Source organism: Microcoleus sp. POL10_C6, from assembly GCF_036701585.1.
GTDB lineage: Bacteria > Cyanobacteriota > Cyanobacteriia > Cyanobacteriales > Microcoleaceae > Microcoleus.
The window spans coordinates 1-204242 of record NZ_JAUBRB010000004.1 but is presented as its reverse complement, the minus strand read 5'-3'; the positions used below and the strand labels follow the sequence as shown (position 1 = coordinate 204242).

Genomic DNA, 204242 nt, shown 5'->3' with positions numbered 1-204242 from the left:
ACAATTTTGGGGAAGTTAGAAAATAGCATTTCAGTTGATTATTAATAATTTATAACTCTGCAATTATACATTGTTGGGCCAATTTTAGCAATCTTTTCCTATCATTCAACACTTCTGCCTTTACTTTAAATTTTTCGTATATTTAAAATTACTCTTGATATTAAGTTGATTTAGTATGACCTCTGCTTACCACTTAACCCGCCCAACTCTGGTGGTTAGTGCTATCACGCCCGCGATCGACCAATCATGCGGGTATTGCTTATAACGATGGCGTAATTACCAAGTGGGGTACGTTCGAGAAGTGCTACTCCCACACCGAACTCAAACACTTTATTGAAGATACTTTGGGCGTACCTGCTCGGTATCTCACTCACAATACCTACACCGTTTCTTACAACTCTAAAGCTCTTTCCCTGATAATCTACCCAAGATTTTTTCCTTGAAAGGCAGCCTGTCCCCGCCATTTGGAGGGGGCTATTTTAATTATCCAAAACCACCGGATTTGGTGAGGTCAGACTTAAACTGAAGCCAATACTATCATTTTGTAACGTAATAAAAGCCAGCGTTTATGAAGAAAAAATCCTCAATACCAGATGCGATTCTGGCTATAGATTTTGGCGGCTTATCTACTAGAGTTTTCTGCCAAAGCTCGCAAGCAGGCAGTAAAGCGAACTCCTTTGTAATGGAATCGCAGGTGGGGCCAGTGAGCCAAGACATAGCCAATTGTTTCACACAACCCAACCTCGCATCAGCATCTCCCGAAAATATTGCTTGGGTGGCAATTGGTAATGAATGCCGAGCCGTTGGTTACCTAGCAGCATCGCAATTCAATGCTCACATCGGTTTAGCGGGACTGAAGTACAGTAGCGCTTTGTACAAAGCTCTAGCAGCTTTGTGGGTAGTGTCGCGGAAGTTAGATTTAGGCAGTCAATTTAGCGCTGCGATCTCCGTTTTCTTGCCCCCAGGCGAGTTTAATGACTCCAAGCAATTTTTTGAACTCTTAAGTCAATACTCTGCTTCATTTGAAACACCCACAGGCAAGCTATCCGTCACCCTGGACAAAACCCAAGCTTTGCAAGAAGGTGGCGGCATTGCTTTGATCCACAACAGTAATTTAGGTTCAGCCTTCAAGCAGCGGGTAACTGCCTTTGTTATGGTAGGATTTCGCAATGCTTCGGTAATAGTTTCGGCACGCGGTGCTGTCGGTAAGGGCAAAACTTCAGACTTAGGAATGGTAAGGTTGGTGGATCTAGTTCAAGAGCGAACATCTAACTACGATGCTTCCCGTTTGGCTTTATCAATCGCTCAAGCGGGCGTAAGCTACAACCGCCCTTACTTTTACCGAATTGCTCGGAATCGAGAGGAAACAGCTAAAGATCGAGAAGTTGACCAATTGATTGAAGCAGTCAAGCTGTCTCGCTTCGACTACGCTCGAATGCTATCTCATTGGATTAATGAAGTGCTGCCGCCCGATTTAGATGAAATTGTATTTTGCGGGGGGACTTCTGAATATATGAAGCCAGAACTGCGAAATCAGTTTTCTCCTTATTCGCTGTCTTGGCACGCAGGCATAACAGTGCCAAAAACACTTGACCCTGATGGTTTAGGTTGCCGCATAGCTGATGTTTACGGACTATTTTCTTACTTCAAATCTCAGTTTGAGGTACTGAGGCAAAGCTCTGTTGCGGCAACTTCTCAGAGGGCAGAAGATACAACTTCTACTTCAGGAGATGCTCCACTCCCTCCAACTGATATACAGAGTGTAAAAGAATGTGCTGAACAATCTATCAAGCCCAAATCTGAACAATCTACCAAGCCCAAATCTGAACAACCTACTCACCCAAAATCCGAGCCACCTACTCAATTAAAAATTGAGCAATTTACTCACGCTAAATCGGAGCAATCTACTGAACAAAAATTTGAGCAATCTACTGAACAAAAGACTGAAGATATTACTGAACAAAAATTTGAAGAACCCGCTAAACAAAAATTTGAGGAACCCACTGAACAAAAGACTGAAATTATTACTGAACAAAACAGTGAAGTTTGCGCTCAACAAAAGACTGATTCAAGTATCAAAGATAGCTGCTTAGATGATTCTAATAAATGGAGTGAGGAGGAGGAGTCGTCCAATACAGAACCTTCATTAGAGGAATCAGAAGCAAACTTAGATGCAGCTCTCTTATTGGGAGGACCCTACCGAGGTGCTGGAAAGAAGGTGAGGAATTATGCCTAGAAAACGTTACAAGGAATTTTGCTGGCGCTGTCAAGTTTTGCCAGATTCCGAAGACGCTATCTTGCTATCTTACCTGCAAAATCATCCTTTTTTTAGTTTACAGGAAACGATTTTACCTCTAATCAAAGCGCGGTGGCTGTTAGCATCATTACGCAATAGCGGTAGTCATTCTAGTACAGAGTTAGAGTATTTGAGGCGAGAAAGCATTAATTTTTTGCTTAGGCAGATAGATGAAGTTTGCCGAGATGCGGGATTTAACTGTACCGAGTTAGGAGTAATTGCCCCTGGTATTTCTTCGGGTTTAATTCCTTTAGCTACTTTCCCTCACTTATCGAATTCAGGTGCATCTATTGCTACGGAATTAACTGCCCCTGAGAGTTCAAATCCCGCAAGTTTGCCCGAAGAAAAAGAACCAGAGGAATTTTCGGGAGAAGTTGAGTTTGAAAACAGCGCATTTAACTTAGCTGGTTTCGATCCGGCAATGGTCGGGCCTAGCTTTAGTTAAAAATTATTAAGTCTTGAATAGACATCGACATCCAGCAAGGAGGAATGAAATGACTAACATGATTCACTTGGTTGACGGCGAGAAAGGTGGTGTTGGCAAGTCGATGCTAACTCGGATTCTGGTTGAATTCAATCAGAAGTATGAACTGCTGTACACGTTAATTGATGGCGATTTTCAAAATCCTGACGTGCAGCAGCGCTATCCTGAACACAATGCAAAAATCGTAGCTTTAGTTGAAGATGAAGAGAAGTTTTTCGATATCGATATTATTTTTGAAACAGCAGTAGAAACTCCTGTGATTGTCAATTTACCAGCTCGGGTTTACAGCATTATCAACAAATGGATTGACGAAGCTAATTTAACCTCTCCTGATTTTAAAGAGCAGTCAGGAGTTGATGTATGCAAGTGGTTTATTTGCGGTGGCACGACGGACAGCATTGAAATGTTTATTGACTCTTTCAACTACTTTGAAGGTCAGCTCAATCACATTTTTGTCCGCAATTTTGGAGTTTGCAAAGATTGGTCGCACGTACAAAGCCATAAAGAAATGAACAAGCTCATTAATAATTACCGAATTCCTGTGGTAGATTTGCCGGCTCTGAGTGCAAGAGAGCGCAAGTTTATTGATACGAAGCGGTTGTCATTTTCTCAAGCAATGAAACACTCTGAATTTTTCTTGATTAGTCAGCAGCGATTGCATACTTTTCTGGAAGACTGTTTCCGCCTGATAGAAGATGTAGGTTTGTTTAACAACGTACCCAATCGCAATAAAAAAGAAGTCATCGCGCCCTATGAACGAAAAAAAAATGAGGAAATGCAAATAGAAAATGAGCAACAAAATAAGTAACAAAATAAGCAACAGGTGGTAAAGTCTCAGGAGGCTGTAATTTGTAAAAAAGGTATCGTAAGCTTTTAAGAATCTAAATTAAGGCTTACGCACACACTCTACTGATAGGGTGTGCCGAAACCAGCCGGCTGGCTGAGTGCAATCAACGCAGTTGTGTTATCCCAGGCGTTGGATATTAGCAATAAACAACGTTTATTGCGTTAAAACTCTGAAAGTAAGAAGATTGATCGATCGCCCGCTACGAGATTTCCAGGGTTTCAAAAACTTCTTCACCACTGGGCCAGCGGGCTCGGTGTGCCGAAACACATCTTAATACTACAGATAGTGTCTAAACCGATAATTTGCGGGTATTCCTGTAAATTTTACAGTCATATCAATTCCGGTTGCACTCAGACATGATGTTGACTGTTGACCCTTCGACCCTTCGGCTACGCGGTTCCTGAGCGTAGTCGAAGGGCAGGGCGACGCTGTTGACTGTGAATCGAACAACTGAAAATTGCGCCGAGATAGGTGGCGACTTGTAACAATCATTCATGAATTGCCCTCTAATTTATCACCTGACGATGCAGGCGGAAACGATATCAATGGGTGATGAACTCGTTAGGAGACGGACAAAATATGAGTTCACACTATAGAATGCGCGATGCAGAACAGCATAAAGATTAGGATTTTGATTAGGTAGGAGGTTAAATGTCCGATAGACTTTTAGAAGAACTTTCCGAAGTTGACTCTCAAGAGTTGGGCGAGATATTGGAAACGCCAAGGGAACAGGGCAGACTTAATAATACCAAAAATAATTCCATACAATTCGCTGAAAATTCGCAAAGTTGGCCCGATTCTCCAGATACATTTCCAGAAGATGCAGTAGAAGAAAAGTTGGAATCAGATGGGAGTAAGCTAAATGAAAAGGAGTTTTGGGAACTCATAGAGGATGATTCGAGGGAAAGAGAAGCTCTGAACAGAGATCCTTTATCTGCCTCTCCCATGTACGAGAGAGATACTGAGTCACTAATCAGCCAGGTACTCAAGGGCAAAGACTCCAAATTTCGCTCTCATGTCATTCAGACAGCTTACCGATACGGTCTCAATAAAAATGACCCGCTTTTTATCGTATTGCTGGCTACAGGTCAACTCGAACTGCTGTTAGAAAAAAAACCACAAGAGATTGACCAGTTTTTCAAGAATTGGCAATCTCAATGGCAAGGTGATTTGAAAGATTCTCAAGCTGTTATTTCTCAAGAACTGGAACAAGTTCGGCAGCTTACTGAAAATTGGGAAAAAGAAAGCAGGGAGTTTTTAGAACGGCAGGGAAAAGCGGCTGTTAAGGTGCAACATCGCCACATTTCCAACTCAGTTTACACCCTAGTGCGACAAGCAGCTTTAGAGAAAGTTGCTCACGATATTTGGTCGGTGATTTTTGGGAGCGGGGTGGTGTTAGGGGCAATGGCGATCGGCGCTTTTATCGGGTTAGCTGTGCCCCGGTTCATTCCACCGCCTGAACTCGACCCAAAAGGGCCGCGCCAGCTCACTTTAGAACAAGCTGTAGCTCTCGAATGGGGGCTGAGCAAAGAGGGTCAGTTTGCTCGCAAGAACGCGGATACAATTCAGTGGGCAACAAGCAATGAAGGGAAATATGCTCGCCAACTTATGAGCTGGAATCAAGCTTTGTTGAGCGAGAAAGGTGGCAAAAAATTGTGTGAAACTGAGATAAATCGATTGGGGGTGACGCTGACAGTAGAGGGTAAACCTGCACAAAAAGGATTTTGTACTTTGTGGATTCGCTCCCCTCAAGAACGAGAATTTGTTCCTTGAGGGCAAATACTAAAGTCTTGAATGGGATGTAAATAAGTTAGCTTAACAGGAGAAATTTATGATTGCCAATTTGAACAATCAGCCGTTACCTGACCCAAATCAGAAGCAAGTGCAGTCGCAAATATCGGGTGTTTTAGTTGCACTAGACGACCCATTCGATAAGATGGTTTGGGATTACTGTTTGAGTCAAACATACCCAATATCGGAACAGATTAAGATTGTACTGAGTGCTTTCTGGGGACCGTTTGCTGCTAAAAATGCTAGCAAGTCTCCAGAGCGAGTGCGAGCAATAGCTTGTTATTCACTGCAACAATTAGCAGCTCAACAAAAATTAATTGACTCAGTGTTTGAACTGTCAAGTGAATCAAATAAACTTTCCGAAGTTATTGCTGTTCTCAAAATGAAAAATAGTTGTGAGGCACTCAATCAAGCTTGTGTGTGTTCTCAATATGTTCTAAATACTGCAATTCGGTGGGAGTAAGAACCGTTGCTCTTTCTAACAAGTTGAGGATTTCTATCTCAAAAGGATCTAGATTTCCTAATTGGTGAAGTCGGCCAGTGCGATCGCAAATTTCTTGAAGTCCGGGTTGATTTTCGAGCGGTACAGCAGTAAGAGCCGAGTGTTTGAAGGTATGCAAATTCATGGCAAGAGTAGGGATGTGCCGCATCCACACGGTAGCCGTTTTCTCGCCCACTGACTGAATGCGCCCCAACCGACCGTTAACGTCCTGGCGATCGGGCGCATACACTTCTACTAACGAACTAATTTTGAGCGTTAGGTGGTGAGCGATGGCAGGTTGCTTTTCAGGTTTCACTTTCCGGCATCGCCCCTGTAAAGTTTTGGCAACTTGAGCCGGACGACTGCGAGCATCATTGGCCAAAGCAAGAACTTCCTTCTTTGTCAGCCCAGCAGAGCGGTTAAGAATCTTCCACTTCACATCTTCTCCTCCAATAGAACTAAGAGCATCCACAGCTCGAGTAAATTGGGCATCCCGGTAAATCGTTCTGGGGGAAGCTTTGAACCGTTCTCCTAACTCTCGTGCTGTTTTGTCTGTCAAGCTGCCATTTTGACAGCTTGCTCCTTCTGGCATTGTTTTGTCTGTCAAGTGGTCATTTTGACAGCTTGCCTCATCTGGCATTGTTTTGTCTGTCAAGCTGCCATTTTGACAGCTTGCTCTATCTGGCGATACTTTGTCTGTCAAACTGTCAAAATGACAGTTTGCCGAACGCTTGCCCCCGTGAGATTCCTTGGTCAGCTCGTACCAGGTGCCGCGCAGGTAGCTAACGGATTCTGGCGTCAAGCTGCGCCGTCCCAGTTGGTTGGCGATCGTCCAGACCTTGACTGCATTCCGACTGTCAAAAGACATCTCTACAATTTTGTATGGTATGCCGTGCGCGGTACAGATGGCGAACCTGTTGTGGCCGTCGATGAGAAGCTTTTCCTCGGCCCAGACTACTAACGGATCGCGGCATCCTTCCTCCAGAATGCTCGCTTGCAGGGCGGCTTTTTCGTCTTTACTCAGGGGAGGAATGAGAGATTGAAATTCGGGGTCGATTCGCAGTTGTTTCGCAGCACAAGAGGTACACCCTCCAATACCCCCCGGCAAAACAATTAACGCTTGCGGCTCCCGATCGTCTGCTTCTGATTGCATTTGACGCATTCCTGGCGAGTTTGTTGAATGCAAGGCTCGCCCGCGCTCGACCGCAACCGGAGTAGGGGAGTCAGCGCGGGCAGGAATTTTCTTGAACTATTCAACACTAACATAGTTATCGTCGAGAAGCCTCCAGAAAATGCGAAAATAGTAAAAAAAAGGAAATGCTATCCACGCTATGTCACCTAGGAAAGGAATTCACCCCCATCCCAACTCACTAGCCAACCTCAACCGCTCTGGGGGACAACCCCGCTATGAAGAACCCAAGAAGCAAAGAAATATTCAGGTAACATCGGTAGGATGGGAAGGAATTCGCGCGATCGCCATTGAACGCGGATTGAGTCTCAACGAGTTGATAGAACAGATTGGCCGGGGTCTGATTCCCCTTGGCAATGGTGAAAAAAGTAACTAATTGCCAGATATGGAAAGAGAGGTTAGAGCAAAAAAACTTTCTATCAACTAGTTACGAGAAGTTTTATTAATAGTAACAACGGTGTTTTTATCGGTTAAAAAATGTTCTAACTTACGGTATTGTGCCCTGCCAATATATCAGGAAAAAATATAATGGTTCAATCACATCCAAAACTTATAACTGTTGATGAATTTATTACAAGCTACGGCGACAGCGATTGCTACGAACTGATTGATGGTGAATTAACCGAAATGGAACCAACAGGGCCGCACGAACAAATATCCGGTTTTCTGGGACGAAAACTGAATGTAGAAATTGACCGCCTGGATCTACCCTACCTTATCCCCCCTCGCTGTCTCATCAAACTATTAGGAACAGCAACAGCATTTCGCCCCGATGTGCTTGTATTAAACCAAACTCGACTAATTAATGAACCTTTGTGGCAACAAGAACCTGTAATTACATCAGGTTCCTCAATTAAACTGATTGCTGAAGTCGTTAGCACCAACTGGCAGAACGATTACGCCCGCAAAGTTGAAGATTACGCCATACTAGGAGTGCCTGAGTATTGGATTGTTGACTATCTGGGCATTGGCGGCAGAGAATATATTGGCAAACCCAAACAGCCGACAGTTACAATTTGTACGCTGCGAGAAGACGAGTATCAAAAACAGTTGTTTCAAAATGACGATCTGCTTATTTCCTCAATCTTTCCCGGCTTGCAATTAACAGCGCAACAAATCTTCGCGGCAGGCAGATATGCTGCTATCTAGCTTATATCCAGGTAACGTCGGTAGGATGGAGAGAATTCGTGCGGTCGCAATGGAACGGGGATTGAGTCTCAACGAGTTGAGCAAACAAATGGGCAAGGGTCTGATTCCCCTTGGCGCTGAAGAAAGTAACTAATAGCTTGGTCAGGAAAAGGAGGGTGCCTTCAAAAAAACTTTCTATCAAATCGTTCCCATAAGTTGTTTTGAAATAAAAGACTAATTGGCTTGTTGATTCCCCGAGCGTGCTAACTAACTTTCAAAATTTGCTCAATTAGGGAGACAAATTGCTGCGGTCGATGCTTAAAATGCTTCTTGATTTGAAATTTTAACGAATCTGCTGGCACATCTTTTTTGTTGAGTTTCAGGCGAATATGCTCACTTCGTGGGAGAGTGGCATTGAGCGCTCGAATAACGGTGCGGCATTGTCGAAGAGTCAGGCTATCGACTTGAATGAAAGGTAGATTTAATGTGTCGGTATCGAGTTGAATATTAGAAGCAAATTCGGCTTTAAATTGTAGCGAAGAGGTGAGGCGCTGTTCTTCTGTGGGTTCTGGAGTTGCTGCACATTCGGTAACAGCAGGAAAGGAAGCAATTTCATTGAGAAGAGGCACAAAATCTGGGGCAAGTTCTGCTGAGAGTTTTTCAGAAGGATTCATTCGCTTCGATGCTAACAGCGTAGCGATATAGTGAACAATTAAGCCACCGTAACCAAAAATTACCACAGTTTCAATTGTGAGGGTGAGAAAATGCTGAATATGTTCGTACATGATTATAATTTATTTGCAAGTGGAACATCTCTCAAACGCGCTCGCGTTTAATATCAAAACCTTACTAAAGCCTTCTGAGAATGCGATCACAAATATCGCAAAGGGAACTGGTGTGGTGGGTGGGCGGGCAAAACAAATCCTGCTCCAAGCAGGATTTTACCCCCTTTATTGGGGGTCGTCATTGATTACTTGATAAAATCATCAATCTCTTCATTATCGTCAGTTGCCTTTTTCTTATGAGAAGCTTTGACTGCCGAGTCGATATAACGGAAGTGCAAGTCAATCACTGCTTGCTCAGATGAAAGCCAGTAAACGTTGCTCAAGATTTCTTCAAGCATCTCGTCAGCCGAGTAGCCTTCATATTGCTTGTTAAACCAAGTATTGAACGCTTCCCAGTCAAGAGCTTTACCTTTCTGCAACTGTCGTTGTTTGGCACGTCCAGTTAACTCGCGGGCAACGTGCAAAAACATCTCGAAGCGCTGTTCTTCAAGAGTTTCTGCAAATTGCTTTTGCATCGGAGTTGGAGCGGATTTGCGATTAGCCATGATTAACCCTCAAGCGTGTTTTTTTTCACAACTAAAGCGACGGCAGTCTGCTAATTACAATTAATTCAAAAAAATTAGTGGTGGGTGGGTGGGTAAATTAAATTCACAACCAAGGTCAAAATTTCCTTGATTGTGAATTTGTTGGGTCTGCTTCCCAGAGCGTCCTGATTCGGACGGTGGCGACAATCATTACCCTGAAATGAAGGAGAAGGGGAAGGGGAAGGGGAAGGATAATTTTTTTAGTAATAACGGGATTTTACTAAAGTTTTTCTACCCTTGTCCCAAGTTTTTCTACCCTTTCCGTTCCTTCCCCTTCCCCTTCCCCCTCCCCTTATTAAATGAATCGCGATTCGTGGAAAAGGCCTCGATAGAGGCAAAAAAATGCTCTGCTTTTTCAGCAGAGCTTTCTAATCAAACTTTAGCAATTATTCGTCGTCTTCCTCAAATTCTTCGTCTTCGTCTAAACTAAAATCATCCTCCTCATCGTCATCATCCTCATCCTCGTCCTCATCGCTTTCCTCGTCTTCGTCATCCTCATCAATTTCATCGAGTATGTCATCAATTTCATCATCTTCATCATCGAGTTCGTCGTCCTCATCGAGTTCTTCAGTATCTTCTTCTGAGGATTTAGCTAACTCGTTGCGACGCTTTAAGCTTTGAGCATTGAACTCCATTAAATCGGCAATGGCAGCTTGCGGGTTGTCAGCAATTGTATCGTAAAGTTGGCTCATCGCTAAGGCAACAACTTCGACACCATACTTGAGTTCCTCGGGTCGGCCAACTAGCTTGGGAAACACAGTATTGTTCCACTCTTGCCAGTCGAACTTTTTACCATTGCCATTGCCGTTGCGCTTGTTCAACTGAGCTTGAATATCCAATCCCAGTTTTTCGCGAATTGCGTGGCCAACCTTTGTCGAAATACGGCTATCGCGACGCTGAATTGTCACACCGTACTTCTTATGAATTGTATTGCGAATCTGTTTGACTAGCTCGCCAGCAAGTTGCTCCGGGCTGAGGTTAGGTTGAGGTTTTGATTTGGCTCCATTGTTACTGCCGACAGTTTGACTGTTCTGTTTTTCAGGTGGCTTAGATTTAGCAGGCACTGGTGACTGAGAGCGAGTGGGAGTGGCGGCGGTTTGCTTTTTACTTGTGACCATGATTGACAATTTAACTTGCATAACATCAATTTATTAGTGCCGTTAGGCACAATTACCCCCTCCAATTGAGGGGGAAAAGTTCGCTCATTAGCAGGACGCTAAATTTTAATTATGTTAGTTAAAATTTTATGTTAAACATCCTCTATTTAGATGTATAAATTCATGAAATATTTCACGATTTTGTCTAATTTAAGAGTCCCTCCAACTCCAATATTTGCCCTAGAATATTACAGTGCAGATCGCCAAAAAATCTTGTCATCATTTCATCAGTACGCCAGTGAGTGTTGTTTACCTGTTTATTATTGGAATCCTGGCTATGCAACTCTTCAACAGGTGCGGTGTTTGGATAAAAATCTCCCAATTTTAGGTTGTCATTCAGATATGACAAGCGTTTCAGATATTTCGGAGATGTATAATAGTGAATGCGTCTTATGTAAAACTGAGCTATCTGTCGGGAGTGATGTGCTGCAATTTCTGCTGGAAAATGACTGTCCCGGTATCTTTTTGTTAGAAGATATTTTGGAATCAGACAGTACCGAACAGCCTCTTGTCCGCCGTTATTCTCAATTGGCTAACGCATTCTTTGAGCTGAAAGGGCGTTGGGCCAACCAATATTGGGTACTGCTGGGTGAGTACATCCAACTGCCATCAAAGCTAAGTCCATTAATTCCTCTACTCAAATGTCCGTTACCCGATCGTTTTGAAGTCGAAGTTCTTGTAGATAATTTTTGCGATCGCAATTGTTCCCTTGATTTTGGTTCAGATGCGGTAGCTGCTAAAAAACGGCTGGCTGTTTCTAGTCTAGGGCTGCCAACTGCTGAAATTGAATTGGTGTTAGATCGATCGCTCTCTGTGACCGCTTCAGTTGTCCAAATCGCACAGTTGGTATTGGAGCATAAAATATCGCAACTTCGAGACCAGGGGTTAGAGTTCATTGCTTCTCCAGACGTGCCTCATGCTGGCGGTTTAGATTTATTAGACGCTTATTTGAGCGAAGTCGTAAAGCTGTCAGAAGCTGATGCCAAGAAATATCACCTCAGACCTCCCAAAGGAATGCTGCTGTGGGGGCCGCCGGGGACGGGCAAAAGTTTGAGTGCGAAGCTAGCTGCTAAGAAGCTAGGTTATGCGCTTTTAGCAGCAAGTTGGGGCAATATTCTAGGTTCCTCTAATCCCGACCGCGCTCTCAACAAAATGCTGGATACAGCCGATAATTTGGGCGGCTGCGTGCTGTTCTTTGACGATTTTGACAAGGGTTTTTCTGGCTGGGAATCAAATGCTGATGGCGGTGTAGCTAGACGGCTGTCGCAGAAATTGCTCACCTGGATGCAGGAACATGAGAGCCCCGTGTTAATGTTAGCTACTGTTAACCGCTTAGAAATGCTGCCGGCTGAACTTATCCGCAGATTTGACGACGGCGGAATCTGGTTTGTGGATTTGCCACACAGCGGCGCTCGCTATGAGATTTTCAATTTGCACTTAGCTAAGTATTTCCCAGAGCAGTTTGGGGAAGGAAAAGAGAACCTTTGGAGCGACAGGCAGTGGTATTCATTACTATCTGATTATGCCGGAGCAACGAGTGCTGAAATTGCGATCGCAGTAAAGCGCTGTGCTGAACGAGCCTATTGTGAAGGGCGACCGGGTAAAATTGAATTGGCCCATTTGCGTTATCAGAGAACTCAGTTTGTGCTATCGTCTGAGCGTTCTTCTGAAGATATCCAGGGGATTCGCAACAAAGCGTCCTTTGCTCGGCCTGCTTCTGGGAGGGATGGGTCTAAATTTGCGGCGGGAGAGCAAGAGTTATTCGAGTATCGGCCATCTGCTTACGATAAAACTTGAGTGCATGATAACCAACAATAGCATGGGTTTTTTGGTGAGCCAAAAAGTTTTGACTGTTGATAGAATTAGCGCAAAAGTTTTATAGCGCTTTCCCTCGCAAATAATAACCAGTGCATGTGTTTAATAACAAATGCACTGGTGATCGTATTATAAGCTAAGACTTAACTTGGACGCGGTAGCCGCAATTTTCAAGGTCGAGTTTGACTCCCTGCCAAGTTAACCCTGTTTCTGGTTCAAGCCGTACAGTTAAAGCATTGGTTGTGTAGCCGCGCTCTCCCTCCTGCCTGATAACGCTATATTCAGCTTGGTGAAGCATGGCAATAGCGCATTTTGATAACTTACCAACGATATTTGCGGCTTGGTTACTAATAGTGAGAATTACATTCATTATGTTTTGAAATCAACTGTTCACTTGCACCTCAACAATCGTTGTTTAGGGGTGGGAGGTTGGGCGCGGAATTATGCGGTGACTGTTAGGGGAATGGGGAGTGGTCAGGAAGTGGAATTTTCACAGCAATGCCTGCGGTGCGGTTTCTCCCTACTTCCCATTCCCCACTCTTTCCCCGTTAATCTCTCACCCTCCCCAACTTTCCATCACCTTAATTTCTACCTCGCAAGGAATCGGAGAGAGAAACTTATTCCCGGCTCTCACCATACATTTTTTAAGCAAGGCTTTAACTTGCCTCACTTCTTCAAGAGGACACTCTATTAAAATTTCATCGTGAACGACACAAATTAGTTTAGCACCTGTACGGCTCAGAGGCAGAAAAAGTAGAGCAAGAGCGAGTTTAGTAATGTCAGCGCTCATTCCTTGAATTGGGTTATTTAGCATCTCATTAAGCAACGGTTTAGTATCTTTTGACCATAATCTCCTTCTGCCTAAGACAGTCCGACTCTCTCGAATACCTCGGCTCCAGGCGCTCCGAACTTTGCCGTGAAATTGTTTGATACCTGTATAGGATTCAAAGAACTTCTTACGAAAGTGTGAAGCTTGTTGCAGCGTTAAAGTGACTCCATGCTCTGCTTGAGCCATATTCTTAAATTTCTGTGCTCCCATGCCATAAATTAAACCGAAGTTAATAATTTTGCCGAGCTGTCTGTCTTCGACAGTAATTTTAGATAAAGGTTTTGCTAGCACCAAGGAAGCTGTGAGAGAGTGCAAATCTTCCCCTTTGGAGTAAGCTTTCACCATCGTGCGATCGCCGGAAACCTTCGCCATGATCCGCAGTTCAATCTGGCTGTAATCGGCTTTGAGCAGGACGTAACCGGGTACAGCTTTAAAACACTGTCGGGTTTCCTTATCTCTGGGGATATTCGTTAAATTTGGCTCTCGACAACTAAACCGTCCTGATCTAGCACCAATCTGAAACCAATTGGGATGAATGCGCCCTGTAATCGGGTGAATGCGTTCAGGTAAACCCAGAGTAAAAGTATCGATACGAGCCGATAAACTGCGGTACTCTAACAGTGTTTGAATCACAGGATACTCGCCTTGCAAAGGAATTAAATGTTGAGAGTTAGTGGAAGTAACAGGAATGCCTTTCTGTTGCAAAGCCGCTAGAACTTGCTTGGGAGAGCGAGGATTAATTGTATCCATAAATTCGGGCAGCAGAGAAATTTGTTGATTAGGGTTAGGTCGATGGAGTTGTGAATTAATTTGTTTTAAAAGAGAGTCGCGTTCATGACAGAGCTTGACTCCCAAAACTTTCCACTGTTCTCTATCTAAAAGCATTCCGTTGAGTTCCATAGAAGCCACCGCCGGCAGACAAGCAAACTCTAGTAAAGCAGTTTTCCAAAGCTTAGAAGCTTTCAGTTTTTGTTGCAGAGCAGCAGCCAGCGGGAGTAAAATTGCAGCATCGGTAGCAGCATATTGCAGTTGAGCGAGTGTTAAGTTTCCCGACCAATCGCTAACTTGCTGCGTTTTGTCTAGCTTTACTTTCAACAAATTCTCAGTGACAGCATCTAGGGACAAATGGCGTTTTAGTCCAGCCGTCAGCACTCGGTAAGCCAAATAGGTATCGAAAAAGGGTTTGGATGGTTCCAGTCCGGCAAAAGCGAGCATTTGCCATTCAAATTTGAGGTTGTGACCTACCTTCAGTGCAGGACTCGCTAAGAGGAAGCGTAATGGTTCGAGGGAACTGGGTTCAATTGCCCATAAATCTACAATGATTACTGGATGGTCAGGAATGGCAAGTTGTAACAATCTAATTTTGGCTTGGTAGGGGTCAAGCCCTGTTGTTTCGCAGTCTATACCGATGATTTTTGCTTGTTGGAATGGTTGAAGGGCTGTTTCAAGATTGAAAGCAGTATCGATCAGTTGGTAAGGAGTTTTAAGTGTAACTTGCAACTGAGCTATTTTAAGTTTATTGGGGGTCAAAGGAGTTGGGATAGCGGGTGATATTTTCTGCTTCTTTAGCGAATCATGTTTCATAATTAGTTCCGTTGATAAAAATAGGGAAAGAATCTCGCTGTGTCAATAATGCACGAAATTTTACTCTTTTTAAGGAGTTCTTGACATTAGGTAGCTTGAGGATGGTGGGTTTTATTTGGGAAGTATATGAGTTATAAGTCACTTTTTTGTAAATCAATTTTATTCCTGAACTTTAGGAATAAGGTAAAAGACATAAAGGATGGCGTTTGGTCTTAAAAAAACCAGTGGTTGCCTGGTTTTGATTTAAAATAGTTGCCAACTTTAGAGTCGGCAACAGTTGTTTTAGCTATCCCAAGTGCCGCCTAAAAAGTCGCAGCCTGGTTTGCTATCTGTAACCTTTTTACAAATGGCTGCGTTAGCGTCTGTTGTTATTAAGAGCAAAAGGCTTGTTAAAGCGATAGCGAGCAGTTTTTTCATAACGGTGAACTCAGATGTATGAACTTCACCGATACAGCACTGTTAAGTGCGACTTTAATTCGGAACGATGAGATTTTAAAAAAATGGTTCTCCCGGATCTATGCTAAAATCTTAGTAAAACATCAAAAAAACCCACACAAAAGTGAAAGACAAACTAACTGAAATACTCTATCTTCGTGGAGTTATCGTTAAAGAACAGTAGATTTTTAACCAAACTCTAATTTGAGAGGGAGAACCAGTTTTGGCTCTAAGTAGATTTGTACTGGGGTGCATTGCACATCGGGCAAAAACGACGACTATTCTTCTGACGTTTCAACTGACGTTCTAGAGAGCGATCGCCGCTCCAAACTTCTGCTACTTTAAAGGTAATTCCCCGTTTTTTAGCCACGCCACAGAGTCTTGCACCTCTATCCTCACAGAGTCTTGCACCTCTATCCCATCTGTGATTGCGAATTCTTTCATCCAAATCGTTCGTGTACCCTAAATAATGTTGAGTTGGTCTACTAGGATTGATGCGTTAGTGGAAATGTAAGAGGTAAACCATTACAGTTTTTCATCAAAATCATCCATCTTCTTACTGCGTGAGCCTGGAAAACTTGAATTATGAAGGCAAAATCGTACAAAGTTAACTCAACTTTTGACTCAGGAAGTTACGAAAGCCTGAGTGATAAAGCTTGTAACAAGTGGTTCCATGTATAAGGTGTGGATTTAGGAACTCGATCCAGTTTTCTAAAACCTTTGCTACTTCATATTCCTCCTCACCAATCGTTGCTGCGATCGCCTCCACCGACATCGGTTTCTCCTGCTGAACTAGGATACGCAGAACAAGGTGAGCAATCGAAGACAATCTCTTACCTCTCATCTGCTGCCAGTGCTGTTGATAGTAGTGTTTTAGTTCAGGGGGAAGGCGATCGCGTTCCAAGGGGTAGAGGTACGTGCCTTGAGCAATAGTGGAGAGCAATTTACTCAAGTACATGAAGTTATTCTCGCTGGCGGCAGTGAGGCTTGGGTAAAATTCGGCTTCGCTGATGTGCTGAGTGTTCAGGTAGTCTCGAATAGCAGCTCCCTGCTTAGTAGAGGTCAAGCTCTGCTGAAGATAAGTGTGTATGTCTAATTGGTTTTGATTCGGGTAGTGGTCTAGATTGAGTGTTTGGTTGGGAGCCTCGATAAGTAAGCCGGATTTCTCTAGTGGAAAGGGGCGACGACTGAGAAAGAAATAAATGTGTGGGGGGAGATAGCGGGGTAGATAGAAGAGATTGGAACCGGGGGGGTGATTGTTGAGGTCAGCGCGATCGAGGGCATCAAGGGCGATGATAAGGGGTTGAGAGGATGGTAGTTTATCGCTAATTTTTTGAAGGAGCAGGGAAAGCAAGTTGCTGCCTTGCGTGGCATTGTTCGGCAGGACTTCATAAGAACAATCTGCTGTAATTGTTTTAAGGTAATTGAGTAGTTGAGTGCAAAGAGTGTGGAGGAAGTGGTCGGGGTGTTGGTTGTTGGAATGTTGGGCGCTGTAGTAGAGGATGTTGGGATGCTGGATTAGGTATTTGGCGAGGATAGCGGTTTTGCCAGTGCCGGGAGAACCAGTGAGAGTGAAGTAGCCGCGATCGCATTTTTGGAAAAAATCGCTGAGGACAGCGAAGGCAAACTGGCGACCTACAAAAGTTTGGGAAATTTTCTGGAGGAATCGCTGAAAGTTAGTAGGAGCGGAGATGGAAGTAATGGGAGATGATGCCGGAGGAAAAATATTCATGGTGGTACCCCTATACCTTCCAAACGTAGGAAGTGGAGTTGCCCAACTCGATCGCCTGCAACGATCGTCGTTCCTTCTGGTGCAATAGCGCAGCAGGTTAAGGAAGTATCTGCTGTAAATCTGGTTATTTCCTCTCCAGTAAGTAAATCCCAAACTCTAAGCGTATGGTCAGAGGCAGCAGAAACCAAATGCTTGCCATCTGGGGTGACGGCTATTGCCTCTACCGAGTCGCGATGACCATCGATCGTCAAAATTTCCTCACGGGATTCTAGATTCCAGACCTTGAGAGAGCCATCAGATGAACTTGAAATTGCTCGTAAACCATCCGGAGTAACTGCAACAGCGGTTACTGGAGAGGAATGCCCCGCAAGCGTGAAAAGCTCCTTGCGAGTTCTTAAATTCCAAACCTTGAGCGTTTTGTCCTTTGAACCAGAAATCAGATATTGACTATCTAAAGTAACTGCAACAGAAGCGATCCAATCTTTGTGACCTTGCAGGGTATAAATTTGTCTTCGAGTAGTCAAGTCCCAAATTTTGAGTGTTTTATCTCTTGAACCAGTTATAGCTCTCTCGTTGTCGGGAGTAATAATAACTTTATTGTCTCGCTCGCAGTATTCTTCATCTATAAAGTAACAAACTCCTCTATAAATTAATGATACAGAAATTAGAAAAATTATAAATAAAAATTCCTGGAACTCCCCAACGTATGAAAGAGGATTCTGTAAAATAGCAGGATGATATTTTAAAATTCCAAAACCGATAGCAATTCCTAAAGTTACCCATACTCCGCTTATAGCGATGTAACAAATTTTATGGATGATTAATAACCAAGATTTTAACTGAAAGACTTCCTTCAGAGTTTCTGTTTTCCAGGCTTTAATAGTCTTGTCAAACGAGCTAGAGATTAAAAGCTTACCGTTTGAACTCAACGCTATAGAGCTAACTTGCTCTTGATGACCAGATAATATAGAAAGCAGGTTTCCTGTCTGCATATCCCAAACTCTAATAGTTTGATCATTTGAGCCTGAAATAACACGCTTATTGTCTGGGGTAACAGCAAGAGCAGTTATTAAATCCCTATGAAATTGAGCAAAAGTATTCCAACTTTCTAACCAATCGTAACCTGTATGCTTGCAACTTTCATTAACATTAATATTCGTTAAATCATTTATTTTAGGAGTTATTATATCTACCATTTTTAAAAAAGGAAAGAATACTAAATACACATAACATAAACCTGAAAACGTCCTGAGCCAAAACCTGTTAACAAGAGAGAGTCCAGTTGTTATAAAATAATAGAAAAGAGCCGCTAAACCTCTTGCAATAGTGGATAAATCACTTTTAAACAAAGTTTTAATAAATTCACTAAGATGATGTAGTTGATTGATAAATGTGAACAAAACTCTTGTAAAAAAATCTAGGTTCAGGAAGATAAAAATGGATAAACCTAAAAAAATTAAAACATAAGATATTATTGCTCCAATAAGTGCGATATTTTTTATAATAAGTTCGATATTTTCTGTGGTAATTAAAGATTCAGATTCTCTTTCCTCTATATCCCAGATTTTTATAGCTTTGTCTGTGGAACATGAAAACGCTTGTTTACTATTAGAGGCAATAACAACAGAATTCACTGAGTTACTAATATCGTTCAAAGTAGATATTTCTTTGCCTGTTTCTAAATTCCAAATTTTGAGAGTTTTATCCTTGGCTCCAGAGACAGCTTTCTTCCCATCATCACTAATGGCAACTAAAGTTATTTCATCGCGATGTCCTGTTAGTGTCAATCGTTGCTGTTGGGTTTCTAAATCCCAAACCATAAGGGTCTGATCTTTTGATCCAGAAATAGCCACCTTGCCATCAGGAGTGATAGCGACAACCGTTATCCTATCTGTGTGACCTGTAGTAATTGTAATATCGTCTTTTGAATTAACTTCTAAATGTTTAGTTGGGGAAATGCCCAACGTATCTTCTAAGTTTTTTACTCTGAGAATCCTATAAGTTTTATGGTCAGAACTTTTATTTTTATTAATTACACTTGAACACGAGATTGCTTTAAATCCGTTACGAGCAAAAGCAATAATAGTGTCGAATTCTGAACTTGAACTGTCTAAAATAACCCTCTTCTCTCTCGTTTCTAAATTCCAAGCTATTATCCTAGGGTATGGTATATGCTGGTGGAAGAAACCTTCAATAAAACTTTCAATAATTATATTCCATCCATTAGCTGTAGTCGATCCAGATGTAGTCACCCATTTGCTGTCTGATGTAACAGCGATTGTTTCTATAAGGTATTCAGGCTCAGTCATTGTAAATAATTTTTCTCCTCTAGCTAGGTTCCAAACTGTAAGAGTGCCATCCTTTGATCCAGAAATTACTTGCTTACCATCTGGAGTTACAATAATTGCTGTTACGGCATTCCTGTGACCGCTCAGACTACGCAGTTCCTTTCCCGTTGCTAAATCCCAAACTTTGAGAATACCGTCGTCTGCCCCCGATACTATTTGTTTGCCATCAGGAGTTAGAGCAATTGCATTAATCGAGCTACTGTGACCTGTAAAAATACGTTGTAACCTGCTACCAGCTCGAATCAAACCTGATTTAAAAGGACGCAACCAAACTCTTTGATTCTGATTAATTTGCTGCAATAAGCTGTGAATAATTGGATGGTCAAATCCTTGTAATCTCCCCCAAAGCTGTGATGCCAGTTGTGTTGGATCTTCTACTAAAACATGAGCCGATAATCGCAATGCCCCCTGAATTAATCCCAACCATGCAAAAACTTCTGAGTTCCACTCTGGATGATTTTTTGCGTCGGAGTCATCCAGTAAATCGTAATCCTCAATCAGCGCTTGTACCCCAAACTCTGGATGCTGAATTTTGCCTAACAGGAACTCAAAATTGCAGAGCAGTTCATAGTACTTGTGTAAATTGCCCGAACGAATCAGGTTATAAGGGTAGGCTCCAAAATAAAGCCGTTTCAGAGTAGGGTTCACTTCAGGCAATCTCCTGTTCTATATAATTTACAATCCGTTGATTTACATCCTGAAACAATTTTCGGGTTGGCTTCAATTCCCATTTTGTTTTTAAGAAATCAAGAAAACTGGCATGGTAGATGCTGTAGCAAACTTCTTCCTCAAGGATTTGCTTCTGTAAAAACTCACGCCACTTCTCCTCTAAAATGCGATACACCTCATACTCTTCTTCCCCAGAAATTGCTGCTACCATTTCGCAAGGAATTGGCGTACTCGCTTCCACCAAAATGAATAACACGATTACCATTCTTTTTTGGGCACCTTCATTCATTCCCATTCGTTCCCAATGGGTTAGGTAATAAGCTGTTGTGCATTTAAAACGCATAGTGGTATAATATAACATAATGATATTCAGACAAAGTGAATGCCTGCTAAAAATTTTCTAAGTTCCGAAACAAAGGAAACTCTTCAACAAGTATTAAAAGAGCATGATCATCCAGACATTCGGCAAAGAGCCTTAATTTTTTTGTTACTAAATAACGGAAATACACAAGCTCAAACTGCTGAACTAATTGGATGTTCTCTCAGAAAAGTTGCCTACTGGAGCATTCATGGTGATCCCGATAATTTAGACAGCTTTAAAGATAATAGGATGAAGGGTAATTACCGAAAAGCCACAGAAAAATACATTAATTTACTTTTAGAAACAGTTGAAGTAGAGCCTGAGAAATATGGTTATGAGTTCGGAAGATGGACAACAGCTAGACTTGCAATACATCTAGGAGAGCAGACGGGAATTGAGCTGAGTAGTACCCAAGTAAGGAGAATTTTAAAATCAAAAAAGTATGTTTACCTTTGGGCTAAATACAGCTTAAAGGATAAGCAAGATGCCGTAGAAAGGGGTTTATTTAAAGATAAATTAGATGAGTATTTAAAAATAGAAAAAGAATCTCCAAACCTATTGCAGGTATGGTTTTGGGACGAAAGTGGATTTAGTTTAAGAGTAATTAGACGGAAAAACTGGTGTAAAAAGGGGACTAGAAGTAATAAAAGAGGAGACCGACGAAAAGGTCGTATTAATGTTATGGGTGGAGTGAGATACTCAGACAAAAAAAGATGGGTAGATTTTATTCCATCTGGTAATTCTGCTAATTTTTATGCTGTGCTGAAAACTTTTTATGAAGATTTAAAATCCGAGTAGATATTGCAAGGAAATTTAGCAGAAGACTTTAAAGATAAGGGCTGTAAGTTTGTGATAATTTTGGACAACGCTAGTTTTCATAAAAAAGCAGAGACTTTGCAGAAAATAGCGTCAGAGATGCCGAATCTAATCATAGAGTTTTTGCCCAAGTATAGCCCTGACTATAACCTCGTTGAATTAGTATGGCATTCCGCAAAGGAATATGTTGCTAATAGATTATTTGAATCCATTGAAAAACTAGAATCACTGTTACATAAACTTTTAAATGAAGGAGAATTAATTATGAAATGGAACCGAAAGATCAAAAACAAAGGTAACTTAGTTAATGCAGTTTAGATGTCGAACAGCTTATTCTTGAAGCCCCTGGGGAAGTTGCTTCAGTGTCAAGTCATCATAAATTCCCTCCGCAATGGCTGGCAACACGTAGCGCAGATACATAAAATTGTTCTCGCTCTTTGCTGACACCTGCTCTACAAACTCTTCTTCCTGCAGGTTATGCGCCTCAACCCACTTTCGCAGGCTAGCTTGATGAGTTAAATCCCGATCGAGCATCAGGTGAATATACGCCTTCACATCTGCGTAATTGGAACCCTCGTACTCCGGCGTTGTTAAATCCAACTCCTCTACTGGAATCCCTGGCGAAACCGTCAAGCGCTTCTTGTCTAGACTATAAGGGCGGCGAGTCAACAGGAAGTAAACGCGATCGGGTAGTACCACCGGCAAATGCAACAGGTTTTCCCCAAGTTCCTGTTCCACCTCGTCCAAGGCATCTACCACAATCACCAATCGCTCGCCAAACGGAAGCTTTTGGCTTACCTTTTCTAATAGTGTTGCTAAATTTGCCTTCTCGGCACCCTGCAACTGGTAACGGCGAATCAGTTGCCCCCGAATACTTTCTAGAAAAAGTTCCGGTCGATTGCGTCGCTCCGCCAGCACATTGAAATAGCAGATGGCATAGTGTTCAGAGACGTACTTTGCAGCGAGAGCGCTTTTCCCCATCCCTGCCTCTCCGACTACTGTAAAGTACCCTTTGGGCTGCTTTTCGAGAAACTGCTCAAACGCATCAAAAACAAACTGCCGCCCACAGAACGATCGCGTCTTCTCCCCAATGAGCGCTTCAAACTCTTCTGGCAACTGCTGTTGCGGATACCAGTCTTTAGGCGCTACAATATCCGTTGGCTTGAGTCCTAACTCCTTTGTAATATTGATTACTGCCCATCGCTCAACTCCATTTGGGCAAGGTTTCGTACCTAGCAGACGCTTCACCGTATCCACAGAAACCTTTGCTTTGTGCGCTAGTGAGTCTTGAGTTAATTTTGCTTCTTCGTATGCCCGTTTCAGGTTACACTTTCCTTCCTCACTCGATTGAACTTTGTCAGATTGAAGCATTGAATTTTTTCCCATACCAGGTAATTACACTATAACCAACCTTAGATTCTGGAGAATAGGGCAGATAGGTTTTGAGTATCTACCTATCTGCCCTACTCTGTGGGGCAGACAGCACAACCCATTAGCCCTAGATAGAACCAGTCTTTTTGCCTCAGTATCGTGATATCGGGATTAAATAAGGACAAAACCAATGGATGTCAAACCTACTCAACAAGCCGCATTCACAACAGAGTCAGATTTTACGGGTGACTGCAGCAACCTAAAAGAAGCAGTTCTGCGAGAACTGTTGCGTCAAGCCCACCATAGCTACAATCTAGCCCTTGCCGTCACCGCAGGTTCTGCACTCATTACCCTAGCTGGTGTTGGTCTGCTTTATCTAGAAAAAATCCCAGCCGCTTCATTGACAACAGCAGGAGGAGCAATCGCTAGTATTGGCTGCATTCAGGTTGCCAGAGAGTGTAAAGAGGAACTACGTCAAATGATGGAGCAATTATCGCAGTAAGTCTTTTTGCACCTTATGAGATGGGAATTTTCAGGGTAATGCTACACAAGTAATGATGCGTTGTAATGATGCAATACTCCGGACAGTTTTTGGAACAATACTACAAGCTTACGCGGGGCAAGGAGCATAAAAAAGGCGAATTAAATGTAAGTCAGGGGTGGAGCTGACATTGATTTAATTATCCACACTGGCTCAAAGTCAAGCGAGCATAAGCTATTGGGCTATATAAAAACTGTCCGGACTATTGATGATGGATGAAATACCAAATGACACCAATGTGATTCTCTAAAGACGTAGGAATTCGACCAGGTTTTTCGCACTAAGCGAAAAACCCGCTGTCGCAAGGTATTGTTAAATCGTTCAATGTAGCTGGTCAAACCCGTTTCTTTTCCCACCGCTTTCCGGGCGTTTGCGGGCATAGCACAGCCGCGTAGGCTGTCCAGAAGTCGGTGTAAGCCACTGCACACTGGCGGTAGGCCAGAGGTAAGGAATTCCACAAAGCTTGGGCTGCGGCTTCGTCGTGCAGGCCCCATATAAACACCGACAATCTCACGGGTGTCTACATCGAGTGCTAACCAAACCCATTGTTTATTGCCTTTGTTGTCCATAAAGGACTATAACTCGTCGCACTGCATCGTCAGTCTCCCCTTTTTTTGGGTGTCACTTGCACGCTTCGGGACACGTTTGCATATTTGTGGTTCATGTAGGTTTGCAGCCATTGCTCAAACACTTGTACAGCCCGAGCAATTCCAGCTAGGGAGAGGCGTTCGAGCAACAAGCGGTGTATCAATTCTCGGGTTGCTGGGTCAACGACCTTCTTTTGGGAATGCTCCACAAATTGTCACCTACACTCATGACACTTAAATAGCTGTTTACCGTTGTGGATGCGACCGTTTTTGATGGTTTGGGAAGATGTACAGATTGGGCAAGTAGGGATGGGCAGATAAAAAGGGAACAAACTATTCTATATCATTACATCTTGAGCACTACCACTTTGAAAACTTCCGAGTTATGTGTTTGCTTACTTGGCCGTTTGATTGTTAGTTTAGCATACTAGCTAATGAATAACCAAAAATTTTAGAGAAAGGTGGATGGGAAAATGTTGTTGGAATTTAAATTGAAAGATTATGACTATAATGTAACTGAGTTTCCCACTTACCGAGCTTTTTTATGAGTAACTCAATTCCCTCCCAGCCCCAATCCACAATAGATGATACAACCAGTTATCCGCGCTTGATGGAACTGCTAGAAGCAGAAGATGCAGCTAATGGAGAAGTTGGCTGCGGTCGGAATTTGGGTAATAAACCTTCACTTTATCTAAAAACCTGCGGTATCAATATCTCTGATGAAAAGCTAAGAAATTTGTTAAGGAAGTATTTAGGTCATTTATTGATGGAGCTAGATTTTGACTCAATCATCAACCAGGTGAGTCATTTCGTAGAGTCATTAGTCGTGCAGGAACACACTCAATTAGAGCAAAAAAGACCAGCATTAATGCTCTTAGAATCAGTTTTTGAGCAAATTCCTGCGAAAGAACTCAAACAATGTATTGAGTCAGAATTGGGGGAGTTTTGTTCGGAAACTGCGATCGAGCAAATTGTTCAGTACACTGGTCAAGTGATTTACTATTCACTTCTCCAACCTCGACATAAGTGGCCCAAACCTATTTGGGTACTAAGTGTTCTTGAGAAGGTGTATATTGCTCAGGCATCTAGTTTAGATGCAGCAATTGCCCAAGTTAAAGCACAATATCCCGACGAAACCGGAGAGCTGCAAGTAATAAAAGTCGGAGGTGTTCTCGCACCAAACCAAGTGATTTGCTTGGACTTAATGAACAAATTTTAAATAAAAAATGGGGAACGAATTTGGTAGCTTTAAACGCACCCCAACCTGCGTCATATCCCCTCTCTTAAGCATGGGTATTCTTTAGCTTTTAGTTCCTACTCTCTCTTAAAAGACATTTTAACAGGTTTCATAGCATTGCCCACTCCTGAGAGCCGTTAGGCAACCTTCATAAAGCTGCCCCCTCCATTTAGAGGGGGTAATTTTTACTGAACGAAATCGCTCACAGGAATGAAGTTGCAGGAACTAGATGCGATTTAAATTGGAATTGTTGACCACATGAACTGATAAAAACCATGCAGAATTCATCGATTGAACCTAATTCCGGCTATAACAACTCCGGTTACGAATCAGCACCCGATTTGACTGTCGGTTACTCGTCATCTAAAGAAGTTGGTCAAGGTAATTTTGACAACGCTTACCAAGAAAACGTCTATGACTTGTCCAACCTAGCAGATACTCCTTGGACAGATTCAGCAGTCCGCCCGAATCCACAGCTTGAGCTGGAACTTGATTAAAGAAAAAAGCGAAGATGGGGAAATGCAGTCCAGGACGCACTATCAACCTAAAAAAACCAGTTTCTCGTTCTTATAATCAACCTAAAATGACGGAATTACATAGGAATACCGGGTTTTTGGGTAATTCCTAAAAGGGAGAGGGGGATAGAGGGGGAAAAGGAGATTTAGCTGATGGGTAATTTCTGCAATACTGCTCTATTTTTCGTAATGTTTTAAAAACAGTTTAAACTTTTTCCAAATTAGAAAGAATAGAGCAGCTTTTTTTGCCTAATTTTAGTTGACACCAATAGGATTCCCATGAACAGTCCAAAGCAGTTAAAAAAATTAAGCCAGGTAGGAGCGGCTTTAATAGCTGCCAGTACACTCTGCCTAATTTTTGCTTTCATCTGCATTACTTTCTTAAGCTTTCCATCAATTGCTAGCGCCAGTTCCTTACCTACTAAAATTTGGGAAAAAGAGCAATCTAGAGTTTTGCTGCCAGATTGGAGCCAAATTACCTTTAGTTCCCTGTCCGCCGTTGCTAGTTCTGGAAGTTCTGGCGGCCGAAGCTGGCAAGCCGGCACTTCTGTTGACAACATCTTGAAGCTGGGGGACATTAACGATGTAAAACCTGAAATTCTTTCTTTGCAAGCAATTGAACAATTGGCATTAGGGGATATCAATTTAGAGAATATCAGCTTGTCAGCATTTCTCTTAGCTGGTAAGCAAACTGTCGGTCACTTAGCTGAAATTGTTCCGAATCTTAGCCAATTTCAATTGAGCGATGTTCCTCCAATTGCTTCTTTATCTTCTCAAATAGCCGGAGTGAACTCTAACATCAACCAATTACCAATTGGTCAAGCTGTAAAACAAGTACCGCAACTAGCGCAGGCAAAACTTAACCAAATTAACCTATCTGAGTTTGCGATCGCCCAAATCCCCAACCTTAATAGCGTAAATTTAGAACAGTTCTCTGGCTGGTCAGAGGAACTCATCAGCAATATTCCGCTCCTGAGTCAAGTCCCACTTTCTAGTTTTCCTGTTCCTATTGCGTCCATTGGCAGCACAATCATGCGAATTGACACGATCTACAGTCGGTACGAGAACAAGCGCAATAACACACTTTCCGGTTCTAATGTAGAAGGATTTGCGGTAGCGTGCGAGAAAGATTGCGCTTATATCGAACTCGACGACATGGAAAACGCCGGTCGCCGCGCCACAGGGCCGCTAGAAGGCAAGCAGTGGATTAGCGGCAAATACCAGGAAGTACGAGGCGGTTCTGGCTGTTTGAGCGGTTGGGAACCGACGGGCCGGCATCCTTTTGGGGCAGTGTTTAAAGTAGTGGTAATGGAACCGTCAGAAACCAGCGATACTGTTGACACGGCTCTGTACTTCAGGTTTAGTTTGCCCTGCGGCAAATCGCCTTACATTATTGGCCCGGTTCCGTTTCTCAGTTACAGCGTTAATTCGCCTATGTTTGTTGGTCGATTGGAGGGCGGTTCTTCTAACAGTATTTCGCGTTCAAAAGGCGTCGCATCCGAAACAAAACCTTCAAAGCCACTGAGTTCCAATCAAGCTAAAGAAAACACTTTACCAACTCAGCCTGTACCTGAATCAAAGCGAGAGTGCGCGCGCCCCGCAACTTACGTTAACGGTGTGGATGTGGCTTCATTAGGGGAGGCGTTAGCAAAGCTTTCCGAAGGAATCGCCAATTTGGAAAATGCAGCCAGTGGCGATTACGAAGCTATTGGTGAGATGGTTTGTACCGAAGGATCTCGCAACTGCGGGCGGGCGATCGGTCGCTATCAGTTGATGAGTTACCGGGAAGACGTGCAGCGTGCTGTCAGCTCAATTCCAGGGGGGCCTAACTTTATCCTAAACGTCAACAAAGGCCAAAAACCTACAAGAGAGGAACTCTTCCAATATTTTCCTCCTGCTGTTCAGGATAAAGTCTTGCAAAATTCTCTAGCTGAGAACTTAGTCAGCAGCCAACAGGAAATTGACCCTAAAACTGGGCAGGTGTTCAAGGGCGATCGCTTAATTGAGCGAGTAGCACAGAAACACTTTGGGGGTTCTGGCAGTAAAATTGATGCCAGCTATTCCAACATTTTAGGTGGCTACTCTCTCAAACAGTACGGGGAAAAAGTTCGAGAGCTTTATAACCACAATACCAGCGACAATTGCCAAGCTAATTCTGGTGACAGCAATGGCATCAGCAACTCGGTCGGCTCCGGCATTACTTTAAATGCTAGTGGGAGTATTAAGGTTGCGCTGTTCATTAGCTATTTTTTGATGGGAATGTGGTTCTTAATTCGACTTTTTTACAAGCGAAAGCAGCAACTTTTTATGATTCTAATCGGTTTGGGACTAGCAATTAGTTTTGGCACGGCTGCACTCTCCCATTGAACCAGGGGAAAGAGGAGGTGGAAAAGCAAGTTATTAACAAGTCTAACAACCTTCTCTACAACCAGGACGTTTTTAATTGCTGAAACCATTAATTTTATGGCATTGATATCAAAATTGGTGGTATCGGAATGATTAAACCACAGAGGGCACAGAGACAGAGAAGAGAGAGATGCATAATTCCGATGTCAACTGATTAGATATGACTTCTAAGCTATTCAGGATATAAATTGTAGAGGCGTTTTGTATTCCCCAAAGGAAGTCATAAAAATTGACTGTAAGATTTAGACATACAACAGCTTACTTCAGGAAAACAATCTCTCTTTTATTGTCCTTTTTTTTCTTTTATTTTGTATAATGGGAGTAACAAATGGTTAAACAAAATAGGGTTACGCAACAAACAGCAGGCACCCAAAAGATTGTCAACCCCCCGGTTTGGTTAAATCAACTTGGTTACTGGTTTCGCATTGGTTTGACAGTTTTTACCGCCCTGTCGCTATTATTGGGGACAGTTGCTTGCACGAATTCTAGTTCAGCAACAACCGCACCAGCTTCTTGGCAACAAGCTTTGCGAGTCACTCCAAAAGAAACTTTAACCCTAATCGTAAAGGAACACAGCAGCCTTCCAGAACTCAAAGTAGCGGCTGGGCAAAGTGCTGTGGCGGAAGCGATTAAGAGAATGCGAGTGTGGCAAGTTAATGGCTCGGTGGGAGGGCTGAACCTTTATGATTTCAATAATTCCGCTCTGTGCGGCACAAAAGGCTGCCTTTATGTTGGCTACTTAATTCCTAATGATTCAAGTCAAATGCCAACAGAAGTATTTGCCGCTTATCTCGACCCCCATAAATCGCCGAAAACTCCTTTGTTTAAGGCTGACAGTTCCTCGCACGAGGGTTTGCCTTGTCTAGGAGTGAATCAGCTTTCCAAAGAAGGCCGCCGCCAGCTTCAATTTTGCTACGACGGCCTTACCTATCAACTTGCTGACAGCCAGCTTTTCAGTAGTTAGTGTTTAGTAGTCTGCGGGTTCATCGAAGTCAAAATCTTCTTCTGAATCAACCTCAACTTCAACCTCAGCAGCCTCGGAAAATTCATCTAATTCCTCTAATTCTGAGTCGGTTCCTCCTTCAACTTGTGCAATTTTGCGAGGGGGTGACAATTTACCTCGATTTTTGCGGTTAGTTACGCTTTCTGGCAATGCCTGGACTTCAGGTTCCGCACCAGCAGCTATAGCTGGCAACCCGGCATCGCTAGCCTCAATGAAACCAGCAATGTTATTGTGCAGTCCCCAAATCAATTTCTTTTGTGGTTTTTGACCGAGAAATAGCTTGTGAAAATTAGCATCAGTTGGCTGAGTAATGCTGTAAGTTTTGCAGCAAAACGATTTATTTTTGCCTTCCCCTTCTTTGATAGCTCTAAATTCGACATTCAACACTCCCAAAGAGCGCCACTTGTCATTTTTACCGCTGTAATCTCTCCCAAAGCAATCAGCAAATGCCCGTTCCAAATTGCGGTAAAATTCTTCTCTAGCGCTCTTAAAGCTCCAGAGGGCTACATTCTTGAAGCGGACGACAATCGGTACCTGATGCAGGGGTTGGTTTTTGGGATTTAGAAAGATGAGAGCGTGTTCGGAACACACTTCCTGCGTCTTTTTATCGAGGGAATCGCGATATTCGTCGTAAAGCCCAATAAAACTACCTGCTAATTCTCCATTTTCTTCAATATCTTTGTAGCGGATGTACTCAGGCACACAAGCTAATACCAACATTCTCGCTTTTGGGAGCAGTAAGCCGGTCACTTCTTCGCTTAGTTCGACCGTTGTCAATTCCTCAACATTAGGCATTACGTGCCATTCCGCTTTGACAAGCTGGTCGTTCGAGAGCAAAATACCTGCTGGGTTATCGTTAATCACGATTCCATAGGGCAAAGAGGGCTTGCGAGTTTGGTTGTATTCACTGTTGAATAGCTCCGGATCTATCTCGTAATAATCAGCACTCTTGTTCTTTTGCGTGTTGGACTTTCCACTAGAATTCTGTACTGTCTTACTGGGAGATTTCGCGTTATTGCTTCTTACCATTGTTTACCTATTTTTGTAATAATCTCCCCCTTGAGGCGATAGCCGCTATCTGAAACATTTAGTTTTTTTAAGAGCTAAAAAAAATGAACAATTTGCAATTTCTGCCTAAAATTAACAAAGCTACCTTGGTACCAGTGGCAGTTCAAGCTCCTAAACGTTCGTTAACTAGCATAGATTTTGGCGGGTTGTTGGGTCAGTTTATGAAGCCAGAGGGACTGGCAATGTTAGGGCTAATGGCAGGCTTACTTATTGCTTCCAAATTAGTGGGAAACGGGAAGGGTAAAATTACCTCCGGGCGGCTGTGCGGGACGGCTGAAAAATTGGCAGCCACAGGCTCTGCCCTCAAGCAAATGAAAGAAAAAAAACGGCAGCCCGTTACTTTGTGGAGCGGTACGCCGAGTTATTGGTTTAAAGGTTGTCAGGGATTGAGTGCTCGATTGCAAACGCTGCTAGGTGCAAATCCGACGGTTTGGTTTCCCCACGCAGAACGCGGAACTTTAGTCATTGGTGCTCCGGGTTCTGGCAAAACATTCAGCGTCATTGACCGGATGGTTGAAAGTGCATTCCAGCAAGGTTTTCCTGCCATTATTTACGACAAAAAAGGAGACCAGATGAAAGTGCTTACACCCCTTGCAGTGCGCTACGGCTATGACGTGCAAGTGTTTGCGCCAGGGGAAGCTTACAGCGGCACTATCAATCCTCTGGATTTTATGAGAGATGCACAAGATGCAGTAATGGCAGCAGAAATTGGACAAGTTATTGCTCGAAATGCTAGTCTGGGGGAGAGTAAAGGCAATGAGTTTTTTGAGAAAGCAGGCGAGTTGATGGCGAAGGGTTTAGTGCAGTTGGCAAAAAGCAGTCCTTACCCGGATTTAGCTTTTGTGTACGCAATTATTCAACTGCCTGATTTGGTCAAGCGCATCGACCACGCCGTTCACCGACCTGACGGTCATCCCCTCAAAATGGACAGGTGGATTGCCTCTAGTTTTTCGCAGTTATTAAGTTCAAAAGATGCTGAAAAAACCGTGGCGGGCATCAAGGCAACCGCAGAGGCAACCTACTCCAGTTTCATTCAAAAAGATTTGCTGCGGGCATTTATTGGTCGCAGCACCATTCCAATTGCTTTAGAAGGGAAAAAGTGCATTATTTTCAAATTAGATGACCAAAGACGCACTGTAGTGGGGCCGCTGTTAGCTGCTGCTATTCACTTATGTGTGGTGTCTAATTTGAGTCGGGTACGTTCTGACCCATTTTTGTACTGCTTAGACGAGTTTCCATCTCTCAAGTTCGACAGAATGGATCAGTGGGCTAACGAATATCGTTCTGCTGGCGGCGTACCGATTGTTGGCATTCAATCACTCAATCAACTCTATAATCTCTATGGGGATAAAAAAGGGGCTGCGATCGCCAGTGCTCTGTCAACTCATGTCCTCTTCAACCCCGGCGATTTTGAGACAGCCGAGAAATATTCTAAGCGGTACGGGGAAGTGGAAGTGCTGGTAAAAAATCGATCAACCGGCAGCTCGACGGGGCAGCAAACGAGCCGTTCTGTCAACTGGAGCGAACAGTTGCAAAAGAAACCGCTGATTAGTCCTGACGAAATTCTGAGGTTTCCTCAAGGCAAGTGCGTCATCACTTCACCGGCCTACGCAACGGGGACGGAAGCTTTATTTCCCTACCCTCTCAAGATTCCGGTGCGGCCCGGCGACATAAAGCGAGCTAAAGAGTCTGAACAACTGTGGGACAGCAGCATCAGACCGCAGCTTGAAAGGCGGGCGAAAGCTTTGTCAGTAGAGCAGCAGACGGGTAAACTGCTCAATATAGATGAAGAGCTGGATCAGCGGATTCGATTCGCTTACCAATTGCTGCCACATCCGAACGATCCAGAAGAACCCGTGACTGTGGCTGATGTTAAGTCGCCTGTTAATGCTGGTGGTGCGAACAGCGCGGCTGGGAAAATAGCAGTTGGCAATATTCGGAAAAAACTCAAAACTCTGTCCTTTGGTGGCGATAGATGATGGAGCAAACTAAACAATTTTTGGCTGACATTTTGATTGTTGACGATATTCCCGCTAACATTCAACTACTTTCTCAATTGCTAATTGAAAACGGTTACAAAGTCAGGAAGTTGATTAGTGGACAGCGAGCTTTAAAAGCAGTAGAGTTGCAAGCGCCCGACTTGATTTTGCTAGACATAAAAATGCCCGGTATGGATGGTTATGAAGTCTGTCGTCAACTTAAAGCATCTGAAGCTACTTGTGATATCCCTATAATTTTCATCAGCGCTTTAGATGACGTATTTGACAAAGTAAAAGGGTTTGAGGCGGGCGGTGCTGACTACATTATAAAACCTTTTGAGCCTGTTGAAGTGTTAGCGCGGGTATCTGCCCAACTTAAAATGCAGCGCTTGCAGCAGCAACTTCGCTGCGTTAACGTGCAATTGGCTGCACAAAATGTTCAGCTCAGCCAGGAAATTCAAGAAAGACAGCAAGCAGAAGCCAATTTAAGAATGCTGTTGCACGCTGTTTCTCACGATTTGCGATCGCCTCTATCAGGAATGTCGCTGCTGCTGCGAAGTCGCCTCAATGATGCTGGCAGTAACATTGCTATTGATAGGCGGACTGTGGAGGTTATGGTGCAAAGTTGTTCGCGCCAACTCCAGTTGATTGAGTCACTAACAGCAACACAACAGTTTGATGTGAAAAGTGCTTCTTTAGCCATGAAGCCGCTGTCGCTGCCCGCTTTAGTCCAAAATATTCTTATTGAAAGATTACCAATTCTCAACCAGCATCGAGTCAAGGTTAAACAGCTTTTGGCAGCAGATTTGCCTTTAGTCCATGCGGATGCCCAGCAGCTCTGGCGGGTGTTTGGCAATCTGATCGACAATGCTGTTAAATACAATCAGTCTGGGTTTATTTTGACTGTAGAAGCTCAAAAGGAAGGTGAGATGGTTCGCTGTACGGTTGCAGACAATGGGGCCGGAATTTCTCCTCAGCAATGTGCAAGATTATTCGAGCCTTATACGAGGGGAGTTGGAGTTAGTTTAAGGCAAGGATTGGGATTGGGACTTTACATTTGCAGGCAAATTGTTGAGGCTCACGGCGGAGATATTGGCGTTGATAGCGAATTGGGAAAAGGAGCGAGGTTTTGGTTGACATTGCCAAAGTTTGAAGATTGACAAGCTGTTATAATTTGCTACGCGATAGCTACGCCTCAAAAACCACTTATTTTAGAACAATTAGAAGCTGCATTCCAACGGCTAAACCAGCCCCAAACGCAGTGCTTTAACGGCAGCCTGGGTGCGATCGCTCGCTTCAAATTTAGCTATAATCATCTCTACATGACCTTTGGCGGTGTGGACGCTCATTCCTAGTTGAGCAGCGATTTGTTTATTGCTTTTACCCTCAACTAGCTGCTGCAAAACCTGCATTTCCCGTTCTGTCAGCTTGATGTCGTCATTCGCATAGCTTTCGGGCAGTGGCGTTTTGAGATTTTGTAGCACGCAGTCGGCAATCTTAGGGTCTAGGTAACTGCCACCTTCTTGCACAGTCGTAATCGCTGCTAGAAGTTGTTCTGCGTTAGTGCCTTTAACGCAGTAGCCGTGAGCGCCGCTTGACAAAGCCGCCATTACCTGAGTTGGATTGCTGTGGTGGGTGAGCATCAGGATGCGAGTATGCGGCAGTGCGGCTCTGATTTGCTGCGCGGCTGCAATACCGTCGATTCCGGGTAAGTCAATGTCCATCAGGGCGATGTCTGGTTGGTGTTGCAGTGCAGCACTGACGGCTTCGTTGCCGTTAACAGCTTGTGCGACAACTGTTAAATGGGGTTGGTTATTGAGGATATGCTGTAGACCGAGCTGCATCATCGGGTCATCTTCAACTATCAGGATGGTTTTTAGTTGGCTTGTTTTTGGTTGGGTGGCGGTAGTTGCAGTCACGGCTAAGATTCCTACTACATTTTATCCATAGTCTATTGTTTTTCCTCATATTAAAGAGTGTCATCCTCCTATGGAGAGAAGAAAAGTATTGATTTTTGGGCAATTTCGTCGGAAGGTGGATGTCTCTCGATAGGAGGATGGTAATAAAGTCGATTCTCCCGAGTTTTAGGTGATCAGAAAAATTCTAGTGATGCGGCCCGAAAAGCCCGCGCGAGAGGCTCACACTACCGTTCCCACCACAAATCCAGAAGAGCTATACACAGTCTGAACAGATTATATCGACACTTCGTTGACTTCATCCAAATTGATTTCATCCAAATTGACTTCATCCAAATTGACTTCATCCAAATTGATAGCTGTTGCTACTTTCTTCGGTTGAGGTGTTAGATGACCATTGAGCTTGATAACTGTTTGTTTTCTCTCTCGTTCAATGGTAGTCAAAAGCCAATTTTGAGTGTGTCGGTGTTGCTTGCTGTCCCAGGCAAACAGAACTTTTTCTGCTGGTTGAGTCGGGTGCAGTGCCAAAATAATCAGTTGTAGCTTGTGAGGCTCGATCTCGAAGAATTCGGCAGCTACCCATAACTTAACTCGGTCTTGCCAAGTCAGTACAGGATGGCGAATCGCCCACTCAAATAGTTTGGGCGTCCCTTTGACTAAACCCACATTTGTACGGACTTGTATCACTTTTAATGGAGGAGAAGGGGAAGAATTTTCTTTTGTCACTCCCCTTTTTGTTCGGTCTAGTTTTGTTTGAATTGGAATGTCAACAAACAGTTTTCGCTGCGGTAAAAACAGTGATGGCGATAGTTCTTTGAGCTGGAAAACCCACTGCTGGAACTGGGGGTGACTGTTGAGAATTGGCTCGACAGGTAATCCCATTAAAATTTGCTTGACAAGCAGTTGCAAGCGTTCTTGCAGATAGGAAGGAACAAGAGGTGGCTCTTGTAGTGGGCTAGTATGAATAGTTTGATTGAGGTCGGATAGAGTAAGGAGGTACATTGCTCAGAGCATAAAAGACTGAGCAATAGCGGCGATCGCCAGAAGTCAGGGAGAGTCATTGCTGACAATTTAAGACCGATCGTTGGAGTCAGGAGTCAGGATTCGGATACTTAACAATTCCTCGATCGCTCCGATTTGAGTTTTATAGCCAAAATCCGAGTCAATTCTGATCGTAATTGCTGATTGACAAATGCTTCCTTAACTTAAGTTGTCACCCATTGGGGGGAGTGGGGAATGAGACAGTGATTTTTCCGGCTTCTCAACTGAAAACCGTAAGGGTGCAGGCTGCTTGTTACCAACTATACAAGTTTGGCTAAAAATGCTACTGATGAAGAAATGATATCGGCAATATCATCTGGATCGAGGGAATAAATCTTTGCTAAAACTTCTTTTTTAATTTTTTCAGAGCCTATCCTCTTGCTGCCACTCACCTGACCGATCGCCACCTCATCCAAACCGCGTTGATAAACTGATAAGGATATTTCTCCATCCAAATAAAGTTGCAGAGTCTTGGTACTGCCACCGCTTAACTTTGCCAGTTGCCGAAAGTTCTTAGAATCGGATTCGGGTATCGTTTTTCCTTTTAACCACCGATATACGGTTGAAAAATCTACTCCGATAGCGGACGCTAAAGCGCTTTGAGTCCAGCCTTCTTTCAGCAGCAGCTCGATCAACTGAGTCAGCCGCTTTTGGCGATCGAGTATAAGAGAAGATACAGAGCTAACAGTCACAATTGCTTACCGAAAATTTAGGTTTAAAGTCCTGGGGCACACGGGAACTAACGCCCTTGCGAGACACCGACAAGAGTTTGGCTGAGGATACTCCTCCGAGTGTAAGCCGAGTAGTGGAAAGAGGAAGCCCAAAGAGTGGTCTTGGGAATCCCCGCGCACGAACGCACCCGGAGGATGTCAACTAACGCTTTTACCGTACACTATTTTACTTTCTGCTGCGTTGAAGCCGATACTTTTTCGCTATTTTACGCCCTTTCTACAAAATTTGAGCAATCACAGCCTTAATCGATTACGCAACTACCCTTGCAGTATGCAATACTTAATCTTGCACCGCGCAAGACGGACGGAACATCAATGTCATCCTCCAACACAGTTCGCGGTTCTGATGCACATAACTTCTCTGTTGTTCGCAGCGCTGAACTCACTGCGAGAGTTGCACAGGACTGCCACCTAAACAAAGCCGACGCTAAAGATTTGTCTGCCCACAGCAGTACGCTCACTGATGCTGAAGCATTAGAATTAAGCAGCTTGGAAGCGAAAGTCGAACGGAGCTTGAAAGCTTTCTGGGAAATAGGGCAAGCTTTGCGCCAGATCCGGGATCGCCGCCTCTACCGACAAGACTTCTCGACGTTTGAAGACTATTGCACTAATCGATGGGAAATGTCTCGTCGCTGGGCTTACCAACTGATTGAAGCGGCAACCGTCTATGAAAATGTGCGCCATGGCGCACAAATCCTTCCCGCCAATGAGCGCCAAGTTCGCCCTCTAACAGCACTACCCTCCCAAGAGCAGCCTAGGGCTTGGGCTCAAGCGGTTTCTACTGCTCCGAACGGCAAACTTACGGCTTTTCACGTTGCCCGAGTTGTTGAAGAACACCAGAAAAAAATTTCGAGGAATAAGTCTAACAACGAGAACAGTTCCAAAAACCAACGAACTCAAACAGCCAATCATCCGTCAAACCGTGAAATTTCAGCATCCACTCAAAAGAATGCTGGGGAATTGGGAGCAACATCCAGTCAGAAAGAAACTCCATGCCGAAGCTGCTGGAATTGCTATCATTGCAGTTTTGAGCCTGTTCAAGACGACCCTCACAGTTTTTATTGTCAAAAGCTAGGCAAACTAAGCTTTATTGAGAAAGATGGTAACGAACGAGGATCTAAATGTAAATTGTGGCTCGATCGATGGATCGAGCCAGAGTTAGTCAAAAAGGCAAGACGAGCCCAACGAGATACTTTTACCTTAACTCTACAGCTCCCGATACACCTGCAAGCCCAGATGCAAGATGCGGCTAAAACTCAAGGGCTGGCTGTAGTAGATTGGGCAGCACAAATCCTTCAAGCAGCAGTTGGTAAGTAGTATTGGGCTAGAATTCGTCTAAATTAAACAGCGTAAATTGATGAGGCGATGTTGTCGTATTTCTGGGTCGGCGTTTGCCCTTAACAACTTCTTGAACTACTGGATTTGAGTGAATTGATGTCTGATCATTCAAGTCAATAACTTCTGAGCTTTCTCCTGAACTTATTTCATGTTCGACTGGATAATCAGTATCATTTTTAGCCTGAGATTCGACAGGCTCAAACCACTCATTATACCAGTAAGCAGCGTTTATTGATTGAGGTCTATCGCTACTTAAAGTATTGCCAAGGAGCAAATCAGTTTGACCCAACCACCAAATCGGAACAGCCAGCCAAGGTGAAAACAGATAAAACTGAAACAAAGCGCATTTTAACAGAGTAGGGTCTATATCTTGACCGATACCGCTCAGACAGTAATTCGACTGTGTTAACATTAAAGCACCCGTACCGCAAGCGGGTTCATTGAAGCTGGAAATTCGCTCTGTCTTATCACCACTGACTAACTTAGATATCAACTGACACAAAGCTAAAGGTGTCGGATAAAACCCTGAACTTTTTTGAGCAGTCTTTCCGCAAATTTGGGGTAGCAGCCGGCCCATGTAATCTTCAGGATACAGCATGAGAATTGACAGGTCAAACATCTGATAAAGACGCATTGATGCACCTTCACAGCCGGCAGGTTCTTTGGGTAAAATCTTGTAAGCTGGATGTCCGAATGCGAACAAAACCCAGTCCAAGAAAAACTCCAAATAGTCCCAAGCTGACCAAGTTTTCCATTCTCCATGTTGAGGAATGCAATTGAGAGTGTTATCTAGCATGGCTTCTGCGGTAGGAGAATGCTGCCATTCGATTTGGGGAATCGGTTCTGCTGGCAAAGTTTCCTCAATTACAAATTTGGGTAAAATTTCTGGTTTTCTGTTCTCCAGAATGGCTAGCATTGGCTCCATCTTCCACCGCATCCAGGCATGAGCGGGGACAGCTTGACACAAAGCCCAATAATCCCACCTTCCCCATAAACATCGGTCTATTTGTGCGAGAATTGTTAAAAGCCAGCCCGGCTTTAAATCTCGTTTGAGGTTGGGGATTAAAGCTTGCTTTTTCTTTGGTTTATAGGGTTGATTTCTGAAATGTAACAGCGTTGACTCTCTAATTTTGGAGTTAATGATTGGCAAGACAAGCTTATTTTTCATCAAAATAATGGGTAGAAACCCCGTCTTAAAAGACGGCTTTACTTGAGTTAAAATTGGTATGAATATCCATCTTTCCTCTGAAGAGTCTGACAGTATTTATGGCTAATACCTTGTACCAATTCTTTTGCCGAAATATTGAAAGAGCCACTGCTGCGAACAGCCACTCGACCAATATATTGACCAACTTTCTTTCCCCTGGTTACTACTGCTTTAACAAGGTCGCCAGTTTGAAAACCTTTGACAAATTTGTCACGAGGTACATAACGAGATGGAAAACCAAATTTATCAGTGCGGCACATTTGTCGAGTGCCGTGACCGTTGGCCTTGATTAACAATGGTTGAGTGGTTAACACAATTAATTTATCAACCTTGCCAACACAAGCAGCGTCAAAATAATGAGTTTTGGGCAACTCTAATCGAGTGCGATTGTATTTTGTCTGCCCGCCGGAACCCGTCGTAACAGGTAATCCCGTTAGCTTGAGTTGATTAAACAATGCCCAACGGGTTGAGTTGACGGCGGTAGCATCTTTGAGTGGTTGTTTGACTTGTGCCATAATTTGCTTGAGCAAATCTGGCTTCTTTAAAAGGAAGTCGTTAATATCTTGAGTACCTTTCTTGAGATTACATTTTTCGCAAGCTAGACACAGATTAGAGATTCGATTGCTACCTCCTTTTGCCTTGGGATGAATGTGCTCTACCTGCAAAGGAATATTTTCTACCTTGCAGTAAGTACATTTTCTCTCCCATTTGTTGAGCAGATATTCTCTGATTTCGTACCCAAGTAATTCGCCTTGCTGATATTCGACCCCAGAAATTTCAGGTTTCTCTAGTTGTTGAAGGTCGAATCGAACTAACTCCATCGCAATACTATTTACGGGTGCAAATTTGATGAATTTGTTGACCCAGGTCAGCGTAGTATCTACTCGATGTTTTAAGCTAGGAGCTAGCCAACCTTTCGGACGAATGCGATTTAGGAAACGCGCTTGACGGTAGCGGGTATGTCTAGCTCGACGACTTCTACGGATAGCACGACGAGAATCCAAGCTAGCTTTAATTGCTTGTCCTCTGTGATTTAGCTCACCTACGAAGATGATATTTTCACCTTTTAGTAGCGCAATTCCCGTAGTTTTACTACCGGGATCGAGTTTGATCTCGTAGCTTGCGGGGCGGAACGCCATCGACTGTTCAGTTGTATTGACAGCACGTTTAAGAATGATGGTAAATGGGTATCTACGGAAGACCGCAGCTTCGCCATTCGAGAGTAATCTTCTAGCCACGGCAGGATGAACGGGATGTAGTGGTTGTTTATTTGGATCCAGTACAAAGGTATAGTTTTGCATGAAATTCTCCCTTGCGGGGTAATGTTTGCTTCGCCAATATTTCAAGAGCTTGTTAAGCTAACAACACTGTTTCAGTGACCGTAAAACTGTTTAATTGTTAGCGACAGAGCAGAAGACTAGCACGCATCTAAGGGTGTCGTGACTCTCGAAATGTAGTCAGTTAAGACTGTGGCTGGTCAGAATGGCTTACTGGATTTTTCCGGCAAGCCTCATGCCTTTAGGCTGAGGTTCCTGACGAGTACAAGTCTGAAAAATGCACCTCTAAAAACCGCAGTAGCGGTTCGCACATTTTAAGAAGGTGAAGGGGAAGGGGAAGGGGAAGGAGACGATAAAGGACAGATTAAATTTTGCTTTTATTTATTAAACCAAATGTATAAGAGTGAGAGAGAAGCAAAAAAAATATATTAATTTTTGGAAAAGTATTTGCAACTAAATGTAAATGTTTAGAGGTAATAAAAGGGAAAACAGGTTATTGTTTTCCCTTCTACCCCCTTTTACCTCCCCAAATAATTAGCTTTTTCTATCCTTCCCCTTCCCCTTCCCCTTCCCCTTTCTTAAAATGCTTCGCACAGCAGCAGCCCCACCTGCTTGAGTAAAGCTTTGTTACCATCAGGGCATCCCGACTGAATCAAACATTTAGGACAGCCAGAACTGCAAGAACAACTGCGGGCTAACTCAGCAGCCGCATGAGCTAATTGAGGGAGAGAACGAAAAATAGCTTCCGAGGTTCCCGAACCTCCTTCTGCTAAATCGTAAAAGAGTCCTGCATAGTCATTTGCACCTCTCTTCTCTACTAGAAAATTCACATCATTAGGTGAAGCCAAAATAGTCAGAGGTAAAGCTGCTAAAATTTGATGGCCGAAACTGTGAATAGCCAACAAATTCGCGGGGTACTCCCACAACTGCTGGTATCCGGGAGGAATCGGCTGTTGAGACTGAAGCAATTCCTGGCGGGTAGCTGTTACTACGTGTTGCAGATAACATTCAACCGGGGAATTAAAACTAATTTGCAGTACAGGAGTCGCAAATTTGATTTCGTAAGGTTGCTCAAAGTTTACCTCATTAAGAACCGATGTTAGCTCAGCAGAGCGAGTTCTCTTGCCACAAACAGGACAGGCAGTACATTTTGGTAAATGCTCTTTGTAATTGACACACTTTCTATTGAGACAAGTTAACTCGTAATTGCGAGTTAATAATTGATAACCAGTGACGAGTTGGCTAATTTCTCCCCAAACCAGTTCCAGAATAGCTTGAGCTGGAATTGCCTTACTATCCGTTGAATTGGTTTGAACATTTCCTTCAACTTCTGGAATGACCAACGGGATTTGTTGAGGCAAACTCAAATTCTGCTTGAGGCTGGTATGAGTGTGGCTAATCGCTACAGTAAACAGTCGAGTTTCAGGGGTGTTTTGCAAAATAGCTTTGCCATTCAAGAGTGAGCGCGAAGTATAAGTCACCAAACAGCCGTCTGAGTTTTGCGTGCGGTAAATAGCACCAGGAAATACCTCTCGATAAGCAATCTCCGCACTGAGGAGTTCAATCTCTTCTTGAGTCTCCGCATCCACCAGTTGTATCGTGCTAGAACCCGTTCCCCCTCGAAAGTTTACATCTTTATGGGGAAAGCCCTTAGCCCATAATTTATCCCGGCTTCTGTGAAGAACACCTTGCTCAATTAAAGCCGTTGCAATTTGAGGAGCGCTCTTGCCAAAGTAGTGCTTGAGCTTACTGGCAGGAATGCCTGTTTCGACAGCCGCGCACATCAAATGTTTGGCAATATCTATGGGATAATTGGCATTAAAGCTCACCAATTCAGATTCGGCTGACACCAACAATTCAGGGCGCTCGGCAAAATAGTTATCCAAAGGTGATTGTGCAATAGGAATGAAGACAATTAAACCGGAGTTTGCGCGACCAGCCCGGCCAGCCCTCTGCCTAAAAGCTTGCAAGCTTCCCGGCCATCCCCTAATAATAGCAAAGTCAAGTTGAGGCAAATCAATTCCTGCTTCGAGAGCGCTAGTGCTGAGGATACACTTAACTGTTCCTGACTGCAAAGAGTTAATAATTTCCATGCGGCGCTCGCTTGTTAAACTGCCGTAGAAAATTGCTACTTGCGACTCAATTCCCGAGTTAGTTTGAGTTACAGCTTCTTGCTTAAAAGTTGCCCACAAGTTCTTAATTGCTTGTCTGCCGTTACCGAAGCAAATTCCACTTTGCCCTTGCTGCAACAAAAACATAATGATGCGAGCAACATCGGAATTAGCATCATGAGTCGGTTTAGTAACAATTAATTGCCGTTCTGGGACAGCAGCTCCGCTAGAGTTAATCCAAACTAACCGCTCGGGTTCATTGATATTTCGCTTTCGACTTCTACCAGATAGTAACTTCGCTAATTTAACGGGATTGCCAACGGTAGCACTCAACATCAGGAATTGCAGTTTTTGAGAACAACCTCCGCGCTCGTCTACTGCCAATTTTAATCGGCGAATTAAGCTAGCCATGTTAGCTCCGTAAACTCCGTTAAAAGTGTGAGCTTCATCTAGGACAATATAGCGGAGGCGACTTAAAAAATGCTGCCAAGGCTGACTCCAGTGAACGCCTTTCAGCGCATAGTGAATTAACTCTGGTGTGGCGCTGATTATGCTGGGATTTGCAGCTAATAATTGTTCTCGGGTTTTGGGAGGAGTATCTCCAGTTAGAAGGGCAAGGCGCGGGCGCGCAGGCTCAGGAATCAGTTGGAGCAAATCGGCAAGTTTTTGACTTTGGTCGGCTGTTAAAGCTTTCAAGCCATAAATAGAGAGTGCAGTAAATTGATGTTGGAGAATGCCCTCTAAAATAGGCAAGTACGCACTTAAAGATTTGCCAGAAGCTGTTGCTGTGCTGAGGATGACATCTTTGCCCTGGCGCACGGCTTTGAGTGTTTTAATTTGGTGCGAATAAAGCTGTTGAATGCCTTGGCTGTGCAAAGCAGAAATTATTGAAGGCGGCAAGTCTTGCGGAATTTTGTAGAGCTTAGGAGTTGTAGCAGTCGCGATTGTCTGATAAATAACCTCTTCGCCTAAAAACTCACACAAATCGGCTGTTGCAGTTGGCTGCAAATGGCTTGCTTCTGGAAAGTTATTTGGGTGAAAATCATGTCTGGCTATTAGTTGGGAAAGAAGGTTGATATAATTGGGAGGCATTGGTCACTCTAAGAATGAATCTTTTCTCTCTTACTACCGATAGGTAGGAAAAAGAAGGAGAGAGGAAATTCCAAAAAAACCAACTGGGAGTCGGACTGAATTTGGTGGCAATTATGGGTTTGGGTTCAGGAACCAACAAAGCGGTAAGTAGTTAAGCAAAATTAATTACATAATTATCTCCAAATTCTTTAAGAATTATTTCTACAGATGAAACAAGAGATTGCCAGCTAGAGTAGGCATCTATTTCGAGCCATTGATATTTGATAAACCGCCACAAAATCTCAATTAAATTCAATTCAGGTGAATAAGTAGGTAATTCAAATATAGTTAAACCGCGTTCTTTCCATTCTTCAATTTTCTCGAAAATGGCATTGCTAGTATGAATAGAAGCTTGATCTACTACAATAACTGTTGGACGCTCCACCACAGGAAAGAAAGTATCTATGCAGGCTATGATTACATCAGAATTAATAGTCTGCTCTGAAACATAAGCATGCAGAGTGTTTTGCCGATTCAGGATTCCCAAGACATTTAAACGCTTAGTTCTACGACTATCAATTGACAAATATTCACCAATATCTTGCCATCCATAAGGGACACAAGGGATGCCACAAAATCCGGATTCATCCAAATAGTATAAATCAATTTTTCCCTCATCTTCTAATTGTTTTAATTCTGACAACTTTTCTTTTTTTTCCTTGTAGTCTATGGGGTCTGGCTTGCCGCCGACACCTCGACGCATCCTATGCCAACTCATTCTTTTTTTTTAATTATTCTCTTAATTGTTTCCGTACTTATATTAACCGACCATTCTTTTTTGATTTTTTGTACTACTTGCTTTAATTGTTTTGGTTGCAATTTTACCCAGTCTCTAATTTGATCGGATTGTGCGGAATTAAATGTTTCTTTTCTGCCTCTACCTGGTTTATTATATAATCCGAGCATCCCCTCATATTCCCATCGATTCAACCAGTTATACATGGTCTTATAACTAATTTTAAAGATTTTCATTAAATTTTTATTTTTGATGTTTTGTGAAGCTAAAATTAGAAAATGGGCTCTCTGGCGCACTTGATGATGTCTGCTTTCGCGATAAATTCGGTTTAGCAATTTCAAGGAAAGTGGATTGATATCTCGAAGTAAAAACATATAAAACCTCTTTGAACCAAACTTAATGTTTCTTATTATATCATATTAGTTGTTTGTGTAATTAATTTTGTTTAACTACTTAGACTTCCACCTCACTGCGCGATTACAACGAGCTAATTACACTTATCTGTCAGTAGTTGTTTTAAGCGTTCGGACACTGCACCAATCAACACCTTCTTGCGTCTAGCTGGAATCCAAACAAAATGGTATCTAATAAGCGTTACTGATGTAATCTTTAGTCTGTATTTATCTTGCATATTGATTGTCGTTAAGTCGTCAACATCTACAATAACCTCGTACAATAATTTAAGGAGGTGGTGCAATTTGCTTTTAAGCTTCAAATACAAACTTAGACCTAATCAGCAGCAATCCCAAAAACTAATCCAGTGGCTCGATATGTTGAGAGCGAATTACAATTGGTGCTTGCGTGACAGGATTGATGGTTGGCATCAGCAGTTTATTTGCGGTGATTATTGCGACTTGAGGACTCAGGTAGAAATAACGCCTTTGACTTGCGGTATTACTAAAGGAACCCAACTCGCCAACCCCTGGAAGGAGGGCGGCGGTAAAGCCCAAAAAGAAGGATATAAAGATACATCTCCTAAGCGGTCAGCATCATTAATGCAAGATGCAAATCTGCAAGAGTTAAAAGAGGCAAGACCTTGGTATCAAAGTATTGATATTGGAGTATTGCAGTCAATTCCAGCCAGAGTTAATGAATCCTTTAATAAGTTTTTTAAGGGCGCAGGGTTTCCGAAGTTTAAGCGCCGTCACGATTTCAAATCGTTTAGCTACAAACCAGGAAGAATCAAGATTAAAGGTAACAAAGTTTACCTCCCTAAAATTGGGTGGCTGCGTTTCTACAACTCTCGCGTTATCCCCGAAGGATTTGAGATTAAAACCGTAACCATCAGACAGAAAGTTGATGGATGGTATATCTCGGTCAGGATAGAAAACAAAGATATACCAGGCTTCCCAGTAATTCCAGATAGTGAAATCAAAACTATCACTGGCTGCGATATGGGGTTAGGTAAATTGGTTTATCTCTCTGATGGCAGCGCCATTGATAATCCGCGATTTGCTACCCACAAGAAAGCTAAGCGTTTGATGCGAATCAGACAGCGACGGGTTAGCCGTAAGCAAAAAGGTAGTAAGAATCGCAGTAAAGCTCAACTTAGAGTGAGCAAGCTGCACAATAAAATTCAACAGCGTCGCGAATCTTACCAGTGGGATGTAGCTAATCGGATTATTAAAAGATCCGATGCAGTTGTAGTTGAAGATTTACAGATACAAAACATGATGAAGCGGTGCAAACCTGTTAAATCTGAATCTGGTAGATTTCTCCCCAACGGTCAATCGGCTAAACGTGGTTTAAATAGTTCTATCGCTGATGCGAGTTGGTATGCGTTAACTCAAAAACTTGAATATTTGGCTGTGAAGTCAGGCAAGAAGCTGTACCGAGTTAACCCAAGGCATACCAGTCAAACTTGTAGCAAGTGTAAGCATATTGATAAAGATAGCCGCAATGGTGAAAAGTTTATCTGTACCAATTGTGGGCATATTGATGATGCAAATTTGCAAGCTGCAAGGAATGTGAAAGTTAAGGCGATAGAAACCTACAAGTTGAATATTGTCAAAAAGATTAAATCGAAAATGGTACGGCGGGACTCGTCGAAACCAGTACAGTTGAATCTCTTTGAGGTTGAATTGTACGAACGCTCGTCAGTTAACACGCTGCCTTTAAAAGGCAAACGGCGTGTGGGCGAGAACCCACAGGGCAAGCAATTGTCTCTTTGGGATATTTAGAGCGAAATCTCTAAAGAATCCCATCCCCTTTAGCGGTGGGAGTGTCAACTTACAGATTATCCACTACCTCCTGTTGAGCAAATCTTGGGCTTTCTCGTTTGGATGATGCAGGAAAGATGAGCTGTTATTAAACAAAAATAGCGACCTAGTGCGATAAATAAACTCAAAAACTTCTTTGATAAATTAATGATAAAAACAACTTCTTTATCACTACAATTAATTAAGACTTACGCATAAACTCTATCTGTAGGGTACACCGCGCACCTTACTGCTACCAATAGTGTTGCAAAGCAGTTTTTGCCTCCAGGATTGTTAAGGAAAGACTGCCGAATTAACTCGGCAGCGCTTTCCTGTTATTTAAGGTGAGTGAGTTGAGTGATGCTGAGCAAAGCAGGCAACATCGAGTCAGGCTTATCTCCTGTTTTGAGAGCAATTTCTAAATCAAACAAAATGGAGAGCGATCGACTTAAGAAGTTCGCAGATACTTCCTTAACCTCCTGCTTAAGGAAATACAGCCGTTTGGGGTTACTAATTCCGCACATACTAGCAATTTCGCTATCAGAACGTTGTTGGTCGGAATTGATAGTAGCTTTTACCCACAACCAAGTTTTAAACTGAGTTTGGAGAGTGGCAATAATTGCTAAAGGAAACTCGGCCCGAGATAGCAATTCATCAAGCACCTTAATTGCCGCCACTGCTTGACCTTTTAAAAGAGCTTCGGCAAGTTGAAAACAGTTGGCTGTGGTAGCTGGAACGAGGATTTTAGCAGCTTCTTTCGTAATGCGAGCGCCTGCTGCATAAATGGCTAATTTCTCTAGTTCACTGACTCTTCTAGCAGAATCGTTGCCAATTGCTACTGCTAGATAGCTGACAGCATCTCTGGCAATTGAGAGATTCTTTTGTTTAGCAGTAGTAGCGATCGCACTTTCAATCAAATCAGTACGCCAAGGGGGAATGAGAGTAAACTCCTTAAGTTTACCAAACAGCAATAAATGCTTGACTACCTTGAGCCGTTTGTCGATAACAGCAGCAGTGAAGACTAAGTGCGTTGTAACAGGTAATTGGGGCAAAATTTGCAGCAATTCTAGCCCCATTTCTCCAAATTGCTTGAAATCGCAATTTTCAACGACCATAAGTTTGTTTCCTCCGCCGAAAGGAACTGAAGCAGCAGCAGAGAGGGCTGCATCCAGGGAAGAAGCATCGAAGCGGTGGATGTTGAAATCTCGCCATAGAGGATGAGTTTGAGTCTTAAAATTTTCAACTTCTCGTTCAATTGCGTAGGTGTCATTCCCAATTAGGATGCTAATCATGCTGCTAACTCCTCCTGTTGTTTGACAGTGACAGTAACAGAGCGGCCTAAAGCTTTAGTAACAATCCGCTGCACGGATTCAAGGTGACTCTGAAACTTGTTGGCGTATTTTCTTTCTACTACTAACACACATGAATCAGCAGAAAGTTCGGCAATTTGAGCGCGGTTTAAGAGGCTACGATTGCCTGGTTTCGCTGCTGCTACTACTTGCGCCCAAGTTGTCTCAAAGTCAGGAGAATCTGCCTCTATTTTTTGAGGGGTTTTATCAAATTTGTCGGGCTGATTAGATGGGAAAGTTGCCGGCAATCGCATTTCCTTGGCTACAGGTTTGCTTGACAGCATCAAGTTCAGCAGGCAAACTTCTAACCAGGTAGCCGCATTAGTGCTAGTTCTCAATTGAAATTCTGATTTTTGCAATTGTGTACAAGCCGCATCAATTGTTTCAAAATCGAGATGAAGAGCGAGCGAGCGCAGTTGTGAGTAGCCTACTGGCCCTGCAATTAAATTCTGGCAGTGGCCCGTTGATTTGACAATGAGCAAATCTCTCATTGCTGCTAGCAAGCTGCTGAGAATAAGTTTAGGGGTTTTGCCGCTGTCAATGAGCGTTCTCGAAGATTGCAGTACGCTTAAGGTATCGCCAGAATGAATGGCTTTGAGAAGGGCGATCGACTCTTGCTCGCTGATACTGCCAGATACTTCTGCAACTTGAGTTAGGGTAATCTCTGAGTTTAGCAGTGAAAGCTGAGAAAGTAATTGTAGGGCATCTCTTAACCCCCCGTCACAGGTACGAGCGATCGCCCGCATGGCCTCACTTGCGATCTCAATAGATTCAGTGGAGCTAATTTTGTGCAATTGTCCGATAATAGCATCAACTGACAAGGCTCGGAAGTTAAAAGTTTGGCAGCGGGAGATAATTGTCGGCAGGACTTTATGTGCTTCAGTCGTACAGAGAATAAACACCACATGAGCCGGAGGTTCTTCAAGGCATTTGAGGAGAGCATTTTGAGCGCTGGTACTGAGTTGGTGGCACTCGTCTAAAATCCAGATGCGGTAAGGGCTCATCGCTGGGGCAAAGTTGCTGTGTTGTATTAATTCTCTGGCATCATCCACGCCATTGTGAGAGGCAGCATCGATTTCAGTTACGTCTAAGCTTGAACAGGAGTCAATAGTTTTGCAGCTTGAACATTCTCCGCAAGGAGTGGCGGTTGACTTTTTGCTATTCAAACAATTGAGGGATTTAGCAAGAATGCGAGCGGTTGAAGTTTTGCCTGTTCCTCTGGGGCCAGTAAATAGGTAAGCTTGAGCAATTTTGTCGGAGGTGATGGCATTGGTCAAGGTTGTTTTGATGGTGTCTTGACCCACTAATTCTTGTAGGTTTTTGGGGCGGTATTTGAGGTGCAGTGGTTGGTACATTTTGAGTCGTTAGAATACTTCTGGTAACTATTCCCCGATAGGGGAGCCGTGAGCCGTGCCTGAAGTTAAACTCATATGACTTACGCATAAGCTCTATCTGTAGTATAAAAATTGTGCATTTTACCGCTACCAATAGTGTTACCAAGTATTTTTTGCGTAAGTCCTGGCTCAGTTGTTGGCGCTGGCGCGCCGAACACACTACCGCAAGAAAAAATTGCTAAACCATCTGCTGCTGAGATACAGCAAAAAAGCACGGCATGAAGGAAAAATCGAAAGCAAAAGGTTTGAGCGAGTGGAAACTGATTCCAGATCCCAATACTGGGGCAATTTACACCCCGCTTACTTGCGATGTAGGGAGTTTTAAAGATGCCAATTGTCGGCTGTCGCGAGCTTATTTAAACCAATGGAGAGAGACATTAAAACTCACTAATTTACCAGCAAAATCGTTGCTTAGCTAAAAAAAAAGTAGTAAAATATATGTGGTGTTTGTAGACAATTTACTGTGGTATGGGCAAAAACCACTTAAACCCTCCTAATTTATAAGTAGTTGGACAGAAATATTTACCCAGATATAATTTTGTAAGGCTCACAGGAAGAAAATTTTAGATTTTATTTTGTGTAATTAATTCTGTCCAACTACTTACAGCAATAGGCTCCAAATTTTTGCAGGAGAGGGCATCAAATATAGATGCCACTCCCACATGCACGACTATTCTTGCGGAGCGACAATATATTCGCACTCTAAAGCCTCTGTACCCGACGCAGGCGTTCCAAACGGTGCAATCAGTAGGGGAGCGGTAGGAGTTGCCATTAACACCCGCAAATCAGAGCTGGAAATTGCTTTGGCTGTATCAATCAAATAGCGGATGTCACACTTGAGACAAAACTCACAACCCCATAGCTTGGCATCAACTGTCTCAGTTCCTGAACTGAGAGTATTGTTGAGTGATGCTCGCACTTGTTGGGCATCTAAATCGAATTCTAAAATAGCTGTTAGGTGAGACTTGTCGCTGTGAGAAGCTAACCTCTCTAAGGCTTTTAAAAAGCTCAGCCTCTCAACCACCACTTGATGGCTAAATTGATGCCGATAGGGAGCGATAATTTGGTCACAAATTGGATATTGCCCTTCTAGCAACTTCGTTGTCAACCGCCAATTATTCCACTCGAATGCGACAAAATTACTAGGTTGCTCTGGCAAACCTTCATAGTAAATCGTAACTTTGTCAGCAGAATTCAAAGAACGCTCCAATAACCGGAGTACCTTAGCAGGGACAGTAAAATTAACTACTTGACGGCTCAAAAGATAGGAATTGCCGCTTTCGTTCAATCCTAAAACCATTGCTATCCGATGCCCATCTGTCGTCCAAACTCTCAGTTGATCGAGTCCTCTGTCTGCGTCGTGACTGAGTTGAAAATTCCCTCCTGTTAAAATGCGTTTGTTTTCCTCAGAACTTACAGCAAATAAGCTAGCTTTTAGGACAGAAATTAACACGCTAGCAGGAAGCGTTACAAGTTTCTGTTGAACGCTGGGGATAGCCGGAAATTCGTCCGCAGCTAGCCCGCGAATGGCGTGCTTGCTTCTTGACGCACTCAGAGTGGCACTGACTGATGGAACGTGGCTTCCTTTAATAATTTCAGAAGAACTCTTTAAGGTAAGGCTGCCGTTAGGAAATTTTCCCAGAATGTCAGCAAGTATGGGTGCGGGGATGGTAAGCTTTCCAGATTGATTGACATTCGCACCAAAGCTCACTTGCATTCCAAATTCTAAGTTGTAGGCAGTTAGATGCAAATGTTGAGTTTCTGCATCAGCTTCAATCAAAATATTGGACAAAATGGGATGGCTGCTATTGCTGGGAATGATGCCTTTCAGGGCTTGTATATAATCGTTGAATTCTCTTGAATTGCAGGCAACTTCAATAGCTGATGGGAGAGTAGAAGGGGAAGGCAATATTGCCTCATTTGACAATGTTTCTAGAGAAGGAGCATCGACGGCTGGAAGTGCTGCAAAATTTGTGCAAGTTTGCGAGGCTTCTACTTTTTGTGGAGAGATTGTTAAGGGTTCGCAAACCGAGTCAGTTTCAGTTGTTGCTTTGACTGATTTCTTCACAGTTTTGGCAGAATTATGTGCTGTGGCACTCGAGCGTTTTTTCTTAACTGTTCTCTCCAAATTTTCCTCTTTAGGGGGTGTTCCTGTTAGTCGAGATTTTGCCATAATTAGTCTGGTGTCAGGGGTGCGATTGGCCGCTGCGGTAGCAGCACTTATTCAGGTTGTTGAGAAAGAGGAGTGGGAAGGGGAAGGAGAAGGAGAAAGAGAAGGAAAAGGAGAAAGAGAAGGAAAAGGAGAAAGAGAAGGAACCCACGCTTAAAAACATAGGATTGAAGGGTAGACATTTTGTATCTAACTCGGTGGGTATCGATACAATTATTGATTTTTTGAGCGTTGCTATCAACCCACAACTAAAGTTTTTTTCTCCATCTTTATCTTCTCTTTCCCCTTGCCCTTTCGTTTCCTTGTTCGCCTTATTTTATAAATAGGACTTACGCACAGACTCTACTTTAGGAATTACGCAACTGGCATAGTCCAATCGATTTGTAGGGTGCGTCAGACTTTCGTTATAAGGCGATTATCGAGGGTTTGGGATAGTAGCGCACCTTACTAATTGTGCCAGTTGCGCCCAGGACTGTACTTGTAGGTGCTGATGGCACACGTTACTACTACAGATAGTGTAAAAATTGATTTATGCAGCCTAAGTCCCGATGGAGAAGCTTTTTGAAAGTTGAGTGTTACTGACTGTTTTCTACAAACGTATGTGCCTCTTGGTTGAAGACTTTACCTCTTGGTTGAGAAGTTTACATTGTACTTGAGAATTTTATTGTTTGAGTACGAGTCATTGGGGGCAACAAATAATATCCGATATCGGCAGCGGCTTGCACCGACATAATAAAGTCGATGGTACTCTTTAAGTTTCTGTTGACTGCTCAAATCTTGACCGATTAACAATCTGCTGAAAAGGTCGCTTCCGTCAATGCCAACTTCATCAAAAGTGCTGCCTTGCGAATTGTGAATAGTCAGAGCAAAGCAATTGTTAATTTCAGCAAACAAGTCATCTTTGAACCAGTAATATTTCCTCCAAAGAAATCCATTGCGTTTAGCACTCTTTAGCTTTTCTTTAAGTTCAGCCTGGTAGCGCTTATTTTCAGACTCGTGCAGGACAAAGATTTGCCGAAATAAACCGTCATCAGTCACAATTTTTAGCAGCCAAACTCGATAGCCTCCGTGCTGGTTAATCTCAACTTCCTTGACGGTAAATTCCGTTGAAGTCGGCAAAATTACGGTTTTGCCGTCAGGTGCCATGACGGGTTTTTTGGTAATTAGCCTTTCTCCCGGTACAAATTGGGGTGCAGCTTGACCGTAGACTTGTTCTCTGATAAGCTGATTGTAGTATCTGACTCGTTTGTTAGTCCAGCACAGAATTCTGAAGCGATCGGGATTTTGACTAAATTCTAGATCGATCGTTTTGACGGCATATTGTAGCAGCGTTTCTGATTTAACTTTGAATGCACCGTTTGACTTGTCTCCTTTTTTGTATTTAGAGTGTGGCAAAAATATGTCTGCTTTGCTATTGACAAAAGAGCGGCATTCTGTTATGAAATCGAGCACAGGGCTTTCCCCTGCTTGCCTGACAACTTTGGTCAGTACAGCTTTATTGGTAATGCTGAAAGCAGGCGACTTTTTTTCTCCTACAGGATTGAGCTGAGCGGGGTCGCCCATTAAAATTAGCTTGCGGTGATTAAAGAATGTGCGTTCAAAATTGCGTTCTATCCATTTCCACAATTCGCTTCCAACCATCGAACATTCGTCGAGGAAGATGATATCGTAGAGGTGAAGGCTGCTGGAACTTGTCTGTGACAAAGCTTTTTCTTGTTCTTTTCTGACCATGCCTAATCCTAAAAGTTGGTGTATTGTCATAAAATCTACTCCGAAAATGCCTTGAGACGCTGCCATTTTTCTGAGGATGCCGACTGCTTTGTTAGTAGGTGCTGTGAGGGCAATGCGTTTGCTTTGACTCAAGAGTTCTTGGATAATTTGAAAGACGATTGTGGATTTTCCAGTTCCTGCGTAGCCGCACAGCAAGAAGAATGACTCGGTAGTGGTTAGAAAGCTTCTTAATTTGTCGATGGCTTGCTGCTGTTGCGGTTTGAGCGTGAAGGGAAATTGTGTAAGTTTTTGGGGTTGTTCGAGTAAGGTTTGAATCATTAGTTACTGTCCATTACTAATTTTATCAATTTCTGATTAAGCGTTAGCTTGACGGGGAAGTCTTTCAAGAGTAGGTTTTTTAGATTCCGGGCAAGGAAGATTCCTAAGTCTTGTTAATAAAAATTTTAAGACAAATAGGAAATTTTTCTGTTTTTTGTTCCACCAAAGAAGCACCGTCCACACCCTACGAAGTGCTTGCTACTTCCCACTCATCTCGTAAATGGCGTCCTTTCTAAATCAAGTTCAGCAACTTTGGCGAGAGCTTCTAAACGCTTGTTTAATGTTTTATGTCTGGGACATTCTACAGCGTACTCGTATTTATAACCTGTATGTTGAAGTTCGGAAATTTGGCAATCAATTAAGTTGCTCAGGTGGCCGACTAGCTTTTTGACAGGTATTAGCCACGCCTTAGCTAACGCTTTAGTACGGAACCCAATCCAAGCTGTAAAGTAGGAGCCGTCTTCGCTAATTTGATAAGCCACATTGGGCGATAATTTAACAATAGGTTCGATGCGGGCAATACCTAAACCTTTGAGTTCTGTCAAGCTGTAACTTAGGAGTTCTCCGCTGTTCCAATGGATGTGAAATGGACGTGGCTCTTCAACGTTCAAGCGTTGGACTGTCCCCATTCGTTGAACTCCTTCTCGGTGCTGTAAAATGCAATCTCCCTCTCTAAATCCGTAGAATCCTTGTTTCTTGGCTAGGTTTTCTAACTGCTGCTTCCAGGCTTCTTCCCAAGCTACGTCAAAGTCAAGAAGTTCGTAATTTTCTTCGCTCAATTGTCGAGCTAGTTTTTCTTTCAACTGCTGTTTTTGGAGCGGCATAGCGAATTCTAAGAAATTATCGGGCACTTCAAGAGCTAAATGCGTCTTAGCTCTGATTCTGAGTTCATTGACAGACAAACAGCGGGTGTCTTTTAATTGCTGGGGTGCAGGAATATCTATAGTACAACTTGTCAGGTAGCCGGGAAACAAGTTGATGGGAAAGAGATAAGATTGGTCGAGAGTAGAGATAAGAATGTGGTGTTCACTCAGCGATTCTACTTTGAAACGAGTTGCGTTACTAAATTGTATTTGTTCGGAATTAGCGAGTACGATAGTTGTGCAAGCTGGAAGTTCTCCAGCAGTCTTTTTAGGGATAAACTTAGGAACGAGAGAGATTTTGAGGACGCGGATTTCGTCGAGGTTATAAGTCCAAGAAAATGAATCTTGACCGGAAATTGCGTCCCAAGTAATTGTCACAGGTTTTTCATTTTTGTTGAGAGAAGTAACAGTACCGTATTGGTTGCCAGTTTTAACGATATCATTTAACGTGAAGGGATATTGTTGAGAAGGTGCGGGAATGAGGAAAGGAAAAATTACGGCAGCTACTTCTTTTATTTGAGGGGATTCCTGGCTTGCTGATTCAGGAAAAGTGTGGTGGGGGTTTATAAGAGAGTTGTTAGCGTTCATAATGCCAAGAAGTTAGTTATCACTTAACTTCTCCCGCTAGGGGGTAGCTTTAAATTTGCAGGTGTCCTTAACAAAGGATTCTTGAGCCACCAATTGCAGGAAATAAATTAGCTGTTGTTAGAGGGAGGCTCTGTTGCGATCGCAAGCTATACTACTATTAGCCATATCTACGATTGCACAGCTATTAATCAGAGTATATTTACTCATACAATTGTAATTATCCGTACAAATGCGATAGCTCTAAAGCGTCAATCAAGACTATGATAAAAACTTGTAGTTAGTACAATTTAAAAACTCGGATGCTAACAATTTATTTAGTTAAGAGCATTCAATTGATAAAAAATTCTCCCAGCTATCAGTAGGTACTGTCGCTGGGAGAAATCGCTGGAAACTCGGTTATTCAACTAACGCAGGTATCTCGATTAACTCGATTTTAAACCTTCGCTGCATTCGCCATTATTCTTTAGGCACAGTAGGCTTTGGTTGGATGTCAAAAATAATCACAAATGTGCGCGTTTTAACTAACCGCTTCAAAACCCGTAGATGATCGTCTGCATCGTTTCTCTTACGAAATCGTGCCACAATAACACGCTGACAATTAGGAAGCAGGCTAATGATACACCACGGGTGCAATTTTTCAGAGTAGGTCATTTTAGTACCTCAGCATTAAAAGTAACAGATTGTGCTCTTGTTTCATTGCTTGCCAAGACAGTAATTGAATAATCTTGTCAAAGACAGGTCACGGTGACATTGATATTTGACAAGGTTTGTGCTAAGACAAGCTCCAATTATTTTTTGATGCTGAAAAAGCTTGATGTATAGCAGCCAACAAAACTGTTAGAACAAGTCAGCAGTATATGATTGCGACAACGTATACAGTCGTTGCCCTAAACAGTCTTTCCGTTATACGCGCCACTATTAATCCAGGCTATTCTCTTCGCAAGGCGGACACAGGAAAGCCACCAATGTCTCTGGAATTTCCTCAAAATGCTCCAGCAAAAAATCCATTAAAGCCAAATGACGCAAATCGACAGCAGTAGGAAATCTGCGATTTTTACCCGTTTTAAACCAACGCCGCACTGTAGAATCAGAACGAGAACAAATAAAAGCGATTTCCTCATAACTCACTCCCCACTTTGCATAAAACTGCCTCGGTGTCATTCGCAGTTGGCATTGACTGTAAACTGCAATCAAATTGCGTTCTCTATCGGTCAGATTCTGCTGCTTTTTTATCATCCTCAAACTTCTCCAAATCTTCCTCCCAGGCAGTATCAAACTGACACCACGTTGCACTTTTGGAATCAGGAGTAAGGCAAATGATATAACACCACATCCAACAGCATTGACATTGTTCGTAGTTGTAAAATTTGCCGATAACCATTCCTCTGTCAGCTTCTTCGCTAACACCCGTCCAGCGCACCATTTCGCCACAGTTAAAGCGCGGGGGATGAATTTTGGCAAAGTTGGCAGGCAATTCAATTGCAGGCGGCATATCCTTCAAATGTTTTAGTGGCAAAATTGAAATCAAATCTCGCTTTCCTTTTGGGATTGACATGAGTTTTTAACTGTGCATCTATTGCACCTGATTTGTTTTGATAAATTTTCAGATCAATTTCTCGCTAGAGAAATTGCAGAGCGACATTTCTTTAAATCACTCAATGAAAATCTCTAATATTAGAGCCTGCATTAATTGCAAGCGGATGCAAGCACAATCGTCTGATATTCACGCACTTCAAAGATATGATGGGAGGCTAGGTAGCATCGATTGCTGAGCGCGCGACAACTGACAGATATGCCAACAGAGATGAAGCGTTTGGAAAGACGCTATCCTCTATCAAACAAATCTCTAATTTAACTTGTGAGGGATTGGAATCTTTCAAGTTTTTACCGGATACCTGTCGGAGTTATTATTTATTGGCTTGAGATATGTTTATTGGCGATCGCTCGCAGCATTACTTGCTTTGAAGAGCGCCAACTGCGCCCCCCACAGAACTCCTGCGATAGGGGTATTGCGGTCTTTCGAGGCAATATAGTCTGAGACCGCACGCATAGGTGAGCGCGATCGTTCCATCCGCGAATTCCCGTCGAGATCGCGTTTGAAAAGTATTTTTTCGGCGAGCCGGCGCCGCGAGCGTCTAATACTGTACTGAGACGCGGCCGGACTCAGATGAGTCTTTTACATGAGGGTAAAGGCTGTGAAGTCCTTAGCAGAGTAGGCTCTGCGGAACAGACAATCCTTTACAGGTCGCGCTGGGACTAAACGAATCGCACTTTTTGGCAGCGTTCTCACCTTGCCCCTCAATCCGCCAGCTCCAAACGGCGATCGCAAGTGTGGACGATCGCACCCGAAAGCAACGATTCCACCATCACTCGAGCGCCTGAGACAGCTTTAACCACATATTTTTGAACCTCACCAACAAACCGCACAAGCGCGCCCACCTTCAATGAGTGTCCTGCGTTCGCAGCTTCATCAATTGGTGGCACACCCCCCGATATCTTCATATCTTTATCCGACCCTGTGCCGCCAGGAACCCCTTCCAAACATGGAGCCACGGTTTCTGCCAAAGAGATAGCCTTCTCATCCCGCTGCTGCCAAGCTGCAAAAATCGCCGACCTGCCGTCGTTGGGGAAATGGAACTGGTAAACTCGAATGCGCTTGGACTTGCCCAAAGCATCTCGTTCCTCCGACCTTTCTTGGCGAACCAGTCGCAGGGTAAAGCCCAGCTTCCCCTTCAAAACGTACTGAACCACCTCCATTGGGTGGGCATTAGGGTGGACGTTGATACCCAGAAAATCTTTCACGTCCGCAGAATACTGCTTAACCCTTTGAGCAAAGGCTATCACCTCCGGGTCAGTCCCTCGATACTCCCTGTCTGAGTCAAAGAATTCCATCAGCCCCAACTTTTTGAGAGCTTCCACAGAAGCTTTCAGGAAGCGCAAATCTTGCGGGCAAACCTTCCCTTGACCCCTTTCTTGATGGCCTGCCAAGTGATTTTTATCTCGTTTCCTGACAAACTCTGGGTCATGGGTCAAATAGTAATGCAGGCGAATTTGAGGCAGCCAGCCGTCGTCGTCCTTCAATTTCAGCTCGGGCGTCACCGACACACCATAAGTCTCTTGCAGTTGGTACTTGCGCTCTTGATTGAGTTCGCCGTTTGTCTTGGAGCGCTTGTCCTTCAACTTCAGATACTCAGACAGAGTAATATCAGGAGCACCAGCAACAGCATCCGCTTCTACCCTGCGGTTCTCTTGCTGAATTGACTCAGCCTCTTCCTTAACCAGAGCAGCTCCGACATTTCGGAGAGTTAATTCATTTAACCGAGCATCAACCTCCCGGACAAGCTGCTGCAAGAGCTTCCAGTTTTTGACCGCGCTGGCTGCTATTTGCTGCGCTAATCCCTCTAAAAGGAGTTGTTCTAGCTGATTTTCTCGGCACAGTTTTACCTGAAACCCTTCAGCTTTTAGGCTGTACCTAATCGCCTCCCTGTAATGCCACATTCCGGCATTAATTCTAGCAGCCATTTTTGCCCAAGTTCTCAGGTGAACCGGGTCGTGGGCCGCGTCGATGTCGAAGTCAACTCCTTGCAGCAAGCGAATATTGGTTTTGATAACCTTCTGCTGGGAAGCGAGGAGAGCTCGGTAAGAAGCGCTGCCGTTGCCAATTTTGCCAATGCCAAAGGGCGCTGTCCAAACAAAGACTGGAACATTTTCATCCCTGACGCGAGCGAGACCTTGCAAGGCATCGTTGACGGCAATTGCTCCTTTGAAAATGCCGAATACGGCTGTAAAATAACCGCGAATGTCGATGCTAACTCCTGTGCCAATGGTGGGGCTAGCGATGATGATGTCGTAGTTTTGAATGGTGGCATTAAGTTTCTCAACGCAGCCACAAGCAGGGTGGTTGGGGTCGGCTACTGACTCGCTATCAATCCTGAGAATGCGCTTGTTGGGAAATCGTTTTTGCAGTTGTGTTTCTAGGTTGCGACACGACCATTTTCCTTTGACTTTTTGGGAGTCTTCAACAACCATAATGTGGGGCCTGTTTCGATCGAGCGGGCAGCAGAGGGCGCGACTTTCAAGGTCGCAGCCGGTGACTTCTCGCGACAGAATTTGCTCCATTTGAGCGAATAGTGGTGCGGGACTTTGAGTGGCGTAGAAGATCGCGTCCCGCTCTTTTTTAGGTTTCCATTCGTTGACGGCAATCCAAGGTTCGAGAGGGATGCCAGCAAGCGCCTTCAAGTAGTCGATCGCGCAATCAGATAAATCAGCATCCTGGGCAACGATTAAGCCGCCGGTGGTTAAGACGGTGCGAATGAGTTCTTGCAGGGTTTGCAAGATGGCGACGCGGTTTTCGCGGCAGGTGCTGGAGTTCAAGGCGTGCCAGATGACTTGTTCGCACTCATCAATGAGGACGATCGCCCCAGACCAGTTTTCGGGGTTGAAACGGGCCATTGAGTGGGGGTGGAGGCTGTCTACACACAAGCCGTACCCGAATAATTTGCCTTCCGGCGAGTTCTTGGTTTCGTCGATGTAGTTGATTCCCAACCCGGCGCAGATGGCGCGGCCGAGCTGAATCCTGTGGGTGATGACTAGCACGCGGCGTTCGCCCGTGTTGAGGGCGTGGGAAACCAGGTGGGCGAGGGAGCGGGTTTTGCCGGTGCCTTTGGGGGATTTGATGCAGGCTAAGCCGGCCTCTGGATAGGGGAGTTCTCCCAGATAGCGAGAATTTAGCGTTAAAGACGCGGGATAGGTTAAAAGCCATGATTCCCTATCCTGCCAAAATTGGAAGCCTCGTGCTGCGTTTTGGAGGGCAATGAGCGCATCCTCGCCTCTGGCTACCACGAAATCGTCGATGCCTTTCTCCGGTCCTGGCAGAGTGATGACGCTGACGGAGCATTTGGCGGTCGTGAACAGGCGGCCGAGTTTGTCAATCTCGCGGTTGACGTTGAGGACGGTAGAGTGCTTGCTGTCGCGATCGAAGCCGATGTAGATTTCCCGCCCTGGGGTGGCGAAGTGTTGGAGTTCGGGGATGAGATAGGGGTTGCACTTCTCCCCTAGCGCGTTTTTGGTTCTGACACCCATTGTAACGCCGGGGAGGGCAATGGCCGCGTAGCCCATTGTGAGCAGGCAGGCGGCTTTTTTTACGCCTTCGACGATGATGACGGGGATGTTGTTGAGCCAAACCCATTCCCAGAATTGAGGGGGGTTCGTGGGGTTGCGGAGGAGCACAGGGGCAAAAGGGAGATCCGTCTCCCCCGTTCCTGTACTCCCCATCTCTAAGTCCTCTGGGTTTTCTGGGTTGATGGGGACGCCGTGGCGTTCTGCAACTTTTGCCCAGATGTGGTCTGGGACTTGCAGGAAGAAGGCTCTGGTGGGGGTTTTGGGGGGGTGTTCGTATTTAACGGGCTTGGTTTTACCGTTTGGGTCGAAGCTGTTGCGGGGCTGATAGGGTTTGAAGCAGCCCCAATACATGGGCTGCCAGTTGTTGAGGGGGTCAAGGCCCGAACACCACCAACCACCGTGTTCGATGTGGCTGTAGTGTTTTCTGGCCCACCGCCATTGTGCGTCGGGGTGGACTCTGCCGGAGGCGGCGTTAATTTCGTAGAGGAGGTAGGCGTAGGGGGCGTCGCCACTAAGAGTTTGCACGTTGAGGGCGAAGATGGCGGAGTCTACGCCGCTTTCTTGCCATTCAGTGAGGGTGGACTTAGACAAGACCATAACGCACCCCCATGTTGGCTGTGTTGACCTTCTGGCCTAGTAGCAATGCGAAAGGCACTCCAAGTTGCACCCGAATCTGGCTACCGCCAGAGCGCCTCATGAACGGGTCAGATGGGGTTAAGTGGACTATGAGTCTCTGTGAGGACTGATTTTGAAGGTCAATGCCTGTGCTATCTCGATAAATCTTCACCGGGCTATTCCTTGAGTGGGGAACATCCCTTTGTCTCATGTTCTGAAAATCGCTGCTTGCACGCCGATCAAAGATAATTAATTAATTAAGATAATCCAGGCGTAGTAAAGTTCTGAAACGCTTGCTGTAAAACGGTTTCAAATTTGAGAGGTAGCTAGATCCGGGTGTTTTGGTAGCTAGATCCGGGTGTTTTGGTAGCTAGATCCGGGTGTGTCCGTAGTAAAGTCGTAAGCCTTGCCAGATAATAGTTTGAAGGTGATTTTGAGGTCATTTTTGCCTTACTACGCAAAACTCCAGCCTTACTACGCTTGGGGCTGGAGTTCGAGTTAAAGGGATGGGAAGCTAGATTGACAGTTCCGGTAGCACTTTAGGCAAGATTTTTCTGAGGTGGGCGGCGGTTTTGGGGCTAATTGGCTTGCCGCGCTGAAGCTGTGAGACTAGCTGCTGAGATATGCCCAGCTTTTCGGCGATGGCTCTTTGCTTCGTCCAACCCTTTGCTTCACAAGCCTTCTGTATCGGTTCCCACTCTAACGGGGCAGCAGATGCTGATTTCCGTTTCCGGGGCAAAGATGCTGATTTTTTAGCAGCTATCAAGGCAGGAATTTTACCGGGAGGCTTGATGGTGACGCCAGCTTCTAGCAGTAAATCAATAATTCTTTTTTTGCAATCTTTGGGTTTACCTGTTGTACTTCCAGGACGCAACCATTCTGGGTAGGTTTCAGAGTCATATATAATCTGCCAATCTAACTCAATCAATCGCATTAAAGCTTTACCCCACCGCTCCTTTATATCTTGAGCTTTGTACTTAACAGACCGCATTAATTCAATTTGATTTTTCGGCATAACCATCTCTAGGACGGTCTTAACCGTGTATTTTCCATTTGTATGAATGGCGCTTTCTGTTGTTATATTGATGGCAATTAAAAATGCTAGCTCATCATGATAGGGGTTCATTTTTAGCGTCGATTCTGAAATCCAACCAAACTCATATAAGGCCACTGGAGGCTTGGCATTCTTGCCAGGTTTATTAAAGAAAAACTCAGTCCATCTACCCGCCCGAATGAAGGCTACTATTTCTGTTGGTTCATCAATTTCATTTGTGAAAATGTTACGCTGCCCGTAGCGCTCCACAGCAACGTCCCAAATGAGGGAATTCATATCGCATCCTAGCTTCCCGATATTCCATTTAATGGTAGCGTCCAGCCTTCTCAGAAGCTTCAGGCATTGCTCTATCCTGAGTAACTTCTGGGAAGTGGTCATATCTTTACGCTCACCCCAACCCATTAAGTCTATGAGGTTAGTGCCACCATTTTTCCCAGTTCCAGCTAGCTTAATTTCAGTTCTCCAAGGCACAGCTTGTTGAAAAACATAGGCAGATAGTAAACAGTGGAGTTTGGCAGTATCTTTCCCCAAATTGCCAAATTCCTCAATAATTCCCCAGGCGGCCTTGCCTGTAAAGTAAAAATATTCTTTAGTAACTGGGTCTTTATCCTTTAAGGCTAACTTAACAAAACCCGTGTTGTAATTATCTCGAAAAAACACATTTTTATGGGCATCTTCTTGCCAATCCCAAATTCGTAATAAGGACTTGCAAGCCGTTCTAGGAGGGGCTGAGGTGAGTATTTGAGTGATTGTGGTGCTGATAAATACCTGGGGTTCGGTTGCGGGAACTGTTTTTGAAGCCAGCCCCAGCATAGCGGTTAACTCATCTAGTGTCCGATTGGATAAATCGAGTGGCTCTAGAAAAATTAAAGCTGAATCAAGTGCCACGTTTTTCCATAAATTTTCCTCGGTTCTACCTGCCTGAAGCCAGAGGGTCAGATGATTTAATATCTCCTCTGCTTTTGTCAAGTAGAAAGCATCATCAACTATCTGCTCTTTGAGAAATTTTTCGAGTTCATCAACACACTTAGGACTAAAGCCTTCTAATGTTTCATCCCTTTTAGTAATTTCGGTATGAATCCCCATTGCTACATTCAAGGCCAAAGTTTCTAAAAAATTCCCTTGGCGTAGCTTCTTGGCGTACTCTTGAATGCGCTCGCCATCTATCGTGGTGGTGGTAGTAGATAACTCCATAGCCTAGCCTCTTCATGCCAATAATAGTTACAGGTTTGATAGACAAATATCTCACTTGCTTTATCGAACCGTTTTGTAAGGAGTAACCCGAACTTTCCGTACTACCACGCCCTGTATCCCCAAAGCATTTGCGTTCCAGTGGTGGCGAGAGATAATGTGTTTTTCCACTAACTTCACGATCGAAAGCTCTCCCATATACTTGTCCCAATTCGCTCGTTACTACAGTTTACCATAACGCTATTATTTTAACATTTTCCAGTAATAATTTCCTGCTCTATCGCTGTTAATTTCTGCCCGAAACTAAGAACTGTTGATACAAGCTATTGTCAAATCTCGATCATCCCCTAACCCACAAACAGCATTCGCACAGAGGGACGTTATGCTTCCGGTTTTTCCACTAATTTCTCCTGCAAAGCACATCTCTAAGAGCGTAGCATCGGCATAGTCATAGTTATTAGCATAGGGCGGCGAGGTAATGATTAAATCAGCAAAATCATCCGGTACGCCAAGACAAGTCCGAGCATCAGAGCGAACGCTCTTAGCAGTATTAGCTGCTGTTTTTCCTGCAATTCTCATGTCTTGAACCTGGGTTTGAACCATTAGCTCAAAAGCTAACATCGGCGACAATACAGATTTTTTGGTTTGGTTTGGTAAGATGTACTGCCAAGGGGCAGTTCCAACGCAGGAAACATGGCAGAGAATGGCTATAATTGTCAGCCATACCAACTCGGATTGAGGAGAATCGTCAGCTAATTGTTTCCAAGCCTGCCACAATCGATTTAAGCCTTCAAGGGAGCGATCGCTTAAACAAGAACGAATCAAAGCCGGATAATTATCTACACAGCCCGACAAATTTTCGGCACGTATTTTGACCTTTCTTATATGCTCTAAATAAAGAGCGGGGTCAGTTCGATATAACAACTTGGCTGAAGCAATCCTAGCAACGAAGGGATGAGCTTCTACTCCCAAGCATTCAACCCCCATTTTCTCAGCAGCAAGCAGCGTCGTCCCCGCACCGGCAAATGGATCGAAGACAGTCGCACTCCCCCGTTCCAAGGCTCTAGCAATAACGGTTTCGACCCAAGAGGCCGAGAAACCCGCACGCTCATCTCGCACCAGCGGTGAACGGGCAACTTGATGTTGTCTGTAAAGGTTGAAAAGGTGCTGTTGCCCTCTTGAGAGACAGGGGGCGGCGCTAGCGGCAGAACTTCCCCAAGAGGCAGCTTTAATTGTTTGACCATCAAAATTTATGCTCGTTCACTCAATTGCAGCGATCGCCGCTGCGCCTGCAAGGTTTTGGAGCCCGCCGCTCATCATTAGTACGCTCGCCGAACGGACTGGTAAATTATCCATCTTTTTGCACCCCAGATTCAGGTAATCTGGTCTGGAAAGCCAAATTATCAGACCGGCTATGGACTTAGAACACGCTGCTAATTCCTTTGGAGAAATAACTTCGACGCGCGACCTAGTGGCAGAGCTGTTAGCTGCCAAGCGCTCTGTCAACACTAGGCGTGCTTATGAGAAAGACTTGTACGATTTCTTTGCGACAATGACGGGGCTCTCACCTCACCCGGCATTGGTGCGCGAGTTCCTACGGCTGAACCGTTTCGCCGCTGTCGCGGTGGTTCTCAAATATAAAGCCAAACTAATCGACAAGGGACTCAAGGAAGCGACGATTAATCGGCGACTGGCGGCGATCAAAAGTTTGGTGAATTTTGCTCGCAAGGTGGGCGAGTGCGAGTGGAGTTTGGTAGATGTTGAAGGAGAGAAGGTGGTTCCTTACCGGGATACTACAGGGTTTGGCCGAGTTGCTTCAGAGAATGTGGCGGCGATGCAGTCGGTATTGTCCATTCCTGACCGGAGTACGCCCCAGGGAAAGCGCGACTATGCAGTTCTCCGGCTGCTGTGGGACAATGCGTTGCGCCGGGGGGAAATCGGCGGAGCCAATATAGGCGACTTTGACCCGCTAGCCCGAACTTTGAATATTTACGGCAAAGGTAGGGGAACTCAAGCGCAGCTAATTGACTTGCACAACGCGACGGCAGATGCGATTTCTGATTGGCTGAGCGTGCGGGGAGCTGCAATGCCCCAAGAGCCTTTATTTATCGCTTTGACAAAGCGGGAATACGGGTTGAGGTTGAGCGGGTATGCTATTTACAAGCTTGTTTTCTCAACTTGCTCCGCTGCGGGAATTCCTAAAAGAATCAGCCCGCACAGAATACGCCACGCTGCAATTACGACGCTGTTAGATGCAAGCAACGGCAATACGCGAATGGCGCAGAAGTTGAGCCGCCATACCAGCTCGAACGTCCTTAATTGCTACGATGATAATCGGCAGAGCTTGCAGCGGGAAGCGTCGGGGCTGCTGGCTGGTTTGGTACGCTAAGTTGAGATTTGTATGTTCGGATGGTAATCGAATACAAGACTATGGGGAAACTCATCGAAACTGTTAACTTTCGTCTGACACTCTAAGATTAGTTGGGTGCGACTGGCTGAACCTTTACCAGTTACAGCAGTGCATAACTGCGTTATTAGCAGGCAAGCTGATAGAAGGGATGCGGGGCAAGTCAACGAGCGACGGTTGCAGGTAATGCAGCAAAGCAGTTAGACTAAAATTCAGAAGGCGCTTGTCACCCCCTGAACAAAATAAGATTGAGTAGATTCAGGGAGCGAGAGTTAAGAAAGTAGTTTGCTCTGAACAAACCCCGACGAATCTGCGCCAAGTCGTAACTTTTAAAAATCACCCAAGGAAAATCAACGAAGCCATTGCCGATGGGGAGAAAATCAGTAGCGGGGTACAAAGCCTTGACATAACGCTCCAGTAACATACGAAACCTGTGACTCACAGGCGAGTTTTCACTCTCTTCTGTAAATGAGCGCCGGAGAGTTTCATCTGCAACCAAGAAATGTAGGGGAACAGCGAAATACTGGTCGCTGAAATTGCTAGAGTCGCTAAGTTGCTGCGTAATCTCCTCATTTTGCTTGAGCTTTTGGATGAAATCAAGAGCGAAGTAAATTTCATTTTTTATATCTTGTGGGTAATTTTTGCGCCAGATATTTTCCAAAGCATTTATGAATTCTGGCGTCGCGTATTTACTGACTTGGGAATAAGGGTCGAACCTGTAAAGAGATGTCACCGTGTTATTATTCATTGGGACGAGCAACAGTGAACCATCCACATAAAAAACCTGCGGGCTGAGTTCGATCTCCAACAAGTCAGCCATGCAAGAGCATTGGTCAAATAAGAAATCAACGCCTAACTCCAATAGAGACGGTAAGCTGATTTTCTTCCTTGTCTGTTCGTAGGAAACAGCAGAATTGGGTGAGCAAGTAGACTTCTGTATAAAGAATTTCGCCGATTCAAAAAAACAAGGCAAATGTTCGAGAGCAAGTTTAACATCTCGATCTTCTGGATGTAGACGTTGATGGCTCCGCAGCCGCTGCATGAGAGACTTGATACGGGTACTAAACGTCTCGCCCCCCGAATACATCCCTTTTCCGCCAATGGGAATCATTGCTGTGTTGCGTCCGCAGAGATATCCTGCACCCGTAATTCTCGTCATTATCGCTGTTCGCAAGACGAGCAAGGAACCTATCAAATTTGCGACGCGAGTGATCTGACTTTGTTGCTTGCTGGGTACATTGGTGAATACTTTTTCAACAATGTACACCGTCACTTTCTTAGGTTCGCGATCATTATTTTTTCCCTCGGCCAAATCGCCCCGACCTCGATAGATGGTCTGAATAATTTCCATCAGGTTGTTTTCTATCTGAAACCTAGGTAGCTCGACGATTATGTGTTTTGCATGAGGAAAGGAAATGCCGCGAGAAGCTGATGATGTCATAAATACTACTCTAACCTGGTCTTTACATTCAAGGCGGCTTTCCTTGTCTGGATCTGAAAGGGAATGTATTTCCAGATAAGCCTTATTTTTATCGAATCGAGGCCGCCTCTTTTTGACCAAATCTATTAATTGTATCAGACGTTGCTTGTCCTGAATGTAAACCAGTAATTGGTCTGAATTTTGCTCAGAGACGTGGTGGATTATTTCGGTTACTAGGGAATCGTCCCGCGCTGACTGACCCAGTTTATTTTTAAGGGAGCCATCCTCATTAATTTTACAAGTCTCGAAGAAAACTTTGTAAGTGAGTTCAATAAGTCTTGCTGGATATGAGTTGGCGTTAATAATGGTGGAATCAATAATTCCTCGCCGTGCTGACTCATCAGTAAACGACTGAAAACTAAGCTCTAGTGGCTCTCGCTCATTCTCAACAGGAGAACAGTAAATCTTAGCCGGCTCCGCTTCCCTTGTACCGAGGTGCGGCTTAACAACTTCAACACCTATTAGGGAAGCGTCAGCAACAATCAGTTTAGTATTAAAACCATGCGATTTATCGAAGAGTTCAAGCTTTTTATCCAGCCATTTCTGCATGGCGTGAAACCACTCAACCCCAGCGCTATCGCCCGTCACTTCGTCAACCATAACAATGATGTTTCTCAGGCGTGAAGATAATTTAATCATTTCCTCTGAAATCACTTCACCCTGATTTGTAACCGAACGGAATAGTCTATGAAAGTTATCTAAGGAGTCTCCGTATTTATTCACTTTACGGAGGGACTGAGTAGAGCAGGTAATCACAATTTTACTCACGCCCTTATTGATGAGAGCGTGACCAGCATCGCACAGGCTCCTAATCACTCCCGTTCCTGATTTTTTATCGTAGCCAAGCGAATTTCCTGAAAGACGACTTATTTCCTGTCTCGCTCTTGTGAGATGCTTTCCCTCATCTCCAACGCCAATAAAAGTTACCCCTGACCAATTAGAAGTATTAGTATCGGCATTAGAATAATATTTGACTGTTGGCAAGCCGTTGTTGGTGGCAATAATAGCGTGGCTGGTATAAAGGCAGTACAGGTCATCAGCAAACAAGCGCCCCGATTCAGTTCTAAATTTATTGATTGTGTCTTCGTTAACCGATAGTCGCGGACTGACGTAGAACAGCAGGAAGCCCTCGTTAACGCGATCGCGAAGAAAATCCACCACTGTCATTGTTTTCCCAATACCTGGATTTCCGGTCAGGAACAGATAGCGACAGGCGGATGACAGTTGTTCCTTTATTATTTGGGCATGAGCATTCCTTAGCGTAATTTTCTGAGGGAGGTTGTATTTTGAAGTAATCGAATCATCCAGAGAATCCGATGGATTGTGAAAATTACTAATTATTTCAGTGAAAGACACGGTTCTGTCCGCAGTGGTATTCATATCGCACAGCGAGTCAACAAATTCTTTTACTTTCTGTTCCTGGCGATCGCTCTTGAGTTCATATTCTCCTGCTGCACTGTTTCCAACGCTGACTCCCATTCCACCAGGTGCGTACAATAAACTATCGGCGACACTTCGCTTGATTAAATTGAGCATCTTAACAAGCGTCCGCTTATAACTATCGATTGAATTCTCTGTGTCAGACTTTTCCTGTCTCTTCATCGACTTATATGCGTCGGCGCAACGATCAAGGATGTCGAAATCTTCCCGTCCGACATTCAGAGTGCTAATTCCCTGCGTCGTGTAACCGATCGCCGTGACTTGGACAGTTGCATCCTTTGGTATCCTGTTCTCTGATTCGAGAAACTTGACAAAACTAGCGGAGTACGATGCCGCCTGCACCAACTTAACAAAGTCCTTGTCGTAATAAGAAAAAGCTGTCAGGTAATCCTTTATGTCACGCCCAATTATTAATTCTCGATTGCTTCCTTCCTTTGTGTCAATTTTTAAGTGATGATAAACACTTTTGGACATTAAGCGGTGCAGTTCCACTCCGAGAGACTCAAGGATTGATAAAGCACTCGATAAATTCCACAAATCGCAATGTTCTCGTTCATCAGTTGCACCCTGATTTTCCCCTTCGTTCAACTCGCTGCTGTCATTGCTATCAACGGTGAATGCAGACAAATCAACGCAGACGATGCGATATTCCTTTTTTCCGCCTCCCTCCCCCTCTTTCGACATCAGCATTAATGTGTCCGCCTTTAAAAATTCCCCCGTTGTAGCGTATTTATTTATGTATGGGAAAACCTTATCTGGGGTAATGCCCAACTGGGAAAGGATTTGAGAATAGCGGTCATGTTCGTTTTTTTCCAGCGTTCTCATGCTGGTTGCATCCGAAAGACAGCACTGCACGTACAGCAATTCCCAATATCTGCTTGTATTAGAGGAGTACCCGAACGCATCCATCAGTTCGTGCCATAAACCCAAACCGCCAAGATGACCCCGCAGAAGTAACAACTTGCCCCATGTTGTCCATATTCGCTGACTCTCCGCGTCAATAAATCCCTCTTTCAATTTCATTTGGACGAGGCTATTGACGACTCCTCGATGATTGAGTTTTTTCAAATCATCGATGAATAAACCCATGTGGGCATATTTCATCCCTGTTTGATGAATCGCCGTCAATATTCCCGCGTTAAATGCTAGCTCGAAAAGATGTCCTTGTGCCTCTCTTATTTGCATTTACAGATCCTCTAAAACTTACATATCCTTTAAAACGGGACAATACCGCCGTTGCTAATAACCCACCACTGGGGAGCGATTATCGATTCAACTCGCTCCTTAAGCATCGGATTGGAATAGGACTCAACCAAGCAGTCAACATAATGTTGAGGCAGCTCATCGGGAGCGCTTACTTCACGCTCTACTAAGTAATTCTTAATTTCATCGAGAAGCAAGAGAGAGGAGTGAGATAGATTAATGTTGCTATTAATCGCATTATCTTCAGAAATTGGAACTATCAATGCGTTGTACACTTCTGTGAGAAATGCGAGAGAATTTATTTGCACCGAAGAGATGCAGTGCCGACTTTTTGCTGCTGACCTGCCAATTGCTTTGTCGCCGATAATATCATTTAGGGGGTCGAGTTTGAGGAACGATTTCTCTGCCTTAGTTTGGCTTTTTTCGTATTTTGAATAATGCAAGAGCGTTAACCCAAGCATGAGGTTATTTTTTAGTTCTCCCTCTTTGATGAGACCGTCCATTACCTTATTCACGTCAATTACGTCGCCAGGGTGGGCGTTGAGCAAGGTAGAATAAGTTGTCACAGTGTTGTAGAAAATACGATCTCGCTCTACAGCTTTTCCGGTGAACAAATTGAAAAATACTACCTGGGAACGATTGGGGTCATTAAATACGTTACTCAACTGGCGCACGTCCTGAACGTACAAAGTCTCTTCGTTCGGTACCCCATCAATCCGCAAGGCGCTGTAACTGTCGTACAGAACCGGATATATTACCAAGTCATCAGCAATCTTGAGGTATTTGATGAGTTCCGGCGACATGAAGAACAATTCATTTTGTTGGTCAGTCACGCGCAGGTGTTCAGAAAAGGGAGTGTTAGCTATGTATATAACGTGGCGAAACCCCTTGAGATACATATCGCTAATTGTGTCGCCCAGCACTGCTGGACAGCGATGCAGTTCATCCCCTCTGTAATTTCCCGCCAGAGTTTTCACCATCCTCACTTTTAGACCTGTTTCTGTAGGCTCCACTGCCACAACTTCACCCGTCAAATTGGCAATGTAGTTTTCTCCCCAACGTGAGGAACGGGCGTCGCATTTGTTGCTTGAAACCATCATTATTAACAATGGCTCTATGGTGCTATTGTTATTATTTTTAAATTTGAATTCCTGTGGCAATATTGAGTAGAGCGAACGCTTAGCATTTGTAAATTTATAAGTGTTAATCGTGGGTAACACTATTCCTTGAGAATTAATCAACAAGGAGTCGCTCAATACGTAACTCCATTCCTCGACCATTTGATGAATAAATTCTTCCTGCTGGGTTGTTTGATCTTCTGGTGTTTGGTGCAGCAGCCACTGACCTATAAATATTTTTTTATTTTTTCGCACTTGAACTGTCAGAATATCTAATATTATAAATCCCAATGTTCGCCAAGTAAGTTCGTATATGAAACGCTCCTTTTCTGGAGCTTGTTCTAAAGCAATTTCACGCACTTTAAATTCTATTAGCGAACCAGGAAATACAAGGCGACTCATGTATTCAGATGCTTCATCAGCATTTTGAGGCAAGTTACGTTTCCCACCTAATCGTGCGAGCATATCGATGTTCTTTTTATCCCGCTCGAATTGCTGGCTTGTATTTTGAATTACAAAATTATAGAATACAGGCAGCATTTGAATATCGCAAATTTGATAGCTCATGTCGAACTCGCGCTGCTTACCCGTCCGGTAGAAGTTATCCGTCTTAAATATCAGCGCTACAGGAAACTGGATGATGGCGTCTTTATTTGCCCCCTGTGCTGAGATGAAAACATACTTGAGGCATTTCTTCAGATCTTCCGACAATTCATTCTCGAAGAATCTAGTCCTATTGCTGATTTCGCTCAAGTCTGACAGGAGCAGTTTTCGTGACAGCCCTATATTTACATTTTTTTCGGCAGAAAACCCCAGTTTTTCCGTTTTTAAGTATTCCTTAAGAGCCTTGACCGTAGCTTCCAGTTTGTCAGCAACTAAGTATTCACTCATTTGACCAACAAACTTTCTCATTAAATTTTTCTTAGCCTCATCACTCTTAAGAGAGTCTTCTTTCAACTGAGGTAATACTTCTTCGGTAAATTGCTTGATTACATCAAAATTGAGCACTTCCTGGTAACAATAATTTGGCGCAAGAGGGTTGGGACAAGCAAATGCAAAGTAATAAAGAACGAAAAACTTAAGTATTTTCTCAATTTGTTTCTTGCACCCCTCTTGCGTTAGATCGTCAAAGTTATGCAATTGTGAATCCGGCTTAATCATCTCAATCCCATACAAAAATGAAGAATTGAAAAGAACCGGATTACTGACGCGCCCGTTTAATTTGAATTTGAGTCCAAAAGTTATTGAGGTAATACTCTGAAGAGAGTCTTCTGTTTCTCCAATACAGCCATCGATTTTACCTAAAAGAGGTAACTCCGAGAAGGCATCCCGCCCAGAAAATAATTCTTGGATGTCTACAAGTATGCCCTGGTATGTTACTTCGTAATAAGCCTCTGGTTTCTTTTTGTCGTTGATGAATTTTTCCAGTGATCTAAGACGCCGGCTGTAGTCCCTCAAATAAAATGAGGCTTCGTCGAGCGATATTTCGCGAGGCTCTTTTTCCCCTTGAAGGGTAAACTGATGTATTAACTTACTTTTTTGCTTCGAGTCTCTAACGCGAGCGCAATCTTCACCAATTATATTGGCCCAGTATTCCAAGTAAATTACTTCCGCCTCTCTTTTCAGGCGACCGATTGTTTCTTGATTGAGTAACTTTTCAAGTTGGCATAATTCATTAGAACCATTAGTTTTGAGTGACTCGATGCTCGTTCTCACATTTTGAATTACATAATCAGGATAATCCAAGTCCTGTTTTGTTTTCAAAAATTGAACATAATTTTCCAGCCCAGTCACCACAAATTCGCGGAAGCGAGTTGCACTATTTATTTCTATTGTTACTTTGTGGCTCCTGATTGTAGGAGTCGCCACTTCAGAAGCCAAGGTCAAATCATGCGAACTCAATCCAGTCATCGAAGGGAATTGCCAAGCAAACAAGGAGGGCTGCTTTGGCATTGATGCCAGGGGTACAAGCATTGACTCGATTAACTCATCAATGGTCACTTCAGAGCTTTCTCGATCGGGCAACGAAGCGTGGGCTTTCCTAATGGCCTCGATTAATCTATTTGATAAAGCTGTTTTGATTTCTTGAATTTTTTCTCCGAAGGTTTCACGGCATTTTTCAACCATGTTTATTGTCGCTTTATAGGCTTTTTCTCCTGGCTCTAATGGAGGTCTTAATTCTTGATTTTTTGCGAGTTGAAAAGCCAAACAATGAATGTCTATAATTAACCTAAATCTTCCTGAAGGGATATCTTGTTTTAAGCAAAATAGTGCTGCTCCGGTTTCTCGATTCAGTTCGTCAATAGTTTTTGCTAGCCAGTCGCTATAATCCAGCCTCGCCAGTTCATTCCTGTCTTCTTTTAACTCATTTTTCACGGGGACTAGCTCCTTCTTTTATGAGAACTGGTTGCGGATTGTTCACTGGTTAAGGGGATGAATTATTCTCATACAAGTAGAATGATTTAAAATATCATTTCATGTTCAAAAAAAATAATTAATCATCTCTGGAGGTCAGTGTCGAGCTTAAAGTTACAGCAGATTGCTGGTGAATAGAGTACACTTTATTCCCAAGCACCTACGAAACTGGTTTACAAAATTGCTATCCGATTCTCCTTTTACCCTCATCTCAAGCAGCAGCAGGGTCAGCAACCAACGCCCTCATATAATAGCAAAGAGGTCGGACATTGTGGGGCAAAGAACTGCAACTGAGTAAATCCCGATCTTTGCAGGGACTTTTCAGCACCCAAGAGCTATCCTCTTTGAGGGTCAAGCCTGTTACGAATGGATCGTGGGAGCGGGAGTCAACATCAGTAGCACTCCGGTGAGACCGGATTGGGGAAGAAAGCGCCGATCGAGCAAGCCGGATTGCGAAAAGGCTCCTGAGCGACTTGCGGTGATGAATGTTTGGCTCAACTTTGCCAAGAGGAGTCTAACTCGAAGTTGCAAGGGTTTTCCAGTACCTAAGAGCTGCTGAGCGGCTGATATTCATGACTTGAAAATGGGCGGAAGTCATTATAGCATTGAGTAGTTATATTACACAGCAGGCGAAACTGAAACGGTGTTGGCGGTTGATTTACTCGCTCTACACGCACTTCTACAAAACTAGGATTCCTCAAGAGAAGTTCAAAAATCTCACTCTTCAAATATCGCGGACAATACCCGACAATGTAGTGGTCTTCTGTATTTAAAGTCAAGGCTTTAGAATCATAATGATTTTGAAATTCGTGAGCTAACCACAACTTTTCTCCTGTCTCTAAGCGGTTAATTCGCTCAATTGCACCCTGTGGCAAATACCGCAGTCCGTGCAAGAAAAAGTGAAGGCGATACCGCCCTTCTGAATCTGGCTCAGGAATGGGAAAAACAGTTAGAGTATCTGTTTCTCGCCGCCCACCGCTGCGGGCTAACATGGCAATTGGATCGCTTTCATGTTGAGTCAGATTTAGCCAGTGAAAAAAACTTGAGTAATCGGGGCGATTTTTCGGCATCAACCGATTAGCAAATACGGGAAATAAGTAGGTTGATGTATATACTTCACCTAAGCGCGGAAACGAGGGCAAGGGTTCAAAACCGCACTTCTGTTGAGCTTCTAAAACGCCTTGCGTGTAGGTAAATTGGTAGTTGGTTCCGTCAAATGTTAGCCTGCCAATGGGAAACCAGGAACGGCTGTTTGGATCTTGCCAAGCCAAAAAAAGCGTTGAGTGTGTTTTCACGGTAGCGTTTTCCTCAAGTTAAGCAGTCTGTGTTGATTGAATTCAATAATTTTTTGGGCAAACTCGGCTGCAATCGGTGAGATACGAGTGTTAGGAATTCGATGAAAAATATCCACTATACTCGCCTTTGAGATACTTTCAAGTCGCTCAAGCCATATATGCGCTGCATTCGGATAGCGACGTGCAGCGCAGTCAAATACATCAACAGTTTTGAGGGGCTTTTTGTCATCAACGCTGCCATAAAACGCTGAGAAACATTTGTTAGCATAAGTTTCTACTGGGCGTTTTTGCCTTTGTTCATCAGAGAGATCACGGCCTAAGCTAGAAGCGTGATCGTAAGTGGGTGCTAGGTGTGCTGTTTCAGATGTAGCCGACGCTAGGTGTGCTGTTTCAGATGTGGTAGACACTGCCTTATTTCGGACCACACCCCAGTTTTCGTGGTGGCGATCGCCATTGCCAATCCACGCATCTAACAGAAGATAGCCGACAAACACTTCTACAGCTTTTTGGATGCCACTGGGTACTGTCCAACCAATGGTAAGTTCACAGATTCATCAGAGATAATTCTCAACACTAGATCAATTGTATGTTGTGACAGGTTGTAGGTTGCAAAGGTGGGGTAATTTGGCACGATGGGAGTAAGAAGTTCGTTACCGTGAACGAGGGTGCCACCGTTAGGCAAAAAGTAAGAAGAGACTACACCGAGATTCCCCTCACTCGTGGCAGCCAGTTCATAATTAGCATGAGGAATTCCCAGTAATTCGCACAATTCGGAGGCCACTTTTTCTGCCCAATCTTCGCCTAAATCAAGTCTTGCTTGTTTGTACAGGCAGCGGCCGAGTTCTGGGTGTTCAAACCAAAACTTATACTTGCTTCCCATTGCCTCAGTCTTGGAGAGTTCGTAAGCTTGAGGGGTGACAATAATGATGGGAAATTCATCAGGCATAAATTGTTCAACCTATTTCTTGCGCCGCACTCGCAGTTCACAAATATAGCAACCGCTTTCGTCGGTTAGAACACAAAGTCTGGTAGGGGTCATTCATGAACCCTACCTTGTCTATAGCAGTATGACGACTGCTATAGAACCCATTTGACATATTGTAGCGATCGGACATCAGCAGCCGATCGGATTGCAGCAACCTTACGCCTCGAAAAGCTCTTTTTTGAGGTCGTTCGCTTTAAACCCATAAAAACCGCCTCAAAGGCGTGTTCAGCCCAAGGAATTTAGAGCGTTTTTGGAGTTTTCCTAAAACAACAGAAGCCTACATTGTACCCGCAAGGCACAGTGTAGGCTTCTGTTGTTTTACTTTAAAATTAGCTTCATTTTTCCAATCCCTCACCCACCAAAGCTTCCAGTTCAGCTAACAGCTTCTCTAGTTTCTTTTGCTTTTTGGGGTCATCCCAAACCTTAGACTTTTTCACTCGCTGCAAAGCTGTATCTACGCGACTTTTAAGTGAGTGATTTGGTGCAGTCGCCTCCCCTGTACTTTTCGCTTTTAAATCGGCAATGCGCTGTTTGATTTGGGTCAGGGAGAGGTCGAGAGCGATCGCCTCTTCTAACAATTGGGATCGCTCTGAGCTATCCTTAACTCGGGCGATCGCTCTGGCTTTGGTATACTCAATCCGTCCTTTCCGCAGCGCTCCAATCACATCATCTGGCAGGTTCAGCAAGGGGAGGCGATTAGTTCGGAAACTCTCTGGAGTGTACTTCCCGACGAGTGCAAATATATCGCTTACTATTTCCCACTCGGAGCTGTGGATAACGTTATCCACACCAGCGCGTTCTGGGTGCGCGGCCGCTCCGAGCAAAGCAATAACTGACGAGGAGGTAGAGTTTAATTTCATTGCCAGCAATTGCAGAATCCCTTCGGTTTCCTCAATCGCATTCAAATCTTCCCGCTGCAAGTTCTCCAGCAGTGCAATTTGCAGAGCCTCTGTGTCTGTTAGTTCCCGAATCACAACAGGAATCTCAGTCAAACCTAACGACGAAGCGGCTCGATAGCGCCGTTCTCCAGCCACCAATTCGTACTTGTTGCCATCTATTGGGCGTACCAGGAGCGGTTGCAGAATTCCTAGCTGCTTGACTGACTCCACCAGTTCTTGCATGGCTGTCGGATCGAAATAGCGGCGTGGCTGCTGCTGGGGCAAGACAATTGTGTCTATGGAGACTAGGGAGGATGCGGCATCTTCGCTGTCGCTGGTTCCTAATAGAGCCTCAACCCCTTTGATTTGATAAGGCTGATTGTCGCGCTTTTGATTCATCGCAGAGCTAAGAGTCCTTGTGCAATAGTATCGAGTACAGCGACGGCTGGATGTTTTGGATTGTACGCGGCCAGAGGTACGTGTTGCTGTGACGCATCGGCGAAAGCGACAGTCCGAGGGACGGCGGGGTAAATCGCAGCAATCTTCTCCAGAGAAGTAGTAATTGATTGCAAACTTTGAAAAGCTTGTACAGTACGGGGATCGTACAGCGTCGGAATCACTCCGGCAATCTGCAATTTCCGATTAGCGCGTTTCCTGACGCGAGCAATGGTTTGCAACAGCAATTCGGTTCCTTTGAGAGCTTTATATTCAGTCTGAATCGGAATTAAGACGTGAGTGGATGCAACTAGACTGATATAGGATAGGATGCCTAGCGAAGGAGGGCAGTCTATCAATATGAAGTCATAGTTTGAGCTAAGGGGGTCAATGACTTCTTTTAGCCGACTATCTCTCATGTCAGCCACCACCAGTTCCAGCTCTGCTCCGCTCAAATTAATATTAGAAGGGAGCAAGTCCATGTTGTGAAGGTTTTTGCGGAGCGCCGCGTCAGAACCGTTCATAATAGACTCGTAGACAGTCTCCTGTAACTCAGATGGCTCCAAGCCCATGAAGGCGGTAAGCGAGGCTTGGGGGTCCATATCTACTAACAAGACTTTTTGCTTCCGCTTCGCCAAATGGTAGCCTAAATTCATTGTCAAACTGGTTTTGGAGACACCGCCTGACTGGTTGAACAGCGCAATAATTTTGCTCATCTATTTTTAAGCACGCTCACTCAACGTGTTGATTAAACAATATTAGTGGACTGCGGCTTATTGTAAACTAATCCTTGAAAGAACTTTGAGAACCGCGTCTGATAACTAACTGCGATCGCAGTTATCATTGAACTATCGCAGTTATCATTGAACTATCGCAGTTATCATTGAACTAGAGATGTTCAGCGCAGTCCCTACTCATAATCTTGGATTTGGGTGGGGTTCGTTCAAAGGTAGTGTTGAGTTAAATCGCTGATAATATCTAAGCTCATATTGTCAACTAATTTAGTCAAAGCCGCAGCAAGAGACTTCTGCGACAGGGGAATTCGCTCAATCAACAGCCTTACCGCTTGCTCGTCTCCACAAGCGGCTGCTTTATAAAGCTTCTCAATCAACTCCCTCGGCAACACAGACAGCGACTTAGAAGTCAGTTGCTGGGCAGGCTCATCCTGTTCGGACTTCCTAGACGACTCCTCTTCATAGATATAGCGAACACCCAAATGAAGCGCCATCTTCTCAAAAATTACTGTTTCTCGGAACGGTTTGGCAACAAAGTCATCGAAGCCGTTCGACATGGCGAGTTCCTGGGTTTTAACAAAAGCATTAGCGCTCAAAGCAATAATCTTAGTGTTAGAACCGTTCGGCCGTGCTCGAATTTTTTGAGCAGCTTGAAAGCCGTCTAGAACAGGCATCCTCAAATCCATCCAAATTAAATGCGGCTTGTACTTTCGCCACAATTTAACAGCCAGGGTTCCGTTATCCGCGAACCACACAAGAAAGCCAGCCGACTTCAATATCCGAGTTAGCAGCAACCGATTTGCCGACTCATCATCCGCTACCAGAATGCGATATATTTGTTGGTTAGGTGCCAACCCCTTCACTCGTTTTTGCGGCAATCTGTCATAAACTTCGCTCTTAGTTGCATGACTGACTTTAATGTAAAAACTAAAAACCGTACCTTTCCCCACAGAACTTTTGACCTTAATCTCGCCACCCATCAGCTTCACAAAAGAGTTACTGATTGGCAATCCCAAACCCGTTCCCGTTTGCGATTTTCTGCCAGCAGAAGCTTGCACGAACGGCTTAAACAAACGGCTAACCTCATCAGGCGCAATGCCTGGGCCTGTATCCTTCACAGAGAATTGGAGAAAGAATTTGGGTAACGGTTTTTTTGCCATAGACTGAAGGCATTTTACAGTCAGCTTCACCCTACCGGCCTCAGTAAATTTAACAGCATTACCCAACAGATTAATCAAAACTTGGCGCAGCTTGCTTTCATCAGTTCGGACGTATTGCGGTACATCTTTCCGGAGTTCAAAAACAAGTTGCAATCCCGACGACTGAGCTTTGAGTTGGAACATCCGTTCTATGTCCGAGAGCAAACTGTACAAGTCAACAGCAGTTTCTTCGAGGGTGATTTGACCTGCTTCAATTTTGGACAGCGACAAAATATCGTTGATTAGTTTCAACAAATGCTCGCCACTGCGATTGATAATATCTAAACTCGACTGCTGTTCCGGTGCAGTTTTTTTAGAGTTCACAAGGAGGTGGGCAAAGCCGATAATCGCATTCAGAGGCGTTCTCAATTCGTGGCTCATATTGGCCAGAAAGGTACTTTTAGCGCGATTGGCACTTTCGGCGGCAATTTTAGCTTGTTTTAGTTCCTTTGTTTTCTGTGCAACTTGCCGCTTTAAATCGCCAGAATATTCTTCTAACCGCTGGCGAGATGCTTTTAACTGGCAATTCATGCGCTCGAAAGCACAGGCTAGGGCTTCGAGTTCGGCAATACCGCTACCTGAAACTGTTGAGTCGAAGTCGCCACCAGCTATCGCCTCTGTTGCCGAAATTAACCGCAGCAGCCGCTGTTCTATTCTTAGGGAAATGGACAGCAAAAGGCAGATAGAAAGAACCAAAGCCAGTAGCACGAGCAAAATAGTGTTGCGGGTGTTGGCCTGAACTTTTTGGGTGAAGTCGGTTTCGGGTACAACTGCCACAATCAGCCAATTTAAGCCTTTCGGGTTTTTAAAAGGTCTGACTTGTAGCAAGTATAGTGAGTTGCTGGCAGTAAAGTTAAGATTTTGGCTGCTGTTAATAGCAGCGAGGCTGCCATAATGTTTAAGCAAATACTCTGTTGAAAGCTGGATTACTTTTTGTTGCAGAGCTTGGGCGCTTTCTCGCTGCAGTCCCTCAACAGAAATAGACGGTTTTGGTTCAGTTACCTCGTTCCGAGCCACTAAACGTCCCGAACGGTCTAAGATAAAGGCTTGACAGTTAGGGCTAATGAGGAAATCGTTCAAGTTGAATGTTGAGGTTGGGGTGGGAAAAGCAGGATTTGTTTTTTGTTGACGGAATATTGTCTTTGGAGAGTCTGACCCATTTTTTTTCCCATTTTGTTTGATTGTGACTCCGGCTGTTTGACTTGGGGAAAGTTGGTTTACCGAACCAGTTGGAATTTGATTGTAAGTCCCTTCTCCTTTCCCAACCCCTTCTGTTAAGTAGTTGTCAAGACGGTCAGAGATACGGCTCGTTGCTTCTCCCAATAGGTGTGCAACTACGTCATTCATTGTCTGCCGCCCTGTTTGAAAAGAAAGCCATCCCGTCAGACATAGTAAGGTTGAAATTAGAAGAGCGTTGGGGACTGTAAGCACAACGCGCAGCGGGAGGGCAGACTTTTTTTGAACTGAGCTTTTTGGGCGGAACATTGATTAAAAAAAGGGAGTGGGAATGAGGAAAAAAACGTTCTTCTTCAGAGGGGAGCAACACCATCCGTAGAAGAGTTCTCCTCTTCTGGGTTACCATCCCCTCTCACTCTCGTTATGCTCCTTGACTAATCCCTATTAGTAGCGCAGCCTCAAACGAATCTGAATCAGTCAAAAGCCATAAATTCTCAGAGCGAGCGGTTAGGAAAACAACTGGTTCCCACCTGACTCAGCGCGGGCAGTATTAAGGAGATGATTGGCATCTCAACTAACCCAAGTTGTGTGCTTAAAACCGCTCTTGACTGGTAATGGGTAATGGGTAATTGGAACAATTTGAGATTTGAGATTTTAAATTGATGGCTCGCCGTTTATCCCGCTCTGTGCTTGACCCCGGAACGAATGCACTTGCCTAACTCTGCCTAACATGAGTTAGATATGAGTAGGTTTGTGTGAGCGCTAGTTTGATTCTTCAAAAACTATTTTGGCTAGTTCGATAATCACAGACAAGTCTACTCCGGCTCGTGCAGCAGCATCGGCCGCCGATAGATTGTGGTTTCTTACTAGAGCTAAAAATTGTCGCACGCTGTAGACTACTGGGTCGTTGGCTGCTGTGTAGCCTTTTTGAATGGCAATCAGCAATCCTTTTTCAACATCTGATGCAGAGGGTGCGCGACCTCTATCAACGTTCACAGTCGGCTCCATTCTTGGCGTGACGGGAGCGATGCGAATTCCTAAGTGTTCTGGTTCTTTGTTGGTAGGAACGATGTTGAAGTTGTAAAGTCGCTGTTTCCCTTTTGAATCTACAGTTTTGATTGAAAGGTTAGTGATGGTAGCTGTGGTAGCTCCCGGAAAATTGAGCGCTTGAATGGGACGCAAGAAAACAGTTTTGGCTTGGCCGCTTGCCAGCTGTGCATCGGTGCTGAAAACTATTTTTGAGGGGTCGGCAATTAAAACGTAGGCGACAGCTTCATCGGTTGAGCTGAAGTCGATCGCACTCGCGCGACCGGGATAGACTAAAATATCGATCGCGCTATTGATGGCAATGTCTCTACCTACAGTTTGATAGCCTGTTACTCTCGATTGAGAAAAAGCACAGTTCGGGTAGCTCGCAGCAGCGAGCGCTGCTGCAAGGATTGACAAACTGAGAATTTTGATTTTTGGTTCGAGCATTGTAGCATTCATAATTGTTATCGATGGATGTTGAGAAAGCTGTTAACAGTAATAGAAACGGGGGTTCCCTTGTTAACCACAGCTACATTAGGGCGGTTTAAAAGTTCTTCAGTTGCTCTATCTGAGCGGCTTTCCATCCGTTTTGCTAGGGGGCTGAAGAAGCCATCGAGGACGGCTGACCAAATTTGGGGGTCTCGACTTTCAACGGTGGTTGTACTGCCCCCAAACCTACCGCTAATACTGCTAGAGCTCCTGACTTTAGGCTCTGCGAACACTTGACCGACTCGTCCAACTCCCGACAGCACTGCGGTGAGGATATCCTGTCCGGCAACATCGGAACCTGGGTCGAAGTAGCCTGAAGCAATCAACGGCCCAGAGCCCTCTCCTGCAATCAAAATTGCGCCTTCTGGAATGGGCTGCTGTTTAATCTGACCGTTTCTATCAGAGTAGACGAGCGCCACAGCAGTAGCTTGTACCATGCGATTGGTCTTGCTGACGGTGCTGGCTTTGGCAATGACAACCGTGCCCGCAGGAAAAGCAATAGAGCCGTCAGTTGCCGTGAAGTCGGCTGTGAGGGTGACGGCAAATTTGTCGTAAAGCTGTTTGCCTGAGCCTTCATCCCACAGCAGGGGAACCGAAACTATGCCGTTGGCTGTGGTTCCAAGGGGAACCTGAGCTGTTTGGGAGGTTGAGGAACTTTGGGGCGTGCGGTTGAGAATGCCTTTTGCCCCTGGGGAGTTTACTTGTTCCAGGGTTAGGGAATTTGTTAAAGCAGAAGCCTCTGGAGTAGTTTCGGGGGAAAGGGTTTGAAATTCTGTATCGGCGGGCAAGGACGTTGGACGAGCGCTCAGTCGAGCCTCCGTCTCGATTGGGTTATCAGTAGAATCGGAACTTATTTGGGGGGAAAGGGGAGCCGGAGTTAATTGGTTAGTGGGGTTTTGGGAGTTGTCGGTGGTTTCGAGGCTGTCCCCTCCATAAGGAAACTCCGGGTGTAGCCTTTCCCCGCTGGCGTTATTTGGGTGGCTATATAGTTTTTCTGGGATTTGCTCGAAAGAAACGTATGAGGGTTGCGACTTTTGGTTGCCGATATTGACTGTTAGGAATTCAGTTGTTGGAGCTGGCTTTGTCAGAGCGGCGGCGGTAGCACTTGTTGTCGCTGGAGTGCTTGGTGTTGCACTCACGGCATTCGCTATTCGGTTAGGGTCAAAATTTCCCCTAATTTGTCCGAGTTGGGCGAGTTGGTTCCACCGCTCAAACGGGTCGATTTTTTCGGATGTTGGAGTTGGAATTAAAGGTGGGGGTACTAACGGTTTGAGTATGGGGGCCGGTGCGGGTGTTCTTGAGGGTACTCTTTGAGGTATGGGTGCGGGTAGTGTTACCGTCCGCACTACTGTTCGGGGTGCGGGTAGGGGTTCGCGTAGAGGAGTAGGTGGCGGTGCAGCGCTCCGGGTAGCGACTAGACGCGGAGTTCGCGGAGTTCGTGGGGTTCTTGACGGTTTGGGCGACGGTTCTGTTTTGGGTTTTGCGGTTTTTTGCGGTTTTTCGGCTAACAGTTTTTGTTGGTCTTGGTAAGCTAATTTAGCCAGCAACTCCGGTTTTTCATCTTTAATGGTGGGAGAAGAGCTTTCTTTTGGTGTTGATTGTGCGATAGCTTCGCGAGGTGATTTAGGCTTGATAAATTGCCAAATCAGCAGTCCTAGCAATAGTATTCCCCCAGTCAGCAGCAGCATTGTCACTGCTCTAGGAACGCCTCTTTCGGAAACAGGCGGGGGCAGTGGTCTTTCCTCATCTTGAGCGAGTTGATATTGAGTTTCAAGTGTTAGGGGTGCATTGGGGTCGAAATTAGCAATGAAGTTTTCATCAATATCATCGTCAGAAGGGGAAGGATTTGGAGAGGGGGAAATAGGGGAATTGATGTTGCCGTCATCATTGTTTAGGGTAGATTCACTTGATGCACTTGCATGATTCATATTGGCTGTAGTGGTACTATTATCAGGACTGGTATTAATTGGATTTTCGGTTAATCCATTTCTTTTGTTAGTCATGGCTTTAGAGTTGAATGTGTTGTGTTTAACTGTACATAAAAAAGCAAAGAGAGAAGACTTCAAGCAAAGGGATGAAACATACTAAATGTTTAAATTATTTAGTTGTTACGGTAGGTTTTTAAATTTACCCACTTGCCGGTTCGTCCCCTTTCCATGTCTCTTTCCTCTTCTATGGTTTGAATTCGACAATTCGGGAAATCTCTAATCCGGCTGCTCTCAAAGAGTGAATAGTCTTCTCTAATTCATTAGCGTTTTCTTTGAGAGGGGATTTGGGAATTTCTACGGCTTTGACGGTGAAAGTTCGATTAAACTGTTCTCGGCTTTCTCCAATGCCTTGCTCTAGCACTACGCGAGTAGCAATTACATCTATTTCCCAAACTCCTCTTTTTATTTCTCTCGGTTCTGAGATGTGAGAGATATAGACTCCAGAGCGGGTTTTTCCTGAATAGATGGTGTTGGGAACGAGTTTGGCAAGTTCGACCAAGGAAGCTTTACCAAACTCTGATTCCATCATCAAGGAACCCATCCAAGCAGTTGTAGGAACTGGGGAACCTTTAATTTTAATGCCGGGGTCTGGGTCATTTGTGCCGGGAATTTTGCCTGACCAAGCCCAGGTTAAATTTACCCAACTGGATACAAAATTTTGGATGATTTTCGGCTCTCTGTGCAGTTCATCTTGTTCTGCAATTCGTGCGGCGGTTCCGTCTTTTAACTGGACAAAGGTAACTTTTCTTTGAGATAAGGCTCTCAAACTGACTGTATTTACTAAAACAGCAATTGTCAGGAGAAAAACAAAGCTTGTTAGCAGGACAAAGCACAAGGCTAAGGTGTTTTTAGATTCAGGGAGTAAGGGTTGTGATTGTGGAAATTTCATATTATCGAAGGGGATGGCGAGATGGGGGATAGAGAATAGGGAGATAGGGAGGAAATGGATTGGGAAACTGGGTTTGAGTAGTGAGTAACAACTCGGTTCGGTGAAGAAAAAGCTATCGGAATTTCCTTCCCCTAGATCAGTTTTCCAGCAATAACGCCGATCGCGTTACTGGCAATATCTGTAAGCTGTTTAGTGCTATTGGCGATCGCACTGTACAAAGCAGTTCCTCCACCCTTGGCTATTAACACGGCTAGAACGGGAGAAAACACAGCTAAAAAGAATAAAAAGGCGATATCTGTAACTAACTCTGCATCGGACTTGACAATCACTACGGCGACTAAGCCAACGACGATGTTGTAGCCCAATTGCACTCCAAATAACGACATAAACCCTATTAACCAAGCCCAGATTGGTTTTCCTTGCAGTGGCAATAGTGATAAACCCATTGCCAGAGGCCCGAATAAAGCTGTTAGCAACAAGGCTGCTTCTAAAATATTGACAAATGCCCACTGTACTGATCTAAGAATTAAGCGAATGATGGGCAAGACAGTAGACCTAAAAACTTGTCCTGCAAAATCGCCATTTCCTATATCCTGAAGATTGGCAACATTGCCTAAGTTTTCGACAAATCGCTGCAAGCTTTTGAGAGGTCCTCCATTTTGCTGTTCGGCTGCCTGGAGGATTTGTTGAGCTGGCTGTTTTTTGCTGTTCCAACATTCCACTAAAGCTGATCCAACTTTGCCCTGACATTCGCTGTAGAGTTTCTCAATCTCTTCTTTTCCAGCACTGGTGAGGTTAACGTCACTCAGGGCAGTTCTGAAGGTCATTTCTCCGACTTGAATTTTCATAATTTCTTGAACTTGAGTGCTGCCTACAGCTTTGATGAATTTGACACTTTCAGCTAAGACTTTACCGTTGTTGCTGAGAAATACTACAATTACGAGTGGCCAGATAAACATGGCTACTAGCTCTGACCAAGACTGTTTTTCGATGATTTCTTTGCCACTGGTGACAGCGAGGTAAGTAACAGATATTCCCGCTAGAATTAGTCCTAGTTTGACTAAGGCAATCCAGAGAGAGGATTCTTGAGTGTTGAAGGTGTTAAACCAAACTAAATTCCAGGATTCGACAGTTTTTTGAGAGACTTCTATGGCATCAGATAGAGTGTCCAGGGCTTGTCCTGCTGTGCTAGTTTGGGCAATAAATTGTATAAACATTGCGGTATCTCCTTACGGTGATTTCAGTCTTCGTTTGCCCCTAGAGCGATGCCTCCCGGCATTTGAAACAATCCAGCTTGAGTAGAAGAAGCGGTAGCCGCCGCAGCATCCTGCCGTCTCTGGGCTGTGTTAATTTCGTTGAGTTCTTCAGCTTGTTGAGCGTTGAGAATGTTGGCAAAACTGCGATCGATTTGAGCTTGCTGGCCCTGCATGACTAAGGCACTTTGATTTTCTGCTGATAAGGCTGCTTGCTTAGCTGCGATCGCACTTTGTTGAGATATGTTTCTCATAATGTTCTGTGTGACATCTTGACCTTCTGAATCAGCACCCAATTCCATTGAATTTTGGCTCTCGCGATTAGTTTGCTCTACGTTCTGCTGGACAATTTCTTTCATCTGAGCTTGCTTTTGTTGAGCTTCTTTACTGAGAGTGGCTTTATTGGCTTCACTAACAGCACTTTCTCTTTCTGCGAGTTCTGCGGTGTTCTCTTTGAGGCTGTAAGAATCTTGCGGTCTCTTCTCTAAAGCAGCGGATAGTTTTGTCCCTTCGCTTTCGGAGGTGTTGCCGTCCATTATGCTTTTAACTGCTTCTTTTAGGTCTGGAACTTGCAATTCTCCCAGGAATGAAGAGAGGGTTGACTCTATTTCACTGCTGAATTTTTCGACTTTGTTTAACAAATTGTCCCAGATGCCTGAGATGCTGTCGGAGATGGTAGAGATGGTATCTGAAATTTCGCCTGTTATGTCGCTAATTGTGTTTTCTATACCTCCTATTTCTTTCTGGTTGTTCAAGAAGTTATTAGCTGATTTTTGAATTTGGCTTTCTATTTGTTGATTGGGCACTGTGAAGCTGGAACGGTTGAAAGTGCTGCTGTTAGGATTGTTTGAGGTGGGAAGCTGTGTTGCAGTCGGATTGCTGTCAGAGGTTTGAGCTTTTGCTTCAACAGAATTTAGTATTAAGCTCAGCCAAATTGCAGGAATGCCGAGGGCAAGTTTGACAAGAAATTTCGGTGATTTCATCGGTTTTTCTCCGTCTAGCTAGCAATAAGGTCTTGAGGGGATTTGTGTCCATTGATATCAGTGACTGCATTCTTGCCAATATGGGTTAATGAACGCCCTTCTTTAACGGCTTGTACATATTCAGAGGCAAATTGTTTGAGTGCTAGCAGTTGCCCTTTTAACGTATTGGGATATTGAGCCATTACTCGGGCGCGAGCCATCAATTCAGCTTGATTGTTAGCCACACTTGCTAATATCATTTCGCCTGGATAGTATCGGCTTTGCCAGAAACGACCTCCTTTTTCAATTAGCCAATTGGAATAAAGGTCGGCAGCTCTGGGAAGGAAAGCTTCTGTGGCATTCTGGCTAATAATTTCAGCCGGATATCCCAAATTTTTGATCCAAGAAGTGGCTCCGTTTGATGTCAATCTTCCGGTAATTCGATACACCATGTTTTGCATAATCATAGTTCCCGCACTACAATCGCAAATACTGTCGATATCTTGGGATAGCAAGAGCACTGAAATGCCATTTTTTCTACCCACTGCACAGAGTTCGCCTACTACTTCAGCAAATCCGTCTTTTTTAAACAAAATCGAAAGTTCGTCTCCGATAAATAAGCTTTTAGGGTGAGAAAGTGCGTTGCGGATGCAAGCAGCGTGGGCGTTAATAGCCATTAAATACTGGTCTTGTTCGTTGCCCAGACCGCTAAGGGCAAAAAACTTAACAGCGGGTTCGGGTGAAAATGTACTCGGTCTGCCAATTGCTTTCCCTAAAGGTGAGGCTAGTAATGCGTTGCATTGAGTGATAATTTGGTTGATGGCAATGCGGTCGAAGTCGGTAAAGTTTTGTAGGTTTAGTTGCTCTTTTGTGCAGAATTTCAGGAGGTTTGTGAGGGTTGGCATTTCTTGCCACGCGGTCGATTTCCAGCCTTTTTCAAAGGCAGTATTGTAGCGCTCGATAATGTCTGGGTCTTCCAGAAATTTTTTCAGAGTTAGCAGCAAAATGGCATCGACTCGCTGCGCTAATTTTGGGTCGCGGACTTTGCCCATGCTGATAATAGTCAGCGCTTTTCTGATAAACTCTTTCCATTGGTCTAGTCGGCGCGATCGCTCTTCTCTGTCAAAACGCCTCAAATCGGGTATTTCGAGTAGATTCGAGCTGCCAGAGGTGATGTCGTAGTACGCACCGTCGTCGCCTAACAGTTTCACTGCTGTCTCAAAGGTACTGCCGCTTCCTGCTGAGATGTCCATACCGACTACTGGGATATTAGCGGCTATTGCATCGGCTGCAAATCGCCATCCCAAAACACTTTTACCGGAACCAGACTCGCCTGTTATGACAGCGCGGCTGGTTTGGTTGTGCATGAGGTCAACGTACACGGGTTTGCCGCCTTTGGTGATGAATTCAACTCCTTTTGAGTCGATGTCCCTTACAGCAGTTAAGGGCAAAATACCGGGGACAGTTTCGGTGTCTAAGGTGAGGCGGCGTTCGTTAATTAGCGAACTGCTGTGCAACAGCCAGCTTACAGTAATGGGCAAAGTTTCTAGCCACAGTTGCCAAGCAATGTTGCGCTCTCTTAATACCTTGGCAGAGCCGAAGCTGTGGGAGAGCATTTGGCAAGCGTGTGTTAGTTGCTCCGGCGTTGGTCGGTAGACTAAGAAGGTGACAGCAGCGTGAATTGCTCTTGCACCTTTGTACATTTTTTTCTGGGCTTCAAAGGATTCTTCCTGTTTGACTTCGGCTCCTACATCGCGACCTTGACCTTTTTCTAAAGCGCGTTTTTTGGCAGTTTTAGATTGTTTAGCTTGCCTTGCTAAGTTGTCTTGAATAATAAAGTTGGGAGCGGCGCTAATTTCGACAACGGCTTCAGTATCGCGGACGTAGCTGTTGCTCATAATTTTCCACAGCCATTGCAGTTGCTCTCTAGTATTGAGCCAGCCGCCGGGGCCCTCTTCCATTGTTAGCACGCCGCATTCTGCGTTTCTGCCGGGGAGCAAAATGCGTGAGCTAGCTTTTCTGTGTTCCGGGCAGCTCGAACGACCGCTCATACCTTCAATTAAAATGGTGCAGGCGTGTTTGTGACTGTTGATGGTTTCGGTGAGTTTGTAGTCGGATGCGGTTTCTTTTAAGGTGAGAAGTTGGGGGATAGGGGGTATGGGTGCGCTGTTGAATTTTTGCCACAGCCAGCCCCATAGTGCTTGGGCATTCATGGGTTGAATTTCCAGTCCAATTTTGGTGTTTAGTAAGAGTTCCCATTGGATGTAGCCTTGCTCGAAAGCGTCGAGTAGCAGTTGTTTGTAAAAGCGTTCAGAGTAGATGCGTTCGTTGCCTGTAAATTGTGCAGCAATGCTGTTGGCTGTGTTGATAATTCCATTGATGAATTTACTCAGAGGGTCGTTGGATTTGGAGCCAGATTGAGCGTTGAATGTCCAAGTGCAGAAAATAGTTTGGTTCCACAGTTGTCGGGTGCCTGCTAAGTTGAGTTCTTGAATGCGTTTCTGTTCGTTACGAACGAGTACAGAAATGGGTTTGAGGTGACAGTTGTCAGCCAATTCAGTTAACTGTTGCTGGCGAAGGCAATCGCTGCTGTAGCAGCCGGTATGAAAGGTCATTTTTTCGCCTGGGGGAATATCTTTTAGCCCCTCTTCTAAGGCGGCGGCTGCATTGTTTACTTCATGGCGGTAGAGAATGTTGTGAAAGCCAGCCGTCTCGAATCCGAATACAATTTGGTATTGACTGCCTTCATTTAGTAAGTAACCAGAAACTTCTCGACCATCCTTTTTGATAGTGACTAAACACAGGAGGTTTTGGTAGTTTTGGAAGGGCATAAGTCGGCTGTTACCTCCGTGTTGATTGGGAGCAACTTTGGGTTTAAGTTTGACTCGGACTTGTGAATCGCTGATTCGGTGGCGAATCGGGTTTGGTCGGTGTTGGGGAACGGGAGAAAGGTATAAAAGATTACCGTTGTACCACTCATTCCCCGGCGGAGGTCTAAACCTGTCTACAAAAAGGTGAGGTTTGTTACCTGTCAGGAGCCACCAGCTTACAATTAGCCAGAAAGTAGTGATGAAAAACCAAGGCATTCCTAAGCTGAATAGGCCGTTGGTGAGGATGTAGGAAATTACAGTGATTAGCATCCAGGGAATTAGCTGTTCCGCTGGAATGATGCCGATGCTGGCTTGTTTGCCGAGAATTTTGTTGACGGAAATAAAGTCTTTATCTGGGTCTTTGAGCATAATTTAAAGGGTTTAGATTTGAGGTTGAGATGTGGGAAGACAAACCCTTCCCCTTTGGATAATTAAGCTCCACCTCCGCCACCGCCATTGCCAATGAAGAGGAAAGTTATTACGTCAATGGCAATTACAATGGCAAAAGCTAAGGCAACTTGAGTCACAATTGGTCGCCAGTCATTGCCTTGCTGCGCTTGGTTGTAAGCAAAAAGAGACGCGGCTGCTACTAACAAAAGGAAGGCTCCGCGAATTAAGTTGAAAATCAGTTCGATGACTTCGGCATCAATAGCTTCACCTCCTGCGGAAGCCGCTCCTTCTGCTAGCTCAGTCATAAATTCTTCTAAGCCGGAGAGGAAGATGGCGTTGGCGGGGGAATCGAGCACGGAGCACAGTGCAGTGGAGGTAATGATGGCAGTAGCAACGTGCCAAAATCGAATTTTGCAGCCGATATATCGCTCTACAATTGGAATTGCTTTAGCGGTGTGCCACAAACTCAAAAAGACTATGCTGGAGCAGCCTAAAGTTGCAATTAAGAGCGGGTCGTGAAGGCTGAAGTAGATGAGTGAGGCCAGGCAAATGCCGATGAAGGGAATGTCGCCCAGTTTGATTTTCTGTTGTTTTAACCAGCGTGATAATGAGTTGCGGTTTCGTTCATTTCTTGTTTGGTCTAAGTAAGTAGCCATGTCACTATCTCGATAAATTTAGTGCTTTAATGCTAATTTAAGTTGCATCTAATCCCTGCAAAATCGCCAAAAAAGGTGATTTTATACAGTGAGAGTGACCCCCTCCAAATGGAGGGTGCAAGTGAAAAAAGTTATTTCAAATTTCCATTTCGGTCTCAGTTTTTCTCGCTTCCTGCTTGTTGGAGTTCTGGTTTTGAGCAAGTTGCTGTTGGGATAGGAGATTTTCTACTACTTCTGGTGGAATGTCGCACAAAAGTACCTCAACATTACCTTTTTGGAGGCTAGCCTCAAAAACTATCTCACTGTGAGAGTTAAAGCCTTTGACAGTACCCTTCGACTTTGATTTATCGCTGAATTCGATTTCAAAGTCGAGGCGCGAGCCTTGGGAATCGGTAAAGCTCACTTCATCTTGATTGCTTCTCTTTACCATTTCAGCTAAACGTTCTTGGTTGAGAGCTTGTTGAAAAATCTTTAAGCGGTCGAGTTCTTCTTTTTCTTCAGGTTTCAGGAAGTCGTTTGTAACTTCCCATTCTCCAGTTTTATCCTGTACTGCTGAAAACAGTTCCTCGCCTTCCTTAGTTTTTAAGCTGACAGCGGTAGAGGAGTCAAAATTTGTTACATAAAGTTTGGCTTGTCCAAAATCAACCCCGTCTTCTAATGCAAGGCCTTCCGCATTTGCTTCTTCTTCAGCTAGGCTGTAAATTTTTGCCAGTGTTGCTGCAAGTTGGGAGTCCTGAGTAAGATTTTGGGCTGTCACAGTGATTTTTTTAGCAGTAGCGTTAGCGCTGCTAGCTGGGATTGTTGATTCTAATGAAATTTTTTCACCTATTTCTGTTCCGTTTTGTACGAATTGGTCGCTGAGGGATGGAGTCGAGCTGTCGGGCGGTTCTAATTTTGCATCGCCAGCTTGAACGCCTGTCTCGCTTTTTTGAAGAGAAAGTTTGTTCTCTAAAGCTTCTATTCGCTCTTCTAGGGTATCGAGTCGCTTTTCAAGTCGGTTGAGTGCTTCATTTATTTGTACGAGTTGTTCTTCAAAACTCGCCTCTGTGTCAATCTTAATAGCAGCCGTTTTTTCAGAAGTGTTGTCTCTCACACTGCCGGAAATTTTATCAACTTTTCCGTGAACTTTGCTAACAGCTTTAGCTAAGAGCATACCGGGTGTTGACACAAATTCGGCATCCGGTTCAGGTAAGATGTTTTGTTCCGGTTCTGGCTCCGGTTCAGCTATCGGTAAAGCTTCGGATTCGACCATTGCATCTGCAACTGAATCCGCTTCAACCAAGTTGGTAACTCGCTGGGAGAGCGAGTCAGCCCGCTGGCTTTGAGCTTGGAGCCTTTTGACAATACCGGCAACTTGGCGCTCTTTTCCAGCCCCAAGAGCAGCTTCTATAATTTGAGAAGCTGCTTTTTTCCCCATCAGAGTAGCGAGAACCGCAACTTGAGTGCTCAGGCCGCTGACAGTTGTACCTTCTACCTCACTTCCAGAAATGGCTGTTCTACCACTAACTTGTACAGCAGCATCGAGGATACTATCGATGTTCTGGTCGTTTGATTTTTTGCCTTGAGGTCGCTGTTGGCTCGTTCGGGTTTTTGAAGGTGTGCGTGCTAAGGATTCAGCAACTTCTACCGCTTCATCTGTCTGAAGTTTTCTTTTGGCTTGGGATTTAGCTGATAATTCTTCGTCTTCCAAATCTTCTCGCTCAGAGTTTTTAAGGTGGCTTTTAGTTTGAGGCTTAGCTTTAGGTTGAGGTTCTTTGACTTCAAACTCATCTAGTTCACTTAGTTCATCTCTCGGAGAGCGGGTTAAGGGTTTAGATTTAAGCAGTAGTTCCTCCGACTCCAATTCCTCTAGGTCATCTTTTCGATGTCTATTTTTGTTTTTAGAAGTGTCTGAGGGTTCGTCATCCTCCCAAGTTTTTATTTCATCTTTTTTAGATTTAGTATTGGTTTTAGATTTCGCTCGGGGCAAGGGTTCCTCATCCTCTAACTCATCTAGCAAATCGTCTTTTTTAAACTTAGTTGCAGTTTGAGATTTAGGCGGGGAGGGTTCTTCATCCTCCAATTCATCTAGTAAATTGTCTTTCTTAGACCTTGTTTTAGTTCGAGGCGAATCGAGTAATGCTTCAATTCCTGTTTTAGTAAATCGGTTGTCGTCCGGCTCTCCCAAGTGCTCCATCATGTACTTTCCTGTGGTAGAGCCGTACTCGGGTCGATCGCTCAAACTGAGGACGAGTCCGTTGTGCTTGACCTCCACGCTAATGCCAGGTTTGCCGTCTGCTTCCGTTAGTTCTTCAATTGCATCGGCAAAATCTTCTACGCTGGTGAGTCCGTTTTCCAGGCAGTAATCTAAAGCTTTCTCGCAGCGATTTCTTAGGTAGTTGAGGATTTTCTTGCCCTCGGCTGTGTTAGGGGTGATGTAATTTCCCTGGCTTCGGCTTCGGGATGCTGTTTTTGTGGGCATAATCTTTGTGGCGGGGTGAGTGGATATTTCCCATGAAATTCGAGCAGTATGGCTAGTGACTTCACTCTAAAGTGCGGTTTTGGGGAGTTAAAGTGACCCCCTCCAATCGGAGGGGGAATCGTCGCCCACTAATAATTAAGCTGCTACGCATCTAAAGTATCTGTTGGTTGGGGAGGGGGAGAAAGAGAGGGGGAGAGGGGGAGAAAGAGAGAGGGGGAGAGACTTTGACGCTTTTCCCACAAAGATTGAAGTATACAATTTAAAGGCGCGACAGCTTATCCCCTGTTTGAAACTCACTAAAAAACTAACTGTTCGGTCAACGAGCTTTCCTGGTGTTCACACCTACCCGCTCTTAGATGTGCGGTAGTTGATATTAAAGTTGTGTATCTGCATCTCTTTTTTTTGAAGATGTAGAAGCTAATTCAACATCAACCTCTCTGAGGTATTTGATAAACTGAGAGCTGTTGTTTTCAGAAAGCTTCTTAATTATTTGACCTGTTTTCAAGTCAGCAGCTAAGACCGGATTATCAGCTTCATCTCTGACTAAACACCTAACATTGTTGCGAGATTGGGTAATAAAAGCTGTCCAGTTTCCCACAGGGATTGTAGTTTCTCCAGTTTGCTTATATGCTTCAGAAATCGCATCTTTCAGCAATTGTGAGAGGTGGGCGGGGCTGGCAGCAATGTCTTGGGGTTGAGACGGTGGTTTGTTTTGGGTAGGGGTTGGCGATACAAGCGATCGCTCTTGACAAGGAGTTGGCGATACGGATTGCGATCGCCCTTGACAAGGAGTTGGTACGACTTCTGAAAGTTCCTCAACTGATTCAATTAGTTGCACAGAGCTAGGGTTGATGTTTAAGATCAGAGCGCTGCCTTTAGGCGAGGGTTCAATAGTGGCCTCAAAGGTAGTGCCGATCGGCAATTTAGGTGAATTAGCAGAGAACATGGCTAATTCTTGTCCGTCAAGGAGGACAATAGGGCTGCCGTCGCGCCTCGAACCGCTACCGCTAACAGAACCCACCTCAAAAGTCAATGTTTTCTGCCTCCATTTGGGACGGCTAAAGTCAACATCTTTCAAGTCATTGTACTTCTGTCCAATCAGTTCAGCTCTGTCAAACTGAAAGCTTTGCAATTGCTGGCAAATTTCATCTGTAAACAAATTGAGAACCAATGCTGCTTTAGGTGTTTGGTTTTGGGACTCAAGCCAAGTATAATCAGCAGGAGCTACAATGCGTGAACTGACATCTTTGGTGCGACCAAGACCATCGCGGTAAGTTAAGTCTAAACTGTCGATGTCGTTGACATTTCCGCAAAACTTCTTCTCAAGAATTCCCACCAGTTTGTCGCTGGGTTCAATTAAGGCAAAATTGACCATTGGCAGGCTCGGATGCAAAGTTGCTTCATATTTAATACCTTTGCTGTCTAACAATTCTTTCCAATGTCCAGCTAAGTCTTTGCCAACTGGCTGTCGCTTCTTATCCCTGACAGTTTTATTGCTGCCGTCCCGTTCAAATTCCTCGAAAGGGACACTCAGAACGTAAGTGTCTTTTGGCATTGCTTCGTGGAGTCGCTCGTACTCAGGTTCAAGGTTGAATTCAATCAGCAGTTGGCGAGAAAGTTCCTTACAAGCTTTGCGAGGGACTTCTAAGTTGGGATTTGCGGTTTCGACGTGCCACATAGCACTAGCAGCTAAAAACCGTTCTTCAGGGTCAGTCCAAGCTTCAGTTACATCGGCTCTTAAGCTCTCGTATAACTTGCTGACTGCTTCTTTAATTGCCTTAGAATCGCCGCCGCACTCCGAGTGAATTTCGCCCATCCTTTCTCGATAGCGTTCCTTAATATCTTGTGCCCACCTGACATAATATTTCTCCCATTTTTCTCGCTCATCTAAGTCAGAAGGAGACTCAAACAAGTAGCGAAATTCGTCGCGGTGGCGGCTTTTTAGACGAGTCGGTTCCCACTCTGGATTAACAGCCTCCTTAGCGATGCAATTGATAGCGGTGCCGTCTCCTATAGGTAATGGCACCGTTTTGTAAAGCCTGGGGTCGTCTTTGTAGTCAAATAGGTAGCTTGGGTGCTGTTCTGACCACTGCTTAGCCTTGGACAACAAGGTGGGGTGGTGGTCTTCTGTACGAGTAGCACTTTTGGGACTGTCCACTTCAATTTGCAGGGCATCAAACAGCTTTCCAAGAAGCTGCCGCTTCTGTTGATTGAATAAACTTTCTGGCTGTCCCGGTTCTGCTGCTGACGATTGCACTCTCCCGATTAAGGTAGCCACCCAGCCGATTTTATTTTGGGCGATCGCTACGGCAATTTGCCGCAATTTGGTATACTTGCGATCGCCATCACTATCGGTAGCTTTAGTGTAGTCAACTTTCTCTCGCTTCTCAACTGCATCGTACTCATTCTCTTGATTAGCGTGCCTGGTTTCAGAGGCGATATTCGGCATTCGGGAAGCAGGCGTAATCACTAATTGATCGCCATCAAAATCGCATTGGTGATGCTGCATGGCTTGGTCGGAGCGAATGAAAACGCACCCTTTGTATTGCGTTAATGCGCGATGGCTTTTGTTGTCTACTGTGTAGCGGCGGATGTTATCTTTACTGACAATTGGGTATCGGGTAACGATGACTTCTGTGCCGTGTCGCAAGTGGGGGGCAACAATTGTACCGGGTTGGAGGTTTTCACAAGGTTGAGCCATTGCTGAACCATGATGAATTGCTCCCTTAATTGCTAAGTCTTTCCACTTTTTAGCCAGTTGTTCTTGCATGAAATCGACGACTTTGGGAAAGTCGAGGAGTTGACCGAGTTTGTCGTTCCTCAAAATTGAAATTAGCCGGGATTCGTTGCGCTGGGCTTTTTCATCTGTTTCGTCTTCTAATCCGCTGCTGTCTTCGTGAAGGCTAGATTGAAAAGCAGTTTTTTTATCGTGTTGCTCCACTAAGTATTTGGCAAGTTGCAGCCGGTTATTTTGCAAGTCCGCTAGCTTTTGGGCTTCAATTTTGGTCGGTGTGGCTATGTCAGCCCCAATAGCTGCTTCGGAATACCAAATCGAAAATTGCCAGGAATTTTCGTATTCAGTTACTTGGGCGTTGCCTCGATTTCCCAGTATAGCTTTGGGAAATTCGTAGTCGCCACAGGGGATAAGTTCAGCTAATTGCTCTTTAGCAACTCCTTTGATAGAGGAGCGATCCATAATGATATCATAATCCAAGTCGGAGGTTAAATTAGCATCAGGCAACAGCGTTCCTTTGGCAAGAAAGCTAATTTCTGGAGTGTGGCAGTCTTCTTGTCCCCATTCCTGCATCCAGGCAAATCTGAATTGAAAAGGTCGGTTGTAATTCCCTCCTAATTGTTGGGCTAGTGCCGGTGAAATTTTACCGTGACAGTCTCCGGTTTGCCACTTATGAGCTTTCGCTTTTTCACTCTCGTCATCGCTTTGAGAATCAACAATTTTGACTCGCAAGGTTTCGCCGTCAAGGGAGCTATCTAACAATTTGGCTCCTTGGTTGCAACTGCTAACTAGCAGTGAGCCGTAGCGACAGGCGTGGTCGGGTTGGGTTTTGAATACGCTCAACAGTTGGGTTGAGAGTTCAATGTCTGCAAAGTACACATTTTTGCCGGAGCTGAAAGCTACTCTTCTGGTAATACCATCTCCGAAATCGATGTTTTTCAAAGGGTCGAAGCTGCTATCATTTTGGTCTGGTTTAACGATGGTTAGGGATGCTAATTCTTCAGGTTCAAAAAGCAGTTCAAGCAGGGAGTTACGCAGCACTTCTGATTCAGCTTGGTACCGCCCCTTTGCTCTACCGTCAGCCAAGGACATATCAAAGACTGGGATTTTTAGTCCTTCCCCAGCTACCCATTCTGTGGAGCGATATTCTGGGGTAAGTTTTCTTCTGCTCATTGATTAGCTCCTGAATCCTAGTTTTTACATTTTTAGGACTTACGCACAGTAATAGTCCCGATTTTGACAAGGTTGTTACTTCACAAATTCCTGCTACTGAGTGATATTCTCCCCCTCCAATTGGAGGGTTTAGAAGAAAGAAGTAGCGTGTTACAATCAGAATGACAATCCCAATGTGGAGAAAAAAAGTGAAAGTAGTTCGCACAACTACGGCTATGGAAAGCCAACGGGATTATTTCTCTGATAGCGATAGCGATGCACTTGCTCGCGTTGCTTTTGGAGAAGGTGAAAACAGTCAGCAGTTTGGCGGTTTGAGTTTTGATGCTGACGGGGTTATTAAAGGTAGAGCATCAACGTTGTTCAACGTCACCGAAGAACAAGTGGAGAACCCTCAATACTGGATTGATTTATAAGAGATACCGACCGAAATTAAGTCTTCGCTCTTACAAAACAAACGTGTCACATTGTAATACCATTTCTAAAAAGTCTTGCTACAATTTGCATCGTTGGGTTTATTTCACGAAATCAACCTACTGTTGCTACTGTTGCATGACTTTTCATAAATGGTATAATTCGGAGGGGTCTAATTCGGATATGTCTAATAATTCAGGTGTCAAATCAAGGCCTTCCTGACACCTGAAGAGATGGCTAACGCCGTTTTTTGGACGGCGTTTTATCCGAAGAACGACTCTCAAGCGTCTGGTTGGCTTGAAGAGAGTGCAAATTGTTACCGGGAAGCAAGCTGTAAACCACTTTGCGCTTGCGAAAAACCCTAGTGCCATCTACAGGCATTCCTTGTTTCCAAGCGTCTGAAATCGCCTTTTTGTCGGCAGAAATTACGATTTTTGTTTCGACTCGGCGATAGGGTTCTGGCAGTTGAGATGGGTCAATCAAAACTTCACAGGTAGGCGGATTTTCCTTGACAGTAATGCGGCGGTGTTTGCCAATAACTTCGGAAGTTAACACGCCGCACTCGTTGAAGTAGAGAACGGTTTTGTCTAAGCGCTCTCTCCACCCCTGGAGTTTGTTGAGAGCTCTTGAATGCAGTTCTATCAAATACTGCATTCGCGCTGTAATTCCTGCAATTTCGGCATCAATTTGGTCGGCTAAGTCGGCATGGGCATCAACAGCGAGTTCCTGGGTTTCTTGGGTTTGCCAAAGGGATTGCAGCAGTTGGTCGATTTCTTCTGAGCTTTCTGCAGATTCTAGTTGATGCCAAACTTGAGCCGCAGTTATTGAACTTTGAGCAAGCGTCGCTGTGGCTAAATTCATGCTTAGTATCCTCCGTTGATGCAGGTGTGATAATAATCGCGGCGTTCTTCGAGTTGAGTAAGCGCAGCCATTGTTTCCGGGTCGGATTTAAGAGAGATTTGTTTGTCCTTTTGAATTTTGCTAACTGGTTGAGAATGAGTTAAATTTTGTGAGTTTGACTGGGTGATTTTTTGCATACAATTCAAAAAACTTTCTTAAAAATAGCGCGACCGCGCTCTTAAAAAAAGGAGTATTTAAAGTTATGAATTATCCTATAGTTTTTTACCCAAAAGTGGTAATGCAATTCTGCCATCAATATCCTTTGCCAGAGGCAACTTCTAGTTGTGCCACCTCATCCCAACTTCAAGAAACTCAACAATTCGAGCAACCTGTTGTTTTGCTGACTCCGCCTCAACCACCTGTGGTGTTACCTGTCAAGTTGCTGTGGTTAATTTGGGTGTTTTGGCTCTATGGTGCGATCGCACTTCCGCTATTAGCTATTTCTTGGGGTTGGCTGTGGTGGGAAATGCTGTTGGTAGTAGCTGCTTATTCATGTTTAATTGCGGCTGCTTATAGTTATGTGTTTGGTTGTCGCCAAAAGCTGGTATCCAGGTATAAGCAGCAAGTTCTTGAGTACAAACAACAAGAGATGTTATCCCAACAAGAGATATTATCCCAACAAAAAAGATTATCCCAACAAGAGATATTATACCAACAAGAGATATTATCCAACCAACAGCAGGAATTTTCTAGTTTTAAGCTAGGAAAAGAAGGGTTGCAGACAGTTTTTAAAAGTGTAAAAATTGACTTACATCACAGAAATCGAGCGCTCAAGGATTTGATGTCACTTCGGGTTAGTCCTAATGGCACATCTCAAGCTCGGCAAGGAGTGAGTGAACAACGCTTTTTGCAATACTTACAGCAATATTTCGAGGAAGTTGTCCAAGCAGCAGAGTTTAAAATTCCGTTATCTCAGAGGAGCTATTCAGCAGATTTTACTGTAATTCACACTCCATCTGGACTCGGAATTGATGTCGAGATTGATGAACCTTATGCTGGCAAATCTAAGAAGCCCACTCACTGTTGCGATGCTGACAGGGATATGCGCCGCAATCAATTATTCTTAGAGTGGAATTGGATTGTGGTTAGGTTTACTGAAAAGCAGGTGGTTCAGGCTCCTTTGAGCTGCTGTAAATTCCTGGCGATTGCGATCGCCTTTGTAACGGGCGATCGCTCTTATTTAAAGCAACTGGAAACTCAACCCGATTTGCTGAGCGTCAAACCTTGGACAACAAGAGAGGCAAGGGCTATGGCTAAAAGCAACTATCGCCTTACTTATTTACCTGGATTTGGTGTCGGTTCTGCTTGCGATCGGCTTTCAAAGTTTTGATTAAGCACACGCAATATCCGAGTTATTGACTGCGATAAATGTTTATAATTAATACAAAGGAGATAAAATAGATATGCTGTCATTTGAAGAGGGGTTCATTGAAAGTCAACAACTCAACCAAAGACTTTTGCAAACGATTCGCTTAGTTGGAGAGTACAAGGGAAAGCAGGAGTTATTTAAGCAACAAGCGCCACAAGTTTTAGGCACTTTGCGCCAAGCTGCGGTTATTCAGAGTACCGAATCTTCTAACCGCATTGAAGGAATTACTGTGCCGCTAGAACGGATTAAGAAATTAGTAACTGAAAAAACAACGCCGCGCGATAGTTCAGAACAAGAAATTGCGGGTTATCGGGACGTGCTAACTACAATTCACACCAATTATACCCACATTCCTTTTAGTACAGGGTTTATTTTATCAGAAAAATTGGGTTTAAAGCCCCGTCCTTCTAGGACGGCTTTAGTTTCTATAAAGTGTAAAGAATGATTAAACATACGCATTTTGTAAACATAGTGTTTCGTAATACGGTAAGATATTTGAATGATAACATTAGAGTTTAAGTTGAAAGCCAAAGGGAAGCAATACCGAGTCATTGACGAGATGATTAGGACGGCTCAATTTGTCCGAAATAAAACTCTTAGGTATTGGACAGAGAATCAAGGGGTTAAGTTAGTTGACCTGTACAAACAATGCGCCATTATGGCAAAAGAGTTTGAATGGGCAGGTAAGCTTAATTCGATGGCACGTCAGGCTTCTGCCGAACGTGCCATTTTTGCTATCCAACGTTTTTGGGCTAATTGCTTTCGCCAAGAAACCAGGAAAAAAGGGATACCCGCAGTTCAATTAGAGGGTTGCAGGAAAGGTGTCCGACAGTGGGCATTGATTTAATTCGCCGTTTATTGCGCCGGGAGAGAGATGCTGGGCGTTTGCAATGTCGGGGGCGAGGGGTAGATGCTCGCTGGCAAAAGCAGTAGCTACAGAACTTATGCACAAGCAACTGCGTGTTGAGTAGAATCATAAAACTCAACACTCAGTTGCAACTATTTATGCAATTAGTAAGTTGTACTGCATTTAAATTGTAGAGCTCAATGACCTTCAAAAATTGTCAAATCCTCTCTCCCTCGAACACCATAGACCAATATGCTTGGGTTAAGAACAATCTGACTTTTAAAAGATGCATATATTGCCATAAAATCGTAACAGAGATAGAATTCGTTAGAGAGCGTTAACCCAAGCGTATTGCACCATAGACAATAGAGTTGCATTGCATTTATTCGCTCTTCAATCAGGAAATTATCTGCGTTTATTTGCGTTGAGCTGTCTTGAATCTGCGGTTAACCTATTAATCAAAGATTTAGGCAATTCAAGTCTAATCTAGATGCACAACAGGTTATTAGTTAAGTGCTGCTTCTGCATCGAGTTTGTTAACCTGCTGTCGCCCGAACAATTCTTGTGAAAGTTCGGGCCACCTTTCCAGAGTGGGGTCTTTTGCGACTACCAACTGTGCTGCTTTCCTAGCTTGCTCTAGTATGGCCTGGTCGTTGATTAAATCAGCCTTGGCAAATTCTGGCAGTCCCGCCTGCTGGGTTCCTAATACCTGACCTGGCCCTCGCAATCTCAAATCCATTTCTGCTAGAAAGAAGCCGTCTTGCGAAGTTTCCATTATCTTGAGCCGCTCTCTAGAATTATTTGATTTGGAATCGCTTACCAACAAGCAGTAAGATTGTGCCGTGCTCCGTCCTACCCTGCCTCTGAGTTGGTGCAATTGTGACAAGCCAAATCGTTCCGCGTGTTCGATTAACATGACTGTGGCATTGGGGACATCAACTCCGACTTCAACAACCGTCGTAGAGACGAGAATTTGAGTTTTATGGGCAATAAAGTTGGCGATTTCTGTTTCTTTCTCGGCGGAATTCATGCGACCGTGTAGCAGCCCGATATTGACATTGCGGAAAATATTTTCCCTCAAGTACCGATGCTCCTCAATGGCGGCTTTGAGGTCAAGCCGTTCAGATTCTTCGACAAGTGGCAGAATGATGTAGGCTTGATAGCCCAGTTGGATTTGTTGTCGAATTATTTCGTGAGCTTTGTGGCGAGTTCTACTCGTAAATAGCTGAGTTTGAATTGGCTCTCTCCCCGGTGGCAGTTCGTCCAGCAGGCTGATGTCTAAATCGCCGTGCAGTGTCAGGGCTAAAGTTCTAGGGATGGGTGTGGCGGTCATTGTCAGAATGTGAGGGCTAATGCCTTTTTGCTGCAACTTGAGCCGCTGTTGAACTCCAAATCGATGCTGTTCGTCGATCGCCACAAAACCCAGTTTCTTAAAGCTTACAGTATTTTGAATCAGTGCGTGAGTACCGATTAGCAAGGGAAGAAGCCCCAAGTTTAATCCTTTGGCAATTTCTTGACGAATCTTAGCTGTTGTGGAGCCTGTTAACAGCGTTACAGACAATCCCAGCGGCTCAAACCATTCACTGAGTTTGCGGTAGTGTTGGGAGGCTAACACTTCAGTCGGTGCCATTAGTGCTGTTTGATAACCGGATTGAATTGCTGCAAGGATGGCGACTGCTGCTACTACTGTTTTGCCGGCACCGACATCTCCTTGTACTAAGCGATTCATCGGAGTTGGTTTGCTCATGTCTGACAGAATTTCGGCAATGACTCTTTGCTGTGCTTTGGTTAGGGTAAAAGGTAAATTCTTGTAAAGTTTTCTGAGCTGTTTTCCTGTTGAGTTTAGGGAGTATCCTGGCTGTTGTTGCAAGGTATATCGGTGCTGCAATAGCCTTAATTGCAAGTAGAAAAATTCATCGAACACTAAGCGGTGGCGGGCAGATTCGAGGGTATTGCTGTCTGGGGGACAGTGAATATGTGCGATAGCTTTTTGGAGAGCTATTAACCCAAAACGTTTGCGAAGTCGTTGTGGCAGCGGGTCTTCAATAAAACCAACACAGTCAAGTGCTGTACGAATACAATGCCGGACTAGCTCGTTAGTTATGCCTTTAGTTAAGCGGTAAACTGGTACAATAGAGGTCGTGCTGGCTTTAGCATCTTCAAAGCTAACAACTTTAACTGTTGGGTTGCTGATGGTTTTACCATAGCTATCTTGTTTGACTTTTCCTGTCACTAATACAATAGCACCTTGTTTGTAAAGTTCGGCTTGGTGGGAACGCCATAGTTGCGATTGGTAATAGCTGTGGTTGTAAAATTGAGTGCAAACTATTCTGCCGGTTTGGTCGCAGACAATCCATTTTTGTAATGTAAGTTCTGGTTTAGTACGGCAGTCGAAGATACTGTGGTTGATAATTTTGCCTGCAATTGTTACGCAATCTCCTGTTTTTGTCTCAGCAATCCGAGTGCGTTTGAAGGCGAGATGTTCTCTAGGAAAATAGTAGAGTAGGTCTGCAATGGTGCGAAGACCTAGTTTTGCTAATTTTTGAGCTTCTGGAACAGCAATCCCAGACAAATGTTGTAAGGTGAGAGTTAAATCCATATTTTTGAAGGGATTTGAATTGGCTGAGAGTTAGCCGCGAACGCGGCTCATTTCCCGAGGGCTAATCCATCTATCAACAAGGAGGAAAATTTTGGTTGGCGTGGCTGAATTTGGGTATTAAATTTGTAGGGGCAATCACCCCGTAGTTGCCCACCGCTGACGTGACGGGTAAGCACTCTTATAATTAGGGCTTGCTAAAAAAGTGTACAGAGTGGATAAACGAGACTACAACACTTCGGACAGTTTTCTATCGCTAACGGTATAATGAGGGTTTCAGGCTTTCGTCAAGCTCGGATACAAACGGTAGAATGGCACTTTCAGGCTCTCATTCAAAAACTGTCCGAAGTATTGAGACTAGACAGCTTGAAAAATAGTAGGTTCGTTGCCTAATTCCCAAATTTACCCAGAGACTTCCCTGTGAAAGTCCAAGGGTTTTGAACCTCGCTTATCTTATAACTTGTACTTGTTCGAGCCCAAAAAGATTGAAACCCTTATCTGGTCTGCCTTCTGTTTTTATTCAGTCAGCCCTAATTACGTATAGGCAAAATAATACTTTGATTCAGCAGCGCCACAAAACCTTTCTGGCGTAGTTTTTGGAATTTATAAGATTTTAAACAGAAGAGATTTATGGCAATAATTAAGACAGTTTGAGGCGCCTTTATTTAAGCATAAATGAGTAAAATTTCAATTTTTATTTAATTGGCTGGTAATCGGAATATTTCAAAGCCAAAGCCAAAAAAGGTTCTGTATAATACAAAGCAAGTTGATTGCTAGGGCCATTAAAAACTGCATCAAAGGCGTGTTCAGCCCAAGGAATTTCGAGCAAAATAGTACGCGCGGCGAAGCTATCCCGTAGGGAATCGCCCGTGGCTCGCAATCGTTCCTAGAGCGATCGCCCAAACTTAGCCTGAACGATATGATCGCGACCTGCATAAACCAGTAGGCAAGGGGGAAGATTGGGTTTAATATAATTAATGGGGGAAGCCCGGTGGTAAAGCTCATTGAGTTCGTTTGGGGTTCCTCCCAGAAAGGCACGCAAGACGGCTCGAACGTCGATCGCATCAGGAAAAGATGGGTCATTGTATCCCCCAATAAGGTCGTTTGGCCCGTAATAGTTCACCACTGCTCTAACTGGAAGCACACTAGAATCATAAGCAGTTAGCATTGCTAAATGGGCACCTGCAGACCTTCCCATCAAAGCAATTCGATCGAGATCGATGGACCAATCACCAGCATGAGTTTTGATATAGGAAAGAGCGGCTTGTACATCCTCAAGCTGAGCAGGAAATCGATACTTGGGAGCGTGGCGGTAAGCAATTGCAACCACACAATAGCCTTGGGCGGCCATGTAGCGGCTGAATTCCTCATTGGAATCGGGATTGCCTCTCTGCCAAGCTCCCCCGTAGAGTGTGATAATCGCCGGATATTTGCCAATTTCCACCGGCCGATAAAGGTTTAGTTGCAGTGAAACTCCGTCAGGGTTGGCAAATCCAATAGCCCGATCGATCCTAACCTCTCTAATCGGAATTCCCCGGAACGCATCTGCTAGGATAAACGGTTGAGGGTGTAGCTGCGCGCGTAGAGCTTGAGGAACGGTTGCTAAATAGTTTGTTCCTAGAACTGCTTGCATTTCGGTAGCTATTGCTGCATTGGCTTCTGGGAATTGCATCAGGGGAAGCAGGCTCAGAATTAGGGCGAACAGGTTACAAATCGGTAAAATAATGTAGACTTTGCGTTGATGTCGTCTGGGCCGGTTCAGCAGAAGGGCGATCGCATTGATACCGACTAACCAAGGACTAATTTCTGGTGCTCCCACCGCCAAAGGGTACAGAAACAGCGTGGGTGCTGGTACGATGACCCATAAACTGAGAAATAGCGCGATCGCACTCAAGAACCAAGGGATAAATTGCGAGATTAAGAACGCTGCCAATAATGGTAACTTTTTGCGGCTATTCTTGGGGAGCATCGGATTTTCTGCTCCTAATTTTTAATCAGCTTAAACTAATATGGCGGTTACTACTAAGTGTGAGGTATGGTAGCAGTAATCTGTAAACCAGCTAGCCAGGATTTGAGAGAGAATTAAGTAGGTCAAAGATACAGAACGATAGTTCACGCCTACACGCATTTGTAGGACAAAACAGTTCCGGTCAAGCATCAGTGTTGCAAACATTGCATTATCTTAGTTTACCAAATTTGTGCAAATAGGGCAGAAGCGTTTGTGGTTCTTTTGCCTCTTGATTGTTCTCTCAAAACTTTTGTCTGCAACCCAGCATTCTGCCAGAACAAATTTTATTCCGCGTTCTCGGGCTGCGCCGCAAAACTTAGCCCCTCTGCCTTTTTTATGCTGATAAAGCCTTTCGTCCAAATCTTTAGTCCAGCCGACATAGTGTTGAGACGGACGAGTCGGACATATCGGCTGCTCAAAGTGCAGGAGATATACATATCCTGCTATTGTGTTTGCCATTTTTGAATGTGGTTTTAATGTTGGCTATTGGCTGCCGGAGAAACAAACTTGTCTCTCCGGCATAATTGAATTACCAGTCGATTTTTAGCTCGCAGTTTTTGTGGCTGCCGTTGCTGCTACCATTGCTGCTGTCGTTGTTGCTGTCGTTGTTGCTATCGTTGTTGCTTTCGAGAGGGAATTGGAAGTTTAATGCCAGCAGTTCTTGTTCAATAATTGACTTTCGATCTTGGACTTTTTTGTCTCTCACAAGTCGCAGAGCGTGGATTATTTTGTCGAGCGTTTGATAGCTTGTTTGTTGAAAATTCAGTACAAGTGTTGTTTCCTTGCCCATGATGTACAGTTCGTTTTCTGTTTGGTGGACGCAGGTTAAATTATTGAAGTAATAGGTGTAGGTTTGCGATAGTTCCATTTTTTTTTCCGATGCTTTATTTTTGGGCGCGACAGCGCTCATAAATTTGTTTTTTCGTAAATGTTAGTGAGTACGATAAAATGTATAAATAATTTATTTTTACCCATGTTGACTCACAAATTATTTGAGCAAGCACGGCCTCAATTTACTTAATAGTTACGCCAAAATAGTTGATAAATACGTTAAAAAAGCTGTCAAAATTAGTGGTAGCAATATCAGTAATTGGTATTCCTGCCTGGTAAGAATAATTGGGGGGATAAAACGGTTTACCCACCGTTATCAAAACCCTGAGATGCCAGAACTACCCAGTAATTTATGTCGCAACCAGGAAATTTGTTAGCTAGCGCTTTTATTTAATAAAAATCAAATTTTTAAGTGGCAATAACTAATCCAGTTCGAGGTTTTGGGTGTGCGGTTTATGCTGTTGGTGATTTTGTTTATGAGTTGGCTGTTCTTGTTCAATTAATTGTATCCAGATATCATTCCAACTTGACGGTGGATTGACAAGTTCTGCATCCGGTAGCAACGAGATCGCATTTCGAGCGAGCTGAGAATTTTCGGCAATCGCTATAATAACGCTATCGAGTTCTTGTAAGAATTGTATAGGTAGTTGTGAAGCTCGTTCAATTCCTAGGTAAATTGTGGGTGGTGCTGTTGTAGAGTTATCCTGTTCAATAAGCAAAAGTGAAAGGGCTTCGATTGGGTTACAGGCAATTACAGCTCGCTCAATTTCTCCGGTAGTGGCTACCCAGAAAGCAGCTTCAGATGACAGGGGATGGGTTGTAGTAAAGTTGCCTCTTTCATCGAGGACAAAAGCGAGCCTGGGTTCCCCCTCAAGCGTCCGTCCTGTAAAGACAGCCTTTTCTGAGCCGGCATACAGCCAAGAATGAGAGTGCAATAAATCGAGCAATTCTAAAGGTAAACTGTACTCGACTGCTAGATGCGATCGCACTTTTTGCCACTGAGTTTCATTCCTTTCAGGCAGGATTGACAGTTGTAACTCTAGCTCATTTGCTGTTGCAGGAATTGCAGGTGTAGTTGTTTCTAGCTCAGATTGTGACGACTCTAACTCATTTGCTGTTGCAGGAATTGCAGGCGCGGTTGCTACTAACTCGGATTGTGACGACTCTAACTCATTTGCTGTTGCAGGAGTTCCAGGTGCGCCTGCTACTAACTCGAATTGTGACAACTCTAATTTATTTTCTCTTGCAGGAGTTGCAGGTGCGGTTGCTACTAACTCGGATTGTGACGACTCTAGCTCAGTTTCCTCTGCCTCACTGAGGGCGATAGCTAAGTGTTGTGGCTGCATTAAAGCCTCAATTAGGGCGTTATCTCGCCCTTTGTCATAGCTAACGCCTCGATGCTTCTGCAATCCAGAAAAAGTGTAGGCTTTACCCAACTGAGTGCCACTTAAAGCGACCCCATCTAAATTGTAAGAAATGCCTTTACTCAAGCCGATTCCAGTTCGAGTCAATCCGACTTGCACCTCTACGCCTTGTTGCTGCAACCGCTCAACGAATTCTGGCATACTTGGGTTGTCTTGGGTAACTTCATCAATTAGGTCTTGTAATTGCACCCTGACGCTCTGGTTTCCCTTGCTTTTTAATTGCCTGTGTTCTCCTGTAGTCTGAGCTCGTTTGTCTGTTTCCCAACTGGGTGTAACAGTTTCCAGGCTGTAGTTCCGTTCGAGTTGGCGAATAGTTTCTTGGCTTTTGTAATAATCCCAGCTATCGTCAACGACACCTCCATCTAGACAAATGCGACTGGCGACGATGTGAATGTGGTCGTGTTGTGTATCGCTGTGCTTGACAACTGCGTATTGGTTGTTGTCAAATTCCATCGCTTTCATGTAGTTGGCTGCAATCGCCAGCCAGCGTTGGTCATTTTCTTCAGAATCTTCTAGTTTTTCGGTGCTATCGACAGATAAAGTGGCGTGAAAAACTGCTACTTTCAGGTTAGGTCTTAGTTGTCGGGCGATCGCAAATTCAGCAGCCAGTTCTTCAGGAGTTTGTCCGCACATAGTACCGCCAATTAGAGCGGCGTCTTTTTTGCCCAGCACGTAGTTCAGACAGCCCCGAAAGCCTGTACCTTTAATTTGTTTGCCAATCATAACCGTTTCGCAGTAGGTTTATTACATCAATTTCTCAGGCTTGTTAAAAATTAGCGGACTGTAGAATTGGTAAGGTTTGCAACTATTGCTTTAATTGTAGCTTGGTTCTCTCGAATGAGTTGCTGTACGCTTTCTAAGAGTCCTTTATTGACAACAACTGGTTCTCCCAATGCCACAGCACTATTGCAAGCTTTAGTAATTTGATTGAGGTTGTTTCCTGCAATCCTCAATTGGGTATCAATCTTGCACAAAACTTGATAGGCTTTCAAGTCAAATGCAGCTAGAGGGCGTGGCATGGTTCTCCTCAAAGCTGCACGGCGCATGAAGTCGCTCATGCTTAAATTTACTTGCTCTGCTCTTGCTTTGATTTGATTGTAGTCAGAGTCAGTTAGGCGAATGTGAATATGGTTGGATAGCAGCTCTCTAGGTTTGACGGACGGTAAAGTCTTCATAGTTTTTAATCAGTAAAAACCTCTTACCAAGATACAAGTTAACAACTGTAATCGACAAGCGCTATTCAGGTGATTTTATCCCCCCCAATTGGAGAGGGCTGTTTAGACAGTTTATTAAGGTAGAGACTGAGTATAATTTTCTTTATTTGTATAGAATAGTGGATTTAGGTGCGATCGCACTTGAATAAGTGATGAGCTTGTTGAATTGCTTTTGAAGCATTTTCTCCCTCTAATTTCTTAGAGCTATAGAATATTCAGCTTAAATCGTAGTACAAATAGTTACAGTTGTCATTAAAGCTAAAGAAAGTATTAAACCCGACCTTACGGTTAGGCTTCCGTAAAAGGAGGGTGCATTATTTCTCTTCCTGCACGTAAAAGTGCGGTTTGTGATCACAAAACCATTGCTTGCTACTAATCAAGAACAGCCAAAAGCAGCCTCAACCAGCAAAGGCAGTCTCTGCACAAAAAAGCAGTAATTTGACCGAAAAAGTCAGGCATTTGCAGGATATTTACAGGGATTTGCAGGTAAAGTGCACCCCCTGCAAATACCTGCACTTGCCTGACTTTATACTGCAAATCCCTGACTTTATACTGCAAATCCCTGACTTTAGCTGACGCAACAATTAGCTAATTTTTTAGCGTTTTTAACAACAAGTGGATTGACTTAATAGTCAAGTTGTGGCATCGGAATTGAATAAAAAATCAAGTTGAGCAAGTGTGAGAAAATTGGCAGGTAGCTAAAATTTATGAAGTGATTTTGTAGTGTAGTACCCACTATGCCAGCAATAAAGCTGAGGCTGGACTATCTGGTTTTTGCGTTCCGTTGAGGCTGTTCGCGAGTGTAAGGCTTACCTCGATCGAGTGTCCGCTGCTGTCTATTGCTAGCAGTTAACTACTAAACTACCATCGCCAGCCTTTCAATTCTTTGCAAGAGCAAGCGAGTGCGACCTGAATTTTTAGCAACGGGTGAGAGGAAAGCAGGCGCGATTTCGCACAGATTTGCAAGCTCGGCTCGAAACCATCCTGATAAAAATGCTTTCACTTCATAGTCAGCTTGTTGCACTTCCTCGAACAAACTAAAACGCCCGTCAAGCAGTGCCACAATGTCTTCAATATCAGAACTAAAATAAAAGTTACCCCCGCCTCTACCCATGAAAGCTTCTATTTTGGAAGCGAGGAGATAAGGCGTTGAAAAAATTAGGATTTGCCTACCACTTGGAAGTTGGTAGCGAATAGAGTTAGCAATGCCCGGCCTGTACCAGCGATTGGAAAACCCTAATACAGAGGAGTCGCACGGCATGACATCAATTGAAATGCCCTCATACTGCCAGCGACATAGGGGTGCACCTGATTCTGTAGTCTCTTGAAGCCCAAGGGTTCGCAACAAGTTCGAGAAGTTGTAATATTCAGCTCTGGACATGATTTCGACAACACAATCAACATCATCGGTAGGTCGAATGTCAGGAGCAGCCACTTCGTCCAGATACAGGGATATCGTTGCTCCTCCTGTGAAGACGATGGTAGTGCGTACTTGAGAGAGTATCCGGGCGACTGTTTCCAGCATGAATATCTGCTGATTCATAGAGCGACGATCCTCTTTTCAAGTTCGCTAGCGGCTAAACGTTGCTCCCGCACCCGACCAACTCGAATAGCGTCAATCAAGCTGAGCAAGGCGTAGAGTTCTGGATCGTTACTGGCAGCTTGGGGGACTGAGCGGTACAGAGGCGCGATTGCCTGCCCTCTCACGACACCTTGAGGGTCAGGCCAGACGTAAACCTCAGACGGTGAGGCAACCAGCTTGCTTTTCAACGGCTCAGCAGAATGTGCAGTTGGCAATCCCCGCGAGAGGGGGCCTGGCTGGGCGTAGAATACATAGCGCAACCCGTGAACCAAGAATTCCAACACCGCTTGCTTCAAAATTTTCCGCTCGGAGCCATAATACAGACCCGCAGCTTCAGAACGCTCAAGGGCAGCATGAACTTCTGATGCGCTCATGCCCAAGCTTTGAGCGAGAGAACTGTACGTCCAGTTCGTTGAATCCCAACTGTGGACTTTGAGTATTGCAAGGATATCTTGGGGTTTTAGCATAGCGGATGAGCGAGCGCATTGTTTCCTTTATTCTATATTCGCGAATAGCGAATAATTAAGGTGTGGCGACTTTAATTTACTGCGAGGCGTTCGTTGAAGGGCAATCGCCATGTAGCCAATACAGCGCTCGCCCCGGCCGCTTGAAGCCGTTGTAGGTAGGAGCGATCGCACTATAAGTTTCAGAAAACTTAGCCGGAACTTTCCTTTACCGGTATCGGTATAAATATATCTCCCAACATTGCTATTGCTACGACTGTTCCTCACTTTTTTTCCTAGCTTCCTATCAGGCATAAAATTTAGTTTACAAGAGAGCGAGTGAGGTTCGCTCCGCTAAGCGTGCGATCGGGACAGTTGGGGCAATTGACGCCGATGCTGTCACAAGGGTCTCCACAACAGCAGGAGCAATGTTCGTGCAATCAGCACAGTTGGATATCGGGTAAAAATCAAGTCGCTTGACACCTAGGATGCCCCATTCATCAGGGTGTATTATTTTTTTTCTGCACGCATTAATCATGGTTTGCGATCGCAAAACCATTGCTTGCTACCGATTGAGAACAGCCAAAAGCAGCCTCAACAAGCAAAGTCACGAAGAGCACAAAAAAGCAGTAATTTGACCGAAAAAGTCAGGCATTTGCAGGATATTTACAGGCATTTGCAGGTAAAGTGCACCCCCTGCAAATACCTGCACTTGCCTGACTTTATACTGCAAACGCCTGACTTTATACTGCAAATCCCTGACTTTAGCGCTCCACAACAATTAGCTATTTTTTAGCGTTTTTAACAACAAGTGAATTGACTTAATAGTCAAGTTACGGTATGGTAAGTTGAATTAAAAATCAAATTTCAGAAGTGCGAAAAAATTGGCAGCGTAGCAGCCGTTATGTCAGCCTTGGCAGTTGCATAAATTGCTGTTGTCGGACTCGCGCTTTGCAATCGGCTAAACTGTTGGTATGAAGGCAGGTTAAGAGCAGACCCTAATACGGTGTCTTAATGGCGAGAGCGTCTGTGATCGTTGCAATTAGGTCAAGGAAATCAAATTTACCCATCTAGGACTTAGAAGTGCTACTGCTAGGTCAGGAGATGAGACAGACGCTAGAGAGTTGGCGATCGACCTAACTAGGACAGGATGCGGAATGACTGCCAGGTTTTGTAGCTACCAAAACGCCTGTCATTAAACTTCAGCTTTTCGCTCGCAGCCTGCGTGGTCTCAACTTGTGATCGAAATTCCACCAACTGTTGAACCTGTTGAACCTTCAGCTTTTCGCTCGCAGCCTGCGTGGCCTCAACTTGTGATCGAAATTCCACCAACTGTTGATTTTGAGCCCGTACCTTTTCTAATTCGTTTTCGTGCCTAATTTTCAGAACGAGGTTGCTTGCATCTGCTGCACGTACACTGCTGGGAATGCTGGTTCCCAGGTCTAGAGAGACGGCGATGTGTGTCTTGTTAGTAACCATTTTGTTGATGTTTGTAATTTTGTTCTGTGTTTAATATCAACAAAGATTTATCAGGATAGGGCTTTTTCCTAATATCGAAGCGACGCGCGAGCAACCAGACACTCATTAGGCGACCGGCTCACGCGCTGCCCGTTGTGCGGATGGTTTCTAAGATGGCCTCGACTGTTTCAGGGGAATACTTCGGCATTGAGTGCGCTAACGATATGTGTGCCCATATTAGCCCACCGGCCCCGGCTTTCTGGGGAGTACCCATCTCTAGTGGGGTGCCGGTGTATCCCTGTAAAAATTTGCAAGATTGGTTTGCGCCACCTCATCTGCCGGAAACAGGCTTTCAATCCGCAGTTCCTGCAACGTGATGTCATGAGGAGTACCTAACGTGGCGATCGCCGAAAATAAGTTAAGGCTCAGTCCGTCTTTGACAAACTGTACCGTCAACAAGGGTAGTTGCCAGGTGCGGGGTAGAGATTGCTGCCACAAGCGGGGGGCATCTGGATAAGCTTGTAGTTCTTGAAAAAGAGCCATAGATTCGTCGCTATGTCCATCGACGAACGCTTCTCGATACACCCGTTGCATCAGATGGCTAGCAATTTCTTCCCAATTCCCCACAAACGGCTTGAACCCTTGAGGATGAAACATCAGCCGCATCAGATTAATCCTGCCGTTGATGCAGAAATGGTGTTGCAGCTTCTCTGGATGAACTAACCAATTGGTAAGCTGTTGCGCGGCTGTATTGCTCTGGATTAAATTCCAATAACGATCCATTACTAATGCCGGATAGGGTTCTTGCTGGCGCAAGATAAACTCTATGGCTTTGCGGATCGGTTCAACTTCAGGCGCTGATAAATCGCTTTGGGAATAAATCGGCGCAAAGCCCGCCGCCGTGAGCATGATGTTTTGATCGCGCAGAGGAACATGTAGCACAGCCGCCAGTTGCAGTACCATATCCCGGCTGGGATTAGCTCTGCCTGATTCTAAGAAGCTGATATGCCGCTGAGAGACATTGCCAGCTAAAGCCAAATCGAGTTGACTCAAACCGCGTTGATTGCGCCAGTGTTTGAGCAGATTCCCAAAGGATGCGTCTCGGTTTGGAGTTGATTGCGTTGAGGTTGAAGCGCTCGCCATTTTACTATCCTTATTACCTCGTAGGTAATTGTTTATATTATCTCGGAGGGTGACAATCAGAGCAACAGGGTTGATGACGAACTTTTACGCTTCGCCAAACCAAGTCCCTGTTGAAGTGCTGATAACAAAAGGAAAGTGAACCTATGTCCAATGCAACTTATCTACAGCGGCAACTACCTACATCCAAAAAATTTCTGTCAACCCAATCGCTTTATCTGCTGCTAACGATTATTGGTGCGATCGCGCCTTGGAGCTTTCTGCTGAAGTTCTTTCTCCAGAATGGTCTTGATCTCGATTTATTTTTCCAGAATGCGTTCGCTAATCATGTCGCTTCTGCCGTAGCAATAGATTTGCTCATTTGTGCAGATGTCTTCTTCTGTTTTTCATTTATTGAGCTAAAGCGATTAGGTTTGTCTCGTCGCTGGTTGTTTGTTTACGTTGTCGCTACTTTTGGCATTGGTGTATCTTGTGCTTTGCCTTTATTTTTATATTGGCGCGAACGAGCGTTAGAAACCCTAAAGTTTGAGCATTAAGCTCTACGTAAAGACTTTCTGACTACAGCTCCGCGTTATCGTCTTACCAACAGTTTTTATGGTCGAGTAAAGGGAGTAATAATGGAAAGAAGAAGGGGAAGAAAACCATGCTTAAAAACCTAGGATTGAAGGAGCGACTTATCAAAGATAATTGCACAAGCTATAGACCCTAAAAAATCATGTGTGGTCAAGTTTGAAAAACCTCTTTGTATCCGTTGGCTAGCTCAAACTCCAAGGGTGGGAGAAGATAAAGTTCCGCTTTTATGTATATGCTCGCAGATGGTAATGCAGGGATTTTGATCTATTTCACCTGTTTTTCCTGCACATTACTACCTTTCTTCGTCCGAAAACCCATACAGTGTTTACTTGAACCACTTATTGAGCAAGCCCTAGTTAGTTAAGTATATTTGTCCATCATACCATAAATGTGCAACGCCCAACGCCCAAGTTCTAGGATGTGCCGATTACTCCATGATTCATGGCATCATTCATCAACGCCGCATTTCTTTCTCGAAATCGCAGTGTGAAAATGCTACCCGTACCCAATTTACTTTGCACAGTCAGGCTACCGCCATGTGCTAAGGCTATAGCTTGCGCTATCGCCAATCCCAATCCCGAGCCGCCAGTAACGCGATCGCGTGAACTGTTAACTCGATAGAAACGATCAAAAATTTGCTTTTGATCTTCTGCTGCAATCCCACACCCTGTATCTTGAACATGAATCACAACTAAATGGTCATTTTTTTCTAAAATAACCGTTACTTTGCCACCAGGTGAAGTGTATTGAATGGCATTGACAATTAAATTAAAAACTAAGCGATAAAGCTGGTTAGAATCACCAATAATAGTCAATGGCTGATGCACCGGCAATTCCGATGTTAGCGCTACCTCTCTGGCGATCGCCATTGCTGCCAATTCCTCGACTAAATCGCTAACCAAGTCATTTAAACAACACAATTGAGGGCGATCGGGTATCGGTTGATTATCCATCCGCGCCAACAGCAACAAATCAGCCACTAACTGAGTCAATCTGCGGTTTTGGCGCTCTACAGTTCGCAAAATTTCCCGCGCTTCTTTTTCATCCAATTCAGACATCAACAGCCCGGATTCTACTGTCGCTTGAGAGGCGGCTAAAGGCGTTCGTAGTTCGTGAGCGGCATCCGCTGTAAACTGTTGAATTTGTCGGTAGGAAGCATAAATTGGTTTCATTGCCAATCCTGCCAGCCACCAACTAGAAAAGCCTACCAAGATTAACGCAGTAGGCAATCCCAACTTTAAAACTAATTTGACTGTACTGAGATAATCGTTGAAGTCTTGCAAGCTCCGCCCCACTTGAAAGTATCCCCAATTTTTCTGATTTTGAGTATGCAGTGATACAGAAATTTGGTGATAAATATTGCCTTTGCTGTCAGTAATGGTTTGCCAGTGTTGTGAGTTAAAAGTCCCTAGCAATTCTTTGGGATAAGCGCCTGCTGTAGCAATCAAATTTCCTGACTTATCAAATAAACGGATATAGTAATAGCTTTGGTTGATAGCGCTTAAAGTATGGCGGCTTGGCAACTGTTCTTTAATGCCGTTAACTCCAATTACGCGGAGGTTGGGCAAAAGTTCATTGACTATTGGTTCCAGGCGTCCGGGCTGCTGCAATTTGATTTCTAGGCTGTCATGTAGCGTTCCCGCTACCGATTCTAATTCCCGGTCTAGGGCTACCCAGTGAGCGTGGGCGATCGCCCTATATACACCAAATCCCAACAAGCTTAAAATCAAACCCATTACTGCTGCATAGGAAATGGCTAATTTCCAGCGAGTCCGATTAAATAGTTTATTTTGATTCATCTTTCCTAATAGGTAATTGGTAAGTGTTAAAGTGTTAATAGGTAATTGGTCAGGACATAACTCTCATTTATTGCAGTAAATTGTTTCAAAAATTGAGCAACAAAAGATAGCACTCTTCCGACTTTTTCAGCTTTTAGCCTTTAAGTAATAGCAAATTTTAAATTGCAATTTTCTCGAATTTATTCAAGTTAATTGCAATTTAAAATCCCTAACTGCCAGCTACCTTTAGTAGGTTTGAATTAAAACTGTACCGAGTGGTACTTCTGCGTTTATTCCCGCCATTTTACCAGAGATAGCGTACATCCAACTCCGACTGTAACCAGGAGTGTGAATGCCCCGCATATCAATCGATATGGTGGTATCAGGAGAAACAGGTTGGGAGAAAACCACTGTCGCTTTTCGGTTATTAACAGAAACTTGAGACTCGATTTTTTGACCAGATTGATTTGTTACGTCAATTCCGCTACGCATTTTCACATCATCCGGTAAATCAATTGTAAGTGCCGAAAGAGGTTTTCCCTGAACGTGAACTTCAAAATGATGAGTAGCACCCTGAAAGCGAGCGCTATTGGGATGGGCTCCGCTGTGAATCAGGTGAGAAATATTAGCATTTCGCATCGCTCCTCCCGCAACAGTAGCGGGGGCATTATATGACAACAAGAAGGTGAATGCAGTGGCGTAAACTAACTTTTTCATGGCGATGCTCCTCAAATAATTAACTCAATGGACTCGGCATTAATGGGTCTAAAAGCCCTGAAATAAATCCAGGTAAGATGTCAGTCGCTTAGGAAATTAACCTCCAAAAGCATTTACCACCGTGGGAGAGTTTGAATATTGGCCGTACCAACTTTACTGTCTGAACTCTGACCCACTTTCTTGGCATAAACGCGGTATATATAATTACGCGGGTAGATGGAAGCCTCAACCTCAAGCATAGAAATTGTCAGCACAGTCCCGGCAACTACAGGTTTGGAGAAAACTACCATTGCTTTTCCACCTTTAACAGAAGTTGTTGCCTCAATCTTTTCACCGGATTGCCTGCTTACTTCAATACCCTTGATTCGCAGTGAGGGCAACTGAATTGATAGTTCTGAAATGGCTTCTCCCTCAACGTGAACGTCAAAATCGTGGAAGGCTCTCCAAGTTGGGTAGTCAGGATAGGAACGGCCTCCGACAATGTGAGGTGATTGGGAATCTCCCGGTATTCCTGTTGCTTTTGCTGCGGAGATAGAAGAGGCAATAATTAGGGCAAATGCTGCACTAATGCTAATTAATTTTTTCACGACTGCACTCCTTGAAAACTAACGTTTGGCTTATTTCTTAGTTTGATACGTATGGATGAAACCAGGATGAAAGATCGGCCGTAACACCTGATTTTTTTATTGATAGCTGCGAACCCGTGCTATACCGAGGAGAATGTCTGTATTGTCGCCAACTAATGTAGCAGTAAGTTGGTACATCCAAGCGTTAGAAACTCCAGAAATTATTACTTTATTCATGGTAATTTTGATTGTGTTTTCGGGAGAAAGAGGTTGGGAGAAGGTTAGTATAACTTGATTGCTGTTGACAGAAACCTTAGTGTCAATTTTTTGACCTGAATCGTCAGATATACTGATATCATCCCTGACAGTTAACCCCGCAGGAACGCTAATTTTTAATTGAGAAATAGCCCTAGTTCCTTGAGGAATGTGTAGCCGGAAAGTATGCCTGACGATTCTTGCCTTAGTTTCCGGAAATTGTACTGAACTATCAATGTGAGGAAAATTCTCGGCGCCTGTTCTGGTGCTCGCATGGACAGCAGGAACTAAAACTGCGGCTGACAGAGCAAATACAGCACCGTAAATGAGTGTTCTCATAGTTTTGACTCTCTAGGAAATTAAGTACAGTACGCCAACCTACTTCAACATTCATATTTGAAGAGTTAGCTTCTTATTAACTAGATTGACAGCTAATTATGAAATCAAGATGAAATATGAACCAGTGAGAGGTGAATTTTAATAGCAAACAAGCGCTTTACTCTCTTACTTGGAAATGAAATGAACCCAGAAATTTCCATCTGCCATACAAACGCGACGGATTAAATCATAGGAATAGTGAAGATAAGCTCCATTGGCATTGTTGTTATACCCGCTAGCAAACCATTCTCCATAAGGATCGTGAACAATCAAGCCAGTTTCGTCATATCCAACTACGGGCAGAATATGACCGAAAGAAGTAAAATAGCCATGTATGACAGTTGGGTTTCCATCTACTAACCAATCTTTAACTTCCTCAAAGGTCGCATTCTCTTTAAAGGTATCTTGAGCACCATACTCTCTGACAATTTTTGCCAAGTCGTAGGGGTTCCAGCGACTGTAACCTTTGTTGAGTGCATATGCGTAGAGTTCGTCCTCAAATTGACCGATCGTGTCCCGGCGCGGTTTGTTGAGGAACTGCAAGCACATTGCCATTGATGTGACATTGCAAGCACCAGTCGGATTATAGTAATTATCCAGTTGGTATTTGTAAGGAAAATTAGCAAGTTGAAAGCTCTTAGGCTTAGTTTTTGGATAAATTACCTTTCCTTCTTGTAAAATTTGGACGTGCGACCTATAGACATACCAGATTTGAGAATTTTTAAAGGAATCTTTTCGCAAAGCTACTCGGATGTGATCGCGAACCATTTCATAAGAGACAAGCTCCAATACTTTCCCCGTTTCAATTTTTTGTTTCTCTGCATCTGATAAATTTAACGCATAGATAGGTCTAGCCTTGAGAACTGTCTCATTAACTATCTTGAGGACAGGAGGTGGAAATTTGAGATCCGATGGCTTGGCTTCAATAAGTTTCTCGGCTGTTTTTGCTCCGATAAATCCTGGTTCATCAGTGCACTGAATCAGCTTGTGAAATCGATTGAGAGCCGCAGTAGAGACTGGACTAAAGATGCCGTTGGCTGGAGGGTCTAGCAAACCTAAGTCGATGAGACGAATTTGGATTTGGCGAGTTAGCTCTTTATCGGCAGCGATCGCCTTTACATCCACTTTCTTATTGGTTCCTACAATGTTTTGGAGTTTCATAATTAATTTATTGAATATTGGAACTAAATGTTAAACCCATTTCCCCATTTTCGATCGCCTCGCCCCCACGGATGTTGCGTAAATCCAGATTAAATTCCCAGAATGTACTGACTGTAATTCTTGGGTAAAAGTTTTTGCAACAGGTAAATAATCCCAAAACAAACTAGCAAATCTACCGTCACTAAAACTCCGAGCTTGAGCAGTGGCTCGGCAGAATACATAAATTTATAAGACGCTAAATTAACATAGTTTACTACCATCACATCTAGCAGGTATATAGGAAAGGAGTAAGCCGCCAATATTTTGACTAATTTCGATAGTTTACTGGGAAGTATGATGCTTTGAGAAAATGCCAATATCGACAGTACGAACCAAATTGCGTATCCTTGAGTAGATAGTTTAAAAAACGATCGGGCAAACCAGGCATCCGAATTCACTTCACTGAGTAGGTAAAATTCCCAAATACTCGCTAGATAGAACAAGATAGTTGCTGCTAAAATAAGCATTCTTTGGCGCTGAAGGTATCCTTGAATGTTGTCATAGCAACTGCCAAGAACTAAACCAGTGGAAAACGGCAAAATCCAACTAAAAATCCAGCGCTCTATCAGCGGTATAGGTATGGAAGGTAAGTATTTGAAAGCAACTAAGTAAAAGACTATGGTAAAAGCTATTTGAATGGTGAAACCCAAAGCCAAAACTTTTCGGGGCTCAAAAAATTTTAATTTAACTAGAATCCACCACCACAAATAGCATTGAACAATCACAACTATAAAGTAATAGGGGGGCAGCACAGAACCTGTCAGCACATCTCTAACTAATCCAAGTAAATCAAATCGTTTGAGGTTGCCCAAATTATTTAAAATGTAGAAGGCTACTGACCAAAAAAGATAGGGCGGTATAATTCTCGACAGCCTTTTCTTTAATATCAGCGTCGGGTTATTTTGATTTTCAAGCTTGTTGGTAAGAAAAAAACCGCTGATCAGTAAAAATGCAGGTACGCAGAAAAGCTGGAGTGTATCGATCGAAATAAATAGAATTCTGCGATCGGGTAATGACAAAAAACCAGCATGAATAATCACAACACTGACGATCGCCAAAGCTCTGATTAAATCGAATTCAGCAAACCTAGTAGATGCTTTTTGCATTGTAAAAACAGGGGTAGTGATGGTAGCCACACTCGGCTGCAAACGATATTTGTCAAGGGTTTCAGTCTTAAGTTGACACCTGCGGGCAGTGACGTATCCCTACTACTTGGCGGGTGCAACACCAGAAACGTTACATTCTGATTAGACAGCGTTTAACCGCGCTCAACTTAAGGTTTACATTCCTAAATGAAATCAGGATGAAAATTTTAATATTGATGCGACTTATAGTGCAGGTAAATAGCTCATCTCTGACAGCAATCCGGTATGCTATCATAAAATTGCCGAATTACCCTACTGTGAAAATGACAGAATGAAACTTATAAAAATGAGCGAGCAAAAATTAAAAAACCCAATTCTCCTATGGATGGGTATGGGGATAGCAATGCTGGCGTGTTGCCTTGTGCCTATGGCTGCTTTCTTCTTTCTAAACGGAAGTTGGCGGGCATTAGTTGGTCACGACAACAAACAGCCCGCCAGCAACCCGTCAACCAGTCAACCGCAGATTCAACCTACTAAAAAGTCTACCGAGTGAAGGTGAATCGACCGTCTACCTTTTGACCGTTAATATCAGCAGTAATCTTCATCTGATACTGACCTACAACTTTTCCAGGCAGGAAAGCTGTATAGTGCTGGTCTTTCTGGTCATAAGTGAAGGTAACAGTCTTTTGAGTGCGATCGGGCATCTGAATTTGACCGGTTATCTTCGCATTAGGTATTGTCTGGTGGTTGTCGCCTCTTTGCAAATAGAAATCCAGGTGAGTTTGAGTGGCTTCTTTCTCGACCACCAACTCTAAATGATAAGGCCCTGATTCAACGACTTGACCGCCTTTGTTTTGAGCGGCGGCTATCTCTGTTCTTGTAATGGGTTTTGAAGACGAGACGGCAGAACTGTTGGCTGAAGTAGCAGCTTGGCTGTTGTTACTTCCAACTCCCAAAAATATTAGCCCCACAGTACCCAGAATAATTAAACCTGACTTTACTGTTTTCATGGTCTTTCCTCGTTTGATTAGGGATTTTGTACTCTTATAAATTTCCGAGCATTGACTTTCATTAATGCTAGAGCATCTAAATGATTATTCCTTCTATTCCTCGCTCAACCGGATAATCTTGGTAATTTAGACTATTCATTTTGCGAGAAAGCTGTGCTGCTTATCCTGTGTTTAAATCATTTTAGGGGATTTCCGATCAATTGTAAGAAAACTTGCATTCTATTGATTGAAGCTAAAACGACCGTCAACTTTTTCTCCGTTAATATCCGCAGTCACTTTCACGGGATAACTTCCTGCATCTTTGCCTGGAAATACAACGGCGTAATGTTTGCCATCAGCATCGTATTTGAAGTCCAGCGTTTGCTGCTCTCCATTCGGAGACTGCACTTGTGCCGTCACTTTTGCATTAGGAATCGGTTCGTGGGTATCGCCTTTTTGCAAATAAAGATCTAAGTGAGTTCCGCTATCCTCTTTCAGAGTTAAAAGTTCTAGGTGGTAAGGTCCAGACTCGACAACTTGACCTCCTTTAGATGGTTTGGGAGGTTCTGTTTTAGCAGATGCTGCAGGAGAAGCGGCCGAACTGGAAGTATTAGGTTGAGAGGCAACAGGAGCGGATGTTGGGCTGCTGTTTGGGCCGGTTCCTTGGTCGCTTTTGCTGCAAGCTCCCAAAAACAGCAATCCGACACTGCCTAGAATAACTAAGCTTGACTTGAGCGCTTTCATTCGATTTATTTTTTGGGTACAATAATTAGAATATGACACCCAAAAATGAAATCTGGATGAAATCTTCAGACTTTCATACAGGTATTCGGATCGTGACCTCGGAAATTCAATATTTTTATCATTTTTAATCTTTCCCCCCCTTGACTCTATAGCCGACTTGAGGGTTTATGCTATATATAGTTTCCCAAAGAAACTTTTCGATCCTAGATTCCCCGGTAAAAATTCATGATTAAAGCAACTCAGACTAAACGCTTCACTCTTGCAGCTTTGACGGCAGTTCTCCTGACAGCAGGTACAGCCGCGGTTGTCTTTGCCGCCGGCCCCTGTACTACTCCTACTCCTGACTGCCCTCAAGCTAATTGCGATAAATAATCCTTATTTTCCCCGGTGTGTAGATTACCTCACGGATTTTTAACAGGGATAAGCAAGAGAATATCCGACAGCAGCACGATCTCAATTTTGAGTGACTGCTGCTTTTTTTTTCAATATTATTTTGGACAAGATAGAGTATTTTATCGAAAAATTGGATGACTATAACCACTACACAAAACTGAAAGTGGCTATCACTATAATGATTGGGTTCAAACTTGCCTAAAACTGCTATGAAAAAATTTGGAACAGAATCCTTAGAACAGCAGCTACTAAAAAGTCGTTCAACAATTATACTTACTCACATCAAATCTGGTAGCTAGTTTTCTAATTGCTCTTTTACCCTGCTTCTCGAATAGTGCGATCTTGCTTGTGTGCACACTACATATAGTGTGCACACAAGTAAGTGCTGAGATAGTATAACACCCTGGCGGGGTGACAACCCCGCCAACTGTAATCGACAATTAAAGGGACGGCGATGGAGAAACTAATGATGATGCCAAGAAGTAAATACTGATTAGCGATCTCTCAAAATTTTGATGGTTTACTCCATGCGATCGAGGATGTCTTACGCCTTGCGTCCGGCGCAGCCTTGGCGGTTGCTATAATTGTTTGCGTAAATTGAACGCGAGACAGGATACTTCTATTGTTAAAGAAATAATCATCGCGCTCGCAGCCGCAATTGCACCCGATGCCCCAAGCTGAACTGCACCGAACGCAACTAAAAGCAATATAGTCGTGCCAATCCAAGTTGCATAATTCAGACCTTTGGTTTGACCTGCCCCGACCAAAAAACCTTGAGTAGCATTTTGCACCGCCACCAGAAGGGGTACAAACGCGCACAACAGCAATACGGGACGGATACTCTCAACCAGGGCTTCATCGTTGCCGATAAAACTTTGCACAACCTGCAACCCAAATGGCGTTGTACTACCTAAAAACAACAGTAGCGAACAAAATCCACCCACACTGAGGGCAAATGCAATTAATTGGCGATCGCTCACTTGATCTCGATTTTTGATAATCACCTGCTGCACCATGCGAGTCGCATTGGCAATCACCAAAACCAATCCCCAAGCCGCAGGCCAAGCCGCCAATGCAATATTAGCGTCTTGGGCGCGGGCAATAATTCCCACCAGGACAGCACGTCCGCCCCAGACTACTAGCATTGAAGAGCCTAAAGGCCAGTAGAAATTCCACACACTTTTGAGATTGGTGGGTAGCTTTAACTCAGAATCAATTGGTCGAGGCAGACGAGTGGCTCCTAGCCGGTGCGCCGCAATGGTTACAACCAGCGCCTCTGAGAGAACCCCCGCGATTAAAGCAGTCCCCGCCAGCAGTGCGCCTGACATTTTCAACATAAATCCGCCCCATAACGTTAGGGCTACAATTAACAAACGAACCATGCTAGCTTTGGCAACCGCCTGAGAATGACCTGTGTGGATGAGCAATCCTTGAAAATAACGCCGCCACGCGATCGCCAAAGGCCACAGAAACATTAACGTCAACACACTCTGCACTGTCTGCCGCAATTGGGGTGGAATTCCTAACAGCGTCCCTCCCAGCGTGGCGAAAATAAACGGCAGCGTCAGCAGCAACAGTAACGCACTCAGTCCGCCGCCTGCTAAAAGCGTAAATCGCCACAAGGCGCGACGCGATCGCCCATTCGGTGCAAGCGCATTCGAGGCGTGCAGAATCATAATAATCGGACTTTCAAAAAAGACCGCAAGGGCTTTGGCAATGCCTACGGCTGCCAAATTCACCCGTGCATCGGGTAAATGAGCTAGGGCAGCCGTCATCATCGGATCGCCAAAAGCCATTGCCACATCGCTGAGGGAGAGGGGAATAAATTGCCGCCATAAATCTAGCAGACCGATTTTAGACGGACTTTGAGAAGCCTTTAAGGTCATTGTTTATGAAGGTTGTTGCTGTTGCACGAGGGTAAGAGGGACGCTTTGAAGGGCGTTAATTGTAGCGGTGAGGGCTTTTTGTTCTAAGATTTCAATCCCTTGCTCGGACAGCCATTCTGGATTGTAGACTGTTTCGAGATAGCGATCGCCTCGATCCGGGTTCAACAGTACCATGCGTTGAGAATGGGGATGCTGCTGGCTGTAAGCCAGGGCAGCGGCAACGATAGCCCCTGTGGATGCTCCTAACAACAAGCCTTCTCGACGTGCCAGGGCATGACAAACAGAAAAGGCAATGCGATCGTTCACAGAATACGCTGCATCCAGTGCCATTGGATCAAAATTTGGCGGTACAAAAGATAACCCCAATCCTGTCATTTTATAGGGGTGAGACGGCGTGCCAAAAATAGCCGAACCTGCCACATCTACGCCGACAATTCGAGTTTGGGGATGACGCTGTTTAAAATATCGGCTAATTCCCGCCAATTGTCCCGCCGTACTAACGCCAATAACGATAACATCTGGTGCTACGGGAAAAGCCTGTTCGATTTCACGAGCAGTAAATTGCTCGTGGGCAGTTGGGTTTTCGGGATTGCGGTGCTGGCAAGGATACCAGGCACCAGGAATGGTTTCGGCGAGTTCTTTGGCTTTTTTCATCCTCGCAACTTGCATCGATCCATTGGCATCTGCCGCACTCAGGGGGACATCTACCAATTCTGCTCCATAGGCAGCCAGCATTCGCCGAATCGGGGGCGGTGTTTTACCATCAATGACAATCATCACGCGATAGCCTCGCGCTGCACCAATCATTGCTAAACCAATGCCGAAATTACCAGAACTAGATTCAACAATTGTGCCACCGGGGGCGAGTAACCTGGTACGTTCTGCGTGTTGAACCAGACATACAGCATTTTTCTCTTTAATGCTGCCACCGGGATTACAGGATTCTAATTTGAGATAAAATTCGTGATGCTGACAGAGTTCGCTCAAGCGATTGAGACGAACAATGGGAACCTGTCCAATTGCCTGGGTGATATCGCGAGCTAGGGATGATTTCAGCGCTGTTTGTAAGAGTTGAATCATTGATTTAGATCCTTCAAAATACACGGTAGTTAGTCCTGGTCATCTATCTTGCTTGCCTGCGGGAAATTTTAGTATCCGAGCGCGAGATCATGCTTATCAATTAGCCAGAAGCCCTCTTTGCCTAATTACAAGCTTGCAACTTCAGAATCAGGGTAAACGCATCTAATTTCTAAATTTTCATATATAGCTTCTGAGTAAATACAAAAGCGCTACAGGTGGAAAAACCGTTCTCAACAAACAACACTAAAGCCGAGTTATTATCATCACGCCAAAATGAAATTTGGGTGAAATAAGTCAGGTTTATTGATTTAAAAAAATATAGGAAAAAGCGCATAATATAAGTGGTTTTTATATTGGCAGGGGCAGGAGATAAGCAAGAAAATACCAAAAAGCAGCAGTAACTCAGTTTTGAGTTACTGCTGCTTTTTGAGTCACTAGAATTATGGAGAAAATATTTTATTTTCTCATCCCAAATTGGGTGAGTATAACCAGCACAAAAAAGTGGAAGTAAAAGTGGCTACCGCTATAATGATAGGGTGCCAATTTACCTAGAACTGCTATGACAAAATTTGCAACAGAATCCCTAGAACAGCAGCTACTAAAAATAGGAGAACTAGCCAAGCAAACTGGTGTTACTGTAGGCACCCTGCGATACTATGAAAGCCTAGGGTTACTGGAACCTGCCTTACGCAACAGTAGCGGTTATCGTTACTACACAGCCGATGCTGCCAGACAAGTGCAATTTATTAAGAAAGCCCAAAGACTCAACTTTTCTCTTCAAGAAATTCAGCAAATTTTGGCTTCTCGCCGTCAAGGAATAACAGCTTGTCCGCTAGTGCAAGACTTATTAAGTCGCAAAATAGATTTCTTTGAGGAGGAAATTCAGCGCATGAGTGCGTTCAAAGCTGAGTTGGAAGCTTATAAAAAACTTTGGACAAATCGAGCTTCAGACAATCCCGATAGCGAGGAACTTTGCACTTTGATTGAGGGAATGAAGGAGGGTTGATCAGTTCGCTATTTCAGCTTTAACTACCTTCCCGTCTTCAATAACTGGCTGAGGTTGTTGAGGTCGTAAAATTTTCCCAAATTTAGCATACAAAGCTGGCAAAACTAACAGAGTCAAGGCAGTAGAAGTAAACAATCCTCCTAAAACTACTACTGACAAAGGTTGCAAAATTTCCTTTCCCGCGCCTCAATAGACACGAAATTGAGCTACACCAATAGGAATTTCTCTATTAACGCCAACAAATTTAGTAGAAATTCGGTATAGCCAAACGTTAGAAACACCTCTTATTCTTACATCGTTTAAAACAAGTTTAAGCTTCGCTTCTGACGCAACTGGTTGAGAGATTTTCACTACAATTTGGTTGTCTAAAATAGAAAAATCAGCATTAATTTTTCCTTTCACATCGTCTGTTAAAGTGATATTGTTGCTGACTATTAACCCCTTTGGAACATCAATAATCAGATGAGAAAGAGGGCTACGGCCTTGAGGAATGTGCAACCTAATCGTATGCCGAACAATCCTCGACCGAGTTTGAGGAAATTGTACAGCTCCATCAATATGAGGACTAGATCCTATGCTGGCACCGGCATAGTCAGCAGCAATCGGAACTGTGAGAGCTAAAGCTACAGCCGAACAGATTAGCCTTTTCATTATTTTACTCCTGTATGACAACCGATCTCGTTAATCAAGCCTCAGAATCCTTAGTAAACGACTCTGTTATTATCTAAATTGACATATTGAGATGAAATCAGGATGAAATTTTTGACCGTTCAAGCACATTTATCCAGAAATCAGATTTTCAAAAGAAAATATTCATTCCTGTGGTGGTAAGTTGCTACTGCCGAGGGTGCGATGGGATAGGATCAAGAATAGTGTGTATCAAGATATTTTTTATACTCACAACACAACATTTTCTTGAGCGAGAGGGCAAGGATAACTCGGATCGCCTGTTTCTACTTGGAGCGTAGTATGCTCAATACCAAAAAGGTCGTGCAGCTCTCGATTTATCTGCACTAAAAAAGCATCACCAGTATAAGCTGTAGGCATTACCAAGTGAGCTGTGAGGGCTGTCTCAGTTGTACTCATTGCCCAAATATGAAGGTCGTGAACACCAGTTACGCCAGGGAGTCCAGCTAAATAAGTGCGGACTGCAAGGGGTTCAATGCTTGCTGGTACGGCATCTGTTATTAAGTTGAGGGATTCTTGGAACAATTGCCAAGTCCCTAACACAATAACAACAACAATAATCAAGCTCATAATAGGGTCAAACCAAAGCCAGCCAGTTGCCACAATAGCGATGCCAGCCAGCACCGCACCCAAAGATACTGCTGCATCAGCAATCAGGTGGAGGAACGCGCCTCTGATGTTCAAGTCATTATGACGATCGGCCATAAACATTAAGGCACTTCCCGTATTAATAGCGCTGCCTACGGCTGCAACGCCAATAATTGTACCGCCTGATACTGAGCTGGGTTCTGAAAAGCGTTGAATAGCTTCCCAAGCGATCGCCCCTGAAGCTACCAGCAGAAAAATAGCGTTCAACAGAGCCGCCAAAATGGAAGAACGACGCAGCCCATAGGTGCGGCGTGCTGTAGGTCGCCGACGGGCCAGGATGGTTGCTCCCCAAGCCAGTAGCAGACCTAAAACATCACTCAAATTGTGACCTGCATCGGCAAGTAGGGCAAGGGAATTGGCAAGAATGCCATAAACTGGCTCAATGATGACAAACCCCGTGTTGAGTGCGATGCTGATGGCAAAGGCACGGTTGTAATTACCACCTCCGTGGTCGTGTCCGTGTCCTCCGTGACTGTGATTGTGAGACACGATCGCTACCCTTGAAGCTTGTTTCTCTTGCCCTACCCAACAGGGAAAATTTACTGATTAAAACTAAAGCGACCGTCTACTTTTTTCCCGCCAATATCCGAAGTAATTTTCACCTGATACTGACCCGCTGCCTTTCCAGGAAGCAAAGCCGTGTAGCTTTTTTCTTGAGCTCCATAGGTCATGGGAAGTGTCTTTTGACTACCATCAGGTAGCTGAATTTGAGCCGTTACTTTAGCATTAGAGATTTCTTCGTTATTGTCTTCTTTTAGAAGATGGAAATCTAAACGAGTTCCATTATCTTCTTTCTCAGAGACAAACTCTAAGTGATAGGGATCTGACTCGACAACTTGAGCGCCTTTGTGAGACGCGCCGGCATGGGTAGAGGGTTCTTTTTTTGCTGCTCCATCGGACGACGCGGACTCGGCAGGCTGTGCACCAGTAGAACTAGCATCGGAATTGGCGGCTTGGTTGCTGTTCCCACAAGCTCCCAAGAAAAACAGACCCACACTTCCTAGAACAATCAAGCCTGATTTGAATAAATTCATGTGCTTTACTCGTTGCATTCAATGATTAGTAATTCTAACAAATTTTACATCATCTTTATCTTGCATACTCCCCTAAGAATTAATGGCAATCTTTAGATTAATTAATCTGTGCGAAACTCAGCTACACCTATGGGAATCTCTGTATCACTACCAATGACTTTAGCTGAAAATCGGTACACAGAAGTAGAATCGAGAATGGGTTGTTTAACTTTGTTGAAATTAATATCAATCCTGCTGCCAGGAGCGACGGGTTCCACGAAGTCTAATATAATGTTTCTGCCATTGACAGAAACATTGATGCTAATTTTCCCACCCTTGTGTTCCAGCACCTCAATATCATTACTCACACCGACAGTGGGTGGAATGGCAATAATTATCTGGGTAACAGGGTTGCTGTTTTCAGGAAAGTGTAATACGAAAGTTTGTTTGACAAGCCGCCAGCGAGTAGGGGAAGAGTACACGTCTCCGTCTACATTGGAAAGCCTACTCTCATCTGTCTCGAAACTTGCATAGCTAGGAGCCATTAAAACTGTACTAACCAGAGTCAATGCAACCGCATTAATTAGTATTTTCTTCACATTATTTTTTTGGAACCTAAACGAATAAGAAAATCGGAGCAATATACCGCGAAAATCACTTTTCAAAAACAGCTTGAACTACCTTTCCGTTGTCAGAAACTGGCGGTGTTTGTTTAGGCACTAAGAATCTACCAAACTTGGCGTACAACGCGGGTAACACCAGAAGCGTTAATGCTGTAGAAGTAAACAATCCGCCTAAAACTACTACTGACAACGGTTGCAGGATTTCTTTTCCCGCGCCGCCTTCTAATGCTAAAGGTGCTAAACCTAAAGCTGAAGTTGAAGCGGTCATCAAAATAGCATTGAGCCGTTCCATCGATCCTTTAATAATTGCTTCCTTAAAAGGCATTCCCTCGGCAAATTTAGTGTTGTAGTTGTCTACTAAAAGCAAGCCGTTGCGGGTGGCAACGCCAAATAATGTAACAAAGCCAACCAGGGAAGCTACAGAGATGATGCCACCAGTTAAAGCTACCGCGATTACTCCTCCCACTAATCCGAGGGGTAAATTAATCATAATCATCGCAGTTGAAGGAATTGACTTGACGGACAAGTACATCAATACTGTAATTACAAGAAAAGAGATCGCACTAAATATCATAATATTTTGCGAAGCTCTTTGCTCGGCTTCAAATTGACCGCCGTACTGGATAAAATAGCCAAAAGGCAACTCCACCTCTTGTTTGACTTTAGCTTGAATTTCATTCACAACCGATCGCAAATCCCTACCTTTAGCATTAGCGGCCGCCACAATCAAGCGAGAAACATTCTCGCGGTTAATCGTATTGGGGCCAGTACCGTATTTGACAGTAGCAACTTGGGCGAGGGGAATTTTATTACCGCTTGGAGTATCAACCAACAAATTCTGAATAGTTTCTAAGTTATTTCGGGCTTCAGGCTGCAACCAAACAACTAAATCAAAAGTTTGCTGAACTTCTAAAACTTGAGAAACAACTTTGCCGTTTAAAGCTGTCTCAATTATTTCAGAAAGCTCTCCGATTTTCAAACCGTATCTACCCGCTGCTTGGCGGTTAAACTTAATTTGAATTTGTTGCACGGGCACCTGCGGTTCGAGTTGCAAATCCACAATTCCCTCAACTGTTTTCATTTGCTCTTCAACTTTTGCCCCGAGGCTGCGAAGCTGATCCAAATCCGGGCCAAAGATTTTGACAGCAATCTGACTTCTGACACCAGATAAAACCTCATCCATCCGGTGAGAAATAAAACCGCCGATATTTGGTGCAACTCCCGGCAATTTAGCAAATTCCTGCCGCAGCGCCTCCAAAGTTTTCGGTCTATTTTTCATGCCCTCCTCGCTCAAACCGATATCAATGTGAGCTAAATTGACTCCCGCAGCATCCGCATCTCCCGGAGCTCTGCCCGATCGCACTTGCACGTATTCAAACCTGCTATCATTCTTAAGTGCATCTTCAATAGCAAAAGCTGCGCTATCTGTTGTCTCCAAAGACACCCCCGGATAAAGCTGAATAGTATTCACCAAAGTTTGCTCCTGAAACTCAGGCAAAAACACCCGTCCAAACGAAGGCAAAATAATTAATGCAGCCACCATGCTAGCAGCAGCAAAAGCTAAAATAATCCACGAATAGCGCATTGACAATTCTACAAAAAAAAGATAGGTGCGCTTGCAAAATCTCGGCAGCCAAGGTTCCTCGGATCTCATGCGTTTAGTAGGCAACAAGATAGCGCAGAGGGCCGGAGATATTAACAGCGATTCCAGACTAGAAATCACCACAACTATCAGATAAGTAATCCCCATAGGCGTAAAAACTCGACCTTCTATACCGGGTAAAGTAAAAATTGGCGAAAACACCACAATCCCAATAACAGTCGCTCCAATTAACGAATCGCGCACCTCCTGACTGCCATCAAAAATCACATCCATTACCGGGCGAGGATGAAGAGAAGCCTTATTTTCTCTCAAATTGCGGTAGGTATTTTCCGCATAGACGATCGCATCGTCGATCGCAGTGCCGATCGCCACCGACAAACCCCCCAAAGTCATCGTATTTAATCCCAGCCCCAGCCAATACATCGCCAGCAGCGCCAACAGCCAAGTCAGAAAGAAATCCAGCAAAACCACCGCCAGAGTGCGCCAATTCATCAAAAACGGGATAAGAATAAGGGTGACGATGATGCTGCCTTCAACTAAAGCCGATCGCACATTCTCCACCGAAGAATTAATATATTCTTCCTGTCGGAAAGTCACAGTAACTTTAATATCTTTTGGTAGAGCTTCCTGTACCTCAGCCATTGCTGCCTCAACCGCTTTCGTTACCGCTGGAGTATCAGCAACGGGCTGTCTGTTTACCATCACAATCACAGCTTTTTTGCCGTTAAAGCTGCCGTCGCCCCGCTTGATAGCAGCACCAACCTTGACATCAGCGACATCACCAATTCTGACGACTGTTCCTTGCCGAGATGCGATCGCAGATTGCTGCAAATCTTCCACAGACTCAATCCGCCCCACCCCCCGGATTAAAGTTTCTCGATCCGGCGTAATTAAATACCCCCCTGGCGCGTTAACATTCGCAGCCGCTGTCGCTTCGGCAACTTGCTGCAACGACACATTAAAAGCTTTTAACTTGGCAGGTTCTACTAATACTTGATATTGCTTCTGATCGCCGCCATAAGCCACGACTTGGGCAACGCCAGTCACGCCTAAAAGGCGGTTTGTGACTTGCCAGTCAACCAGACGGCGCACTTCCATCAAAGGAGTAGTTTCCGAGGTAAAAGCATAGGTAATCACCAGACCGACAGGTGAAGTTGTCGGAGAGATTTGCGGTGTTTCTACCCCAGCCGGGAGTTTGCTTTGCGCTAGCTGCAACCTTTCTGTTATCAACTGGCGCGCTTGATAAATGTCAGTTTGCCAATCAAAAATTACCTTAACGGCAGAAAGGCCCACAGCAGAAGCCGATCGCACTGCTGTTACCCCAGGAGTTCCGTTAATCGCACTTTCGATCGGCAGTGTTACCAAAGACTCGATTTCTTCCGGCGCGAGCCCCGGTGCTTCCGTCTGAATTTCTACCTGTGGCGGTGCGAAAGGCGGGAAGACATCGAGCGACATTTGGGGGATGATAGAAAATGTCCAAAGACTAACAATAATGGTGGCGACAACGACTAGCCACCGGCGGTTTATTACCCATCTAAGAATAGTGCTGAACATTTTATTAGCTTTGAGTTAATAGATACATACTTCTGGCCATTAAATTGCTATATCCACGCAATTGTTTACTTCAAACTCTTGACTTCTTCCTCTTGAGTTTTAACGTGATGGTTGTCATTGTGTAACACCAGTTCAGTGTCTAACGCCGATGCAGAGGCGGAAAAACCATTATTTGCGGCATGGTTTCCTGAATCCGCTGCTAATGCTGGCAATTTGCGCCGATTTCCCAACAACACGCCTGCTGTGAAAGTTAGGGATGCGATCGCAATTCCTCCCCCTATTCCCGCCCACCATAAAGACACGGGTAAATTATTAAAATTAACCTCTGTTGCCTTTGGAGTTGCCTCTTTCTTTTCCTCGTCTTCTGAGTGTTTATCGCTGCCGCCCCGTAAAGATTGGGCGTAAAGTTGAGGTGCTCGCTGCGTTACTATCAAATCTCCCTCGAATAAACCGGTTTTAACTTCAACTAAATCTCCAGCAGTTTGACCGGGTTCAATTTCAACAGCTTGATAAGCATTGCCATTTTGGACGTAAACGGTTTTTTTCCCGCTAACCTCCACTATTGCTGCACTCGGAATTGCTAAAATATTTGTGGCAGTTTTGTCGGTTAAAATCTCCAACTCAGCAAACAGTCCTGGCTTTAATTCGCCGTTAATATTATCTATTTCTGCTTTCACCGGCACAACCCGCGTTTCTCCTTCGACGGATGACCCAATGAAGGCGATTTTTCCATTGAAAATGCGATCAGGTAAATTAGCGACTTTTACCCTGACTACCTGACCCTGTTTTACTTTATTTAGGTCTTTTTCGTAGATATTGGCGGTGGCAAAAACGCGGCTGTCATTTAAGAGACTCATCAACGGTTTTTCAGCGTTTACTGACTCTCCTGGAGTGATTTCGCGATCGGCTACCGTCCCCGAAATCGGAGCAACTACGGTAACGAGTCCTCGATCGTTGGCAACCGTTCCTAATTGTTGGAGCCGCGCTTGATAGGGTGCGTCAGCCAAACGAATGCGCGACTGAGCAACTTGGACGGCAGTTTTGCCGCGTTTGAGTTGGTTCTCGGCTTCTAGGACTTCCCGGCGGCTCTGAGCTCTGGTAAGTTGAGCTTTTGCTTCTGCAACCATGCCTTGAGATTCCCGCAATTCCCGCATTGGGAGGTCTACTTCGGCTTGTTTAATTTCGGTTTGGGCTTGGATAACTTCAGGACGGCTTTTTGCCTTAGCAACAGTGGCTTGTGCTTCGGCGAAGTGCGCTTGCGATTCCAGCATTGTGCGTCGTGCGATCGCTCCTGATGCCACTAATTCTTTGTCGCGCTCGAACTGTTCTTTTGCCACAGTCAGTTCAGTTTCTGCCCGCGCTATTTCGGCTTGCGCTATTTCAACTTGGCGCTGATAGTTTTCTTGAGCGGCTTGCACAACTGAACGCTTGTTTACTAATTCTTGTTCTTGCTGGTACTGCTTAGTTACCGCCGTCAATTGGGTTTTGGCTTGGGCGATTTCTGCTGCGGATATTTGAAGTTGGCGATCGTAATTTTCTCGTGCTAGTTTTAGATCTCCTTGTGCTTGCTGCAAATCTGCCTCAGCTTCAGCACGTTTCGAGAGAGATTCAACCCGCAATTGTCCTAATTCTGAACTCGATAAAACCGCAACCGGTTGACCTTTTGATACTTTGTCCCCAGGCTTAACTAGCAACTCTACTACTTTCCCAGCAACAGGAGCCGTCACTTCTACTTTTTCGTTGGGTAAAGTTTCAATTTGTCCTGTGGTTTTGATGCCAATATCTAGTCGCTGGCGAGCGGCAGGGGAGACTTTAATACCTAATCGTTTTGCTGTTTCAGCATCGACAGAAATAGCAGTAGGAGTTTCAGTTGCTTCGTCGCTATGCTTAAATTCATCTCCGTGGCCAGCGTGGGCAAAAGCGGGGGTGGACTCGATGAATAACAAAAGAGTCAGGAGTATTCCCGAAAAGTGAACAATCGGTGCTGAGGAGCGGACACGGGGGTAGTATTGCATGATTGAGTAGGGGAGAATCTGAACTCAAAGATCAGTTTTGCAGATAAAAATGAAATCCGGGTGAAATATGGTGTTACTGTTTGTACCAAGCTTGCCGCCACTCTTTCATTTGCTCGATTTCTTGCTTTTGCGAAGTCACAATCTCTTGGGACAATTTGTTTATTTCCGGCCGCTTCGACTTCTTCAAAGCATCTTGGGCCATCACTAAAGCTCCTTCGTGGTGGGGAATCATCGCATTGATAAATCGCAAGTCAAATTGGTCGTCAGCGGCCCCTAAATCCATGCTCATCATCATGCTTTGCATTTGTTCGGGAGTCATTGCCATCGTGTGACTCATTGGAGCGTGATAAGCCATTGGCGTACTGCTGGCTTTGGCATACCAAGCTTTTCGCCACTCTTTCATTTGATTGATTTCGCGGTTCTGAGCGGCAATCATCTCATTTGCTATTTTTTTCATTTCCGGGCGTTTGGATTTATTTAGTACCTCTTTTGCCATGTTTACTGCACCTTGATGGTGCAGTGTCATGCCATCAATAAATCGCAAATCGTACTCGGCATCAGCCGGGCCTAAATCCATTGACATATTGTGATCCATGCCATGATTCATGCCACCCATGCCACCTTGTGCCGCGTCTGGCTTGTTGTTCACTTCGGTTGCAGCCGTAACGTTTGGGGCTTGAGTTTGGCTTGTAGGAGCTTTTGAACAAGCTGCGAGCACTCCGCTGGTTAGGGCGGCTGTGGCGATCAATGTCAGCCCTGCAAAGCCGGTTTTTAATGAAATTGGTTTCATACATTTTATATGCTTAAAACGACTATTTATCTTCAGCTTTCCACATATAAATGAAATTAGGATGAAATTTTCGACTGGGAATTGTAAAAAATTATTGCTGTGCTGTCGATCGAACTCAAATTTAAGATTTACAGGACTCACAACCTAATTATGTAGGGTGCACAGTGCGCGCCTTACCCCTATGGGTAGGGTGTCAAACCACTTTTTCCATAATTCCTGATTAATTTCGCAATCCCCCTTGACACTCCAGTGGACTAGAGAAGTCCAAGCAGTTGACTCAGCCGCCGTTGTTTAAGCCGATCTCAAGACGAAGTTGGTGACAATTCAAACTGTGAAACCGGAAAATGAAGTTAGGAAAGCGATCGCATCTGTTGGCAGTTGAAGACAGAAGGCAGAATATTACCCATTCCCAATTTCAGAGTGCATATATGGATCATCTGACAGTCAAACTCCAAGGCATGAGTTGAGTCGGTCGCCCTTCTGCTGGTATCCAGCGCGTTTTTGCTGAAGTTGGACTAGACCCAAAAGCAGCTCAAATCTAAACACTGCAAGCACCAGGGAAAATTGTAGCGATACTGGGAGATGGGATTAACGATGCTCCGGCTTGGGCAATAGCGGATGTGGGAATGGCGACGCTGCTCAGGTGAGGGTATAAATAAGCTTTCAGGTGTTTACATATCATTATTTGCTGATATGATGATACAAAAGAGCTTTGTATTGGAACTAAGCATATGATTGTCTCTGCTCAATCCCAGTCCACTCGCTTGAAAGCAAAACTCTTTCGTGGGTTTTCCGATCCATCCCGATTGGCGATTTTGGACGTGCTGCGATCGCGTGCAATGACTGTGAGTGAAATTGTTGAAGCAACCGGGCTATCGCAATCTAACACCTCAAACCACTTGGGCTGTCTCCGTGATTGCGGTCTGGTAAACACCCTGCAGCAAGGACGGTACACAAGCTATCAACTCGCCGATGCACGAGTTGCTGAGATTTTGGAAATGGTTGAAGAGTTACTGGCTGATGTAGCAAAAGGAGTTTATGAATGTACCCGCTACAACTGCTCAAAGGACGAATAACAACAAGCTAATTAGGAGGCGCACGATGTCAGACTGTGGATGTCACATGGAAGCCAAGAACGCAGCCGAGCGTAAAACGCTGCGAATTCTGTTACTTATCAATGGCACAATGTTTGTCGTCGGAATTGTGGCAGGAGTTTTAGCGGATTCAACTGCCTTAGTTGCAGACTCATTAGATATGTTTGCAGATGCTTCGGTTTACACGATGTCGCTGTATGCAGTTGGCAAATCGGCGCATCACAAGAATCGTGCAGCGAGTCTAAGTGGTATTTTTCAGATCACGTTAGCTGTGATGGTTGTCGTCGATGTGATTCGACGGTTTGTTTGGGGAAGTTCACCCGAATCAGGATGGATGATGGTAATGGCTTTTTTGGCCCTGATTGCTAACAGTTATGGTTTGTACCTTCTCTCAAAGCATCGTAAGGGTGAGGTACATATGCGGGCAAGTTGGATATTTACGCAGAATGATGTAATTGCAAATTTTAGTGTGATCTTCGCAGGTTTCCTAGTCACTCTATTTAATTCTCGCTTTCCTGATTTAATTGTTGGATTTGGAATCGCAAGCCTAGTCGTTTGGGGTGGAATCAGTATTATTCGGGATGCACAACGCGACAGAATGAAGCAACAACGGCTGTAGTAATATCGCTTAACAGGTTTTGCAGCAACGATTTGAACGTTTCTCGCTTCGTTTTAGTTTTTTCATCGCCGAGACATAGAAACAGTACCGAAGATAGCTATGAGTAAAATGTACTCCAGCAACTTAACCCTGGAACAATGGGAGTTGATTGAACCTTTTATTTCACCTGTAACATCTAGGGATCGTCATCCTAAGGTTGAGGTGTGAAATGTCCTGAATGCGATATTTTACCTGTTAACCCAAGGCTGTACTTGGCGTGACTTATTTGGAAATTCCCCACCTTGGCAGAGCGTGCATCGCTACTTCTGCACCTAGCGTAAAGACGGAATTTTGCTGAGGCTAAATGACCGACTTAGAGCCTAGGTTAGAGTTAGCCACAACCGAGTGGTGAGTCGGTCTGAAGCCATCGTGGATAGTCAAAGCATCAAAAACGCAGCAATGGTAAACCAAGCAATGGGATGTGACGCAGGCAAGCAAATAATATGAGTCAATAATTTTTACTTAACCTGAGCAAAACGATAATAATTCTTACTCTCGATCGCAACTTGTGACCGCTAACTAGAACTAACTAGCAGCCCAACTTTTAACTCAATAATTTCCCAAATTTTGAGCTTTGGAGATATAGTATGAATATGTGTTCATAAGTTAATTATTTCTTTCAACCTAGGAGACATCATGAACAAGCCAAAAGCATCGGATTCCGGCTGCTGTAGTTGCAGTCACGACGATCGCCCCGATCTCAGTCATGAGAATCATAACCATGACCACAGCCACAACCGCGGTCAAGGAGACTTCAACCTGAAGCAAGAATTGATTCCTGTGATATCGGTTGTTGTCCTATTTGTTGGCGGTTTAATTTTTGAAGAAAAACTGCACAACACGCCCTATTCTGTAGGTGAATATCTGGTTTTCATCCCAGCCTATCTTTTAAGCGGATGGAATGTTTTAACCAGTGCGGGTCACAACATTCTACGAGGTCGATTTTTTGATGAAAACTTCTTAATGACTATAGCAACACTCGGGGCTGTAGCTATTCACAAACTCCCTGAAGCAGTCGGGGTGATGTTGTTTTTCAAAATCGGAGAACTTTTTCAAGAATTTGCCGTTGGGCGATCGCGTCAATCGATCAAATCGCTTTTAGAAATTCGCCCAGATTATGCCAACCTCAAGGACAACGGCGACATTAAAAAAGTTGCACCAGAAACAGTAGTCATCGGCGATATCATCCTTGTCAAACCGGGAGAAAAAATTCCCTTAGACGGTGAAATTATAGACGGCAATTCTCAGCTTGACACGTCTGCACTAACTGGAGAATCAGTACCTCGAACCGTGAAAGTTGGAGAAACAGTTTTAGCAGGAACAATTAACCAGACAGGAGTTCTCACCGTCAAAGTTACTAAACTCTTCGGTGAATCTTCAATCTCCCGAATTCTGGAATTAGTAGAAAATGCCAGAAGCAAAAAAGCTGAGACTGAGAAGATGATCAGCAAATTTGCCAGTTACTACACGCCCTTTGTAGTCTTTGCATCGCTAGCAGTGGCTTTAATTCCGCCTTTGTTCATTTCAGGAGCAACTAATGCAGACAGATTTTTGTGGGTTTACCGCGCCCTAGTCTTGTTAGTTATTTCCTGCCCTTGCGGATTGGTGATTAGCATTCCTCTGGGATACTTTGGGGGAATTGGCGGTGCAGCCAAGCGCGGGATTTTGGTTAAAGGCTCGACTTTTCTAGATACTCTGACAGCAGTCAAGACAGTTGTTTTGGATAAAACAGGAACTTTGACAAAAGGAGTTTTTAAAGTAGCACAAATTGTGCCTAAAAATGGTTTTTCCCAAACAGAGTTGATGGCAATAGCGGCTAAAGTAGAATCTCAATCCAATCACCCAGTCGCGAAATCTATTATGGAAGCTTACGGCGGAAAAATAGATTCATCGGATGTGAAAGATTACGAAGAAATAGCGGGGCACGGCATTCGGGCGAAAGTAAATAATCAAATTGTGCTTGCCGGAAATGACCGTTTGCTGCACCGAGAAAATATCCCTCACGATGTCTGCAATGCTGAAGGTACGATCGTACATTTAGGGGTAGACAACCGCTACGCTGGGTATATTTTGATTGCTGACGAGCTTAAGGAAGACGCTGTACAGGCTATTCGCGACCTCAAGAAACTGGGTGTTGAGCGAATCGTGATGCTCACAGGAGATAATCAAGCTGTAGCTGAGAGTGTTGCGAAAAAGCTCGGTTTAGATTCCTACTTAGCTGAGTTATTACCTGAAGGAAAAGTAGAGGCGATCGAAAAACTGATCTCCCAATCTAAAAAAGGCGATAAAATTATCTTCGTCGGGGATGGAATTAATGATGCACCCGTACTTGCTAGAGCTGATGTGGGCATAGCAATGGGAGGTTTGGGTTCGGATGCGGCGATCGAAACTGCCGATGTTGTAATTATGTCAGATGCACCCTCCAAGGTGGCTGAAGCCATCCAAATTGCCAGAAAAACTCACAATATTGTTTGGCAAAATATCATTTTTGCCCTGTCAATTAAAGCGATATTTATTGGTTTGGGTGTTTTTGGTTTAGCGACAATGTGGGAAGCAGTTTTTGCTGATGTTGGGGTGGCTTTAGCAGCTATTTTCAATGCGACTAGAGTTTTAAAGTAGTCGGCTGACAACTCCAGGAGGGCGGGCAATTCCGGGAGCGTGTCACTTTTGCGATGAGTATAAATACTGGTGAACCCACCATGACTTTTTTGCCGAGCATCAGTATAATAGGGAATAATTATCATCTCTTCTCACTTGATATATAATCATGACACCTGAACAACAACAGGAAATTAAAACACATCTAGATGCTATTTCTGCCATCCTTTATGATGATTGTAATCCTGATTCCTTGCAGACATTAGAAGATATTGAACTTGCAGTCAGAGAGCAAGTTTTGACTCATGTGACACCACATATCGGCTTTTTTTTATCTGCTCAGCTAGCGGTACAAAAGCCGGAAGAGTCAAGACTTTAAAAAGTACCCTAGGTAATTTAAGTATCACCCAAAAGCAAGCAGATAAACTAGGCTGTGGTAGTGCTAGTAGGTTGAGTCCACATTTAGAAAACTGTTGCTTAAGACTGAGTGCCAATGTTGCTTATAAGCATGCCGCCCAAGATATCAAGTATCTAACGGGAGTGACGGTTCCGGCTAAAACACAACAAAGATTAGTACATTATCAAGACTTCAGTGAACCGATATCAACAGAAGATATTTCAGAGCTAAGTGCAGATGGTGGAAAAGTACGACTGAGGGTACATAAAGGACAAAAATCTGAATGGAAAGACTATAAAGCAATTGTGTCGGAAGCTGGTATATTGGCTAGTTTTAATCAAAATGATATCATCATTGATTGGGCAAATAAACAACCACTAGCCAAACCTGTAACTTGTTTAGGTGATGGACATGATGGAGTATGGAATATTTTTAAGGAAATCAGTAGTGAACACCAGAGAAGAGAAATTCTCGATTGGTACCATCTCAACGAAAATCTTCAGAAAGTAGGCGGTTCAATTAAGCGACTTAAGCAAGCAGAAGCATACTTGTGGAAAGGAAATGTAGAGAGTGCGGCAGCTCTATTTACAAAGCTCAAGAACAAATCAGCAGTAAATTTTTGCAAATATTTAGAAAAGCACAAAAAAAGGATTATCAACTATGAAATTCTCTCTCTTGATGGCATCTGTTCAATTGGTTCAGGAGCGGTAGAATCAGGCATTAAGCAAATAGGCAGACGGATTAAAATATCAGGAGCGAGTTGGAAATCAGAACATGTGGGACAAGTATTAGCTCATCGTTGTGCTTACTTAAACGGCTTAATTGGTAAATCACGAAAAGCTGCTTAAGTATTTTTACTCATCACAAAAGTGACACGCTCCCGCAATTCCTTCCTCCTTGTAGCAATTTGTAGAGGAAAGCAAATGGAAAGTATGCTCAAAATTCTGTTGGGAAGTCTAGCTCTTAGTATTATTCACGCATTAATTCCCAACCACTGGATGCCTTTAATTGCGATTGGTAAAACTGAAAATTGGTCTCGCAGCGAAACTTTGCGGGCTACAGTAATTACAGGAGTTGCTCATACCCTCAGCATTATCCTAATTGGAATTGTCGTCGGCTTATTCGGTTACAAGTTCGCTGCTACCTATGTAGAGGCCGCTGAAATAATTGCGCCTTTAGTTTTATTAGTTTTAGGAATTATCTATCTTTTGGCAGAGTTAGATAGTTCTCGCAGGCACCACCACCATCACGCGGAAACAGTTAATTTAACTACCAAGCGATCGCAATTTCAAATCCTAGCTGTTTTAGGAACAGGAATGTTTTTCTCGCCTTGCATCGAAATAGAAGCCTATTTTTTTTCAGCAGGAACGATTGGTTTGAGCGGCATACTTGTAGTTTCTGTGGTCTACTTAGTTGTGACAGTTTTGGGAATGGTTTTGCTAGTAGACTTGGGAATGAAAGGAGTTAATGCTTTAGAAGAAAAGCTGCATTTTTTCGAGGCTCACGAACAAGGATTAACCGGAGCAGTATTAATCCTTCTAGGAATTGTGGCTTATTTCATCAAAGTGTAAAATGGTTGGTAATACAATTTAGTCTTGGGAAATATCCAGCACAGGAAAAAATATTATGCGTCGTCAACGTTCCATGCCTTGGATTCACCGCTATTCTCGTCCGCTCACGGCAGGAATTGCCTCGATAGGGGCTGCGATCACTGCTTATCTAACAGTGGTTAAGTTATCCAACGGAACGGCAGTTTGTCCGATCGAAGGCTGCGATATCGTGCTTTCGAGTCCTTATGCCTATGTCTTTGGTTTGCCTCTTTCTTTGTTCGGTTTTTTGGGCTATTTGAGCATGATAGTTTTTGCCGTAGCTCCCCTATTGGTCAATCCCGCAGAACAGAAGAGTCTCCGCTCTAAGTTAGAGTCTTGGACGGGACTATTTCTGTTTGCTGGTAGCACAGCTATGACGATTTTCAGCGGCTATCTGATGTATGTACTGGCTGTTGATATTAAAGCAGCTTGTATTTACTGTATTGCATCTGCTTTGTTTGCAACTAGCTTGTTTGTCTTAGCATTAATAGGTCGCGAATGGGATGATATCGGGCAACTATTTTTTATAGGAATTGTGGTGTCTATGTTAGTGCTGATTTCCTCTCTGGCTCTTTATGCCGATGTGAATAATCTCGGTACAGCTAACGAGACTAGCATCAAGACTACGACATCTTCCGGTACTTCAGAAATTGCTTTAGCGCAGCATTTAAAAATAGTGGGTGCTAAAATGTACGGCTCTTTTACCTGCGATCATTGTCAAGCACAGAAAGCAAGTTTCGGCAAAGAAGCGGCGGGCATTATCAATTATATTGAGTGCAATCCTCAAGGGAAAAATGCTCGGCGGGATCTTTGCGAAGCTGCGAAGATTCAAGGGACTCCCACTTGGGAAATTAACGGTAAGTTTTACCAAGGGCAAAAATCTTTGCAGGAGTTAGCGGATTTATCTGGCTATCAGGGAACTCGCGAATTTAAAGAGCTCTCAAATCAGGAACGTTGACAAGAGTGATTTCTGGCGATCGACTTAATCATAGTCGATCGCACTTAAATTAAATTATCCGAAATCCGGTTAAATGCGCCCTACTCTCACCCGCAGCCCAAGCAAACGGCGCTGCAATCCAAATCCGATCGCCATCCCCGCGATTACAATGCCTGTAAAGTAAGCTAAAACAGTCAACCGCACTGAAAGAGGAGGCGCGACTCCCTCAACTTCAATACTTTGTAAAACCTGGAATGGTGAAAACTGACGGGCCCCGTTGGGTTGGGGAGAAACTTCTACCTCTACTTTGTGAGGTGCGCCATCAAAAAACTGCTCTTGCCATATCAGTTTTCCGGCTGCATCCGGGACACCTTTGTAGGCAAAAGCAATCCAATCATTTTCGAGTTGGGTGACTTTAACATTGAACAATACATCTGTGACTGGCTGATTTGTTTTGGTATCGGTGACTTGAACTTGTAAATTAGCAGCTTTCCCTACTGTCGCACTAACATCTCCAGAAAGTCGCACCTGTAAACCCTGAGATTGCACAATGGGGCTAGTTTTTTCTGTCGGTTTAGATTCTGTCATGTGAGACATTGGCATCGACATCTCAGACTGGGCAATTTCAGCACTGACATTAACATATAACAAGGTAGCGATCGCAATTATTATCGCCCCACTTAACAGCAATCGCACTCTTTCAGGCGCTATTTCTCCTGCTTGGATTTTGGGCTTTCCTCCAATCGCCAAGCCGCCACCTAGCCCAACAACCAACAAAATCACAGCTAAAATCCCAAAATTGCGATACCTCACCCCGTTTTCCGGCACGGATAGTGTTAAAGTTTGCTGAATAGGAGTAAAAGCATTTTCTGCGATCGGAGTCACCTTTGCTAACAATTGATAATTTCCCCTAATGGGCAGCATTTGCTGGATTTGTAACTCACCTTTAGCTGCAACAGCCTCTATATCCAGCAACTTTGTTCCCTCCACGATCGGAAAATCGGTGGTAAACCAATGATTTTTAGGCGGAGTTAAAATTGTCAAACTAATTCGAGCATTCTCTAAAGGAATCCCCGCTGCATCTAAAGCTTGCAGCTTTAACGACACTGGAGATAAAGGTGTAGTTGCCTCGGCTTCAAAGGGTAAAATCTGGCTGATTGGGGGTTCAGAAGTCAGTCGCACAGTTGATTGTGGAGACTGCGAAAACCCTACCCAACCATAGAAAAAGATACTCATCATGCAGACAGCACTGATGAGCGCAGAAAACTTTAATTTTGACATTTTAATTCTGGACTTTTAAGGAATCTCGCGCGGGGTGGGGGCGGGTTTATTTAACCTGTCTGCACTCTGAGAAAGCTCGCAGGTTTACCCGCCCCAACAGGTTAAACGAATCGCACTGCAATATCTCAAATAAAAACAATCTTGTTTAGTGACAACTAACCATCAAAGTGTGGTGGCGCAGAGAGTGTACCTTGTTATGGACGGCGGGATAAGTTGTAAAGTAAACAGTCCAGACAGTCAAAGCGCATAGGGAGATGTAGAGCGTCGCTTGCACGGGTGTTGAAAGCGTCAACCGTGCCGTTTGTTGCCAAACCGAAGAAGAAGAAGATTGAGTAGTCATCATGTACCTCGCAGATGAATAAAGTAAATTTGGGCATCGGCGGGCATCCTGACTTGGAGAACTTGTCTCCTTCACAGTTGCGGGACAGTGCCGGACTTACACCGAACTTTCCCCGTTACCTCTGGTGGCTGTTCCTCACCAGAACCGATTTGATATTCAGAGCATATCACACATTCTGTTGCTGCATTCACATTACCTGGAGTGTTAGATAAAAAATACACAACTTCATATTTCTTGCAACTTTGGCGGATTTTGAGCAATACGACTGATGAAATTTAACAGAATTTGTGAGATTATGAAAATAATATGAAAATTATTTAACAATAAAACCAATGACTCACCCCGAAAACAGACCCAGCCTTCCTGAAGTCCACCGCAGCGTCCCCGTTCCCAACAGCAAAGGTTTCTGGCGTAAAATGCTGGCCTACGCAGGGCCGGGATATTTGGTTTCAGTGGGTTACATGGACCCCGGAAACTGGGCGACTGACTTAGCGGGGGGAGCCAAGTTTGGCTATGCGCTATTAAGTGTGATTTTGCTATCTAATTTGATGGCAATTTTGCTGCAATCACTCTGCGTGCGTTTGGGAGTGGCAACGGGACGAGATTTGGCACAAGCTTGTCGAGATTATTTCAGTCCGCGAGTCAGTTTTTTGCTGTGGATACTTTGTGAAATTGCTATTTCTGCTTGCGATTTAGCTGAACTTGTTGGAAGTGCGATCGGACTGCAATTGCTATTTGGTATTCCCTTAGTTTGGGGAGTGTGCATCACTGCGCTAGATGTAATAATGGTATTATTTTTACAAGGAAAAGGCTTTCGTTATATCGAAGCTTTGGTGATTACGATTATTGCAATTATTGGCGGTTGTTTTATTGCAGAAATGATTTTTGCAAAACCTGATGCCGGAGGAGTTTTACTCGGTTATGTTCCCAGCCTAGAGATTTTGCAAAATCAGGCAATGCTTTATATTGCGGTGGGTATTTTGGGGGCAACTGTGATGCCGCACAATCTTTACTTGCATTCGTCGATCGTGCAAACTCGCTCTTGGGAAGAAACTGCTGATAAAAAATGGGAAGCAATTAAATTTGGCACAATTGATTCCACCGTAGCGCTGTCAATAGCTTTGTTTATTAATTCAGCAATTCTGATATTGTCGGCTGCAAGCTTTCATTTTTCCGGGTATCAAGAAGTAGCAGAAATTCAAGATGCTTACAAACTGCTTTCTCCGGTACTGGGTGTGGGTTCTGCTAGTGCAATTTTTGCCTTTGCTTTATTGGCTTCGGGGCAGAACTCAACCTTGACAGCAACTTTAGCAGGACAGATTGTGATGGAAGGGTTTCTAAATTTTCGGCTGCGACCTTGGTTGCGGCGCTTGCTGACTCGACTGATTGCAATTGTGCCGGCTTTGATCGTAATTATCTTGTTTGGTGAAGGCAGTACAACTAATTTACTGGTTTTCAGTCAAGTGATTCTCAGTTTGCAATTACCCTTTGCAGTAATTCCCTTGGTAATGTTTACCTCAAACCGCAACTTAATGGGAGAGTTTGTGAATCCATTTTGGCTGAAAGCCTTAGCTTGGTTAGTGGCTAGTATTATAGTAGGATTAAATAGTTGGCTGTTATTGCAGACTATTTTCTAGTAATCTGCGATTGCGGTAGAGGCAGGAACACATTTAATATTTGATGCCTTAATGTGTCCATATAAAATGGGAGAAAGAGTAAGAGCGTTAAAGTTGTTACGCTCAGTAACGCCAGGAATGCTATTGATGTGGGATAGAGGCTTACATTCTTATGCGATGGTAGAAGCTACAGTCAGTAAAGGTTGTGAGTAGAAGAGTGCGAATTCCATCCAACGTTAAATTCTTAAACCAAACACTATTAGATGATGGTTCATATTTGAGGAAAGATTTATCCATCAGGCAAACTAAGAAAAAAAAGATTTAAGCCCATACAGGTAAGAGTAATTGAGTACACAATTGAGGCTCCCGAACACCCAGTCACACAAATTAGATATCGTTTAATTACGAGCTTGTTGGACGCTGAAAAATTTCCAGCCCAGTCACTTGCTTGTGAATATCATCAACGTTGGGAAGTCGAGAATACTATTGATGAAGTCAAAGTACATTTATTGGGAAGAAAAACTCATATTCGTTCTCAAAGACCGAAAGAAGTGGTACAAGAAATTTATGGTTTACTACTAGGACCGAAGAGCTGTACGGTCATTAATTTTTCAAGCTGCAAGCAGTGCCGGTGTTTCACCATTGCGTCTGTCTTTTACTGGAACATTACGAGTGATTCGTCGTGCTCTGCCAAAATTCCAGCGGTTACAACCACAAGAAATTCTCTTCTTTTGAATTGGTTAACTTTAGAGATACTTGACCAACTTCTACCTGAAATGGTTCATAGAAACAACCCAAGAGTTGTGAAAAAGCCTGTCTCAAAATTTCGCTCTAAACAAGTTAAACACAGAGGTACTGGAATAATAATGAATCCTCCTGTATTTATTGTTTTAAGCACTGCATAGCCCTTAACTGAACCGTATTGGCGCAGAAGGGACAGGTCCACACTTGGCCTTGATTGAAGGGAAGCATGACTCCCTGCGTGCGATCGGCGCCCCAATCTAGGATACACCGACTTTGAAAACACGCCCTAGGGATTCAAGAGACAGCAGATCATGGTGTCCAGGGTGTTGATTTCTCCTTTTTAGAGGTTCTCAAAAATTTCTTTTCATTCCCCCTTGACACTCCAGTGGACTGGATACTGCAAGATAGGATTAACCCCTCAAAGGAAAGGAAAAATACAACCATGACACTACAGCTAAAAGTCCCTAACATGGCGTGTTCAGCTTGTGGCGAAACCATTACCAAAGCCATCAAGACAGTAGATGCCGCCGCAAATGTTCAGGCAGATCCCAAAACCAAACTGGTCAATATCCAAACTCAAGCATCTGAAGCCGCCATTACAGAGGCAATTACAGTGGCAGGTTATCCCGTTACCTGTCACTAAAGATTTCTCAGACCCATTTTAAGGATGAAAATAAGGAGATTTTGTATGGAAAACGCCACTATGAAACTGCGAGGCATGAGTTGTGCCTCTTGTGCAAGTAACATCGAAGAGGCAATCCGCTCAGTTCCGGGAGTTGAGACGTGCAATGTTAATTTTGGAGCTGAACAAGCCAGCGTTACCTATAATCCCAGCCAAACTGATGTAGCAGCGATTCAGGATGCCGTGGATGCGGCTGGATATTCTGCTCTGCCGATGCAAGATGATGTACTTGCCCCAGAAGATGATGCAGAACGGCAGGCGCGGCAAAGTGAAAATCAGGACTTGACCCGCAAGGTGTGGGTTAGCGGTATTATCAGCGCCGTTATCGTGATTGGCTCGCTGCCTGCGATGACGGGATTGCCTATTCCCTTGATTCCCATGTGGCTGCACCATCCCTGGCTACAACTTGTACTCACTACTCCAGTATTGTTTTGGGCGGGTAGGTCTTTCTACATCAATGCCTGGAAAGCCTTGAAGCGTCATACCGCGACAATGGATACGCTAGTAGCGATCGGGACAGGGGCAGCTTACCTCTATTCTCTATTTCCCACCTTCTCTCCCCAGTGGTTTATCAGTCAGGGTCTTAAACCAGATGTGTACTTTGAAGCGGCATCTGTAATTATTGCATTGCTCTTGCTAGGACGACTGTTGGAAAACCGCGCTAAGGGACAAACCTCAGAAGCAATTCGTTCTCTTATGGGTTTGCAGGCAAAAACGGCGCGGGTAATTCGTAATGGACGAGAAGTGGACATTCCCATCGCTGAGGTAGTGTTGGAAGATGTCATTCTAGTTCGTCCGGGTGAAAAGATTCCCGTGGATGGCGAGATTATTGATGGCTCCTCAACGATTGATGAGGCAATGGTGACGGGTGAAAGTGTACCCGTGAAAAAGCAGCCTGGTGATGAAGTGATTGGAGCGACTATTAACAAGACTGGAAGCTTCAAATTCCGAGCCACACGAGTGGGTAAAGATACGTTTTTGGCGCAAATCGTTAAACTGGTGCAGCAAGCGCAAGGCTCCAAGGCACCGATTCAGCGATTAGCCGATCGCGTTACGGGATGGTTTGTCCCTGTTGTGATTGCCATTGCGATCGCTACCTTCATCATTTGGTACAACATCATGGGCAACGTCACAATGGCATTGATTACCACCGTGGGCGTGCTGATTATTGCTTGTCCCTGTGCGCTTGGCTTAGCCACGCCAACCTCGATCATGGTGGGTACAGGTAAAGGGGCAGAAAACGGAATTTTGATTAAAGGTGCAGATAGTTTAGAACTGGCGCACAAACTGCAAACTGTTGTTTTAGACAAAACAGGCACGATTACCCAAGGTAAACCCACTGTAACGGACTTTATAACGGTTAATGGTACCGCCAATGGTAACGAGCTAAAACTTCTGCGCCTCGCTGCATCCGTCGAACGGAATTCAGAACATCCTCTGGCAGAAGCGGTGGTGCAATATGCCCAATCTCAAGGAGTGGAGTTGACGGATTCACGGGAGTTCGAGGCTCACGCAGGCAGTGGTGTGCAAGGGTATGTATCCAATGAATCGGTGCAAATTGGAACTCATCGTTGGATGAATGAATTGGGAATTGATACCAGTAGTTTGCAGCAACCGTGGGATCGATTGGAATATCTCGGTAAGACGGTTATCTGGATTGCCGTAAATGGCAAAGTAGAAGGAATTATGGGCATTGCCGATGCCGTGAAACCATCTTCTGTTGTCGCAATTCGCACTTTACAAAAGATGGGATTAGAAGTGGTAATGCTAACAGGTGATAACCGTCGCACGGCGGAAGTCATAGCGCGGGAAGTCGGCATCAAACGAGTTATTGCAGAAGTTCGTCCCGATCAAAAAGTCGCTCAAATCGAAAATCTTCAGGCAGAGGGCAAAATTGTCGCAATGGTGGGGGATGGAATCAATGATGCGCCTGCTCTAGCTCAAGCTGACGTAGGCATGGCAATTGGCACAGGAACAGATGTCGCGATCGCAGCGAGTGACATTACCCTGATCTCTGGCGATTTGCAAGGCATTGTTACTGCCATCCAACTGTCTCGCGCTACGATCCAAAACATCAAACAAAATCTGTTTTTTGCCTTTGTCTACAATGTGGCAGGCATTCCCATCGCCGCCGGAATTCTTTTCCCGATTTTTGGATGGCTCCTCAATCCAATTATTGCCGGGGCAGCAATGGCATTTAGTTCCGTTTCTGTAGTAACAAATGCCTTGCGTCTCCGTAACTTTCGACCCAAAAATGTTGGCTAATTTGATTCGTGCTTAAGAGGGACTAATGATGAACAAGCAACTTACATTTTTAGGAACATTAGCAGGATTTGGCTTTCTGCTTGGGGTAATTTCCGGTTCAATTTTTGGAGTGTTAACGTAGCCTATTTTTGCACTCTGATGAATGAAACATCGAACGATAGCGCGGGTTTTGTCAATCACGAAGGAAATTTACTAAATACCTTTGTTCAAAACCCGCTCTTACTCCCATAATCTTGTTTATTTTTTAGGAGGTTTTCAAATGAGCGGCAAAACAACAATTATCGGTACTATTGCTAGTCTCGGGGTTGTACTAGGAATGTTATCTGGTGAAGGAATAGCGCAAAATACCCATGAAACACACCCAACTCAAACACAGCAAAGAAGTCAGTTTCATCGCATTGAACAACCCTTAAGTAACAAGATTTTAGTGACTTTGGCTGGACTCGGATTGATTAGTTTAGAACTTTGGTGGTTTCTCCTTAGCAAACCCCAATCTCAGAAAGCAGTTACAGCCAGTGGAGGAATTCAAGAAGTAACCGTCACCGTTGATGGTGGTTATGAACCCAGCCGCATTGTTGTGCAAGCTGGACAACCAGTGCGTCTTAACTTTCACCGCCAAGATCCTAGCAGTTGTTTGGAACAAGTCTTAATTCCAGATTTTCATATTGCAGCAGATTTGCATCTGAATCAAGTAACCTCTGTTGAATTCACACCTAAAAAAGCTGGCAGTTATGTCTTTAGCTGTGGCATGAATATGTTTCGAGGCGAAATTATCGCCACCGAAGACCAACAACTTGCATCAACGGGGTTCGAGGAACCTCAAACAGTAACAGAATCCCAGTTCAATTCATCCCTGTCAACACATCAGCCTGAAACAATAATTGACGCTGAAGCTATGCAAATCAATCCAACTGTTGACCAGGGCATCCAGAAAGTGACTATCGTTGTTAACAAAGGCTACACGCCCAATCATCTGGTAGTTAAAGCAGGTAAACCCGTTCAACTCAATTTTTTACGCGAAACTTCTAGTGGTTGTTTAGCGAAAGTGCTGATTCCCGATTTTGGCATTGCTACCGATTTGTCTTTGAATCAAGTAACAGCCATTGAATTCACTCCCGAAGACGTAGGAAACCACACTTTTAGTTGTGGCATGAATATGTTTCACGGTACCATAGAAGTGCAAGCCGCTAACGTCTCTGACCCAGATGAAATGGCTGCTCAGGCCTTAAATAACTGACCGTCAACCAAGTGCGATCGCTCGAATGGTTTGTCCAGACGCCTACTGCTACCCAAAGTTGCGACATTCAGGCGATCGCCACTCTGTCATTCAAAAAAATGTCTAGCCCCTCTTGACTCTCCACTCGACTGGATAGTTTATCATAAGCTTAGAGTTGGATTCAGTAGAGGAAATGAGTATGTTAGTTCAAGAAAAGCAAAAACTCATTGGTTTAGTTGCGAAAGAAAGCGGTGTACCGATCAAAACCATTCGCTACTATGAGGAACTCGGTTTAATCAAGGCATCAGGCAGAACCGAGGGGAAATATAGATTATTTAATTCTGATATTTTGAATCGGCTAAGGTTTATTAAACGCGCCCAAACTTTGGGATTAAGTTTAGCCGAGATTCAAGAATTATTGACGGTTCACGATGGGGGAGAGTTGCCTTGTGAACACATCAAAGTCCAGTTGCAAGATAAACTGCTCGCTATCGATCTACAAATTCAGCAACTATTTATCCTCAAACTAGAGTTGGAAGGATTACTTTCAGGTTCGCCCACCTTACTAGAAAAGGTTGATTCCATCATTTGTCCTCTGATTCAAAAAAAGTAAATTTTTCTATAACTTAATTGTTTCGATCGGTATGTCAACGGAGGTTATAGAAGTTAACACACTGGTTTCTTATCAAAAAATAATATCGCTCAACACAACTGCCCCATACACTGATTAAGGCAAGTTCAACACTTATGGTCAAAGTCGGAAAATCAGGGTTTATATATCTTCTTGGTGCCTAAATATTAGAGTTGCAACACATTAAAAAAGATCAATTAGCAGGTCAAATACTTGACAATGAGCTAGAGCTTGCCTACACCGTAATTCAGGGAGTAAGTAGTCGGACATAAATAAACAATGCTATGTTAAGAAAGATTAAATAGGCAAGAAGAAAACACTTCCTAATAGTTCAAAAACCTAACTATTCGGAATGGAAACGATATCTTTGTACTTCATAACCAGATTGCGTCGCTCTGGCTTCAACTGCTTCCATGACGGCAATTGCTAATTCATATTCATCCGCAAACATTCGTCCCGCCAATTCATCTTCCTTTAGTCTTTGCCATTCATTTTCAATCCGATTCATTTCCGAACAATAGGAGGGTAGGTTAAACAAATATAAACCTTGACTCTCCCAATAGGCATGACGTTCTTTAACAACTTTGCTAGTATGAATAGAACCCCTATCTTGAACAATAACAGTAATAACTCCTGATTTTACCAGCTTTACTTGTGCTTTCTGTGCCTGCCAATCCATCAATTTAATATAGGACTTGCTGTTGAAGTTTTTAACAGCTAAACCGTATTCAAAACTGTTGTCTATTTCTAATAAACCACAGATATTAAGTCGTCTTCCTTTCTTTTTTGTTTGCTCAATTCGTTTTTGTTCCCCTTTTTTTGCCCAGGTATAACACACTTGCGCCCACAGACTAAAGCCGGATTCATCTAAGTATTTTAAGTGAATATCCCCCGCTGCTGCTGCCCATTCCAGCATATCTAGGTCCGCTTGACCAGTTTTTCTTTGGGTGGGATTTTGTTTGGATTTATGAGAAGTCCGTGTTCTTTTCCACAATAAGTTTTTTTTTGAGGATTCTTCTCAGTTGGCGTTCACTTAAACTCACTTGACGTTCCGTTGCTAAGAACTGACACAATTGCTTACTATTGTAAGTCCTTTGTTCTATTTCTAATTTTTCTTCTACGGCGGCGATGTCTGATGGGAGCCATTTTTTGTTCCTACCTGGACGCGGGGCATCCCACAATCCTTCTAATCCTTTTTCTTTCCATCTGTGTAAGGTTGAACGTACTGTGTTTGGCGAACATTTCAAATAGTGGCTAATTTTTTCAACTCGCCAGCCTTGCGCTGATAATCGGACAGTTTCGGCTCGCTCTTTGGTTCTAGCAGGAATATTTTTGACTTTTCTTAATTCCCAAAGTGTCTGCTCTTCTTCACAATTGAGAAAAACTCTTAATGGTGGTGATGACATCGCTTGATACTGATATAATTTAAGCATTATAACTGAATTTTTACGGCAATTTCTGAGAAGCTGTTTGTTTAGCATTTGCTTTCATCACAGTCGATCGCTCATCGCAGTCGATCGCTCATCACAGTCGATCGCTCATCACAGTCGATCGCTCATCACAGTCGATCGCTTAATATTTCTTTATACCACACTGTTTATTTATGTCCTACTACTTAGAAGTTAGATAGAGGAGAAAGAAAAAACTACCGTACCCCAACGTGTTAAATTTAAATCCAATCACCACACTTAATCTTTTGTTACATAAAGATAATTTTTCCTGCCTACCTACTTATGTCGGTTTATTCTGAAAAAATTTGTTAAGTTTTTTTCGCTACCCCTTGACTCTCCAGTCGAATAGAGAATTTAAGCTGTTATTAGGTTGAGTAAATTCACGATTGATTTACTCAACCAACTTCACCCATTAATCACCATCGATTAGAAATTGAAGGCTATGGTACTGCAACTAACTGTTCCTAAACTGGCTTGTTCTGCTTGCGTGAATGCTATCACCAAAGTTATTCAAACGCTTGATTCTACTGCCTCGGTTCAAGCCAATCCAAAAACCAAACTTGTCAGCATAGAAACTCAAGCCTCCGAAACAGCAATCAAAGAAGCAATAGCTGCGGCTGGCTATCCATCCGTGTAAACCTTTTAGTTTTTTTTCCTGCCAGCGGTTAGCTTTTGGCTAGCCGCCAATCCTAAATATTCATCTTAACTGTGGAGTTTATCAGTAGTTTTTAGGATTCATTTACAAGAATGCCCTTAACTAAAAACTCCAAACGAGAATAGCAAAATCTGAACCCCTGATAAATCGACAACCTCAAGTTTACTAACTGGAGAAAACAATGAACCCATTTTTAACTGCAATTGCTATTACTTCAACTCTCATCCTAACTCAAGGTTGCTTCTCACCCTCAAGCACAAAATTTGGCAAAACATCAAGTTCTTCTGCCTCACAAGTGGCAAATACAAGTTCTCATGAGGGTCATGTAATGGATAATGTCCAAAAATCAGGAGCTAATAAAAATCCTCATGAGGGTCATAATATGGAGGATTCCAAAACCCATGACGCGGGAGAACAACATCATGATGGTGGTCATTCAGGGCATTCCGATGCCGAACCTGCAAATGCTATTGCTAAGCTGACAGTTCCCTCCTATATCGCGCCCACAACTCCCGTACCTTTGGTAATTGAAGTCCAAAACAAAGAGGGAAAGTCTATTGCTGATTTTGATAAATTTCAAGAACAATTAATGCACCTGATTGTCGTTAGCGATAATCTCCAATATTTCAATCATATTCACCCCACCTATAAAGGAAATGGACACTTTGAAGTTCAAACTGATTTTCCCGGCTCTGGTGGTTACACGCTGTTCAGTGATTACAAACCAGCAAAAAATGCAGAACAAGTTTCTGTCTTAAAAATGCAAGTTCCTGGTCAAGCTTTAGCTCGGTCAAAAGTTGACATGGCTACCACAAAAACTTTGGGAAATACTAAGGCTAACCTCACGTTTTCTCAACCTCAAATAAAAGCAGGACAAGGAGTTAACTTAATTTTCAATTTGCAAGATGCTAGTAGCAACCAACCGCTGAAGGATTTACAGCCCTATTTAGGGGAAAGAGGACACTTAGTTATCCTCAAGCAGTCATTACCGTTGACAAAAGCCGACTATATTCATGCTCATGCCTTGAAAGATACTCCAGCAGGAGAGGTTCACTTTATGACCAGTTTCCCCCAACCAGGAAAATATAAGCTTTGGGGGCAGTTCAATCGTAATGGTCAAATTGTCACGGCTGATTTTTGGGTAAACGTGGAATAGTTATACTCGCATTTTTCGTTTCTGAAGCAGAGAAACAGATTTTTGTTTCAAATGCTTGATTTCTCAACATTTTGCTATCAGCTAACTACTGGTGGCTGATAGCAAAACTCCTTGGCGATAAATCATGAGTAAACTATGGAATCATCGGAATTACAACCTTCTTCAAACACCAATCTACAAATCCATTCAGAGTCCGCTTCTTGTCGGCGATCGTCCCCTTCGTTATTGCTCGTGTTGCTCCTTGTGGGCGGTGGAGGGATTGGACTGTGGCGCGTTTTTGCTCCGACTCAGGAAAAGTGGCATGGTGGGGGTGAACTTGGACGTACACTTTTTTAGACTGCACTACTAAAAATCCCGTGTTTGTTACTTTTAGCAACGGCGGTGATTCTCCATACCGACTTGGGCGATCGCCGGCTATCTTGGATTTTAAACATTCAAGAGCGAGGAAAACTGCCACTCCCCGCGTTCCTCAGCACAAAAAGCCAGGTTTCACTGCAATCACAATTGGGCTTCAGGTGAGATTATGTGTAACGCCCCAGGTTTTACTGCTGTGCCTCATGCAGCAGCCCGTGTAGAAACTTCTTTAAGAATAGAAAATAATTCATCTAGCAGTTTAAAAGGATGCAGGGGTGCGATGGCGTTCCGCCCCGCAAGCTACGGCATCAGTTACGCTTGCTGTCAGAATGTCCTAACTGTGAGGCTAGGTTTAAAGTTCCGGCGCAGTGGGTAGATGGGTGGTGTCAGGGGTGTTTTCTGAGTTTTGTGGATATGGAAAAATATCAGAAGCCGATTAACTTACTAAATAGAAGGCAAAAAAGGTAAAGTTTCAATTCGCAAACAAAATGTAGAACTTTTTGTAGAGCAAAATAAGCTATATAGTTTAGTTTGTAGTTAGTAGTAGCTTCCCTTGTATTACCCCTATACTGGGAAAATAATCCGAAATACTTTAGCTTTTTAGACTGATTGCTGAATTTGTATTTTCTCCTGCAATTTAACTTCAGTACCTGCTTTCACCTCAGCTTCAACAAACGAGCCATATACATCGATACTTGAATTTACTGCTTCAAAACTAACAGCCAGAGCAAAAGGTACGTCAGCATTGCTATTTTGGTTCCATCCTGTATGTCCAACTACAGCAATACAGAAGCTTTTGGGTAGCTCATAAGACTTTACAGTCGCCCAATCTTTCTGAACAGTTCCTCTCCTTCGAGACAGTTCCTTTACTATGCCATCAATGCCATTTGCTCGTGTTTGGCCTTTGCCTAACTGTCTTTTTCCCAATGTCCATTGGAATAGCTCGTTATCTTTCTCGGTTTCTTCTGGTGCATCATAGTCTTCGAGAACTTGAGCTAGAAAACGCTTGGGATCTTCTTCCCGTTTGCTACAAGTCCAATCTAACCAAGTTGATAGATATTTCCTACAGTTACGTCGGGTACGACGAGGTTCAGCCACATAAGAAAGGGTAATTTCAATCAGAATGTCAAATCCTTCCCCTTGAGGTAGGAAATTTTCTGGCACTTTTACTTGATAAACCTTGGCTTGTCGAGCTTTAATGCGTTCTGTCCCTCTAGTTGTCAGCGTTACACGATTTAGGGAATTGCCAAGGGCGCGATAGATATCTGGAATTCCATAACCCATAGTCCGAATGGCATGATATAAATTAGTCTCCGAATTATTCGTCCAAGCTGGTAACCGTGCTGATTGAACGATGAGTGCGCGGTAAAGCAGTGTGCTTTCTTGAGGTAATGCTGCTGCTAATGCGGCAGCGATATGTGTAACTTTAGGAGCAGCAAATGATGTCCCTACGGCATCGGCACTAACAGCTTTACCACTATCACGGGTTGAACGAATTAATTCTGGACTAACTGATTCTGGTGTAGTGAAATTTGGTGAAGTTGGTGAGTCAATCACATAGTCCCCACCATATTCAACCACTTCTGGTTTAATAGTATCCCAAATGCCTGGGCCAGAACAGGAGAAAGAAGAAGGATAATTCTCTTCTGCTATCGACCTTAGAGGCGGCTTATTGTAGGTACAATGAGCAACAGAGCCAACAGTTAGAGCTTGAAAACTCTGTGCTGGGTTAGCGACCCGTGCAGAGGGTTGCAGCAGATATTGTGGATAGTTACGACCAGCTTGTATGTGAGCGTAAATTGAAGGGCGCGTCACATAGTTGGACTTTGCTTCAATATTGCCCGCCGCAACAATGAAGAGAACATCATTTTCCCAACTTAGTTTATCGATAGCTGCTGCCCAAGGAGTCATTGATTGGGTGCGACATGGGGAAATTGCAGCTACTGAGTGGTTATAAATTCGTGTTCTAGTTTGGCGATAATAAATCTCCACAATTTCTTCTAAAACGTTAGGCGGGAAAAACCCTTTAGGTAGTTCGTTTTCCGCATTGAGAATTCTAGCATTTTGAAGCCAACACACTGCCTGCTGACGACCTGTTTGAGGAATGCCTCGTGGATATAAAACTGCTCCTGCAACTCTAGTGCCATGTCCACCATATTTACAATAATCAGCAGTCATATTCGTTTCTCCAGGTACCCAAGATGTAGAGAGATTAGAGTCAATCGCAACTTTCAGTTTAGGGTGAATTTCTTGAATACCACTGTCTATAATACAAACTTTGGGTGCGTTTGGATCAGGTGCTTGTAATTCAAACTGTTCCCGATCTGATTCAGAGTTATTAGGTGTAACGGATGGAGCGATAAATTCATCGATTTCACTGACATCGAATATATATGGAAAGTTGAGGACAAGATCCTTCAGACCTTTACCAAGTATGCGAATTCGGCAGGAAAAGCTATCGGGTAGGCGTGAAATACCCATTTCATTACCTGGACTGGACTTCAAAATTTTTCCACGATATAGTGGATCTTGAATAAATTTTTGAAATTGCTGTTCTCTTACCCAATAAAGATCATCCCATTCTTCAGATGTGAGATTATGTTTATCTAACCATTTATTAATGCTTTTCAGATACTTGTCATCGTTATGAAAACGTTCCCGCTTGGGGCATCTCGAATATTGTTCTTGAATGTTGATGCAAGAAATACCTACATCTACAATATATTCTTGATGATCTAAAATCTGACCCCACTGTTCTTTAAGGCTAGGGGAAAGGATATATTCTGGTCGTTGAGTCCCCTCCAAAATTTCCCATATTTCTGGAACTTTGCCGCCCCCATGCTCAGACTCAATAAATTGCTGAATCTTTTTTCTGAGTTCCGAGAGTTTTATATCTGCTGAAGCTCCAATAATGTAGCCCTCCTCTAGATCAGCAACTATTTCAATCCCGAAACTTTTCAGGGCATCTGCATCAAATAAATTAGGATCTACTTGTAAAATGAATGAAATTGCATCTGGCAGATTAGGCTTACAATCTTCCTCGCGTTTTTCGCGTTCTTTCTCCCAATTTGAGACAATAGATGAAATAGAAGAATTTAACTTGCTACTATGTCCACCTACATCACCTTTATTAGCCAGCGTTGTTGTAGAGGTTTTTTTCGCACCTCCGGGAGATGGCGTAGCAGTTCCTTCATTAGTCAAACGTAGAGGTAAATGAGAAAATTGATTTAATTGTTCAGACATGGGAAATTATAACGTCTTGAATAGATGCCTCTAAGTGTTCTTGGATGACAAGCTCTTCTCGATCAAGGATGGCGCGTTTAGCCGCATCTTGAGCAACTCGAACAATTTGTGCTGCTGAAAGCTTGTCTAATTTCAGCACAATATTTCTCCAGTCGATTATACCCAACTCTACAGAAGAAAGTGTCTGTTTCAAAATAGCCTCAATTTCTGCGGGTGTTGGTTTTGGCACTTCGATGACATCATCAAATCGTCGCCATACAGCTTCATCCAGAAATTTAGTTAAATTTGTGGCTGCAACAAGTAATCCATTTGAGGCTTCATATTCATCAAGTAGTTGTAAAAAAGTATTAACCACTCGCTTGATTTCTCCTACTTCCTGAACGTCTTCTCGTGATTTAGCGATCGCATCACATTCATCAATAAATAACAAACAAGGAGTTTGAGAGGCTGTTTCAAATACTTCGCGCAAATTGGTTGCAGTTTCCCCTAAAAAGGAAGAAACCATTGCATCAAAACGTACTTTTACGAGAGTAAGTCCTGTATTCCAAGCTAGACGTTCGGCTCCCATAGTTTTACCGCACCCCGGAGTACCATAGAGTAGTATTTTTTGGCGGTAGCGTAAACCATGATGAGCTAGTCGGTCACGTGCAACATATTCTTTTTCTATACGACGAAAACGATCTTCCACAGCATCTGAAAGAATCATATGGTGTCGTAAACGCTCTCTAGGAACCGTAACAATAAAGGGATGGTTAAAACGTTGCTTGCTCGATAGCAAGGTTAGGGAGTGAGTATCATGTGTCTTTGAAAGAACACCGCTAGAAGGTGCAGAAGAAATTGCATCACGAGAGAGCTTAGGTGAAAGTGCTGGAATCTCAGGAGGGATACGAGAAGATTGAGAATTACTTTTGTGGGTAATATTTTGGAGTTGTTCAGCTAGGAGGGTGTGTCCTTTTTTACGTTCTTCCTCAACGACTACAGATAGCATACTTTGGATCGCCGTTTTATCTTCACTGGCGATCGCTCTAAATAGCCGTTTAAGCACGTCTCCTTTCATTTTGCTGATTTGCTACTATATAGTACCATTGTACTATTTCAACCAATCAAAGTCCACCAGTTCGAGCGATCGCACTTTACCCCTCCACTCTCTCACGCAACCGCCCATAAATCACATCTCACATCTAACCACACCGGTACTACAAACTTACCCTCAGCCCAAGCTGCTACTACTTTTCCCACATCGAACTCTACCAGCTTAGAATCTCCTGCCTGCGACTCCTTGACAAAAATTAACCGGTTTGGCTCCCGATCGCTCAAAAGCCCCGGATACTTCTCCTGGAGAGTTTTTAGAACTTCTCTAGCCACCTCAAACGTAAAACCACTGACAGCCAATACTCTATCGTCGCCAATGCCGCAAAATCTAGGACTTGCTCGCAGGCAAAAACAAGCTCTAATCAACGAATTACTGATCCAAGCCAGTAAAAACATTCAAAACATAGAGGCAAGCATTTAGGTAACGGCTTGTTGGTCGCAGCCGCCGTTGTTTCGTCTCAAAGCATTACCCCACAGCAGCCGAAGCAAAGCATAATCGTGCTTACCAGACCAAGTAGTGCGATCGCGCTGTATGACGGTCAGCGAAGGAACGGGCTAATTTTGTCCAGTCCCGTCTTGAACCAAGTAGCGGATTAGAGCATGAATTGCCCGCTGTGCCGTTAGCGAGAGAGCAACTCTCACAATACCTATCAGCCTCGGACTGAAGAAATTCCCGATTGGTGACGAGCAATTTTAGATTAGACCTCTTGCAAAATAATTTTGTGCTATTATGGAAAGTTTAGCCAATTTTATAATCTAGCAGGCTGGGCAAGTTTAAGGAGAGGCCAATCAACCCAATAATTCAAAGTTTGACCTAAACTTGAGCAAACTTTTAAGTATAACACATATTTTTTTTGCAAGAGGTCTATTTTAGATTTTAGATTTTAGATTTTGGTGGATGCAAGGATTAAAGTCACGCATCAACAGCATCGAGTGCTGATCGCTTTACTCACGCCCGCCAGAAGTTCTCACCCCTGGATTTGTTACAATTCTCGATCGTGTGGAGCAGGTGCATCTACGAAAACCTGCTTTTAGGAGAACTTTTGACTATGTGGCTTAAATTTGGTGTTGCTCCCAGCGGAGAACTGGCGAGCATTGATGAGGTTGTGCGCGGAAAAACTAACCTCGCTTGCCTCTACTGCGGAGGCTCCCTCACAGCGAAAAAGGGTTCCGTGAAAGAACATCACTTCGCGCACACCGGGGAAACTTGCAAGCCCGTTTCGCAGCGGATTAAAACCAAAGCGTTTCCATCGCTTCCCCTCTACGATAACTTCAACGTGCGACTTAAAGGTGAGGAATTAGAGCAATTGAAAGTGCTGTGGAAAGAGTACGGCGCACAAAATTACGCCATTCCCAAAGACTTGGTAAACTTTCGGTGGGAACTCAAAGGATTGGTGGAGTCGTCGGGCGATCGCACTTATCACTTTACCGACTTGGGTAAAATCCCCGTTGGCGCGCTTCCCCTGGCGCTGTTCAACAAAGTCCAGGAACCTTTGCTGCTGTCGGAGCTGGCTTCGTTGGAAGGCTCTGTAGAGATTGCTGAAGCTGCGGGTTTATCTTGTTTGGATGAACGGCGGGCTGATTTGCTGATTTATCGAGCACAGCTTCGTCGGATTCTGGTGAACTCGCTCTACTTCCTTGAGGTAAAAGCTGACGAAAGCTGCTTCTATAAAATTGGGGTAACAACTCGATCGATCGAGGAACGCATCGCCGAAGTGCAGCGGGATGTGAAAGCGCATTACTCGGATGTGACCGTCAATTTGCTGGGACTGTGGGAACACCGGGGGAATGTGGAGCTGTACTTCAAGCACCGGTACAAAGCTTTTAATTATCGCATTGGCAAGCTGACAGAGTATTTTGCGTTTCCGAACGTCAAGGCGGTGCTGAATGATTTGTACGGGATGGAAGCAAAAGTGTTGAGTGATGTTGAGTCGGATGCGATCGGTCTGAACTGGAGCCACACGCCTCGAATTGGCCTGAAGTCCTGACTCAACTTCAACTTTCTGGAAAAAAGAAACTTTTTAATCCGGCGTTGCTGATTTACGGTATGAAAGGCTAAATATGCAAATCATAGAAACCAGTATCACAAAGCTTCTCGATTTTAAAGTTATTTTTTCATACCCTGATTAAGCAAGGCCATCTCTCGATATGCCCAATCGAGCGAGCCATAAAGATCAACATTTAGATCGAGCGCATTTTGAGCCGCCGCAAGGTAACTCGTTAGGCGACAATAATGCGCGATCGCGTCTAGCTCTGCCTGATGAGCCGCCCGGACTTGTGCGATCGAAAGTTCAGAATTGGCAGGAGTCGGCAGAATTGAGAAACGCATAGTTACTCACTTCAATAAAAATTTAGTTCCTTGTTTTGGGTCAAGGAGCTGACTCAAGGCTTGACCCAATCAGTTGAGCGACTCGAAAGGCAGAAGCGATCGCTCCTTCATGCAAGCCATCGCCAAGGTAGGCTCCCGCATGGTAGGTATTGTTCTCGCCATTGGTGGCAACTACTTCATCCCGATAGCGGAACGACTCAGTGGTGTAGAGTGGGGTGTGATGTTCCTGAGTGTGAATGATGCGATCGGGTGCAATCAACTCCTCTAGTTGGAACGATAAAAAATTATGCTGTGGCGACGAGATACCGCAAAGCTGATTTAGGCAGGCGTTATAGCCCCAGCGACTGTCTGGCTTTTGGAAGAAATCAAATTCTGAGGGTTGTGTAACGCCATGTCGGGCGTACATGGAAATATCTCTATGAACTAAGGTCGTTGCATAGTGGGCTTTCCAGCCGGAAAACTGTTTAGTTTCAGCGTCGGTCGGGTCAGCTAACAGCGCCATCACCTGGTCAGGGGGCGTAGCAAACACGACTTTATCAAACTCCTGAATTTCACCCGTCGAGCGCACAATTTTCACAGCATCCGAGCTTCTGGAAATACGGTCAATCTCTACATTCAGCAAAATCTCACCCTTAAAGCGTTCCAGGATTTTTTCAATGTAAGCATACACGCCGCCCTTAACCCTGACCCAGTTGACTGCGAGATAGTCGCGTAACATCGGAATCGCCAACTCTGCTGGAAAATCATCAATCAGTTCAAATGGGATTGAATAGCTATACATAACCAACAACTTTAGCCAGGTATCGCGGCTACCGGAGCCTGGCAAATATTCCGACAGCGGACGATTGGACAAATTTTGCAAGTTAGCAAATTTCGTTCTCAGCCATAATCCCGCAGAACGGGCATAGATGGTATCGAGGCGTAACTGTTCGATCAGCCCGTGGACACCTACAAAGTTCTTCTCGATCGTGACTGCCGATAGAAAGTGGCTGCCATCTTTAAGAAACATGGCTGAACCAATATCGACGGGTTCTAGTTCTACCCCTAGTTCTTGCATCAGCGCGATGAAGTTGTAAAAGACAGTCGGGAATTCGAGCACTCCACTTTCCAAAATTTCATCGCAATCGGACTGGTTCGGCTGCACGTTCTTGTTCAATGTCCGAATGTGCCCTCCTAACATGGGCTGCCGCTCAAACACGGTGACATGATGCCCTTCTTTATCAAGCAGGTAGGCTGTAGCCATGCCGCTAGCTCCGCCACCAATAACAGCGATTCTCATAATTGACCTCTAAGTTTATGAAATGGATAATGCGCGTAGGCGTAGTTCGTCGTAGACATCATCTGTTTAGTCGTCTAAAAGCACGTCGCCCGATAATCGTTGATAGAGCAATGCTCCCGTCCAAACTGTGCCAGCAAAGCCTGGATAGCCAGATGAGGCATTACAGAAATAGAACTGCTTGAGTGAGGTTTCATGATTCAGTCGCCCTAGACCCACATTGCGCGGTGTCAGAATGGAGCCGTAAGAATTCCCACTGGGACACCAGCAAAAGCGTTCATTGGTGGTCGGGCTGCCCGTAATATGGAAGACCATGTGCTTTCTAAAGTTCGGCACATAGTGTTTTTCCACAACATCCAGGATGGAATCCAAGATTTCTTGCTTCTTCTGGTTGTAAGCTTTGCGATCGCTCTCCCGCAATTGCTTGAAATAGCCGTAATTGGCAACTGTGAGAAATTCCACAATTTGGCAATCTTCTGGGCAATCTCGACTCGCTTCCGTCAGTAAAGTAGGCGTTGTGATCGCAAAACTAGGATTAGAAAAGTCATGGCGATCGTACATCTGTGCGAAGGATTCATTCAGGTCTTGATGCCCGCTATGGGCGAGGTTCCACTTGCCAAATCCATAGTCTCGCAGGTCGATATCCTTGACGACGCAATACGCCATGTAGTTAGATGCCGAATATTCATAGTTAAGTTTTCGACGCACAGTTTTGGAGAACTTTTCCTCACCGATCATCTTGGCGGCTCTTTGAGGGTCAATATTGCAAATCACCGTATCACCCGTAAATTCGGAGGTTTGATTATTGGTGAGATCCATTGCCTGAACTCCCGTAACCGTTCTGTCTGTGACTCTAAAATTCGTGATTTCATGGTTTAGCAACACCTCTCCCCCATGTGATTCAATCACCTTGACTAAGGAATTAATCACATCCTCAAAATGCTGGGTTGGGTAAAATGCACCTGCTTGATAGCCTCGGAACAATGCCACCCAAGCATAAAACGAGAGTTGATTTGGAGGTAATAAAAAATCAAGCCATTGCAGAGCCAATAGGGTTTGAGCGGCTTGGGGTAGCTGAAACTTGTCAAATACATCTTGAAGTGTGCTGTTGAGATGCTGGAAAGCACATAATGCTTCACTTGGGTGTTTGAGTAATTTAATCGGCTTAATTGGAGGAGCAATTATTTTCAAGCCTACGCCAGTCTTTTCTACTTCGTTAACGAATTGGCGAATGCGATCGCCATGTGCCGGAAATAGAGCCGATAATCGCTGGATCAGTTCTTCTGGCTCTGACGGAATATCAATCGCATACCCTGGCATTCGCATATGGTCAAAGCCGTCCGGGTCATAACGTTCAAAAGTTACTTCCTTATCCAAGCCCAGTTTTTTGAGCACTTGATTGACAGTTTGCCCTTCACCACAGTTCCAGACGTAGTGAAATTGAGCATTGAATGTATACTTTTTAGCCATTGTAAACGTATGCCCAAATCCCCCTGGATGCTCGTGAGCTTCGAGGATTTGCACAGTCTTGCCGGAGTTTGCCATCAAAGCACCAAAGGTCAATGCTGATAAACCACTGCCGATAATCAGGTAATCCGGTTTCATAAGAGAGTCCCTCGAACAATAAACATCTTTACAAGATCGCTGTAGCGCCTGTAGCCTCAGAATTAGACATCCAGTGAAAGGCTTTGAAATTGAAGTTAGAACCAATTACAGCGGGTTAACTAGCCTGATAGATGCCTGATTATTCCTTGACTCGATAATTTCTCATCATGCCAGCGTCTTCGTGCTCTAAGGTATGACAGTGGTATGTATATAAGCCGCTGTATTTCTCAAATTTCATGAGCAGCTTCACTCGCTCACCCGGCATTACCATTACAGTATCCTTCAAGCCCTCGTCTACATAGCCATCCTTGACAGTTTGCCATCCTGCGGCAAGTTCTGGCAGCACTTCCCGACTAATAACTTGAAACTGCACGCCGTGTAGATGGATAGGGTGCGCCATCCCCTTCGCATCCATCATGGCTCCGGGGTTGAGTTTATTGATAATCTCCCACTGTTCGATCGAATTTAGCTTTACGGTTTCTTGCGGTAATGCAGTATTCATTTCAAAGGGCTGCCCATTAATCACCCATTTCATACCTTTGAGAGAAAGCTCAATAGGTCGTGGCTGGGTGGCATTAACGGCATCTTCTGGACGCAATAGTGGTAGGGCTGCTAGTTGAGTGGGGAGTCGCAGAGTTTCTTTTTCTTTGCGCTCAATCTTGACGTTGAATAGCATCATCGCTGAACCAAGTTCCGGGGCATTGTCAGAACTCATCATGCCGCTCATGCTGCTACCTCCTACATTTTCTGCTCCTGAAAAAGCCAGACTATTTAGAGATACTTCTGTACCAACTTTCAACTTACTGAAATCTGCCCAAACATCAATCCGCTCACCTGGCGCTAACATGACATACTTTCGTTCGGTAGGTCGAGGCAGTAAGCTACCATCAGTGCCAATGATGGTCAGTGGATCGCCACTGCTCCACGCAAGCTTGTAGATACGTGAATTAGATCCATTTAAGAGGCGAAGGCGGTAGACTCGTGTCGCCGCAGAAAGTGTGAAGTTGGGCTTACCATTCACGAATATCTTTTGACCCAAAAAGCCCATCATGCTGCTCATGTCATTGCTGGATTGACCTGAGTTATCCTGTTGCATCCCACCCATGTTGCTATTACGGGGGGTACCTATTTTGCTGCCGAGATAGAGGAGTTGATTATTGGCATCTAAGGTACGATCTTGCAGCACAATCGGTATCTCATAAGCCCCGGTGGGTAGATTAAGGGTCGCTTCTTCTTGATCCGTCACTATAAATAGCCCCGCCAAGCCAGCATAGGCTTGCTGCCCTGTAAGCCCGTCTGGATGAGGATGAAACCAGTTCATACCTGCCCGATTAATCACCTCAAACTCGTAGATATAGGTCTGTCCTGGCTGAATCGCAAAGCGAGGATGTCCATCCATCTCCTCTGGTAAAATCAATCCATGCCAATGCACAATGCTGGCTTGCCCTTGAGGAAGGTTATTTTGGAAGTTGACCCGCACGCGCTGACCTTTGCGAACGCGAATAATGGGGCCTAAATAACTATCGGGAATGGTTTGTAAGCTGTTTGGGTCGCCCTTGACCAGTTGTGCTGCGTAAGACCAAACTTGGGTCATTTGTCCCGGCAAGATTGGAACCGTTGTCGGTGCAGCCTTCAGGTTGATTTCAATATCGGGAATAAATTTTGCATTCGGCCCACGGGCTACGGTGTTCCCCTGAGCCATTTCTGTGGTGGAAGATTGAGGCGAACAACTCGATAGCAGGCTGTGAATTCCGCTTCCGATGACAAGTCCGCCTGCAAATCCAGTCCCTCGAAGAAAGTTTCGGCGGGTTAGGGGATGTTGGTAAGTGGTTTTAATGGGCATATCGCTCTCATTTCTGAATACGTCAATAAGCTTGTCTTGTCCCTTCAGAACTTTGTTAAGCCACTTGGTAGCCAGCCGCCGTAATTACATCCTTGATTGCAGCTTCTGAGGCTTGAGTTTCCACTGATACAATCTTGGTTTTTGGATCGCCCTGAACGGTAGCTTTAGCATCGACTGTTCTAATCGCTTTAGTAATGGTGTTTACACAACCACCACAGGTCATATTGGGAACTTTTAATTGGAGTTTCATAATGTCAAATCCTTATTTTTGTGTGGTTCAGTCAAGAAAAACGTTTTGGACAATCAGCAATGCTTTTCTCCACTTTTCAACCAGTTCAGCTTCACTGTGCGGGCAGTAATCTGTACACTTATGCTTGTTGGGTGAGTACGAGTACCACAAAGCTAATAATAATTAGGAAGCCTGCATCCAGTTCAAGGATAGTTTCACTGACAGATTTGAGCCGCATAAAATAGATCAGGGGAAAGGCGATCGCCAAACACCAGATTTTTAGAAATATCATGATTTCTTAAAGCCGATACAAGCCATACTGGTGAAGCGAGCTAATCCTATTGGGAACGAGAAAAACTGAACGCGATTTAACCCGGCTTCACGTATCAGCGCTGAGAGTTTTTCCTGGGTGAAACATCGAGTGCCCCAATGCCACTGAATGAGTGAGCCGAGTAGTCCCGATCGAGTCACCACAAGAACTAATGGTGCGCCCGGACGCAAAACTCTGACCATTTCTTGTAATCCCTGTGCTGGATTCAGTAAATGTTCAAGCATATAGGCACTCATGACACCATCAAAAGAATGGTCTGCAAATGGCAACGTATTCACATCACTTTGACAGATTTGATGACGAATATTTGCCTGACTGAGTTGTTGATCGGCTATTTTGAGCATCTCCGATGAGACATCGACTCCAGTAATCTGTATTGTTGGATTAATAGTTTGAGCAAATGCCAGACTGAAGTCCGCTGTGCCAATACCACAATCACAAATGTTCAGGTTATCTTGCCAGTCAAGCAAAATATCAGCGTTTTTTAGCGATCGCCATAGCTCTCGATAAGCATGACGATAACCCAGAAGACGAACAAGTTGATGCCACCAGATGGCAGCTTTGTTATAGGTTTGAGACAGTTGTGTAGTTGTTGGATAAACTCGTTGAACTGAAACCTGCCACCATCCAACCGTCCATTCCATTGTGAAACCTCATTGATATGGAGTAATAATGCTAGTAGCTGCTGCTAATGTCTGGACACCCTTCTCACCGGGTGACATAATATGCACCAACATGAGGTTGGCTTGATTCGATTTTTCTTCCATTTGCTGTAAGTCTCTGACCTATGTGTGAGCGAGAGTAGGTTCAGTTTTTTCAGTTTTTATCGTGATGGGATGTTGCACACTCAAAACAGAACAGGGTGCATGGTGAAACACATAGTTACTGACGCTCCCCTGAATTAACTCTTTGACACCGGACAGTCCCCGATGCCCGATGACGATCAGATCCGCTTCCCAGTCTTGGGCGATCGCACAGATGGTTTCACCGGGGTTATCCACAAAGTCGCCAGTTTTTTGCATAGATTCTGCACCTACACCCGCTGCGATCGCCCGTTCACTAGAGGCTTGCAGTAACTTCAAGCCCATCTGTTTGTAGGTTTTCCAATGCTGTTCGTAGAACTGTACTTCTGTATTAAAATACTCAGGATTGTAACTTCCGCTGATAAGTCCTTCGATCTGGGGAAACCCTTTCTCCTGCATATGGATAATATGGAGCAGGAGCAAACTGCCTCCGGTCGTTTTTGCCTGAGCGATCGCGATTTCAACAACATGATCGGTCAGATCGGATTGATCGATCGCCACTAGAATTTTGTGAAACATAGAATCTCCTTTCAGAATGATAAGTGGTAACTTCGAGATTTCTTGGAGCTACGACTTACCCTGCTTCGGTTTTCGTAAGAACTGCCTGAAGTTGTGCCTCATCTTCGTGAGATAACGAAGTTCGTAGGACTTTTCCCTCAAATTTGCTCAAGTCGTCCAAAACCTTGTCAGGTGTAGACTTTCTCACCAAAACAAAAATGGCAGAGGTTCCAGGTTCGATCGTGTTGCCTAGTTCTTGAATGAAATTATCATCAATGCCGATATCCGTTAAGGCACCGGAAAGCGCACCCACTGCTGCACCCAAAATTCCCAGTATGGGTTCAAAAAACATCAAGCCGATTAACAGTCCCCAGAAGCCGCCACTTAACGCGCCACCGGTGACGAGTTCTTGAGTTTGTTTAATCTTGACTTTGCCATCTTTCTTTTTGACCACGATCGCTGCATCTTCTAGATCGATCAGATATTCCCGCTCCATTTTTCTGAGATCGAGCAACACTTCATCTGCCTTAAATTCATCAGGAAAGCCAATCACAATTAGATCACTCATATTTTTCTACCTGTTAAAATGAACACTCAGCTTTGAAAAGGAAAAAATTGCACGAAGATAATCACAGTTCCTAGTCCCCAAAAAAAGGTAGGAACACCATTGTTTTCTATCTCACCGGAAGCTTATTGTAGAGGCGAGCAACGAAAGCAGCGTACAGACCAGTACCCACAGACCAAACCACAAGACCTACAATAAAGCTTCCCCAGGTAATGCTTCGGGTAATACCAGATAAATTAGCGTGAAGAACATAGCTAAAGAATCCCATCGTTATCTCAGGTGCCACTGTTAGAAACAGAATGCAAATCAAATAAGCAATTCCTGTAATAATCGCTGTGGCAAGAAATAGCGATCGCACACTTAGCTTCAGCGCTGAATGACTACGTATACGGGTTTCTTCGTTCGGGTGAATACTAGACCTCTTGCAAAAAAAATATGTGTTATACTTAAAAGTTTGCTCAAGTTTAGGTCAAACTTTGAATTATTGGGTTGATTGGCCTCTCCTTAAACTTGCCCAGCCTGCTAGATTATAAAATTGGCTAAACTTTCCATAATAGCACAAAATTATTTTGCAAGAGGTCTACTATGGATCATGGTGAGACTCCTGTGAATGAGCTAGTTTTTTCTGAGTGTTGCGATGACCCCAGGGGACAAATGCAGGTGTCAGTGCGGCATAACGGGCATACTCCTCACCAAATTCTGCTAAGGCATCCCGTTCTTCTTGGTGAGCTAATCGGATATACATCGCGACCAAAATGGGGAACATGAGCAACGTCACGAGAGTAGGCCATTCCAGCAAAAAGCCCAACATGATGACAATGAAGCCGACATACTGCGGATGGCGAATGGTTGAATATGGCCCTGAAACCGCCAATGTATGACTTCGTTGAGCTTTGTAGAGAACTTCCCAAGCATTTCCTAAATAAATCAGTCCACCAAAAATTAGTACATTACTCAGAAGGTGAATCGGATTCCAATGAGGATCGCCTTTCCACCCCAGGAATGTCCACCACAGATGCCCAGCATCATGGGAAAAAATGTTCAATCCTGGATAGCGGGTTTGCAGCCAGCCTGAGAATAAGTAAAGCGTTAAGGGGAACCCATACATTTCTGTGAACAATGCCACAATGAATGCTGAGAACGCCCCGAACGATCGCCAATCTCTTGGGTTACGCGGCTTGGTGAAACTAAAGGCAAAGATAATAAATATCAGGGAATTAATAATCACTAATCCCCACAGTCCGTAAGCAGGAACGTTACTCATATCTCTCATGGTTCGATCTCCTTGAAATAGATTTATTTACAGAGTCCGAATAATTTCCTTCAGCGAGATTGGCTATTGCCACTGTTACCGCCTCCATGTCCCCCATGTGCTCCGTGCATAAATAGGTGCATGAATATACAGATGAACAGTAAAGAGAACGGTAAAAAGCCCGCTAAATGCGCCCAATGTTCTGTAATCAAAAAGTACGCAATAATCCCGATCGAGACATACAGCACAACCTTAATTGGCAAGCTGAGACGAGTTGGCTGACGATCGGGCTGGGACTGATTTGATGAACCATGTTGGTGCATAAAGACCTCCTTGTGAATAGAACAACTCGCGATTCCAGGCTTGTTACCATCCTTGCATCTGTGCGATTTCAGCGCTCTGAGATGTGATGATTGACTGAGCCAAAGTACGGATTTCTGGATGAGAAGCACGCTCAGATGCCATCTTCGCCATCTTCACCGCCATTTGATGATGGGGAATCATTTGTCGCACAAATTCTTTGTCAAAGTCCGGGGCTTTCTTGAGCGCGTCGAGGTCAGTTTTCATGCTCATCATGCCCTCACCCATCATGCCTGAGCCTGTGCCCTGCCCTTGGTTGTGGTGCTCTCCCATCATGCCCATGTCATTCATTGAAGGTGCAGGGACTTCTTTGCCGAACCACTGTTTGTACCAGCTACGCATCTCTTGAATTTCACGAGTTTGGTCTTTTTTAATCGCTTGGGCTAATTTTTTAACTTCTGGGCGTTTGGCGCGACTAAAAGCAAGATCAGCCATTGCGATCGCGTCTTGGTGATGAGGGATCATCATTTCGATAAAATGCTGATCGACTCGGACTGATCTGGGTTGTTGAGGATTTCTTGGTGCAGGTAATGACTGAACTTGTTCGCTGTTGATAAGGACAAATCCAGTAATAGCACCACTACTAAGTAACCCGACTAAGCTGTACACCAAAAACTTCTTATTCATAAACTTACCTTGGCTAAGGGATGATCACGTTCTTATACTTTTTAAACTACGCTTAGATTGTGAGAAACTTATGAGCGATGTAAAGCTAGAGAGAGAACTTTTTGCTTGTCCAGCTTTTGATGTAGGAACGGGCATTTTTTGCCAGCAACTTCGACAAAACCAGTGGATAGATCCACCTTGGATGTGTCGGAGAAGTTTATCGGAGCAATAAAAACAATTTTGCATGGCTCCATTTGATAAAACTCAGCTAAAGCGGGTACTGATTCTGCACTGATGGCTGTTGCGTAGGATAATGGTTGAGCGCGATCGCTCATGCAACAGCCAACGCGGTAAATAAATAGGTTTTATGCTGTTGCTTTAGCCATCTGACGGCAAGATTCAGCACAACGACGGCAGGCTTGAGCGCACTTTTTACACTGATCGTGGTCGTGCTTCTCACACTCAGTCGCACAGCGATCGCACGCTTCTGCACAAACCGCACACATTTGAGCGTGCAGGTCAGAATTACGAGCCATGAACCGAGCGCAGAGAGCACAGGTATCAGCGCAATCGCGGCATAGCTGAATACATTGAGCCATCATCTGCACCATGTCACTGGTTAAGCAAGCGGTTCCGCATTGCTCACACTCACGAAGACAGTCGAGGCAATTCTGAATGCAGGTTTCTAGCAGAGATTGATGAGATTTAGTAGTAGTAGTAGTCATGGTTTTAAGCTCCTAAAGAATCAACACAACGAAGAACGGATTGTTATGCCCTTCACCTTGGTTAGGGGATGACTAAGTTCTTATATCTCTCAAGCTACGCTCAGACTATGAGAAACCTATGAGCGATTCAAGGTTTACGTCTTTAGGAAGATTTTTCCAGCTTTTTGGCGATGAGCAATTCATTTCATCCTGATTTCATTCTTTCCCATCATTATTGGAGGATTCCGCTCACCTGACACCGCAACCAGCCTGTAAAGGAGTTAGACTGATGAAAATTTTGGTGGTAGAAGATGATGAGGCAATTGCCGACCTACTTACTTGCATTCTCTCCAACCAAAATTACGTGGTTGAAGTTGCTAACGATGGTGAGGCAGCTTGGGAACTGATTGTTGTTTATAACTATGATTTACTGCTGATAGATATTACGCTCCCTCGTTTAGACGGAATAAGTCTCTGTCGTAGAGTCAGAGCGCACGACTATAAAATGCCAATTCTGGTGGTAACAGGGCGAGGCAGTGGTCACGATCAAGCGATCGGGCTAGATGCAGGTGCCGATGGGTACATGGTGAAACCGCTCGATCAGGAGTTATTGATTGCTCGAATTCGAGCCTTGCTGCGTCGCACAGGCACGACTTTTCAATCTGTGCTGGAGAAGGGTAATTTGCGGCTCGACCCAACAAGTCGTGAAGTTACTTACGCAGGGCAACTTCTATCCTTGAGTCCCAAGGAGTTTTCGATCCTAGAGTTCTTTTTGCGGAATGGTCGTCAAGTATTTACCTACAGCGTAATTTTGGATCAAATCTGGGCTTATGGAGACACTCCTAGCGAAGATGCCGTGAGAACTCATATTAAAGGGCTACGACAGAAACTTAGAGGGGTCGGCGCTCCCACAGATTTGATTGAAACGGTTTATGGACTGGGTTATCGGCTTAAACCCTTGGAAGCGATCGCTGATTCAACCAAGACGGCTCAACTCACGTCTCATGAAGCGACTCAACCGATTCAACCACAAACCCTCAGCGCCTTATCCAAACGTCCAGAAATTGACCGCGCATCAAACGACTTAACCACAAAAGGGAGCGAGCCGGAAGAGTCTTTGTTTGCGGATGAGCGTCCTTTGTTATTGATCGTCGATCCCGATCGCCAACTGGCCCAACAGTTGATGAATGAAGCGGTGGACTGGGGATTTCGGAGCGCGATCGCCACAACACTTTCCGAAGCCGAAACGAAAATTGAGCAGGATGCGCCTACCGTTGTGCTACTCGATCCCGATATTACTCATCCCACAACAGAGAGTTTAAGGCTGCTGGCAAAGCTCAGTCATCAAACTCCTTCTGTGCCAGTTCTAGTTTTTACCAGTCACGATCAATTAACCGATCGCCTAGAAGTTGCCCAACTCGGCGGACATAGTTTTTTACACAAACCCTTGCCCCCGGCTCAAGTGCTGAAAGCGATCGCACAAGCGGCACAACAAGCAGAGACAGCAAAGCAACGGGTGATGGTCGTCGATGCTGATCCCCAGATTCTTGTAACTCTGAAGGAGTTCCTAGAACCCTGGGGATTGAGCGTAACAACGCTGAACGATCCTCAACGATTTTGGGAAACGTTGAAATCATGCTCACCGGATCTGCTAATTTTAGATGTGAAAATGCCTGCTGTGAGTGGCGTTGAGCTTTGCAAAATTATCCGCAACAATTCGCGCTGGGGGCGCTTGCCGATCATTTTTTTGACGGCGCATACCGATGCTGCGATCGTCAATCAAATGTTTTCAGTGGGTGCAGATGACTTTGTGAGCAAGCCGATCGTAGGGCCAGAATTGGTCAGTCGCATCATCAATCGCCTAGAACGGATCAAACTCCTTCAGAATGCTGCTGAGACAGATTATTTGACCAAACTCTCTAACCGCAATAAGTCAACCCAAGACTTAAACAAATACCTTCAACTTGCAAATCAACAGGAGCAGCCGCTCTGTCTAGCAGTTCTGGACTTAGACAATCTCAAACAGATCAACGATCGTCACGGGTACAATACTGGCGACATGGTGATGCGTCAGTGGGGACAATTGCTCCGGCAAACTTTTAGGCAAAATGCAGTCGTTGCTCGCTGGGAGAGCGATGAATTTGTGGTTGCCTTATCTAGCATGATTAAGGCAGATGGTATTCAAAGACTCACTCAATTATTAGCAACGCTCCACCACAGAAAATTTGTTGCTCCCGAGCAAACTCAATTTCGGATCACATTTAGCGCTGGAATTGCTCAATATCCAGATAATGGAACGGATTTGCCTTCTCTTTATCAAGCCGCATCCGAAGCCTTGCATCAGTCTAAAGTTGCTGGGTGTGCTTGTATTTTTTCGGCGGGAGACTCTAGGGCTATTCTCCAATAAACGAAGTCTTAATTCATTATTAACATTCTCAACCTCAAACTTTTCTTAACTCCTCATAAGTTCCTCAGATTGTTTTCTTACAGTCAAAGTGGGTATGCAAGGACTGTTGCATACAATTACCTCCGATCGCGCGCATTCTGGCATTGGGGAAGGTTTTGTATATCAGAGAGTTTTAGTAGCGATCGATGATTTTGAAATTAGCAGTGGAGAACAGTAATGTTAGATATCGATGAAATGGGACAAAAAGAAATACACGAACTGCTACATAAAGTAGGATATGGACACCTCGGCTGCATAGGCGAAGGGTATCCATATATTGTGCCTATGCACTATTACCTCAAAGACTCAGAAATATATATCTTCACAACGGTGGGAATGAAGACTGAGTATATGGATGCAAATCCAAAAGTTTGCTTACAGATCGAAGAAGTTCACGATCTGGTGCACTGGCGCAGCGTTGTTGTGAATGGTCGCGCTGAACGCCTCACTGAGCAGCAAGACATCGATCGGGTGATGCAATTTGTCAAAACGCAGAATCCAACACTTTCGCCTGCGATCAATCGAACCTGGATCGATGCTTGGGGACGAGCAGAGGTGATTGCAATCTACCGCATTCACGAGAATGAAATGAGCGGACGCACGACTGATGGAGTTAGCAGTCAGTGAAATCGAAAAATTTGGACAAACTTATTTTAGAAGGCTGATTTTAATTCGGCGATCGCCTCTCTAAAATTTCGCCCTAGCTTCCTTCTCTGTAAATCTGCCAACCAGGGCATCACATTAAATTAGGAGGATTAATTTATGAACCACGATCGCCATCAACATGGACAAACCCAACCCAAGCCGGGACACGCTGGGCACCACGAACACAAACAGCAAGTTGAAAGGAATCTGCCTGACCCACACAGCAATCATAGTGCTCACGGTAAACAGCCTAATCACGCTCAACACGCAGGTCACGACAAACACGCTGGACACAGCCCAGAGATTTTCAAACGACGCTTCTTTATTTGCCTCTTGCTAACGCTGCCCGTCCTCTATTTTGCGCCCATGTTTCAGGATTGGTTTAGTTATCAAGCCATCCAGTTTTCAGGTGCGAATTGGGTGATTCCCATTTTCTCAACGATTATTTATTTCTATGGTGGCTGGGTTTTTCTGAAGGGAGCTTACTACGAACTCCGCAGTAAAATTGGCATGATGACTCTGGTTGCTCTAGCAATCACCGTGGCGTTTGTCTACAGTGTGGCAGTGACTCTTGGATTGGCGGGAGATTCTTTCTATTGGGAACTGGCAACCTTAGTCGATATCATGCTGCTCGGTCACTGGATGGAAATGGCTTCTGTGCTGGGAGCCAGCAATGCTCTACAAGAACTTGCCAAGTTAGTGCCTTCTGTCGCTCACAAGAAGCAGGCGAATGGGCAGATAGAAGATGTCCAAGTAAGCGCATTAGTTGAGGGCGATCTAATTCTGATTCGTCCCGGTGAACAAGTCCCAATTGATGGTGAGGTCATCGAGGGTACTTCCAACGTCAACGAAGCTTTTCTCACTGGGGAGTCGCGCCCGGTGGTCAAAAAAGCCAATGATGAGGCGATCGCCGGAGCGGTCAATGGAGAAGGCGCTTTGACAATCAAAGTCACTCGCACCGGAGATCAAACAACCTTGAGCCAAATTATGCGCTTAGTTGAGGAAGCGCAGGCATCTAAAAGTAAATTTCAAACACTAGCCGATCGACTGGCCTATTGGCTAACTTATACAGCGATCGCGATCGCTACGCTAGCGTTCATCATTTGGCTATCTGTTAAACCAGATGGTTTAACATTTGCAATTAATCGCGCCGTTACTGTATTGGTGATTGCTTGTCCTCATGCGTTAGGTTTAGCGATCCCCTTAGTGCTGGTCAACGCAACTGCAATGTCCGCTAAAAACGGCATTCTGGTACGAAATCGAGAAGCGTTTGAACGAGCAAAAGACATTAAAACAATCGCATTTGATAAGACGGGGACATTGACAACCGGACATTTTGGCGTGCAACGAATTTATACAGATAGTATAGATGAGTTAAAAGCTTTGGGCATTTCTGCTTCTCTCGAATCTTTATCAGAACACCCGCTTGGACAATCGATCGTAGAAGAAGCCAGCCATCGCAAAATCGAGCTTTCAAAAGCCAGTGACTTCAAAGCAGTTCCCGGTCAGGGCGTTGAAGGCGTGGTAAACGGTCAGCGCTATCGGGTTGGCAGACCCGAATGGGTTCAAGAGTTGAAATTGCAGTTTCCGCCAGCATTGCAAAAAGGACTACAAGAACGTGAATCTCGTGGTGAAAGTGCGATCGTGCTGATGGACGACAAGCAAGTTCTCGCCCTATTCGGGTTAGCCGATCAAGTGCGCGAATCTGCACGAGAAGCGGTTGTAAAATTACAGGAAATGGACGTGCAGGTGGTCATGATTACAGGCGATGCCGAAGCCGTTGCCAAGGCGGTTGCTGGGGATTTGAAGATCGATCGCTACTATGCTCGTGTCCTACCACAGGATAAAGCTGCATTGATTCGTAAGCTCAAAGCTGAGAAGCCAACCGCCTTTGTGGGCGATGGAATCAATGATGCACCGGCTTTAACCGAGTCGGATTTAGGACTGGCGATCGGCGCTGGAACCAATGTGGCGATCGAGTCGGCTGATTTAATCTTGGTTAAAAGCGATCCGCTTGATGCAACCTACGCGCTTAAACTTGCGAAAGCGACCTACAACAAAATGACTCAGAACTTGCTTTGGGCAACTGGGTACAACGTCGTTGCAATTCCTTTAGCGGCAGGAATTGGGGCTCCCTTCGGCATTCTATTAACGCCAGCATTGGGAGCAATATTGATGAGCGTTTCGACGGTCGTTGTTTCAGTTAATGCAATGTTGTTACGTCGCGTTCGTTTGAATGATTAATTGCATATATTGGAGGAGTAAGGGTTTGTGTCCAAGAAAATCGTCCAAATTCTAGCGGCACCAGAAACCAACCTGTTTCTCTTTGCCTTTTTGCTCAATTTTGTTTACGAAGTTTGGCAGGCTCCCTATTACGAGTTCTACCGAAGTCCCTCTTTAGCCGACAAAATCAAAGATTTGACTCACTGCTCCTTCGGCGATGGGGTCATCATTCTATTTAGTAGTTGGGCGGTGAGTGTGTTAGTTCGTTCGCGGAATTGGGTGCTTTATCCCACCTCGAAGCTGGCGTTCCTGTTTACCAGTATTGGGTTGGTGATTACTCTGGTAATAGAAACCTATCGAGTTAATGTTTCTAAAGTCTATGGGGTTCCGGTGCTGGCAGTACCCATTCTAGGGATGAGTTTACTGGCCGTAATTCAGTGGATCGTTTTACCACCATTCATCCTTTATCTGGCTCGCCGTCATATGTTGGGTTATCTCGAAAAGCGGAGCTAATTAATCGACATGGACAAGGAATTTAATGCCTATCTGTTGGGTGGTGGTATCGGCTCTTTAGCAGCCGCAGCCTTCATAATTCGCGACGGCGGACTCCCTGGCAGAAATATTTTTATCCTAGAAGTAAAGCCCATCTTGGGCGGGAGTTTGGATGGAGCCGGGAACCCTGTAGACGGTTATTCGATGCGGGGGGGACGGATGTTGACGACTGACAATTATGAATGCACTTGGGATCTTTACAAGTCCATCCCCTCCCTAAGTTCGCCCGGTAAAACAGTGTTTGACGAAACTATGGAGTTTAATGAACGGCATAAGTCAAATTCTATGGCGCGTCTCGTTGACAGCCGCCGAGCAAAAGTCCCTGTGAGTTCAATGGGCTTTTCCATGCAAGATCGTCAAGAGTTGCTGAAGCTTAGCCAAGCTGATGAAGACGAATTGGCTGCTAGTCGTATCACTGATTGGCTTTCTCCAGAATTCTTCAAGACTGAATTCTGGTTTATGTGGGCAACTACATTCGCCTTCCAGCCGTGGCACAGTGCCGTTGAATTCAACCGTTACTTGCATCGCTTCATGCTCGAATTCTCTCGGATTGAAACCCTTGCTGGGGTGAAGCGAACCATTTACAATCAGTACGATTCATTGGTTCGTCCACTTCAGAGTTGGCTCGCAGATCAAGGTGTCAATTTCATCGTCGATTGCAAGGTCACAGATCTCGATCGCAACACCGAAGAAGGCAAGTTTGTGGTGACAGGCATTCATTATCAGCAGAAGGGTGAAAGTAAAGCGATCGCGCTTAAAGACGGCGACCTGGTTTTTCTGCAAAACGGATCGATGACTGATGCCTCAAGTTTGGGTTCTATGACAAGTGCGCCCAAGAAGCTGACCAAACAGGACAGCGACAGTTGGAATTTGTGGGAAAAGCTGGCGGCAGAACGCCCAGATTTCGGTAATCCTTCTGCTTTTAACAACAGCATTGCCGAGTCACTGTGGGAGTCTTTTACAGTCACACTAAAAACCCCTGCATTCTTCAACAAAATGCTTGAATTTAGCAGCAATCAACCGGGAACTGGTGGGCTTGTCACGTTTAAAGACTCCAACTGGCTGATGTCCATCGTGCTCGCCTATCAACCCCACTTTATAAATCAACCTGTTGATATACAGGTCTTCTGGGGATACGCTCTTTTCCCCGATCGCGTGGGTGATTTTGTGCCCAAGCCGATGAGCGAGTGTAACGGTGAAGAAATTCTGCGAGAACTCTGCGGTCATCTACGATTCGATCTGGATACTGTGGAATCGGCAAACTGCATTCCTTGCAGGATGCCGTACATCACAAGTATGTTTATGCCTCGTTTAGGCACGGATCGACCGTTGCCGATTCCTCGCAGCTCGAAGAACCTTGCTTTCATCAGCCAGTTTGTCGAAATTCCTGATGATGTTGTCTTCACGGTTGAGTATTCGGTGCGAGTTGCTCAAATGGCAGTTTATGAATTTTTAGGTATTAACCGCCAAATCCCGCCCGTTTCGCCTCATGATAAGTCACTGCGAGTGCAGTTTGAGGCTTTAATCAAAGCGTTTAAATGAGTTTTGTAACTTCCCAGAAAAGTTGATTCATACCGTCAATCAGCAACGCCGTTTTTTCATTATCTTTACCAAAATTTCTGTTCTATTATCTTAAACTCTTTAGTCGAGTAGAGAGTCAAGTAGAGAAGTCAACATCATTCTTCAGGCATATTTACTCGAATTTCTGAATTTAGGCCTTGACTCTCTAGTCTGGTGGAGAGTTTAGTATGGACTTAGTTCTAAGAAATTAATCACTCAATTGAGGATAAAGATGAGTATGCTCACACTTGCTAAAACAGTAATCGGTGGAACTATAGCTGGCTTAACGTTGTTAGCTTTGACAGCTAATCCCTCGTTTGCAGACACTCACAACCCGACTGCTAGCCCAACTACAGCTTCTAGCTCTACCAATGAAGCACCCGTAGCTCAAGAGCGTCTTACTCCAACAATAGCGCAAACCAATCAGGCTCCGCAGCAGCCTACTGAAGGCGGATGTAGCTGTTGCAAGAATATGATGAACAATATGCCTGGTATGAACAATATGCCTGGGATGAGAGGAAATCAAAGCAACCCCTCCAGATAGACAGTTATTGCGATCGCCATGCGATCGCCTTTTGGGAAATATTTAGGATGCTGTGAAAAGAACTAACAGACAAGGCGTTCTTTGGAATCAGAAAAACGGTGTCGCCCTAACAGTTTTACTGCTCTGTTTACTGCTTTGTTGGTGGTTGCAGCATCCTAATATAAATCTATTCACCCCAGAAGGCTTCAAACAAGCAGTCAAGAATCTAAGAATTTTTGTCGCGGTTCAGGTGTTAGCCACCGTCGCGGCAATTTCTTTGTTCCGCTCTGAGGTTCCAAAGCGGGAGTTTAGTCAGTAACCCTGAACCTGAATTTTTCTCACTAACTCAAGCTTGATGCCAGACGTGAGGTAGTGTTGTGCCTGAATCATCAATGCTGATGTTTCTGCATCCAACCCAGCATTAAGCCAGTTCCCATTAGTAAAACACCAGCAAAGCTATAAGGGGCGCTTACCTGCCATGCAAACAGAACGCCCCCTAACATCGATCCCCCAACTTGTCCGAGGCTATTAGCGGCATTTTGAATTCCTAACACCGTTCCCGTGTGTTGACCGCCCCGTTTTGAAATCAAAGCAGCTACATTTGGGGTAATCAATGCCATACCGAATGCCAATATAGCGACAACTCCCAGCACAATGGGAAGCGATCGCGCCATTAGTAGCAGGAAAATGCCGCTTCCCATGAGTGCAAATCCCAGAGCAACTTGGGCGATCTCATTCATATATCGAGACAAAAAGCTCACTGCAATGATTTGAAAGACTGCCATCACTGAGCCACACATCATAAATACAAAGCCTGTTTGGACGGGCCCGTATCCCAATATTTCTTGAGCATATAATGCAAAAACGGCTTCAAACATCGTGAGTCCAAACTGGGCGATCGTGGCTAAACCCAACAGCAGTAATAGTGGTTTACCCAGCCTTTTCCAATCTAGTGCTGGCTGACGAGGGACTACAGTTGCGGATCTCGATGGTAACGATTCTGGCAACCAGCGGAGAGCGACTAGCAGCGTTAAGAACATCAAACCCGCAGCTAGAAAAAAGGGAGGAGCATAATTTTCAATTTTGAGATCGAAAAAACCGAGGGTAAAATGTAAGTCTTCACGAGTTGTCAAACCACCAAAAGCTGGTCCAGCAATTGCTCCAAGACTCACTGCTGTACCGAGCCAAGCCATTCCTTGGGTGCGATCGCGCTCAGTCGTTACATCCGAAACATAAGCGGCAGCAGCAGGCAGCATCGCAGCGGCTAGAACCCCACCGACTGCTCGAGCAACATAAAGCATTGCGAGGGAAGAGGCAAACCCAAATAGTAGTTGAGCGATCGCGGAACCGGCAATTCCGATCAAAATTAAGGGTCGCCTGCCGACTCGATCTGACAATTGCCCCCAAAACGGTGCTGTAATTAACTGAGCGAAGGCGTAAATGCTGGTTAATAAGGTAATGTGAATGGCGATCGTCTCACGCGGAACAACTGCTATATGTAAATGTTGGGCGTAGAAAGGAAGTACAGGCAGGCTTACTCCGAAGCCAATCATGACTACAAATAAGCAAACAAGAAGTAAGAAGAGCTTTTTAATCATAAAATCAGGTGAGGGGTTTTATTTGTATTGGGTTGGTGATTACTCTGGTAATCGAAACCTATCGAGTTAATGGTTTCTAGGCGTTGCTCATTCATGGTATGAATCAACTTTTCGCTTGATGTTACAAAACTCACCCTACTTAGCTTATACCCATTCCGAAATCTTGAATTTATACCTGTATTCAGCAACGCCAGGCTGAATCTCATTAACTACCAATAGTCACACAAACCTGGGATAATTTAAACAAACGGCTCAGATGGTAAGCCAAAGAAGCGAAAACAGCAATGGCAAGCTACAGAGAATGGAACCAAGCATTAGTGTCTTACTTTACCAGTGGCGTACCGCGCGGTACTAAACTTTACGTAAGCGTTGACGACGATGTACTCGAGCGTATTGGTCTAGAATTTGGAAAGGATACGGGCGTCAACAACGGTCGCGATGACTTTTTGATTGCCGTAAGGAAAAGAGTCATCATTGACCAACAAGTTAATTTGAGCAACTTGCGAGGGTGTGATTCTGACGGTTTACCCAAAAGTATTGCCTTTCTCAGTGCCACAGTCCTAGCCGCCTATCAGATGGCTGAGGAAGAAAAAATATCAGAACTAAACTACTTCCGGCGATTGCAGAAAATTTTAGGTCTGTCCGACGCTCGTCGTCCACCGGGCATGGAATCTGGTTCCGCTGCTGAAGAACCGCTATGGAAAGAATGGAATCTTTGGCTAAGGCAACAGGGATTTTTACCTTCAGCAGTTCGGGGTCGCGGTGGTCCAACTACCTATATAAATTATCCAATTTCGCAATCTCTTCTACGCCACGCTGATAAAAACCGACTTCTAGATATATTTAACGAAAAGCAATGGACAGCCCAATGGGATGCCCAAACTTTATTTACTCATGTCCGCCGCGAGACGCCGAGGCTTTGCCAACACTTAAAAGAGTTACTGACGGACAACAGGCAGCGCTATGAAGCCGTTGCCGAAGCAATTCACGAAGTTTACGAACAATGGCAAAATGAGGGGAAACCAGTAACACTAAAACAAGGAGTACGCACCTGGAGCCGCTACCTTTTTGCAGGTTTATATCGCACTGAAGATCCATTCTTGGGCCAGATTGATTACTATCTCTACCCGAAACAGCTAAAAGGGCGACCAGTAGAATCGGTACAAGTTCAGTACAGAGATAACGTTCACCAGCTTCGGGACGAACGCGCTGGATGGTATTTCCCTCTAAAAAATCCAATAAATATGAATGAATTGGATCGCGGTGCAAGATACCAAATTAGTTGTTCTACAGACCTGGATTCCCTAATTTTGCCCGAGCGTAACTTTTGGATATTAATTCCAGATCCCGATAACCCAGATTCAGGAGCCTATGCTTCTTGGGGAACGCCATCCCTCGGTACGCCATTTATCCTACTCTACAAAAAAGAACTGCTCTCAGATATTCAACGGTTGCAAGATGAGCAGCTATTGAAATGGCAGGGTGGAGCACAACCAGTATTTAAAAATTCTACCTGGTTTGAAATTCACACCTGCATGGTTGTTTCCCAAGCTTGGGATGCAGTCTTTATCAAAAGTCAAGAACTTAAAGATGCTTTGCAACCCAGTGTCCGTTTATCTATTAGCTTTTCAGGTGGTTTGCGCGTACCTCAATTGGGTGCATGGCTAGAGGGACATAGCCCTCTAGTAACTATCTTTGGTTTCCATCCCACAGTTGAGTTACAAGTAACTCGATTATCGGATGATTCCCAAATTTGGGAAAAGTTACAGCAAAGTACAAATATTCCCATTGTAGTTAACTTTCCTAGTGTAGGTGACTATCTCGTAAAAGCTACTTGTGGAGGTGAATCTAGCGAGCGCTTTGTCAGAATTGTTGATTGGAGTGGTCTGTCAATAGTAGAACCATCAAGTTGTGAAGTGATGCCGATCGGTTCAAGTCATAATATTTGTGGCAGCGTCCTTCAGTCATTGGCTCAATAAAGTTAAATAAATTCAAAAGTAAAATGACCAAAATTCAACGTTGGTACAGAGGATTTTCATACAAAGGGAACCCAAAACAACTTATCCAGGAAGTTTCCAAACACATACAACACCAAAATATCAGTCAATATGTGCCACTTCTGCGACTGGAAAAAGGAGCTACTTCTAGAAAAAGCTTTTATTTTTTTCTAGCAATTGAAAGTAGTACCCTAGGAGAAATACCTCAAGAAATTGTAAACTCTAATTTGCTCAAATTTCCCTGTTTTAAAACTTCGGCAGTTCCCGGCAATAAGAGCTTCACCTATGAACAAATAAAATCTATGGTTGGGGCAGCCCATGAAGTTTACGATTACACGAACCCTATTCCTTATCAGCCTGTAGAGAAAGTTACCTATGATAACCCATTTGAGGCGAGCGCCTCATCGCCTATCAATCAATCGTCACCAGATATTGAGGCACTTTCCCAGCGTTACGAACACCTTCTCTACTGGCTATCTACCCTTGGTAGCGGAACGTGGGAATCCTTCAAAAAAGCCTGCGATACTCTGAGACTTGAGGAACCAAAACGCATTTTACGGAGGCTTAGGTTGCTTGGGCATATTGAGTCTTCTTCAGACGGTACACGATGGTCTATGGCTCCTACAGCCCTCGTTAAGATTAAATCAGACTCTCCAGAATTTCTTCTTTGCGGTCAACGCAGCATCAAGTTGCTGAAGGAGTTGGAAAAATATACAGATATAATTTCCAGTCATCAATCAAGAAGAGACGCACCGCCTTGCATTCGTCTCAATTTGAGTGACTTTAATATAATTACAAGCCAGTTTTCTATCCTTTACGCTGGGGAAGTATCGAGCCGACTTGCTGAAATTATACCAAATCTTGACATTTGGAAGCAGAATCTCAGAAGCTTGCAGGGAATTGTGCCGAGTATATACGAGTGGAAGCGCTTTGATGGTAATGATTTTATTAGCTGTATCTCTCCCAATCAAACAGGTATGTACCAGATGTGGAGGATAGAGGAGAGCGATCGTCCTGGCTATACACTCTTTTATGACCAAGAAAGCGCTAGTTGGCGACAGGGCGACTGGTATGGTCTACGATTTTTAGCATTGCAGCACAGTGGCTTTGAATGTATTGCACGTTACGATCGCGCTAGCTGGCGTTTAGCAATACCTGTCTCCCAGCGTTGGCCTGAAATTTACGAACGTGCGCTAGTGCTAGCATCTGGACAACTCCCAACTTATCAAAAATCCTGGTTGCTCTACGAGAACGTGCCGATGGAAGTAATTTCTCTGCTAACTGATAAACTTAATGTAAAGTGCGAAGAGGTACCTGCCAGTGCATGACTTAGTTGGCGCATATCAAAGACTTGATCGCATTTATCAGCTATATATCAAAAGTGCCTTTCCCCTGCGTTACCGCGCTTTGGCTGATGAACGCGATCGCCTCCTCCAGCAACCAGGTATCTTGAGTCAGCCTCCCTTAGTTGAGCCTGTCCCGATTTATCCATCATCGGGGATGAATTTGTCAGCCGCAGCCAATCAACTGCCCTCCGAATACCACAATTTGGCACAACTTGGGCAAATGATTTTCGATCCGGGAGTCCAGCTTTACCAACACCAATGGGAAAGCCTGCGGGAAGTGTTGGTTAACCAGCGAGATTTAGTCGTGACTACTGGTACGGGTTCCGGTAAAACCGAATGTTTCCTCTTACCGCTTTTGGCACAGTTAGCAAGGGAATCCCAAACTTGGGGGGCTAATCGCCAACCGCCATCAAATCATCGTTGGTGGGATAACAATGTAAATTCTAATGGCGACCGTATCTCTCAATGGGCGCATACACCCCGACCAAAAGCCCTCCGTGCCTTGATTCTCTATCCTCTTAACGCGCTAGTTGAAGACCAGTTGCGACGGCTGAGAAAAGCGCTAGAAGCGCCATCAGTACACCAGTGGTTAAATCAAAACAGAGGGGGAAATAGAATTACCTTTGGACGCTACACCGGACAAACACCAGTTTCAGGCATACAGAAAGACGATAGTATCAGACGACTGAAAAATGAATTAAGGGAACTAGAACAGCAGCGCCGACAGAGAGATACGGATATCCAAAACAATCCGTCTTGGCTTCAGGATATGCCCGATTTGCCTTACTACAAACCGCTACTTGATGGCGGTGAAATGTGGTCTCGGTGGGATATGCAAGATAGTCCGCCGGATATTCTAATTACTAATTACTCGATGCTCAACATTATGATGATGCGGAGTATTGAGAACAATATTTTTGATGCTACTTGTGACTGGCTTGCTGACAATCCCGACAACCAATTTTTCCTAATTATTGATGAACTTCATGCTTATCGCGGTACGCCGGGGACAGAGGTTGCTTATATTCTGCGATTGTTGTATTCGCGTTTGGGATTGACACCAGACTCGCCACAACTACGGATTTTGACGACTACAGCTAGCCTTGAGCCAAATCAACAGGGCAGAGACTTTTTGCGTGAGTTTTTTGGCCGCGATAATTTTGACTTCATCACAGGACAACAAACCCCACCAACACCAGGGGCAAGATTCAATCTTTCGGCCTATCAAAATGCTTTTGCCCAGTTTGCTCAGTCAGTACAAGCTGACCCATTGCAGGAAATGCAACCGCCAAATTCAGCATCTAATCAAGTGCGGAATGCTATGTCTAATTTGGCTATGCAGCTTGGACAACCGGCAGGATCTGGACTAAGTGCGGAACAACATCTTGGAGAAGCACTGGCTACTTTAGGCGCAGCAGATGTACTGAGAGATGCTTGTCGCGAAGTCGATCGTCTGCTTAATCCAAGTAATCCTAACCCTACAGTGAGGGCTACGAAAGTTATAGATGCAGAACACTTAAATGATCCAACAGATTTAGACCGTCAAATTTTCTCTGGTGCTGCGAGTAATGGGTTGGTATCTGATGCGATGCGGGGGCTACTTCTAGGACTGGGAATGTCTCAACGAGTGAGTACGGGGCGATCGCCTCAACCTGTACGCGGTCATCTATTCTTCCGCAACCTGCAAAACTTATGGGCTTGCTGTAATCCTAACTGTACCCATTCACCAGTCGATCGAAATATAAGGCAGAACACTCCGAATCCTCCGACTGTTGGTGCAATTCATGCCACTCATCGCCTTAGCTGCTCCTGTGGTTCTCGTGTTTTGGACTTAATTATTTGTGAAGTGTGTGGAGAGGTTTTTCTTGGAGGCTACAACAAAACTACTCAACGAATAGGAAACACAAATGTAGAAATTCTTACACCCGATCAACCCGATTTAGAGGGAATCCCTGACCGTATTACTCTCAATCAACGCTACGGAAATTATAGAGTTTTTTGGCCTTTGCCTGGAGAGACACCTGTTTGGGATACGCAGCCACAAGACCCAGAATGGACGCTTGATAAAATAAAACGCCGATGGGTTCGTGCCAAGTTAAATCGGACTACAGGCGCACTTACGCAGAATAGCACTCAACCACAAGTAGATGAAGAAATACCAGGGTGGCTCTATCAAGTGACAGGCAATCATCCAGAAGAACGAGCATTGCCAAGTAAATGTCCTCGCTGTGATGCTGACTACGGAAGACGAGACAAATTTCCTACTCCCCTGCGTTTCCACCGCACCGGATTTCAGAAAGCTTGCCAAGTGCTTGCCAGTGGACTTCTGAGAGAAATGCCAGCACCAATAAGCCCCACCAGTCGATCGTCTCGCAAGCTGGTCATATTTTCCGACAGCCGTCAAGATGCCGCCAAGCTAGCTGCAGGGATGGAGCGCGATCATTATCGCGACATGGCGCGGATGTTGCTGATTCAGTCTTTTCAAGATTATTGGAATGACTTTGTAGGCTTCCTCCGCATTACTTCTGCAAATAACCAGACAGCACTTACTAGGTTGCAGGCATTGAACCCAGATCTTTACACTGCTGTTGTTGCGAATCCGCAGCCTGATGATATGGTTCGGCGCAACCGATTTCGCAATACTAATCAGGCTTTGGTAAATGAAGCAAGAGACTGGATTGATGATTTGCCCTCAAGTAATCAGCAGGCTCGTGACGAATGGCTAGGATTACTAGAGCGCTACCCAGGGGGAATTCCTCTTCTGAATTTGCGGGATAAGATTCGAGATGGCCTTCTCAATTATGGCATTTGTCCGGGCAGACCCAGCTTTCGGACTATGACCTATACAGTCGGACAGGGAAGGGGAGTAGAAAGGTTTCCTTGGTTTGATTGCTACAACTGGAATGCTAATCCAATCGCACGAGTTATTCCCGGCACCCAGGAACAGAGAGCTCATGCTGACCTGTTGGAAGCTCTCTTAACTGAAGAGTTGATGTATGCTCTTTTCCCCCACATTGCTCGGACTATTGAAGGACTGGCACAGGGTTGGGTTAGCTATCAATATCAAGGAAACCGAACTCCGTTGATTGAAGCAACTGAAGCAGTGATTCGACAATTAGGAATTCGGAAATTACATCGCTATTTTCCCCATGTCCGTCTCGACAATAATTCAGATTTGCCTAAGTTTGCTCAACGGTACATTAGTAGAACGGGCCTTGAACTAAGCGACGTGCAGCATCAGTTACAACAAGTCATTCCAATCCAACCTTCAAATCAATCTCAAAGTCAACGATTTATACTCGATCCCGATCGCCTCTATCTCGTTTTACCACCCCCGGCAAATTCTGATGGTTCGCGTCCGGGATTCCGTTGTCCGCAATGCAATGCTTTCTTTATTCAACCTGCTGCTGGAGTTTGCCCCGAATGTAACAGCGATCGCCGTTTTGACAATCCGAATACTTCCACAATTCATCTGACACCAGGACAGACAACAAGCGACTTTGATTACTATACCTATCTTTCAGAGCAATCAGGTCAGCCGTTCCGCATGAATGCAGAGGAATTAACGGGTCAAACTGACAAAAAAGAGCGAACTAGGCGCCAGGAGTTATTTCAAGACATCCCTATCAATCAAGAAATTCTGCGGGTTCAGGGTATCGACTTATTGAGCGTCACAACGACAATGGAAGCGGGGGTAGATATTGGTGCATTGCTAGCAGTAATGATGGCAAATATGCCGCCCCGCCGATTTAATTATCAGCAACGAGTTGGTCGTGCTGGCAGACGTTCTGCGGGAGTTTCATTAGCTGTTACCTTCTGTCGAGGCCGAAGTCACGATGACTTTTACTTCCAGCGTCCTGAAAGCATCACAGGCGATCCGCCGCCACCGCCCTACGTTGAGATGAAGAGTCAAGAAATTTTCCAGCGCGTCCTCATCAAAGAAGTGTTAAGGCAAGCTTTCACAGACACAGGAATCACTGCGTCTTTAGGTGGGACTGACAACGTACACGGTGAGTTTGGTGATGTTGCTAATTGGGCTAATTATGAAGTAGCGATCGCCAATTGGTTAAACAATCCAGCCAATGAACCGAAGATTTTGTCAGTTTTGGATATTTTGCGGGTGCAAACAACATTATCGAATGCTAGTAATTCTCAAATGTTGAATTATCTCCGCCAAAACCTGATAAATGCCATTCAAAATGTTGTAAATGACCCTACATACACTCAGAATGCGCTGAGCGAACGTTTGGCAAATGCGGGGTTATTACCGATGTTTGGTTTTCCAACGCGGGTGCGTTTGCTTTACACGCGCTGGCCCTCACCGGGCGCTCAATGGCCACCAGAGACGGGAATAGTCGATCGCAACCTTGATGTGGCTATCAGCCAATTTGCACCAGGATCTGAGACTGTCAAAGATAAGGCGGTTCACACTGCTTGTGGTGTGGTTGAATTGTATCCTCAAGGCAACACAATTGCGACCGCACCAGGCTTAGTCCCAGCACTCACTCAGGGCAACGAATCTCTCGGACTTTGTAGTAACTGTCAAGCGGTAATCTACCCGTACATAACCTTAAATGAACCACTCCCTGGCGGTCAGCGATCGCCAACAACTCAATGTCCAGTTTGTGGTGTAAATGATGCGATGCGTTACATTGATGCCAGGGAACCCAAGGCATTTTTTACAGACTTGCAACCAGAGGACTTTGATGGGCAATTTGAGTGGCAACCGCGATCGACACGACCTTCTTTGAGTATCCCTCCGAATGATGGCACGCCTGCAAATAATGGCACGCCTGCATCTGTCCTTAATGCTTCTGTATCTGCATTCAATGACAATATCATTTCGGTTAATGATAATGGTGGCACTGGAGGGTTTGACTTCTACGAAAGAGTTAGGATTGATAATCGACATAAATCAGGAGCTTATGCTGTATCTAAGCAAAACAGTTCGGTTAGTACATCTGGAGCGGTTTATCGGGTAGCTCTACTATCTCGACGTAAAACAGATATCCTATTAGTAAATATTCAGGAATGGCCTAATGGCATATTTGCCAATCCAACTACAGTTGAAGGTCGTGCTGCTTGGTATTCTTTCGCGTTTTGGCTGCGGGTAGCGGCTGCTTCTCTTCTCGATGTGGATGCACTGGAGTTGCAGGCGGGTTTTCGTTCATTAGAGCAGAATGGAGCGATTATAGGTCAAGCTTTTCTTTGCGATCAATTGGAAAATGGAGCTGGATATTGCCAATTTCTCGCCCAACCGAATGAGTTTCAACGACTGATGGATCGGGCAGATCCAACAATTTCAAACAGCATTGCCTGGAAATGGACGACTCCTCACGAGCACGGAAGTGATTGTGATACTTCCTGCAATTTGTGTTTGCGGGACTATCAAAATCTGGCTTATCACGGGTTATTGGATTGGCGACTGGCTTTAGATATGGCACGATTGGTGTCTAATCCTGCGTCGGCGATCGATCTCAACTCTTCTTGGGGCAATATTCAGAATCCTTGGCTCAACTTAGTGCAAGTTCCAATTCCAGCCGCACTTCAACGCTTGGGTTATGGTGCACCAGTGCAGTTTGAGACTCTCACTGGCTACGTGCACCAGAATGCTCGACGGCGGACAATCAAAATGATTCGACATCCTTTATGGAATGATGACCATCCAGAGTGGATTGCAGCGGTGGCGAGCGCGCGATCGCAGTATCCTGGTTATCAGGTCGAGCCTGCCAACCCATTTATGGTTCTCCGGCGACCGGGAGATTGTGCGTAGATTTTTGTCTAGCAAATCATTTTTGCTTATAGCGAGTGGCGCTTGGTGTTTGACTGTTTCTAAAAAGCGGTTCCCAATTTGTACTGGGTTTATGAAAAAAAGGTAATGTATTATTGGGACAACTATAATGATGGCAGGTTAAGGCTCCCGACTCACGATAGCCTACGGATGATGTTCCAGAAGCACGCAGGCAATATTTTTCTATGAAATCATCATATTCTGATTTAGAAATTTGGTGGCTGTCGAGAATATCCGTAATTTCTTGGCTTTTATAGTCGAGCATCGATTCATAATAGATAGTCTCACTGTTCTCAGAAGCAAATTCTATACTAGCTAAGTTGAATGATGTAGCCTGAACTACATACATAAAGATAAACAATGACTGTTGATATGCAGGATATTGTTTGAGTAGCTTATTGATTTCTCTAATACATTTGGCGAGTTGATTACCAGAACCGTTAGTATAGTCCATAAACACAAAAACTGATGTTTCATAGTTTTCTGTACCTGCTTGAAAATACTTGCTCAGAGGTCTAATTTTTTTGCCATCAGGAACGCTAGTTGCCGTCAAAGCCGACCTTTCATAAATTCCCCAAAGGCCGTATTGACTTTCCACTGATGTATTCGGCGGTGAAGGTAATTCAGCATATCTAATAATTTTATTTCTCAACCATTTTTTAAATTCAGCTTCATTACCTTTCAAAGCAACTTTAGGATCGTCACGAAAAGCTTTGCAAAGATTCTCTTTTGTCAGAAGTAAGTCAAGTAACTTTTTCTGTAAATTTTGACTAGCTGATTCAATATGAGTTTTGGAGAAAAACTGAAACTTACTCAGGAGTAAATATGCTATGTTTTGGTCTAGAGTTGTTTCAAACTGATTAATCCAATCCCGAATTTTTTTCTTTGACAAAGAACCATCCCAACTATCAAACCTCTCATAGCAAGCCTCAATATCTATATCGTCAAATAATAAAGAATTTTCTACCTGGCGTTCTTCTGGTAAAATAGAAGATATAGGTCTTCTATAGGGGTTCATTATATCTGACAGTTTTCTTCGCAATAATTGAATTTCCTTCGTTATATTATCTCCCTTTAAGTTGAGGTACTGATTAAAATCTTTTTGGGTCATATATTCGACGCTTTTTCTTATTAAATTCTTTCACGGGAACGGAAGATATCTTGGAAAATTAAGCTAGTGAGGGTGTACCTATATGGTCTTTGCCCAAACACTTCTAAATACTCAGATCCTAACTTATTTTTAAGTTCTACACGTGCTCTATTCAACCTATAATCAGCTTTTTCATCGGACAGTCCATAAAAATATGAAATTGAACAAGCATCCTTCAATTTCAAAAGCTCTGGAATAGACTGCCTTCTCCCACCGCTAAAAAAGAGAATATTCAAAAAAGCCTCCGATTCTTCCGAAAACTTGAAACTGTCCCGTAACTCTGAGAAATATGATAAGGCGTAAACTCGATAAGTATTACTGAAAATTCTTCTAGCAGTTTCAATACTAACCAAAGTGTGGTGGGGTTCTGCTTCTGCCCAAAGCAATTGGCCAATAGTTTCTACATATCTTGGAACCCCTCCAGAGACTACTGTAATAAAATCAATTACTTCTTCTTCAAAAGGATAAATTTTATCAGTTGTTCTCAAAGTAACTGAACTGTTTTTTGTTTCTATATATTCTTTCACTTCGGAGAAAGGTAGAGGAGTTATAATTTTAAAGTTAAACCTAGCCTCTTGTAACTGTTTAGCTTCTGAAATAATTTGACTGTAGTATTCTTGAGTGACACTTATACACAATCCCCAACCCGGTCTGGTTGAAAATTTTTCGGACAACCCATGCAAAAAAGTCATAAAATATGAAAGTTTTAGTTCTAGGTTGGAAAAGAGGAGCTCTACTTCATCAAAAGCAATTAATATATTCTGTTTCTGCGTTCGATTCAGCATTTCCAAAAAAACTTCAAATAAATCGATAAACTCTATCTTCTCGAATAATACTTCATCTTGTTTAGTCAAACATCCTTCTCTAATCAAAACGTTATACATCTTGGTAAAAATAGCTCCCAGAAGACTCTCAAAGTGCTTATCTGGCTGGCTGGACGCTGCAATAGGCGTAACTATCTCAGAGAATTTAATGGGTATGCAAATGCCTTGTCTATCATGAAATTCTTTGGCTATAAGATTTAATAAAGTTGTCTTGCCATATCCATAATCTCCAACAAAAAATAGTTTTATTGGTCTCTTTATATTGAGTGATTGTCTAACCTCTTCCAGGAGATTGTCAATAAACTTTGTATGAACAATTGTAAATTCATAGTTCTGCTCTAATACTGACATAGCAGAGCCAGAAGCCACGTAGGGATTTAGAGCAGGCGGTACAAGGTTTCCCTTAACATCTTGATAGGACATACTTAGACAGCAATAGCAGGTTCTAGAAGTTTGATAAATCCGTAATTGACTCCTCGAATGTCAATACACTCAATTCCCATATTACGGGCAAGCTGAGACTTGGTTGTCCTTAATTCGATGCGGTGAGTCAGTTGCAACTGAATCAGATGTTTTTTAAAGTGTTCTTCCGTATAATCTGATCCTTGCGTCATAATTCTATCACGAATCTGAGCAACTGGAACTAGACCCAGACTTTTCTGGGCAATATCGCGATAATTTTTTAAAATAAAGTCTAAAAGGTTTAAGTAATTGTCAATTTGTATCTTGTGTCTATAAAACAGATCGAGATAACCCACCCCTGGATTACCAACATAGCTATAGCCACAATGTTGTATTAATAACTCTTGAAGTTTAGCAAGTTCAGGGTTTTCTGATAATTGATACTTTTCACACAGTAAAAATCTATCGTTACTGTAAGTTTTAACCATTGGGGAATATTGAGAACAAATTTGAGTTAAATTTTCATTAAAAACTTCAAGAGAAGAAGACTTTTTAGCCAGAGTCTCTAAGGGCTTGATAACTTCTATTTTAGACTGAACCGAAATTGATGCTCTGGTTTTTTCAGGCGTAGTTTCTGAATATAACTGACCATCTAATTTATAAATATCGAGAACATAAAAACCAGCTAAATAGTTTTTTATAGTTGTAGCAGACATGGGGGTTCCTACTGGCTTTCCTTTATGTGCCTTATGAGTAACTAGCTTACCTTCCAACCAAGACAATGCAGCCTTTAATATCTGACCGTTATTAGCTACAAGCCCTTCCGCCAGTACCCTCATGTCCTGTTCATAATACTCTTTTGGTAAGTAAAAAACTGGAATTATCTTGGACATAGTACCTTTAAGCGTATAAGTAAAAGGTTGAGTCTATTGCAGTAAACACTAAGGTCACAATATTTTACTGCTCTCTGCTATACGGGTTAAGACCTCCTGAAGGCAGCTTACCTTCTCAAGGTTATCACCAAATCTGGCGAATAGGCAATTGGTTAAAGCGTTATGGTCTCGCCTTGAGAGGAGAACTCATAGACCTCAGATCCTCGGTAAGCTTTGCTAACGCAACCTGGAGCGAACAGAAGTGGTAGAAACACCATCTGCCGGAAGAGGCTGATCGCGAGCAGTCTGTTAACAAATGAGCTGGAGTCCTCACTCTTTAAAGATTAATCCCGACGGCGAAGCATAATCTCTAGATGTCCCTTTTTGTACAAAGTCTTTAAGAGTTCCCATACCTCCTGATTATGTGGCAAATTTTGACGAAGTTGGCTAATGGCGATCGCACTGTTGTCAGAGCTAATGGCATTTAAAAGCTGTCTTTCTTCCTCCAGAAGGCTTTCATCTCTTTTAAAATGAATTTCTTTCAATTTATTCTGAAGAACCTGACCGCGTTCAAAAATAGATTTGAGTTCGTTTATCTGTTCTTCAAGGTTGGCTAAGCTGTCGATCGCAGATGGCAACTGTTCTCTTTGTAATGATAGCTGTGTTTTTAAATCAGTGAGTTGACTCAAAAACTCTGTCATATCGTGGTCGCGTTCTTGGGAAATAAAGGAAAAATCACGCTCCAATTGCTCCCATTCTGAAACCAAACCTTCGCAGAATTTTTGCAAATTTTCCCACACAACTCCTTTCATAATGTGGTAAGATCCATCCCGGTCTTCATCATCAAATTTGCATCGATTTTTCAAAGGAGATTCATTAATTGAAATTAGATCCAGTAAGACTTCGTAACGACTAAGCATTTGCTCGAAAGCCTCTCGACGCGAGCGCTGTTCACCATTAATTTCCTCTTCAAGTTCAACCAAAGGTTGTTGCAGTAAATCGTACTGTCTAAAACTCTCAAGCTGATTGTTGCTAAAATGCTTAACAACCCGGTCAACAAAGTCATCATCGTAACGCATCAAGCGAACTGGGTCTTTATTCAAATTCTCTCGTAACATCTGTGCTCGATTTAGAATAATCCGCCACTTCTCTAAACCATCTACCAACTCCTCAAGCCTTAATTTAGTGGGTTCGCAAGTTAGCCAAAACTGCTGACAATGCTTTAGCTGATGATGCAATGCAAGTATATCAGTTTCATTTACTTTAAGCGAACTAGCTAGGCTTTGGCAATCTTTATCTAGCTGATTTACTTGCCTTTCCAAAATTATCCGGTAGTCATTGAGACAAGATTCTAGGCCGCTATCACTCTCAATCATTTGACTAATTTTAGAAGCATTCAAGTCTAAGGTAAATTTTTCTAGCCTGAGTTTAATTCCACGCAGTTCTTTTTGCAGGGTTGAGCGCCTCTCAATGCAAAAATTTTCTAGAAGCTCCCGTTCGGCTTGGATATTTCTATGAACTTGGTCGAGAGCTACCTCTGACTCATGGTTAGCATCAAGAATTTTTTCCTCCTCATTTATCTTTTCATTGATTTCACGTAAAATCGTCTCATCAAAACTTTCAAGTAACGAAGAAACCCGAACGCGGAGTTCTTTTAATTGACCATTTAACTCCTCTGGCTCTAATTCCAAACTGGCTTCGCGGATAATATCCGTTGAACGCGCCCACTCTATGTAGCGTCGCCGCTGCAACCATTCAAGAGCTTCTTGGAACTCGTCTTCAAGATAGCCAAGCAGTTTAACTGCTTTCCATAACTTTGAATACTCTAATGCTTTAACATCTTGCTGTCCCCACGCCGTCTCAACTGTTTGTGTTCTGCCTTGTGATTGCAGTTTCTCTTTAATAAACGATTCCAAAGGATGTTCTGTAAATTTAATTTGGGAATTTCCTTCTTTCCGCTTGGCAATTTTTTCCCCACTCATCAAGCCATGTTGTTTGAAAACCGCTAAAACACTGGGTAGGCTAGAACTCCCCATTTCAAACAATTTTTCAAATTCTTCTTTGGAAACTTGATATAACTGACGACCTTTGCGAACAGATAAAGGTATTTTTTCCAAGAGGAACTTATATTTACGTAACGTCGGGTTCAGACTATTATAGAAAGACTTATAATCGGTAAATAAGGCTTTACATTTTTGATAGAACACTGATTCGATAAGTTTACTGTCTGAGCCATTTACCCCCTTGAGGCCCCCAATTTCCCAAGTTTGAGGCGAAATCGCCGGAAACAGCAATCGCATGGCATACTGGTGACACTCTTGGCGATGGTGTTCTAATCTAGAGCGATCGGCTTTACTGACTTCAGGATTTTTTGAGAGCCAGTCTTGAATATAATGAGACAAACTCAGCAGCGTACAAACAGAACATTGTTCGGAAGCCATGACTTTGCGGAGTAAGCCGAATGATGTGGGATATTCGCCTTCAAAACTTCGACCTAACTGAAGATGGAAGTCTACTTGATTAGTTCCGGTGATCGCAGTTAAAACTTGTGGAACGACGGTTGCTTTTCGCTCATAGTTAAAGTAAAACCGCCAATCTAAGTGAGTTTCTTCTGGGGATTGAAACCTCATTAAACCAGATTCTTTACTCCCGACACTGATAACAAGAGAACGCTTAGGAAAATCCGCATTATATTTTTCTGGAGCCCCTTCTAATAAATTAAAAACTCCGAATCTATCCTGCTTCCACTCCCCTTTATAACGCCAAGACCAATTGGCTTTCTGACCAGTTCTAGAAAGTGGGAAGAGTAAAGAAATAATTTCCGACTTGAAAATCGTTGTAGCCATCTCTTCTTTTTGAGTATCGTTCCACTCTCCAAACCATTGCTGACGAAATCGATTTAGAATTTTATCTACAACTGTGGGAATGCTTGTCTGAAGAAGGGCGACTAAAGCAAAAGTGCGCTCAGTCGGCTGTATAATGTGCAGCCCGTAAAAATTGTCATCTTCTGCTAGTTTTTTCAACTCCTTTAAGAGTTGAAATTGTTTAGCTACACTTTCAGAAAGGCCTGAGGGGAAACCAGCGAGTAGCTTGATTACCTCTCGTCCTTTGGGGTGTTTTGGAAAGGAGATCAACGGCTCCAAGGTTTTGATAGTATTGCTAATTTTGTGTTGTTCCGTGCCATATAACTGTACTTGTCCTTCTAGATAATCCTGAATCAAATCTAAAGGAGTATAGGGACGCTGATTATTTGGAGCAAAATGGATGATGCGTTTAAATACTTCAATGACGGTGCGAGGGCCATTGCTGAAGTTTTGTCGATCGCATAATTGCCCTAAACTTTCAATTGTTGCTGGATGTGCCAAGTGATTTTGCTGCGCCTTGTCTTCCAGAAAATTAGTACACAAATAATTCCACAGTTTTGCTGGGAACTCAGAGCTGTACGCACCAGCTAATCTAAGAGATACTTTCTGTTCCTTCATACGGTGAATAATATCACCAGCTTGTTCTTCAATAGCTGATTCAGTCGGAGTAGTCGGCATACTTAGAATTAATGCAACAGGCGTAGAACCCAAAGCTCGCATTCCTTTAACTAAATCGCTCAAAATCTGGATGCGAACGCTAGCACCTTCTTCTGTTCGCAAAAATTCTTGGCTTTCATCCGCAAATATTGCTAAACCTGCAAAACCTGCTTGTCGGAGGAGAAAAACTGTCTCCTGCCAAAAATTCAAAACATTATCAGTATTTGTGGTGTCAGTATTTAATTGTTGAATAATTTTTAAAGCTTTCTCTTCAGATAACTTGTACTTAAGCGCTATGTCTGCTGCTATATTTTGCTGAGACTTCAAGCCATATTTGCGATACAGTACCTCAATCTGAGGAAGAAATTCTGGTTTGAGGCGCGTTTTTATCCAGCCATAAGTGGCAACCATCAAATCTCCCAGCTCTTTAAACTTGAAAGGTGGCACCGCCATTATCTTATGATCCTGACACTGCTGCCATAAATAAATTAGTGTTGCTGTCTTACCATACCCATAGTCGGCACTAAGGTAGCCAGTAACAGGTTTACCCTTACCAATTTCCTCAATCAAATGGTCTTTTAGAGTTTTTACGGGTTCAATTGGGTTATAGGTGGTGGCATATAGATTATAAACTCTGGCTACTTCTTGAGGCTCATTTTCTATCTGGGAGGGATTGACTGTATCGACAATTGCTTGGATAGAGTCTAGTTGTTCTAATAATCTGTTCATGGATTGTAAATATAAAGTGTGTCTCGGAGAATGCTAATACTTAGCTAAAGCAATTGAGTCCACTCAGGGGATTGAGTTAGCATTACCCATTGTCCGTATCCCCCTTCATAGCCACAGTCAAAGAAGCCACCTCGATCATAATCATAGGTGCATTTAGCATTATCTATGCTACCATCTAATCCGCTCGGATCTAGCAACAACATTTGACAAATAGCCTCTTGAACTTCTTCTCGCAAGAAAATCTTGACTCCATAGGTTCGTTGTTGCTGTTTGTAGATTGTGTCTACTGCCTGAAGTAAAATAGGAGCGGCACTGAAGTAGCGACGGCTGAAGTGTTCGTATTTGCCTTCTGGTTCTATAACACTGGGTGATAACGATCGCAGCCAATTGAGGGCACCAGCCACACTCGTATCACTAAATGCTATTTCACTGGTAGGTAGTTCAAACTTCACAGCAGCCTTTTCAATTACTTCTCCAACTAGGGACTTTTTTTCGGGCGGTGATAAAACAACTTCTTTTCGCAACCAGAGTTGTTGTACAACTGTAGCATAAGTCCAAGAAAACCTTTTTTCAGCTTCTTCTTGGTGTAGATTATAAATTACTAAATGTAAAAAATCTCCTAGCAATTCGGGGTTAGACTCTTGAATTTTAGCTGCAACTTGACCAAGAGGTGTCAGTGAGGGGGGATTTTTTTTTGAAATAATTGAAAGATTTCGCAAGAAGGGAAATACCACTTTTTGGAGAACGGAAAGCCCTAAATTACAACTAGCTCCAAGTTGTTCAAAATTTGTTTCTTTATTTTTCAAAAAATCAAGAATTATAGCTACTCTTTCTAGCGTAGTATTTTGCTGAATATGTAAAGTTAATTTATTGCTCATAAAGCGCGTTCTAAAGTATCTAACCAAGCAGTTAAATTGTGCATAATCCGATATTCTCGGCTTGTTCTCAATTTATCAATACTTTGACAAAAGTAACATGAATGTTGCGTAGATTTTTTGAGTTCCTCTAGACCAGTTTTAGTAGTTTCAAAACCGCGTCTAACGGTAATTTGAATTTGAGAAGTACCCGGAAAAAAGATGCTGCCGAAGGCTCCTGCTTTTGACCAGGTTGAGCTATCTAAGCTATGGGGTACAAGGGAGTTGTTGCGGAGGCGATAAAAGCTGTTTGGACCGCCAATGCCAAAGCAGTGAACTTTCATGTTTTTTTCGCGGGCGATACTGCCAACAATCTTAAACAATGCCAAACTAGATTCAGAAATCATATTAACGCTGCCGTTGGGTCCTGACGTTCCCCAAGAGCCAAAGCCGATACGGGTAATACCCATTTTTGCATAGGTTTCAATGCAGCGATTGATTTGGTTGATAGTGCGTCCGTGTACGGGGGCGATCGCGCGTTCTTGTACATAAACAGGCATTTTACCGAAAAATTTTTCGCAATGGTAAAGCGTTTCGCGAACTTTGTACTCCACTATTTCATCTGAATCAGTTGAGATGGGTACAATATCGGGCAATACATACCCATCTGCCCAAGTATTATTGCGATAAAAATTATCTAAAAATTCCAGCAGTCGATCGTAAGTAAATTTCCCCTGTTGCACCTGATATGCACCGCAATCTAGCCAAACTTCCGAAATGTTTCCCACATCTTTTTGTTGACGAAAGTATTCTGTAGTAGAAGCTGGGCACGTTATCGGTGAGTAAAGAACGTTTTCAAAGGGATTACGCCGATCACCGCTAGAATTCCACAACTGCCGACTGCGTTCAATCTCAGGGCCGCCAGCACTTACGGCAGCCACAAACTTGGGAATTGTCAGGAGAATATTAGAGCATAATATCTTTTCCCAAACAACCAAAGAGCGGCGTTTACCAGGTTCAATTTGAACCCGATCAAATCCCATCTTGTTGTAAAACCCGTTAGCTTCTATGTCCAGGGGGCATTTTAGGCGCAGTTTTGTAATACCGCACTTCCTACTGTGTTTTTCCCATGCCCAAATAAGCTGACGACCCATGCCTAGCCTGCGGTGGTCGGGGGAAACGCAAAGATGGTAAAGAGTAGATATCTTGTCTCGACGGTGATGAAAATGGAGAAAGCCGAAGGGGTGGTAAAGAATTTCACGACTTGCGATCGCTTCTGCCAGGACTGCCCGATTCACAAAGCCTATCTCTTGCCGATGCACATCGGCAAGCACCTTAATCTGAACTAGCTCCTCGCTCGAAGCAAATACCACCTCTGACTCTAAACACCTAGTCTGCACACATACCTCACTTCTTCCAACCAACGAACGTAGACAAGTGTAGCCGATGTCCGCACCTGTTAATTTTACACTTGTTGCTTGCGGTAAAATTTATACTATTAATTGTATTGTACTTTTACGACTTTATTAAATTTTTGCATTACTAAGTTTTTGGACTAAAACATTACATCTTGATTAGTTAATTGTTTGATAGAATAACTTACTTAACCAGGAGCTATGCAAGTCTCCCAATTAATAAGGTAGACCCGATAAGAACCCCCTGATAATGTGAGAATCTATCCATAATCAGAGTCTGACACACCTTACAAGCTGATTCGCGTATGCTACTTGCATAGTCCTATCAGTAGGATGTCATGGCTACATCCTATGACCAGCAAGGGTTGGGCTGGCTCTTACTGTCACACCCGGTACTTGCACGACAATTAAGCATTTTAGAAGGATAAAGACTTCAGAATATAGCACAAGTGTTAACAGATCACAACACCAGCAGCACTTAACCGGATTTTTAAGAAAGCCCCAACACAAAACTGGATGGATAATTTATGGAAGAGAGCGCGAGCTACTAGAATGGCGAACTTATCCTGCAACACTTAGAACTTTTAGGCGCTTACCCGCTGTTTACTAATTGATGTCCCCAATGCGGAATAACTTATTCCAAGTACGAAACCCCCTCAGCACTGGGCTATTCCAAATGTTGCGAGCTAGAGATTCGATGTAAAGCGATAGTTCGGAACGATAATTATCAGCAACGGGAAAACACTCGCTCGACACCCCACTTGGAAGTGCAGCCGACTAATCCCCCAGCAAACACCCAGAACGCGCATTGAGGCCACACACTTAACACCGCAAACTCATGCGGCCACGATTGTCAGAAGCGAAACATGATTGCAGCGATCGTGGTTAGTAAGAATATTTTGCCAACAGTTGCTTCACCGATCGTCCAACCCCGGTACATTCCCCGGCAACAGGCGATCGTCAATTCAAGAAACAGCACCAAGTTCAAAACGCTGATGATGGCGCTGTTGATGTTGATGTTGTGCAAAAAGGTTAGTGAATTCATAGGGTTGATTTTTTAGACTACTCGCTAATCTAGCAAGCTTAACAGAAGTTGTGTAGCCACTGCTTTTCAAGTTTCCTCACCAACGCTCGTCATCCCAAAAGTCACCAACTAAAAAACCCAGGGGTCGCTGGGACTGTGTGCGATCGTCAAGCGAGTTTCTGCTGCTGTGTACTTTGTGTGTTCTTACTTGGCGATCGCTCAAGAATGAGACAAGCGTGAAATGATGGCAGATAGGCACTAAGAAATATGGAATGCAGAGAATGACTGACTGGCCGATCGAACAAATCAATTTGCTGGAAATGGACTATGCCGACATCCTTGCCAGCAGCATCCATCCATCATTTGAACTACAACTGGTAAAATCGGGGGTTAACCCATCAGAAGCCCGCATCAAAACCAATTTCCTCACTCTGTCTGGTGCGCCAAAAACCTAAGACTCCCGAACAATGGGCTATTTTAACCGAAGCATGGGAAGTAGCTTGCGAGTATAAGCCCACCGTTGAAGATTTTCGCTTATTGGCAGAATTCCTGTGGGAGAATTAAGACAGCGTTGAAGTTGACATTGACTGCTGACAACTTTGAATTGAATTTACTTCGATAACAGAGCGATCGCCCTATTTTGAAAAGATGAGCTTTTACCGCTATGCCTAAACCAAAGAGATATCCCGACAATTGGCAAGAGATTGCGCTTTCGGTGAAAGAAAACGCGGGGTGGCGTTGTGCAAAGTGCCATCAACAATGCCTCCGACCCGGTAAACTCCGACCCGGTAAACAAAGCGGCTTAACCAAATCTGAACGATGTGCCTTAACTTTAGCGGTGCACCATCGCAATCGGATACCGGAGGACAATCGCCCAGAAAACTTAATCGCTCTGTGTACCGCGTGTCACCTGTCCTATCACAATCGCGGTCAATCAAACGTATCGCCAGGGCAATTATCCTTGTTCCCCGATGATGGCATTGACTGGGATATTATGGAGTGCTCTCTGGAATCGGCATGAAACAATGTATCCGATCCGAATCCGCTGGTGTCCGTTTACTTTGTTTAAAGGTAGCTTTACAGTTTTCCAGCGCGAGCGTGTTCGCCGTTGAAGAGGAAATTTCGTATTTTTGTTTAACAACCAGCCGGGAAGTCCCTGCGGTAATTTATTCGGGGTACTTCGCGCAGCGCTCAGATTAATCCCCTCTAAATATACCGAGGGACTTCCCGGCTGGTTGTTAAAGGTCTTCGTTACTCTTAGAAAGCTGCCAAGCATCGAGAAAATTACTGAATAAATTGCTTTATCCCTCCAAGTCAATCGCTTCATGGGCTAACTCCGCGTTTGCTACACTATGGGTGTTTTGTACCCATGCCGGGGCTGTAATATCGAGACTTCTCCGGCATAGATAATTTAGTTGCTCTCTAATTGCTGGTGGTATTTCTTACCTTCTGAGATTCTACGCTTGAGGGTGTCTAATGCCCTCACCGCTGTCCAATTACCCAGATTAGCTAATTGGATATATTGCTGTATCAATTCTTCGGTGATTTGTTGGTCTAGCCACTGCACCAATTCTGCGGTTGCGAGGCGCGCTTGGGGATTGGTGTTGCCGAACATCTCGAACATTCCCAAACGCTGCATTTGCTCTAAGGTCATACTTTCCACCGCTTTCACGGCTTCTTCAAACTCTTGGGCGGTCAACTGGGACGGCTCATGGGGATGCTGCTGTAACAGGAAATAATCGATTTCTTTGTACGCGCCGACATACATTTTATGGCGAACAGTGTCGCATAAAATTGCGTGTTCGGGCAATTCATCATCAGAGCCTAAGTTGTAAGATTCTAAGTGGATTGCGAGAGTTATGTGTTCTATCAGTGGCGCATACACGGCGTAGTAGCTAAATGTAGCCATTGCTCTGCCATTACTCCAGGTGGCTTTGCTTCCTTGGTAATAAAGAGCAAAGTATTGAGTGTTGTTGACTCCCACCATCCCCGGTAACATGGGTGGCATCGCTACGGGTAATTCGATGAAGTGTGTTCCTAACATGATTCCTCCTTGTTCAAGTAAAAGGGCATGGAAACGCTGGTTTTTTGGCCTTTCGTGTATTCAATATCTACCGTTGTTTTAGTCAATGCTCAACAACGAATTGCTCTTTATTTTGTTGTTATTTCATTTGAGTTACCTCCCAGATATCGGGGTATTTTAAATGTTTGAATCCATTGGGCATCAACACGAACCATCATTTCTGATGAATCATTTTTGATGACATTCAGCCAAGGATTTTTCGCATCTCTCAGAATAAACTCTACTTTAATAGACTGCACGAACACTTCAGGCGGAACCCGACTAGCTTCAATCCATACCCCATCATCAAACGGGTTGATTGGATAAATCATTTTTTTGAAGTTATACACATTGTCGTGATAGCAGTTGGGATACTCATAGCGCGATACCATCCGATTGGAATGAGACATGGGATTGTACTTCCTCAATGAGAAAATCTGCATCTTTTATGACTCCATTAATCCCAGAGTGTAGTAGTTATCTAACAATCGAGCGAAAGAAAACAGCCGTTAGATTGATCAGCCAAAGTTATCTTTAGTTCAAGCCCTTCTGTTCTCAAAACTTTTTCTGCCTCATCCAACAGCTCAAAAGAGTTGAACCAAACTTGAATGATGCCCTCAAGTTTATGATGCTTTAAGGTGTATCCTCGTTCGTGATGGGAATGGTGACGGCATCTCACGAAGCAAGCCGTTCTGAGGAATGTGTGAATGTTTCTGGTCATTTTTATGTGTTCTGTTATTCAAATAGGATGAGAGCGCTGCTTTCTTGGCGTTTCCCGTAGTCTGGGTCTACCTGCTTTCTCAAATACTCAAAGTCATCAAATAAGTCACTGCGGACATACTTGGTATTGTTTCTAGAGCTTAGTTTGTAATAGGCGTGTTGCCATTCTGCAAAGGCATTCAATGATGCGCTGCTGTGCAGCAACCAATCGCAGTTGTTGAGGTGCTTGAACCCCCACTTTTCATCAGTCCATTCGGTGTTCGCATTATCCTTGCTATGCCAGCAAAGATACACCGCACCTGGGAATCCTTTGAGTAGCACTATTTCGTACAAATTCCCAGCTTCTGTGTAACGGTAGCAACTTTCTTCGTTGATGCACTCTCCGGGAACATCTCACTTTTGCAGCCAAGCTAGAAATTGGAGTTAGGAGCCAGGAGCCAGGAGGAAAGAGGAAGAAGGAAGAAGGAAGGAGCCAGAATAAGTGTTTTTACAACTATGAGAGGCTCCCCACTCTCCGCCTTCATCTAAACCCATTTGAGGACAATCTAACCCTAAACAGCAGTGCATTGTGTACCTTTAACTTAGTGTTTTTTCTACACTAGCGACAGCTATCTTATTAAAATTACTTTTGTTTTTATGTTAACATTCAGCAGGAAATAGTCCTTGGTAAAAAGTGATTATTTGCTGCTTAATGGCAATCTATAAAACGCTCAAATGAGTTTCGCGTCCTCCGAATTGTGCAACTTTCTGAGCTTCGATATCTCCCGCTTCCAAGGCTTGTCGGATGACTGAATTATCGGGCGATACTTCAATGCGTTGAAACTGGGGAGGAAGTTGATTTACTTCACAAGGGAGTTTGAGGGGCAAAACTCCGCCATTGTTGCTGATAGTTAAGTGGATGCGGCGCAGCCTTAGTTTCTTGACACCCTGAGATTTGAGACAGCTCTTGAGTTGCTGTTTCATCCAATTCACTCGTTTGCTGTCGGTAGCTGCGAGTTTATTCAGGCGTTCTGCTTCAGATTTACGTTGTTGGCTCAGGGCATGGCGGTTGGTAATGGCAGCGCAGTAGTTATCAACCTTGGAAAGCCATTGCTCGTAGGTACTACCCCGTTGTTCTAAGAGTTGTTGCACCGCTACTTCTAATTCGGGTGTGATTTCTTCACCTTCGATGTTGTCGATTAGCTTATCCAAGTCCTCCAGTTCTACAGTAAGTAAATGCAATGACTTAGTGCGCCCTCGGTGAGCCTCACAGCGACTGGAAATCAGAGCACGTTGGTCTGGGTTCATGTGTTGCCATGCTTGCTGCACAATTGAGTCGGTTTCAGGAGTTTCGGGGTAAGGAAGTTGCCCCAAGCGCAAACTTGAGGCATGATAGATTAGATCCTGCTCGCAATAATCAGATTTGTCGCGACTAATTGAAACTGAGCTTCGGTCAACCCTATTGTTTCACCATCATCCGTACAGGCAGTAGCAATCACTTGACCGCCAAGTGCAATACTGCGACGAGTAATGCAGGTTAAGGGCAATTCCTTGTATAAGAATTCCTCATCACAGATTAGGTCTATCGCGGGATCTGGAAATTGATTCCGGACATATTCTATGAACGCAGGTTCACCTGCAATGCCCACTCGGTTTTGCAAATCTGCAAGTTCCAACTTTTCTTCTACTTCCAGCCGATGGATTCCTGTTGAATTAATCAAAGCGTAGAGCATAGCTTACTCCCTATTTTTTACACCCTAGCGGTAGCCCTTTACTTCAGAAGTGTTGAACGCTTATTGATAGGATTCTGAAAATAGACATACGAATCCTATAAAATGCTGATTTCAGCAATTGAAAACAAGTTCCTTAAACCAGTGAATATAGCTAATTTTCTCACACATAAAAGCCTGTAAATATCGTAATTTGTCTAAGAGTTTATTTCCAATTTCATCAGGAACTTCAACTAACTGAAGCAACAAATAACAAATCAAACAGGCATAGATTTGGATCTTGATTCCATTAGTAT

172 protein-coding genes, 5 pseudogenes and 1 riboswitch are annotated in these 204242 nt (G+C 44.1%); of the genes and pseudogenes, 61 read left to right on the top strand and 116 right to left on the bottom strand.

Going from position 1 to position 204242, the window contains the following annotated elements:
• Positions 1–218 precede the first annotated feature (218 nt).
• From QUA34_RS04085 to QUA34_RS04060, 6 genes are all read left to right on the top strand, one after another.
• Positions 219–443, top strand: a complete 225-nt coding sequence (locus QUA34_RS04085; RefSeq protein ID WP_333151699.1) for a hypothetical protein — start codon at positions 219–221, stop codon at positions 441–443.
• Positions 444–568: 125 nt separating this feature from the next.
• Positions 569–2236, top strand: coding sequence for a hypothetical protein (locus tag QUA34_RS04080; protein ID WP_333384218.1), 1668 nt, complete (start codon positions 569–571; stop codon positions 2234–2236).
• Entirely contained in the window at positions 2229–2741 is a 513-nt protein-coding gene (locus QUA34_RS04075) for a hypothetical protein (RefSeq protein WP_333143564.1), read from the top strand. Before QUA34_RS04080 ends, QUA34_RS04075 begins: the two co-directional genes overlap by 8 nt.
• 49 nt (positions 2742–2790) lie before the next feature.
• Positions 2791–3588 (top strand): mobilization protein MobD-like protein, encoded by a 798-nt coding sequence (locus QUA34_RS04070; RefSeq protein ID WP_172192730.1) that lies wholly within the window; start codon positions 2791–2793, stop codon positions 3586–3588.
• A gap of 690 nt (positions 3589–4278) precedes the next feature.
• Positions 4279–5400 carry a DUF6753 family protein gene (locus tag QUA34_RS04065; protein WP_333384215.1) on the top strand — a complete coding sequence of 374 codons (1122 nt, stop codon included), beginning with the start codon at positions 4279–4281 and terminating at the stop codon, positions 5398–5400.
• Positions 5401–5458: 58 nt separating this feature from the next.
• Positions 5459–5881: a hypothetical protein gene (locus QUA34_RS04060; RefSeq protein ID WP_333384213.1), complete on the top strand. Its 423-nt coding sequence runs from the start codon at positions 5459–5461 to the stop codon at positions 5879–5881.
• Here the strand turns inward: QUA34_RS04060 and QUA34_RS04055 are convergent.
• Entirely contained in the window at positions 5823–7052 is a 1230-nt protein-coding gene (locus tag QUA34_RS04055; RefSeq protein WP_333384211.1) for a hypothetical protein, read from the bottom strand. The two genes, QUA34_RS04060 and QUA34_RS04055, sit on opposite strands and share 59 nt — an antisense overlap.
• A gap of 178 nt (positions 7053–7230) precedes the next feature.
• On the opposite strand from QUA34_RS04055, the gene QUA34_RS04050 reads away from it, so the two are divergent.
• From QUA34_RS04050 to QUA34_RS04040, 3 genes are all read left to right on the top strand, one after another.
• Complete coding sequence (locus QUA34_RS04050) at positions 7231–7464, top strand: hypothetical protein (RefSeq protein ID WP_194012320.1); 234 nt, start codon at positions 7231–7233, stop codon at positions 7462–7464.
• Between the two features lie 152 nt (positions 7465–7616).
• Entirely contained in the window at positions 7617–8237 is a 621-nt protein-coding gene (locus tag QUA34_RS04045; RefSeq protein WP_333143559.1) for a Uma2 family endonuclease, read from the top strand.
• Positions 8224–8370 (top strand): hypothetical protein, encoded by a 147-nt coding sequence (locus QUA34_RS04040; protein ID WP_333143558.1) that lies wholly within the window; start codon positions 8224–8226, stop codon positions 8368–8370. The genes QUA34_RS04045 and QUA34_RS04040 overlap by 14 nt, the downstream gene beginning before the upstream one ends.
• Before the next feature lie 109 nt (positions 8371–8479).
• Here QUA34_RS04040 and QUA34_RS04035 read toward each other — a convergent pair whose 3' ends face one another.
• From QUA34_RS04035 to QUA34_RS04025, 3 genes are all read right to left on the bottom strand, one after another.
• Positions 8480–9001: a hypothetical protein gene (locus QUA34_RS04035; RefSeq protein WP_333143557.1), complete on the bottom strand. Its 522-nt coding sequence runs from the start codon at positions 8999–9001 to the stop codon at positions 8480–8482.
• 185 nt (positions 9002–9186) lie between these two features.
• Positions 9187–9546: a hypothetical protein gene (locus QUA34_RS04030; RefSeq protein ID WP_333143556.1), complete on the bottom strand. Its 360-nt coding sequence runs from the start codon at positions 9544–9546 to the stop codon at positions 9187–9189.
• Between the two features lie 425 nt (positions 9547–9971).
• Positions 9972–10724, bottom strand: a complete 753-nt coding sequence (locus tag QUA34_RS04025) for a hypothetical protein (protein WP_333384208.1) — start codon at positions 10722–10724, stop codon at positions 9972–9974.
• A gap of 360 nt (positions 10725–11084) precedes the next feature.
• Here QUA34_RS04025 and QUA34_RS04020 point away from each other — a divergent pair, with 360 nt between their 5' ends.
• A complete protein-coding gene (locus QUA34_RS04020; protein WP_333373128.1) occupies positions 11085–12539 on the top strand; it encodes an AAA family ATPase in 1455 nt (484 codons plus the stop codon).
• Between the two features lie 154 nt (positions 12540–12693).
• Here the strand turns inward: QUA34_RS04020 and QUA34_RS04015 are convergent, their stop codons facing one another.
• The 6 genes from QUA34_RS04015 to QUA34_RS03990 all read right to left on the bottom strand — a co-directional run bounded on the left by QUA34_RS04015 (position 12694) and on the right by QUA34_RS03990 (position 20443).
• Positions 12694–12927 carry a hypothetical protein gene (locus QUA34_RS04015; protein ID WP_333232373.1) on the bottom strand — a complete coding sequence of 78 codons (234 nt, stop codon included), beginning with the start codon at positions 12925–12927 and terminating at the stop codon, positions 12694–12696.
• Positions 12928–13113: 186 nt separating this feature from the next.
• On the bottom strand, positions 13114–14970 hold the full coding sequence (locus QUA34_RS04010) for a bifunctional 3'-5' exonuclease/DNA polymerase (protein WP_333384205.1): 1857 nt from the start codon (positions 14968–14970) through the stop codon (positions 13114–13116).
• A 664-nt stretch (positions 14971–15634) separates the two neighbouring features.
• Positions 15635–15901: a GIY-YIG nuclease family protein gene (locus QUA34_RS04005; protein ID WP_333384221.1), complete on the bottom strand. Its 267-nt coding sequence runs from the start codon at positions 15899–15901 to the stop codon at positions 15635–15637.
• Between the two features lie 111 nt (positions 15902–16012).
• Positions 16013–17137 carry an ATP-binding protein gene (locus QUA34_RS04000; protein ID WP_333384203.1) on the bottom strand — a complete coding sequence of 375 codons (1125 nt, stop codon included), beginning with the start codon at positions 17135–17137 and terminating at the stop codon, positions 16013–16015.
• Positions 17134–20133: a WD40 repeat domain-containing protein gene (locus QUA34_RS03995; RefSeq protein WP_333384200.1), complete on the bottom strand. Its 3000-nt coding sequence runs from the start codon at positions 20131–20133 to the stop codon at positions 17134–17136. The genes QUA34_RS04000 and QUA34_RS03995 overlap by 4 nt, the downstream gene beginning before the upstream one ends.
• 1 nt (position 20134) lies before the next feature.
• Positions 20135–20443, bottom strand: coding sequence for a hypothetical protein (locus QUA34_RS03990; protein ID WP_333384197.1), 309 nt, complete (start codon positions 20441–20443; stop codon positions 20135–20137).
• A gap of 93 nt (positions 20444–20536) precedes the next feature.
• Between QUA34_RS03990 and QUA34_RS03985 the strand changes: the two are divergent.
• Positions 20537–21649: pseudogene (locus tag QUA34_RS03985) on the top strand (IS630 family transposase).
• A gap of 12 nt (positions 21650–21661) precedes the next feature.
• On the opposite strand, the gene QUA34_RS03980 reads toward QUA34_RS03985, so the two are convergent.
• On the bottom strand, positions 21662–22702 hold the full coding sequence (locus tag QUA34_RS03980) for an AAA family ATPase (protein ID WP_333384194.1): 1041 nt from the start codon (positions 22700–22702) through the stop codon (positions 21662–21664).
• 190 nt (positions 22703–22892) lie between these two features.
• Here QUA34_RS03980 and QUA34_RS03975 point away from each other — a divergent pair, with 190 nt between their 5' ends.
• A complete protein-coding gene (locus QUA34_RS03975) occupies positions 22893–23204 on the top strand; it encodes a TRADD-N-associated membrane domain-containing protein (RefSeq protein ID WP_333322558.1) in 312 nt (103 codons plus the stop codon).
• A gap of 221 nt (positions 23205–23425) precedes the next feature.
• Here the strand turns inward: QUA34_RS03975 and QUA34_RS30135 are convergent, their stop codons facing one another.
• Both QUA34_RS30135 and QUA34_RS30130 read right to left on the bottom strand, forming a co-directional pair.
• Positions 23426–23812: a hypothetical protein gene (locus QUA34_RS30135; RefSeq protein ID WP_445242791.1), complete on the bottom strand. Its 387-nt coding sequence runs from the start codon at positions 23810–23812 to the stop codon at positions 23426–23428.
• Between the two features lie 233 nt (positions 23813–24045).
• The gene (locus tag QUA34_RS30130) at positions 24046–24162 is read right to left on the bottom strand and encodes an IS1/IS1595 family N-terminal zinc-binding domain-containing protein (RefSeq protein WP_445242790.1); all 117 of its coding nucleotides are present in this window, start codon (positions 24160–24162) and stop codon (positions 24046–24048) included.
• 212 nt (positions 24163–24374) lie between these two features.
• Here QUA34_RS30130 and QUA34_RS03965 point away from each other — a divergent pair, with 212 nt between their 5' ends.
• The 4 genes from QUA34_RS03965 (at position 24375) to QUA34_RS03950 (ending at position 28952) form a co-directional block, all read left to right on the top strand.
• A complete protein-coding gene (locus tag QUA34_RS03965) occupies positions 24375–25049 on the top strand; it encodes a hypothetical protein (protein ID WP_333384191.1) in 675 nt (224 codons plus the stop codon).
• A gap of 293 nt (positions 25050–25342) precedes the next feature.
• Positions 25343–25564: a hypothetical protein gene (locus tag QUA34_RS03960; protein ID WP_333384188.1), complete on the top strand. Its 222-nt coding sequence runs from the start codon at positions 25343–25345 to the stop codon at positions 25562–25564.
• A gap of 297 nt (positions 25565–25861) precedes the next feature.
• Complete coding sequence (locus tag QUA34_RS03955) at positions 25862–27949, top strand: hypothetical protein (protein WP_333384185.1); 2088 nt, start codon at positions 25862–25864, stop codon at positions 27947–27949.
• A 367-nt stretch (positions 27950–28316) separates the two neighbouring features.
• Positions 28317–28952 (top strand): hypothetical protein, encoded by a 636-nt coding sequence (locus tag QUA34_RS03950; protein WP_333384183.1) that lies wholly within the window; start codon positions 28317–28319, stop codon positions 28950–28952.
• A 3-nt stretch (positions 28953–28955) separates the two neighbouring features.
• Here the strand turns inward: QUA34_RS03950 and QUA34_RS03945 are convergent, their stop codons facing one another.
• Complete coding sequence (locus QUA34_RS03945) at positions 28956–30020, bottom strand: DUF5895 domain-containing protein (protein WP_333232359.1); 1065 nt, start codon at positions 30018–30020, stop codon at positions 28956–28958.
• Between the two features lie 83 nt (positions 30021–30103).
• Here QUA34_RS03945 and QUA34_RS03940 point away from each other — a divergent pair, with 83 nt between their 5' ends.
• Complete coding sequence (locus QUA34_RS03940; RefSeq protein WP_333384180.1) at positions 30104–32038, top strand: type IV secretion system DNA-binding domain-containing protein; 1935 nt, start codon at positions 30104–30106, stop codon at positions 32036–32038.
• Positions 32035–33198 carry a hybrid sensor histidine kinase/response regulator gene (locus tag QUA34_RS03935; protein WP_333384177.1) on the top strand — a complete coding sequence of 388 codons (1164 nt, stop codon included), beginning with the start codon at positions 32035–32037 and terminating at the stop codon, positions 33196–33198. The genes QUA34_RS03940 and QUA34_RS03935 overlap by 4 nt, the downstream gene beginning before the upstream one ends.
• An 81-nt stretch (positions 33199–33279) precedes the next feature.
• Here QUA34_RS03935 and QUA34_RS03930 read toward each other — a convergent pair whose 3' ends face one another.
• The 3 genes from QUA34_RS03930 to QUA34_RS03920 all read right to left on the bottom strand — a co-directional run bounded on the left by QUA34_RS03930 (position 33280) and on the right by QUA34_RS03920 (position 35687).
• On the bottom strand, positions 33280–33957 hold the full coding sequence (locus QUA34_RS03930) for a response regulator transcription factor (protein ID WP_333232353.1): 678 nt from the start codon (positions 33955–33957) through the stop codon (positions 33280–33282).
• A gap of 273 nt (positions 33958–34230) precedes the next feature.
• A complete protein-coding gene (locus QUA34_RS03925) occupies positions 34231–34956 on the bottom strand; it encodes a hypothetical protein (RefSeq protein ID WP_333373221.1) in 726 nt (241 codons plus the stop codon).
• A gap of 299 nt (positions 34957–35255) precedes the next feature.
• Positions 35256–35687, bottom strand: a complete 432-nt coding sequence (locus tag QUA34_RS03920) for a helix-turn-helix domain-containing protein (RefSeq protein WP_193975537.1) — start codon at positions 35685–35687, stop codon at positions 35256–35258.
• A 354-nt stretch (positions 35688–36041) separates the two neighbouring features.
• Here QUA34_RS03920 and QUA34_RS03915 point away from each other — a divergent pair, with 354 nt between their 5' ends.
• Positions 36042–37043 (top strand): hypothetical protein, encoded by a 1002-nt coding sequence (locus QUA34_RS03915; protein WP_333373218.1) that lies wholly within the window; start codon positions 36042–36044, stop codon positions 37041–37043.
• Between the two features lie 7 nt (positions 37044–37050).
• On the opposite strand, the gene QUA34_RS03910 is transcribed toward QUA34_RS03915, so the two are convergent.
• The 5 genes from QUA34_RS03910 to QUA34_RS30125 all read right to left on the bottom strand — a co-directional run bounded on the left by QUA34_RS03910 (position 37051) and on the right by QUA34_RS30125 (position 44157).
• Positions 37051–38232, bottom strand: coding sequence for a hypothetical protein (locus QUA34_RS03910; protein ID WP_333384175.1), 1182 nt, complete (start codon positions 38230–38232; stop codon positions 37051–37053).
• 47 nt (positions 38233–38279) lie between these two features.
• The gene (gene iscB / locus QUA34_RS03905; RefSeq protein WP_333151655.1) at positions 38280–39572 is read right to left on the bottom strand and encodes an RNA-guided endonuclease IscB; all 1293 of its coding nucleotides are present in this window, start codon (positions 39570–39572) and stop codon (positions 38280–38282) included.
• Between the two features lie 554 nt (positions 39573–40126).
• Complete coding sequence (locus QUA34_RS03900) at positions 40127–42751, bottom strand: DEAD/DEAH box helicase (protein WP_333384172.1); 2625 nt, start codon at positions 42749–42751, stop codon at positions 40127–40129.
• Positions 42752–42902: 151 nt separating this feature from the next.
• Positions 42903–43900, bottom strand: a protein-coding gene (locus tag QUA34_RS03895; RefSeq protein WP_333384169.1) for an IS630 family transposase whose coding sequence is annotated in 2 segments (ribosomal slippage) — positions 42903–43510 and positions 43510–43900 — 999 coding nt in all. Because the reading frame shifts where the segments join, the coding sequence is not laid out codon by codon here.
• A 113-nt stretch (positions 43901–44013) separates the two neighbouring features.
• Entirely contained in the window at positions 44014–44157 is a 144-nt protein-coding gene (locus QUA34_RS30125) for a transposase (protein WP_199300937.1), read from the bottom strand.
• A 67-nt stretch (positions 44158–44224) separates the two neighbouring features.
• On the opposite strand from QUA34_RS30125, the gene QUA34_RS03890 reads away from it, so the two are divergent.
• On the top strand, positions 44225–45706 hold the full coding sequence (locus QUA34_RS03890; RefSeq protein WP_333045418.1) for a transposase: 1482 nt from the start codon (positions 44225–44227) through the stop codon (positions 45704–45706).
• Between the two features lie 353 nt (positions 45707–46059).
• On the opposite strand, the gene holA is transcribed toward QUA34_RS03890, so the two are convergent.
• Positions 46060–47016, bottom strand: coding sequence for a DNA polymerase III subunit delta (holA, locus tag QUA34_RS03885; protein ID WP_333384165.1), 957 nt, complete (start codon positions 47014–47016; stop codon positions 46060–46062).
• Positions 47013–48428, bottom strand: coding sequence for a DNA polymerase III subunit gamma/tau (gene dnaX / locus QUA34_RS03880; RefSeq protein ID WP_333384162.1), 1416 nt, complete (start codon positions 48426–48428; stop codon positions 47013–47015). Before dnaX ends, holA begins: the two co-directional genes overlap by 4 nt.
• A gap of 257 nt (positions 48429–48685) precedes the next feature.
• On the opposite strand from dnaX, the gene QUA34_RS03875 reads away from it, so the two are divergent.
• Complete coding sequence (locus QUA34_RS03875) at positions 48686–48886, top strand: hypothetical protein (protein WP_333322514.1); 201 nt, start codon at positions 48686–48688, stop codon at positions 48884–48886.
• A 251-nt stretch (positions 48887–49137) separates the two neighbouring features.
• On the opposite strand, the gene dnaN is transcribed toward QUA34_RS03875, so the two are convergent.
• Positions 49138–50535 (bottom strand): DNA polymerase III subunit beta, encoded by a 1398-nt coding sequence (gene dnaN, locus QUA34_RS03870; RefSeq protein WP_333322510.1) that lies wholly within the window; start codon positions 50533–50535, stop codon positions 49138–49140.
• 22 nt (positions 50536–50557) lie between these two features.
• Between dnaN and QUA34_RS03865 the strand changes: the two genes are divergently transcribed.
• Entirely contained in the window at positions 50558–50794 is a 237-nt protein-coding gene (locus QUA34_RS03865; RefSeq protein WP_333322507.1) for a hypothetical protein, read from the top strand.
• Between the two features lie 464 nt (positions 50795–51258).
• Here QUA34_RS03865 and QUA34_RS03860 read toward each other — a convergent pair whose 3' ends face one another.
• From QUA34_RS03860 to QUA34_RS03830, 7 genes are all read right to left on the bottom strand, one after another.
• Positions 51259–52686, bottom strand: coding sequence for a DEAD/DEAH box helicase (locus tag QUA34_RS03860; RefSeq protein ID WP_333322503.1), 1428 nt, complete (start codon positions 52684–52686; stop codon positions 51259–51261).
• 209 nt (positions 52687–52895) lie between these two features.
• A complete protein-coding gene (locus QUA34_RS03855; protein ID WP_333322501.1) occupies positions 52896–54137 on the bottom strand; it encodes a hypothetical protein in 1242 nt (413 codons plus the stop codon).
• 918 nt (positions 54138–55055) lie between these two features.
• Entirely contained in the window at positions 55056–55373 is a 318-nt protein-coding gene (locus QUA34_RS03850; RefSeq protein WP_333316113.1) for a helix-turn-helix domain-containing protein, read from the bottom strand.
• Positions 55342–55692, bottom strand: coding sequence for a hypothetical protein (locus QUA34_RS03845; RefSeq protein WP_333147495.1), 351 nt, complete (start codon positions 55690–55692; stop codon positions 55342–55344). The genes QUA34_RS03850 and QUA34_RS03845 overlap by 32 nt, the downstream gene beginning before the upstream one ends.
• Before the next feature lie 743 nt (positions 55693–56435).
• Positions 56436–59855 (bottom strand): plasmid replication protein, CyRepA1 family, encoded by a 3420-nt coding sequence (locus tag QUA34_RS03840; RefSeq protein WP_333384157.1) that lies wholly within the window; start codon positions 59853–59855, stop codon positions 56436–56438.
• 532 nt (positions 59856–60387) lie between these two features.
• Positions 60388–62121: a helix-turn-helix transcriptional regulator gene (locus QUA34_RS03835; RefSeq protein WP_333322496.1), complete on the bottom strand. Its 1734-nt coding sequence runs from the start codon at positions 62119–62121 to the stop codon at positions 60388–60390.
• A gap of 300 nt (positions 62122–62421) precedes the next feature.
• Positions 62422–63237 (bottom strand): DNA methyltransferase, encoded by an 816-nt coding sequence (locus tag QUA34_RS03830; protein ID WP_333322494.1) that lies wholly within the window; start codon positions 63235–63237, stop codon positions 62422–62424.
• A gap of 295 nt (positions 63238–63532) precedes the next feature.
• Between QUA34_RS03830 and QUA34_RS03825 the strand changes: the two genes are divergently transcribed.
• Positions 63533–64507 carry a tyrosine-type recombinase/integrase gene (locus QUA34_RS03825; protein ID WP_333322492.1) on the top strand — a complete coding sequence of 325 codons (975 nt, stop codon included), beginning with the start codon at positions 63533–63535 and terminating at the stop codon, positions 64505–64507.
• 244 nt (positions 64508–64751) lie between these two features.
• Here the strand turns inward: QUA34_RS03825 and QUA34_RS03820 are convergent, their stop codons facing one another.
• The 17 genes from QUA34_RS03820 to QUA34_RS03740 form a co-directional block, all read right to left on the bottom strand.
• Positions 64752–68630 (bottom strand): hypothetical protein, encoded by a 3879-nt coding sequence (locus tag QUA34_RS03820; RefSeq protein WP_333322490.1) that lies wholly within the window; start codon positions 68628–68630, stop codon positions 64752–64754.
• A 29-nt stretch (positions 68631–68659) separates the two neighbouring features.
• Entirely contained in the window at positions 68660–72142 is a 3483-nt protein-coding gene (locus tag QUA34_RS03815; protein WP_333322488.1) for a hypothetical protein, read from the bottom strand.
• 584 nt (positions 72143–72726) lie between these two features.
• Positions 72727–73476: an HIRAN domain-containing protein gene (locus QUA34_RS03810; protein ID WP_190663952.1), complete on the bottom strand. Its 750-nt coding sequence runs from the start codon at positions 73474–73476 to the stop codon at positions 72727–72729.
• A complete protein-coding gene (locus QUA34_RS03805) occupies positions 73473–73970 on the bottom strand; it encodes a hypothetical protein (RefSeq protein ID WP_333322485.1) in 498 nt (165 codons plus the stop codon). Before QUA34_RS03805 ends, QUA34_RS03810 begins: the two co-directional genes overlap by 4 nt.
• 2 nt (positions 73971–73972) lie before the next feature.
• Positions 73973–74422 carry a hypothetical protein gene (locus tag QUA34_RS03800; RefSeq protein ID WP_333322483.1) on the bottom strand — a complete coding sequence of 150 codons (450 nt, stop codon included), beginning with the start codon at positions 74420–74422 and terminating at the stop codon, positions 73973–73975.
• 374 nt (positions 74423–74796) lie between these two features.
• Positions 74797–75738, bottom strand: a complete 942-nt coding sequence (locus QUA34_RS03795; RefSeq protein ID WP_333322481.1) for a ParB/RepB/Spo0J family partition protein — start codon at positions 75736–75738, stop codon at positions 74797–74799.
• On the bottom strand, positions 75735–76490 hold the full coding sequence (locus QUA34_RS03790; RefSeq protein WP_333048754.1) for a ParA family protein: 756 nt from the start codon (positions 76488–76490) through the stop codon (positions 75735–75737). The genes QUA34_RS03795 and QUA34_RS03790 overlap by 4 nt, the downstream gene beginning before the upstream one ends.
• 227 nt (positions 76491–76717) lie before the next feature.
• Positions 76718–79054: an ATP-binding protein gene (locus QUA34_RS03785; protein ID WP_333384151.1), complete on the bottom strand. Its 2337-nt coding sequence runs from the start codon at positions 79052–79054 to the stop codon at positions 76718–76720.
• 591 nt (positions 79055–79645) lie between these two features.
• On the bottom strand, positions 79646–80371 hold the full coding sequence (locus QUA34_RS03780; protein ID WP_333384149.1) for a hypothetical protein: 726 nt from the start codon (positions 80369–80371) through the stop codon (positions 79646–79648).
• A 5-nt stretch (positions 80372–80376) separates the two neighbouring features.
• A complete protein-coding gene (locus QUA34_RS03775; protein WP_333384146.1) occupies positions 80377–82404 on the bottom strand; it encodes a hypothetical protein in 2028 nt (675 codons plus the stop codon).
• A 169-nt stretch (positions 82405–82573) separates the two neighbouring features.
• On the bottom strand, positions 82574–83278 hold the full coding sequence (locus tag QUA34_RS03770) for a hypothetical protein (RefSeq protein WP_333384145.1): 705 nt from the start codon (positions 83276–83278) through the stop codon (positions 82574–82576).
• Positions 83279–83409: 131 nt separating this feature from the next.
• Positions 83410–84495, bottom strand: coding sequence for a hypothetical protein (locus QUA34_RS03765; RefSeq protein WP_333384143.1), 1086 nt, complete (start codon positions 84493–84495; stop codon positions 83410–83412).
• Between the two features lie 23 nt (positions 84496–84518).
• On the bottom strand, positions 84519–85514 hold the full coding sequence (locus QUA34_RS03760) for a hypothetical protein (RefSeq protein WP_333384140.1): 996 nt from the start codon (positions 85512–85514) through the stop codon (positions 84519–84521).
• Between the two features lie 14 nt (positions 85515–85528).
• The gene (locus tag QUA34_RS03755; protein ID WP_333384137.1) at positions 85529–88732 is read right to left on the bottom strand and encodes a hypothetical protein; all 3204 of its coding nucleotides are present in this window, start codon (positions 88730–88732) and stop codon (positions 85529–85531) included.
• 62 nt (positions 88733–88794) lie between these two features.
• Positions 88795–89409 (bottom strand): hypothetical protein, encoded by a 615-nt coding sequence (locus tag QUA34_RS03750; RefSeq protein ID WP_333384134.1) that lies wholly within the window; start codon positions 89407–89409, stop codon positions 88795–88797.
• A 136-nt stretch (positions 89410–89545) separates the two neighbouring features.
• Entirely contained in the window at positions 89546–91870 is a 2325-nt protein-coding gene (locus tag QUA34_RS03745) for a hypothetical protein (RefSeq protein ID WP_333384131.1), read from the bottom strand.
• 373 nt (positions 91871–92243) lie between these two features.
• Positions 92244–95777: a hypothetical protein gene (locus QUA34_RS03740; protein ID WP_333384128.1), complete on the bottom strand. Its 3534-nt coding sequence runs from the start codon at positions 95775–95777 to the stop codon at positions 92244–92246.
• A gap of 173 nt (positions 95778–95950) precedes the next feature.
• Here QUA34_RS03740 and QUA34_RS03735 point away from each other — a divergent pair, with 173 nt between their 5' ends.
• Positions 95951–96190: a hypothetical protein gene (locus QUA34_RS03735; protein WP_333384125.1), complete on the top strand. Its 240-nt coding sequence runs from the start codon at positions 95951–95953 to the stop codon at positions 96188–96190.
• Between the two features lie 235 nt (positions 96191–96425).
• On the opposite strand, the gene QUA34_RS03730 is transcribed toward QUA34_RS03735, so the two are convergent.
• Both QUA34_RS03730 and QUA34_RS03725 read right to left on the bottom strand, forming a co-directional pair.
• Positions 96426–97049 (bottom strand): siphovirus Gp157 family protein, encoded by a 624-nt coding sequence (locus tag QUA34_RS03730; RefSeq protein WP_333148362.1) that lies wholly within the window; start codon positions 97047–97049, stop codon positions 96426–96428.
• Positions 97050–97051: 2 nt separating this feature from the next.
• Positions 97052–97225, bottom strand: coding sequence for a hypothetical protein (locus QUA34_RS03725; protein WP_015179625.1), 174 nt, complete (start codon positions 97223–97225; stop codon positions 97052–97054).
• A gap of 65 nt (positions 97226–97290) precedes the next feature.
• Here QUA34_RS03725 and QUA34_RS03720 point away from each other — a divergent pair, with 65 nt between their 5' ends.
• The 3 genes from QUA34_RS03720 (at position 97291) to QUA34_RS03710 (ending at position 99304) form a co-directional block, all read left to right on the top strand.
• Positions 97291–98418: a hypothetical protein gene (locus QUA34_RS03720; RefSeq protein ID WP_333148364.1), complete on the top strand. Its 1128-nt coding sequence runs from the start codon at positions 97291–97293 to the stop codon at positions 98416–98418.
• 73 nt (positions 98419–98491) lie between these two features.
• Positions 98492–98902 (top strand): hypothetical protein, encoded by a 411-nt coding sequence (locus QUA34_RS03715; RefSeq protein ID WP_333147739.1) that lies wholly within the window; start codon positions 98492–98494, stop codon positions 98900–98902.
• 54 nt (positions 98903–98956) lie between these two features.
• On the top strand, positions 98957–99304 hold the full coding sequence (locus tag QUA34_RS03710; protein ID WP_333147741.1) for a transposase: 348 nt from the start codon (positions 98957–98959) through the stop codon (positions 99302–99304).
• A 505-nt stretch (positions 99305–99809) separates the two neighbouring features.
• On the opposite strand, the gene recG is transcribed toward QUA34_RS03710, so the two are convergent.
• The 11 genes from recG to QUA34_RS03660 all read right to left on the bottom strand — a co-directional run bounded on the left by recG (position 99810) and on the right by QUA34_RS03660 (position 112003).
• A complete protein-coding gene (gene recG / locus QUA34_RS03705) occupies positions 99810–101903 on the bottom strand; it encodes an ATP-dependent DNA helicase RecG (RefSeq protein ID WP_333147743.1) in 2094 nt (697 codons plus the stop codon).
• A gap of 691 nt (positions 101904–102594) precedes the next feature.
• Positions 102595–102780, bottom strand: a complete 186-nt coding sequence (locus tag QUA34_RS03700; RefSeq protein WP_333147746.1) for a hypothetical protein — start codon at positions 102778–102780, stop codon at positions 102595–102597.
• 6 nt (positions 102781–102786) lie between these two features.
• On the bottom strand, positions 102787–103869 hold the full coding sequence (locus QUA34_RS03695; RefSeq protein ID WP_333147748.1) for an alpha/beta hydrolase: 1083 nt from the start codon (positions 103867–103869) through the stop codon (positions 102787–102789).
• Positions 103870–104082: 213 nt separating this feature from the next.
• Positions 104083–104367, bottom strand: a complete 285-nt coding sequence (locus QUA34_RS30120) for a GIY-YIG nuclease family protein (RefSeq protein WP_333147750.1) — start codon at positions 104365–104367, stop codon at positions 104083–104085.
• 70 nt (positions 104368–104437) lie between these two features.
• On the bottom strand, positions 104438–104776 hold the full coding sequence (locus tag QUA34_RS03690; protein WP_333147752.1) for a hypothetical protein: 339 nt from the start codon (positions 104774–104776) through the stop codon (positions 104438–104440).
• Positions 104777–105161: 385 nt separating this feature from the next.
• On the bottom strand, positions 105162–106886 hold the full coding sequence (locus tag QUA34_RS03685; protein ID WP_333147754.1) for a relaxase/mobilization nuclease domain-containing protein: 1725 nt from the start codon (positions 106884–106886) through the stop codon (positions 105162–105164).
• A gap of 50 nt (positions 106887–106936) precedes the next feature.
• Positions 106937–107338, bottom strand: a complete 402-nt coding sequence (locus QUA34_RS03680) for a plasmid mobilization protein (protein ID WP_333147757.1) — start codon at positions 107336–107338, stop codon at positions 106937–106939.
• 895 nt (positions 107339–108233) lie between these two features.
• Positions 108234–108920, bottom strand: coding sequence for a hypothetical protein (locus QUA34_RS03675; protein ID WP_333147759.1), 687 nt, complete (start codon positions 108918–108920; stop codon positions 108234–108236).
• On the bottom strand, positions 108917–109426 hold the full coding sequence (locus QUA34_RS03670) for a hypothetical protein (RefSeq protein WP_333151769.1): 510 nt from the start codon (positions 109424–109426) through the stop codon (positions 108917–108919). The genes QUA34_RS03675 and QUA34_RS03670 overlap by 4 nt, the downstream gene beginning before the upstream one ends.
• 1116 nt (positions 109427–110542) lie before the next feature.
• Positions 110543–110881 carry a hypothetical protein gene (locus QUA34_RS03665; protein ID WP_333142746.1) on the bottom strand — a complete coding sequence of 113 codons (339 nt, stop codon included), beginning with the start codon at positions 110879–110881 and terminating at the stop codon, positions 110543–110545.
• Positions 110882–111136: 255 nt separating this feature from the next.
• Complete coding sequence (locus QUA34_RS03660; protein ID WP_333142747.1) at positions 111137–112003, bottom strand: helix-turn-helix transcriptional regulator; 867 nt, start codon at positions 112001–112003, stop codon at positions 111137–111139.
• A gap of 143 nt (positions 112004–112146) precedes the next feature.
• On the opposite strand from QUA34_RS03660, the gene QUA34_RS03655 reads away from it, so the two are divergent.
• Positions 112147–112536 carry a DUF2834 domain-containing protein gene (locus QUA34_RS03655; protein ID WP_333142749.1) on the top strand — a complete coding sequence of 130 codons (390 nt, stop codon included), beginning with the start codon at positions 112147–112149 and terminating at the stop codon, positions 112534–112536.
• Positions 112537–112986: 450 nt separating this feature from the next.
• Here the strand turns inward: QUA34_RS03655 and rppB are convergent, their stop codons facing one another.
• The 6 genes from rppB to QUA34_RS03625 all read right to left on the bottom strand — a co-directional run bounded on the left by rppB (position 112987) and on the right by QUA34_RS03625 (position 118603).
• Positions 112987–114372 carry a two-component system sensor histidine kinase RppB gene (rppB, locus tag QUA34_RS03650; RefSeq protein ID WP_333142750.1) on the bottom strand — a complete coding sequence of 462 codons (1386 nt, stop codon included), beginning with the start codon at positions 114370–114372 and terminating at the stop codon, positions 112987–112989.
• 225 nt (positions 114373–114597) lie between these two features.
• Positions 114598–115068: a DUF2808 domain-containing protein gene (locus QUA34_RS03645; protein WP_333142751.1), complete on the bottom strand. Its 471-nt coding sequence runs from the start codon at positions 115066–115068 to the stop codon at positions 114598–114600.
• A gap of 113 nt (positions 115069–115181) precedes the next feature.
• Positions 115182–115655, bottom strand: a complete 474-nt coding sequence (locus QUA34_RS03640; protein WP_333142752.1) for a hypothetical protein — start codon at positions 115653–115655, stop codon at positions 115182–115184.
• A gap of 96 nt (positions 115656–115751) precedes the next feature.
• Positions 115752–116228: a DUF2808 domain-containing protein gene (locus QUA34_RS03635; protein WP_333142753.1), complete on the bottom strand. Its 477-nt coding sequence runs from the start codon at positions 116226–116228 to the stop codon at positions 115752–115754.
• Between the two features lie 165 nt (positions 116229–116393).
• Positions 116394–117428, bottom strand: a complete 1035-nt coding sequence (locus QUA34_RS03630; protein WP_333142754.1) for a C39 family peptidase — start codon at positions 117426–117428, stop codon at positions 116394–116396.
• A gap of 89 nt (positions 117429–117517) precedes the next feature.
• Positions 117518–118603 (bottom strand): acyltransferase, encoded by a 1086-nt coding sequence (locus QUA34_RS03625; RefSeq protein WP_333292688.1) that lies wholly within the window; start codon positions 118601–118603, stop codon positions 117518–117520.
• A 280-nt stretch (positions 118604–118883) separates the two neighbouring features.
• Here QUA34_RS03625 and QUA34_RS03620 point away from each other — a divergent pair, with 280 nt between their 5' ends.
• Positions 118884–119105 (top strand): hypothetical protein, encoded by a 222-nt coding sequence (locus QUA34_RS03620; RefSeq protein WP_333142756.1) that lies wholly within the window; start codon positions 118884–118886, stop codon positions 119103–119105.
• On the opposite strand, the gene QUA34_RS03615 is transcribed toward QUA34_RS03620, so the two are convergent.
• Together QUA34_RS03615 and QUA34_RS03610 are read right to left on the bottom strand one after the other, a co-directional pair.
• Complete coding sequence (locus QUA34_RS03615; RefSeq protein ID WP_333142757.1) at positions 119095–119562, bottom strand: hypothetical protein; 468 nt, start codon at positions 119560–119562, stop codon at positions 119095–119097. The genes QUA34_RS03620 and QUA34_RS03615 overlap by 11 nt on opposite strands.
• Positions 119563–119781: 219 nt before the next feature.
• Positions 119782–120285: a hypothetical protein gene (locus QUA34_RS03610; protein WP_333142758.1), complete on the bottom strand. Its 504-nt coding sequence runs from the start codon at positions 120283–120285 to the stop codon at positions 119782–119784.
• 225 nt (positions 120286–120510) lie between these two features.
• Here QUA34_RS03610 and QUA34_RS03605 point away from each other — a divergent pair, with 225 nt between their 5' ends.
• Positions 120511–120657: a hypothetical protein gene (locus tag QUA34_RS03605; RefSeq protein WP_015211800.1), complete on the top strand. Its 147-nt coding sequence runs from the start codon at positions 120511–120513 to the stop codon at positions 120655–120657.
• 599 nt (positions 120658–121256) lie between these two features.
• Here the strand turns inward: QUA34_RS03605 and QUA34_RS03600 are convergent.
• Both QUA34_RS03600 and QUA34_RS03595 read right to left on the bottom strand, forming a co-directional pair.
• Entirely contained in the window at positions 121257–122564 is a 1308-nt protein-coding gene (locus tag QUA34_RS03600; RefSeq protein WP_333176572.1) for a hypothetical protein, read from the bottom strand.
• 3 nt (positions 122565–122567) lie between these two features.
• Complete coding sequence (locus tag QUA34_RS03595) at positions 122568–123644, bottom strand: cysteine synthase family protein (protein ID WP_333176569.1); 1077 nt, start codon at positions 123642–123644, stop codon at positions 122568–122570.
• A gap of 559 nt (positions 123645–124203) precedes the next feature.
• On the opposite strand from QUA34_RS03595, the gene QUA34_RS03590 reads away from it, so the two are divergent.
• Positions 124204–124650 (top strand): heavy metal-responsive transcriptional regulator, encoded by a 447-nt coding sequence (locus tag QUA34_RS03590; protein ID WP_333176567.1) that lies wholly within the window; start codon positions 124204–124206, stop codon positions 124648–124650.
• Here the strand turns inward: QUA34_RS03590 and QUA34_RS03585 are convergent.
• The 8 genes and pseudogenes from QUA34_RS03585 to QUA34_RS03550 form a co-directional block, all read right to left on the bottom strand.
• A pseudogene (locus QUA34_RS03585) lies at positions 124651–124836 on the bottom strand (efflux RND transporter permease subunit); the annotation flags it as partial.
• A complete protein-coding gene (locus QUA34_RS03580; protein ID WP_333176565.1) occupies positions 124837–125301 on the bottom strand; it encodes a hypothetical protein in 465 nt (154 codons plus the stop codon).
• Between the two features lie 246 nt (positions 125302–125547).
• Positions 125548–126474, bottom strand: a complete 927-nt coding sequence (locus QUA34_RS03575) for a cation diffusion facilitator family transporter (RefSeq protein WP_333176562.1) — start codon at positions 126472–126474, stop codon at positions 125548–125550.
• Positions 126475–126524: 50 nt separating this feature from the next.
• On the bottom strand, positions 126525–127019 hold the full coding sequence (locus QUA34_RS03570) for a hypothetical protein (RefSeq protein ID WP_333176559.1): 495 nt from the start codon (positions 127017–127019) through the stop codon (positions 126525–126527).
• Between the two features lie 101 nt (positions 127020–127120).
• Positions 127121–127597: a DUF2808 domain-containing protein gene (locus QUA34_RS03565; RefSeq protein WP_333176556.1), complete on the bottom strand. Its 477-nt coding sequence runs from the start codon at positions 127595–127597 to the stop codon at positions 127121–127123.
• 55 nt (positions 127598–127652) lie between these two features.
• Complete coding sequence (locus QUA34_RS03560) at positions 127653–130778, bottom strand: efflux RND transporter permease subunit (protein WP_333176553.1); 3126 nt, start codon at positions 130776–130778, stop codon at positions 127653–127655.
• 65 nt (positions 130779–130843) lie between these two features.
• Complete coding sequence (locus QUA34_RS03555) at positions 130844–132793, bottom strand: efflux RND transporter periplasmic adaptor subunit (RefSeq protein WP_333260975.1); 1950 nt, start codon at positions 132791–132793, stop codon at positions 130844–130846.
• Between the two features lie 73 nt (positions 132794–132866).
• Positions 132867–133583 (bottom strand): DUF305 domain-containing protein, encoded by a 717-nt coding sequence (locus QUA34_RS03550; protein WP_333176548.1) that lies wholly within the window; start codon positions 133581–133583, stop codon positions 132867–132869.
• A 344-nt stretch (positions 133584–133927) separates the two neighbouring features.
• On the opposite strand from QUA34_RS03550, the gene QUA34_RS03545 reads away from it, so the two are divergent.
• The 8 genes from QUA34_RS03545 (at position 133928) to QUA34_RS03515 (ending at position 140877) form a co-directional block, all read left to right on the top strand.
• Complete coding sequence (locus QUA34_RS03545; RefSeq protein ID WP_333176545.1) at positions 133928–134050, top strand: hypothetical protein; 123 nt, start codon at positions 133928–133930, stop codon at positions 134048–134050.
• A 264-nt stretch (positions 134051–134314) separates the two neighbouring features.
• Positions 134315–134659 (top strand): metalloregulator ArsR/SmtB family transcription factor, encoded by a 345-nt coding sequence (locus QUA34_RS03540; RefSeq protein ID WP_333260972.1) that lies wholly within the window; start codon positions 134315–134317, stop codon positions 134657–134659.
• 46 nt (positions 134660–134705) lie between these two features.
• Positions 134706–135296 (top strand): cation transporter, encoded by a 591-nt coding sequence (locus QUA34_RS03535; protein WP_333260969.1) that lies wholly within the window; start codon positions 134706–134708, stop codon positions 135294–135296.
• A 213-nt stretch (positions 135297–135509) separates the two neighbouring features.
• Positions 135510–135611, top strand: coding sequence for a transposase (locus tag QUA34_RS30115; protein WP_445242792.1), 102 nt, complete (start codon positions 135510–135512; stop codon positions 135609–135611).
• A 360-nt stretch (positions 135612–135971) separates the two neighbouring features.
• Complete coding sequence (locus tag QUA34_RS03530) at positions 135972–137954, top strand: heavy metal translocating P-type ATPase (protein WP_333384118.1); 1983 nt, start codon at positions 135972–135974, stop codon at positions 137952–137954.
• A 148-nt stretch (positions 137955–138102) separates the two neighbouring features.
• Positions 138103–139178, top strand: a protein-coding gene (locus QUA34_RS03525) for an ISKra4 family transposase (RefSeq protein ID WP_333384116.1) whose coding sequence is annotated in 2 segments (ribosomal slippage) — positions 138103–138259 and positions 138259–139178 — 1077 coding nt in all. Because the reading frame shifts where the segments join, the coding sequence is not laid out codon by codon here.
• 75 nt (positions 139179–139253) lie between these two features.
• Entirely contained in the window at positions 139254–139901 is a 648-nt protein-coding gene (locus QUA34_RS03520) for a hypothetical protein (RefSeq protein WP_333151749.1), read from the top strand.
• 55 nt (positions 139902–139956) lie between these two features.
• Entirely contained in the window at positions 139957–140877 is a 921-nt protein-coding gene (locus tag QUA34_RS03515) for a vitamin K epoxide reductase family protein (protein WP_333151747.1), read from the top strand.
• A 69-nt stretch (positions 140878–140946) separates the two neighbouring features.
• On the opposite strand, the gene QUA34_RS03510 is transcribed toward QUA34_RS03515, so the two are convergent.
• Together QUA34_RS03510 and QUA34_RS03505 are read right to left on the bottom strand one after the other, a co-directional pair.
• Positions 140947–142137 carry a hypothetical protein gene (locus tag QUA34_RS03510; RefSeq protein ID WP_333384113.1) on the bottom strand — a complete coding sequence of 397 codons (1191 nt, stop codon included), beginning with the start codon at positions 142135–142137 and terminating at the stop codon, positions 140947–140949.
• Between the two features lie 145 nt (positions 142138–142282).
• Positions 142283–142480, bottom strand: coding sequence for a CbtB-domain containing protein (locus QUA34_RS03505; RefSeq protein ID WP_333151742.1), 198 nt, complete (start codon positions 142478–142480; stop codon positions 142283–142285).
• A gap of 18 nt (positions 142481–142498) precedes the next feature.
• Positions 142499–142641: riboswitch (cobalamin riboswitch) on the bottom strand.
• Between the two features lie 168 nt (positions 142642–142809).
• On the opposite strand from QUA34_RS03505, the gene QUA34_RS03500 reads away from it, so the two are divergent.
• From QUA34_RS03500 to QUA34_RS03475, 6 genes and pseudogenes are all read left to right on the top strand, one after another.
• Complete coding sequence (locus tag QUA34_RS03500) at positions 142810–144114, top strand: Nramp family divalent metal transporter (protein ID WP_333151740.1); 1305 nt, start codon at positions 142810–142812, stop codon at positions 144112–144114.
• A 9-nt stretch (positions 144115–144123) separates the two neighbouring features.
• Positions 144124–144828 (top strand): annotated as a pseudogene (locus QUA34_RS03495) (transposase); the annotation flags it as partial.
• A gap of 451 nt (positions 144829–145279) precedes the next feature.
• Positions 145280–145480 carry a heavy-metal-associated domain-containing protein gene (locus tag QUA34_RS03490; protein ID WP_333151738.1) on the top strand — a complete coding sequence of 67 codons (201 nt, stop codon included), beginning with the start codon at positions 145280–145282 and terminating at the stop codon, positions 145478–145480.
• 45 nt (positions 145481–145525) lie between these two features.
• Entirely contained in the window at positions 145526–147784 is a 2259-nt protein-coding gene (locus QUA34_RS03485; protein WP_333384110.1) for a heavy metal translocating P-type ATPase, read from the top strand.
• 259 nt (positions 147785–148043) lie between these two features.
• A complete protein-coding gene (locus QUA34_RS03480; protein WP_333384107.1) occupies positions 148044–149021 on the top strand; it encodes a cupredoxin domain-containing protein in 978 nt (325 codons plus the stop codon).
• 178 nt (positions 149022–149199) lie between these two features.
• Positions 149200–149613 carry a heavy metal-responsive transcriptional regulator gene (locus QUA34_RS03475; RefSeq protein WP_333142771.1) on the top strand — a complete coding sequence of 138 codons (414 nt, stop codon included), beginning with the start codon at positions 149200–149202 and terminating at the stop codon, positions 149611–149613.
• Positions 149614–149974: 361 nt separating this feature from the next.
• On the opposite strand, the pseudogene QUA34_RS03470 reads toward QUA34_RS03475, so the two are convergent.
• Positions 149975–151037: pseudogene (locus QUA34_RS03470) on the bottom strand (IS630 family transposase).
• A 487-nt stretch (positions 151038–151524) separates the two neighbouring features.
• Here QUA34_RS03470 and QUA34_RS03465 point away from each other — a divergent pair.
• Together QUA34_RS03465 and QUA34_RS03460 are read left to right on the top strand one after the other, a co-directional pair.
• Positions 151525–151719: a heavy-metal-associated domain-containing protein gene (locus QUA34_RS03465; protein WP_015211780.1), complete on the top strand. Its 195-nt coding sequence runs from the start codon at positions 151525–151527 to the stop codon at positions 151717–151719.
• 199 nt (positions 151720–151918) lie between these two features.
• Positions 151919–152893 (top strand): hypothetical protein, encoded by a 975-nt coding sequence (locus QUA34_RS03460; protein ID WP_333142773.1) that lies wholly within the window; start codon positions 151919–151921, stop codon positions 152891–152893.
• A 133-nt stretch (positions 152894–153026) separates the two neighbouring features.
• Here QUA34_RS03460 and QUA34_RS03455 read toward each other — a convergent pair whose 3' ends face one another.
• Positions 153027–153350, bottom strand: a complete 324-nt coding sequence (locus QUA34_RS03455; RefSeq protein WP_333142774.1) for a hypothetical protein — start codon at positions 153348–153350, stop codon at positions 153027–153029.
• A 66-nt stretch (positions 153351–153416) separates the two neighbouring features.
• Here QUA34_RS03455 and QUA34_RS03450 point away from each other — a divergent pair, with 66 nt between their 5' ends.
• A complete protein-coding gene (locus QUA34_RS03450) occupies positions 153417–153623 on the top strand; it encodes a hypothetical protein (protein ID WP_333142775.1) in 207 nt (68 codons plus the stop codon).
• A 224-nt stretch (positions 153624–153847) separates the two neighbouring features.
• Here QUA34_RS03450 and QUA34_RS03445 read toward each other — a convergent pair whose 3' ends face one another.
• The 3 genes from QUA34_RS03445 to QUA34_RS03435 form a co-directional block, all read right to left on the bottom strand.
• Positions 153848–156490, bottom strand: a complete 2643-nt coding sequence (locus QUA34_RS03445; RefSeq protein ID WP_333142776.1) for a S8 family peptidase — start codon at positions 156488–156490, stop codon at positions 153848–153850.
• On the bottom strand, positions 156483–157547 hold the full coding sequence (locus QUA34_RS03440) for an ATP-binding protein (RefSeq protein WP_333142777.1): 1065 nt from the start codon (positions 157545–157547) through the stop codon (positions 156483–156485). The genes QUA34_RS03445 and QUA34_RS03440 overlap by 8 nt, the downstream gene beginning before the upstream one ends.
• A gap of 92 nt (positions 157548–157639) precedes the next feature.
• The gene (locus QUA34_RS03435) at positions 157640–157882 is read right to left on the bottom strand and encodes a hypothetical protein (protein WP_333233857.1); all 243 of its coding nucleotides are present in this window, start codon (positions 157880–157882) and stop codon (positions 157640–157642) included.
• Between the two features lie 749 nt (positions 157883–158631).
• Between QUA34_RS03435 and QUA34_RS03430 the strand changes: the two genes are divergently transcribed.
• The gene (locus tag QUA34_RS03430) at positions 158632–159570 is read left to right on the top strand and encodes a GIY-YIG nuclease family protein (protein WP_333142779.1); all 939 of its coding nucleotides are present in this window, start codon (positions 158632–158634) and stop codon (positions 159568–159570) included.
• Between the two features lie 119 nt (positions 159571–159689).
• Here QUA34_RS03430 and QUA34_RS03425 read toward each other — a convergent pair whose 3' ends face one another.
• The 15 genes from QUA34_RS03425 to QUA34_RS03360 form a co-directional block, all read right to left on the bottom strand.
• Positions 159690–159911 carry a hypothetical protein gene (locus QUA34_RS03425; RefSeq protein ID WP_333142780.1) on the bottom strand — a complete coding sequence of 74 codons (222 nt, stop codon included), beginning with the start codon at positions 159909–159911 and terminating at the stop codon, positions 159690–159692.
• Positions 159912–159951: 40 nt separating this feature from the next.
• Positions 159952–161190, bottom strand: coding sequence for an FAD-dependent oxidoreductase (locus QUA34_RS03420; RefSeq protein WP_333142781.1), 1239 nt, complete (start codon positions 161188–161190; stop codon positions 159952–159954).
• Between the two features lie 66 nt (positions 161191–161256).
• Positions 161257–162792 carry an NAD(P)/FAD-dependent oxidoreductase gene (locus QUA34_RS03415; RefSeq protein WP_333142782.1) on the bottom strand — a complete coding sequence of 512 codons (1536 nt, stop codon included), beginning with the start codon at positions 162790–162792 and terminating at the stop codon, positions 161257–161259.
• A 139-nt stretch (positions 162793–162931) separates the two neighbouring features.
• Positions 162932–164635 carry a multicopper oxidase domain-containing protein gene (locus tag QUA34_RS03410; RefSeq protein WP_333142783.1) on the bottom strand — a complete coding sequence of 568 codons (1704 nt, stop codon included), beginning with the start codon at positions 164633–164635 and terminating at the stop codon, positions 162932–162934.
• Positions 164636–164690: 55 nt separating this feature from the next.
• Complete coding sequence (locus QUA34_RS03405) at positions 164691–164885, bottom strand: heavy-metal-associated domain-containing protein (RefSeq protein WP_333142784.1); 195 nt, start codon at positions 164883–164885, stop codon at positions 164691–164693.
• A gap of 118 nt (positions 164886–165003) precedes the next feature.
• A complete protein-coding gene (locus QUA34_RS03400) occupies positions 165004–165156 on the bottom strand; it encodes a hypothetical protein (RefSeq protein ID WP_333142785.1) in 153 nt (50 codons plus the stop codon).
• Positions 165153–165839, bottom strand: a complete 687-nt coding sequence (locus QUA34_RS03395) for a methyltransferase domain-containing protein (RefSeq protein ID WP_333142786.1) — start codon at positions 165837–165839, stop codon at positions 165153–165155. Before QUA34_RS03395 ends, QUA34_RS03400 begins: the two co-directional genes overlap by 4 nt.
• A gap of 141 nt (positions 165840–165980) precedes the next feature.
• Positions 165981–166517, bottom strand: coding sequence for a universal stress protein (locus QUA34_RS03390; protein WP_333142787.1), 537 nt, complete (start codon positions 166515–166517; stop codon positions 165981–165983).
• A 55-nt stretch (positions 166518–166572) separates the two neighbouring features.
• Positions 166573–167064 carry a DUF1269 domain-containing protein gene (locus QUA34_RS03385; RefSeq protein ID WP_333142788.1) on the bottom strand — a complete coding sequence of 164 codons (492 nt, stop codon included), beginning with the start codon at positions 167062–167064 and terminating at the stop codon, positions 166573–166575.
• A gap of 106 nt (positions 167065–167170) precedes the next feature.
• Complete coding sequence (locus QUA34_RS30110; RefSeq protein ID WP_445242789.1) at positions 167171–167419, bottom strand: DUF5676 family membrane protein; 249 nt, start codon at positions 167417–167419, stop codon at positions 167171–167173.
• A 225-nt stretch (positions 167420–167644) separates the two neighbouring features.
• Positions 167645–168325, bottom strand: a complete 681-nt coding sequence (locus QUA34_RS03380; RefSeq protein ID WP_333233860.1) for an isoprenylcysteine carboxylmethyltransferase family protein — start codon at positions 168323–168325, stop codon at positions 167645–167647.
• Positions 168326–168384: 59 nt separating this feature from the next.
• Positions 168385–168636, bottom strand: a complete 252-nt coding sequence (locus tag QUA34_RS03375) for a DUF2933 domain-containing protein (RefSeq protein WP_333142790.1) — start codon at positions 168634–168636, stop codon at positions 168385–168387.
• A 43-nt stretch (positions 168637–168679) separates the two neighbouring features.
• Positions 168680–169300 (bottom strand): DUF305 domain-containing protein, encoded by a 621-nt coding sequence (locus QUA34_RS03370; protein ID WP_333142791.1) that lies wholly within the window; start codon positions 169298–169300, stop codon positions 168680–168682.
• A 68-nt stretch (positions 169301–169368) separates the two neighbouring features.
• Complete coding sequence (locus tag QUA34_RS03365) at positions 169369–169614, bottom strand: hypothetical protein (RefSeq protein WP_333142792.1); 246 nt, start codon at positions 169612–169614, stop codon at positions 169369–169371.
• A 30-nt stretch (positions 169615–169644) separates the two neighbouring features.
• Positions 169645–170004, bottom strand: coding sequence for a four-helix bundle copper-binding protein (locus QUA34_RS03360; protein WP_333142793.1), 360 nt, complete (start codon positions 170002–170004; stop codon positions 169645–169647).
• Between the two features lie 268 nt (positions 170005–170272).
• Between QUA34_RS03360 and QUA34_RS03355 the strand changes: the two genes are divergently transcribed.
• The 8 genes from QUA34_RS03355 (at position 170273) to QUA34_RS03320 (ending at position 178251) form a co-directional block, all read left to right on the top strand.
• A complete protein-coding gene (locus QUA34_RS03355) occupies positions 170273–172390 on the top strand; it encodes a response regulator (protein ID WP_333142794.1) in 2118 nt (705 codons plus the stop codon).
• Between the two features lie 94 nt (positions 172391–172484).
• Positions 172485–172607 (top strand): hypothetical protein, encoded by a 123-nt coding sequence (locus QUA34_RS03350; protein ID WP_333151715.1) that lies wholly within the window; start codon positions 172485–172487, stop codon positions 172605–172607.
• A complete protein-coding gene (locus tag QUA34_RS03345) occupies positions 172607–173056 on the top strand; it encodes a pyridoxamine 5'-phosphate oxidase family protein (RefSeq protein WP_333142796.1) in 450 nt (149 codons plus the stop codon). Before QUA34_RS03350 ends, QUA34_RS03345 begins: the two co-directional genes overlap by 1 nt.
• Positions 173057–173191: 135 nt before the next feature.
• Entirely contained in the window at positions 173192–175318 is a 2127-nt protein-coding gene (locus QUA34_RS03340) for a heavy metal translocating P-type ATPase (protein WP_333142797.1), read from the top strand.
• A 27-nt stretch (positions 175319–175345) separates the two neighbouring features.
• The gene (locus QUA34_RS03335; protein ID WP_333142798.1) at positions 175346–175810 is read left to right on the top strand and encodes a hypothetical protein; all 465 of its coding nucleotides are present in this window, start codon (positions 175346–175348) and stop codon (positions 175808–175810) included.
• 9 nt (positions 175811–175819) lie between these two features.
• A complete protein-coding gene (locus tag QUA34_RS03330) occupies positions 175820–177391 on the top strand; it encodes an oleate hydratase (RefSeq protein ID WP_333142799.1) in 1572 nt (523 codons plus the stop codon).
• Between the two features lie 250 nt (positions 177392–177641).
• Positions 177642–177953 (top strand): hypothetical protein, encoded by a 312-nt coding sequence (locus QUA34_RS03325; protein WP_333142800.1) that lies wholly within the window; start codon positions 177642–177644, stop codon positions 177951–177953.
• 52 nt (positions 177954–178005) lie between these two features.
• On the top strand, positions 178006–178251 hold the full coding sequence (locus QUA34_RS03320) for a hypothetical protein (protein ID WP_333142801.1): 246 nt from the start codon (positions 178006–178008) through the stop codon (positions 178249–178251).
• Between the two features lie 70 nt (positions 178252–178321).
• On the opposite strand, the gene QUA34_RS03315 is transcribed toward QUA34_RS03320, so the two are convergent.
• Complete coding sequence (locus QUA34_RS03315; RefSeq protein WP_333142802.1) at positions 178322–179530, bottom strand: MFS transporter; 1209 nt, start codon at positions 179528–179530, stop codon at positions 178322–178324.
• 284 nt (positions 179531–179814) lie between these two features.
• Here QUA34_RS03315 and QUA34_RS03310 point away from each other — a divergent pair, with 284 nt between their 5' ends.
• The 3 genes from QUA34_RS03310 to QUA34_RS03300 are packed head-to-tail and all read left to right on the top strand — an operon-like array spanning position 179815 to position 188646.
• Positions 179815–181509 (top strand): hypothetical protein, encoded by a 1695-nt coding sequence (locus QUA34_RS03310; RefSeq protein WP_333142803.1) that lies wholly within the window; start codon positions 179815–179817, stop codon positions 181507–181509.
• Positions 181510–181532: 23 nt separating this feature from the next.
• A complete protein-coding gene (locus tag QUA34_RS03305) occupies positions 181533–182855 on the top strand; it encodes a hypothetical protein (RefSeq protein ID WP_333142804.1) in 1323 nt (440 codons plus the stop codon).
• Entirely contained in the window at positions 182848–188646 is a 5799-nt protein-coding gene (locus tag QUA34_RS03300) for a DEAD/DEAH box helicase (protein WP_333142805.1), read from the top strand. Before QUA34_RS03305 ends, QUA34_RS03300 begins: the two co-directional genes overlap by 8 nt.
• A gap of 16 nt (positions 188647–188662) precedes the next feature.
• Here the strand turns inward: QUA34_RS03300 and QUA34_RS03295 are convergent, their stop codons facing one another.
• The 7 genes from QUA34_RS03295 to QUA34_RS03265 all read right to left on the bottom strand — a co-directional run bounded on the left by QUA34_RS03295 (position 188663) and on the right by QUA34_RS03265 (position 199476).
• Entirely contained in the window at positions 188663–189775 is a 1113-nt protein-coding gene (locus QUA34_RS03295; protein WP_333142806.1) for a phosphoribosyltransferase-like protein, read from the bottom strand.
• Between the two features lie 20 nt (positions 189776–189795).
• Positions 189796–191061 carry an ATP-binding protein gene (locus QUA34_RS03290; RefSeq protein WP_333142807.1) on the bottom strand — a complete coding sequence of 422 codons (1266 nt, stop codon included), beginning with the start codon at positions 191059–191061 and terminating at the stop codon, positions 189796–189798.
• A gap of 2 nt (positions 191062–191063) precedes the next feature.
• Complete coding sequence (locus QUA34_RS03285; RefSeq protein ID WP_333142808.1) at positions 191064–191933, bottom strand: hypothetical protein; 870 nt, start codon at positions 191931–191933, stop codon at positions 191064–191066.
• Between the two features lie 323 nt (positions 191934–192256).
• Positions 192257–196162, bottom strand: a complete 3906-nt coding sequence (locus tag QUA34_RS03280; RefSeq protein WP_333142809.1) for a hypothetical protein — start codon at positions 196160–196162, stop codon at positions 192257–192259.
• A 44-nt stretch (positions 196163–196206) separates the two neighbouring features.
• On the bottom strand, positions 196207–197040 hold the full coding sequence (locus tag QUA34_RS03275; protein ID WP_333142810.1) for a hypothetical protein: 834 nt from the start codon (positions 197038–197040) through the stop codon (positions 196207–196209).
• Entirely contained in the window at positions 197037–198416 is a 1380-nt protein-coding gene (locus QUA34_RS03270; protein ID WP_333142811.1) for a GNAT family N-acetyltransferase, read from the bottom strand. The genes QUA34_RS03275 and QUA34_RS03270 overlap by 4 nt, the downstream gene beginning before the upstream one ends.
• 868 nt (positions 198417–199284) lie before the next feature.
• A complete protein-coding gene (locus tag QUA34_RS03265; protein WP_333142812.1) occupies positions 199285–199476 on the bottom strand; it encodes a hypothetical protein in 192 nt (63 codons plus the stop codon).
• A gap of 251 nt (positions 199477–199727) precedes the next feature.
• On the opposite strand from QUA34_RS03265, the gene QUA34_RS03260 reads away from it, so the two are divergent.
• Positions 199728–199910 (top strand): hypothetical protein, encoded by a 183-nt coding sequence (locus QUA34_RS03260; RefSeq protein ID WP_333142813.1) that lies wholly within the window; start codon positions 199728–199730, stop codon positions 199908–199910.
• A gap of 956 nt (positions 199911–200866) precedes the next feature.
• Here the strand turns inward: QUA34_RS03260 and QUA34_RS03255 are convergent.
• From QUA34_RS03255 to QUA34_RS03230, 6 genes and pseudogenes are all read right to left on the bottom strand, one after another.
• The gene (locus tag QUA34_RS03255; protein WP_333151713.1) at positions 200867–201499 is read right to left on the bottom strand and encodes a hypothetical protein; all 633 of its coding nucleotides are present in this window, start codon (positions 201497–201499) and stop codon (positions 200867–200869) included.
• 107 nt (positions 201500–201606) lie between these two features.
• Complete coding sequence (locus tag QUA34_RS03250) at positions 201607–201927, bottom strand: hypothetical protein (RefSeq protein ID WP_333151711.1); 321 nt, start codon at positions 201925–201927, stop codon at positions 201607–201609.
• 325 nt (positions 201928–202252) lie between these two features.
• Positions 202253–202570, bottom strand: coding sequence for a hypothetical protein (locus tag QUA34_RS03245; RefSeq protein ID WP_333151707.1), 318 nt, complete (start codon positions 202568–202570; stop codon positions 202253–202255).
• A gap of 366 nt (positions 202571–202936) precedes the next feature.
• On the bottom strand, positions 202937–203590 hold the full coding sequence (locus QUA34_RS03240) for a siphovirus Gp157 family protein (RefSeq protein ID WP_333151705.1): 654 nt from the start codon (positions 203588–203590) through the stop codon (positions 202937–202939).
• A gap of 23 nt (positions 203591–203613) precedes the next feature.
• Positions 203614–203949: a DUF3846 domain-containing protein gene (locus QUA34_RS03235; RefSeq protein WP_333151703.1), complete on the bottom strand. Its 336-nt coding sequence runs from the start codon at positions 203947–203949 to the stop codon at positions 203614–203616.
• Between the two features lie 111 nt (positions 203950–204060).
• A pseudogene (locus tag QUA34_RS03230) lies at positions 204061–204242 on the bottom strand (IS4 family transposase); the annotation flags it as partial.

Excerpts from the sequence above, each read along its gene's own strand:
- QUA34_RS03390 (WP_333142787.1), bottom strand. The coding sequence starts at position 166,517 with ATGTTTCACAAAATTCTAGTGGCGATCGATCAATCCGATCTGACCGAT.
- QUA34_RS03600 (WP_333176572.1), bottom strand. The coding sequence starts at position 122,564 with ATGACCTTAAAGGCTTCTCAAAGTCCGTCTAAAATCGGTCTGCTAGAT.
- QUA34_RS03605 (WP_015211800.1), top strand. The coding sequence starts at position 120,511 with ATGATTAAAGCAACTCAGACTAAACGCTTCACTCTTGCAGCTTTGACG.
- QUA34_RS03945 (WP_333232359.1), bottom strand. The coding sequence starts at position 30,020 with ATGGTAAGAAGCAATAACGCGAAATCTCCCAGTAAGACAGTACAGAAT.
- QUA34_RS03260 (WP_333142813.1), top strand. The coding sequence starts at position 199,728 with ATGCAGAGAATGACTGACTGGCCGATCGAACAAATCAATTTGCTGGAA.
- QUA34_RS03405 (WP_333142784.1), bottom strand. The coding sequence starts at position 164,885 with ATGAAACTCCAATTAAAAGTTCCCAATATGACCTGTGGTGGTTGTGTA.
- dnaX (WP_333384162.1), bottom strand. The coding sequence starts at position 48,428 with ATGTACCAACCACTGCACCTCAAATACCGCCCCAAAAACCTACAAGAA.
- QUA34_RS03725 (WP_015179625.1), bottom strand. The coding sequence starts at position 97,225 with ATGCAAAAAATCACCCAGTCAAACTCACAAAATTTAACTCATTCTCAA.
- QUA34_RS04025 (WP_333384208.1), bottom strand. The coding sequence starts at position 10,724 with ATGCAAGTTAAATTGTCAATCATGGTCACAAGTAAAAAGCAAACCGCC.
- QUA34_RS03925 (WP_333373221.1), bottom strand. The coding sequence starts at position 34,956 with ATGTACCTCCTTACTCTATCCGACCTCAATCAAACTATTCATACTAGC.
- QUA34_RS03355 (WP_333142794.1), top strand. The coding sequence starts at position 170,273 with ATGAAAATTTTGGTGGTAGAAGATGATGAGGCAATTGCCGACCTACTT.
- QUA34_RS03250 (WP_333151711.1), bottom strand. The coding sequence starts at position 201,927 with ATGTCTCATTCCAATCGGATGGTATCGCGCTATGAGTATCCCAACTGC.
- QUA34_RS03550 (WP_333176548.1), bottom strand. The coding sequence starts at position 133,583 with ATGAAACCAATTTCATTAAAAACCGGCTTTGCAGGGCTGACATTGATC.
- QUA34_RS04080 (WP_333384218.1), top strand. The coding sequence starts at position 569 with ATGAAGAAAAAATCCTCAATACCAGATGCGATTCTGGCTATAGATTTT.
- QUA34_RS03765 (WP_333384143.1), bottom strand. The coding sequence starts at position 84,495 with ATGTTTATACAATTTATTGCCCAAACTAGCACAGCAGGACAAGCCCTG.
- QUA34_RS03855 (WP_333322501.1), bottom strand. The coding sequence starts at position 54,137 with ATGAACGCTAACAACTCTCTTATAAACCCCCACCACACTTTTCCTGAA.
- QUA34_RS03835 (WP_333322496.1), bottom strand. The coding sequence starts at position 62,121 with ATGGAGTTATCTACTACCACCACCACGATAGATGGCGAGCGCATTCAA.
- QUA34_RS03375 (WP_333142790.1), bottom strand. The coding sequence starts at position 168,636 with ATGCACCAACATGGTTCATCAAATCAGTCCCAGCCCGATCGTCAGCCA.
- QUA34_RS03780 (WP_333384149.1), bottom strand. The coding sequence starts at position 80,371 with ATGAATGCTACAATGCTCGAACCAAAAATCAAAATTCTCAGTTTGTCA.
- QUA34_RS03370 (WP_333142791.1), bottom strand. The coding sequence starts at position 169,300 with ATGAATAAGAAGTTTTTGGTGTACAGCTTAGTCGGGTTACTTAGTAGT.
- QUA34_RS04015 (WP_333232373.1), bottom strand. The coding sequence starts at position 12,927 with ATGAATGTAATTCTCACTATTAGTAACCAAGCCGCAAATATCGTTGGT.
- QUA34_RS03900 (WP_333384172.1), bottom strand. The coding sequence starts at position 42,751 with ATGCCTCCCAATTATATCAACCTTCTTTCCCAACTAATAGCCAGACAT.
- QUA34_RS03775 (WP_333384146.1), bottom strand. The coding sequence starts at position 82,404 with ATGACTAACAAAAGAAATGGATTAACCGAAAATCCAATTAATACCAGT.
- QUA34_RS04070 (WP_172192730.1), top strand. The coding sequence starts at position 2,791 with ATGACTAACATGATTCACTTGGTTGACGGCGAGAAAGGTGGTGTTGGC.
- QUA34_RS04045 (WP_333143559.1), top strand. The coding sequence starts at position 7,617 with ATGGTTCAATCACATCCAAAACTTATAACTGTTGATGAATTTATTACA.
- QUA34_RS03340 (WP_333142797.1), top strand. The coding sequence starts at position 173,192 with ATGAACCACGATCGCCATCAACATGGACAAACCCAACCCAAGCCGGGA.
- QUA34_RS03545 (WP_333176545.1), top strand. The coding sequence starts at position 133,928 with ATGAAGTTAGGAAAGCGATCGCATCTGTTGGCAGTTGAAGACAGAAGG.
- QUA34_RS03500 (WP_333151740.1), top strand. The coding sequence starts at position 142,810 with ATGACTCACCCCGAAAACAGACCCAGCCTTCCTGAAGTCCACCGCAGC.
- QUA34_RS03360 (WP_333142793.1), bottom strand. The coding sequence starts at position 170,004 with ATGACTACTACTACTACTAAATCTCATCAATCTCTGCTAGAAACCTGC.
- QUA34_RS03425 (WP_333142780.1), bottom strand. The coding sequence starts at position 159,911 with ATGCGTTTCTCAATTCTGCCGACTCCTGCCAATTCTGAACTTTCGATC.
- QUA34_RS03535 (WP_333260969.1), top strand. The coding sequence starts at position 134,706 with ATGGAAGCCAAGAACGCAGCCGAGCGTAAAACGCTGCGAATTCTGTTA.
- QUA34_RS03620 (WP_333142756.1), top strand. The coding sequence starts at position 118,884 with ATGAAACTTATAAAAATGAGCGAGCAAAAATTAAAAAACCCAATTCTC.
- QUA34_RS03345 (WP_333142796.1), top strand. The coding sequence starts at position 172,607 with ATGTTAGATATCGATGAAATGGGACAAAAAGAAATACACGAACTGCTA.
- QUA34_RS03840 (WP_333384157.1), bottom strand. The coding sequence starts at position 59,855 with ATGGTCTTGTCTAAGTCCACCCTCACTGAATGGCAAGAAAGCGGCGTA.
- QUA34_RS03275 (WP_333142810.1), bottom strand. The coding sequence starts at position 197,040 with ATGAGCAATAAATTAACTTTACATATTCAGCAAAATACTACGCTAGAA.
- QUA34_RS03965 (WP_333384191.1), top strand. The coding sequence starts at position 24,375 with ATGAGTAACTCAATTCCCTCCCAGCCCCAATCCACAATAGATGATACA.
- QUA34_RS03720 (WP_333148364.1), top strand. The coding sequence starts at position 97,291 with ATGAATTATCCTATAGTTTTTTACCCAAAAGTGGTAATGCAATTCTGC.
- QUA34_RS03695 (WP_333147748.1), bottom strand. The coding sequence starts at position 103,869 with ATGCTCCCCAAGAATAGCCGCAAAAAGTTACCATTATTGGCAGCGTTC.
- QUA34_RS03990 (WP_333384197.1), bottom strand. The coding sequence starts at position 20,443 with ATGAATGAAGGTGCCCAAAAAAGAATGGTAATCGTGTTATTCATTTTG.
- QUA34_RS04055 (WP_333384211.1), bottom strand. The coding sequence starts at position 7,052 with ATGCAATCAGAAGCAGACGATCGGGAGCCGCAAGCGTTAATTGTTTTG.
- QUA34_RS03480 (WP_333384107.1), top strand. The coding sequence starts at position 148,044 with ATGAGCGGCAAAACAACAATTATCGGTACTATTGCTAGTCTCGGGGTT.
- QUA34_RS04050 (WP_194012320.1), top strand. The coding sequence starts at position 7,231 with ATGTCACCTAGGAAAGGAATTCACCCCCATCCCAACTCACTAGCCAAC.
- QUA34_RS03265 (WP_333142812.1), bottom strand. The coding sequence starts at position 199,476 with ATGAATTCACTAACCTTTTTGCACAACATCAACATCAACAGCGCCATC.
- QUA34_RS03935 (WP_333384177.1), top strand. The coding sequence starts at position 32,035 with ATGATGGAGCAAACTAAACAATTTTTGGCTGACATTTTGATTGTTGAC.
- QUA34_RS03960 (WP_333384188.1), top strand. The coding sequence starts at position 25,343 with ATGCAGAATTCATCGATTGAACCTAATTCCGGCTATAACAACTCCGGT.
- QUA34_RS03715 (WP_333147739.1), top strand. The coding sequence starts at position 98,492 with ATGCTGTCATTTGAAGAGGGGTTCATTGAAAGTCAACAACTCAACCAA.
- QUA34_RS03680 (WP_333147757.1), bottom strand. The coding sequence starts at position 107,338 with ATGAAGACTTTACCGTCCGTCAAACCTAGAGAGCTGCTATCCAACCAT.
- QUA34_RS04010 (WP_333384205.1), bottom strand. The coding sequence starts at position 14,970 with ATGAAACATGATTCGCTAAAGAAGCAGAAAATATCACCCGCTATCCCA.
- QUA34_RS03285 (WP_333142808.1), bottom strand. The coding sequence starts at position 191,933 with ATGTCCAAGATAATTCCAGTTTTTTACTTACCAAAAGAGTATTATGAA.
- iscB (WP_333151655.1), bottom strand. The coding sequence starts at position 39,572 with ATGCAAAACTATACCTTTGTACTGGATCCAAATAAACAACCACTACAT.
- QUA34_RS03560 (WP_333176553.1), bottom strand. The coding sequence starts at position 130,778 with ATGTTCAGCACTATTCTTAGATGGGTAATAAACCGCCGGTGGCTAGTC.
- QUA34_RS04000 (WP_333384203.1), bottom strand. The coding sequence starts at position 17,137 with ATGAATATTTTTCCTCCGGCATCATCTCCCATTACTTCCATCTCCGCT.
- QUA34_RS03690 (WP_333147752.1), bottom strand. The coding sequence starts at position 104,776 with ATGGAACTATCGCAAACCTACACCTATTACTTCAATAATTTAACCTGC.
- QUA34_RS04065 (WP_333384215.1), top strand. The coding sequence starts at position 4,279 with ATGTCCGATAGACTTTTAGAAGAACTTTCCGAAGTTGACTCTCAAGAG.
- QUA34_RS03615 (WP_333142757.1), bottom strand. The coding sequence starts at position 119,562 with ATGAAAACAGTAAAGTCAGGTTTAATTATTCTGGGTACTGTGGGGCTA.
- QUA34_RS03445 (WP_333142776.1), bottom strand. The coding sequence starts at position 156,490 with ATGTCTGAACAATTAAATCAATTTTCTCATTTACCTCTACGTTTGACT.
- QUA34_RS03395 (WP_333142786.1), bottom strand. The coding sequence starts at position 165,839 with ATGGAATGGACGGTTGGATGGTGGCAGGTTTCAGTTCAACGAGTTTAT.
- QUA34_RS03475 (WP_333142771.1), top strand. The coding sequence starts at position 149,200 with ATGTTAGTTCAAGAAAAGCAAAAACTCATTGGTTTAGTTGCGAAAGAA.
- QUA34_RS03590 (WP_333176567.1), top strand. The coding sequence starts at position 124,204 with ATGACAAAATTTGCAACAGAATCCCTAGAACAGCAGCTACTAAAAATA.
- QUA34_RS03645 (WP_333142751.1), bottom strand. The coding sequence starts at position 115,068 with ATGAAAAAGTTAGTTTACGCCACTGCATTCACCTTCTTGTTGTCATAT.
- QUA34_RS03730 (WP_333148362.1), bottom strand. The coding sequence starts at position 97,049 with ATGAATTTAGCCACAGCGACGCTTGCTCAAAGTTCAATAACTGCGGCT.
- QUA34_RS03655 (WP_333142749.1), top strand. The coding sequence starts at position 112,147 with ATGTCCAATGCAACTTATCTACAGCGGCAACTACCTACATCCAAAAAA.
- QUA34_RS03670 (WP_333151769.1), bottom strand. The coding sequence starts at position 109,426 with ATGCTAAAACCCCAAGATATCCTTGCAATACTCAAAGTCCACAGTTGG.
- QUA34_RS03515 (WP_333151747.1), top strand. The coding sequence starts at position 139,957 with ATGCGTCGTCAACGTTCCATGCCTTGGATTCACCGCTATTCTCGTCCG.
- QUA34_RS03760 (WP_333384140.1), bottom strand. The coding sequence starts at position 85,514 with ATGAAATCACCGAAATTTCTTGTCAAACTTGCCCTCGGCATTCCTGCA.
- QUA34_RS03820 (WP_333322490.1), bottom strand. The coding sequence starts at position 68,630 with ATGCAAATAAGAGAGGCACAAGGACATCTTTTCGAGCTAGCATTTAAC.
- QUA34_RS04075 (WP_333143564.1), top strand. The coding sequence starts at position 2,229 with ATGCCTAGAAAACGTTACAAGGAATTTTGCTGGCGCTGTCAAGTTTTG.
- QUA34_RS03675 (WP_333147759.1), bottom strand. The coding sequence starts at position 108,920 with ATGAATCAGCAGATATTCATGCTGGAAACAGTCGCCCGGATACTCTCT.
- QUA34_RS03295 (WP_333142806.1), bottom strand. The coding sequence starts at position 189,775 with ATGACCCAAAAAGATTTTAATCAGTACCTCAACTTAAAGGGAGATAAT.
- QUA34_RS03450 (WP_333142775.1), top strand. The coding sequence starts at position 153,417 with ATGTGTAACGCCCCAGGTTTTACTGCTGTGCCTCATGCAGCAGCCCGT.
- QUA34_RS03975 (WP_333322558.1), top strand. The coding sequence starts at position 22,893 with ATGGATGTCAAACCTACTCAACAAGCCGCATTCACAACAGAGTCAGAT.
- QUA34_RS03940 (WP_333384180.1), top strand. The coding sequence starts at position 30,104 with ATGAACAATTTGCAATTTCTGCCTAAAATTAACAAAGCTACCTTGGTA.
- QUA34_RS03740 (WP_333384128.1), bottom strand. The coding sequence starts at position 95,777 with ATGAGCAGAAGAAAACTTACCCCAGAATATCGCTCCACAGAATGGGTA.
- QUA34_RS03530 (WP_333384118.1), top strand. The coding sequence starts at position 135,972 with ATGAACAAGCCAAAAGCATCGGATTCCGGCTGCTGTAGTTGCAGTCAC.
- QUA34_RS03415 (WP_333142782.1), bottom strand. The coding sequence starts at position 162,792 with ATGAAACCGGATTACCTGATTATCGGCAGTGGTTTATCAGCATTGACC.
- QUA34_RS03790 (WP_333048754.1), bottom strand. The coding sequence starts at position 76,490 with ATGAGCAAAATTATTGCGCTGTTCAACCAGTCAGGCGGTGTCTCCAAA.
- QUA34_RS03755 (WP_333384137.1), bottom strand. The coding sequence starts at position 88,732 with ATGCTCAAAGACCCAGATAAAGACTTTATTTCCGTCAACAAAATTCTC.
- QUA34_RS30135 (WP_445242791.1), bottom strand. The coding sequence starts at position 23,812 with ATGGACAACAAAGGCAATAAACAATGGGTTTGGTTAGCACTCGATGTA.
- QUA34_RS03385 (WP_333142788.1), bottom strand. The coding sequence starts at position 167,064 with ATGAGTGATCTAATTGTGATTGGCTTTCCTGATGAATTTAAGGCAGAT.
- QUA34_RS03875 (WP_333322514.1), top strand. The coding sequence starts at position 48,686 with ATGAAGGAAAAATCGAAAGCAAAAGGTTTGAGCGAGTGGAAACTGATT.
- QUA34_RS03280 (WP_333142809.1), bottom strand. The coding sequence starts at position 196,162 with ATGAACAGATTATTAGAACAACTAGACTCTATCCAAGCAATTGTCGAT.
- QUA34_RS03750 (WP_333384134.1), bottom strand. The coding sequence starts at position 89,409 with ATGGCTACTTACTTAGACCAAACAAGAAATGAACGAAACCGCAACTCA.
- QUA34_RS03910 (WP_333384175.1), bottom strand. The coding sequence starts at position 38,232 with ATGAAAAATAAGCTTGTCTTGCCAATCATTAACTCCAAAATTAGAGAG.
- QUA34_RS03980 (WP_333384194.1), bottom strand. The coding sequence starts at position 22,702 with ATGCTTCAATCTGACAAAGTTCAATCGAGTGAGGAAGGAAAGTGTAAC.
- QUA34_RS03350 (WP_333151715.1), top strand. The coding sequence starts at position 172,485 with ATGCAAGGACTGTTGCATACAATTACCTCCGATCGCGCGCATTCTGGC.
- QUA34_RS03310 (WP_333142803.1), top strand. The coding sequence starts at position 179,815 with ATGGCAAGCTACAGAGAATGGAACCAAGCATTAGTGTCTTACTTTACC.
- QUA34_RS03860 (WP_333322503.1), bottom strand. The coding sequence starts at position 52,686 with ATGATTCAAACCTTACTCGAACAACCCCAAAAACTTACACAATTTCCC.
- QUA34_RS03955 (WP_333384185.1), top strand. The coding sequence starts at position 25,862 with ATGAACAGTCCAAAGCAGTTAAAAAAATTAAGCCAGGTAGGAGCGGCT.
- QUA34_RS03510 (WP_333384113.1), bottom strand. The coding sequence starts at position 142,137 with ATGTCAAAATTAAAGTTTTCTGCGCTCATCAGTGCTGTCTGCATGATG.
- QUA34_RS03305 (WP_333142804.1), top strand. The coding sequence starts at position 181,533 with ATGACCAAAATTCAACGTTGGTACAGAGGATTTTCATACAAAGGGAAC.
- QUA34_RS03410 (WP_333142783.1), bottom strand. The coding sequence starts at position 164,635 with ATGCCCATTAAAACCACTTACCAACATCCCCTAACCCGCCGAAACTTT.
- QUA34_RS03315 (WP_333142802.1), bottom strand. The coding sequence starts at position 179,530 with ATGATTAAAAAGCTCTTCTTACTTCTTGTTTGCTTATTTGTAGTCATG.
- QUA34_RS03950 (WP_333384183.1), top strand. The coding sequence starts at position 28,317 with ATGGTTAAACAAAATAGGGTTACGCAACAAACAGCAGGCACCCAAAAG.
- recG (WP_333147743.1), bottom strand. The coding sequence starts at position 101,903 with ATGGATTTAACTCTCACCTTACAACATTTGTCTGGGATTGCTGTTCCA.
- QUA34_RS04040 (WP_333143558.1), top strand. The coding sequence starts at position 8,224 with ATGCTGCTATCTAGCTTATATCCAGGTAACGTCGGTAGGATGGAGAGA.
- QUA34_RS30125 (WP_199300937.1), bottom strand. The coding sequence starts at position 44,157 with ATGCAAGATAAATACAGACTAAAGATTACATCAGTAACGCTTATTAGA.
- rppB (WP_333142750.1), bottom strand. The coding sequence starts at position 114,372 with ATGAATCAAAATAAACTATTTAATCGGACTCGCTGGAAATTAGCCATT.
- QUA34_RS03635 (WP_333142753.1), bottom strand. The coding sequence starts at position 116,228 with ATGAGAACACTCATTTACGGTGCTGTATTTGCTCTGTCAGCCGCAGTT.
- QUA34_RS03420 (WP_333142781.1), bottom strand. The coding sequence starts at position 161,190 with ATGAGAATCGCTGTTATTGGTGGCGGAGCTAGCGGCATGGCTACAGCC.
- QUA34_RS03365 (WP_333142792.1), bottom strand. The coding sequence starts at position 169,614 with ATGAGCGATCGCGCTCAACCATTATCCTACGCAACAGCCATCAGTGCA.
- QUA34_RS03465 (WP_015211780.1), top strand. The coding sequence starts at position 151,525 with ATGGTACTGCAACTAACTGTTCCTAAACTGGCTTGTTCTGCTTGCGTG.
- QUA34_RS03845 (WP_333147495.1), bottom strand. The coding sequence starts at position 55,692 with ATGTCAATCCCAAAAGGAAAGCGAGATTTGATTTCAATTTTGCCACTA.
- QUA34_RS03800 (WP_333322483.1), bottom strand. The coding sequence starts at position 74,422 with ATGCCTGATGAATTTCCCATCATTATTGTCACCCCTCAAGCTTACGAA.
- QUA34_RS03825 (WP_333322492.1), top strand. The coding sequence starts at position 63,533 with ATGGACTTAGAACACGCTGCTAATTCCTTTGGAGAAATAACTTCGACG.
- QUA34_RS03505 (WP_333151742.1), bottom strand. The coding sequence starts at position 142,480 with ATGATGACTACTCAATCTTCTTCTTCTTCGGTTTGGCAACAAACGGCA.
- QUA34_RS03330 (WP_333142799.1), top strand. The coding sequence starts at position 175,820 with ATGGACAAGGAATTTAATGCCTATCTGTTGGGTGGTGGTATCGGCTCT.
- QUA34_RS04035 (WP_333143557.1), bottom strand. The coding sequence starts at position 9,001 with ATGTACGAACATATTCAGCATTTTCTCACCCTCACAATTGAAACTGTG.
- QUA34_RS03580 (WP_333176565.1), bottom strand. The coding sequence starts at position 125,301 with ATGAAAAGGCTAATCTGTTCGGCTGTAGCTTTAGCTCTCACAGTTCCG.
- QUA34_RS03400 (WP_333142785.1), bottom strand. The coding sequence starts at position 165,156 with ATGATATTTCTAAAAATCTGGTGTTTGGCGATCGCCTTTCCCCTGATC.
- QUA34_RS03850 (WP_333316113.1), bottom strand. The coding sequence starts at position 55,373 with ATGATAAAAAAGCAGCAGAATCTGACCGATAGAGAACGCAATTTGATT.
- QUA34_RS03570 (WP_333176559.1), bottom strand. The coding sequence starts at position 127,019 with ATGAATTTATTCAAATCAGGCTTGATTGTTCTAGGAAGTGTGGGTCTG.
- QUA34_RS03595 (WP_333176569.1), bottom strand. The coding sequence starts at position 123,644 with ATGATTCAACTCTTACAAACAGCGCTGAAATCATCCCTAGCTCGCGAT.
- QUA34_RS04020 (WP_333373128.1), top strand. The coding sequence starts at position 11,085 with ATGACAAGCGTTTCAGATATTTCGGAGATGTATAATAGTGAATGCGTC.
- QUA34_RS03685 (WP_333147754.1), bottom strand. The coding sequence starts at position 106,886 with ATGATTGGCAAACAAATTAAAGGTACAGGCTTTCGGGGCTGTCTGAAC.
- QUA34_RS03430 (WP_333142779.1), top strand. The coding sequence starts at position 158,632 with ATGTGGCTTAAATTTGGTGTTGCTCCCAGCGGAGAACTGGCGAGCATT.
- QUA34_RS03735 (WP_333384125.1), top strand. The coding sequence starts at position 95,951 with ATGTGGAGAAAAAAAGTGAAAGTAGTTCGCACAACTACGGCTATGGAA.
- QUA34_RS30120 (WP_333147750.1), bottom strand. The coding sequence starts at position 104,367 with ATGGCAAACACAATAGCAGGATATGTATATCTCCTGCACTTTGAGCAG.
- QUA34_RS03485 (WP_333384110.1), top strand. The coding sequence starts at position 145,526 with ATGGAAAACGCCACTATGAAACTGCGAGGCATGAGTTGTGCCTCTTGT.
- QUA34_RS03540 (WP_333260972.1), top strand. The coding sequence starts at position 134,315 with ATGATTGTCTCTGCTCAATCCCAGTCCACTCGCTTGAAAGCAAAACTC.
- QUA34_RS03665 (WP_333142746.1), bottom strand. The coding sequence starts at position 110,881 with ATGGTTACTAACAAGACACACATCGCCGTCTCTCTAGACCTGGGAACC.
- QUA34_RS03290 (WP_333142807.1), bottom strand. The coding sequence starts at position 191,061 with ATGTCCTATCAAGATGTTAAGGGAAACCTTGTACCGCCTGCTCTAAAT.
- QUA34_RS04030 (WP_333143556.1), bottom strand. The coding sequence starts at position 9,546 with ATGGCTAATCGCAAATCCGCTCCAACTCCGATGCAAAAGCAATTTGCA.
- QUA34_RS03490 (WP_333151738.1), top strand. The coding sequence starts at position 145,280 with ATGACACTACAGCTAAAAGTCCCTAACATGGCGTGTTCAGCTTGTGGC.
- QUA34_RS03710 (WP_333147741.1), top strand. The coding sequence starts at position 98,957 with ATGATAACATTAGAGTTTAAGTTGAAAGCCAAAGGGAAGCAATACCGA.
- QUA34_RS03460 (WP_333142773.1), top strand. The coding sequence starts at position 151,919 with ATGAACCCATTTTTAACTGCAATTGCTATTACTTCAACTCTCATCCTA.
- QUA34_RS03630 (WP_333142754.1), bottom strand. The coding sequence starts at position 117,428 with ATGAAACTCCAAAACATTGTAGGAACCAATAAGAAAGTGGATGTAAAG.
- holA (WP_333384165.1), bottom strand. The coding sequence starts at position 47,016 with ATGATTAGCATCCTAATTGGGAATGACACCTACGCAATTGAACGAGAA.
- QUA34_RS03555 (WP_333260975.1), bottom strand. The coding sequence starts at position 132,793 with ATGCAATACTACCCCCGTGTCCGCTCCTCAGCACCGATTGTTCACTTT.
- QUA34_RS03520 (WP_333151749.1), top strand. The coding sequence starts at position 139,254 with ATGGAAAGTATGCTCAAAATTCTGTTGGGAAGTCTAGCTCTTAGTATT.
- QUA34_RS03255 (WP_333151713.1), bottom strand. The coding sequence starts at position 201,499 with ATGTTAGGAACACACTTCATCGAATTACCCGTAGCGATGCCACCCATG.
- QUA34_RS03610 (WP_333142758.1), bottom strand. The coding sequence starts at position 120,285 with ATGAAAGCGCTCAAGTCAAGCTTAGTTATTCTAGGCAGTGTCGGATTG.
- QUA34_RS03440 (WP_333142777.1), bottom strand. The coding sequence starts at position 157,547 with ATGAAAGGAGACGTGCTTAAACGGCTATTTAGAGCGATCGCCAGTGAA.
- QUA34_RS03380 (WP_333233860.1), bottom strand. The coding sequence starts at position 168,325 with ATGAGTAACGTTCCTGCTTACGGACTGTGGGGATTAGTGATTATTAAT.
- QUA34_RS03770 (WP_333384145.1), bottom strand. The coding sequence starts at position 83,278 with ATGAAATTTCCACAATCACAACCCTTACTCCCTGAATCTAAAAACACC.
- QUA34_RS03660 (WP_333142747.1), bottom strand. The coding sequence starts at position 112,003 with ATGGCGAGCGCTTCAACCTCAACGCAATCAACTCCAAACCGAGACGCA.
- QUA34_RS03235 (WP_333151703.1), bottom strand. The coding sequence starts at position 203,949 with ATGCTCTACGCTTTGATTAATTCAACAGGAATCCATCGGCTGGAAGTA.
- QUA34_RS03745 (WP_333384131.1), bottom strand. The coding sequence starts at position 91,870 with ATGCCCACAAAAACAGCATCCCGAAGCCGAAGCCAGGGAAATTACATC.
- QUA34_RS03795 (WP_333322481.1), bottom strand. The coding sequence starts at position 75,738 with ATGAATCAAAAGCGCGACAATCAGCCTTATCAAATCAAAGGGGTTGAG.
- QUA34_RS03915 (WP_333373218.1), top strand. The coding sequence starts at position 36,042 with ATGTCATCCTCCAACACAGTTCGCGGTTCTGATGCACATAACTTCTCT.
- QUA34_RS03325 (WP_333142800.1), top strand. The coding sequence starts at position 177,642 with ATGAGTATGCTCACACTTGCTAAAACAGTAATCGGTGGAACTATAGCT.
- QUA34_RS04060 (WP_333384213.1), top strand. The coding sequence starts at position 5,459 with ATGATTGCCAATTTGAACAATCAGCCGTTACCTGACCCAAATCAGAAG.
- QUA34_RS03785 (WP_333384151.1), bottom strand. The coding sequence starts at position 79,054 with ATGAATGACGTAGTTGCACACCTATTGGGAGAAGCAACGAGCCGTATC.